Source organism: Enterococcus sp. AZ141, assembly GCF_051714385.1.
Lineage (GTDB): Bacteria > Bacillota > Bacilli > Lactobacillales > Enterococcaceae > Enterococcus_D > Enterococcus_D entomosocium.
The window spans coordinates 3205515-3436200 of record NZ_JBIORT010000001.1; the positions used below are offsets into that span (position 1 = coordinate 3205515).

The following is a 230686-nucleotide window of genomic DNA, read 5'->3' on the forward strand; positions in this document are numbered from 1 at the left end:
AATCCTTATGTGAAGCATCAGCTGCAATCGATCGCTTTAAACAGCGTCTCAAAATTCCGTGCGCGTCTTCAACCAGTCTTAAGTCGTTATGTCCAACAAAACCAGCAGTTACCAAAACGAATCACTGCCGCACTGGCAGGGTTGCTGACTTTCTATCTCACACGACCCTTTCAAGATGATGAGCTAGTGACAACCATATTTCAGCAAGTGAAACAATTACCAGCAGAAGAACAGATCGCCGCTCTATTAAAAAATGAGCAACTTTGGCATGCAGACCTGAGCTTTATGACAGAGACAATCAATGAAATGTGCACATGCCTTAAACAAGACGGACCTCGCCAGTTACTTGCGTCGATTGACACCCCTGAGCCAAGTTTGAAATAAAGGAGAATCTTTATGTCCAGCACATTAACAGAAACACCCGCTCAACTATTGAAATTGCACCCTAAAGACAATGTCGCAGTCGCATTAAAACCACTAGCTGCTAAAACGACCCTTGCATTTGAAGGCCAAACGATCACCCTTTTTGAGGATATTCCACAAGGACACAAAATCGCCCTCAAAGATCTAGCACAATCACAAGACGTGATCAAATATGGCTACCCCATTGGACATCTCTTAGCTGACGTGAAAACTGGCCAATGGTTGCATACCCACAATGTCAAAACCAACCTTTCTGGTACTTTAGCATACACCTATGCCCCCGATTTGCATCCCGTCCGTTATCCAAAAAGGGCTGCGACGTTCCAAGGGTACCGGCGGGCAAATGGCAAAGTTGGGATTCGTAATGATTTACTGATCGTGCCAACAGTTGGTTGTATCAATGGTATCGCTGAGATCATTGTTGAAAACTTCAAGAAGAATCATCCAGATCTTGGCACTTTTGATCATATTACGATCCTTAAACATCCCTACGGCTGCTCCCAGTTAGGCCAAGATCATCAAAACACCCGTCAAATTTTAATTGATGCGGTGCATCATCCAAATGCCGGTGGCGTCTTGGTCTTTGGCTTAGGTTGTGAGAACAACACCGTTCCCGAGTTTAAGAAAAACCTGGGTGACTACGATCCAAAGCGCGTCAAATTTATGGTGGCACAGGAAAGCGACGATGAAATTGCGGTCGGCGAAAGCTTATTAGAAGAATTACTGGAAGCAGCAAAAGAGGATCAACGAGAAGCCGTTCCCTTGAGTGAGCTAAAGATCGGGTTAAAATGTGGGGGTTCTGACGGGTTTTCTGGGATCACCGCCAACCCTTTGTTGGGGGCATTTTCTGACTTTTTAGTTTCTCAAGGTGGCAGCACGGTCTTGACGGAAGTACCCGAAATGTTTGGCGCTGAACAAGTCTTGATGGCGCGTGCACAAGATGAAGCAACCTTTGAAAAAATCCTCCATCTAATCAACGACTTTAAAGATTATTTTCTTGCTTACGGTGAACCAGTCTATGAAAATCCTTCTCCTGGCAATAAGGCAGGCGGCATCACTACGCTAGAAGATAAGTCATTAGGCTGTACCCAAAAATCTGGGACTTCCGCTGTCGTCGATGTCTTAAAATATGGGGAGAAACTCCGTAAGCCAGGCTTGAGCCTGCTGGAAGGTCCAGGAAACGACCTTGTTGCCGCTTCTGCACTGGCTTCTGCCGATTGCCAACTCGTCTTATTTACCACTGGTCGCGGCACGCCATTTGGTGCCTATGTGCCGACCATGAAAGTTGCCACGAATCAAGAGATTTACCAGAAGAAACCCCACTGGATGGATTTCAACGCCGGTCGCTTGTTGGAAGAGCCGATGGAGGTCGTGCTGGAAGACTTTATTCAAGCGATCATCGATACTGCCAGTGGAAAACCGACGCGTAATGAAGCCAACAACGTTCGTGAGATCGCCATCTTTAAAAATGGTGTGACACTATAACCAAAGAAAAGAGGTTCGACATGTTTTTAAATGAAAACTATTTACTGCCAAATGAAATTGCTCAAACCCTTTACCATGAATATGCCAAAGAACTGCCGATCATTGATTACCACTGCCACTTAGACCCAAAAGAAATCTATGAGGATCGTCCCTTTAAAACTATCACCGAGGCTTGGCTAAGTGGTGATCATTACAAATGGCGATTGATGCGCGCTTGTGGCGTACCCGAAGAAGCGATTACAGGCAATGCCAGTGATTATGAAAAATTTTTGGCATGGTGTCAAACAGTGCCAAAATTGGTGGGAAATCCCCTTTACAGTTGGACCCATTTAGAGTTAAAGCGATTTTTTGCGATCGATCTTCCCGTTACTGAAGAAAATGCCGAAACTTTGTGGAGGCTATGCAACGAAAAATTGCAGCAAAAAGACTTTACCCGAAGAGCTTTGATTGCTCGCAGTAACGTCGAGATCGTTTGCACCACAGATGATCCAGTCGATGATCTTCACTATCATCACCAATTAAGCCAAACAGAACAACGTTTTCGTGTCTTGCCGACCTTTCGACCTGACAAAGCGTTACAAATCGACCATCCGAATTTTCTTACCTATGTTACCAAACTCGAAAAGAGTGTCGAGAACGCGATCACTACCTACGATGCTTTCTTGAGAGCCTTGCGGGACCGTGTAACCTACTTTCACCAGCTTCACTGCCGCTTGTCTGACCATGCGCTGGATACTTTAGTGTATGCTGCAGACGAACAGTTATCCCTTGAAGCAATTTTTGCTAAAGCATTAGCTGGGGAATCTTTGGAGGAAAACGAAGTCTCGTTCTTTAAAACCAATGTTCTAGTTGAACTGATGAAGCTGTATCACGAACATGGGTGGACGATGCAACTGCATGTCCATGCGTACCGCAACTGCAATCAACGAATGTTTGAGCGCTTGGGACCAGATACGGGCTACGATGGCATCAATGATCAACCACTGACTCAAAACTTGCAGAAATTATTGAACGCTGCTGATGCGCAGGACCATTTGCCTCAAACGATTCTCTACTCCTTAAATCCCAATGACTATGATGCACTCGTCGCTTTGATGGGGTGCTTCCAGCAAGAAGGCAATAATAAATTGCAGTTAGGATCTGGCTGGTGGTATAACGACACCCGCGCAGGCATGCGTCACCAATTGACGAAATTCGCAGACGGCAGTGTGATCTTTAACTTTGTCGGCATGCTGACGGATTCAAGAAGCTTTCTGTCTTACACCCGTCATGAATATTTCCGACGCGTCTTTTGTGAATGGCTTGCTGAGATCGTTGTACGTGGTGAAGCACCTGCTGATCTTCGTCAGCTAAAACCATTAGTAGAAAATGTCTGTTATCAAAATGCCAACAACTACTTCAAATTTTAGGAGAAAGCAAATGGTAAAAATCGTCATCGTCGGTGATTCCACCGCATCGATCAAAGAGCCTAGCGCTCGTCCAGAAACGGGCTGGGGAGAAAAAATCTCACGGTATCTCCCCCAGCATCAAATCGTCAACTTGGCAAAAATGGGCGTTCCTCCAAGAGCTTCATTGAAGAAGGACGCTTGTTGCAGGCAGAAAAAGAACTACATGCTGGTGATTATCTCTTGATTCAATTTGGACACAATGATCAAAAAACAGATAGTCGCGGCACGACACCTGTTGAATATCAGCATAATTTAGCAACCTACGTGCAAACGGCACGCCAGCAGCAAGCGACACCGATCCTATTGACCTCGATCACTCGTTTGCATTACGTGGAACAACAACAACTTGATCCTTTGGCAGTCGGTCCTTACCCAGAAGCAATGCGTGCTTTGGCTACCTCCTTGGATGTGGTCTGTCTGGATCTTTTTGCCGCAACACAACGGTTCTTTTCAGCGCTGGAACCACAACAGGCGAAAACCTATTTTCTTCATTTAGAAAAAAACCAGCACCCCAATTATCCAGCCGGCATTACGGATAACACGCATTTGAATAACCAAGGTGCTACAGCCGTCGCCAAATTAGTTGCCAAATGTTTGACAAATGCTCCATTACCGCTTGCACAACAAGTTTTGTTAGATTGAAACTCATTGTTCGTGTTGAATCTTCCCCTAACATAAATACGCTACCTGATTTGAAAAAGAGCTACTCAAGCAAAACGCTGCGAAGAACATTTTCCTTCACAGCGTTTTGCTTTTCCTTCTTTTTAAAAGATTTGTTTGCCATTCCTTTGCTTCAACCCATTTATCGCCAAGCTACCTTTTAAAAACTTGCATTTCTTGGGTGTTGTACCATAAAAATGGGAACGATTGCAATCGTCCCCATCCTTACTATTGATTGTTTTATTCAGGTTGTTTCCCGATATACGCCAAGATACCGCCATCTACATATAAGACATGGCCATTGACAAAGTTTGATGCCTCAGAAGCTAAGAAAACCGTTGGTCCTGCTAAATCTTCTGGCTCACCCCAACGGGCAGCAGGTGTTTTCGCTACGATAAATTGATCAAAGGGGTGACGAGAACCGTCTGGTTGGATCTCTCGTAATGGTGCAGTTTGCGGTGTTGCAATATAACCAGGTCCGATCCCATTACATTGGATGTTTGCTGAACCAAATTCGGCACAAATGTTTTTCGTCAACATTTTCAAGCCGCCTTTAGCCGCTGCGTAACCAGCCACCGTTTCTCTTCCCAATTCACTCATCATTGAGCAAATGTTAATGATTTTTCCATGTCCTTTTTTGATCATTGACGGTAAGACTGCTTTTGAAACGATAAATGGAGCGTTCAAGTCCACGTCAACGACTTGGCGGAAGTCTTCAGCAGACATCTCCAACATCGGGATTCGTTTGATGATCCCAGCATTATTGACTAAGATATCAATCACGCCAACTTCTTCTTCGATCTGCTTGACCATTTCGTTGACTGCTTTTTCATCCGTTACATCACAGACATAGCCGTGGGCTTCGATCCCTGCTTCACGATAGTTTGCTAATCCTTTATCCACTGATTCTTGATCCAAGTTGTTAAAAACGATCGTTGCTCCTGCTGCTGCTAATGAACGAGCGATCGTAAAACCGATCCCATAGACAGCGCCTGTCACTAATGCGATCTTACCATCTAAACGAAATTGATCCATTGAAAAATCCATAATTGATAAACCCTCTTTCTTTTTATTTTAAGTCGTCCATTGCCACCATATCCATGTCGGTATAGGTGATATTTTCGCCACACATTGCCCAGATAAAGGAGTAGTTACTGGTTCCAACCCCCGAATGGATCGACCAGCTTGGAGAAATAACTGCTTGTTCTTCACTAACGACTAAATGCTTCGTTTCATCTGGTTTGCCCATCATATGGAACACTTTTGTGTCTTCGTTGGCAAAATCAAAATACACATATGCTTCCATCCGACGTTCATGGGTATGACTTGGCATCGTATTCCAAGCACTGCCTGGTTCTAAGATCGTGTACCCCATTTGTAATTGACAGCTTTCACAAACATTTGGGTGAATGTATTGATAAATTTTCCGTTCGTTTAATGTCAAGCCCTCGCCTGTCTCCATTGGTGTGACTTGATCGATACTGATTTTTACATTTGGGTATTTCTTATGTGCTGGCACGCAAGATAGATAGAATTTCGCTGGATTTGCTGGATCATCAGAGTGGAACAAGACTTGTTTGGTTTCCTTGCCGATATAGTAGCCGTCTTGTTTTTTCATTGGTTCTTTTTGGCCATCGATCGTGATCGCACCAGGTCCTCCAATATTGATGACGCCTAATTCGCGACGTTCTAAGAAGTATTCCACCCCTAATTCGCTGCTTAATTGCACTTCTAACGCTTCTTCTGTCGGTGTCACTCCGCCAAAGATCATCCGATCATTGTGGGTATAGGTCAGCATGATTTGTCCTGGTGTGAAAATTTTTTCTACCAAAAATTCTCTGCGTAATTCCTCGGTACTATAGTGACGAATATCAAGTGGACTATGGGTATAGCGTGTTTCCATGTGTTGCATGTTTTATTCCTCCTATCGGATAATTTTTCCTGAACCTGTTGCAATAAATTCTTGTATCTCATTGGCGCTAAACTGATTACAGTCGCCATGGATCGTATGTTTCAAAGCAGATGCGGCAGTTGCAAAATCAATGATTTCTTGGTCTTGTTTCTTCGTGACAAGACCATGTAGGATACCAGCTGAAAAGGCATCGCCACCTCCGACGCGATCAACGATTGGATTGATCTCATGGGTAGCAGAAACGACATAATTGCCGTTATGCCATAGGCTTCCTGTCAATTGATTGTGACTTGCTGAGAGCACCTGACGACTAGTTGAATAAAAGAGCTGGATATTTGGGTATTTCCGATGCATTTCTTGATAATAGTAGTCATCTTCGACTTCCTCTGTTGGAGCTGCTACATCCATAAAGACTTGGGCATCTAACTGTCCTGCCGAGCAATAATCGACATAGGGGAGCACTTTTTGCAAAAAGTCGCGCGCTTCAGCGGTCGTCCACAGCTTTCCACGATAATTGATATCGAAACTGATTTTACAACCAGCTGCTTTCGCTTCTTTGATCAACGTCAGCAAAAGTGTCTGCCAAGTCGTTGAAAGAGCTGGTGTGATCCCTGAAAGGTGAACAATGTCAACCCCATCAAAAAGGTCATATTGCCACTCATTTTCTTTCATTTGAGCAAAGCTAGAGCCTGCGCGATCATAAACCACTCGCGCTGCTCGTTCCCCGATACCGGTTTCAATATAGTAAGTACCTAGTCGGGAACCGCCACGAAGCAAGTGACGACAATCGACGCCATAGCTTCGTAAATGATGAAAAACGGCATCTCCTAAAGCATTTTCCGGCACTTTACTAGCAAAAGAAACGTGATGACCAAAATTTGCCAAGGAAATCGCAACATTGGCTTCCCCGCCACCATAATGGGCAGCAAACGTCGAACTATGGGCGATTCGGTCGCCTAACGTTGTCGATAGACGCAACATGATTTCTCCTAGTGTCAGAATGTTTGCCATCTTACTTTCCTCGAATCTCTTTTAATTTTGCCGCATATTGTTTCGCTACTTCTGTTACTTTGTCAAAATCCCCACTTGCTGCTGGCGCTAACAAATTCCCCCCTACACCAACGGCTACAACACCCGCTGCAAACCATTCTTGCATGTTGTCTAAGCTGACACCACCGGTCGGCATAATGTTTAATTGTGGCAATGGCGCTTTGAAGGCCGAGATGATACTTGGTCCATACGCACTACCCGGGAATAGTTTAATGATATCTGCGCCTGCTTTTAAGGCGTCCTTCATTTCTGAAATGGTCATGCAACCAGGCAGATACGGGATTTGATATAAATTACATAATTCAGCCGTTTCTTGATCAAAGGTTGGGCTGACGACATATTCTGCTCCTGCCATGATCGCTAAGCGGGCGGTCACTGCATCAAGAACGGTCCCCGCACCAACAACTACCTCTGGATTCTCTTTGAAGGTTGCTACTAATTCAGCGATTACATCCGCCGCTTGAGGCACTGTAAAAGTCAACTCAATGCCGGTGATCCCCCCTGCAACGATCGCTTTACTTGCTTGTAGTGCTTCTTCTTTTGAAGCGCCACGTACAACAGCGATCACACCGCTTTCCTTTAGTTTCATTAAATTCGCTACTTTTTTCATTAAGACCCTCCACTTATTTCCTATTTGGAAAATGGTATTTATTATAAAGAAACTTACACGTTCATTATACCGTTCTCGTTTTTATTTGCAAGGGCTTTCCATTAAAAAGTTTATAACGCTTGTTCAATTTGTTGTTTTGTCGCAATAATCGCATCGATCAATGTCGTTTTGTATTCTGGGGTCAAGCGGTATTTCGGTAGGCTGATAGAAAACGCCCCAACGATCTCCTGATCTTTTATCAGTGAGGCGCCGATGCAATAGATTTCTTGTTCCATTTCTTCATCATCAAAGGCTACTTGGTTCGCTTTTGCCTGTTCCAATTCTTTCTTCAACTTCAACTGATTTGTAATGGTATTTTCGGTATAAGCGGTTAAAGGCGTTGCTGCCAAGTACTCCTCTACTTGAGGGGCATCAAACTCCGCTAAAACGGCTTTCCCCATGGCAGAGCTATACAACGGTCTTGTGATTCCTACTTTTGAAGACATGCGGATCGTTTGATTCTGAGGCTCCAATTTATTGACATAAAGAATCTCATTGGCGGTCAAGACCCCTAAGTGGATCGTTTCATCCGCCGTTTTCTGCAATGCTTCCAAGTATGGCAAGCTGATTTCCACTAAATCAAGCTCTTGAATGTTTTGATTGGCATACTTGATCAGCTTAGACCCTAAGCGATAATTCTTCTCTTTGTCGCGTTTGACATAGCCGATCATTTGTAGCGTTTCCAATATTTTCAAAGCTGTGGATGGGGTCAGTTTCGTTGCTTCTGAAATTTCTTGCAATGGTTTACTTGGCGCTTCTGCGAGGTAATCTAAAATGGTTGCTGCTTTTAGTAGTACGGTTCCATATGGTTTTTGTGTCATCATTTCTCCACCTTTATTTTCTATATAAGAAATTATAATATCTTTTTAGGAAATGCACAATCTTTTTTCCTATATATCAGCATGACGCGATTCCTATTTTACTTTCTGTCGTTATTCATTGTATGATGAAGACAAGACAAAGGAGTGCCGAACAATGGACTTAAATGTATTGATCAAAGGAAAAAAATTGACTGACAATGAGCTGCAAATTCTTGATTATTTGCTTGCAAATACCGCTGCGATCGATGGACTGCCCTTAAGAGAAATCGCTAAAACGATCTACACTTCCCCAGCAACCATCGTGCGGCTTGCGCAAAAACTAGGTTTTTCTGGCTATCTAGAGCTGCTTTACTTCTTAAAGAATCGCTTGAAAAATCAGACGATCACTGAAGCCGCCATCGATTACCAAATTGACGCTGCCAGTATTGCAGATACGATCGAAGCGATCAAAGAAATCTATGGACAAAACAAGAACAAGTTTATTACGATTTATGCCACAGGTTTTTCGGGGATCGTGGCAGAATACCTACACAAAAAAATGCTTGTCAACGGCATCAAAACCTTATTAGTCAGTGCTTCTGACTCAGGTGGGATCATTAGTAACAACATCGAGAACATAAGTATGTTGATTACTATCTCTAAATCTGGCGAAACACAAAAAGTGCTGGAAAAGATGGCATTAGCCAATGAACATCACATACCAACTGTTTTGTTTTGTGGGAACGGTGAGCATCGCGCCAATCAACTAGCGACCTTTTCCTTTGAAGTGACAGATGAACGTCCCTACGACACCCAAAACATCCAGTACACCAGTTTCTTTGGCAAACTGCTCTTATTGATGGAATATATCGTCGACGCTTTCACGTGTGTTGAAAAAGAAAACCAGCAACCCTAGTGGATTGCTGGTTTTTGCTTATGCATGAAAATACGTTTTTGCCAGTTCTTGATAAAGCGCGTGGTTCTGCGGATCAGGAACAAATTTTTCATCTGGCTGATCTTGCCGCACAACAGAGCTTTTGTACAAATCATACAAGCCGAATATCGGTTCATTTTCATCGGAAAGATAACAGGTTAGCCCCAACACATCCGCGGTCATTTGACCTAATAGTTTTGTTTGAAAGAAACCACCACTTACAGTGACTGCCCCTTCCAACTGCGCCATTTGCTTTAATAAATCGATGTTCATCAGCATGCCTTCGAGGACTGCCCGCAACATATCTGAGCGATTGTGTTTCAGGGTCAAGCCAGAAAAGCCACCTGTGATTTCATTCGTCCAAAAGGGTGCCCGCTCGCCATTTAAATAGGGGAAAAAACGTAAACCGTTGCTGCCGATCGGTGATTCCTCCATGACTTGCGGCAGATAATGATAAAACCCATCAGGATCTTCTGATAAGGTCTCTTTTGCCCAAGCAAGCACACAACCGCCATTATTCGAAGGTGCCCCTACGACATAGAGGTCTTCTTGCAGATAGTAGCAAAAATTTTGTTTTTGGCGATCAAAGACCGTGGTCTCACTTACTTTACGAACCGCCGCACTGGTTCCGATCGTCAAGCTGTTGCGGATCCCTGTAGAAATATAGCCAGCATATGCTGCCAAACACCCATCGCTAGCCCCACACATCACTTCTACCTCAGGCTTCAAGCCACACCGCTGCGCCATCTCCTTGGTAATCAAAAAACGATCAGTCGGTGCACATAAAGGCGCTAATTGGGCTTTTGAAAGGGATAAATAGTTGAGAATCTTTTGACTCCATTGCTTTTCTCTCAAAGAAAAAAGACCGGTCGCTGATGCGGTACTATAATCGATCCGTGCTTGTCCGGTAAACAACGCCATTGCTAGTTCTTTTAAGCCTAACCATTTCGTCTCTTTGGAATATGAACCACTTGTTTGAAAATAAGCCAGTTTCGCAAAGGGAGACATCGCATGGATCGGTGTCCCTGTCTCTTCATAAAACGTTGCCGCCAGATCCGTTTGACGAAAGGCCGTCATCGTTTGATTCGCTTGATTGTCTGACCAAATGTAAATCTCTTCTGCTGTCTCACCAGCCACTGGCATCAAACTGTGCATAGCGGTACTGAACCCGATCACTGTGATTGCCGCTTTTAATTGAGCGGGAATCGTTGTGACACCACTGATTAATTGGCTACTGATCTGGGTCGCTGATTGGGTCTGTTTTAACCCATGGCTATGGGTTTTGATTGGTAATGACTGTGAGTAAATGATTTTCCGATCTTCAATAACCCCAAATTTTATGGCTGTTGTGCCGATATCAATCCCTAAAAACATCGCATTGCTCCCTCTCATCTGATTCAATTAGCTTTATTCTACCATAGTTAGTGGCATATTCTAGCATACCTGTCTGATCGTTTTGTTGAGAAGACGTTTAGTGATGATTTTCTTCAGAGAAGTATTCTTCCACAGCAAAAATCAAAAAAAGAAAGATTCTTGGAGAATCTTCCTCTTTCCAGTTACCCCATCAGAAAATGTTTCGCAAATGTGAAACAAATCAAGACAATCCTGGCCAGTAATCACCATTTTCCGAGACCAAATCATCGAGTAACTCTTTGGCTACTTTTGCGCTAGGAATCGTTTTGGAAAGGCTTAACGCTTGCCACATTTTTTGATAGCTCTTTTCCACATATGCTTCGACCACTAATTTTTCCACAGTCACCTGTTGGAACATGAGCGCTTGTTGGAAGGCAGGAATTTTTCCTTGAGCGAGGGCTTCTGGTCCATCAGAACCGACGATACATGGCACTTCCACCATGGCATCATCCGGGAAGTTCGCAATCGCGCCGTTGTTTTCCACAATCATGACCATTCGCTCATGCGTATTAAAAGCGATGGCGCGTGCCAAATCAACGATAAAGGTTGCATGGGCATCAATCTCAAAAGCGATCCCTTCAGCAGATCCTTGTGCAGTGATCTTTTTGGCATGATCGAACACTCGTCTTTCCCGTCCTTCCATCACTTCATTGGAACGCGTATACTCTGGGTGTTCTTTCATGTGTTCGTAGACGTAATCTGGGTATAAATAATACTTCAAGTACGTATTTGGCAGATATTCTGGTGTGAGAGCCAAGAGGTCTTTGGCTTTTTTGTGGGTGTCTTGCCAACTTGGGTCTGTATGTTGGGTATCCACTTCGATCTGCGTCAAATAGCCATGTTCTGCAACATAGTCACGTATGGTTTGAATGTACTCCGTGCCTTCTTTGTCTTTGACACTAGTCCACCAGCCAAAATGATTCAAGCCAAAGTAGCGAACTTCTAACTCCTCTGGCTGTTTGCCAATGATTTGCGACATGCGACGCAACGTGCCCACGGGCATGTCACAGATATTCAGAACTTTTGATTTAGGACGCAAGACTCGACATGCTTCAGCTACGATTGCAGCCGGATTGGAATAATTCAGCATCCAACAATCGGGGGAATACTTTTCCATGTAATCAATGATCTCCAGCATACCAGTGATGCTGCGCATCCCATAAGCGATCCCTCCTGGACCACAGGTTTCTTGACCAAAGACGCCATGACGCAAGGGAACTTTTTCATCTTTTTCCCGCATATCATACTTTCCTACTCGGATATGCGCCATACAGAAATCGACATCGCTGAAGGCTTCCTCAGGATCCGTCGTAAATGAAAATTCGATTTGCGGTGCTTGTTCTTTTAATAAGATCGCTAGGGCTTCACCGAGGATCGCTTGGCGTGCTTCATCATTGTCGTATAGTTTCAGCTTTCTTAAAGGAAAGCGTTCTTGATTATCAAGCAGCATCATAACGATTCCCGGGGTAAAGGTACTGCCGCCCCCTGCGATCACTACTGAAAAATTTTTCATCATTCAATCTCTCCTTCTCTTCCAAGATAATTTTCTAATTCTTCCCGCACTTTCGGCACGGTCAACCCGTAAACGACATGGACATTTTCACCATTTTTGATCACGCCTTTGGCTTGTGTTTCGTCTTTTAGTAGCGCTTCATCCACGAGTTCAGGATCCTTTAGTTTTAAACGTAAGCGGGTATAGCAGTTGTCGATGGTTTTGATATTGTCATCGCCACCTAGCGCTTTGGTGATGATTGCTGAGATACTTGTATCACCAGTCGGACTAGTGGCGGCTTGGTCACTCGCCATGACCCCGACACCTGCTCCAGCAAGTTGTTTTTCTTTGTACTCTTTCTTCGAATACAGTTTGGTCTCTGTCCCATCTTCTTCACGCCCGACCGTTTTCAAATTCAGTTTCGTGATCAAAAAGCGGAACAAGAAGTAATAAAGAAAGAAGAAGACGACTCCGACGATCAAGTACACTGGCCAGCGAGTTTTCTCGATCCCTAAGGGCAAGTTGTACAAAAGAAAGTCGATGAAGCCATTCGGTCCGATGGCGCGAGAACCAAAGAGATTTAACGCCACCATGCTCAAGCCGCTAAGTGCAGAATGAATGACGAACAAAACAGGTGCCACGAACATAAAAGAAAATTCGATTGGTTCAGTCACACCTGCAATAAAGGAAGTCACAACTGCTGGAATCAAAATGGCTTTGACTTTGACTTTATTTTCTGGTTTTGCCGTTTGATACATCGCCAAACAGGCACCGATCAGTCCAAACATTTTTGAGATCCCACGAGCGTCCCAAATGACACTTTGCGATAATACGCGGACTGCTGGGTCAGCAATTTCCGCAAAATAAATGTTTCGTGCCCCTTCAAAGACTTGACCGCCAACTTCTGCGACACCGCCTAATGAAGTATACAAAAACGGCGTGTAGATCAAGTGATGCAAGCCAGTTGGAATCAATAAGCGTTCCAACATACCGTACAAGAAGATGCCAAAGTTGCCCGTTTGTTGAATGATGCCACCTAAACCGTCGATGCCAGTTTGTATTACTGGCCATATAAACGTGAAAACGATGGCTAATAACACGACGACCGGAATCAAAACAATAAAGACGAAGCGCGCGCCGCCATAAACTTGAAAGGCGTTGTTAAAGGTCGTATCGATAAAACGATTATGGATCAATGCTACGACGATCCCTAAAATGATACCCAGAAAGACCCCCATGTCCAACACTTGGATTCCTAAAACGATCGCTTGTCCTGAACCTTGAAGGGCATCGGCTGGAACCAACATCCCCCGAAGTTCCATGAATTTATTCATGGCATTCAAGAAGACGAAATAACCTAACAACGCGGTAAATCCCGCTTCAGCTTTTTTCTTATTAGCTAACCCTAGAGCAATCCCGACACAAAAAATAATGCCCAAATTGGTTAAGATCGGTAATAAGGAAGCGGACAAGATACTACCAAAACCGGTGGTTATCGGATTATCCAAAAAGGGAAACTGCTCAAGCAAGCGGACATTCGTAAACACATTCCCAACGGCAATCAATATCCCTGCGATCGGCAAAATCAAAACGGGCACAAACATTGCCTTGGAGAATTTCTGCATCGCATCCATCACTTTTTCTTTCATTGAGGAAACTCCTTTGTAATTGATTTGTAGGTTCATTATAGGAAACATTTGTTACTAATAGAATAGCAAACGTTTTCAATTCAATGCGTTTCAAAGATTGGAATGTGTTTCATCCTGTTTACTTCCTTGCCAGTGGCGATTACAAGCAACAAAAAAAGAGTGAATCAAGATTGATCCACTCTTTTTAGATGCAACACTTTTTGATAGAAATACAAGGGCCCAGACAGACAAAATAGATAGAAGATACCTGGTGCTGATTGCCATGTGAAGAAATAGCCGATCGCTGCTAGGACTAAGATTCCGATCCCTTTATGGTAGTGCATCATCGTAAAGAAAAAACTACTACGAAAAAGGTCAAACAAGTTTTGCCGATCTTGCATTTTTGATTGCATCACATACAGGTTAATGTTGTAAGACAACAAAAAAGTAAGAAAAATGATGGTCATAAAAGAGAAAAACAATGAATTCGTCAAAGTAGCAGAACGCCACAAGCTGAGTCCGCATAAAAATGAGAAGAGATTGAAGACCCCTAGTGGCAGAGTCTTCAATAACGCGCTTTTGCTATTTTTCAAAAAGGGTTTTAGCAGTTTTGCTTCAGGATGTTCGTAAGCATCGACCACTGCTCGCAAAGCGGCTGGAAACGTGATGATCGGAAACGATACCACTAAAAACAAGAGATTCAATACCAGCATACGAAAAACGATTTCGCAAAGACGATAAAAACGACTCTCTAAAGCAAACATCACACTCACACACCTTTAGTTTAATTTTTCAATATTTTCAGCGATTTTCTCATTTCGGTAATCAACGATTGCTGACCATCCATTGTTTTCTCGTTCTTTTAGGTAGTCTTCCCAAATCTGACGGCCCGCTTCTTCCGAGTCTGCTTGAATAAAGTTGACCAACGCTTGCACTCTTGCTGTGTTGATGGAAGTGAGGTTTCTTGCTTCAGAACCGGTGCGAGGATCAATGTCTTCGATCTCAAAACGCGGCGCCAATTTGTCTTGCGACCATTCCACCATCTGCCGAATCGATGTTGCTGGTTTTTGTCCCATTTGAATGGCGTAATTGTCATTGCCAACAAACCAATAAGAACCTAAACCAATTTCCTTATCAAAGCGAGCAATATCAGAATTTCGTAACGCTTCTGTTTCTTCTGAGTACTCAACCACGCCATCCACAAGATTGTATGTTTCCCCTTCGATACCAAAGGTAGTGACCATCGTGCCATACTCACTTGCTAAATACGTCAAAAGTTCCATGGCTTTTTGGGGTTCTTTTGTCGACGTCGTGATGAAGGTTTGTGTCCATCCACCAATATTTCCGCCAGTAAAAGTGGAATCATCGCCATTCGAATTTTTCGGACCATCGACGGCAATATAGGTTTGCTCAGGATTACGGGCATTATTATCGGACATAAACTCATTGAGTCCCTTCGTATTCGTATGCAGGTAAGCAAAATAACGCCCTTGTCCTAGTTTTTCCTTCATCGTGTTGTCATTGTCTGAAAACTGGTCATTGTTGATGTATCCCTCATTGTACGCTTTTCTAAATGTCTCGATCCAAGTGATGTACTCCTCATCAGCGTCACGATCATTGAATTGACCGTCTACACTTGGTGCGATACTGAGAAAGTCTTGCAAAGTACCACCATAGGCGCCATCCCCACCATTGGAAATATCTAGTGCAGTCGAAGCAAATGGGACTAGAGCTGCACCATCATCTGCTGTCGGAAATGCTTCTTTTGCCCGTTTTAACGCATCTAAAAATCCTTCTGGCGTCGACATATCGGGTTCACCTAACGCTTCGTAAATATCTTTGCGGACAATGAAAACTTGGTCTCCCACTACATTGCCGTCCTCATAATCTTGTGCAGTCGTGGAAAAGCTCGGGTATCCATAAATGTTGCCATCTTCTAAAGTAAACCATTGAACAGATTCCGGTTTCGCTGCATGTTCTAAGAAGTAAGGGTCATATTTTTCTGCCAAAAGATTCAATGGCAAGGCAAATTTTGTCGCTTCATTTGCAGCAGACAGGTTTTTATCGAAGGTCATGATATCTGGAAGATCGCCACCAGCTAGCATCGTATTAAGGTTCTCGTCATTTCCTGAAATAAATTCGACATTGATATTCATGTCTTCTTTGATTTTTCGCGTCACAGTGTCTTTGCCCCACCCCGGCTGAGCATACCAATCAAAATTGACATACCATTTTAAGGTCGCTTCATGGTCGGTGTCTTTTTGCCAGCTTGGTGTATCTTTGTCTGCTTCAAAGCGAGCTTCTGGCAGATCTTCTACCTCAGCAGCTCCTTTTGACTCGCTGCTGGAATTACCACAGGCACCTAATACCATGACTGATGTACATACGAGACCGATCCCTAAAAATAATTTGCTTGCTTTCATTTTTTTCTCTCCTTTTGTCTATTCTTTTACTGATCCAAGAGTCATCCCTTGAATAAAGTACTTTTGTAAAAATGGGTAGATCACGACGACAGGAACCGTCGTTACCACCATGGTTGCTAATTGCAATGACTGTGAAGTTGTATTTCTGACAACATTGGTTCCGGTCGCCACTGCGGGCGATAGATTTTCCGAAACGATCCGAAATAGTAGCATTTGTAAAGGATATAAACTACGATCATCCACATAGATATTGGCGGTCATGTAGTCGTTCCACTGAAAGACGCCGTGGAATAATGCAATGGTTGCCAAAACTGGAAGGGACAATGGCAAAATGATTTTCACGAAAATAATAAAAGGATTCGCGCCATCCATCATGGCAGATTCTTCCAGCGAAAATGGAATGCTCCGGAAAAAATTCATCAAAATCACCATATCGTAAAAAGAAAATAAGACAGGAATGATGTAAACCCAAAAATTATTTAACAACCCTAATTCTTTGAATAAGAGAAAGGTTGGGATCATTCCTCCGGAAACGAACATCGTTAAAATCCCCATGTTCATGTAGATTTTCCGTCCCATTAAGTTTCTGCGACTCATCCCATAGGCGACCATCGCCGTTAATGCCGTATGCAAAACAACGCCAATCACTGTTTTTGCAACTGAGATAACAAAAGCTTTATAGATCGCAGAATCTTCAAAAACGGTGTAGTAACTTTCTAGTGAAAATTCCCGTGGCCAGAAATAGATCCCCCCTCTTGCGGCATCGGTTGCATCATTGAACGACAAAGCGACGATATTCCATAATGGCAACGCAATGATGGCTAAAAAGAATACCATGAAAATCACATTGGCGGTATTGAAGATCTTCTCATCTTTTGAAAATGTTTGTTTCATACTTTTCCTCCTCTAAAAGACTGATTCATCACTGATTTTTTTGGTCAAAAGATGACTTCCTACTACGAGGATCAAAGAAACAACCGACACAAACAGGCCAACGGCGGTCGCATAGGAGAAGTCTCCTTGTTGGATCCCCATTTTATAGACAAATGAATTAATGACTTCACTGGACTGATAATTGACAGGGTTTTGTAAGACGAGTGTCTGATCGAGGTTTGAACCCAATAACCCCCCCACTGACAAAACAAATGTCAAGGCGATAATATGACGGATCGAAGGAATCGTGATCCGCGTGATCTGCTGGAACTTCGTGGCGCCATCCATTCTAGCTGCTTCATAAAGAGCTGGATTGATCCCCGTCATAGCAGCGATGTATAAAATCGTATTCCAGCCAACTTCTTTCCAAATATCGGAAATGACTGCAATCGCCCAATATTTTTCGGGATCGGTCAAGAAGCGGATCGGTTCATCGATCAACCCAAAACCTAACAGTAGATTATTGACCAGACCGGTATCAGACAACCACGTAATAAACATGCCACCTAAGATGACCCAAGAAAGAAAGTGCGGCAAATAAGACACCGTTTGAACGACCTTCTTCAAGCGCACATGAACGATTTCATTGATCAATACCGCTAAACCAATCGCCGCTGGAAAGCCAATCAGTAGTTTAAAAAAGCTGATGCCCAATGTATTACTCATCACCGTCCAAAACATTGAATCACTAAAAAATTCTTGAAAATATTGAGTACCGACCCACTCCGCATTTGCGATCGAATCAAGAACTGAGTAATCTTTAAACGCGATAACGATCCCATACAATGGGATAAAATTAAAAATAATCATCAAGATAATACCTGGCCAAACCATCGCTTGATAAAAGCTTTGGCTTTTTAGTTTTTGCAAAAATGACCTTTTCTGTGGGGTTGCTTTTAGCATGACACCTTTTGATTCCATTTTTCCACCCTTTCTAAAACGCTTACTTTTTCACCCAAAGGAAATACATGCTTTCCTTTATTGGTTCATCAATTGATAGACCGCACCAATCATACCAGCATCATTTTTTAATTTTGCTCGTTGAATCGGTGCAATCGTGCGACCTTCTAAATAACCAATACTTTCATGGCGAGCTTTTAGCTGGCTCATGGTCTCTTCAAGCCTTGTCATGAAACCATCATTTTCACTGACCCCACCACCAACCAAAATCAGCTCGGGATCAAATGTACTGATCAAATTCAGTAAGCCCACTGATAAATCTTGGAAAAATTGAGCAATCACTTGGTTCGCTACTACTTCTCCTTGTTCTCCTCTCTGGAAGATCTCGACTGCATCTTGAGGCAGATCACTTCGCCCTTGTTGCTGAAGTGCCAGTTGATACTGATGGCAAAGACCACCCACGATGGCTGCTCGTTGATTCAAGGAAACTGACTCTAGATTTCCCTGTTCAGGCAATGTGTCGATCAGCATCCACCCAAATTCACCTGCCATGCCATGACTGCCTCGATAGAGCTGATTGTTGACGATGATCCCGCCACCAATACCAGTTCCCACAACAAGACAAAGATAGTTCTCACAAGCCTGTGCATGCCCAAGCCATTTTTCAGCAATCGCTGCAGCATTGGCATCATTTTCAACAAGGACTGGCAGCTTGACACGTTTCTCTAATTCCAACTTTAGGTTGATTCCATAAAGCGGTTTGATTGATCCTGCCGTGATCATCGTGCCATCTTTTTGGATGATGCCCGGTGCGCTAATACCGACACCTTCGATCATTGCGTCTTGCTGCAGCGATTCGATCAATGCTGTGATGGATTGCAAAAATTTTTCTTTTTCATGAATGGTTGGCATCTGTCCTTTCTTCACAATTTCACCCGTTCTCAAAATCACACCATATTTGATAGCCGTTCCTCCAACATCAATTCCAATAAACATTGCTTCACCCTCATTATTCATTTACTTGTTTTGTCGATTGATTAATACTCAATTCTCCTGGTAAAACGTAGGAGACACCACATGCATTTTCCTCAATCATTTCGATCAAGTGGTTTACTGCCGTGACCCCTTGCAATTGGATTGGATTTTTCACAGTCGTCAACCGAGGCATGAAATAGTCCAAGAGATCGATGCCATCAAAGCCAATTACGCTGAAATCATCCGGCACCCGCCACTTGGTCTCATGGATCGCCTTGACCGTTCCGATCGCACTAAGATCATTTCCCGCCAGAAACGCTGTGGGTAAATCTTTCTGCTCTAGCAAAAACTGTTGCACGCGGACTCTCGTTCGTTCTTCTTCAAAGAACCCCTGCAATTGATAGTCCGACCGTTTAGAAACCCCTGCCTCGTTTAATGCTTCTAAATACCCTCTTAAACGCTCATCACTATCATAAACACCAGTAATACCACTGATAAAGGCAATTTTTTTGTGGCCAAGTGACAAAAGATACTCGGTGGCTGCTTTCCCTTTTTCGAAAGAATCAAAGACTACACTGCCGAAGTTCTTCTCTTGAATGTTTCGATCGATAAAGACGGCTTTGATTTGTTCTCGTTCCATCGCAGCCAAATCCTGCTTCGTTAAAAAATCTTCAAATCCAATAATGCCATCAACAACACCACCTAAAATACTATTGAGGACAACGCGCTTATCTGCAGATAAAAACACGTTGACTGCATACCCATGTTTTTCTGCCTCTCTGGCAATGGCTTCAACTAGTACGCTAAAGTAGGGGCCCTTAATGCTGGTGGTGTAAAAACCAAGCATCTTGGTTTTCGTGTTTTTTAATTGTTTGCCCATCAAATTTGGGACATAATGCAACCGCTGCGCGGCAGCCATCACACGTTCTTTCGTTGCGGGCCGAACAACATCGACACCGTTTAATGCTTTAGACACGGTCGCAATCGACACGTTTGCCTCCTTTGCCACTTCCCGAATCGTGATTCGATTTGTCAAATGATTCTCCCCTCCTGAAGGATTCTTCCCAAAAATAAAAACGTTTTTATTTTGCTGAAAAAATCAACGACCACTCTAAGGTTGGCCATCCGATAAACCAACTATATATAAAAACGTTTTCACCTACAATGGTTCTAGGACTAGTTGGCGCATGTACCAGCACCTTGAAACCTGTGCCACTTTGGTACAAGTTGTACCCGAAAAAAAAAGCCTCGAAAGGCTTTTAAATCGTGAGCGTACCAATCAACTTCGCTGAGGCAGCAGCAAAGCCAAGGTATAAGGAAATCGTACCAGGATCACTTTCTGTCGAGAAATCGGAATGAACATAAGCAAAATCCTCTGGTGTAACATAGAATGAATGCTGCCTTTCTTCGGCTGCAGCAAGATGGATTTTTTGCCATTGTTTCAATTCCCTCATCGGTCGTGCTACTTCCGTAACATCGTCTCTGCTATAGAGTTGCAATGTCGTTGTATGCGGCACATCGCCCTCATTTTTCAGTGTGCAACTGATCTCAAATGGCGCACCCTTTTCCTGAGGAATAATGATTTGGGTGTGGGTAATCGTGCATTTACTATAGCCTATCCCCGAGCCAAAAGAAAACAACGGCTCATTTTTTTCATCCATATAGCGCGAAATATATTTTTGATCACTATTCTCTTCTGTCAGTGGCCGACCTGTAGAGAGTTGAGCATAAGTCAACGGCAACTGTCCTTCTGCCCTTGGAAAACTCATAGCTAAACGTCCTTGCGGTTCAGATTCGCCCATCAACAAATCTGCCAATGCATGACCGCCTTCTGATCCAGGGAACCAGGCAATCATGATTGCTTGACAAAGAGGCTCGATGGCGGTCAAAACCAGTGGTCTGCCACAGAAAAGAATCGTTGCGATCCTAGGATTGACCTGACTTACTGCTTCAATCAATGCTTCTTGCTTTCTTGATAAAGAAAGTTTGGTCAGACTTGCCGCTTCTCCCGCTTCCTCGCTGGTTTCCCCCAGAGCCAATAAAACGACCTCAGCTCCTTTAGCGACTTTACACGCCTCATCAAGAAAGGCGCTCGTCAACATTTCCCCATCAGGGTACGGTAAGACAGTTAAGTCAATTTCTTTTTGAGAAAGACCTTCCGCTAAGGAGACCGCAGCCTCTGGTTTGCCGATCCACGACCAAGCCCCCAAAAGATCCTTTGAATCTGCTTTGGGACCGATCAGCGCGACCTTTTGCTTTTTCTGCAAAGGCAACAGTGCCTGGTTTTTCAGAAGAACCGTTGTTTGCTTTGCTGCTTCTCGTGAAAGAAGACGGGTTTCCTTTAGGAGTCTAGGCGTTAAGTTTTCCGGTGCTAACCCTCTATAAGGGTCTTCAAAAAGGCCTAGCTTGTTCTTTAAATGTAGCACATGAAAAACCGCCTTATTCAACTGCTCTTTCATAGCAGGATCTGCCTGAATGATTTGCTCTAGTGCGTTCAAATAGCAATCACTCATCATATCCATTTCGACACCTGCAGTAAAAGCTTTCTGTGCGGCTTCCTTTCGATCAGCAGCTACACGATGCGCCATCAATTCCGCCACCGCTGCCCAATCTGAGATGATCAAGCCATCAAACCCAAGCTTTTCTCGCAATACTTCCTGCAACAATGGTTGATTGGCTGTGGCCGGCACACCATGGATCGTATTAAAAGAAGTCATGACCAATTCTGCACCAGCTTCAATCGCCGCCTGAAACGCGGGCAGATAATTTTGGTAGAGCTCCAGATCAGACAAATCGACAGTATGGTAATCCCGGCCGCCTTCTGCAGCGCCATAGCCGATAAAGTGTTTGACACAAGCAGCAATTCGCTGTTTATTTTCTGCAAGGGAAGCAGTTCCTTGATACCCTCGTACATAAGCAGCCGTCAACACCGCAGATAAGGTCGGATCTTCCCCATTACTTTCCAAGACCCTCCCCCAGCGCGCGTCTTTAACATGATCCGCCATCGGTGAAAACGTGACATGGACACCAGCTTCTGCCGCTTCTTTTGCTGAAGCTTTAGCAACCTCTTCCACTAACTGCGCATCAAAGGAAGATGCTAAGGCCAGTGGAATTGGGAAAATCGTTTCATACCCATGGATAACATCTGCCATAAAAACAAGAGGAATCTTTAAGCGACTTTTCTGAAGATAAGACGTTTGGATGGCATACACTTGTTCCGCAGTATGAGTGCCCAACACAGAACCAATCGAAAATAATTGGTCTTCACTCATGTGCCATTGTTGCATCGGACCGGTGATTTCTCCTCCTTGCGCAAAAAAATCTGGCGTCAGTTGGACCAACTGGCCCACTTTTTCAGCTACAGTCATTTGGTCAATCAGTTCTTTTAGTTTTACGGTTTGCACTATTATTCTCTCCAATCATTAGGCTCTCTTCTTTTGCTTATCGAACTTGCGGCATTTGCTCCTTCTTAGCAGAAGCAACATGTTGCCGATTCCTTTCATTCAGTATAATTAAAAACGTTTTCAAAAAAAGACGATCTTCATACTTTGGTGCAACTCATGGCAAAAAGGAAAAATCTTCATCATGGTACAAGGTGTACCATGAATAATGGATAACACCAAATCCCCTGATACATCCGACATTATGTCTTCTCCGATGCTAACAAAAAGAAGCTGCAATTCGCTGCAGCTTCTTTTTGTTTATTGTTAAGGAACAAATGAAAGTTCCCAAAGAATGGTTGCTGAATATCTCGTGGCCTGAGGAATCGCACTAATTGGCACCTCAAGTTTGACACTTTGATCCATTGTTTCTCGATCGCCAAAGCGCTGGACCCAAGTGCCTCTGCCTTGGTTGGCACCTGCTTGTGCGATTATCTCCGCATTTCCAACAGTCAGTGCTGCTTGCTGTTTGTGAGTAGGTGGCTCAGACACGTTTTCTCGAGTCGTTACTACATCGATATTGTCTAATAAAATTCTAGCACCAGTCAGTTGATGCCCTTCATCACTTTCAAAAGGCTCTCGTAAGGTTGCATGGAGGGTCCATCCAGAATTTTCCCGCCTCCGATCTGAAACCTGCACATAATTAGGCCGTAGATTATCATTTGGATCAGCCGGCTGAAGCAGTTTCTGCGGCAGGGCATCGTAGGTCGTCGTTTCTGACCGAATGCCAACTGTCCCAAACTGGAATTGGGAAACAAAATCCAAGCTGACAAACCCTTGTTCTGCATCAATCTCAGGCGGATTCTCAGGATTTACTTGCGTATCCGGATCAAGAGGGTCTACTGGTTGCGGAGTACTTTCCAAACCATAAACCAGCCAGTATTCTTGTTCATCTCGGGTGACTCTTGTTTCCAGCGGCTGACCGTCCCGCTCGTAAAGATATTGATAATAAGGAATTGTCAAAGGCAAGATATCAACCGATTCATTTACGAATTCTCCTTGATAGGTTGGTTCCCTCAATGCTACCCCTTCTTCATCTATGTGATTGATCTTGATGTTCGATGGCACGCGATCAAATAAAAAAGTAACATTCTGATGGAAAGGCTGCGGCATAATAGCAAATGTACCTGGGTCAAAGTGTTCTGTGACATACTCAACCCCGTAATAGTCATACCCTAACTGATAGGGTTCATCGCTCTCTCGGTTCTTGGGGTCAAGGGTATGAAGGAAACGTAATGGTAGTTCTAATGTTTCAGTTGGTAGAATATCCTCCCCTGTCTCTCGATCTCGATAATCCACATGGACGGTTCCGGTACCAATGTAATAATTCATCTCTTCAAAATAAAAGGTATGGCGATCACTTCTCGCACCAGTACTACCAGATATAATAAATGCCATTGCAGAAATATCTGATGGCTGCCAATCACTGATGTCACGTTCCCATATCATATCTCTATAAGTAACTTTAAACCAGCGACCTTCATTATTTGGCTGATATTCAATCAGGATCGGATCATCTGCTCCGTTTCTAGCACCCGTAGTTGCTGCTGGAGCATCACCTTCCATATATGTTTCCAGTAATAATGGTGTCCTATGATAAATAAAGCCAGCAAAGGGCGCTCCATTGACAGCTATAGGATCCCTCTCAACGATAAAACCATCCTCGCCAAAAGAACCACGGCTATCATTATAGTTATTGTCTAGCTTAAAAGCGAACGCATCCCTCAAACCTCCGATTCCAAACGCATTGCCATCATAACCTATCCTATAGGTCTCAGAATTGTGAAAGCCAAATGCCATTCCATCTGCGCCAAGTGGTTTAGACCCAATATTGGCTTTACCTTTAAGCGTAAATGGCTGATCCAGACTAATTCTGTCTTTTAACGTAACATAACCGACTGACCTAGATATATCTTCTGTTAGTACTAATAGCCCAGTTTCATCATTGTAAGTAGCAGTGCCTTGGACATCAAAGTGTTCTCTAAAATTGTTTTTGTTAATTGTCACTTCGACCATCTGTCCACTTCTATCATCAGCTTCTGGCTCTCTCGCTTCCGCATCCGCAGCTTGATCTGCTTCCGCAGAGTCATTCTCTTCTTCAGTCGAATCAGTGTCTTCGGCCTCCGTATGATCTAAGATCAGCAGGCGCTGCGTAGCAGTCTCGGCAACGATGATCTCATATTCTCCGATCGTATCCACAAGAATCGGTAAGACAAAAGTCGTTTGTGGGGTCTCGCTGTTCAGCTGCCACACACCTTCGTGGTCTGTTGCTACCACCGTCAGTTCATCGTTCAAAGCTTCCTGATCAATGATTATTTCCTGAGGCAACGCGATGTCCACCGTTTCGAGGGCAACTTCTGAGTAGAAAATAAAATCTATTACGTGCTCGACCTCGCCTTGGATCAGTTCCTCCGCAAAGGAGATTTCTCCACTCACTTCATCGTCGGCCTTCTCCTCGTGTTCTTCCTCTGGTGTCCACGAAAAAATCGTCTCGGCATTCATGATTGTTAATGTTGTAATCAGTGGGAGTAAGGCAAGTAGAACCAGCAACCACTTATTTTTTTTGCGAAAAAATGAGTTCATCGCATTCACTCCTAAATGTCATTTCTCTTATTTTCCCCATGGGATCTAGCCCCACTTAGGGAATGTTGATTTCCCTTTTTTGATAAGTTGTTTTACTACGTATATGTTAAGTGCGGTGATCAGCAAGAGACTTCCAAGAATCACCCAATCCAACCGTTGAATGAAGTTTGTCTGGGGCAGCTGCCCGCCGGGTTTACCCGTGTCTTGCGGTGGACGCGGAACAGGACCGGTTGGTGGAGATGGTTCTGGTTGATCCAAAGGCTCATAAATCCCGGTAAACCCCACTGTCCCCTCCGTTTCCGTTGAACGTCTCTCCTCGCCAAAACTCGTTCTTGTAAACCCGAAAGCGAACAATAAGACCAAACATACTTTCAAAGCCCTTCCTCTAATAGATGCACCGTTGATATCCATTCTCCCTCCTCCTTGTGAGTTGTTCATTTCGAAAACGATGGTTTTCAAACATGTCATACTAATTATATCGATGTTCTACTTAGAATAAAATTCACGATATTCCTCGATCGATGAATATCCTGCATGAAGATAAAAAAAACATACGTTTCATTCATATGTTATTGTTGCAACTATTTTAGAAACTTGCCATCTCCCTTTTATACAACAAAAAGCTCAGTGATCTTAGATTACGTTATTCCTTTAATCCTCGACACCTTGAATCGACGCTTCATGTCAGGCGTCCCTCTCATTTTCTATCAACAAGACTGAACCGTAATTAGCTTGCTAAAATGCAAAAAAACAAACAGGTCCAAAAGTCATCAAAAGAAAAGTCTCTTGATCCATTAAACCTGTTTGTTTTTTTCATTTATTAAAGGAAAAATGTAGCTTATTCCCCTGCGGATAAAGAAAACTGACGAACCGTCTCCGACAACGCTTCGACTAAGAAAAGGCAAGGAATTTGCGTCGTCAAATCTTCATACTTGTTGATGCGTTTCACATCAACTGAATAGTCTAAGACATAATCGGACATTCGCCCCAGTGTGCTGTTGGCGTCACTGGTGATTGCTACAGTGGTGAAGTCAGGATTATTACGAAAGCCATTGACCACTTCAATGATCTCGGTGGTCGTTCCGGTGATTGAAAGGACCACGATCATATTGTCTGACGTATGTTTCAGCTTCGCAAAGATTGGATAGGTATTATCCACCAAAGCATAACTGTTAAATCCGATCGTGGCAAAACGGCGGGCAGCATATTCACACATTGAACCTGACGCACCGATGCCATAAAAAATAATATTCTCACATTCCAGCATTCGTTCAGCGATTCGCCGGATTTTTCCTTCGATGTCTCGCGGGAAGCGTTCCGGATCCAAAACGGTCATACTACTAAAAAAACTGACAGCATCTAACTCAGGTGCTTTGAACTGGGTACGAAATTCTGTAAAGCTCTCATACCCTAATTTACGGATAAAGCGCATAACAGAAGAAGCTGAGGTGTGGGATTCAAGCGCGATCTCACGGACCCGCATATAGGGAATCTTATCACTTTGGCTCGACATATAATGATAAATCGCACGATCGGTCTCTGATAATTCATTGAAATCGATTTTTCCAAAAAAAGACATAGTAAACGCTCCTATTTTCTCATTCTCCTATCAATGTACCACAAGCTAGCAAAAACATCACAACTGTTTGATAAGAAATAATTCCATCGGCTGTTCAAATCCAGGACTTGTCAAAAGTAACCCACCGGCATCTTGGTAACCAAGGTTGCGATAGAAATGCTGTGCCTGCTCGTCGACTTGCGTGGAAGTCAAACAAAGAGCATGGCCGGCTGCTTTTTGCTGTTGTTCCCAATAAGTAACCAACCGTTTCCCAAGTCCCTTGCCTTGATGCGCTTCTGCGATCACTAACATGGTACAAAAAGGAATCGTGTCCCAGAAAAAATTGTAGCGCAGTAACCCTACTGGCTGTTCGTCTGCAACTATTACATAAGCAGTTTTTTCCATTATCTTTTTGGCGAAGACTTCCTTTGGTAAGTGAGTATCCAAAGAAAACCAAAACGCTTGATCTGCAGCTATTGCCGGTCGAATCGTAATCACTGATTTTTCGTCCCTTCCTGCTGTTTTTTTGTCTTATCGTAGAGAAAATGGTCTATTTTAATCACTTTCCGTCTTTTCGTATTCAGAAAGCAATGCTAAAAAGGCATCGCCATACTTATCCAATTTGTTTTGGCCAACCCCTTTGATCTGTAAAAAATCGATCGGCGTTTTTGGCTGAACTTCCGCCAATTCTCGCAGTGTTTTATCAGAAAAAACGACATACGGCGGCAAATTTTGTTCTTGTGCGAGATTCAATCGTAAGGTGCGCAGTTGATCGAACAGTTCATCATCAACCACTAACTGTTTGACTTTGGTTTGTTTTCTATAAACTTTTGCTTTTCCAAGCAACACATCAATCCCCGCATTGGTCACACTTAACAAAGGGTATTGCCCTTCTGACGGCAAAAGATACCCTGATGCTGTTAAATAATCGATCAGCTGATTGACTTCCTTTTGAGACCAATCTTTCATTAATCCATAAGTTGGTAACTTTTCAAAGCCCCACTGTTTGACTTTTTGGTCGCCAGAGCCCGTTAGCACTTTCCCCACCAAGGCTTTCCCGAAGCGTTCGCCCATTCGTTTCACACATGACAACACTTTTTGTGTATCCACTGTGATATCCACTTGTTCTCTTTCATCAAGGCAATTGCTGCAACGACCGCAATCGGGTCCATCTTCTCCAAAATAACGCAAAATATAGCGCTGTAAGCACAGTTGGGTATGTCCGTATTGGCTCATCTCCCGCAATTTCAAGTATTCGTTTTGGCGATAAAGAATATCTGATTCGGATTGATCGATAAAAAATTGCTGAATCTGCATGTCTTGTGGAGCATAAAGTAAGATCGCATCACTGGGTTCGCCGTCTCGTCCGGCACGCCCGGCTTCCTGATAATAAGACTCCAAATTTCCAGGTATCTGGGCATGGATCACGAAACGGACATTGCTTTTGTTGATTCCCATCCCGAATGCATTGGTCGCTACCATCACTTGCAGGCGGTCATAAAGAAATTCTTCTTGGAAAAATGAGCGCTCTTCTTCTGAAAGTCCGCCATGGTAATACCCGACGGACACGCGTTCATGTTTCAACAGGTGATAGATCCGTTCCACTTCCTTGCGGGTACTGGCGTAAATGATACCTGATTGTCCTTGGTTCATTTTCAAATACGTTGTGATGTAGGTATCTTTTTGATCCTTGACGACTTGAAAAGCCAAATTTTCCCGAGCAAACCCGGTTTTGACTTGATTTTCTGCCGGAATTGAAAGTAAGTTTTCGATGTCTTCGGCAACTTTGGGTGTAGCTGTCGCGGTAAGGGCAACGATCGTTGGCTTCTGCTCCCAGTTTTCGATCGTTTCGGCGAGTCGCAGATAGCTCGGGCGAAAATCATGTCCCCATTGGGAAATACAGTGGGCTTCATCAACGGCCAATAAAGCGATCGGCATCTGCCGCAATGAGTAGCGGAAAGATTCTGAGTCTAAGCGTTCTGGCGAAACATACAGCAGTTTGATTCGCCCTTGGCGTGCTTCTTGCAAGCGTTGATTGATCTGTGCTCCTGTCAAGGAAGAATTGATATACGCTGCTGGGATCCCCATATCAACGAGGCTATCTACTTGGTCTTTCATTAATGAAATCAAAGGGGAGATGACCAAGGTCACTCCATCCAGCAAGAGCGCTGGCAATTGATAACAAATGGATTTCCCTCCACCTGTGGGCATGATTCCCAAAACATTTTGTTGTGTTAAAATAGATTGAATAATCGTTTCTTGACCTTCACGAAACTGTGAATAGCCAAAATGTTCTTTTAAGACTGTTTGAATAGTTTGCATAATACCCTCTTTTCCATTTCCTTATTATACGCAATTAAGTACGCAAAGAAAACGGCATTAAGAGAACTTTCGCTTTTTATTCGCTTTTCAATGAAATCAAACAAAGGAGTCTTCTACTATGAAAAAAGTTATGATTATCGGCGGTGGGATCATCGGTTTGACCCTCGCCAATTATCTTGATAAAACCAAATTTGACGTGACTGTCATTGATTCCCTCATCGGTCAAGCAACATCTGCCAGCGCTGGCATCATTTCCCCTTGGCTATCCAAACGCCGCAATAAAAAATGGTACCAGTTAGCACAAGACGGAGCCGCTTTCTTCCCGAAATTGGTACGGGATTTTGCTTTAGATGAATCCATCTATGCCCCATGTGGCACTTTGGTAGTGCGACCAGAAAAGGCGCTTCAAGAACTGGCAGAATTAGCTGAAAATCGACGTAAGGCGGCACCAGGAATCGGCGAAATCGACTTACTGACGGGCTCACAAACCAAAGAGGTATTGCCATTACTAAAAGAAATGCCCTCTTTACGAATCACAGGCGGTGGCCGCTTAGATGGTCAGGCTTATCTTGCCCACTTAAAAGCAAACGCTCAGCAGCAGCAAGTGACTTTTATTGAAGAAAAAGCTGAGATCGTCAGAACCGGCCACCATTGGCAAATCAAAACCAAGGATCACTTTCTTGAGACCGAGATTCTTTGCCTGACAGCTGGACCGGGATTACTAGACTTGTTATCACCTTTAGGGTATCAGGTTGATATCCGTCCGCAAAAAGGCCAGTTGCTCTCTTTTGCCACCAACCTGCCGACAAACAGTTGGCCGGTCGCCATGCTAGAAGGCGAAGGCGACTTGATTCCCTTCTCTAATGGTCAAATTTTATTAGGCGCTACTCATGAAAATGATGCTGGTTGGGATTTGACACCTACTGAAGCAGCCCAGCAGCAATTGATGACAGGAATCGGTGCTTTCCTTGAAGACCCCGAAGCACTCTTTGCTGCCCCAATGACTATGCGAGTCGGCACACGCGCTTACACCTCTGATTTTGCGCCTTTCTTTGGGGAAGTGCCTGATGAAACGAATTTGTTCGCCGCCAGCGGGCTAGGTTCTTCCGGTTTAACGACGGGACCTTACATCGGTTATCTTCTAGCAAATCGGATCAATGAGGTACATGCGCAACCAACAGACTTCTCGTGCTACACCAAACCGATGACAGAGTATATCAAGAAGCGCCTTTGATAGGAAACCACTAAAAAACCACCAGAACCGTTACGGTCTGGTGGTTGTGCTGTTTGATTCTTGTAAAATTACGGACAATTTCCTAACTACTAGTTAAACATATTCTCCTGTTTCCCAATAATCGAGTAAAACTTCATTGATGATCTCACGATCCAGTGGTTCACGGATATCATCATCAAAGGCATCTTCGATCGGGACATCGCCCACAGCTTTGATACAAACCGGGACGACCGGATTCGGATGATCCTCTGCTGTCAACACTTTTTCAATCTTGATCTTATGTGTCCAATCTGCCCCCATATCATAAATATAGGTCATGGACTTACAATACTGAAAATCTTGGTCAATAGCGGACGCATCCGTTGGAACGGAATTGCCTAAGCCGATCGATTTCGAGCCGGCAATAAACAAATACAAATGTTGATTCATCCACTCAAAGGCAATCTGGATCAAAATATGTAGCTGTTCATAGGTCAGCCCTGCAGGAATAATCAAACGACGCCAAATTGGCGGACGGTATCCTTCTAAATCAATACGGACCTGATAGGCGACCGGCGTATCTGCTGCGTCATCAAAGGCCGTATGTTTTGTTGGAAATGGGACGATTTTTGGCGAGATTGCAGCAATCCGTGGGTCATCAACGGGCAATAGATCATGTTCTTCGGGATCGGTGTCTTTAATCATTGCTAACATCGCTTCTTTCTTTTCAGCTGACCAAAACTGTGGTTTGGACATCCGAGCGAAAAAGATAGGTTGTTTTTCAGCCAATACAAAGGCAATTTCTAGGTATTGCGATTTGGTAATATGCTTTTCTTTATACATGCAGTAATAAAAGTCTTCAATGGCTGTTTTGGCAAACGGAAGAAAATTTAGACTGTACGGTACTTCTTGAGGCAGCATTTCAGTATATACCCATTCAACAAAGACTTTGTCTTTTAGTTTGGTCATGCCGCCATCTGTTTCCGCGCAAAAGATCAAGTAAAAAACAGGATCTAAGTAATGCTCAAGATCGTCGTCACTAACCACACTGGGTCCGCCATACAAATCAACGTGATCCATCATCCGGTCAATCACTTTCGCTAATTTCTTCAATGTTTTTTCCAAAAAAATCTCGCTCCTTCCTATCAAGTTTACTTTGACGAAAAGAGCGAGGATTGTCAATCTTTTTTTTAATGGGAAAGCATTTCCTGTGCAATTTCTAATCCGCTCATCCCCGTTGGGTAATAGGTCGGCCAATGCTCCATTTCCTCTAGTAACGCTTCATGACTCTCGTTGCCAAAGTAGATATGGAAATGATGTGAAGCACCTGGTGCGATCATATGGTCGCTAAATTGGATATATTTGAACGCCGCATCTTCATCGGTGCTTTCAAAAAAGAAGCGTACGCCACGATTACCAGCTGAGTAGTTCAAAACCTCTTTGCCAGTATACACATACTTGGCTTCTTTCTCTGTACCATCATCAAAAATAAATGTCATTGTATTGTCTGTGATCTTGATCTGAGCAACATCCGTTTGATACCCTGTCGTATAATACTCTTTGTATTCGTCAGCTGTCATTTTCTTGTCCATTTTTGCTTTATAATCAAACACTTGATCCAATGTTCCGTCTTGTAAAAATGGGTAAACGGATTGCCAGTCTCCTGCCCAGTCAGATAAAGGACGGTCTTGTACATCGGCATCCTCAAAGTAGCCGTTATAAACTGTTTTTTCTTTTTCGGCTTCAGCCATTTCTTTGTCATTTGCTACATCGGTGGTTTTTCTCAAGGCATCGCGGTTTTGCTCCATAATTGAAATGTAGTCTTCCCCGTTATCCATCTGCTCTTGGGTCAAGCCTTCTAATGGATTCAAAACAGCCAGTTCGACTCCTGCTTCTGACGCTAACGTCCGGGCAATGCTGTCTTTGGCATTTTCTTCAAAATAGATCGTCTGAATGCCTGTTTCTTGAACGAACTCTTTTAGTTCTGCGATCCGTGAAGCGGAAGGCTCTTCACTTGGTGAAAGACCGGAGATCGGAACTTGGGTCAATCCGTATTCTAAAGCTAAATAACCAAAAGCGGCGTGCTGCGTTACAAAATGATTTTGCGCCGGATTGCTAAATGCTTCTTCATACGATTCATGAAGATCTTGTAACTGTGCTAAATAATTTGCAGCATTTTCAGCAAAGGCTGTCGCTTTCGCTGGATAAGCCTCACTCAGCTGGTCACGGATCGCCTCTACTTGTTTCATGGCTAAGCTTGGGGCTAACCAGACATGGGGATCTAATTCATGAGAATGACCATCATCGTCGTGGTCATGATCGTGATCGTGATCGTGGTCGTGGTCATCGTCACCGGGTAACAGGACCATTCCTTCTGTGGCTTTAACCACTGTCACATCCCCGTCATTTAACGTGGCTTCAATCGAAGGAACCCACATTTCCATGTTCTCGTTGTTGTAGACGAAAACATCCGCATCTTGGATCTTTGCCATATCTTTTGCAGAAGGTTCATAATCGTGGGAATCAGTGCCCGCGGGCATCAATAATTCAACCTCCCCTTCATCCCCTACAACTTGACGAGTAAAATCATACATCGGATAAAACGTAGCCATGACCTGGATTTGTTCATTATCAGAAGCAGCGTTGCCTGATTGTTCAGTTGCATCAGAGCCTCCTTGTCCACAGGCCGCCAAAGCTAGGGCTACTGTTGATAACATCGTTATTTTAAAAAACTTCTTCATTTTCAAAATACACTCCTTTTTATTTTTCCATATTTCCTTTTCCTCGGCAAAACACTGATAAATCAATTACGATTTACAAAAACAAAACGTAACGTTTACGTTTTACCATCGGTTTTCTACTTTACACAACTATTTACTCCTTGTCAACAGCTTTTCAAGATGTTTTTTTATATGTAAAAACTTTCATATGTACCACTGCTGATATCATTATTAACTTACTGAATGGATCGGTTGATTCGGCAACAATCGGCAAATGACGAAAATTGCTATCTATTGTCCTTTGTCGCCTCCTGTGCTACACTCGAGGGGTAATTGAATACAAGATTATCCACTAGGGGCGCTTTATGCTGAGATAGACGTATGTCTGGTCCCTTAGAACCTGATTTGGTTAGTACCAACGTAGGGAAGTGGCAGCGCATGATTTTTCGCGTTCCCATTTTTTCTGTCTACGTGTGGATAGAAAAAGGAGGAACGCTTTTTTTGTAGACAGAAAAACCATCGAGAGGAGAAGAGAAAAATGACAAATGAACCAATCGCCTGTGCGGCAGATGGGATCGATATCACGGGGTGCCGAGTTAGCTTGTACCCAATGAAAGACCATTTCGCGCAACAAATTTTAACAAGTATCGAAAAAACGAATACGAGCGCTGTTTGGCAGCAGACCGATCTGTTCAGTACCCTTTTTCGAGGGGAAGCGCCTAGTGTCATAGACGCAGCAGAGGCGCTATTTATCAACGCCTACGAATCAAAGACACACCTCGTGGGTGAGTTCACTTTTTCCAAAGGCTGTCCCGGAGACACTGCGGGTGACACATTCTTGAATGGCGAACAGGCGCAACCCAATAAAGGAAAGAACCTTGCGAATGGTGACTTTTTGGTTGATTGCAAATATTCGTTTTACGTATTTGGCGAAAATCATTATATGGAAGAAATCGCCACGATCGTCCAACTGGCAGAGACTCATGGCTTGAGCCCTCGTTCCGCTCACTATGTGACGATGCTGACCGGATCAGCAAGCCAACTCTTTGCGTATTTTGAAGCCGCATTAGCTTATGCCCATGACCATCTCCCCCACTATGTTCTGGAAGCGACTGTTTCGGTCAATAGCCCTTCAAAAAAGGAGGCGATGCCACATGACTAAGTGGGCTTTGAAAGATGTCATCATGGTAGGAATTGCTTCGTTGATTTTTGGCGTGATCTATCTTGGGGCTGTCCATTTCGGATTGTTGTTAGGTACGCTTCTAACGCCCTTTGGTTTATCTGTCTTAGCCAATGAGTTTATCTTTGGTGTTTGGTTCATGGCGGCAGCTTTTGCCGGATATGTGCTACGTAAGCCGGGAGCAGCTACGATCACTGAAATGATTGCGGCTCTTTTAGAAGTGTTTATGGGAAATTTTTATGGACCTATCATTTTTATTAGCGGTTTTGTACAGGGGATCGGAACAGAAGCCGGCTTTGCATTAGGCCGCTACCGACGCTACGGGTGGTTCCCTTTAGTTACTGGAGCCGTGGGCGCCACGATCACGAGTTTTCTTTGGGGAATCATTCGGTCAAATTTCATTAACCTACAATGGCAGTTGCTGTTGGCGATCTTTCTTATTCGCTTGCTTTCTTCGTTATTCTTTTCAGCCTTTTTAGTGAAGATCGTCTGTGACCACCTGACACGGATGGGGGTTCTCAACAGTTACCCCATTGCTGAAGATCAAACGGTCATCGTCAAACGGAAAACCGCATGAGCCTGTCGGTAAAAAACGGCAGTTTTTTGGTGGATCAAAAGCGACTTGAATTGACTCTGTCTTTGGCCCCTGGTGAAACAAAAGGGATTTATGGTGCTTCAGGAACAGGAAAAAGCACCCTTTTCCATCTCTTAGCGGGACTAAATGAGAAGGGGTTTGATGGAGGGACGTATACGATTGACGGCCAAACGATGAACCAGCTTTCCATCCGGGAAAGAAGCACGTCCGTCAGCTTATTGTTTCAAAATCCTGATATGCAATTTTGCATGGCAACACCGCGAGAAGAGTTGCTTTTCTGTTTAGAGAATCAATGTATTCCCCAAAAAGACATGCCAAACAAAGTGGCTGAAGCTTTGGCATTTTGCGAGATTACTCACCTTGCTGATCAACCTTTCACGACCTTGTCTGGTGGTGAAAAACAGTTAGCCGCATTGGCTTGTTGTCTGATATTAAAAAGTCGATACTTGCTTTTGGACGAACCCTTTGCCAATTTGGATTCCGACACAAGTCAAAAAGTCATACGAAAACTGCAGCAAATCCAACACAAAAATGCTCTTGGTATTTTATTGATCGATCATCAAATCAAAGAGACCGCTAACTGGGTCGATGAGTGGCTGCTGATTGAAGAGGAATTCAGAACGATCAATCAAGCAGCGCTCCGCCAACTTGATCAGCACCTACGCAAGTCGCTGCCGCTTGTGAACATTAAATCGACTTCTAACGAAAAACGGCTTTCATTTCAAAATTTCCGATTACCCATCCGAAACCATGAAATTGTTTTCCCAGATCTTGCCTTTGATAAGGGCTCACTGATTGGAATCACTGGACGTAGCGGCAGCGGCAAGTCTTCGTTTTTAAAAGCTATTTTACAGCAGCAGGCCTATAAGGGGGATATTTTTTTGGCAGGTAAACCAATCAAGAAGTATCCGTCACCTTTTCGCTCCATCAGTTGGATCATGCAAAATCCGCAAGACCAATTTTTGGCAGCTACCGTTGCGCAAGAGCTTAGCCAAGGAAGCGCCCCGACCGAGAGCGACAAACTACTCGAAAAATTGCGTCTGCAAAACAAGAGTGCCCAGTCGCCTTTTCTACTGAGTCAAGGACAGCAACGGCGCTTGGCTGTTGCCTCCTTACTGCAGCGCCCGGTCGACCTACTGCTAGTAGACGAGCCGACATATGGTCAAGATGTCACACAAGCTTGGCAGATCATGGAACTATTAGCTGCTAAAGCAACCACTGGCACGTTAGTTTTGATCGTTAGTCACGATGTCTTATTGTTGCAACAGTTTTGCTCGCAAATCATTGATTTCAATTGCTATCAAAAGGAGGTCGCAGATGCGTACACTCAATCCCACAGTCAAGTTATTCGCCATTTTAGGACTCGCCTTAGTGGTTTCTTTTCAAAATAATTTCAGATTGAATTTATTGCTCTCTGTCCTATTCTTCGTTATTACTGTAAAAGAGCGCTCCTTGAAAAAAAGTCTTTTGCTCTTTTCTGCATTGACATTGGCAGCTGTAGGGGTCTTTTTCACTGGTCTCCTTTACTATCAAGACCATCAAGGCGCTCCCTCCTCAACGGCAGCTATTCACTATGGGCTTGACATGGCGAGCCGAATCTACTGCTTCGGTATTCTGGGCAGTTCTTTCAGTGTGACGACCACGATCAATGAATTGATTTATTCGCTGCAGCAACAGCTGCACCTGCCTGCCGTTTTTGCGTACGGTCTGCTCGCTGCGTTTCAAATTGCTCCGATCATTCCAGCAGAGTATCAAAACATCCGCAATAGCATGCGTTCCAGAGGAATCTCAGTCAATTCGTTTTCTTTCAAAATGTTGGTTCCTTTACTCGTCAAATCCATTCGCTGGTCCGAACTTTTGGCGACGGCAATGCTTTCAAGAGGTTTCGACGGTGAAGGAAAGCGAACTTATGCCAAGACATTTCGAATCACTTTTATGGATACGCTGTTTTTATCCTTATGTTTGATGGTGGGACTTGGCGGAACACTCATCCTATAAAGGGGAAAGAGACAAAAAGACAAAGAAACGTAAGTGTTTCTTTGTCTTTTTTCATTGATTTATTAAGAAGTGATCGTCTTTTTTACTGAGCCAGATTTGATTTGGTAAAACGTAACAAACATCGTTGTTGCTAATATATACAAGGCAAAAAGAAGATACATGTTTTTAAACAGCTGGATCGTCGTTTGGTTCAACCAGGCCCCTACTTTGGGAATATAAAATATCGGCTGGCCAATCAATTGACTTTTTTGAATTTCGTTTGGTTCCATCTGATTTTGATTGTCGCCAATGGTGTAGAGCACCGATTGATTTTCCCCAACCGCAACGATTCGCCGCGTCCGCATCTGTCTACCTTGATCAACATAATACGTTACTTCGTTGCCAACCACTAAATTATCTTCAGAAGCTTTTTTTACAAAAAGGAGTGTCCCTTCAGAATATGTCGGTTCCATTGCATCACTAGCAACAATAGCCATTGTGAAACCAAACGCATGTGGGATCACCACAATTAGTACAGACAGCAGCATGAACATCAGTACAAAAAGTGAGAGCATGATACTTTGTTTTGGAAAAAGCTTCATTTTCTATTCTCCTTCTAAACCTCAGTTTCTTTTATGATTCTATAACATAACTCTATTTTTTTCAAATATTTAAAAACGTTTCATTGAATTTTTATACGAAGATTACTCGATTATTATTTGACTTTATTTAATTATTTATATTATGCTAAAGGCGATTAAAAAACAGAGGAGAAAAAGTATGCCTTTTTTAAATAACAAGTTTTTTTTTTAAGCGTTGGATTCCCTTCATCCTTCTGGTCCTATTTTTACTGGGAAGTATTGTCTTTTTTCTCGTTCTTTTTTTATTCCCAACTTCTGATATCCATGCAGTGGAGAAAAAGGAAGACTGGATTTTCTATGCTGAGGACAATCCCGAATCTACTTTTATTAGCCGTTATGTGAAACATTTACCTAGTGTAAAAGCCAATGATCGTTTTGTGATGAAGCGAAAAATGACCAACGATTATAAATACCCTACAATGTTACTAATTGGCGATCATCAACACATGACTGTCTATCTCGATGATCAAGAAATTTACACCAACGATGAGCCCAATGATCCACTGACTCTCAATCATCCAGGCAAAACATTGTCTTTTATCACCTTGCCTGAGGATTATGTTGGTAAAACCTTGAAAATATACGTGACTAGTCCTTTTGACACCTATTCTGGCTTCCCAGCAGAAGTCTTTTTTGGCCCTGCAAATGCACTGATCGGCTATGTCTTCAGTCTGTCAATTTTAAATATTTACATTCTTTTATTTACTGGTTTTATTTGTATCATCAATTTATTTTATGTCTTAGTTTCTTTTATCAATCAACGAAGGCTGAAAATATCTTCTCTCTTATTCAGCGGCTTTGCCTTAACAGCAGGCTTGGAAGCGGGCTTCAGCGATATGCTTGGTGGACTACTGTTTCCCCCGATCGTCAACTCCGTAATGTTAAATATTCTTTCTATTATTACACCAATGTTCTTGATCGGCTTTTACTGTACAAATATGCATTTTATTCGTAAGTACTACCAGAAATGGTTATACTTCCACTATTCATTCGGTCTATTAGCGATACTTTTCGCACTTTTCCAAGCACAAAGTTTGCCCGTCATCATGAATTATATGTTCTTGTTGAATATTACCAGTACCTTCATTACTTCTTTTGCAGCAATCTATGAAGCATTGAAAAAAAATCCTTTTTATGTCATTTGTGCGCCTTGGATCGTGATTGCGGCTATTGGTCATTGTTTCTTGTATATTCAGGATATTTTAGTTTTGCCACAATCTGATATTAATTGGCGTTCGATCATCTTTTTCTTATTAATTATCATTTTTACTTGCTACGGCTTCCTTGAACTCTTTTTTGCCAGCGAGGGTAAAAATAAGCAGATCGATACGGCAGACATCAAAGTGCGTTTATATGAGAACCAACAAGCGATCAGCCCTGAACAAACGTTAAAATGGCAGCAAGTTTTACGGACCATCAAACAAAGAACCCATACGGTCAAGGATATGTTAGAAGATCAGCAGTTGGCAGCGGCCTATGAAGGCCTTAGTGAGATTGAAGAACAGATCAAGCAGCAGTTAACGAGTCCTTCCGTTGAAAAAGAATCACTCACGACGATGCTGCTTGCTAATTATAAACACACAGCTGCTCAAAAAAGGATCACCTTTGCCTGTGATGGCATCATAGAACCACTGGAACAATTGGCGGAAAATGATCGTCTATCCTTGATCGCTCATTGCCTAGAGTACGCCATCCGATACTCTTGTGCGGTCACTGATCCTCAAAAGCGAAGACTCGCGTTGAGGGTGAATGACACGAACGGCCAGTTGCATATCGACTGCCAAATGCCGCTTCTCTCAAATGAAGAAGGAGAAAAACTACAGAACAATGAAACCAAACGACAAGCGATGCAGGCTGACATGCAAATGCTAGAACAACTTTGTTTAGCCTACCAAGGAAGTATCCGGATTGAAGAAACTGACGGGCTTCACCTCTTGCATTTGACACTTAGGGCGAAAATAGATCCGCTGTCTTTCGACTGACCGTCTTGCTACATTAGTTTTAAAGGAGCGATTTTAAGAAAAAGCGAAAAAACTCTTGCTTTTTTCTCTTTTTCGCTTTAGCATGATAAAGAACAGCAACAAGCATTGGAATAGTAGTTTTATGATGGTCTTAGAGAGTCGATGGCAGCTGAAAAATCGACACCCACTGATAAAATGAACCTACCCAATGGCAATGACCGCAAAACGGTCGGTGGAAAGGCCTTATCCTTTACGAGTTGGATTATCCCGATAGATAATCAACAAAGGTGGTACCGCGAAATCCAAGCATTTCGTCCTTTTTTAGGACGAGATGCTTTTTTATTTTTTTAAGGAGGAAAAAGAATGACACAAAAAAATGATTTTACAGAATGGTATATCCAAACGATCCAAAAAGCCGAATTGATGGCTTACTCCCCAGTGAAAGGCTCCATTATTTTCCGTCCTGACGGCTTCGAACTTTGGGAGCATATCCAAGAAGAGTTCAATCGATTCTTGAAAAAAGAGGGCATTCGTAATGCGTACTTCCCAATGCTGATTCCGCAAAATTTCTTTATGAAAGAAGCCGATCATATTGAAGGTTTTGCGCCTGAATTGCCATGGGTCACAGAAGTCGGCAATGAAAAATTGGAAGAACCTTTGGCCTTGCGTCCAACCTCAGAAACCATGATTGGCTCTGCCTTTTCTGATTGGATCAACTCCTACCGTGACCTGCCTTATGAAATCAATCAATGGGCAAACGTCTTTCGTTGGGAAAAGAAAACATTGCCTTTCTTGCGTACCTCAGAGTTTTTATGGCAAGAAGGCCATACCGCTCATGAAAACGAAGAAGATGCACGTCAACGCACCATGAAAATCTTGGATGAATATGCCCGCCTTTGCGAAGAATTCCTAGCGATCCCTGTTTATCGCGGACAAAAAACCCCTTCTGAGCGTTTTGCTGGAGCAGTTGATACTTATTCGATCGAAGCGATGATGAAAGACGGCAAAGCAGTCCAAGCAGGAACCAGCCACTACATGGGGACAAAATTTGCTGAAGCATTTGATATTACGTATTTAACGAAAGAAAACAAGCATGTCCATGCCCACACAACCTCTTGGGGTGTCTCTACCCGCTTGTTGGGGGCCTTGATCATGACCCATGGCGATGAAAATGGGTTAGTTTTCCCACCAACCATTGCACCAACCCAAGTTGTGTTGTTACCAGTCGGTCCATGGAAAAAGAATCCAGCCATCTTAGAAAAATTAGTAGAACTGTATGCCAACTTTAAAGCCAAGGGCATTCGTGTTCGATTGGATGATTCTGATAACTCACCTGGCTATAAGTTCAATGAATGGGAACTAAAAGGCGCTTGCTTGCGAATCGAATGTGGCCCAAGAGATTTAGAAGCTGGCAAAGTGATGGTCAAAGTCCGCGACTTGGCTGACAAGCAAACAGTCGCCCTTGAGGACTTGGAAGCCTTCGTTGATCAAGAACTGCAAGCAATGACCCCACGCTTATTGGCAGCTGCGAAGGAACGTAACAAAGATAATGAGTACACCAACATCGATACATTGGATGAACTAAAAGCCCATATCGAAACGTGCAAACAAGAAGACAAAGTGACTGGCTTTGTTTTGATCGGTTGGGACGGCTCGGAAGAAACGGAAGCGAAAATCAAAGAAGAAACCGGCTTTACTACCCGAAACATTCCGTTTGAAGCACCAATGGAAAAAACAGTCGATATCGTCAGTGGCAAACCTGCCAAGCATACCGTTTGGATCGCCCGCGCATACTAATAGAAAAAACGAAGCAGCCAGATTGAAAAGGCTGCTTCGTTTTTTGATTAATAAATCAATGAAAGAAAATCTTCAGGCGTGATGTTGCCAAAATATTTTTTGACATCAATGTTGGCGATGACTTGTGCCAAATCTTCCTTGGCATAACGAGTACCGATCAGGGCTTGTTCGACATCTGCAATGTCCCCTAGTCCGAAAAAGTCGCCAAAGATTTTGGCATCCGTGATTTTTCCTTCTGCCACATTCAAACGAACTTCGATGGAGCCGATTGGGAAGCGATGACGGCGTTCAATATCAAAAGCTGGAGATTTACCGTAATTCCAATCCCAGTTGCGATAATACTTATCGGAAATCTCATTGATCTTGACCCAATCCTCTTCAGTCAGTTCATAGGTTTTGACTTCTTCCACGGAATCGACACCAAAAATCTTCAATAAGATTTCTTGACGGAACTCTTCAGTCGTCATATCTTGCTTCTCTTTTGGCAAGAATGGTTTGATGTTGGTCACTCTTGAGCGGATCGATTTGATGCCTTTTGATTCGATTTTGTCTTTGCGGACTTTCAAGGCGTTGACCACTTCATTGATGTCACTGTCAAACATGATCGTCCCATGAGCAAACATCCGGCCATTCGTTGCGTACATCGCATTCCCAGAAAACTTCATGTCATTGATCACAAGATCGTTGCGCCCTTTTAGTTGCGCCCCTTCAACCCCCATCTCATGCAAGGCTTGGACGATTGGTTTGGTCAGTTTTTCAAAATCTCTGAAAGAATTGCCATCGTCAGGCATAATAAAGCTGAAATTCAAGTTTCCGAAATCATGATAGACTGCACCGCCGCCGCTGAAACGACGAACGACATGAATCCCATGTTCATCCACATATTCCTTATTGATCTCTTCGATCGTATTTTGATTGCGTCCAATGATAATCGATGGTTCATTAATGTAAAAAAGTAAGATGGGTTCATCCACTTTCATTTCTTGAAGAAGAAAAATCTCGATGGCTAAATTGATGCGTGGGTCGTTCAGTTCATTCGGTACAAAAAGCATACTATTTGTTCCTCCTAATTAGATGATTTCTACTATTTTTTGAACAGCCGCCAACTCAACAGGGATTCCATTGGCAGCTAGTGCAGCCTCTTCTCGTAACTGTTCTAAGTCACCATGTTGCGGCAAATGCGTCAACATTAATTTTTTCACCTGCGCTGCATGGGCGATCTCCCCTGCTTCTTTTGAAGTAAAATGAGCCTTGTGCCGCTCATTTCCTGCAAAAAGATAGGTATCTGCCAAGAATAAGTCAGCCCCTTCAGCAAACGGAACGAAAGATTCTAAATAGCCAGAGTCTCCAGTAAAAACAAAGACCTTGCCCGTGCTTTTCTCAACAAATCGCATGGCATAGCAAGTGACTGGATGGATCGTTTTCATAAAGGTAATGGTGAAAGGGCCCAATTCCAACGACTCAGACTGAAGGTAATCAAATCCTTGGGTCACTCCCGGCATCGTCAGACTTTCAAAATGAACCCTGTCCTCCCCATGACCGTAGATCGGCAAAACCTGCCGTTCTTCGTTTTCGGGATATAATTGCCAATAGTATTGTAATACCCCCAGATCCGCAATATGATCGTGATGGTAATGTGTCAAAATCACTGCATCTAAGTCTAAGGGATCAAGGATCTTTTCTAATTGGACCAAGGTGGTACTTCCCGCATCAAGCAGCAAATGAAAGCCATCTGACTCTACTAAATAGCCAGTAGTCCCTTCACCATTATACGGATAGGCACCTAAACAACCTAAGACAGTTATTTTCACATGTGTTTCCTCCTCTTTGGCTCCAGCTGATTTTCTACTTCTTTTATGCTATCACATCTCAGCTGATTTGACTAAAATCTGACCATTTTTTTTGCGAAAAAGGATCAAGAAAATGAGAAAAAAACGACGTCTATTGATGAATCCCTTGAATGAGTGTTCAACTCTATCCTTAAGGAACCATTTCAATGGTACGTCGTCTTTTTTTGCTTATCTGATCAGCGCTCGTTGTTCATTGATCAATTCTTCATAGAATGCTGCGTTGACCGCATACGCATAGGCGTTTGCCCACAACATCCCGATCAAAAGCGCCAAGAAACCCAGAATAAACCAACCAATCAGTGATAACTGCAGCCAAATGTATTGCCCCAGATGCGGTCGCAAGAGAGCAAAGGCTACTTTGATAGACTGAAGAACCCCTAATTCCGGCTGATCATAGCGTAGATAGATTGCTAATTGGATCACACCAGTAACGACTTGCGACAAAAAGAAGAACAAGATGATGGAGAGAATCGTCCCAATAACAAAAGCGATCGAACCGTTAAACATCGATACATCAATAGAAATTCCCCGATTAAAATTGAATACCAAGCCCAAATATTGATTAAGGCCTGATAAGACAAATTGCGGCAAGAAAATCGCAAAACTCAAAAGATAATTTAAAAGCGCGCTCACTAAATTTAGTAGCAAAAACGGTACATACAGACGCTTATCAAAGACGAGAAAAATATCCGCCACCTGGATTCCTCTGCCACGAACCAGATAGAGTGCCATAATACTCAATGCTACTGAAAAAGCAAAGAAGACAAAATTGTCCAAGATCAGATCGATCCAGCTCTCTGCATTGTTTGCACCAAAAGAAGTCCCAATACTACTAAAAAGCGAGCTGACCACCGCTTGTACCGCAACCGTTGCTAAAATACTTAAGACGAACGTTCCCCAGAATCCGCGCAAGGAGTTTTTAGCCGTCTCTCGAATCATTGTATTTGATCTCATAGACTCACCTTAATAACTGCGCAATGCTTTAACGGTCTTATCGTCTAAGCGGCGAACCACTTCCGTTACAAGCTTGACTGTATTGAAGTAGTCATCCTCATGAATGACAGAAGTATGAGAATGCAGGTAACGAACTGGCACAGTAATAGCGATCGAAGGAACCCCATCACGAGTCAAATGCATTTGACCAGCATCGGTTCCCCCACCAGTGATCACGGTATATTGGAAAGGAATTTCCATCTCTTCGGCGACATCGATCACAAAATCCAATAATTTCTTGTGAGGAATCATGGAAGCATCGAAAATCAAGACTTGTGGGCCTTTGCCTAACACAGAATCCGCTTCTTTTGGTGTCATTCCAGGTGTGTCCCCAGCGGTACCAGTATCTAGGGCGATAGCGATATCAGGATTCACTAAGTGAGTGCTTGTTCGCGCACCTCGTAGTCCAACTTCTTCCATCACGTCACTGCCGGCAAACAAGCAGTTTGGATGTCCTTCGGCTGCCAAGGTTTCTAATACCCGTAGTGATACCGCCGTACCGATTCGATTGTCCCATGCTTTGGCTAGCAAAAATTTGCTGTCGTTCATCCGTTTGTATTGGATATAGGGGGTGATCATGTCTCCAGGACGGATGCCCCAGCCTTTGGCTTCCTCTTCGCTTGACGCGCCGATATCGATGAACATATCTTTGATATCGTAAGGTTTGTTTCGAGTCTCTGGACTCAACACATGGGGTGGTTTTGAGCCGACGACACCGTGGATCAATTTGCCATCATTGGTTTTGATCTCCACTTGCTGTGCCAGCATCACTTGCCCCCACCAGCCACCAAGGGTTTGAAATTCGATAAAGCCTTTTTCCGTAATTTTCGTTACCATAAAGCCGACTTCATCCATATGTCCCGAAATAAAAATTTTCGGACCGCCGCCATCACCAACATGTTTGGCAATGACACTTCCTAAACCATCAAAAAAGATATCTTCAGCAAAGTCTTTGGCATATTCTTTAAAGACTTCACGCACTTCCTCCTCATTCCCAGGAACCCCACGTGCAGTCGTTAGGTCTATTAAAAGCTGTTCTTCTTTTTTCTCCATCTTGCTTCCTCCTTTGTCTCATTGATTATGATTATACCATTCTCTTAATCTGGTACCAGAGGGAAATACAAAAAGATTGGTTAAATGAAAAAAACGATCCTAGTTTCCTAGAATCGTTTTATCGTATAAATAGATCAAGTTTCAATAATCCGCAGACACAGCTTGACGGTAATCAAATAGGCAAACAGATAGACGACTGCTGCCACTGCTGCAAACAAATGAGCAACCCAATACCCGGGACTATCGATGATCTGTGTGAAAGTATTGATGGCAAATACCGCATGCAAAATCGCCAATAAGGTGCCAGGCATAAAAATCCAAATGTTTTGCCAGTACACCAACTTGCGCACTTCATTACGGGTGTAGCCTAATTTTGTCAATAGTCGGTAATTGTACTTTTCCCGCTCCGTGTTAGAAAATTGCCGAACGATCAAACTACTAGACGTGGTGATCAAAACGATCACCCCAACAAATAGCGATACGAACAAAATGATTCCTGCTTGTCGTCGCACCCCGCGCATTGTTGTAAAGCGATTGGCTAACGTTATCCGATATGCGGTCGTCTGACCACTATCACTACTTGAATCCCGAGCGGTCTCTGGATAAAAGCGTACGTTTTTTTGGTCGTCGCTAAATTCATAGGTCAATGGATGCGCCCACTCGATTGGCAGCTCTTCATCCAACAACTGTGTCAACGCGTCTGTTTGCACCTTTTCGGTCTGTAAATAAGCAATGGTATAGGTGAATCCTTTGATTTGTTGGTACGCCTCATCTTGAATGACAAGGACATTGGGTAAAGAATAGCGTAAAGCACTATCACCAAAATAATCTTGTTCGGCTTGAATGAGTTTAAAATTATGCTGACTGCCGACTTTGACTTCATCGCGATATGTGATAAATGAACGAGTTACGTCGTATTGACTGTCAAAAAGTACAGCTTGCTTATCAGTACTCAGTCGAATCTCAGGAGCACCCGGAACCAGTTTTCGCAGACGCTGATAATCCGAAAGTGCCACCAGATTCACCATCATATTTTCGACACTTTCATCTTGCAATTCTCCTAGGTAGCGTGTCTGCACCGTCATATTGGTCATTTTGTAGGGAATTGCTTGTTCCGCTGTAATTGGCACATCCGACTTTTCTAAAAGGGTACGCAAGGCCCCTGCCTGCTCTCCTGACACCTGAAAGGAAGTTGGATAGATACGGTTCGTTGCTTGGTAATTCAAAGAGATGACCCCCATTGTTCCCCCGATCAATGAAATCGCGATTGCAGTGATGATCGTCAAAAGGGCGTAGCTTTTCCACGTCCTTTGCAAGTAAGCACGCACGTTATTGTAAGCAATCAACTTCGCCCCTTTGATAAGGCGTTTTTTTGGTTTACTCAAAAAATACAATAGTGCTGGCAAGGAACAATCAAAAAAGAGATAGGTTGCCGTTATACAGCAAAATAGAATCAGTAAAGGGATCCATAGAATCGCTGAAAAATCTTGCGTATACGTGATATAGTTGGTCCATGTTTCCCTTAGGGTCAATGACAGATAATACCCTACCCCAAGTAAAATCAGACCTAGGACCCCCATCAATGTACGAAACGGAGTCATTTTCATTTTTTTGATCGGTAAGCGGTATTCGGTCTTGATCAATTCACTCATTGGGGTACGCCAAACAAAAAGGATCACTTGAATACTCAATATAATCATTGCGGCGATAAAGACAAAGACCGTCGAAAAAATCGATTGCGGTGAATTAAAGAAATGACTGGTCAAATTTAGGCCCATCGCCCGAATCAAAATCATTGAGAAGAATTTTGAAAAAATAATTCCCATAAAGATACCGGTCACTAGAGAGAAAAAATTTAGTAAAAACGTTTCCCGTAGCAACAGCCAAGCAAGACGACCTTGCCGCAACCCCAAAAGCTGGTAAACACTGATTTCTTTTTGTCGCTGACTAAGAAAAAAATGATTGGCACTCAGCATAAAAAACAAGACGACAAAGGCAACCACACTGCTGCCGAATCCTAAAACCCCTTCAATGCGGATGTCTTGCTGGACCCGTTGATTCAGCAGACGATCATTCATCAAGGCGTTAAAGGAATAAAAAATCATCACGGCGGTCATCATACAAATAAAATACACCATATAATTGCGAAACTGCCGCAAAAAACTCCGCCAGCCGATTTTAAACAACATGGCGCGGACCGCCTCCAATCGTAGCCTGCATATCGATGATTTTTTCGAAAAATTCCTGACGGCTGCCTTTTTTGACAACTTCCGCAAAGAAGACACCATCGCGAATGAACAGAATCCGATTGCAGTAGCTGGCGGTAAAAGGATCGTGGGTGACCATCAAGATCGTCGTTTTTTCTTGTTGATTGATTTGCGCTAAATACCGTAACAATTCTGTTGCCGCTTTTGAATCAAGGGCTCCCGTGGGTTCATCAGCAAAAAGGACCGCCGGACGACTGATGATCGCCCGAGCAGCAGCGACCCTTTGTTTTTGCCCTACAGACAATTCTTCTGGGTAGCGATCCAACAAGTGTTCGATCCCTAACAAATTGGCCGTCTCCTCGATACGTACTTGGGTTTCCTTCACGGGCAAGCGATCAATCGCTAAAGGCAGCAAAATATTGTCTCTGGCTGTCAATGTCTCTAAAAGATTAAAATCTTGAAAGATGAAGCCAATCTGCTGACGGCGAAAATCGCTGAGGGCTTTTTCCGACATTCGGGTAATGTCTTTGCCATCGATATAGATCGAGCCTAAGCTAGGTCGCATGATTGAAGACAAAAGATTCATCAAGGTCGTTTTCCCAGCACCGCTTGGCCCCATGACCCCAACAAATTCTCCTTGATCCACTGCAAAAGAAAGGTTATCTAATACTTTGGTTTGATTGAAACGGGTGCCGTAACTTTTTGTCAGATGCTTCACATCGATCATATTTTTCACACAGAACCCTCCTTTAAAAAAATTCTCTCCTTATGGTAGCATACTTTATCATTGAATACTTCTGCTTCAAAACAGAGAAAAAATAAATTTAAAAAAGTTTTTATTCATTATGTGAAACATGGAACAACCAAATCCTTAATCTTATCAAGTTTTCTCGAAAACACCTCAATGAATATACACCATATATTGTGTATATCCAAAACACAAACCCTTTTCGACTACTATATATAGTTGCTCATTTCTACAATTTGTTTTATTATATTGTGGAAGATAAGGAGTGGTAGAAATGATGAACATTAAGAGAAATCCTGAGCAAGGGTTGGAAAGACAGTCCGCTTTGCGTCAGTTAAAAATCGTAAAACGTGATGGACGGCTTGTCGATTTTGATGATCAAAAAATTTATGATGCGTTAGTGAAAGCCCTGAGAAAAATCAACGGTGAGCTTTCTCCCATCGACCACGAAAAAATCACCGAGATCGTTGACAGTGTCGATCACGAGATCGCGGAACGTTTTCGTACAAATGTAAAAATCTATGAGATCCAAAATATCGTCGAGCATATCTTGTTAGCAAAGAACGAGTATGCCTTGGCTGAAGAATATATCAACTACCGGACCCATCGTGATTTCGAACGCAGCAAAGCAACAGACATCAACTTTACGATCAATAAATTGATGAATAAAGATCAATCGGTCGTCAATGAAAATGCCAATAAGGATAGTAACGTGTTCAACACACAACGTGATTTGACCGCTGGGATCGTAGGAAAATCGATTGGTTTGAAAATGCTGCCTCCTCACGTGGCAAATGCCCACCAAAAAGGCGACATTCATTACCATGACTTGGATTATCATCCATATACCCCAATGACTAACTGCTGCCTAATCGATTTTAAAGGCATGCTAAATAATGGATTTAAAATTGGGAACGCCGAAGTGGAATCGCCAAAATCGATCCAAACGGCCACCGCTCAAATCTCACAAATCATTGCAAATGTAGCATCGAGTCAATATGGTGGCTGTTCTGCTGATCGAACAGATGAATTATTGGCTCCTTTTGCTGAGTTGAATTACCAAAAACATTTAAAAGATGCCGAAGAATGGATTGAGACACCCGAACGTCGGGAAGCTTACGCGAAGAGCAAAACCCGCAAAGATATCTACGATGCAATGCAAAGTCTAGAATACGAAATCAATACGTTATTCACCTCTAACGGACAAACGCCGTTTACTTCCCTTGGCTTTGGTTTAGGAACCAACTGGTTCGAACGGGAAATTCAACGAGCGATTCTCCAAATTCGCATCAACGGGTTAGGCAGTGAAAAGCGTACTGCTATTTTCCCGAAATTGATTTTTAGTATTCGCCGTGGGGTCAACTTGGCACCTACCGATCCGAACTATGATATTAAAGAACTGGCTTTAGAATGTGCCACTAAACGGATGTATCCGGATATTTTAAATTATGATAAATTGGTTGAATTGACTGGCAGCTTTAAAGTGCCGATGGGCTGTCGTTCTTTCTTGCAAGGCTGGAAAAACGAACGTGGTGAAGAAATCAATGTCGGTCGGATGAATCTAGGTGTCGTGACATTGAATATTCCACGGATCGCCTTAGAAGCAAATGGCGATCAAGAAAAATTCTGGTCACTGCTGGAGGACCGTCTGCAAATCGTTAAAGATGCCCTTGTCTATCGAGTGGAACGCTGTAAAGAAGCGAGTCCCGCCAATGCGCCGATCCTTTATATGTATGGGGCTTTCGGTGAACGTTTGGATCGCAAAGACAATGTCAACGAATTATTCAAAAACAAACGTGCCACTGTTTCGCTTGGTTACATTGGTTTATACGAAGCTGCTTCGGCTTTTTACGGTGGAACTTGGGAACAAGACCCAGAAGCAAAGGCCTTTACGATGGCGATCGTGAAAGAATTGAAAGCTCATGCCGATGCCTGGGGCGATGAATACGGCTATCATTTCAGTGTGTACTCGACCCCTAGTGAAAGCTTGACCGATCGTTTCTGTCGCTTAGATACCGAAAAATTCGGTGAAGTTGAAAATATTACCGACAAAGAATATTATACCAATAGCTTCCACTATGATGTGCGGAAAAATCCGACACCATTTGAGAAACTTGATTTTGAAAAGGACTATCCAAAATACTGTTCTGGTGGCTTTATTCATTACTGTGAATATCCAGTCTTGCAGCAAAATCCAAAAGCGTTAGAAGCAGTTTGGGATTACGCATATGATCGGGTCGCTTATCTTGGAACAAATACCCCTATCGATCACTGTTACGAGTGCGGATATGAAGGAGACTTTAATCCAACCGAACGAGGCTTTGAATGTCCACAATGTGGCAATCACGATCCAAAAAGTTGTGATGTTGTCAAAAGAACCTGCGGGTATCTTGGAAATCCTCAAGCTCGCCCGATGGTCAACGGTCGTCACAAAGAAATCTCTGCTCGGGTCAAACATTTGCAAGAATAATCATAAAAGGAGTGTTAGATTTCTTCTACACTCCTTTTATCGAACAACCCCTGTAATTCACAATAGAAAGAAGTTTTCGTATGAGAAATCCTAAGCCCCAAGAATGGAAAGCAAACGAGTACAGTCAAAATTATATTGCTGATTACAAAGCCTTCAACTTTGTGGACGGTGAAGGCATCCGAAATAGTTTATATGTGAGCGGCTGCCTGTTTGCTTGTGAAGGCTGTTTCAACAAAGCCGTCCAAAACTTTCGCTACGGCACACCTTTTACCCAAGAGCTAGAGGATCGAATCATTGAGGATCTGCGACATGACTATGTTCAAGGACTGACCCTCCTAGGCGGCGAACCTTTCTTGAACACGACGGTCTGTCTGAAAGTTGTTGATCGCGTTCGCGCCGAATTTGGTCATAGCAAGGACATTTGGAGCTGGTCAGGCTACACTTACGAAGAACTGCTCTTGGAGACCCCTGACAAACTAGAACTTTTATCCAAAATTGATATTTTGGTGGACGGCCGTTTTGAACTCAGCAAGCGAAACCTTAACTTGCAGTTTCGTGGTAGCAGCAATCAACGAATCATTGATCTTGCTGCATCTCGAGAACAAGGAAAAGCGGTTATCTGGGCAAAGTGCAAAGATGCTGAAGCAAGTTACGAACAAATCAAAAAACAAATTTAACGACTCAAAACACCGTGCATCTTGAGATGACCCCAAAAGTTAGACCAAAAAATCGAACTTTTGGGGTCACCACATCTTCCTTCAAAGATGATGCACGGTGTTTTTTTGTTATATAAAAATCAGTGACCAAGCTTTTAAAGGTACTTACTTGCTTCACGAACCGTCAAAGGCGCCAGCCTTTTTTGATGGCGTAGAAGAAAATCTTGGACCCACTGAGGATTCGTCTTGGCATAGTCTCGCAAGCTCCAGCCAATGGCTTTGTTGATAAAGAATTCAGAACTCCCCAAATTGTTGACAAGGATCTCTTCAAGTAATGGTCGATCCATCTGTTCTTTTTGCAACAATTGGTGAAGAATCGCCACTCGCCGTAGCCAAAGATTATCCTCAAGACTCCAACGAAGCATCTCAGCCTTTAACGCTGGCAGTCGGCGAACAAGCTTTCTGACGACCTCACTTAGTGCGTCCACGCTATCCCACCAAGATTTCGTTATGACTAACTGTTCAATTTTTCCTAGATCAACGGCTGATAAAAAGGGCTCCAGCGCCACTAAATAATCAATCGCAAGGTACTGGTGTTCCCGATAGCTGCTTTGCCAACATTGATCGATAAATTCCCAATCGATTCGTTTCATTTGTTTTGCTACTTTAAAGGCTGCTTTTTCCTGCTGACGGCGCAACGGTGTAGGGATGCCTAAAAACTCAAACTGATGCCGCATATAGGCGGCCATTTTTTCCCTTCGTTCTTCATCAGCCAAAGCAATCATCGTTTCATATACTTGATAGATCGTCATATTGGTCCTCCTTTTTAGGTCTACTGATCGTCAGATGTTTGCCATAAAGGCAGTACGATATTTTCATAGGTCAGAGGATCGAGATTTGTGACGGTGATTCCCAAAAGACGAATGCCTTTTTCAAGACCTAAAATCTCTTCCCAAATGAGACTGGCTTCTGAAAATAACTGTTCTTTTTTATGAACGTAAATCGGCAAAGTCACTCGTTTAGTGATCGTAGAGTAATCACTGTAACGGACTTTCAACACGACTGTTTTGCCATGTTTCTGTGTGCGCTTTAGTGATCTCTCAACTTCTTCTGCGATGGCGCGTAATTGACTTAAGACTTGTTCTTCACTCGTTAATGGATTGCCGTATGTATGCTCCTTACCGACTGATTTTCGTTCTCTGGTCACACTGACTGGTGAATCATGGATTCCTCTAACTTTGCGATACAAAGAATACCCCATTTTGCCAAATTCGCGGATCAACGCCATCTCACTCCAAGCGTATAGATCTGCTCCTGTAAAAATGCCTAACTCATGCATCCTGGGGACAGTTTTCTTCCCGATCCCATGAAATTTATCGATGGGTAGTTGTTGTAAAAAGGCCACTGCCTCATCCGGCATCACCACTGTTAACCCTCGTGGTTTATGATAATCCGAGGACAATTTTGCCAAAAACTTGTTGTAACTGACGCCTGCCGAACAAGTCAAATGGGTCTCATGCCAGATGTCTCGCTGAATCAGACGAGCGATCTTAATTGCTGAAGGACAGTTGATTTTGTTCACTGTGACGTCCAGATACGCTTCATCAATTGAAACTGGTTCGATGATGTCGGTGTATCGGTGAAAAATTTCTCTGACTTGCTGGGACACTTCACGATACTTTTGATGATTCCCCGGTTTAAAAATCGCTTGCGGACAAAGCTCGTAGGCTTTTTGTGCGCTCATTGCCGAATGGATGCCATATTGTCGCGCCAGATAATTCGCTGTCGTGACCACTCCTCGGCCGCCGGTATCACTTGGGTGACGGGCAATGACAAGGGGATGCTTGGCCAGCTCAGGATCATCCCGTTCTTCCACCGAAGCAAAAAAAGCATCCATATCAATATGAATAATTTTGCGGCTCGTATCATTTTTTAAGGGAAATTGCAGTTCCGACATCGTTGCTCACCTCGCTTCTTATTATAAACGAACAGAAGTTCCCTATCAAGCAAGGAATCAAGACAAAGACGCAAAAAGGACCAATTTTCATTGGCCCTTCCCTATACGTTCGCTACTTTTGCTGCACGGTTCATGACCCAAGAAGTTCTGCTATAAGGCAGCTTCTCCTCGTTCATTGGTGCGAATCCGAATCGCTTCTTCCAAAGGGTAGACGAATATTTTGCCATCACCGACTTCATCTGTCCGACAGATCGATACAATCAGCTCAATCACGGCATCGACTTTTTCATCTGCCAAAACAAAGCGGACATTTACTTTCGGTAAAAGAGTCGTGATCACTTCTTGGCCACGAATAAACTCTTTTAACCCTTTTTGATTGCCACACCCGAGAACTTGACTGACCGTCATCCCACTGATCAGATCCGATTGATCCAAAGCGGCTTTTAGCTCCTCTAATTTTTCTTGGCGAATAATCGCTTCAACTTTTTTCATGACTGCTCCTCCACTCTTAAGAATCTAACCCCATAAAGGTAGGATAGGCCGTTTCATCATGTTCGATCCGATCCATCCCCACCGCTTCTTCTTGCTGAGATACGCGAATCGGCATCACCCATTTGATCAAGGTAATTATGACAAAGGATAGGATACCAGCGAACAAAATCGTAAATACGATACTTTCGGCTTGTGCGATAAAAAGATCAACACCGCCATAAAGCAATCCTGAATGTCCACCAACAGCGGGATCGGCAAAGATCCCGGTCATCAAACCACCGAAGATTCCGCCTACCCCGTGACAACCAAAGGCATCCAATGCATCATCTAACCCTAATCGATGTTTGATGACGGAAATAAAGAAGTAACAAAACGGACTGACTAAAGCGCCAATGATAAAGGAAGACCAAAGGGAGACAAACCCCGCCCCTGGTGTGATGGCAACTAAGCCCACCACTGCACCTGTACAAGCACCGACGATTGTCGGTTTTCCCACGACGATTTTTTCGATCAGCATCCAAGAAAGCATCGCACTGGCTGCTGCTGTATTCGTGGTCATTAGGGCGTGGATCGCTAGACCATCAGCTGCTAACGCAGAGCCAGCATTAAAGCCAAACCAGCCAAACCATAAAAGACCGGCACCTAGTACAACAAAGGGAATATTATGAGGACGATATTCGGTTTGATGAAATTCTCGTCGCTTACCGACAACGATCGCTAAGACTAGCCCACTGATTCCCGAACTGATGTGAACGACATTGCCTCCTGCAAAGTCGATCGAGCCGATCGCATCTAAGAAGCCACCGCCCCACACCATATGCGCCATTGGAAAATACACGAAAACCAGCCAGAAGCCAATAAATAGAAAAATAGCAGAGAACCGCATTCTTCCAACGACTGATCCAGTGATAATCGCCGTTGTGATCAAAGCAAACATCATTTGAAAGGCAGCAAACAACCCTTCTGGAATTCCCTCTCCTTCTGACATCGAAACATGATTGAAAAAGACTTTGTCTAAATTGCCAATAAATGATCCTGTCCCGCTAAAGGATAATGTATACCCTAGAGCGACCCAGAGGACGGACGCCAAGCCCATCGTACAAATCACCATCATCATGGTATTGAGGATGTTTTTGCGTCGTTCCAATCCTCCATAAAAAAATGCCAATGCTGGAGTCATTAGAAAAACCATACCGCTACAAATTAAAATAAATGCAATATTCCCTGTATCCATTTTACACGCCTCCCTTTCTATATGTTAGCTATCCTAACACCATATTTTCGAATAATCTAGATTTTTCTGAGAAAAACATGAATTTTTTGAAAATAGCTGACTTTATATGTTAGGTAATATCACATAAGTGAGCGTGTGGTACAAAAAAATACCGAGAGAAGTCTCGGTATGATTACTCTTCTATTTGGTGATACGCTTGATAGACAAGCTGTTTCTTTACTTGATTACGTTTAGCCACTTCTTTGATTGCTTCTTTTGAGGACATTTCGGCCTCTTCCATCAAGGCAGCTACTTGTTCTGCGTAACTTCCTTCATAAACAATTTCATGTATTTCAGAAGAGCCTTCCACCAACAGACAGCATTCTCCTTTGATTGGCTGCTGCTCTAAATAGTCGATCAATTCAGAAAAGGTCCCTCGCAAGTATTCTTCATGGATTTTTGTCAATTCTCGGCAAATGACTGCCTGACGTTCACCAAATACCTCTAGCATTGTTTCAATCGTCGCTGCGATTCGATAGGGTGACTCATAAAAAATCATCGTTGCTTTCTGGGTCGCTAATTCACTCAAGGCTTGTTTTTGTTCTTTTTTCTTACGAGGTAAAAAGCCATAAAAAAGATTTGGTTGCGGCGATAAGCCTGAAGCAATCAACGCTGTCAAACCTGCCGTAGGTCCCGGAAGCGCAATCACCGCGATTCCTTCAGCTAGACAGGCCTTGACTAATTCATGCCCCGGATCACTGATGGAGGGCATACCAGCATCGCTGCATTGGGCAATGGTTTTGCCCATCTGCAGCTGTTCTACCAAATGCGGAACTCGCTCTTTATAATTGTGTTCATGTAAGCTTTTTTGCGGTGTCGAGATCTCAAAATGATTCAACAATTTCTGGGTATTGCGAGTATCTTCACTTGCAATCAGGTCCGCTTCTTTTAAAATTTTGACACAACGGACCGTCATATCTTCCAAGTTCCCGATCGGTGTCGGAACAAGATACAGTTTTCCAGTGTCTTGTTTATAACTTTGTTGCTTTTGCATGTACTGCTCCTTTCGAAAAAAAGACCAGTGGAAACTGATCTTTTTTCTAACGAACCTATTAGACTGTCAGTCAGTTATTTGCCGCTTTCACGATAGATCACTTCTAGACAAAATGCACAAGGTTCATCATGTTCTCTGCGAGAACCGTATAAGTCATAACAAACATGAAATCCTTCTTCGTAAATCTTTTCTAAATTCATTCGTGATTTAGAAAGTTCTTGTTTGACCGATTCAGCGGGTGCATCTGCCACTTGGTTCAACTCACGAATGTGTTCACGTAAGCGTTGATTTTCCAATTCTAATGTCGTATTTTTTTCGACGATTTCTTGCAAAGACTGCTTCATTTCCGCTAGATTATTTAAGGAATTTTGCAACTCCGATTCTAACTGATTCAATCCGTCATATATTGATCGTTTGTCCATGCTCATTATGGTCACCTACTTATTTTGTCACTAGTTCTTCATAATCATATTCGATTGGTGTTTGCCGATCATGCAAACGGACTTTGATCACTCGGCTCAACAGATCCAGCCCAACCACACGTCCTTTGCCATCTGGCGTTTCAACTTCCTTGCCGCGATCCGGCAATTCTTTTTTCGTCCGCTCATATTCTTCACTTTCATACTTAAGACAGCACATCAAACGACCGCATAATCCTGAGATTTTCGCAGGATTCAAGGAAAGTCCTTGATCTTTAGCCATCTTGATGGATACAGGGATAAAATCCCCTAAAAACGTCGCACAGCATAGTTTGCGACCACAGGGCCCAACTCCGCCTAGTGCCTTCGCTTCATCCCTGACACCGATTTGGCGCAGTTCAATCCGGGTATGAAATTCACTTGCCAAGTCTTTGACTAATTCGCGAAAGTCAACACGGCTTTCTGCAGTAAACGAAAAAATCAGTTTTGTCCGCTCAAAGGTATAGGCTACTCGAATCAGTTTCATTGGCAACTGATGTGCGCGGATTTTTTCTTTTCCAATTTTTAACGCTTCATCTGCCGCCTTTTGATTGGCTGCTGCCTGTTCCAAATCTTTCTTCGTCGCCCGACGTAAGATAGGTTTGACTACCTGAGGCAAATCGCTCTCATTCATTTCTCTGCTTTTGGTGACGACTGTGGCAAGACATTTAGCATCTTGTGATTCCACGATGACTTGGTCATTTATAGTATAGGTCTGTTTTTTCGGTGTGTAAAAATAAATCTGGCCTACGTCATGATAACGCACTCCGACAACTTCGATCATCTCTGGTCTCCTTTTCCGGCTGCTGCGTTTTATCCATAGATGATTTTCACGGAAAATTGTTCTGCCACACCTTGGAAAGACACATTGGCTTGCAACTTTTTTTGTGCTTGCAATGCGGCTTCAATGGCACGATTGATCTCTTTTCCCCATAAACCTTGCCCCAACAATCGATCCCGCTCCTCTTGAAAGTAAAATAACAAGAGCAAAAAGATTTCTGATTGCTGATTTTTTTCTTTTGCTAGACCCAATAATTTTTTCTGAACAAAAATAAATGCTTGCGGGTCTTTCTTCAAAAGGTAATTCACCCAACGCTTAACAGCATCCTTAGTTTCATTAAACCATTCATCTTGCGAGATTTCAACTGCTTTATGATAACTATTGGTCAAGTGGCTTAGAAGTCGGCTTGTCTCTTTAGAAAGTCCCTCTTCTTGTAACTTTTCTTGCAGTTTTTCTTTTGACAAAGGAGAGAAATGAATGATCTGACAGCGAGACTGGATGGTTGGCAAAATACGACCAAGGCTCTCCGTTTCTAAGATCGCCAGAAAGTTTCCCACTGGTTCTTCTAAAAACTTTAGTAAACTGTTGGCAGCGCTGTTGTTCATTTTGTCAGCTTGAGACAAAATAAAGATTTTCAAACGGCTTTCAAAGCCGCTTTTTGAGAACTCCTCTTGCAGCTGTCGAATCTGGTCGACTTTGATCATCTGCCCATCAGGTTCAATTTGGATAACGTCAGGATGCTCTCCTTGGGCGATCCGTAGACAATTGCTGCATGCACCACATGGCGCTTCTTCTTGTACATTGGCACAAAAAAGGCGTTTTGCGAGCCATAGACTTAGTTCATGCTTGCCAGTCCCCTTGTCCCCTTCAAAAAGATAAGCATGAGCAATGCGCCCATGCTTGATACTTTTTTTTAGTTGGGTAAAAACAAGAGGCTGGTATTCTTGTAGAAATAACTCCTCCATGAAATGCTCCTTTTTTAATATTGATGGAATCCGTCAACTGGCAGCACGAATACGGTGGCGCCACCGACTTCGACTTCGACTGGATAAGGAACTTGACCATCTAAGGATATATCTAGTGACATCGGTGTCGAGACATATTGCTTTCTTGATTGACAGGTTTTTTTAATCAATTCTAACGCATCTTGCACACGGTCATCTTCAATACCAATGATAAACGTACTATTACCAGCCTTTAAAAAACCACCCGTTGATGACAATTTTGTAGCACGGATATTGGCATCAATAAACTCATTTGCCAAACGATTACTGTCTTTGTCTTGTACGATTGCCATAATTAATTTCATGGGACCATCTCCTTTGTGTTATCCAACCTACCCTAGATTGATTTGAAGTAAGCAGGATACGATTCAACGATTGCTGAATAGCTGGATTCAACAACTTCTTGTAACCCCATTCTAGCATCAATCTTATGAATGCGTACAGGATTTTCTTCCGCTAGCTTTAGATACGCATGACGAACCCGTTGATGAAACTCCAATCCTTCCGAATCTAGTCGGTCATATTGATGTGCACGATTTTCTTGGATGCGACGCAAGCCAGTATCAGAGTCAACATCTAGATACAAGGTAAAATCAGGGGTCGTTCCTTCCGTCGCAAACTCGTTGATCCGTGCGATCTCAGGAATCCCGATGCGACGTCCAGCTCCTTGATAGGCAAGCGAACTGTCAACAAAGCGGTCACAGATCACGATGTGTCCGGCGTTCAATGCCGGCAGGACAACCTCAATCAAGTGTTGGCGGCGTGCCGCTGCATAAAGTAAGGCTTCGGTCCGCTCATCCATTTCTTCATTTCGCGGATCTAAAATAATTTTACGAATTTTTTCAGCGATTTTAACTCCGCCAGGTTCTCTTGTTTTAACGATTTTTCTTGTTGCTTCAAGCTGTAACCGAGGATACAATTCTTCGATCACACTGGTTTTTCCAGCACCATCCGGTCCTTCGATGGTTATAAACAATCCATTCACCCTAATTGCCTCCAATATCTTTATAATTCTCGGCGACCTTCTACTGCTTTTAGCAAGGTCACTTCATCCGCGTATTCAATATCGCTGCCCACAGATAAGCCATGAGCCAAACGCGTGACTTTAATACCGGCAGGCTTGATCAAACGCGACATATACATCGCCGTCGCTTCGCCTTCCGTGGTCGCATTGGTCGCAATGATCACTTCTTTGACCTGATCATCATGCAGCCGCTGTATCAGGGATGCAATGTTGATATCTTCTGGACCTGTCCCTTCCATCGGGGATAACACGCCATGCAGCACATGATAAAGTCCATGATACTCGCGGACTTTTTCTAATGCCATGACATCTTTAGGCTCTTCAACTACTAAAATCGTTTCTTTGTCTCTTGTGGGATCACTGCAGATTTCACAAGGATCTTCTTCCGTTATATTTCCGCAAATACTGCAAAAGTGCAAATCTCGTTTAACACTAAGCAACGATTTAGCAAACTCATTGACGACTTCTTCTTTCATATCAATCGTATAAAATGCCAAACGTGTTGCGGTTTTTTGTCCAATTCCCGGCAGTTTCATGTAACTGTCGATCAATCGGGCGATCGGTTCAGGATATTGCACCGTCATTTCTCCTTTTATAGACCCGGAATGTTTCTTGTATATTTGCCCATTGTTTGTTCCGATTCTTTTTCAATTTTCTTTAATCCGTCATTGATGGCTAAAATGATCATATCTTGCAGCATTTCCACATCGTCAGCATCAACGATTGCTTCATTGATAGCAATGTCTTGTAACGTCTTATCGCCAGTAAAGGTCGCTTTGACATAGCCATTTGTCGATTCGCCGATAAATTCTTTGCTGTTTAGTGCTTCTTGTTCTTTCATCATTTCTTTTTGCATTTTTTGCATTTGTTTCATCATGCCTTGCATATTTCCCATGCCTCGCATCATTATTCATCACTCCATATTCATTAATTTTCTTCAATGCTGGTTAATTCACCAAATAACTCTTGCGCTTTTGTTACTAAGTCGTCATTTTCTGGTTCGACAGGAGCGGCTTCGGTCTCTTCTTGCTCTACTTCAATTTCTGACTCTTCCGTTGCTTGACCGCCAGCCAAAAACTCTTGTCGTAGCGTCGGCCAACTTTCTTTTGTAATAAAGACAGCCTGTGGGGCGTAGTCTTTGATCATACGGGACAATTGATTATGGATCATCAATTGAAACTCTTGGTCGTTACTTGCTCGCTGACATAAGATCTCATAGTCAAAAGCGATCACGACGCCCGATTCGCTGGCAGCTTTTGCTTCACTGGAGTGCAGCATAGCTCTTTGCGTCACGGAAAGAGACATCAAAAGATCGTCCCAAACATTACGAACATTTGCCAAGTCTTTCTTCGTTGCACTTTTCAGCACTTGGAACACGCGTTCCTTTGGTAAACGGAACGTAGTGGTCGCCTTGGTTTTCTTCACTGGCGCGGTGGTTTCAGCAACGGCACCTGTCGGTCGATTCTCTTGCAGTCGTTGCACCTCTGCCTGAAGTTTTTGCAGTGCTTGACGTAACTGCGCCACTTCTTGACTATTGTCAGCTGAATTGCTGGCAACAGCAGCACTTTCTGGATCATTGGCTAATTTGACCACAGCCACTTCCAAATAGATCGTAGGATTGTTCGTAAATCGTACTTCATTTTGCGTATCGTTTAAGACCGTGATCCAGTGATAGATTTTTGCTGGCGGGGTAATTTTTGCCAGTGTTTGAAACGCTTCAGTCAACTGCAGAGACTTTTCAGATAGCAGCTGCGGCGCTTGTTGATACATCAGCAAGTCTCGACAATAAACCAACAAGTTTTCCAATAAACGGCGGGCTTCTTTACCAGAGGCTAATAACTCCCGCAAGGTCGCTAACGCATCGGCAACTTCTTTTTCCCCACAAGCCTGCATCAGACGGTCCATCATTTCATAGGACAAGCTGCCCGTCACTTCTAAAGCATCTTGGGTCGTTACGGTTCCATCACTAAAAGCGATCGCCTGGTCGGTGATACTCAAGGCATCCCGCATACCGCCTTCTGCGGCTCGCGCAATGATCTGTAAAGCTTCTGCTTCGTAATTGATCTCGCTAGTAGTAAGGACCGTTTCCAAATGACCCACGATGTCTTGCGTATTGATCCGTTTGAAATCAAATCGTTGGGTTCGGGAAATAATCGTTGCTGGAATCTTATGGGGCTCTGTTGTTGCCAAAATAAAGACAACATTTTTCCGTGGTTCTTCCAATGTTTTTAGTAATGCATTAAATGCGCCTGTTGACAGCATGTGCACTTCATCAATGATATAAACTTTGTATTCTGCTTGGGTCGGTGCATAGTTCGCACGATCACGAATAAAGCGAATTTCTTCTACACCGTTGTTACTTGCCGCATCGATTTCGATCACGTCTTCTTGCGTTCCTGCTGTGATTGAGCGACACATGTCACACTCATTGCAAGGCTCGCCATTGACTTGGTTCGGACAATTGATGGCTTTGGCAAAAATTTTCGCTGCACTTGTTTTCCCGGTTCCTCGAGGGCCCGTAAACAAGTAAGCATGCGAGATTTGATTTTGATCGATTGCATTTTTTAAGGTTTGGGTAATTGCTTTTTGTCCGACAACATCATCAAAACGCTGAGAACGCCAAACACGATATAATGCTTGATAGGCCATAGTTTTCCACACTCATTTCAAAATTCGCTACCTTCTATTATACGTAATATCAGCTAAAAAAACCACCGTTTGCGTGGTGGAATCTCAAAAGAAATGGAAATTTAATTCGAAGAGCCATTCCGCGCGCTTTCACTCACTATATCCTTTTATTCCTCCCTATTTTCAAGAAAAAAGACCATTCCTCTTCTCCAACTTTAGACTGATAACGTAAATCTCACCTCCTATGGTATAATGAATCTACGTTCATCTATTGTGATGAAAACAATTTAAAGGAGGACTGAAAATGGGTATTATCAAAGCGGCAACAAGCGCAATTGGCGGCGGATTAGCAGATCAATGGCTAGAGGTGATCGAGCCTGACAATATGAGCGATTCGACAGTAATGACAAAAGGTGTCAAAGTGCGGCGTAATGACAAACGCGGTTCTAACAGAAAAGGCACGGAAGATGTCATCACTGATGGGTCAGTGATCCATGTCTATCCGAATATGATGATGTTATTGGTTGATGGCGGGCGAATCATCGATTATACCGCTGAAGAAGGCTACTATACCGTCAAAAATGAATTAGCGCCTTCGATGTTGAACGGTTCACTGAAAGATGCGATTTCTGAAACCTTCGACCGCTTTAAGTTTGGCGGCGTTACACCACAAAAACAACAAGTTTTTTATATCAATCTTCAAGAAATCAAAGGAATTCGCTTCGGTACTTCATCGCCTTTGAACTATTTTGACAACTTTTATAACGCAGAACTATTCTTACGGGCGCACGGAAACTATTCCTTACGAATTACCGATCCAATTTTGTTCTATACGAATGCGATCCCAAAAAACAAAAGTCAAGTCGATATCAACGACATCAATGAGCAGTACTTAGCTGAATTTTTGACCGCCCTACAAACCGCGATCAACAAAATGTCCGCTGATGGCGAACGAATTTCTTACGTTCCATCTAAGAGCATGGAATTAAGCAAATATATGGGAACGGTTCTTGATGACAGCTGGCGAGAACTCCGCGGCATGGAAATCGTTTCTGTTGCCGTCGCAAGCATCTCTTATACGGATGATTCCGTAAAACTGATCAACATGCGGAACCAAGGGGCAATGTTAGGCGACCCTTCGATTCGTGAAGGCTATGTTCAAGGTTCGGTTGCTCGTGGTATGGAATCTGCCGGTAGCAATGCCGCTGGGGCTACGACTGGGTTTGTTGGCATGGGCATGGGGATGAACGCTGGTGGCGGTTATTTGAACCAAGCGTCACAAAACAACCAACAGCAAATGCAGCAACAGGCTTCTGCACAAAACAACGCAGATCATTGGGACTGTCCACAATGCGGCACCTCTAATACTGGTAAATTCTGCAGCAATTGCGGGACGCCAAAACCAACGAGCGATGGACCAAGCCTGAAAATGAAATGCAGCGATTGTGGTGAAGTGATCGATTTAGCCAACGGCATTCCAAAATTCTGTCCGAATTGCGGCAAACCTTTCAAAGGTGTCCCAGTAGACTAATTGAGGAGGATTGCTGATGGATGTTATCACACATAAGTGCCCCAATTGTGGGGGCGCTTTAACCTTTGAACCTGGTGATCAAAAATTTCATTGTCCATTTTGTCTGAGTATTTTTACTGAAGACGAAGTCACTGCCTTCGAAGAAAAGCAAAAAGAAGCGCAGATGGCCGATACTCCTGTCTCAGATCCTTCTGCAGCGACCGAGACTGAACCGTCCCTTCAAGAAGAAGTTAGAGAGCAAGCCGATGCACAAGCGGGGCAGATGGACCTTTTCACCTGCCCCAGCTGCGGTGCTGAAATCGTGACGGATGCGACTACAGCCGCAACCTATTGCTACTTTTGCCATAACCCGGTCGTTTTGTCGGGACGGCTTTCAGGAGAATTTTTACCTAACAAAGTCCTCCCTTTTGCCATCGAAAAGGAAGAAGCAACTGCGAAATTCTTAGAATGGGCGCAAAAGAAAAAATTTGTGCCACGGGATTTCTTCGATCAAGCACAAGTAGAGAAATTGACTGGTGTGTACTTCCCTTATTGGGTCGTCGATGCTGAGATGAATGGCTCGCTTTCAGGTATGGGTACCTCTTTGCGTATTTGGCGCGTTGGTGATATTGAATATACTGAGCACAAACAATACGATGTCTTGCGACGAGGAAAAATCAAGGTGAATGAATTGCTCAAGCATGCGCTGTCAAAAAACGTTCAGCAAAAAATGGTGACTGGCGTTCAGCCGTTTCCCCTTGAAAAAGCTGTTAATTTTCGCAGTCAATATTTAGCCGGCTTCCAAGCAGAAAAAAGAGACATTGAATACATTGATCTTTCTGACGAAGTCAAAAACGAATTATCGGGTTATGCTGAAAATCTGCTAGCAGGTACCGTCAATGGCTATACTAGTTTTAAACGCAACAATCGTTCCATCAATCTAACAAAAGAAGAAAACAACTACGTTTTGCTTCCTGTATGGCTAGTGACCTATCGAGCCGATGATGAAAACAAGAGTGCCTTTTATTATGCGATGAATGGGCAAACCGGAAAAGTCAGCGGTGTTTTACCGATTAGTTACAAGCGCTTGGGAATCGTCAGTGGCGCAATTTTCGCGGCAACGACCATCCTCGCATTGATTGGAGCGTATTTCTTATGAAAAAACTATCTTATTTGTTGTTACTGCTGGTTGGTTTTTTCTTAACCGCCCTGCCCGCCTTCGCAGCCGAAGAGACAGTCGCAGACCACGCTGGACTCTTTACCGAACAAGAGATCCAGAAGTTGAACGAAGAAGCAGAAGCGCTGAATGCAAAGATCAAAGGCGAAGTTTTTATTCAAACAACAAACAGCAATACGGGAGATATCGAGTTGTACACTGATCGATATCTTTCAAGACGGATCGGCAACGACAACAACGGTTCGGCATTGGTGATCGATATGGCGCAACGGAAATTTCACGTTTCGACTTCCGGAAATATGATCGATTATCTTACCGATTCACGTCTAGATAAGCTACTTGATGCGGTATTTGACCAGATGGCAGAGGGAAATTATTATCAAGCTGCATTGGTCTATCTGCAAAAAGCAGAGGGTTTTGTGGAAGCAGGTGTTCCTGCCGATCATTATCGTATCGATCGTGATACCGGAAAAATTACTTATTACAAAGTGATAACGCCACTAGAAATTGCTATTTGCTTAGCGATCGCGGCAGTGATCAGTATCGCTTTTTTCATCATTGTTAAATCCCGTTACCAATTAAAAATGGGCGGCTACAAATTTAACTATCTAGAAAAATCAAGTATTGATCTGACCCAAAAAGAAGATCGCTTAGTCAATTCCTTTGTCACAACCAGACGCATCCCCCGTCCTTCGAATAATGGTGGAGGCGGTGGTGGCGGTTTTTCTGGCGGCGGCGGTGGCAGTACGACCCACTCTTCTGGTGGCGGAACATTCGGCGGCGGCGGACGCAGCTTTTGATTTTTCAAGAGTTCCTTTAATCAGGAACTCTTTTTTTGTTGACAATTTTCATAAAAACATCTACCATTTAGGAAAATATAGGAAATGAGTTGATTTTATGTTTGAAATTATTAGAAACAATAAACTTTTTATCAGTTTGAGTAGTTTGCTAGTTTTTTTGACTGTCCTGACAAACCTCGCTTTCCCTTTGCTTCTACAAGAAGATCACGCACTTCGCTTTGATCATCTCGTCGGCTTATTAGCGTTCATATTAAGTATTACTTATTGCGCGCAATTCTTATTGATTGTGATGAAAGAGCGCTATGCAGCTTCGATGAATGTTCGCCATCTCTTAGAATTGTTAAAAAAAATGAAAAGGAAGAGTTATGTAGAACTCTCTGAAAAGGAGCCCACTTATCTATTAAACCGCATTTTTGGCGTTGTTGATTCCTTATACTTGTTTATTTGCGGTAGTTTTAGCGAAGCCATTCGCTGCTTTTTCTTATTGCTAATCCCACTTTTTTTGTGTTTCCAATTGCATTATTTACTGGGTTTCATTTTACTATCGCTATTTCCCATCAATGTTTTTGGGTTTCGATGGATCAATCAACAGTTGAGTATTAAGATGAAAAATATGCAAGAAGCATTTGCTCTTAGCAATAAGGAAATGTTAACAACATTGTCCCATATTGATACAATGAAGCAATGGAGTGACGCTGTTCTTGAGCAGCTGTTTTCCTCTCAATTGACATCGATGTATCAAACATTAGCAAACACCAATACTTTTGCCCAAACGACTAGTTTAGTCCTTAATGCGATCAATCAGATCGCCCAGATCGGCGTCTATTTGTTTATGATTCAAGGAATATTACAAGATGAACTGCCAACCTCTGCGTTGATTTTGATTGGCGTGCTATTACCCATTTACTTTTCTGCATTAAGTGGTTTAACGAAAATCAATCTTGATACAGCTACTCTGAGGACCAATCAACGTTTTGTTAACGAAGAATTGGCTGCTCCCGATGACCGCTGGAACCAAACGTGTGAAGCTACTCTGAGTCTTACTTTCGACCACCCTGTCGTATCCATTGGCAACCACAGCTTTTCCTTTCCCATTGAAGAAACCTTGAAACCTGGTGAACATATTTACTTGGCTGGCGCTTCAGGAAAAGGAAAATCAACGTTTTTAAAGGCAATTGCTGGCCTTTATCCATCAGAAGGAATTTCGCTTTCAACGAAGAGTAAACGCATCAAGCCAAGAAACCCTGAAACAGATAAAACCCTCTACCTTGCTCAAGACCCTACGATTCTCTCTCGGACAATTGAAGAAAATCTTGTATGGGGAAGAAAAATGACGGGAGAAGAAAAAACAATTATCGAAACCTCTGGTATTTTAGCGCCCATTTTTCAACAGCGCTCATGGACTAGCAGGCTTGCGGAAAATGGTGCCGACTTGTCTGGAGGAGAAAAGCAAAGAATCGCTCTAGCTCGCATATTATTAAGTGATGCCGAAATCATTCTTTTAGACGAAGCTACCAGCAGCCTTGATGATGAAGCTGCCGAAAAGATTATGAAGTGTTTAAAAAAACATGCAGAAAAACGCATGATCATCTATACTAGTCATAAGAAAGAGGAGCAACGCTTTTGTGATCGTACAATCGCTTTGTAGGAGGAACCGATGAAAGATTATTATACCGTTGAAGAAGTCGCTGAAAAACTGGGCGTAACGACTCGAACCATCCGAAATTATCAAAAGACCAACCAACTTAAAGGGACAAAAATTGGCGGGCAGTGGCGCTTTTCTTACAAAGATGTGGCTTCGTTTATGGGCGAACCATTTGAAGATCCCCTGCTTTCTTTTGCTTCAATACGTTCAGAAAAACAGATACCCGAAAGCTTACTTGCCATTGATTTCTTTATTGAATCAGAGGAATTGCTACAACAGCAAAAAAAAATCGTTATTGATGAGTTCAATGCACTTTACTCAGGGGAAAGTCGGCGTTTTTACTTTGAAAAAATCAACCCAACGATGGCACGATTTACATTGGTCGGACCGTTGAAATATGTAACAACCTTTGGACAGTGGATCGAAACAATACTTTCTCTCCCAAAGTAATCATCTGAGCGCCTGCTTTGAATTTAAAAGAAGAGACCCAATTAGGAGAATGTCTAATCAGGTCTCTTCTTTCTTTTTTGGAAGGCTTGTTGCACTCAGATGATTTCCTTAAACACAGAGAAATCAATATTGCCGCCGGAGACCAATGCCACAGTTTTCTTTCCTCGAAGCAAATGATCGATCTGTCCGCTTAAAATCGCCGCCGTACTTAATGCACCAGCCCCTTCTGCGATGACTTTTTCCCTCAATGCTAAGTAATGGATCGCTTGTTCGATATCGGATTCTTCAACTAAGACCGTTTCATCGATACGGGTCTTTAAAACATCATAGGTCAGTTCCCCTGCCAAAGCAACATCACAGCCATCGGCGATCGTTCTACTGCGGCGATTGGCTACTAGCTTTTGCTGCCAAAGTGAGGCGATCATGCCATAAACGCCATAGGATTGAACGCCGATGATTTTGACTTCTGGACGAAGTTCTTTTAAGGCTAAAGCAATCCCAGCAATCAACCCACCACCGCCGATGGGAATAATGACATTATCAACATCTGGAAGATCCTCCAACAGTTCGATCGCAATCGTTCCTTGCCCCTCCATTACTGCACGATCATCAAAGGGAGAGACAAATACTTCGCCACTATCTTTCATGGCGTCTAGTGTCAGTTGTTTGGTTTCATCAAACGTCTCTCCTGCTAAAACGACTTGTGCGCCATAACTTCTTGTCGCCTCTATTTTTGTTTTGGCAGCCGTTAATGGCATAAAGATTCGGACATTGATCCCCAGTAACGATCCGGCGAGAGCAACACCTTGCGCATGATTTCCTGCAGAACAGGCAATGACACCGCGAAGTTTTTCTGCATCAGTCAATGACGCGAGTTTGTTATACGCCCCCCGCGCTTTAAAGGAGCCGGTACGCTGTAGATTTTCTAATTTCAAAAATATCGTGCCCTCTTTTTCTTTGCCTAAAATATTACTTGGTGCAAGTGGTGTATGGATCATGATTGGTTTCAATCGTCGATACGCAGCAGCGATCCCCAGACTGTCCGTCAACACTTCCTCAATCACAAACGTTCCCCCTTTTTTGTTTTTTTATACTCTCATTGAAGCACAGAACTTGTAGAAAAACAATCTGGGGAACTCGTACAAGCAAAGATCGGTTCCCCTTTCTTTACACGTCACTGTCACCAAATATTCTTACAGAAGAATTTTCAGAAAATAATGACATTTCTTTTCTGAAGTGCTATACTTAGAAAAATTAAAAAAGGGTGTGAACGAATGACAATCGATTGGTCAAATTTAGGGTTTTCTTATATCAAAACGCCATGGCGTTTTTTGGCAACATGGAAAGACGGTTCTTGGAATGAAGGCGAACTTACCGAGGATAATTATCTGCATATCCACGAGGGATCAACCGCTCTTCATTATGGACAGCAATGTTTTGAAGGACTAAAAGCCTACCGAAGAAAAGATGGCGGCATCAATTTGTTCCGTCCAGACGAAAATAGCAAACGGATGAACCGCAGTGCCTATCGCCTGCGTATGCCAGAGGTTCCTGAGGCCTTTTTCTTAGATGCGGTAAAACAAGTAGTAAAAGCAAATCAGGAATATGTTCCGCCTTATGGCAGCGGCGCCACCTTGTATATTCGTCCTCTATTGATTGGCGTCGGAGAAAATATCGGTGTAAGCCCAGCACCAGAGTATATTTTTACGGTTTTTTGTATGCCGGTCGGACCTTACTTTAAGGGCGGATTGACACCAACCAATTTCATTGTTTCTGATTATGATCGCGCGGCACCAAATGGTACTGGCGCAGCCAAAGTTGGTGGAAATTATGCGGCGAGTTTGTTACCTGGATACGAAGCCCATCAACGGAAATTTTCCGATTGCATCTACCTTGATCCAGAAACGCATACCAAAATCGAAGAAGTCGGTTCTGCCAACTTTTTCGGGATCACGGCTGCTAATGAATTTGTGACACCAAAATCTCCTTCTATTTTACCAAGTATCACAAAATATTCATTGCTGCATCTAGCGCAACATTCATTAGGATTGACCCCTGTGGAAGGTGATGTTTATCTCAATGAGCTGGATCGTTTTGTCGAAGTGGGTGCCTGCGGAACAGCTGCTGTTATTTCCCCGATCGGCGGGATCCAAAACGGCGAGGATTTCCATGTGTTCTATAGCGAAACGGAAGTTGGTCCACAAACAAAAGCATTGTATGACCAATTGACCGGCATTCAATTCGGCGATATTTCGGCACCAACCGGTTGGATCTTTGATGTTCCATTGGATTAAGCGAACCGGGCTACATCCTCTTCAACCGAACGATCACTACGGACCGTTCGGTTTTTCTCTTACTATCGATCAATTTATCATCACTGCATCAGAATTGATTGCCACAACTCTTTTGACTTGTTACAATCATAGCAAAGGGAGGCGTAATGATGGGCAAACGATTCGGCTATTCTTTGCTAGCAACAGCCTTGTATTTGGTGGTTTCCAATATTGGTAATCTCGTTTTTGGTATTAACCGCAGCTTTAGTTGGACCACAACGTTGTGGGAAGCATTTTTCTTTTTTATTTTCGTGTTCTTATTCCAACAATTTCGAAAAAAATAAGCAGCGATCCTCGCTCATAAAAAAACGAGGATCGCTGCTTATTACTTTTTAGGAATCTCAGCCTCTAACAAAAAAAGCGCCAAATCCCTTCATACAAAAGGATTTGACACTAAGAAAAATTATTTAACTGTTACTGAAGCGCCAACTTCTTCTAAAGCTGCTTTCAATGCTTCAGCTTCGTCTTTAGAGATGCCTTCTTTAACTGCTGAAGGAGCTCCGTCAACGACTGCTTTCGCTTCTTTCAAGCCTAAGCCAGTTGCTTCACGAACTGCTTTGATAACTTTAACTTTTTGATCGCCAGCTGCAGTCAATTCTACAGTGAATTCAGTTTGTTCTTCAGCAGCACCAGCATCGCCAGCTCCACCAGCTACAGCTACAGGAGCTGCAGCAGATACGCCAAATTCTTCTTCGATAGCTTTAATTAAATCGTTTAATTCTAAGATTGTCGCGCCTTTTAGCTCTTCGACAATGTTTTCAATGTTCAATGCCATTTTGTTTTCCTCCATTTAAGTAAGTAGTTTAGTTTTTAATACTGAAAAATTATGCGGCAATTATGCTGCATCTTCTTCTTTTTCTGCCACTGCTTTGACAGCGTAAGCCACGTTGCGGATAGGTGCTTGTAGCACAGATAGCAACATAGAAAGAAGTCCTTCGCGGTTTGGCAATTTCGCCAATGCAGTAATTTCTTCCAATGAAGAAACTTTGCCTTCGATGATACCGCCTTTGATTTCTAAAGCTTTTGCGTCTTTTGCGAAATCGTTAATGATTTTTGCAGGTGCAACAACGTCTTCGTTACTGAATGCTACGGCAGTAGGGCCAGTGAATACTTCACCTAAACCTTCTAGACCAGCTTTTTCAGCAGCACGAGAAAGAATTGAGTTTTTGATAACTTTCATCTCAACGTTTGCATCACGCAATTGTTTACGTAAGCGAGTTACTTCATCAACAGTTAGTCCACGGTAGTCAACAACGACTACAGATGCGGCTGCAGAGAATTTTGCACTCACTTCATCAACGATCGCGGATTTTTTAGCGATAGCTGCTTCACTCATTTATATTTCACCTCCTGATTTTGATGGAAGAGTTTCTTCGAAACAAACTGTTCCTTTGTCCTATAAAGGACAATAAAAAAACTCTATGCCACCGTAGACATAGAGGGACTATTGAAGATTCTCAATAAACGTCCTCGGTAGGAAATTAAGGCAAATGCCACCTACTGTCTTCGGTACAGTTAAACTTTTAACCTTGACTACTTTACCATAGATAAGGTAGTCAAGTCAATAAAAGTTTTGAATTTTTGTATTAAATTAGAAAGAAGCTTGTTCTACATGGATCCCAGGACCAAATGTTGTTGTAACTGAGATATTTTTCATGTATTGACCTTTTGCTGCTGAAGGTTTAGCTTTCAACAATGTTTCATGGATCGTTTTGAAGTTTTCAATCAATTTGTCATCTTCAAAAGAAACTTTTCCGATTGGTACGTGGATGTTTCCAGCTTTGTCAACACGGTAAGTAACTTTACCAGCTTTTACTTCGTTAACTGCTTTTGTTACGTCCATTGTTACTGTACCAGTTTTAGGGTTAGGCATCAAACCTTTAGGGCCTAATACACGACCTAATTTACCAACAGTAGCCATCATGTCAGGCGTTGCAACAACAACGTCAAAATCGAACCAGCCACCTTGGATTTTTTGAACCATATCGTCGTCACCAACGAAATCAGCACCAGCTGCTTCTGCTTCTTTGGCTTTATCGCCTTTAGCAAAAACTAAAACTGTTTGTGTTTTACCAGTACCGTTTGGTAATACAACCGCGCCACGGATTTGTTGATCCGCTTTTTTAGGGTCTACGTTTAATTTGTAAGCAACTTCAACCGTTGCGTCGAATTTTGCAATATTTGTTTCTTTTGCCAAAGCTACTGCTTCTTCAACTGAATAAGCTTTTGTAGCATCAACTTTTTTCAATGCTTCTTGCATTTTTTTGCTTTTTTTAGCCATTTTGTTTCCTCCTTGATGTGGTTATAACGGTAGAACCTCCCACGTGTCCCATATTTTTCAATATGAAGCCGACTGAGAAGCTACTTCCTTAGGGCTGTAATTATTCTACAGTGATCCCCATGCTTCGTGCAGTTCCTTCAACCATGCGCATTGCTGCTTCAACGTCAGCTGCGTTTAGGTCTTCCATTTTCAATTCAGCGATTTCTTTTACTTGATCGCGTGAAACTTTTGCAACTTTTGTTTTGTTTGGTTCGCCTGAACCTTTTTCAACGTTTGCTGCTTTTTTCAACAATACTGCTGCTGGTGGTGTTTTTGTAACGAAAGTAAATGAACGGTCTTCGTATACAGAGATCACTACTGGAATGATCAAACCTGCTTGATCAGCTGTACGAGCATTGAATTCTTTAGTGAATCCCATGATGTTGATACCCGCTTGACCTAGCGCAGGACCTACCGGCGGAGCTGGTGTTGCTTTACCTGCAGGAATTTGCAATTTAACGATTTTTTCTACTTTTTTTGCCACGAGACATACCTCCTTGAGTCCGTGATGTGGTTAATTGGAGATCCAAATTTCTCCTCCCACTTTGGTGATTCATGTGCACACACAAAAAACGTGTGACGAAAGCACACTGGAATATTATAGCATCTTTATGGAATAATTCAAGGTTTTTCAGCTGATTTTTTTGAAAAAATGCTCACCAGCGCTTTTCGTTAGTCCATCGCTAAAAAAAGAAATAAAAATCACTTGCTTTTGGTCTGCTTTTTTCATTCTCTCATTTTTTTATGCTACACTACTACTGGAATTCTTCCCTATTCGTTTACTACTATCGAGGTGAAAAAAATGGAACAATTAAAATACCGCAGTGTATTTGACATAATCGGACCCATCATGGTGGGTCCCAGCAGTTCTCATACCGCCGGTGCTGCCCGGATCGGAAAAATCGTTCGCAGTATTTTTGGCGAACAGCCAGACAGTGTAGATATCCTGTTGTATGAATCGTTTGCTAAAACCTATCGCGGTCATGGAACCGATATTGCGTTAGTTGGCGGTCTCTTAGGCATGGAGCCAGATGATGCTCGCCTAGCGGACTCTTTAAAAATCGCTTATGAGAAAGGGATCGAAGTCTTATTCGTCCCTAAAAAAGAAAAAGCGGAACATCCGAATATGGTCAAGATGATTTTGACAAAAGGTAGCCACAAACTATCTGTCACTGGCATCTCGATCGGTGGTGGCAACATTCAAATCTCAGAGCTTAACGGCTTCAAAATTTCTCTGACACTGGGTACCCCTACTTATGTGATCGTCCATCAAGATGTTCCGGGAATGATTGCGAAAGTAACCAATTTACTATCAGAGGCTCAAATCAATATCGGTACGATGACCGTTACGAGAGAAGCTGTCGGTGATAAAGCAATCATGATCATCGAAGTCGATCAGCGCAATGATCAGCTGGCGCAACAAATCAAAGTTTTGCCGCACGTTTACAGCGCTGCGTATTTTGATTAAAGGAGATAAGCACATGTTCTATACAATAGAAGAGTTAGTAATAGAAAGTAAAAATTATCCTTCCGTTGCAGAGATGATGATTGCGATCGAAGCAGAAAATACTGGTCGTAGTCGCGAACAAATCCTTGCAATCATGGAAAAGAATTTAGTTGTTATGGAACAATCAGTCGCTGAAGGTGTCGCTGGTGTAAAATCGGTGACGGGATTGACCGGCGGCGATGCGACTCGCATGAACGACTACCTTGCTGCCGGTGATTTTTTAAGCGGAGAAACCATTCTACAAGCGGTCCAAAATGCCATTGCAGTCAACGAAGTCAATGCGAAAATGGGCTTGATCTGTGCAACACCGACTGCCGGTAGTGCGGGTGTTGTTTCTGGTGTATTGATGGCCGTACGTGAGCGTTTGGCACTGACTCGAGCGCAACAAGTCGACTTTTTGTTTACAGCCGGCGCCTTTGGCCTGGTGATTGCCAACAATGCCTCGATTTCCGGTGCCGAAGGCGGTTGTCAAGCAGAGATCGGTTCTGCTAGCGCAATGGCAGCGGCGGCTTTGGTTTGTGCAAAAGGTGGCACCCCCCACCAAGCGGCTCAAGCGGTGGCGATCACCCTCAAGAATATGATGGGCTTGATTTGTGACCCTGTCGCGGGCTTAGTCGAGGTCCCCTGCGTGAAGCGCAATGCCTTGGGATCTTCCCAGGCCTTTATCTCTGCCGACATGGCATTAGCAGGAATCGAAAGTGTCATCCCACCTGATGAAGTGGTCTTAGCGATGTATCAAGTCGGACGACAAATGCCTAGCATTTTCAAAGAAACGGCTGAAGGTGGTCTAGCCATGACGCCGACTGCCCAACGCCTACAGGCAGAAATCTTAGAAGCCAATCGTTGATGTTTTTTTAGAAATGAACACGAATAAAAACCAACCAAGAACAACCAATCGTTGCTTGTTCTTGGTTGGTTTTCATTTTCCCATTATTTCCAACGACGAAAAGGCAAGCACTCCCTACTTGTTAAACAAGTAACAAATGACATTGGCGGTTTTTCTACTCCCACTCGCCTACCCTATAGTGTTTCTTTTGGGCAACGGGTTTTAATACCTTCACAGGCTCGGAAAATTTAGGTTTTCCTTCTGTTTGATCCAATGGGACCAATGGCTGCTCGCTTTCTTGTGCTTTCAAGTCCATTTGTGGTTTTTCATCCTTGGTAGCTTGCGCCTGATCGGCTGATTTTTGCCAAAGCTGTTTGCTGAGATCCAATAAGGGAATGATCATCATGGCGACTAGCCCGCCAGAAAAACCATTGTTATACAGATTCAAACCTCCATGTAAGAAATCAATATTCAGTACCATTGAGGCGTGCACAAAACCGACCACCAAGCCGCCTTTCCAGCCATAGGCATTTGTTACTGCACAGAGCATCATCGCAAAAATCGCTGACGTGACTGTAACCGTCTCGTTGATGGTGTATACGCTCAATAGATTGGCAATCGTCACCCCTGCCAATAAAGGCAGCGAGTTAAAGACATGAGAGCCACAAGCAGAAAAGCCGATGACGCAAAAGATCGCACCGATAACTGGTCCATTTAAAACCGCACCAATACTGACGACATATGCCACAAGCAAAAACGTCATCAATCCCATGTTGATCATCGTATTATAAACGCCGGTATCACGTAAGATATCTCGTTCGATTTTGCCACTATGAGACCAAATCGCTCGCATATTCAATCGTTTTTTCTTGATTGCCATCAGTGACCCATAGCCTACGAACACACTTCCTAAAACCAGCATCATGAGAATCAAACGCGGCTGCTGTTCTTGCGACACCAATGTTCTTAGCTCAATCGTTAGGCCAAACATCCGACAGATAGCGGCGACTAATGTACACAACATTCCTGAAGTGAATCCAGCACTGTATAAACTGACGCTTTGAAAAAGTCCTTGAAAATATAAGGCCATGGGAACCATCAAAAAACCGGTAAAAATTCCAATACCGTACCCCATCACCAAGCTAAAATAAGGCGGTAGTGAGTCATTGAATGCAAAATAGCTGACGATTGGAGAAACCGACGATCCATACAAGGCAATCAACAGAAATTTTTTCAATGGTTCATTCATAAAATACGAATACAGACGGACGCCTAAAAATATCGGGATAAAATTTAGTAGATTTTTCCCAAAAAAACCATACCCAGTCACCATAAAGATAGCAGACACCGCGCCTCCTGTGATCGGCACCCGATAATGATAGCAAATCGAGATCGCTACAAACGTCATCAAACTGCTGTTTAATAAAGCCGACCCTACAGAAGTCATAGCAATATAATCTGTCACAAGATGACTTTCCGAAAATAAAATCAACTTGAGCTCTTCGACTGCCACCCTTGGATCGAAAAACAACATGGCAAAGAAAAACAGCAGCAAATTAAAAAGAAACAACAAGCTATACCCATTATGTACAGAGATCATCCCTTTAGTATGGGGATGAAAATCATTGTGAAACTTTACTCTAAAAAAAGCAAATAATTTTGACATAAGACCCCTTCCTCTTATAAAGCGCTTACTCATTTTGAGAAAAAAAGTGGGCCAACGAATTGGTCCACTTTATTCTCATTACTGTTATTTTACCGTAAATGAGCCGTTCATGCTAGTCTATCCAGCAGTTAAATTTTATCTACTTGCTCAAAATCAAGTTCTGTACTGGTTTCACGACCGAACATATCGATGTTCACTTTTAGTTTTTGTTTTTCTTCATCGATTTCTGCTACTTGTCCTTCTAGACCAGAAAACGCACCTTCGATGATTTTGACGGTTTCGCCAATTTCGACTTCCAGTTCAACTGTCCGAGTACTCATACCGATCGAACGTAAAATTGAATTGATTTCTTCTTGTAATAAAGGCGCTGGCTTGCTTCCTGCACCATGAGAGCCAACGAAACCTGTTACCCCAGGAGTATTACGTACAACGTACCAAGATTCATCCGTCATGACCATTTCAACTAATACATAGCCAGGAAATGTTTTATGAACGATTTCTTTGGTTTTGCCGTTTTTTTCTTCTGTTTCTACTTCTTCGGGAACGACGACACGGAAAATATAATCACCCATCCCCATGCTTTGTGCACGTGACTCTAGGTTCGCTTTTACTTTGTTTTCATAGCCAGAATACGTATGCAGTACATACCAATTTTTTTCAAAAGATTCCATTTTTTTCGGACTCCCCATCTTTTTTGTAAAATAAAAAAACCTCAGCTGCACCGAAGTTTTTCCTCAAAGCGATTATAGCACGATTTGTGATAAATGACTAGCGCTATCAGTAAGAAGTGTTACTTTAGGATCCAATTGAAGACCGTTTGAATCAGTGTGTCCATCACAAAGAACATCAATGCAAAAATAATGGTTGTTTGAATCACCACAAATGTATCTTTGCGTAATTGTTTTTTTGATGGCCAAGAAACGTTTTTCATTTCTTCAACAACATTTTTCAAAAATTTCATTCGATTCCCTCCTTACTTCGTTTCACGATGCAACGTATATTGATTGCAATACTTGCAAAATTTGTTGATTTCAAGGCGTTCGCCTTTTTTACCTTCACTGACTGATTTTGAATAGTTGCGGGATCCGCAGACAGAACAAGCCAAAGCAGCTTTTTTCGTTGCCATCTTAGTGTCCTCCCCCTTTTTATAAAGTTTTCCAACACTAAAAATACCATTTATTTAAGATTGTGTCAATTTTTGATTTTCTGTCGTATAAATATAGTTTCTGCTGATTTTGTGGTATGATAATGGTGTTAAATGGGTATTTGGGAGGGAAAATTATGTTATTAAAAACAATGGTTTACAAAAAACGCGATTTAACAACGGTAAAGGAAACAGCTACCTTAGAAGAAGCGCTGGCAATTTTAGAAGAGTCTGGTTATCGTTGTGTGCCTATCCTAGATGAATCAGGAAAGATTTTTAGAGGAAATATTTATAAAATGCACATCTATCGCCATAAAGCAAATGGCGGTGACATGACTTTACCCGTCACCTATCTGCTAAAAAATGCGACGAAGTTCATTTATGTCAACTCTTCATTTTTTAAGGTTTTCTTTACAATCAAAGAATTGCCTTATATTGCGGTACTAGATGAAAACAATCAATTTTACGGCATCTTGACTCATAGTTCCTTATTGAATATGTTGTCACAATCATGGAGCGTCGAACAAGGAAGCTATGTGTTGACGATCGCATCAACAGGTCAACAAGGCGACTTAGCGGTTATCTCAAAAATAATCGCAAAATACAGCAGTATCGCTAGCTGTATCACTCTCGACATCGGTAAAGACGAATTTATTCGTCGTACGATGATCACTTTACCAGCAAACACATCAAAAGAATTATGCGACAAGATCGTTGCGCAACTAGAAGCGAAAAACTTCAAAGTTGTGGAGATCGAAGACTTAAAAGCAGAATAAAATAAAAGATCATTCCTTCATTTCTTAGGAATGATCTTTTTTCTTGTTTTTTGAGAACCATCAAAGCAAAAAACAAGCTTTTTTTACACGCGCTTATCGAAGCGAACGGCACGATTGATGATATACATCACCGGTGCCGTAATCGTCATTACAATAAATTCACTCAATGCCGTTGTTGCAAATGTTGGCCAGAAAGGCAATGCTAAGGTGATATTTAGCATAATCGCAATCAGGAACATACTTAATGAAAAAACAATGGTATTAAATGCCAGTCTTACGAAAACATTTGGAATCTTCTTATATACCAATGCAGTTGCTCCTAAAGCCAAGAAGCTTCCGAAACCGCCGAATACGACATCCAAGATCCCCATTCCAAAGAACATGTTATACACTACAACCCCGCCAACGACACCCCACATCAATTTTCTGTTGAAAACGACCAAGTGATTCAATCCTTCAGATATCCTAAATTGAATCGCTCCTGAGGCAACGGGTGAGACTAGAACCGTTACAGCAACATAAAGTGCCATAATGATCCCATTGGCTGCGACGACACGCAAACGTTGATTGGTTAGATTTGTTGATTTTTCCATTTGATCCCTACTTTCTCCGAGTTTTGATTACGCGGGATGGTTGATGAACCGCGGTGCGCTTCGCACAAGTACTTATTATACACATTAATAGCCATATATCAATGTTAAACCGGCCATTTAATCATCAAATCATCTAGAATTCACCTGACAAAACTTTATGCAGATGGAATTGCTCCCTCTATTCCTTCATCCGTTGATTCAAAGAAACACTTCGCAGCTTTCATTTTCTAGCCCTATTCGACTATCAATGAAGCATCCATCGTCAGATTTCCTAATGGCTTGTGATTCAATCTTTACCCTTGAAAGAGATGGGAAAAATATTATTTTTACGCCTACCGAAGAAATGAACGATGAAGATGGTGGCTTTGTGTTGAAATCTCGCTAAATCAAGGCGCATCTCGTGATGAAAGGTTAAGTGCTGAATTACTTTAAGATTCGTCGGATCTACGCACAGAAATCATCTTGAAAACGTAAAACATCCCTTTTCGCTAACGGAAAGGGATGTTTAGAATGAATCAGACGATTCAGTTACTTTTTGATCAAAAATAGCTTTCTTCTCGTTGCCTCGTTACCTTTTTGGTAAAGCAATTTCTCATAGATGTTTACTCAGCGAATGCCTGCCACACCTCTATCTAGCTGGTCGAAAGCCCGCTTTGTAGGCTTCCACCTCTGTCTTGAACATCAGAATTGGACTGGTCGTTTTATTATAATATTGACTCCCCGGTATATGATAAATCTTTTGTTTGGAGCCTTCGATCAGCCCTTTGCCCCGTTTGTCTACATATTTTTTCAGTCCATCTCTAAATGCATCATTCGTCGTTCCAGGTGCTTTCCCACCTTTTTTCACCAGTTTGACCTGGATTGCTTCCAGTTGAAAACCAAAGCCAGACGTTCCTGAAGACTGTCCGTTTTTCGCCCACCCCATCCAGCCAAATTGTTGTGCATTGACTCGATAATAGACATCGTAATACTTAGCGATCTCACCGGTGAGTTTGATTTGGATCGCCTCCAACCGTTGTCCTTTTTCACTTGTACCAGACAGAGTCCCATTTTTTCTAAACGATTTTTCCCAGCCTTGTTTCTGAATGGAGGTTTTATATTCAATATTCCCTTTGTATTTTTCGTTAGTAATTTTTATCTTGATTGCTTCAAGTCGCTTGGCTTTCCCTGTGGTCCCTGACGTCTGACCGTTTGTTTTCCATGATTGCCACCCTTGAGACTGGATATTTGTTTGATAGCTCACACTTGGTGAAGATGCAGCAAAAACTGTCATCGGAAAAACAACAAAGCCAAGTAAAAGAACAAATAGTATGGACACTTTTTTCATTTTAAACCCTCCTTATTTTGATTATCTCAATATAATATCTAAAAAACAAACTTTTTATGAACAATAAATATTTTTTTATCAAAACACTTATTTAAACGTTGAACAGACTGAGAAATAAAAAAAGGAGTCTTAAGCGATGGCAACGAAAGTCAATTCATTTAGGGTTGGGGTCACTTATTGTATTCCTTTCAACACTCAAAGTTGAAAATTGCATGGTATCAAGCTAGCTTCTCGACGACTGATAAAATTTGCCTGTCAACGTACGATGAAAGAATCGTTGTTCATTTTTCTGAAAATCTAAGCAATTGACCGTCTGCAATGTGGTATAATCGACTTCGTTGAAATTTGTTTTGAGAGGATGGCATGATTGAACTTATTTGGATTGACCTTTGGCTTAAGAAATGTAAAAACTGGAATCAGTGTATTCCTCTGTATTTTGATTAGTGTTCTTTTGAATCGTGAAACCTACGTCGTATCAACGATCACAGCTGTTTTCACATTAAGAGAAGATCATGAGAATACCGTCAAATACGGGAAACATCGGATTGCCGGTAACAGCTTCGGCGCAATCGCTTCTGTATTTTGTATTGCGATATTTAACTTTTTCGGACATTCGTCCTTTATTCAAATGATTGCAATCCCTTTAGTGATCATGTTAATGATCGCTTTATTGGTCAAATTTGATTACTCCGAGGGAACAGTTGGTGCTTGTGCCACACTATTGACGATTTTATTTATGATTCCTCAAACTGAATCTTACTTGTATGCTTTTAATCGGATTGTTGATAGTTTTATCGGCATGACGATTGCAATATTGGTGAACCGCTTTTTTCCATTTCCGAATAAAAGTACCGCAGGGACGAAGACGACAACAAATGAGAGTGATTCATTTTAAAAATGGAAAAGGAAAAAAACCATCTCAAAACAGCTTTGAGATGGTTTTTTAAGAATGGATCAGTTACTGAAAAGAACTTGTTGGTCTTCAATTAATGGATAAGAAATCGGTACATTACCTTCCAAATCTTCTTTATTCATATCAACTGCAACGATTTGACTATTTTCATACGTACGATAGTAATAGATTCCTTTATCTGTATTGCAGCAAGAAGAATAAATCGTGTACTCATAGCGCTCATTGCCTATGTCACAAAGTCCTTTTTGTTGCTCAACCGAACCTAAAATATGGAAGAACTGACTAATGCTTTCGGATTCAGATTCTCCAGAAACGGAATTCAATCGGGTAAAAGCTACTTTGACAAAGCGAGACATCGAAGAAAGATCTCCTGGCAGACCTAAGCCGCCCATTCCACGACTATATTCATCAAAATCCAGCTTGTCAGAAAAATGGGTTTCCGGAGTTTTCGATGATAACACACGGTAGTTATTCAAATTGAACAATTGATAATCAAATGGCGGATTATTTGTCAAAACTCCCACCGGATTTTCATGAATATGAAGGCCATCACTCATACTTTCCACAACGATGGCACTTTTTTTATCAGCAATCATCCAATGCAAAGGCGATAGAGGCAAATCTTCACTAAAATTGATCCGAACGAGATTGACATTGGCTAATAGCCCTTTTACTTCTTCGACAGTAGCGCATTGTCCTAAGAGCCATGGGATGAACTCAAAAGGCGTAACATTCTCTTTTCCTTCTTGAAATTCATTGTAGACAGCATTTTCTGGAAAATTCAATCCAGCGATACCTAAACCTTTTTCATTGACCGCATCATAATACAGTGGATACTCAGCGACACCAGCAGCAATCCCAATCATTGCGTAATGGTGATCTATTTCACTTACTTTGCGAAATTTGAATGGATAATTTCTCGGAGTAATGGTCACTACTTCTTTATAAGAAACATCATAATCAAAATTTCTGCCAAAATAATGATCTTTCGTTACATAAGTTAACGCAGTACACATAATACTTCCTCCTAAAATAAGTTTTTTACACTTCTAATTTACTCCTATCGCTTTTTTTTAACAAGGAAAAAGCAATAAATAATAATAAAAAGATAATTAGATATATTATAGTTATTTTAATATCTTTTCTCAATAAAATGCAAACCTTTCGAATTTTTACACAAAATAAAAAAACGCTTTTTTTATCACTATTTATAACAATACGCATAAACATAGTTAAATAATGGTTAAAATAACCAGATACTTCTTTATTCGTGAGGCTTTTCAAGGTAAAATAAATAAAGTATCTAAAAAAGAAAGGATATGTTCTTTTTTAGATACAAAAAAAATATTTCTTCATAAATTATAATATAAGCAAAATATTACAATTTATTTTGAAAAAAAGGGGTTTAAAAATGAAAAAGATTTTATTTGGTTTTGTACTAGTATCCACTTTATTCCTGGCTGGTTGCTCTAGTGAAGATGTGGAAAGTGATACTGTCGAATCGTCACAACAAACAACTGAAACAACAATGGAAAGCTCCGAAGATTCTGAGGATGTCGCTGCTTCTGAAGAAGAAGAGATTGAAACTAATGAGAGCTCAGAAGAAGAAATTGACAGCCAAGCGAATGAGCAAGCTTCTGATGAATTGGAAGCACAACTTGAAAAATTATCTGATACGTACGCTGATCTGATCGCAGAAGTTGAAGGGTATATTGCCAATCCTGAAACTTATGATTTGTCCGCTTACACTTCTGTTATGCGTAGCTACACTGATTTGATGAGAGAATTTCAAACAACCACTGAGACAATTGAAGCGGCTGATCTAGGTGACGGCTGGGCTTACTACGATATCTATATGGATATTTTAGAAGAATCTGTGAAACTAACTGAAGCCTTCGCCAATCTACCAGAAATGCAGCAATAACTAAAGGAGCTCTCCTATGAAAAAAGTACTAATTAAGCTAGTACGGATTTTATGTGTGATCACAATAATCCTTAACATACTAGGCACCTCTGCTTTATTTTATCTTGCCCATACTCAAAATTTACTGGGATTTATGTTTCAAACATGGCAAAATAATCCGTTTAATTTTAGTAATTACGATGTGCTGATAATCAATAATGCGATTATATTTTTAGTGGTTCCAATTTTGATTTTAATTTTTGTGAAAAATCCAAAAAAAGAATGACTGCTACTTTCTAAAAGACATAAAAGCAAAATCGAATGAAAACTCGGTTTTGCTTTTCCTTTATCTTTTATTTAAACTATTTAAATTTATCTAAAAGACAACAACCAAATCATGTAAGCGATTGCTAAAAGAGAAAAATGTGCTATACTATAAGTGTAAGGAGCAAGGATTCCCAGTAAAGCAGACGAAGCAGGTTCTGCAAGAAAAGAATTGTTGTCAACTTAGAATAAAAGACAAAGGATGTGGGAATTTGAGTTACTCCTTACTAATTGAATAGGATTCGGCGATGGGCATCATTACCTGAGGATCAAAGTGGACATAAGAACCTTTGAAAACCCAGAAATCACAATCGTCGAATCTATTTTTTTGCTCTTTTTTCAGGCATCGTCTCCCCGCCTTCTGTCGAAACATGCTATAATTAACCGCATTGAACGAAAAAACGATATGGAGCTATTCATAAAATGAACTATTATTATCACTTCCTCGTAAACCCTGCTTCAGGTAGTGGACGAGGAAAAAAAGCGGCGGAACGTGTGCAAAGAATCGTAAAAAAACATCGTTTCCCCCATCAAATCTACCTAACCAAATCACCCGGCGACGAACGGAACATCACCAGAAAACTCTTAAAAGAACGCCTTTTGCCTTGGGATGATGTCTATTTAGAAAATGGCGAGATGCTTTATCCATTATTGGTGGTTATCGGCGGTGATGGAACGCTTCACCAAGTAGTATCAGAGTTACAACTTGAACAACAACAAATTCCCGTTGCTTACATCCCCGCTGGCTCGGGAAACGATTTTGCGCGAAGTATCGATCTGCCACGAGAGCCGGAAAAAGCGTTTTGGAAAATTGCCGGTACTACTAAGCCCCAAGAATTGGCCATTATCCGCTATGAAGAGCAGATCCAAGAGGAAAACGGCATCGCTCTTAATAATGTGGGTATTGGTCTTGATGCGGCAATCGTCTATACCACCAATCACTCTGTGGCAAAAAGCAGTCTTAATAAGTTCAACCTCGGCTCCTTTTCCTATATCGCTGCAATTATCCGCGTTTTGTTTCTTCAAAGAGGTTTTCCGATCTTAGTCGAGTGTAATGGGCAACAATTCAGTTATAAAAAAGCTTTTTTGTGCACCACGACCAATCATCCTTACTTTGGCGGCGGTGTTGCAATCGCCCCAACCGCTTCAGTCAGAGAGAAAAAGTTTGATTTCGTGCTCGTTGAGCGTGTGTCGATTTTCAAGATTTTCTGGCTGATCGGTTTACTGATGCGTAAGAAACACATGAATTCACGCTACTTTCATCATCTCTCCACGTCGAAGCTGAGAATTATCTCTACCGTGCCCCAACATGGACAAGAAGATGGCGAAGAAATGGGCCAACGTCCCTTTGATATTACCTTTACTACTGCCAATCAATTATTTTGGTGCCCATAAAGAAAACGATACAAATCAGCAACGATTTGTATCGTTTTTTTCTGTGTACCTGTTAGTTTTTCGCTGAGTTGTACTGCCAACGAGGACTTCCTTCTTTTCCCAAAACAAAATGAATCATTGAAAATACTGCTGCAAATGCAACCAAGACAAAGCCATTGAACCAAAACGATTCAGTAAACCCTTGATTGTACGTGAGGGTCTCGCTAATCAAGGTATTGTTTTGAACAAACCAATACGTTGGTGTAAACGCCGCGATTTTATTGACGATATCTGGCAGGAAATTAGCTGATACAAAGACACCACCGATAAAACAGCTGCCGGTTATAAAGATATTGCTGATCCCGCCGATTGCTTCTGAATTTTTCACCAGGGAAGTGACACACGCCGAGAAGCTGATGACTGGTAATAAAAACAAGAACGTGTTCAAAATGTGGTACCAAGCTGCTGTATCCCAAGACGTGCGGATCACTAATAACACCATCAGTAATAAAAAGCCGAAAGTTAAGAGCAGCGAATAACTGATCAAGCTTAACAGGATTTTCCGCTGTAAGACACGTTTAGCAAGAGGGGCGCTCTGGTTTCGCTTGCTGATTGCTTTGCGATTAAAGGCCATATTGATCACGCCAAACCCGCTAAATATTGATAGAAAGAGACCATATGACAATAAGTTAAAGGTCATGCCTGTTAACATTTTTTTCATTCGTTGACTATATTCTGTACTGAGTTCAACTTGCCCAGTGACGGCTAGCGCTGTTTGTGCTTGTTCTATCGCCTCACTAACTGTTTTACCTTCTTCTTTAAAAAGCAAAAGCGTCTGTAAGTACGTGTTCACTTGCTGGGTGACAATGGTTTTAGAGAAAGCATCTGGCCGGCTTTGAATCTCGATTGCTGGCATCTGGCCGGCCTCCACCTGTTCCGTGAAATCTACTGGTAAATGCAAGACGATGTTTATGCGATTAAAATAAAGGGCATCATCAATTTCTTTTTGTGAGGTACCCTCCAAAGTGACCAAGGTCTGCTTCTCCTTCAAGTAGTCCCGAAGACCGTCAACGACTGGCGACTCCTCTTCACTGATCAAAGCAATGTTGGCTTCTTGTAAAGAGGTGTTTTCGACGTCGATGCTTTGTGCATAAAAGAATGTAACTCCCACAGTGATCAGTACTCCAATTAGTAAGTTCGACTTATTGGCCTTCAGTAAAGTCCAAATCGTTTTATAAAGCGTCATAGCGCACCCCTCTTTCGATCCAAGTATTTCCAATTGCGAAAAGGACGATAAAGCCAGTCAACCATAAAAGATTGGTATAAAAGCTAGCCAGATCTGTATAGTAGTATAATTGATAGAGACTTTCACTGATCAAATTGACGAGATTTATTTGCCCCAGTATCGGCACATGTAGATCAAGCCAATACTTGATTTGTTCCGAGCCCATCATCCCGGCAAAAAAGCTTATCGCCATCGTCACGGAAATCAAAATGCCATCCTTTTGCACCAGATTCATTTTTGGCGTCAGATTTCCAATCAATGTTCCTAGCAAAATCGCACACAATGATCCCAACGCGGCAACCAGTAGTAGCCACTGCCATCGTTCACCAAAGTCTACTTGATAGACAAAACGAAAAACCGCTAAAATAATGTAGACTTCTACTAACACAATCGTAAAACTCGCCGCTAAATTCGCACTTGAAACCAATGTGCGTTTTCTTGGTATCAAGGAAAGCCGAATCCCATTCGCGGATTGATTGGCTTGCTGATCCTGAACATTGCGAACACCCCACATCGTCCCATAGAGGATCGCCATCCCAATCAAAGTAAAGAAATAAAAACTTTTAACACTCATGTCACGATCAGCATTCACTTCTTGAAAAGTCGCTTCCTGTTCAAACGCGGCCATAATTGGTGCAAGATCAAGCGTTTCAAGTTCTGCTGCTTTACTAGAAATAATCGCTGTACGTTGTAAAAATTGATCCATTACATTTTTCATCAACGTCTGACTCATGCCCGCTTGCCCCACATGGAGTGAAATCGTTTCGTCAGCTATCAGATAAAACCCAGCTAAATCACCCGCATTCAGCTCTTCAACTGCCTCTGCTTCTGATAGTTCCTTAAGGTCAAATAATGGTTTTTCATTGATTTCCACTTGTTCAAGGACCGCGGAAAAATTTTCCGAAAGCGCTGATTGATCCCCGTTTTTTACGATTCCCGTCGTGATTGTCTCTAAATTTCCTGCTTGATCGATCTCCCCAAAGGCCGCCATAAACATTAGGCCTAAGAGAATGGGAAACGCCAACGTCCAAAACAGCATGGATTTATTTCGCAACAGCACTTTTGTGCGATATTTGTAAAAATGCCAAAACATGTTTTCCCCTCCTTTAGTCTCTCAATTCCTTGCCCGTGATCTCTAAAAAGACATCATTTAAGGTCGCTTCTTTGGTTGCAATTTTTCCGTAACTGATTTTCTCTGCTTGTAAGAGCGTCAAAATGGGGAGCAAGACCGTATTGAGTTCCGTCGTTGTTACTTGGAGCTGTCCCTCTTTATAAACGATCCCGTCAGCAGTAATGGTGGTTTGAATTGTAGCCAACACATGGTCTGGCAGTAAGGGGATGTCGATGGTCAAACGATCTGCCGTGCGTACCATGTCTTTCAGAGATTCCTTGGTCCCTTTGGCAATCACCTGTCCCTGATCCATAATCACGATCTGGTCACAAAGAATTTCCACTTCTTCCATGTAATGGGTCGTATAAACGATCGTTGCTCCTTGGCGATTCAGCTCTTTGATGCTTTCCAAAATTTTATTACGACTTTGGGGATCGACGGCGACTGTTGGTTCATCTAAAAAAATCAAGCGTGGCTTATGAGCGATCCCACAGGCAATATTCAACCGTCGTTTCAAGCCACCACTCAGCTCACCTGGATGGAAAGCCACGAAATTTTCCAATCCCACTAATTGTATGACTTCTTCGATCAATGCTTGCCGTTTCTCTTTGTCAGCAACATATAAACCACAAAAATAATCGATATTTTCTTGTACACTTAGTTCTTCAAAGACGGCAACATCTTGAGGAACGACGCCGATCATTGCTTTAACGGCATAGTTTTCAGGGGTCATGGTTGATCCAAACAGTTTAATGGTGCCTTTGTCATAATTTAGCAAAGAGAGCATACAATTGATAGCAGTCGATTTCCCACTACCGTTTGGTCCCAATAATCCTAAAACTTCCCCTTCTTGTACTTGCAGATCAAAATGATTCAATGCCACAAAATCACCATAGCGTTTAACTAATTTATCAATTTCAATAATCATGATGAAAAACTCCTTCCAAATTTCTTGTTAATCTGACTATAATAAAGTTTAAGAAAAGAAACTAGTGACGATTGACCAAATCAACTATGACATTTGTCACAATGAAGGAGTCTGCCATGTCCAAATCTCGACTACTCAGCGAAGCTGGCTTTCTACTCGCAATCTCGTTGCTTCTATTGGTAAATCAAGGATTTGTTGCCGTACAAGTCATTTTTTTGCTGATCGCTATTTTCTTCACTGGTGTCAGTTATTTATTGCCTAAGAAAGCAAGCTGGTTTTTTCAAGTTATTCTATTGCTTCTATGTACTTTTTGGTCAGAGCTTGCCCTCTTTCTGCCTGCAATGATGCGGGTGATCGCTCCTGAAGAAAGAAAAGATGACATTCTATCTTTATTAGGATTTTTATTGATCGCAACAGTTGGCAATCAATCCCCCTCCAAGATCGCCTTTGTCATCCTTTTGTTGCTTTTTGCTTTTTACTTACGTAAAAAAGAACAGCGAATGTCTGCTCTTGAGAAAAAGTACATCGCTTCAAAAGATACTCATTGGGAAAAACAGCAGCAATTATCGCAGCAAAACAAAGTACTAGCCTTATCACAAGAAACAAAATTGGCCTTACAAATTGCCGAAGAACGAAATCGAATCGCGCGAGATATCCATGACAATGTTGGCCATCTGCTGTCGAGTGCCATTTTGCAGATTGGCGCACTTGAAATGATCAATCAAGAACCAAAACTAAATGAGCCCTTAGCAAATTTGAGTGCTACGGTTCACACTGGGATGGATCGTATCCGCCAAAGCGTTCATGATCTCCATGAGACATCGATTACTTTCCAACAGTCCTTAGAGTTTCTGATTGCTGATTTTCCATCTTCAGTCACGATTGAAGGAACCTTATTTGAAGGATTGAACGAAGCCCAGCAAAATTGTTTCTTAATGGTGATCAAAGAAGCCTTGACCAACAGCATCAAACACAGTCATGCCAAAACCGTTGTCTTGCATTTTCGGACACTGCCTGCTTTTTTCCGCTTGCAAATCACCAATGATGGCGTCCGCGGATCTCAAATTGCTAAAACTGGAATCGGTCTGAAAACGATGCGTCAACGGGTCCAAGAACAACAAGGACAAGTTCATATCTTACAAGAAAACCAACGCTTTCAGTTGACGATCATTTTACCAAAGGAGGAACACCAATGATTACTGTAGTTATTATTGACGATGATCCGTTTGTGACGACCTCGTTGCAAACCATTTTAGAAAGCACAGAAGAAATTCGTGTATTAGGCATCGGTCATTGTGCCAAAGACGCCATTGACCTCTATGAAACTCATCGTCCTGACGTTTTGCTGACGGACATCCGCATGCCGGAACAAACTGGGATCGATGCTGCCAAAGAAATACTGGCTAAATTTCCCCACGCGATCCTTTTGCTATTGACTACCTTCAAAGATGAAGAATACATTCGAGAAGCCTTTTCCATCGGTGTGAAAGGTTATTTGATCAAACAGAATTTACAGGCAATCATCCCTTCTGTCAAAGCCTCTTATAATGGCCAAGTTGTCTTTGGGAATGAAATCGTTGAGACCTTCACGCAGCTAATGAAGAACGAACCATCAATTGACAATCAAGCTTCCTTTAGCGAACGTGAATTTGCGATCATCAAAGAAGTAGCAGCGGGTAAAAACAATAAAGAAATCGCCGATGCCTTGTATTTGAGTGATGGAACCGTTCGTAATTACATCAGCCAATTACTAGAAAAGCTGGGGTTACGGGATCGCACGCAATTAGCAATCTATTTTTATCAGCATTTACAGTGAGTCTCATTAGACACAAAAAACCTGAAGAAATGCGCCTTTGCATTCTTCAGGTTTCTTTCTATTCGATTATTCAACAGTTGGTTTCTTCTTGGTAGAAAATCATGGATTTCCAGGACTGCCAGGATTCGTTGGGTTATTTGGTGTGTTAGGCGGGAAAATCGGCGCCTTATCTAACGTTTTTTCTAATCCTGATTCTTCCCGTTCGCCTCGTTCTGCATCAGGGCTTTCATCTAATTTAAATTCTTTTTCCATCTCATCCAATTTTTTAAAGTCGTTGCCAGATTCTTTTGCGAGTTTTGCTAATTTGTCTTCGGTTTCTTTCGCCATAATGTAACGCCTCCTTTTGATTTCAGCTTAGCATAAGAAGCTGAAAAACCAAAAGAAAGCGCTCACTAACAACCCATTTTTAGCATTTTCTCATCGTTATAATCCCTCGTTTTTTACGGGCATAAAGTCGTACGGAGAACAGTCCTTCATCCCAATCATTGGATCTACTAAATGCTTTTTGACCATCGTTAAGGTCAGCACACCATCGTTTTGCGTTTCTTCGATGAGTGCTTCTTCCCCCGTAGTCCCTTCACTTAGGACCTTATCCCCTGACAGAGGCTTGGCCGTTTCTGTCTGATTTGATGCCGACGGCTCAGGCTCGGCAAAAGCAAACAAGTCCAACCCACTATCTGGTGACTTTTCTGTCGCTTGCTGGTTAGCAGCAGCTTCAGTGCTGGGATTTTCCTTTGGCTTCGAAGCTACCATTTTTGCCTTCGTGTTCTCAGAGGAATCATTATAAAACGGATCATCGGCTTCCTCAAACTGAGCCAATTTCGCCCGTTGCAGCGGCGTCATTTCTTCCGTGCCATTGATACGTTCTTTTAATGTCGTTAAGCGAGTGGCAGATTCGTGACTGACACAGGTTTGGTAGGCTTGCGGTTCACCAAGTAAAATCAGCATCTCTTTGCTGCGAGTCACAGCGGTATATAGCAAATTGCGCTGCAGCATACGTTGGTATTGATGAACCATCGGCAAAATAACCATTTGAAATTCACTACCTTGGGATTTATGGATCGAACAACAGTAGGATAATGTGATCTTGTTCCATTCATTACGCTTATAGGTCACTTCATTGGCATCAAATTGAATGACCAGTTCGTCAACCTTGTCTTCCGACTGTTTGGCTAGAGTGATCCCAACGATTTGGCCCATATCGCCATTAAACACGTTATCTTCAGGAGAGTTTACCAACTGCAAGACCTTATCGCCGATACGATACACCGTATCATTGAAGGTGACCTCTTTTTTGGTTCCATCGTTGGGGTTAAAAATCTCTTGCATCATTTTATTCAGAGCATCGATCCCAGCTGCCCCACGATACATCGGCGCCAACACTTGAATATCTTGCGGCGTATAACCTTTGTCTTTCGCCCGTTTCACGATCTGAGCGATCAACGGTTCGATCTTGTACGCATCACACGCAAAGAAAGAACGATCTTTTTGGTTTTGTGTAAAATCAGCAGGCAGCTGCCCGTTTTTGATGGCGTGGGCCAGTGGAATAATACTTGATCCATCTCCTTGACGATAGATTTCCGTCAATTCTTGTTTCGGGATCGCATCGATCGCTAGCAAATCATGAAGGACTTGTCCTGGTCCCACAGAAGGAAGCTGATCTTTATCCCCCACAAAAATCACTTGCATGTTTGTAGGGATCGACTTAAAGAGCGTATTCGCCAACCACGTATCGACCATTGACATCTCATCGACGATCAGTAAACCGCCTTCTAACTCTTTGGGACTAATCGATGGTGCTTTTTCACGGCCATTCAATCCTAACAAACGATGGATCGTACCACTTGGCAAACCAGTCGTTTCGTTCATCCGTTTGGCGGCTCGACCAGTCGGTGCTGCCAAGAGAATCGGAAAGGTTTCGTCGCTGTATTTTGATGGTTCTAAGTCCAAATCGTTCAACTCAGCAAATAATTGTACGATCCCATTGATCACTGTTGTTTTCCCAGTACCTGGGCCACCTGTCAAAATAAACAATGGCGATCGGATTGCTTCTTTGATCGCTTCTTCTTGCGAGGAACCATAGGTGATGCCTAAGTGCTTTTCTATTTTACGTAACGTTTTACTGATTTTTTTCTCAGGATAGACGATTTCTTTTTTGCGGGAAAGCAAGCGTTCGATGGAACTGGCAATTCCCCATTCAGAAAAGTACAAACTATTTTCATATAAACGGGTTTCTTCTTGTTGGATCTTTCCTTCTTCCACTAGATGAATGATCTTTGATGCCAAATCGTCAGGCGCAATCTCAATGGGGCGGCTCGTTTCTAATAGGCGCAGTGTCTGCTCTAACAAATCTTGGGCGTGGATAAAGGTATTGCCCGTCTGCAAGGACTGGGCGAAGATTTGATGCAAGACCGCCGCTCGAAACCGTTGCGGTGACGAAGCTTCGATCCCCAGCTGTTCAGCGATGCCATCTGCGCGTTTAAAGCCAATGCCTTCAATGTCTTCCACCAGCTGATATGGATTCTCCTCAATAATGGATAGCGCCTCATTTTTGTAGGCTTGATAGATAGCAAAAGATAGCTGGCTACCAAAGCCATAGCGACTCAAGCCAACGATTACTTGATCCATCCCATGGTTTTGCCGAACGGTATCTAAAATCATTTTTTGCTTACTTTCATTTAACCCTGGAATCTGCTCCAACAATGCCGGTTCTTCCAGCATCCGGTCGATCGCTTCTTCTCCTAAAAGATCAACGATTTTTTCAGCGGTCTTCTTGCCGATCCCAGGAAATTTTTCTCCAGAAAGGTAGGCTATCAACCCTTGTTCAGAGGTCGGTTGTTCTTGTTGGTAGCTTTCGGCCTTCAACTGGACGCCATACTTGGGATGATTGACCAGCTCACCAAAAAACCGATACTTTTCCTCTTCTTGGATTTCGCCGAAACTACCAGTAACGACGATCTCCGAGTCTTTGTAGTCGGCATTATTCTCAGCGACTTTAACTAATAGTACTTTATAAAAATTGCTGGGATTCTGGAAAAAGATGGCGGCAACATGGCCGACAAAAAACGTTCTTTCTGGAATCATGGTGCCGCTCCTTTCATGGTTTACAATAAAGCGTCTAATCCTGCCTGATTGCTTAAAAAGCTTGCTTCATTCCAAACTTTTAGTTCAAAAGGCAATACTTTTTGTTCATTCGTCTCTAATAAGCTAACGCTGTTATTGACTAATCCACCTTGCTCTCTTAATTCGGCTAATGGTTTGCCTGCAAGCCACTGGATAGCAGCCGTAAAGGATGCCCCATGACCGACGAACAATAATGGGCCTTCATGCTGCATCACCGCATCCATGACGACGGTCTCGATCCGGCTCAATGTTTCTTGGATCGGCTCTCCCTTAAAGGCACTGGGATCGTAGCGATCAAGATGATTACGCAGATCAGTCAATTGTTGAGGATACTTCTCATGCATTTCATCGATAGAACGTCCTTCTAATTCACCAAGTCCGATCTCACGCAGGTTCTCATTATAAATAATTTCAACAGGGTGATGGAGCCTTGTTTGGATCTCTTGGGCAGTTACTTTTGCTCGTAAAGACGTGCTTGAATAAATCTTCTCAAAAGGAATAGCATCCAGATGATCACCGAGCAGTTTGATCTCTTCATGACTTTCCGGCAATAACGGTGAATCCCCTAGCATCCCTTGAAAGCGGCGCGCTTGGTTCCACTCTGTTTTTCCGTGACGGGTAAAGTATAATTGCATCGAACAAGCCTCGTTTCTTAATCTAGTTTGTCGTTCTCATAATGGTGTGTCAATTCCAGCTGTGGGAAGCCTTGCTGCCGCAAAACTTCATAAATGATCAAAGCAGCCGTATTTGATAGATTTAGGGAACGAACATGCTCATCATTCATCGGAATGCGTAGGCATTTTTCGGCATGCTCACGCATAAAGCTTTCCGGAAGCCCCGTCGTTTCTTTCCCAAAAATAAAGAACTGATCATCATCTGCGGTATAATCGACGTCAGAATACACGCGATTGGCAAATTTCGAGATCAGGTACAACGGACGCTCTCCTAAAAAGTCCATAAAAGTAGCCAAATCTTTGTGATAGGTGATATTGACATCATGCCAATAATCAAGTCCTGCCCGCTTCAATTGCTTGTCATCCGTTGAAAAGCCTAGTGGCTCTATTAAGTGTAAATGAGTATTTGTTGCTGCACAAGTACGTGCAATGTTCCCCGTATTGGCCGGGATCTGAGGTTCAAAAAGAACGATGTGATTCATAGATAAAAACTCCTTTCGATCGGATATTGCCGATCGGTTCTCGCATTGATTTGTGTTTTTACACCTTACATTTTCCATTTCATTCTCAATAGCTTCTTCAATAACTTCTATAGTACCATATTTTGGCACACTTGTTTTTCTAGAAACAACATTTTTTGTGTGCTTTTTTGGGCATAAAAAAAAACGTACCAACTCGGTGTCGATCACTGCGAGTCGTTACGTTAGTGAAGCTCTTTTCACTAACTTTTATCAGAACAGGAACCTGATAAAAACCAATGAAAAATGACTTGAGAACAATATATCACTCCCATGGCATGATTGCAAGAGTAAATAACAAAAAAGTTCAAAATATTTTCAGGAAATTTTCGCAATCAACACCTCAACATCAACAGTTATCTGTGCCAAAGGGGTTTGACGCAGCTTTTCTTTCCTTTCCTCCGAAGCCCCCCACTCTAACGGCGACATGGCAAGTAAATCTTGCCGATTTTCTTCAGGAATCGCAAAAACATGCGTTACTCTTTGACGGGATGCGGTGGGATAGTGTTCAAAAAATTTGCTAACGACCCGTTCATTCGAATACTGCTGTTTTGTTTCATCATCAGGATAAAAAGCGGCTCGTAGTTCTTTTAAATAATCCGCCGCAGGGACGACTTTGATCAACTGTCCACCCTTTTTCAAAATGCGGTTGAACTCCCCGTAATTTGACGGTGAAAACAGATTGAAAATCGTATCAAAGCTCGCTTCAGCAAACGGCAGGTTGGTCAGATCCGCCACACACCAAAAAGCCGGTACGTTTTGATTGGTTGCTAGATAGACCCCGTCTTTGGCGATATCAAAGCCGACAGCCGCCTGAGTCTTTTCATTGACCATCTGCGCAAGTAAACTGCCTTCACCGCAGCCGACATCTAAAAGATACTCAGCAGCCCCCAAAGCTGCTTTGATGGTCTCAAGGACTGGTGCATACATGCCGCTAGCGATCATACGTTGACGCGGCAAAAACAGTGCTTGATCATAATCTGCTTTAACTTGATGATCCAAAAAGAAAAGTGTGCCTTTCTTTGATAAGTCAAATCGATGACGATTTGGACAAACCAAGCCATTTTCGGTTGGGAAAAATGCTTGGCGGCACAATGGACATTCAAATAAGTGATAATGGGCGTTTAAAAAAAGGCGCCCCCGATCGATTTTTTTTAACATTCAACTTCCCTCATCTCTGCTCTACTTTAGCATATTCTTGTGGTAGAATGCTAGTGGATAGAATAACAAATCAATTGAACACCCATCTATTGGAGGTAAATCATGTTAAAAGAATTTTGTGCAGAAAATTATACCAATATTCCCTTAGCAATCGCACGAGGCGCACAGCGGATTGAACTCTGTGATAATTTAGCGGTCGGCGGAACAACACCAAGTACCGGCGTGCAAGAAGAAGTCCTGCAGTATGCTGGCGAAAAAGGAATACCCGTTATGACGATCATCCGACCTCGAGGCGGTGATTTTGTTTACAATGACACTGAGTTGAAAATCATGCACACCGACTTGATCGAAGCAAAAAAGCTAGGAACAGACGGCGTTGTTCTAGGTTGCTTAACACCTAGCGGCTGGTTGGACGAAGAAGCATTGGAGCTATTGTTAGAAACTGCAGAAGGCTTGCAGGTTACTTTTCACATGGCCTTCGACGCAATTCCTGCAGCGCGCCAATTTAAAGCGATTGATTGGTTAGCTGAGCATGGCGTACAGCGGATTTTGACCCATGGTGGTGCTGCAGGGACTCCGATTGAAGACAACTTCGATCATCTGAAAGAATTGATCGCCTATGCTGGTGAGCGTTTAACGATTTTACCTGGCGGTGGCATTTCCTTTGAAAATGCCCGACATGTTGCTGATACATTAGGTGTAAAAGAAGTTCATGGAACCAGAATCGTCGACTTTAATGATTGAGCTTGCGTGACACAAAAGAATCACGCAAAGAAATCCCCACAAACGATGAGAACGCATCGTTTGTGGGGATTCTTTTTAGATGGCTTGCAATAAGTCGTATTGTGATTGATACAAATGATGGTACAAGCCTTTTTGTGCCATTAGCTGATCATGGTTACCAGATTCAGCAATCGTTCCCCCCGCCACGTAAAAGATTCGATCAGAATTTTTGATCGTGGACAGCCGGTGAGCAATGATAAATGAGGTTCTGCCTTCTAACAGCTTCAACAATCCTTCTTGCAGCAATTCTTCTGTCTTCGTATCGATACTTGAGGTCGCTTCATCTAAGATCAAAATTTTTGGATCAGCCAACAACGCTCGGGCAAAGGAAATCAGTTGCCGTTGCCCTGCAGATAAAGTGCTTCCTCGTTCTTCGACGACGGTTTGATAGCCGTCTTTCAACTCCGTGATAAAGTCGTGAGCACGGACGATTTTCGCTGCTTCGATGATCTCTTCTTCTGTCGCATCTAATTTTCCATAGCGAATATTCTCTATGATCGTTCCTGAGAAAATAAAGGTATCTTGCAGCATGACCCCCATTTGTGAACGCAGCGATTCCAGCGTTACGTCACGAACGTCCATCCCATCTACTTTAACACTGCCTTCATTGACATCATAAAAGCGGCTCAGCAAATTGATGATCGTGGTTTTCCCAGCACCAGTAGGGCCAACCAAGGCAATGCTTTCCCCGGGTTCGATGTGGAAGTTGACATCAGAAAGAATGTTTTTGCCTTCTTCGTATCGGAAGGTCACGTGTTCAAAATCAACGGTCCCTTTCATCGTCGGCAATACTTTTGCATCTGGTTTGTCTTCGATATCTGGCACTTCATCCATCGTTTCAAAAATCCGTTCAAGATAGGCTGTTGCTGTAATCAAAGAATTATAAAAATTCCCGATGTTGATGACTGGATTCCAAAAATTATTGATATAACTGATAAAAGCGATCAACGTACCTGTGCTGACATCGACACCGATTTGGCGAATGCCGACAAAATAAATCAAGCAAGTCGTAATGACTGAAATGTTTTGCACCCCAGGCCACATGAGAAACTGAATTTTGACAGCTTTCATCCAGGAAGTCCGATAATCATTGCTGACTTCTTGGAAAATCTCTGCATTTTCTTCTTCCCGTGCGAAGGATTGGGTAATCTTGATGCCGGCAATACTTTCATGAATGTAAGCATTTAAATTGGACTGTTTATTACTCAACTCCTGATAGGCTTTGCGCTGGTTATTTTTGATTACCATCACCATGATGAACAAAATTGGCAGCAACGCAAGGGAATATAGGGTCAATTTGAAGTCGATCGCAAACATAAAGATCAAGGTGATGATGACGTTGAAAACATCGGAAATCAAATTGATCAGGCCATTACTCAACAGGTCACTCAGTGTATTGATGTAGTTTACGATGCGGATCAAGATCTTGCCATGGGGCCTTGTATCAAAATAAGAAAACGGCAGCCGCTGCAGATGTTCAAAAATATCAAAGCGCATATCCTTCAAAACATCTTGCCCAATATTCGTGATATGGTAAATACGATAACGCATGCAGACGCCAATAGCGATCAAGGTCACTAAAAAGGCAGCTCCTAAAAGCAGCAATTGATTGACATTTTTTTCAGGAATCGATGAGTCGATGGCGATCTTCGTGAAAACGGGCGCCAGCATTCCTGCTAAGTTTGCCAGGATGATCGTAAATAGTACTTTTCCAATACTTTTTTTATACGGTACGACGTATTGGGACAAACGCTTGAAATCCTTCCAGCTAAATTCCTGGTCTAATTCCTCATCGACATCAAATTTATTTCTCGCCATCGTCTTCACCTCCTGACAAGCCTAATTGTTTTTGATACACTTCATAGTATTTTCCTCGCAGTTTGACGAGTTCTTCGTGGGTGCCTTGTTCAACGACCCGACCTTTTTCCATCATCAAAATCTGATCGGCTTCTCGAACAGAGGAGATCCGATGGGCAATGATGAACGTCGTTTTCTCTCCTGTTAATTTTGTCAGCTCTTGTTGGATCTTCGATTCTGTCTCCATATCGACGGCAGACGTCGTGTCATCCAAAATCAAGATCGATGGATCTTTGGCTAAGGCCCGCGCAAGAGAGATCCGTTGTTTTTGTCCGCCAGAAAGTCCGACGCCTCGTTCACCGACAATCGTCTCGTAGCCTTGAGGCATTCGAGAAATAAAGGTATCTGCATCGGCGACTACCGCCATTTGGCGAATAAAGCCTTCATCTGCTAAAGGATTTCCAAAAGCAATATTGTCAGAGATGGTATTAGAAAACAAGAAGACATCTTGCATCACCATTGAAATGTTTTCCCGCATTTGGCGCACAGGATACTCTTTGGCATTTTTTCCATCAATCAATACTTCCCCTTCAGTCGGGTCATAAAAACGTCCGACTAAATTCACCAAGGTCGTTTTTCCTGAGCCGGTTTCGCCTAAGATCCCTAACGTTTGTCCCGGCCCAATCTTGAAGTTGATGTTTTCCAGTACATTTTGCTCTGGATCATCTGAAAAGTGGAACGAAACATCTTTAAATTCCACAAATCCTTTGATCGGTTCTAATTTTTCTTGTTGGTGAACCGGTATTTTCGATTCTTGTGCCAGCATTTGTCGAATTTTGATACAGGCCGCAGAAAATCGCTGAACATCGTTGATCAACCAGCCACTCATACGCATGGGGTTGTTCAACATCCATAGATAGCCATTAAACGCAACAAGATCTCCTAAGGTCATGTCCCCATTGATTACGAAAATTCCGCCTAAGACTAAGGCAATGACTGACAAACTTCCTGCTAAGCCATCAAGCCAGGGCAGATAAGTGCGGGAAACTTTGGCAGATGCCATGTTGCGGGTCTTAAAATCTTCGTTGTAGGAGCGAAATTTTTCGATCTCAAAATTTTCACGAGCAAAAGCTTTCACCACCCGATTGCCGCCAATATTTTCTTCTACCATTGAATTCAAGCGCGAAAAGCTCTCACGAATGTCAAAAAACAGTGGGTGTGCTTTTTTAGACATGCGGTTGGTCAACAGAAAAATGATCGGTGTGACAGCCACCAGTGCCAGCATCAATTTCCAATCAATAAAGCTCATCACAACCACCGCTGAAAAGAACCATAAGATACATTCAGCGATATTATAGGTCACCCAAGAAACAAAGTGGCGAATAGCATCGGTATCCCCGGTCATTCGTGCCATAATATCTCCCACACGAGTGTGATTGAAAAAGTCAAAATCCAATTCCTGCAGTTTCTGATACAAGTCTTCCCGTAAATCGTATAGCGTATTTTGTCCGACCCGTTCAAATAAAATTTGATAACTATAGCGGACAATGGTGCGAATGACGGTCGTTGCGATCATGATCAACAGTAATGGAATCAATAAGTGCGTTTTTTGCTGATTGATGACATCATCGATCACCATTCCTCCCAAGTACGGATTAACAATGATCAGCGCTGCATTGATCACTAAAAACAGGATCGCCAATATGATTTTTCCGCGGTTCTTTTTGGCATAGCGCCAGATCCATTGTGTATTACTCATCTAATTCCCCCTCTCGTTGTTAAGCTTAGCGTTTTGAAAAGCGATTTGAATGGTTTTTCTTACTCATTTTGATGTAAAATATTAGTAAGAAGCACCATTCCCTTTTTTTATCGGAGATGGGCACCCAATTGGAGTGAATCAGCCATGAATTTAGTTAACCCTCGGACCTTCAATCCCGAAATCATCTATCTCTTTGACCCATGGACGCAAGCAGAAAGTCATGGAGAAATGCATCATCATGACTTTTTAGAAATCAGCGTCTTGTTAGAAGGAGAAAGTACGTATTATTTTGAAAAAGAACCAGCGAAGAAAATTCGTGCTGGCAGTGTCATGCTTTTTAATCCTGGTGTCGACCACTGCGAATTACAGCCTAAAGGCACTCGCTCCCACCAGTTGCATATTGGACTGAAGAATATTTCCTTGGAAGGATTCAAGCGAAATTTTTTCCCCAACAAACACCCATTGTTAGAATTAGGCAAATACCATCATCAAGTTTTGGAAAAAGCGTGGCAGTTGGTGCGAGAAAGCAGTGAAGAGCGGGATGAGTTTCAGTTGATGCAAAAAGCTGTCTTGATGGAGATGCTCGTCTATATTTTACGCGGACTAAATGAAGACCACATCAATGTCGTTCCTTACCTTTCCAAAAGCCAAAGAAGACAACAACAAATCGTCAACTATACCGTCTATTATTTGGAAAATCATTATAAAGAAGAAATCACCTTGGAAAAACTGGCACAAGATCAATTTCTCAGTCCGACGTACCTTTCCAAGATTTTTAAAGAAGCGACAGGGGTCAGCCCCATTAACTATTTGATAGAAATCCGCCTAAAACGTGCCAAAGACATGCTAAAAAATGACAACCTCACGATCAAGGAAGTCGCCTCTGCAGTTGGCTATCAAGATGCCTATCACTTTAGCAAGTCTTTTAAAAAACTTTATGGCGTCTCTCCTTCTGGGGTGTTGCCAAAACCAAAAAATTAAAAAGCAAGCCAATGATTCTTCACTCGAAGAAAAATCATCGGCTTGCTTTTATTTTTTATTCATTGAATAAAATAGTTCATAAAAAGACTGGCAATATTGAAATAGATCAAAACACTGGTCAAATCACTGAGGGTCGTAATAAACGGACCGCTCGCCACTGCCGGATCAAACCCAAGCTTATCCATTAGCATCGGAATCAAACTTCCCGCTAAGTTGGCTACTGTGATGGCACACATCATAGCCATCCCGATCACAAACCCTAGAATCGGATTTTGTTTCCAGACAGCCACAATAGCAAAAATCGTCAATCCGGTAATAGCTCCTGTGAAAAGTCCTGTAAGCACCTCACCGACCACTGTTTTCATAAAGCTATTTTCTTTATCATCATTGATCGCCAAGCGGCGTACGGCTACCGCTAAAGATTGGGTACCGGCATTGCCGGCAGTTCCGGTGATCAGTGAGATAAAGACGGCGAGAATACTTGCTTCACTAACTAACTCTTCATAATGGCTGATTAAACTGGCGGTTGCCATTCCGAGAAAGAGTAAGGTGATGAGCCAAGGTAACCTTCTCGAAGAAGCTTTGATCGGGTTTTCACTGACTTCTTCTACATTGACCCCTGCCAAACCCGAGTAATCACTGGCTGCTTCATCATCGATAACGTCGATGATATCATCGACGGTCACGATCCCTAATAGGTGATCGTCATAATCGGTGACTGGCAATGCGAGAAAGTCATAATCCCGGAAGGTCTGAGCGACATCCTCTTGGTCATCTCCAACATGAACCGACATCACCCGCTCGTTCAAAATATCAGCAATCATGGTATCTTCATCATTGATGATCAAGTCTCTTAAAGAAATAACGCCCACAAGTTTGTTGTCGGTATCCACGACGTAAATATAATAAATCGTCTCAGCAACATCTGCGGCATTTTTTAAGACATACATCGCTGAACGAACCGTTTGGTTGGCAACAATGGAAACAAACTCGGTTGTCATCAATGATCCAGCTGTTTCATCTTCATAATGCAATAGTTCTTTGATCTCGCTAGCGGCTTCAGCAGTCATCAGACTCAAATATTTGGCCGTTTGTTTCTTGTCCAATGTATTCAGTAGATCGACAGCATTATCGGTATACATCTCTGCTAACATCGTTGCAGCATATGCCGGCCGCATTTCTGAAAGATAGTCCACCATGTTTTCATCGTCTTCTTCAATGACGTCAAACATGTCTGCCAATTCTTTCGGCGATAGATACGTATAGACGATTTGTCGATCGTCTGCTTCTAGAGATTGGTAGAATTGACCCTGCTCGTAGATATGCAGATCCAAGAATGCCTCACGAAATCCCTGGATATCATTGTCTTTTAGTGCTTGATTCAGTTGATCAAATCGTTCGGTTAATTCTTGATTTTCATCCAATCTCTTCACCTCATTTGTTATTGCTTATCGATAGCTGAACAAACAGCGGCCATGTCTGCAGGTAAAGGCAGTTCAAAAGCCAACGGTTCATTCGTAAAGGGATGCTGGAATTGCAGCTGACAGCAATGAAGTGCCTGTCGTCTGATCCCAAAAGCCATTGGTCCCCCATACATCTCGTCTCCTAGTAAGGGACAACCGATTGCAGAAAAATGGACCCTTATTTGATGTGTCCGGCCTGTGTGTAGTTGAATGTCGACTAATGCGCAATCTGAATTGCGCTGTTTTAGCCAATACTCCGTACGTGCCTCTTTTCCTTCTTCACTGACCTTGCGTTTCAAAAGCGAGGTCAGGTCCCTAGCGATAGGCAAATCGATCTCGCTATGGGCGGATAATGCGGAAAGATCTCCCGCAACGAGGGCTTGATATTTTTTAACAACTTGCTTCTTCCGTAACTGGCTATCCAGCTTCGCATGGGCAAAGCCGTGTTTTGCAAAAAGCATCAATCCTGATGTGTCACGGTCTAAGCGAGTCACTACATGGATCACTTGATCTTCATAGTGTTGCGCTTGATAGTAGGCCTTGACTCGATTGGCCATCGTGCCAGTCGGATGATATTGCGCAGGAATCGATGAGATGCCAGCCGGCTTATTCACGATTAACAGATGGGCATCTTCATACACAATCTCAATAGGTGTCGGATCAGCCAGCATCATTTCATGTTCCCCTTCAGGAGGAATTACAATAGTTACCCTATCATTTTGCGCCAAAGAAAACAAGACGTTTTGCTCGTGGTCGTTCACAAATATCTTTCCGCCTTGAAATTTTATTTTCGCTAGCAGACCTTTGGATACTCCTTGTTCCTTCAAAAAATATTTGACTTGCTGCCCTTGTCCGGTATATTGATACGTAAATTCCATGAGTTTATTCTTCTCCAATAAAGGAATCTTTGACACGATTCCAAAAATGCATATGCCGATAAGACGCAAAATGAATCCGTTCATCGGCAATCCGGTAATAGATTGCGTCGATTTCTTCTTGCTCGATGGTAAATTGATCAATCGTCACTAAATAGTCGGTACTTTGTTGCAGTTGCACTTTGACCCACTCGTGATGACCCACGACGATCGGTGATCCAAGTGTCCGAAAGACGCGATTGTTCAAAGAAGCAATCTCTGCTAATTGAAACGCATTGATACTTGGGTGCAATACTGCCCCACCAACACTTTTGTTATAGGCAGTTGAGCCGGTTGGCGTTGAGATCGAGAGGCCATCCCCGCGAAACTTTTCAAAGAGGTCTTCTTTAATAGAAATATCGGCAACCATGGTGCGATTGCCGCGTTTGATCGTTGATTCGTTCAATGCCAGGAAATGCTTGTCTGGTTTGCCATTTGCATAAGTGATTCGGACATCCAATAAAGGATAACTGACACTCTTTTGATGGTCATTGCATAAAGACTCTACCAATTCATCCAATTCATAGTCACGCCAATCTGTATAAAAGCCGAGGTGTCCCGTATGGACCCCTAAAAATTGTACTTGGTCTAACTTATGGTTGAACAAGTGAAAAGCAGAAAGAAGCGTACCATCTCCACCAACAGAGATCACTAATTCAGGGTTCTCTTGATCGATCTTGTTTTCAGACTGCTCCAGGAGGACAGTTAAACGCTTCGTCACTTCTACTGACTTGCTTTCTTGATTATGGACGATTGCCACGCGGATGCCTTTCATTCTGATTCCTCCTTCGGCAACTTGGGCGTGTCATGTCCGCCGCGTTTGCCTTTCCCATGAGAAAACAACCGCTGTGCCTCTTGGATCTCTTCACGAATATTAGACATCTCTTCATCTAGCTGGTAGGCTGCTTCTGCCGAACGTCGTAGTCGCTCGCTAATTTCATCGGGAAATTCCCCTTGGTATTTGTAGTTCAATGAATGTTCAATCGTTGCCCAAAAGTTCATCGCCAGTGTACGAATTTGTACCTCTGCTAAGATAATTTTTTCTCCATCGATCAATTGAACTGGATACTCGATCACCAGATGATACGAGCGGTAACCACTGACTTTTTTATTGGTAATATAGTCACGTTCAATAATGACTTTCATGTCTTTACGTGTCCGCAACAGTTCAACGACTTGGTGAATGTCTTCCACAAACTGACACATGATTCGCAAACCGGCGATGTCAGACATTTCTTCTTCAAGACGATCCAGTGCGATTCCTCGTAATTTGCTTTTTGTTAAAATGCTATCTACTGGCTTGACACGCCCCGTGACAAATTCAATGGGAACATGTTTGTTTTGTTCCCGATATTGTTTTCTTATGCCTCTTAATTTTACTTTTAATTCTGAAACCGCCTGTTCATAAGGCGCTAAGAATTCTTCCCAATCTCGAATCATTCTTCTCCCTCGATTCTGTTCATAACATACCTCTTATTCTACCATACTCTTGGAATAAAACTGAATGGACAGAAGTGCAGAAACAAAAGATTTTTTTGTCTGCCCCAATCGTTTCCGCTTTTCTTTGTTTAGTTTCTTTGACGGAATAGCTGAAACAGCGTACACTATGTTTGCAATAGAAAGAGAGTGAAAATCAATGGTCGAACAAGTAGAGATTGAATATAAAACAATGTTGACGGAAAAAGAATACCACCAGTTGCTTGCTTATTACAAATTGTCAGAAGAAGCCTTCAAGACGCAAACCAATTATTACTTTGATACGCAAGACTTTAAACTGCGAGAAAAGCATTTTGGCTTACGCATTCGCACGACTCCTACCAATGCAGAATTAACGCTAAAGACCCCCATTGAACACGGTCTGTTAGAAACGACTGATCCTTTGACAATCGAAACCGCAGCGTCATTGATCGCGTCAGAAAAAATTTTAAAAACAGGTGTGGTTGCTCAACGCTTAAAAGCAGCGAATATCGAACCTGATTCATTACACATGATCGCAGCATTAAAAACGAAACGGGCGGAATTTCCGATCAATGAAGGATTACTTGCTTTGGATGAAAGCTGGTATGGTCAACAGCATGATTATGAGTTAGAGCTAGAAGTCAGTGAGCCAATTCAAGGAAAATTTGCCTTTCAATCGTTATTGCATTCTTTTGGTGTTCCTTACCGACCAGCAAAAAACAAGATCATTCGAGCCGTTGAAGAAAAATCATTGTAGGATGCCCTTTTGCTTACTTTTTTCGCGTTTTTTTGCTATATTTAATAAAACATACTTATTTTGTTTTTCAAGTTACTCAAGAATCTTAATTGGGGAGAGATTCAAATGATCGAACTTTTTTTATTTATTAATCCGATTGGGCCTATTTGTTATGATATCGAAAAGGAGATTCTCAACAAATTAAACACGAGCCGCAAAAAAATCCATTTGCAGATCCTGCCTTTCGTTAACTTGTTTTCCGTAGGTGTTTCAATGGACTATTTGTCCATGAATAAGGCGGATTTGGTCTTGCGAAATGAACAGACCAACCAAATCTATGCTGCGTCATTGGATTATAAAGCAGCCCAGTTGCAAGGAAAAAAAATTGCTCGGGATTTCTTATTGAAACTGCAACAACGGATAGGGATCGAAAAACAGGAATATTGCGACACCTTAGTGAAAGATCTATTTTCAGAAACGAACGGTGATTTAGAGATGTTCCTAGAAGATCGTACATCTGAGTTAGTGAAAAAGAACTTTGCCACCGATCAGAGGGTAGCGAAAGACATGGGCATCACGATCACACCTTCTGCTGTGGTGTATGATTTTTCAAGTGAAGAAGAATATGGGGTCCTTTTAGAAGGATCAGAGGAACTGAGAAGTCTTCCTCTCGTCTGTGGTACAGCAACAGAACTCGATACATTTACGCAAAAAGCTCAGTCTTTGAAAGCACCAAAACTTTCCACTATTCATGAAATTGATCGAGGGTTGATTCTTTTATGAAACCCTATTCAATAGCGACGCTGCGCAGCGAGCCAAACGATGATCTTGTGTTTGGCTCGCTGCGCAGCGTTTTTCATTGCAGGAGGAACAAAAAAAACAAACCAATCCTTTTCGGACTGGTTTGTACTCTTTTCAATTATGCTTCGATTTCTTTTACGAGTTCTTCCAATTCATTCAAGCGTTGCTCAAATACTTTCATTGCATCTTCAATATAATCTGCTTTCGTCATATCTACGCCTGCTTTTTTCATGACTTCGATTGGATAATCACTACGTCCGGCTTTCAAATAGTTCAAATAGTTAGTTAAGGCATCCGGTTCGCCAGCTAAGATTTTCTTCGCCAAAGCAGAAGCTGCCGAAAAACCAGTTGAATATTGGTAAACATAGTAATTGTAATAGAAATGCGGAATGCGTGACCACTCAAGACGAATCTCCGGATCTTTTTCAACTGATGGTCCGTAGTATTTTGCATTTAACTCGGCATAGTTCTCGCTTAAGAATTCACTGGTCAACGGCGTTCCTTTCGCATCTTCCACGTGCATGAAGTGTTCAAACTCGGCAAATTGCGTTTGACGGAAAATCGTTCCTTTGAATCCATCAAGAAAATGATTCAAGACATAGGCTTTGACCCGCGGATCAGTCTCAGTCCGAAGCATGTATTCCGTTAAAATATTTTCATTCGTGGTTGAAGCGATTTCTGCTAAGAAGATCGAGTAATCCCCATAGGCATAAGGCTGGTTATTCCGTGTGAAGTAACTATGCACACTGTGTCCCATTTCATGAACGAGGGTAAAGAGTTGATCCAATCGATCATTCCAGTTCATTAAGATATAAGGCAGTGTGTCATAAGCACCTGAAGAATAGGCACCACTGCGTTTGCCTTTGTTTTCAACGACATCGATCCACCGATTGCTGAAAGCTTCTTCAACTACAGCTAGATACTCTTCCCCTAATGGTTTTAGCGCTTCTTTCGCTTTTTCGACTGCTTCTTCATAGGTATAGCGAATCGGTGCTTCCCCTAAAATCGGCGTGTACACATCATACATATGAAGCGTGTCGACAGCCAACAGGCGTTTTCTTAATGCCATATATCGGTGTAATAATGGCAAATGCTGATTAACGACGTCCACTAAGGTATCATAGACACTTTCAGGAATATGATTGGCACTCAAAGCGGCTTGGCGTGCCGAGTCGTATTTACGGGCTTTGGCTTTAAAGTTGTGGGCTTTGATATTCGTACTTAAGGTTTGGGCAAAGGTATTGCGGAATTGCTCATAAACGCCATAGAGACCTTTAAAGGCCGCTTCCCGAACAGACCGATCCGTGCTTTCCATCAACTCACCGTATACACCATGAGATAGCTGTACTTTTTCCCCGTTTTCGTCTTCAACTACTGGAAAATCCAAATCAGCATTGTTTAAAACAGAAAAAATGTTGCCGGATGCTCCAAAAATTTCGCCTGCTCCGGCCAATAGCGCTTCTTGATCGGCAGGCAAAACATGGGGCCGCTCGTTAATAGTTTTTTCGATCATATGACGATAAACAGCTAGTTTCGGTTCTTGATCGAAATAGCCCCAAATCGTTTCATCGGACATCGTCAATAATTCGGGATCAAACCAAGCAACGGCTTCACTTACTTGCGCAACTAAACTGCTGGCTTTCGCATATAAGCCTTGATAAGTCGTATTAGCGGTATCTTGATCATTTTTCAAATGACTGTAAACATACAGTTTCTCTAAACGGCGAGAAAGATCTAAGACAAATTCTAAAGCGGATAGGAAGGCTTGTGGCCCATCTGCTAAAGTGCCTTGGTAACTGCTAGCTTCTTTAAGCTGTGCTTGGATTTCTTGAAATTCTATGTCAAAAGCCGCATCATCGGCATAGATTTTCGTTAAGTCCCACGTTTTTTCGACTGGAATCGATTCACGTGCTGGTAATTGTTTTGTTTCTGACATTCCCTTCACTCCTTGTTCATTGGTTAAAAATATCTTATCACACTTTTCAACGAAACCAAATCATTGGCTTGAAAAAGAAACCGAATTTTCTAAATATTGGCATTCTTGAAAGATTTCTCTCAATATTTCTCTTTGATCAAGCAAAGGAAAGCACCATTGCCAATGCAGCTTCCTCAACTGAATCAACCACTGTTCAAAACTAATGGGACATTCACTTAAATAGAGAAAGCGAAAAATCAGTATGTGGTGTTCAAATAAAAAGCCAAACCGACTTTCACAATAGCACCAAAGAGGCAACTGTGAGACATTCCCATTCAACGGGTATACTATTTCTTGAATCTCTCTGATTTTAGGCAGTCTGTTTCGCAGTTTTCGAATCACCCACAAACGATAATCGACTGCTACCCATTCAATAGAATGATGGGTATCTGATTCATCTGCTTCGTACAAAGGTCGAAGTGTCTCTTTCCTGTATGGCTCCCCTTTTTGTATAACGCTTCGTCGACTGATTACCCCTTCTTGATAGTGCCATTTGATTTGGTGCAGCCGCACCAAGGCCTGATTTCGCGTATCAATGAGCCACAAGCAAAAGCCAGTAGACGGATAAGTACAGCAGGCTTTTGCCAAAAGTGACCAATGGCGTTTCGGATACAATTTGGTCCCTAGGATCCACCAAGGCTGATAACCATTTGCTAAATAAGTGCTGGTTCGTTCCAGAAATCGTGAAAACTTGAGTGAAGAACACTGGACTTCAACGGCAATATTTTTGTAACAGAGATCAGGTCGCTGCTGAAGTTGCGGCAAGTAGGCTTCAAGTTCAATATCCATCTCTTGATACCATTCAAACAAAAGTTGTTTTGCTTCCAAGTGCTCCTTCGTCTCCCCTTCACTGTATGTCTGACAATCAGTAATGGCTTGATGGGCAAAGTGGGACTGTCGCTTAAGTCCTTGCCTCAAAATCACTTCTTTCTGACAGCCTGGGCAATAAAAAGGGCCCGAGGATTTCTTTGCCCCTTTCGCTAGGATGACTTCTTTTCTTTGGTTCAACGCTTTCAACATCTGGCTCACCTCAATAAGAGGTACGCCAGATTCGTCAAACACAATCAAAAAAGCCAAAAACATTGTCAAAATGTCCTTGGCTGGAAATGATTTTCATCCATTAATCATTCTTGAAATAGAAACGAGTCAATTCAAGTGCATCGTTTTCCATGATCAACTCACCGTATTCTGATAAAACTTCGGGCGTCACTGAAGTCCTTTGGGCAAATTCCATCAAATAAGAAAGTGCATTTTCCACTTCAATATCAGTAATATCTACATCCATAAATCGAATTTCAATATAATAATGATTGCCCATTTGGTAAAGATTGGTTGCAACGGAATCCAAATATACTTCGGATGCCAATTGAATCATATCTTCGAATCGCAACAACTCAAATACAAAACGATTGCCGATTTCTTCTGCTTGCTCTGACTCTTGTAATTGAGCCGCTACATGTTTTTTCAACATATCGGTAATGTCTTCATTCGCTTCATCGTTCATCTCATCAAAATTTTCCATTCCTTCTGGTGGAAGATTTTTGCTAATAAACAATTCTAACCCATCGCCTTTAGGCAAGACTTGGAAAGTTACAGCTTCACTGCCTTTAAATTCTTCGTCAATATCAACTTCTTCAAGAATACTGTAAAAGAAGTTTTCAATTTCATTGTGATTTCCTAGAAGGTCAAGAAAAGTGATGCCTCTCGCAGCTAAGTCTTCACTTTTGATCAATACACGAATGGTGTTCTCATTGATATGTTCCATTTCCATATTAGCTACACCTCACTTTTGCTACTCACTATAGGTTCATTGTATCGAAACCTGATAAAAAGTAAAGAGAAAACGAATATCCTCTTAAGAAAAACGTAAAAACTCAAAAAAAGACTCACTTTCTACGAGAAAGCGAGTCGATGAAGTCAAATTTATAAGCCTGCCATTAATTGCGCTTGTCTTAGTTCCAGTTGGCGAACATCCCTAGGTAAGAACCGACGAATTTCATCTTCGTTAAACCCAACTTGCAATCGTTTTTCATCGATCATAATTGGCCGACGCAATAATCCTGGATTTTCTTGAACAAGTGTCAATAAATCTTTTAGGGGCAAGTCATCTAGATCCATATTCAACTTTTGGAATACTTTGGATCTGGTGGAAATAATTTCTTCTGTGCCATCTTCTGTCATTTGTAGAATTGCCTTAAGCTCAGAAATATTTAACGGTTCTGAAAAAATATTTCTTTCAACAAAAGGGATTTCGTGCTCTTGTAACCACGCACGAGCTTTGCGACAAGATGTGCAACTTGGGGAAGTGTATAGTGTCAACAACGTGCATCTCTCCTTTTTAATTTTCAATCAAGCAAGTCCTGTTCCCTCGCTTGATTTCAATTATACAGGTTTAACTAAAAAAAATCTAGTCTAAATCTCATATTTTTTAATAAAACTCGAAAGTTATATTAAAAGCGAAACCTTTTAGGCAAAAGGTTTCACTCAAAAAGTTTATTTTTAAATGAGAAAAATCAAATTTTTTTTTAATATTACTTCTTTTATACAACAGTGTGTCAAAGGTGTATCAAAAAGATGTCAGAATATTAAAATACTCTTTTAGTTGAATCCCGCGTTTTTTAATTTCCCCTCTGTAATTACATGTGTAATCAAAAAAATGGAGAAAAAAACCAAGTCCATGGCTCAATCGTTTTCAAAGGAAAAATTTCACGATACCTTGTTGCCTTGGAAACGACAGGGCTACAATAAAAATATATGTTATTTTTTCCAGAGAAGATTCTCAACCAATGTCTTCATTCTTGATTCCATTGTATCACATTCCTTTTTAATCAGAAAACCATACAAGCATTTCTGTCATAATCGACAATAAAACAGTAGGAGAAATGAATATCTGCTTATAAATGAAAAGGGTTTCTCACAAAAATTTAGTGAAAAAAGATCAACCTAAGAAACCCGTCTTTTATGCTTTTTCCTGACAAAGTATAAAAAGACTAGTGTTTTCTTGGATTGATCGTTCATTTCTTTCTTCTAAGGGAGAGAAGGTTCTCCATCACGAGCGAATTGCGCATCATGCAATGCGCGATAATGTCCCTTTTTCGCCATCAAATCTTCATGGGTCCCCTCTTCTAAGATGCCTTTATCACTAACGACAATGATGCGTGTCGCATGTTTGATCGTTGCGAGGCGATGGGCAATGATCAAGGTTGTACGGCCATCTGCCAAAGAATTCAATGACTCTTGAATCACTTGCTCGGTTTCCGTATCCAACGCTGATGTTGCTTCATCTAATATCAAAATCGGCGGGTTTTTTAAGAACATCCGAGCAATCGCTACCCGCTGCTTTTGACCACCGGATAATTTGACTCCTCGTTCACCGATGACCGTATCTAACCCATCCGTCATTTGATCGATGACCTTTTCTAAGTGTGCTAATTTGACTGCCTTTAAAATCTCTTCTTCTGTTGCATCAAGTTTGCCATAAGCAATATTTTCTCGAATCGTTCCCGGGAAAAGAAAGACATCTTGCTGCACAGTCCCAATCTGCTGACGTAAAGAAGCCAGGGTCATCTCCTGAATATTGATGCCGTCAATCGTAATGGCGCCTTCAGTGACTTCATAAAAACGCGGCAACAAGTTGCATAACGTGGTTTTCCCTGAGCCACTTTGCCCGACGAAGGCGATCGTCTCGCCAGCTTTGATCGATAAATCGATGTGATTCAAGACTTTCGTCGCATCCGCATAGGAAAAAGAAACATCTTGGTAGACGATATCCCCTTTTAATGATTGAACAGCCCGTTCCCCTGGTTTGTCTTTGATCGTCGGTTCTTTATCCAATTCTTCGGTCAATCGTTTGAAGCCAGCGATGCCTTTCGGATAGCTTTCAATCATCGTATTGACCTTCTCAATTGGTCTAACAAAGACATTCGATAATAAAATAAACCCAACAAACTGGCCATTCGTCAGTTCACCACGAATCACGTAGTAAGCACCAAAAATCAGAGCAAACAAGTTGATCAAGCGAATCAGAAAGTAATTATACGCTGAACTGATCGCCATTACCTTATAAAAAAGGATCTTCGATTGCCGATAGATTTCGCTCAATCCATCAAAGCGTTTATGTTCGAACGTTTCATTAGCAAACGATTGGGTCACTCGAATGCCGCTAACAGATGCTTCCACTCCGGCGTTGAACTCACCGAGGTTGTCATAGATCTGTGTATTGACTTTGGTCATTTTCTTATTGAAAAAAACCAAGGCAATCGTAATCAATGGAATCAACGCAAATGTCGCTATCGCTAATTGAACGTGCATATTCAACATCAATAGGAATGCCCCCACCAAAGTCATGATGGTAATAAAAACATCTTCTGGCCCATGGTGAGCGACTTCAGAGATTTCAAAGAGATCCGTGGTCAAGCGACTGATCAGCTTGCCGGTCTTTTGATTGTCATAATATTCAAAAGATTGGGTCTGCAGATGTCGAAACAGTTCTTGACGCATATCTGTCTCAATATTGACCCCAAGTTTATGACCATAAAAAACCACGATATATTGCAACACAGTATTGATCACATAAAACAAGAACAAGCCTAAGCAAGCCAATAGTATCAAGCGAAAGTTGTTCTGGGGCATGATCTTATCGATTACTTGGTTGACGGCAACGGGAAAGGCCAGTTCTAATAAACCAGCAAATACCGCACAAGTAAAATCTAGCATAAATAGTGACCGATACGGTCGATAATAACGAAAAAACCTTTTTAACACATTTCCCCCTCCTCAATAGCTTTCATTATAAGCAACTCTTTGAAGAAATGCAAAATGAGAAACATGTGAAAATGGGTAAAATTCACTATAATTTTGAAAACGTATCAAGACGCGGATTTCTAAAAACAGTAAATAAGACCTTTATTTCACAAGGTTTTTCCTCTTTTTTTTAGAGTCATAATGGCTTATGATTGATTCGAAAACAAACTGAAAATTTTCACTAACTTTGAAAGGCGTGTCTCTTTTGATCACTAGTATTCTTTTTGATGTCGATGATACCTTATATGACCAGCAACAACCATTTCGTAATGCCATAACCTCATGCTTTCCACAAATTGCCCGCAAGGACCTAACCGCTCTTTATTTGCGTTTTCGCGTACATAGCGATGAACAGTTTGGAAGGGTATTGGCGAATGAATGGACGCTGGAGCATTTTCGTTATTACCGGCTGACTCATTCTCTAACGGACTTAGGTTATTTCTCTATTACTATGGAAGAGAGCTGCCAGTTTCAGCTGTGCTATGAACAAGAACTAGATGCTATCACGCTACATCCGGAAGTTGAGTCAACCTTGAGTTATTTGTCCAAATTGCCAATCAAATTAGGAATTATTACTAACGGTCCCACCGACCACCAACAAAAGAAGTTGAATCAGTTGCAACTGACTCGATGGATCAAACCAGAGCATATGATCATTTCACAAGCAACCGGTTATCAGAAACCAGAGCTAGAAATTTTCCAATTGGCAGAAACCGCCTTTGCTCTTGATCCAGAAACAACACTGTACGTAGGTGACAACTTTGATAATGATGTAGTGGGCTGCAAAAAAGCCGGTTGGCAAGCCTTGTGGTTCAATCATCGTCTTCGTCAGGCGCCTAATGGATTGGAAGATTTACCCGATGTGTCGATCACTGCTTTCTCGCAGCTCCAAGAAAGTATTGACGCCCTCTTGCAGCTTCCTGCATACGCCTATAACTAAAAAAACATGGACCTTCGCTTCAAGCGGGTCCATGTTTTTTTGAATGCTTAATTTTCTTCGCCGATACTCAAAATTAAGCGAATATCTTCTTCGGTCATTTGTTGAAGCTGGGTTTCATTGCCTTGAATCACTTTTTGGAAAAGCTCACGCTTTTCTTGTTGCAATGCATCCATTCGTTCTTCAATGGTTCCTTCGGCGATCATTCGCCAGACTTCGACTACATTTTTTTGACCGATCCGATGGGCTCGTCCAGCGGCTTGTTCTTCCACTGCCGGGTTCCACCATAAATCGTATAAAATCACTGTATCTGCACCAGTCAGATTTAGTCCAGTTCCTCCTGCTTTTAATGAGATCAAGAAGACATCTTTTTCGCCACTATTAAAAGCATTGACCATCGTCAAACGATCTTGCGGCGGTGTGCTGCCACGCAAATAGAAGGATTCAAACCCTTCCTGGGCTAATTCTTCTTCAATGATCGAAAGCATACTGGTGAACTGAGAAAATAGCAGGACACGACGGCCATTTTCTTTGGCTGCTAAGAGTAAATCTTTGACCTGTTCAAGTTTCCCAGAAGACCCTCCGTAGTCCTCCACGAATAATCGAGGGTCACAGCAGATTTGCCGTAGACGAGTCAAGCCAGCCAAAATACTGATCCGATTTTTGCGGAAAGACGTAGAATCCATTTGCGCGATTTCTTCTCGCATTTGTCGCAAATACGCCAAATAAATTTTCTTTTGTTCCTCTGTTAGGACACTGTAATAATTTGTTTCCAGCTTTTGCGGCAAATCATGTAACACAGATTTTTTATCTCTTCGCAAAATGAAGGGTTTGATCATTTTTGCAATTTCCTGTGTAGATAGTTCCTTAAATTTCTGCTTGTTGGGGAAAAAGCCTGGCATAATCATTTGGAACAAGGACCACAATTCTTCTAAATTGTTCTCGATCGGTGTGCCACTGAGGGCGAACCGCTGCGGAACTTCCAAGGATCGCAATGCCTGTGCCGTTTTGGTCGCGCTGTTTTTGACCATCTGTGCTTCATCTAAAATCAAACACGATAGCTCTAGTGCTTGATAGGCATCAATGTCCTGACGCAAGCTTGCATAAGAAGTAATTCGGACGTCCGCTGATTGCGCCATCTGCGCTTCTCGCTCTTCTTTCGTTCCACTGATGACAGTCGCTGAAATTGAAGGTGCGAACCGTTTGATTTCTTGCTGCCAGTTGAATGTTAGACTGGCTGGCGCCACGATCAACGCATTCAATTTTTGATGCTCTTGTTTCTCAGAAAGCAAATAGCTAATGGTTTGGACGGTCTTCCCTAACCCCATTTCATCAGCAAGAATGCCGCCAAATTGATAATGGCTCAACATTTTTAGCCAACGAAAGCCAACTTCTTGGTACTGCCGCAACTCAGCATGCAAGTTGTCTGGCAACTGTGCCTCAAAGTTTTCTGGATGGATCAAATCTTCCGTCATTTGCTGAAAGCCTGTACTAAAACTCGCTTGATCGGCAAACTGTTCTTGCAGTAATAGCCCTTGATTCAATGGGACTTGGATTGCCCCGTTTTTCGTATCTAACGATAGCCGTAATTTTTTGAGGGCAGCACTTGCTTCTTGAAACTCTTCCGACTCCAGCGAAAGAACTTGCCCATTTTCTGTGGTATAAAATTGCGCAGATTGCAACAGACTCCGCAAAACATCGTTGATCTCTGATTCTTGAATGCCGCTAACATCAAACTTGATATCCAACCAAGAACCATTCTCTTCAATCACGATTTCTGGTCGATGATGCTGGGCATCAAGGTAGAGTTCCCTCAGCTTCTTGCCGATCCGCACTTCCCCTAATTGTCTCAAGACCGGGATCTCTCTCGTAAAAAAGGTATAGAGTTGCTCACCTAGCGGTAGATTTTTTTGCCAATTTTTGCTGCTGGCTTGATAGCCAAAGGTTTCAATAATGGCTTCGATCCGTGCTTCTTGTTGGAAATCACGTAAAATCTCTGGATGATTTTCTGGCATGTATTGATGTTTTTCATCACTTGAAAAAACGACTTCTCCATAAGTAAAATCAACTTGTAGATCTACTTGACCTTTGATTTTCCGCAAGGAGAAAACTGCTTTCAATTCAGATTCTTCGATGTCATTTTGAACCTCAGGAGCCACTTGGACACGCCCAATTTTTCGCAAATAAGGCAAAACTTTCATAAAGAGATTCGCCAGCTCTTCTTTTGGATAATCAATGATTGGCTGTTCAAAACGTTTAAACAGCTGCTGCATCGTGACATAGATCTCCTTTTGCTCGACAGTCAATTCATAAAATGTTCCGTCCAACAGCCCCCAGTTATAATAACTAAGTAAGTGGTCGAAGTCTTTTACGAACTGCAGCGGAAAATGATCCGCTTCTTTTGTAACTGAAAACGTCAATGGTTCCCCCGATTGGAAGTCTACTTGGCTGACCTTGGTTTCACCAATGGTGATTTGCGTGTAGACATCATTGAATTGCAATAGCAGTTCCTTGCCGAATTCAACGGGCAGAAGCAAGTATTTTTTATCAAGTTTGCCATTGATTTGAATGCCCGCTTGCCCCATTAATTGTTGGGTTTGCGCGATTCCTGTCAATCGATTCAATAAAGCTCGATTTTTCTCATCAAAGGCATCCGCAGAAAGCAAAAAGGTCTGTTGCTTATTGGCCGCATAGTGCTTGTTCTCTTGATACATCTGTAAAAATTTATAAATGTTTTTGACGACATAGGTCCTGGCCGTGCCGCGATGCCCGACCTTCAAAGAGACCCCTAAAATATCCATCTCTTGGTGATAAGGATTTGTCGCAATCGTATCTACCCGAAATTCAATCTGTAATGGTTTACTCGCTTCCTTTTCGCTGTCTAAGCGAGCAAAACCATTGGAAAACATCTCTGAAGCAGAAAAGGCTTTTTTGATGGGGGTTTGTTCATTGATTTTCCGTGTTTTTCCTTGTTGGCGTAAATAGAGTTCGACGGCCACCGTATGTTTGCAATAATGATGTTCTTCCCAATAGGGACATTGGCAATAATCCACTTCTTTGGCAGTAGCATCCAAAGTAACTAAATACAATTCTGTTCCGAGTACTTCTGCATGCCACACATTTTTTTCTTTATCCGGGGTGACAGACAGGACACGGCCTTCATTAAGATACGTTCTCCCCCGCTCGATTACTTTTTCTGGAATACTCCACTTCATAAGAGCCCTCCTCTCCTTATTCTTTTATTCGGATCCGGCTTTGCCCGCTGCCGTTGGTTTCTACGAAAACTTGCTGCAGGATCCTTGCCCGCAGTTCTCGAACATGACTGATGATCCCAATCATGCGCCCTTCATTTTCGATCATTTCTAATGCTTCCATCGCCATTTCTAATGATTCTTCATCAAGCGAGCCAAACCCTTCATCGATGAAAAGTGCTTCGATCTCAATCCCGCCAGCTCGTTGCTGGATCACATCTGCTAAAGAGATTGCTAACGCTAAGGCTGCAATAAAGCTTTCACCGCCTGACAGTGTATGTGCTCTTCTGACTTGACCAGCATTATCGTCATAGATGTCAATTTCTAAGCCTGTTGAGCTTCGATAGCTCCCAACTTTATCCGCTAATTCAAATTGATAGCGGCCACGAGTCAACCGAGCCAAGCGTTCATTGGCGACTTCTAAGATCTCTGTCAGAAATTGCTGCAGTACATACCGTTCCAAGCTGGTTTTTTTGACGTTTTCGCCGTTGATGGTTTCTGCCAACTGCTGAAGTTGGCCTAATTGGGCCAGTTCTTCGACATTTTGCTGATAAATGACCTGCAGCTCGTCAAACAACCGTTGATTGCCGTTGACTTTCTCCTGTTTGCGAACTGTTTCTAGCTGTAGTTCCTCCATCACGGTCTGCAACTGAAGGTAGTCAGCTTCCAATTGGTTTAAATCAATCGCAGCTTGCTCTTTTAACTGTGCATCTAACAATGCTAGCCGTTGCTGAACAAACACCGTTTCTTGCTCATAGGTTTTGATTTCTTCTGAGAGAACGGTTGTTTGAGCGGCTTGGGCAATCAATTCCCGCATCGTTTCCTCAGTCATACCAGCTTCTTGAAGTCGCTGCGTCAGTCGTTGTTCTGCTTTTGTCTTAGCCGCTTGCTTTTGTTCAAAAAATTGCTGCAGATTTTTCAGCTTCTCTGAAAGAATCGCTTGCTGTTCGTTTAGCTGCGCTTCTTGTCGGGCATCAGCCTCAATTTGTTGCGTATATTCCCTCAGTAAACCATTGGTTTTTGCTAAATCGGCTTGTAATTGTTCATACGTTGCGCCTGCAAGTTGTTCCTGTAAAGAAGCCAATTTCCCCTCCGCAAGCTGGCGCGCTTCTTGGGCTTTTTTCGCTTGCTCACTGACTTGCTGATAGGACTCATTTAACGTTGCTAATTTCTCATTTACTGCCTGATGTTTCTTCTGCGCGTCTTCATAAGAAGCGGCTTTTTGTTGATTGAAAGATTGCCGTTTCTTTAGTTCCGCTACCGCCGTTTCCTCGGTAATCGTCTCTTGGTTTTCTATCGGCTGCAAGGCAGCAAATGCCTGTTGAACTGCAGTCCAAGCGAATGCCACTTGCTTCTGCGCAGCAACACTGGTGGCTTGCCATTCGCTGATTCGCAATGTGGCTTGCTCCTGCAGCGTTTGATTTGCCGATACTTGCTGCTGGATCTTCGTCAATTTTTCTTGTGTTTGCTCAAGTCTTTGTTCACTGGCAATGATGTCTTCGATGCGATAGGTCGTGTGCTCCTGTGTATTCGGATGATCCAATGATCCGCAAACCGGACAGGGTTCATTTTCTTCCAGCAAAAGACGAAGCCGAGCAATTTGCATTCGAGCATTTTGACTGGTTTCTTGTTTTAACGTTTTTTGCAGCTCCAGCAAGGATGCTGCTAATTGCTGTTGTTCAAGAACCAACTCCGAATGAATTTGTTGCTGTTCCCCTGCTTTTTGCTCGGCTTCACGAAACTGCGCTTTTGCTTGCTGCCATTTTTCTACCAGAGCCTGCGTTTCTACTAATTTCACCGCTTCTGCTTGAAACCCTCGCAATGCTTCGATTTCTTCTGCCAGATGCTGCGCTTGCGCTTTGGCACTTGCTTGCGCTTGGTTTATCTTCGTTAATTCGGTGGTCTGTTTTTGTGCGGCTTTTTCAAGTTGCACCACTTCTTCTTGCTGCGCTTGTGTGCGCTGTGCTAGCGGGATCTGCTGCTGGATTCGTTGAACTTTTTGACTAGCAGCTTCCTGTTTTTTCTTGATGCCGTCAATCAACGCTCGTTGGTCTTGCCAGCTTACTTGTTGCTGCTGAATTTCTTGCAGCTGCTGCTTTGTTTCGTTGATTTGCTGAGTAGCTTGCTGTGCTTCTTTCACTCGTTCTTCTTTTTGCTGCATGATTTCTTGATGTTCAAGCGCCCACACCAACTGGTTCAACTGTGCTTTTTTCTGAGCGATCTCGGTTTTTTTAGCATGCAGCTCTCGGGCTTTTTCTTGTAGACCTTGCCATTCGATCCGTGCATTTTCAATTTCTTTTGCACGGTAAAAAGCGTCTTGCGCAGCTTTCATTTCTTGGATCGCTTGGTCTTTTTTGTGCAATAACTGCTGAAGCTGCGCCTGTTGTTTTTCTAAATCCTGCGCCCACAAAGTAAGACCTTCCGCAACCGTTAAAACCTCCTGCGCTTCTTCCCATTCAAAGCGCTCCATGATTTGCGAGGCGAGCAGCTGCTGATGCTCAAGCTTTTTACTTTGTGCTTTGACTTGCTCTTTCAACCATTCATTAAATTGTTGATACATTTCCGTGCCAAATAAATTCCGTAAAACGCGTTCTTTCTCATTGCTGCTGGCAATCAGAAAATTACGAAATTCTCCTTGCGGCAACATCATGATTTGAAAAAACTGTTTTGCATCCAGCTGCAGCAGATCCTTGATAAACGCATCAACTTCTGTCCGTTTACTGATCTGCTTTTTCTCTTTGCCATCGGCGTCAAAAATCGTCAATTGAACTTTTGCCGTTTGGTTGGTGACCCCGTCACCACGTTTTTTTGCTAACGTCTGTTCCGGTTTCCGTTGGATCTGGTAGGTAAAACGCTGATGTTCAAAAGTAAACGTGACGCTGGTCTCTTCGGTTGGTGAAGCAAACATCGATCGCATTTCTTTGCCTGAGCGCAGATTCCCCGATGTTTCACCGAACAAGGCAAACGTCATTCCATCGAAAATCGTCGTTTTTCCTGCACCAGTTTTGCCGCTGATCAAAAACAACCCGCCAGCTTGCAGCTGACTAAAATCCAATTTTTCATCAATGAATGGACCAAAATTTTTCACTTGTAAAGACTTCGGTTGCATGACTATTCCCTCTTTTCCACGACAAATGCTTCATTTAATCCTTGTTCGATCCATTTGGTTTGTGAATCGAACAATGAATCTCCCGTCATTTCTTGAAAAAAATGACTGATCAAGGTCTGCGGGTCGGTTTCTCGTGTCGTTAGCTGTCTTTTTTTCGTCTGTTCTCGTCCATTCAACCGTTCGACAGACAAAATAAATGGATAGATTTTTCGCAACTGATTCATCATATTTGGAATCACAGCACGATCCGTCAGCAGAAAATGCCAAAACGCCTCACGATCCAGATCACGGTAAAAAACCGGATCGATCAACTCCTCAAAGGACGCCGTCAGCTGCTGGATATCCCTTTTTGGTGTCAGTGGAATAAATTCATTGGTATCTTTTACAGTATCAATAAGATAGATCCCTTTTTGGTTCGTCCGTTCAGAAAGGGAAAATTTCAGTGGTGAGCCGCTGTACCCGATCTTTGGGTGTTTGAGAGCCGTATTGGCATGTAAATGGCCTAAAACAACCCGATCAAAAGGCGCAAAAGCGGTGGTCGGTACGCTGTCCAATCCGCCAACTTGAATTTTTGTTTCTGAATCTGTTTGGCTAGAACCCGCCACAAAAAAATGGGTCACTAGCACTTGCTTTTTGGACGAGTCAAAGTTCTTGGTCATCTCCTCAATGACTCTTTGGACACTATCAGAAATCTTCATTAATGGTTCATCAAAAAACAAGCGGGCCTCGATGGGTTCGAAATACGGTAGTAAAAAGAATTGTGTATCGTCAAACTCAACCGGGTGCAAACTTTGTTCGATGCTGGTGGACAGGTAAAAGCGTGTTTGTTGAAACCACTGACTGCCGGTTTCTAAACGAGTTGGACTATCATGATTTCCTGAGATAGCCAATAATGGCAGTTCATTCGTTAAATTGATTTCAGCGATTTTTTCATTTAGTAATTTGACTGCATCAACAGCAGGAACCGAACGATCATAAAGGTCCCCCGCAATGACGATGGCATCGACCTTTTCTGCTCTTGCTAGCGCTATGATTTGATCAATGATTGCTCGTTGGTCTTCCAGCAGATCATAGCCATGTAGTTTTTTTCCGATGTGCCAATCAGCTGTATGTATAAAGCGCATTTCTTCACCTTCTTAAAAAATATCCTTCCAATCATTATACCACTTTCCCTGATCGTTAGACATCTCTCTTCCAGCGAAATTTCATTTACCACCCATTTTTGATAAAAATAGCGAACACCTAACATCATTATTTTGAAATGTTTTTTCAATTATAAATTTATATATTGAAATATAATTACACTTCATTTACAATGAGTGTGAAATCGAATTCAACAATCGCTTTCATCACTATTCTAAAAGAAAGGAGAAACGATATGCTTGCAATAGGACTCATGTCAGGAACCAGTTTGGATGGAATCGACGCTGCTTTAGTAAAAATCAACGGCTGCGGTATCGAAACTGACGTCCAGCTGATGGAAATGCTCACACTGCCCATTGATGAAGAATTGAAGGAACGAATAAAAACTGCTTGTGATCCGGTGGAATCAAATGTTCCCCTCATCTGCCAATTAAATACTGAATTAGGGTATCAATTTTTGAAAGCGTGTCAAATCCTCTGCCAAAAAGCCGGTATTGAAGAAAAAAGCATTGATTTTGTTGCCAGCCACGGACAAACGATCTGGCACTCCCCCGATGCTGATCCAGCGAAAAACAGCACCTTGCAAATTGGCGAACCTTCGATTATTGCTTATGGCTTACAAACGAAAGTCGTCGCCGATTTCCGAGTGATGGATATGGCTGCTGGCGGGCAAGGAGCGCCCCTTGTACCTTATACGGACTATCTGCTCTATCAATCAAACGATAAAAATCGTTTATTGCAAAATATTGGCGGCATCGGCAACGTTACGGTTCTGCCTAAAAATGGTGGCTTAAGCGAATTATATGCTTTTGATACAGGTCCAGGAAACATGGTCATCGATGAACTAATGGTTCAGCTATTCGGTCAGCCTTATGATGCGTTTGGTGAAACAGCCCGAGCGGGAGCAATTATACCCACCTTGCAAAAGGAATTAAGAACTCATTTTTATTTGTCCCAGCAACCGCCGAAAAGCACTGGACGTGAACAATTTGGCAAACATTTTGTGCAGCAGCTAATGACCGAATATCCCCAAGTAGCATCGGAAGACTTGGTGAGGACTTTAACCGATTTCACCGCATTTTCCATTGCTGACAGTTACCAACGGTTCATTTTCCCTCAGTTGGGAACAAATGATATTGAAGTGATTCTTTCAGGTGGTGGCGCCCATAACCATCTGCTGATTGAGATGATCGAAGGCTATTTACCCGAAACAGTAGCCGTTGTAACACAAGATGACATTGGCGGTTCGAACGATGCCAAAGAAGCGGTGGCTTTCGCCATCTTAGGAAATGAAACCCTTCACAGCCGTGTCAACAATGCCCCTGCAGCAACCGGGGCAGCCCAAGGCGTGATTTTAGGAAAAATCATTCCGAATCCATGGGAAACAATAATGTAAAACATCTTAGGAGGATAAACCATGTTAGATAAATTCACTCAGTTCATCGAACGCCATCTGGCAGGACCGATGGAAAAACTTGGCAGCCAGCGTCATTTGCGAGCGGTTCGTGACGGGATCGTTTCAACATTGCCATTGATTATCGTCAGTTCGTTCTTTATGATTTTAGCCTTTCCACCGCTACCTCAAAGTTGGGGCATCTATCAATTCTTGTCTAGCAATGCCACAACCATCTTATTGCCTTATCGAATGACGATGTACATTATGAGCTTGTATGCTGCATTCGGGATCGGATACAGTCTTTCTCGCTCTTATAAGCTTGATGGTCTTTCAGGCGGGATCTTAGCTACGACCGCCTTCTTACTGACCTTCACCCCGGTCAATATCCCAGCAGAAGCGTTGGATGCTGCCGGAACGGTCGGTTTTGTCTTGCCAATGGCCAATTTAGGGAGTGCTGGTATGTTTGTGGCGATCATCACCTCGATTCTTGCCGTTGAAATCTATCGGTTAACGGACAAATCGAAATTCAAAATCACGATGCCAGAACAAGTCCCACCTGCAGTCGCTCGCTCTTTTGAAGCCTTGACTCCCACTTTAGTGATCATTTTAGGAATGGGCGCGATCACTTACTATATCGGTTTTGACTGGCACACGATCGTGGCAAAAGTGGTCGATCCTTTAGTCAGTGCCGCAGATACCTTGCCAAGTGTGCTTTTGATCACCTTCTTGACGACCTTCTTCTGGTCATTCGGGATCCATGGTGCTTCTATCGTTGGTTCACTGGCTCGTCCATTATGGTTACAGTTGTTAGAAGGAAATACAACAGCGCTTGCATCGGGAGATATGATTCCCAATATTGCAGCCGAACCATTTTATCAATGGTTCATCTGGATCGGTGGGGCTGGTTCAACGATTGGTTTGGCTATCTTGTTAGCGTTTCGCACCAAATCGGAATTCGGTTCAAAACTAGGAAAAACAGCCTTGATTCCAGCTATTTTCAACATCAACGAACCACTGATATTCGGTACACCGATCGTCTTGAATCCAATCTTGATCCCACCATTCATCATTGCGCCTTTAATCAATGGTGTCATTGCATGGGTCGCCACCTCAGCAGGTTTAGTCAATGCCGTCACGGTCAATGCCCCTTGGACATTGCCTGGACCAATTGGTGCTTTCTTAGCGACTGGCGGCGATTGGCGTGCGATCGTGCTGAATGTTCTTTTGATTCTTTTATCGATTCTGATCTATTACCCATTCGTAAAAATCTATGACAAAAACGAATTGGAAAAAGAAAATCAACCAGTCACACAATAATTTGTTGATAAAGGTCGGACGAAGCACCCATCAAGACCATCGGAAGAAGCGCTCCTCAGCAGCATTTTTCGATACTAAGAGGTGCTTCGTACGATTTTTTTAGAAAGAGGGAAAACCATTGAAACGAGAAATTGGCCTTTCGATTTACCCCGACCATAGCGATCCTTTACTGGATCAAGACTATTTAAAAAAAGCTGCTGCCCTTGGTTACTCTCGCTTATTTATGAGTATGCTAGAAGTCAGTGAAGGCAAAGAGACCGTCAGAAAAAAATTCTCTTCGATTATCGGGTTTGCCAAGAACCTTGGGTTTGAAACGATTTTAGATATTTCCCCAGCTGTTTTTAGTGATCTGGCGATCTCTTATGACGATCTAAGCTTCTTTGCAGAATTAGGTGCGGACGGTATCCGCTTGGATCAAGGGTTTGATGGCAGCAAAGAAGCCCAACTGACCTTCAATCCATTCGGCTTGGCGATTGAATTAAACATGAGTAATGATGTGAACTATTTAGAAAATATCCTTTCTTATCAAGCCAATGAACCTTTTTTATATGGCTGCCACAATTTTTACCCCCAACGAGGCACAGGCTTAACGGAGGCTTTTTTCCGCAACTGCAGTCAACGTTTTAAAAAATATGGGTTGAAAACAGCCGCCTTCATCACTAGTCAATCAGCCAAGATTGGCCCTTGGGAAGTCAATGATGGCCTGCCAACCTTAGAATCTTGTCGCGATTTACCTTTGGCGTTGCAAGGAAAGCTGCTTTTTGCTTCTGGGTTGATCGATACGGTGATTATTGGCAATGCCTATGCGTCGGATGCAGAACTGAAAGCTCTGGCGGCGATCGATCGCTACAAACTGACCTTTGGCGTTTCCGTAGAAGCAGAAGCCAGCGAAATCGAACGGAGGATATTAGCTGAAACCAATCATTTTCGTCGCGGTGACAGTAATGCGTTAGTCGCTCGGTCCACACAATCACGGGTGAAATACCGTCCCATCGAAAACCTCCCTCATACAAACCAAGAACCGTTTGCTTATGGGGACATCGTTATCGGCAATGATACCTTTGGTCAGTACAAAAACGAATTGCAGATCGTTTTGACCCCTCACCAAGACGCCCGAAAAAACAAAGTCGGTGCTATCCCAAAAGAGGAGTTGCCTTTGTTGGAATATTTGAAACCATGGACCAAATTTGCTTTCGAATTGTTGGATTAAATCATTAGAAAAAAGCCGCTGATCACAAAAGGATCAACGGCTTTTCTTAGGTATTAATCTTCTCTTTTGGACTCATCGATTTGATAAACAAATGACGGATCGATCGCTTGATCCAGTGTGTCAAATGCACCTTGGATGCGCCGTTCCACTTCCGCCAAGCCCTCTTTGTCCATCTTTTTGATGTCACTGATATCGATTGGCTCCCCAAAACGGACAGTCACTCGCTTGCGTTTAAATAAATCCTTTAATGTCAGCGGTCCTTGATAAACAGAGGGAACGATCTTGACTTTGGCCATTTTCGCGATCAACGCCATGCCACCTTTTAAGGCCGTTGCATGTCTCGTACCACTTGGGAACATGATCAAGCTAAGATCGGTTTCCTTCAAGATTTTGACTGGCGTCTTTACCGCGCTCGGTCCAGGTTTGTCCCGTTTGACTGGAAAAGCATTGGCATGAATCAAAATGAACCGTAAAATCGGGTTTTTGAACAGCTCTTCTTTCGCCATAAAACTGAATTTCTTTGGCCGAGCAGCCACTGCTAGGTACAATGGATCCCACCAGGTTCGGTGAGGAGCCACTAAAATATAGTTTTCATTTTTAGGTAAAACCTCTTTGTTTTGATAACGAGCATTGCCGTTGATCAAAAATAATACTACGCGAACCACACCGCGCATAAAGCGAAAAAACATACTCATTTTCCTTTCTATTTCTCTCCTATTCAAGTATGCAAAAAAACGGTTTAAATGACAAGCCTTTTTTAGCGTTTCCCATTATTCTTAATCGTAGTATAATACATTGAAATGAATTTAGAACAGGAGTATGCTTCATGTTGCAACCGAACGAACGCATTGACCAATTGTATGCCGATGACATCAAGATTATTCAGAGTTCCGAAGTTTTTTCTTTTTCATTAGATGCTGTCTTATTAGCCAATTACGCTAGAGTACCAAAAAGAGGTGTGATCGTTGACCTTTGTGCAGGGAATGGCGCAGTCGGTTTATTTATCAGCAGAAAAACGACTGCTCATATTTATCAGGTCGAATTGCAGGAACGCTTAGCGGATATGGCGCAGCGCAGTATCGAATTAAATGACTTGCAAGAACAGCTGACGGTCTATCCTATGGATTTGAAGAATCTCTTTCAAAAAATCAAACCTGATTCCGTCGATCTTTTGGTCTGCAATCCGCCTTACTTTAAAAATATACCGACGGCGATCAAAAACCCGAATCCCTATTTAGCGATCGCCCGGCACGAGATCACCACAAATTTAGATGAAGTGATCCAAACCGCCAGTAAAGCGTTAAAAATGAATGGAAGGTTTGCGATGGTTCATCGCCCGGATCGCTTTCTCGATATTTTGGACCATATGCGCACCCATCGAATCGCGCCAAAACGAGTCCGCTTCGTCTATCCGAAAGTAGGCAAAGAGGCCAATATTTTATTGATTGAAGGAATCAAGGATGGTAAGGCGGAAGGGTTTAAAATTGATTCTCCTCTCATTACCTATGATGAAACGGGCTCTTATAGTCCAGAAGTGAAGGCGATGCTCTATGGCTGCTGACAACCATTACTTTTATGTCTTACGTTGCAACGACCACTCCTTTTACGGCGGCTATACTACCGATTTGAGTCGCCGCTTATTAGAGCATAACAAAGGGATCGGGGCAAAATATACCCGTCCCGCTAGTCGCAGACCCTTGCAAATGATCCATGCGGAAAGCTTTTCCACTCGCAGTGAAGCCACTCAAGCAGAAGCCGCCTTCAAAAAATTGCCTCGCAAAAAGAAAGAGGACTACCTGATCAGTCATAGGAAAAGCAATGTTCTCTGACCAAGCATGCAAAAAACTACCTGCGCACGGAAGTTTCCTTCTTGAGGGAGCTTTCTTTCGTGACTTAGGTAGTTTTTTTATCGTTATTCATTCCTATTCGGTAACGCCCATTGGGTTTGACTTTTCCCAAATTCTTTCGGGATCACAGAATCAACGGATTGATATTCGAGGGTTTCTTGGGACTTTGGAATCGTAATTGCCGTTAAATAGTTGTTGGTTTCGGAATAGAAACCAATTGTTTCAAAGGAAGGATCAGTCAAATGGTATTGAACCCCCTGCAGTTTAGCAGTTGTTTCCTCATCCACAAAAGTCGGTTGATAGCGAGCATAGTAAACCTGGGCGCCCATTTTAAAATATACGGAGTTATGAGCAGAACCAAGAAATTCAATCTCCCGTTCCACCGGTATTGCTTGATAGATTCCTAAAGTTTCAATCGCTTCATTGCTTTGGATGCGCTGATAAATTGCTGTAGTATCAGATTCGTAATATTTATAGCCTAGAAACATCTTTTCGCGATCTCGGATATTCGGTGTGATCAGCGCATTATACGTTTTGAATTCACCATACACTTGATCCCCAATAAAAAAACCTAATAGACACGTAACGACTATGCCGCCAAGCAATAGCGTCACTTTTGGGTTGCGGTTTTCTCGATAAAGCAGAACCATCAGGAACCCTAATAACGCAATCAGACCAACTACCATGAGAATTGGTAGGATCACATAATAAAAACGCTCACTTTGCAGCCATTTTTCGCTCGTCATAAATGCAACCATTTTTTATTCCTCTTCGATTCCTCACTACTCACTGTCTTACCCTTGGTAAAACAGTAGAAGGATCGTCCTTTCATCCCTTTTCATGCCAATTATCCTCAAGGCGCTCAATTCCCATATAAGTTCTTATGAGATTAATTTTACCATAACTATGTAGAAAAGATAAGTGTTAGATGAATTGCTTTTCACAACAAACATCCATTGACAAAAGGAGGGTTTTATCAGATAATATTGATGCTAATCGGGAATGAATGTCTCCCTCAGTTCTTACTGAAACCGCAATTTTGCTAATGACTTCTACCACTTTTTTTAGTGTGTAGCAGTCATTTTTTTATTTTCACTAGGTCGTCGTATTTGCAGGAGCATTGTTCCTATATTCTTTTTAAAGGATCGTGATAGAAATGATGAAACAAAAAACAACTAATTGGGAACTGACTGCTTTAGGTGTGGTCAGTCTGGTTATTGGCGTATTCGCTGGAGCCGTCGACACCTTCTTTGGGAAGATCCTACTTTCCTTAAGCGCCTTTCGTGATAGTCATTTTTTGCCCTTGATTCTCTTTTTACCCATTATCGGCATTTGTTTTACTTACCTGTTCCAAAAGTACGGTGACCGAAGTCCTCAGGGAATGAATTTAGTGTTTTTAGTCGGACATGAAGAAGAAAAAGACATTCCGTTGCGCTTGATTCCTTTTGTAATGGTGGGAACCTGGCTGACGCATTTATTTGGAGGAAGCGCTGGCAGAGAAGGGGTTGCGGTTCAGTTAGGTGCCACCATCGCCAATCGCTTAGGAAAATGGCTGCGACTAGAAAAGTACGCCAGCACCCTGATCATGATTGGGATGGCTGCGGGATTTGCTGGTTTATTTGAAACCCCGATCGCTGCGACGTTCTTCGCACTGGAGGTACTTGTCATCGGTAAATTCAGTCATCATGCACTCTTACCAACTTTGCTGGCTGCTTTCACTGCTAGTACGACTTCTCAATTGTTAGGATTAGAAAAATTTAGTTTTGCTTTGTCACCGTCCCCCGATTTGACTTTGGCTGTTTTTCTGAAATTACTTTTGATTGGCTTACTATTTGGTATTGTTGGTGGCAGCTTTGCGGGATTATTAGAAACGATGAAACGGATCATGAAACGACGCTTTCCTCATCCTCTCTGGCGCATCGGCATCGGTTCACTCGTGCTAGTCTTACTTTTTGTCCTTTTGTATCATGGTCGTTATTCAGGTTTAGGAACGAATTTGATCAGCGCTAGTTTCACGAATCAACCAATCTATTCTTATGACTGGCTGCTTAAGATGGTGTTAACTGTACTGACTATCAGTATTGGTTTTTTGGGCGGAGAAGTCACCCCTTTGTTTGCGATCGGCGCCTCTTTGGGCGTCGTGCTGGCACCGCTCTTCGGACTGCCTATCGAACTGGTGGCCGCCCTAGGCTATGCCAGTGTCTTTGGCAGTGCTACTAGCACTTTATTTGCACCGATCTTTATCGGTGGGGAAGTCTTTGGCTTTGAAAATCTGCCCTTGTTTGTGATCGTCTGCTCCGTCGCCTACTTTATCAGTAAACCCTATAGTATTTATCCCTTACAAAAATCATTGGCAGACGGGAAATGATTCACTTTTGATCCCTCCTCCAGAGCAAAAGAAAAAACCGCGAACAAGTCGCGGTTTTTTTCTTATTTCGCACGTTTTAAGTAGGTACCTTCAGCTGTATTGATTTCTAGCATTTCGCCTTCTTCAACAAAGTCAGGAACATTGACAACTAAGCCAGTTTCCATCGTTGCTGGCTTGCCTGAACCAGTCACAGTCGCCCCTTTGATCGACGGCTGTGTTTCAACAACCTTTAAGATTACGCTTGATGGTAGTTGAACGCCGATTACTTCGCTGCCGAAGAATTGGATTTTTACTTCCATGTTTTCAAGAATAAATTTCATTTCTTCTTCTACCACTTCAACTGGAATTTCATATTGTTCATAGGTTTCCAGATCCATGAAGAATGCTGTATCATCCATTGTGTATAGATATTGTACAGCTTTCGTATCAATATGCGCTTTTTCAAATTTTTCTTCTGGACGGAAGGTTGTATCATAAGTCGAACCAGTCCGAACGTCCCGTAATTTCATACGCATAACCGTATTTCCCTTACCTGGTTTGTGATGGCTAGCATCTAATACTTTGATAAGTTTGCCGTCTTGAACGAATGTCATTCCAGCTCTTAAGTCACTTGCATTGATCATAATTTTGAAATCTCCTTCACTATGTGATAATCCTTGTCTATTGTATCAAAAAAAGCTGCTTTATTCTAGCTAAATCAGTGGGAAGGTCGCACAAGTTTACGGCGTTTCTCCATATAGTGAGGGTCATACTCATCTGTCTCAATATAAATATAGACTTTTTTATCTGCCATCTGGTGTCGAATTTCGGCTTCGATCTCATTAATGATCTCATAGCCGACCTCTTCTTGTTTCGAGGCAATATCAACTTTTGCCGCAATCAAAATTTCTGATGGTCCTAAATGCACCGTTTTAACATCAATCAAGCGATCAACATCTGGCCGTTCAAATGCTCTTTTGATCACTGCTAGATCCCGTTTTGTGACACTTTCGCCAATCAGTAGACTGTAAAATTCGCGGGCTAAGAAAATGGCTGCTACCATCAATAAAAGACCAATCAATAAACCACTGAAGGCATCAAAAAATGCGTTACCTGTAATCATGGTTAAAATCGTACCAAATAGTGCGATCATTAGGCCGATCATTGCACAGAAGTCTTCTGTGAAAATGATCAGAATCTCACTATGCCGACTTTCTTTCAAAAAACGATAGATTGGTTGACGTTCCACATTCAGTTCGCGGATCTCCTTGATCGCGATCCACAACGAACTTCCTTCAACGATCATCCCGAAAATCAAAATAGCGATCACCAACCAAGCGTTACCAACTTCATGGGCAGGATGCAGCAGCTTTTCTACCGCTTCCATCACACCGAGGGCGCCCCCACCAAAGAAGAGCATCATCGCAACGATCGTGCTAAAAAAATATTTCGCCCGACCTTCTCCAAACTGATGCAGTTCACTTTGGCCCTTTGTTGCCCGTTTATCCCCGATCAATAAAAAGATTTGATTGCTGCAATCCACGACACTATGAATGCTTTCATTCAACATGGCTGCACTGCCACTTAGTGCATAACCGACAAACTTACTAATAGCCACCAAAATATTTGAGATCAGGGCAGCGATGACCGCCATCATACCATTTGCTTTCTTTTCCACACCTTACGCTTCCTCTCATCAATAAATTCCCTGTCTTTTACTCTGCTATTCTTCTCAAATGAATCACGGCTGACTGAGTTTCTTCAATCAACAGGTGCTTGTTTTTTCAACTTTGCTTCTCGGCGGCTGATTTTTTTGGTCCAAAATCCACCTGAGATATACTTGGGTTCATAGCTGATGATAAACGCTCGTTCTTCCACCGCTTTGATGGTTTGATAGAGCTTTTTCTCACTTTTTCTTTGGGAAAGAATCTCTAAAATCAGTCGTGGCCCTTCTAAGCCTTCTCCATAACTTTGTGTAACTCCATAGCCTTCTTGTCGTAAGATCTTTGGCAAACTCTTTTCCTCATCCGTATTACTAGGTAGGATCACTGTGACCATTGTATAGCCCAGAGCCAGCTTATCTTCGATTTTGATACCAATACTGACTCCTGCAGCATAACCTAATGCATAGAACAAGAGATTCAGCGGGTTATCCAAACGATCCAATACCATAGATAAGCCTAAAATATAGATCGTGATTTCGATCATACTCACTAATGGGGCAATCACGCGATACCCTTTCATTGTCAATAAAAATCGCAGTGTGTTCAATGTAACATAGGCGAGATTGATAAAGAAAATCATCGCCAGCATTTGTAGATCAACTTCCATCTTTGATTCCCCCTTGTTCTTAGCATATCAAAAGGCAAGAGAAAATTAAAATATTTGAGCAGGATTTAATTACTAAAATAGCTAAATAAAATTTATACTGGTGAAGACACAGTGCTTAAGTGATTTCATTGATCACTACCATGTCATGATTTTGCTCATTGATCCATTGCCTGTGGTTTCACTCTCTTCTATTGATCGAAAAGCATATCCACCAGAGTGGGAAAAGCAGTTTAAACCACCGCTCGTCTGTTTCAGACAAAAAGAAGTCCAATGGCAACTGGACTTCTTTTTGTCTGAGCAACTTTTACAGTGTTCGATCATATTCACGATTGCAGAACATGCTTACTTGTTTTCCAAGGTTTTTTCGTCAGCACCAGGTACGAAACTCAGCTCCCAATGAAGGGTTCCTTGATAACTTGTTGCTTGCGGCCTCGCGCCAATAGGGATTTCCAGCTCGACACTTTTTTGCATGGTATGCTCGTTTCCATAGCGTTGAATCCAAGTACCCGTCCCTTGATTTTCATTGGCACGTGCAATCACTTGGTTCTGCGGTCCTAGCTCAATTGCTTCAACGTAGTCTGGTGCTTCAGAGCGATTTTCTTTAGAGGTGACCATTTCAATATTATTCAAATGCACACTCGCTCCTTTTAAATAGTGCTTAAACGCATCCGTGCTGACGAACCCTTCCTCAGATAATCGGGCACTCAAGGTCCAGCCATTTGGGAGAAATCGACGATCGGAAACCTGAATATAGTTTGGTCGTTCGGTTGATTCATGATCATCCACTGAAGAAATTCGTTGCGGACGCGCCGGATAGCGGCTTGTCGACGAGCGAATCGGTACTGTACCAAAATCGAATTGTGAAACAAAGTCTATACTGATAAACCCGCGATTTTCTGGTATCAATGGTGGATTTTCAGGTAGAATCGGTTGATCAGGATCAAGGGGATCTTTTGGGTCAACGTCACCAATGGGTTCCACAGTGGTTGATGCTTCTGCCCATTTACCATCAAGAAATGCCTGAGAGGTGACCACCTCACCTTGTGTAAAATACTGGAAAGGTTCTAAATCAGATAGATCAAGTAAATAGTGCCCATTTTCACCCGCTTGTGTGTGAAAGTACTCGCTATTACCGGCACTATCGACTGTCGTTTCAAGCGTCGGTTCTGGCATCAGCCCCTCTCTTTGAAATCGAAGGTAGCTACCAGGATTGGCGGTTCCCGAAATCGTATAGGCATTAGGTAAGGTTCTATCTTCTGTCAAAGGATCGATGGTCACCGTGATGTCTGGGATTCTCTCAAATAATAGACGTTGTGAACGAGAAGCAAACTGCGAGGCAAACCCTCGACTTGTTTCCTCATTCAGTGAAGATACATTGGTCACATTGGTGTTGGTTCCGGAAATCGCCGCAGTCATGGACAGAATCGGTTGCCACTGAAAATCAGATGGATCTCCTGTATTTCCATGCTGCCACTGGCGAATCGCCTGATTCTTTGCAGTGATTCCTCCCCCTTCAATTAGACCATTTGTTGTGGTCGTTATCGGGCGGGTTCTTTGCAAATTGACACGCTTGGCATCGTCGATCGTCAATCTTGCGGGATTGTTGGCACCGCTAAAGAAAAGTAGGCGTTGGACAGGTTGTGGGCTGTCCGTACGAATATCTAAGGTAGCATCTTTGCCTACGTTGAGATTGCCAGTCGTGCCAGAGAAGTGGAAGATATTTGCGGTTGTATTTTGATTTGTTGCTTCAACTTCTAAGGTGCTGCTGTCTTCTAAGGTTACATGAGTATTGGCACTCAACCAGAAAATATGACTATACAACGTTCGGTTTGTAGCAGTAACTGACAAGCGACTTTTTTCCATTAAGCGAATATCATGGGGCGTGCCTGATGTGATGACTGCCGGACTGTTGTTTTGTGTATTTAATGCCAATTCCGCGCCTTTTCCTAACTCAATGCGTCCATTGCCAGCGACAAAGCGAATATTAGCACCGCCTGCTTCACCAGCTGAACCGTTGGCATTTAATGATAGTCGGGCATTATCCCCTAATACGAGACGCGCATTTGTATTATAAAAATCAAGATTTCCTGAGCTGATCGTCGACATTTCGACGTTTGCTCCCTCACGAAGCTCTATTTGGTTGATTTCAAAATTCGCCTGAGTATTTGTGTGAATCATCCAAGAAGCATTGAAGTCTGATGTATATCTAGGCGTTTGGTGTGAAACCGAATGTCCAGAAAAGCTGGCTCGAGAGTGCAACCCGTAAAACAACTGATTGCCCGTATGGTTGAGATTGTGGTATCGAATGATTGAACGCTGCTGATTTGTCATGTTCAAATCATGGTATTCAATTGCCCCCCAAAAGTTTCCATGATAGAGTTCCAAATTTTGCAAGGTAATGTCCCATGGAGAATCAGGATTGACACTGGAATCGCGGAAACAGATCGCTACGGCTCTAAGATCCATCTGATATTTGTCGAGGCCATCGATGATTAACGTTCTTGAAACTCTCGAGGCATTGATATAAACATAGGCTAATCCGCCGTTAGGATTGACGCTGCTGCTCCAGCCGTCAATTCCCGTAATGCCTAAACGAGGATTATCGTTCGTTTGAAAACTGGCTGTCAAATAAATATAATTGACCGTCGGATCGACCATTGCAGCCATAAATTCGACCCAGTTAGCAACCCCTCTCTTTTTTACGTCGTCGCCTAACAGATATAGATTGCCAGGATCTGACTCTGATTCGTCAGGAATCTGGCTTTCTATTTCCTTCTCTTTTGGTAATTGATCCTCTTTGTCCTCTTGATCGAATTGGTCAGTGGAGTCACTCGAATCGGTTAGCGCATCCTCTTGTGTATCCGTAGGGTTTGTCTCCCGTGCTTCCTTTATTTCAAGTATTATCATTGATTCTGCTACTTCAAATGGAAACGCCCCTGCTGTATCAACTACCAATGGAACCAAAAAATCACTTCTAGGGATATCAGTCGTTAGTTTCCAACCATTCTCTTCAGTGGTTGACGTAATTTTGACTCCCTTTGGCAACTCCTCTTCAACAAAAACCGCAGATTGCGGCAACCGGATCGCTATTTCACTAATGGGACGGCCCGTATGAAACGCAACTAGTAACATGTCTCCTACAGTCCCGGCTTTCGTTGATTCATCAAAATAAATGGCAACTTTTCCCTCAGCCTCTTTCTCTCGTATCGGTTCGAATGGGTCACTCGCAACCGTTTCTTCCTCCAGCTGTGCAGCAAAGAAAATGTTTGAAGAAAACACACTCATGGTTGAAAAAAAGTAGAGTCCTCCAAGTAAGCCAATAATGATGGTGAAATATACCTTTCTCTTTTTCTTGTTCATTTGTTGATGCCCCACCTTTCAGCGTATCTTTCCCTTGAAATCGATCATGGATCAGTCCTTCCCAAAGAGCAGCTTTAACCATCAGGACGCTTGCTTCCTTTTTTCAATTACGGCTGATCAGAAAACCACAATCCTGCCATCGATTTTAAATGACAAAAGAAATCGCCAATTAAAATAACAAACATTATAAATAACGATGGTTTTGATCGTTTCACTTTATTCTATAGCCCACGCTATTGCTTAGTAAAATCAGAATATTCCTCAGTCGGTGAAAAATGTAATTCGACTAAGTATTTTGTGAAATCGGCAGTTTCAGCACACAAAAAAAACAGCTAGATGTTCGCCATCTAGCTGAAATCATTCATCGTTATGATCAAAGGACTACTTCTATTAAGAGTAACTGTCTCTACTATTTAGAACGAAAATAGCCATTTGAAGATTCTTCTTGTTGATCGTCTTCAATCATTCCTTTTAATGATCGATCTAAAACGGACCGTTTTTTCTCACCATTTTTTTTATTGTTGGCTCGAAACTCGCTGCGTGTCATCCCAACAGAGGGGTGGCGATTGAATTTTTTGACGGTTGGATCGCTTTCTTCTTTGACTTGATAAGCTGCTGGTTCAGTATCAAATAACAAATAACTTTCTTGTTTTTTTGCCATTGCATCCATCAAATCGTTCGGCGTAATTTCAGGTTTTTGCTCATCTGGAATAATTGATGCAGGAATATATTTAGGCACGAAGTAAGAGCGTCCCGAATATTCTTTTTTCGAAGAAACAGGAACCTCAGCTTTTTCCTTCTTACTAGTCACTTGATAAGAAGAATGGTTCGCTTCTTTGCCAAAAAAATTGGTTTTTCCTGTCGGCATCTGCTCTTTCACCGGACGTTTTCCGTACTGAGGCAAGTTGGCACGGTGATTGGCAAGCTCTTCTTTTTGACGAACATTGTGCCCTCGATCGCGTTGGCTGGAATGCACTTTACGCTGCAAAGATTGATTTTCTTCCTTGTGAGAATGACTCACGGGATCTTTGATTTCGGTTAAAATCCAATCATCTGCTTTACTGAATGCGGGGCGATGCTCGGATTGAAGCTTCACACCGTCTGTATCATCATAAGCAGGAAAACGGAAGTGTTTTCGTTTCACATCTAAATAATTTGCCACTGTACTCATCCTCTTACATGCATTTTTTTCATCATACCACAAATAAAAGAGAATTTCACGAAAGACTGCGCCGTTTCAACCGAAGTCGCTTCAATTGTCTCCCCTTGGAGGCACTGACTCCGTCAAGCTTGCCGCATTTGGTTCTTTGATATGGGCAAATAATGGATCGATCTGCCAAATATCTGCTGCATAATTTCGCACCGTTTCATCCGCCGAAAACTTCCCAGCATTCGCAATATTCATTAGACTGATTTTTTGCCAGCGATGAGTATCTTGATAAGCAATATCCACCCGATGCTGTGCATCACAATAGGCGTGGAAATCTCTTAATAAAAAGTACTCATCATTGTATTTCAAAAGTGAATCAAAAATCTCGCGGCCTTCTACTTGAATATTGGGGATTGTCCCGTCAATAAAGGCATTGACTACACGTTGCAATAGTGGATCTGACTCATAATACGCATAGGCAGAATAATTACGCTGGGCGTAATACTGATACACTTCTTCTTCGGTTAGCCCAAAGATCGCGATGTTTTCATCACCGATTGCATCTCGAATCTCAATATTGGCACCATCTAAAGTGGCGATCGTTACTGCCCCATTTAGCATCAACTTCATATTACTTGTCCCTGAAGCTTCTTTGGAGGCCAATGATATTTGTTCACTGACATCCGCTGCTGGGATAATTTTTTCTGCTAAAGAAACGTTGTAATTTTCTAAAAAAACAACCTTGATTTTATCATTGATGGTTTCATCATGATTGATCAGATTCGCCACTTCATTGATGACTTTAATGATCGATTTTGCGTAGTGATAACTTGGTGCGGCTTTGGCACCAAAGAGAAAGACTCTTGGATGAAACGCAGCAGTTGGATCGTCTTTGACCTCAAAGTAGAGCTTTAGAATATGCATAAGATTTAGTAATTGTCGTTTGTATGCATGCAGACGCTTGATCTGCACATCAAATATTGCCGTCGGATCTACTGTGATGCCCGTTGCTTTTTGAATGTACTGTGCCAGTGCACGCTTGTTACTCATTTTTGCGTCGGCAATTTGTTGGAGAACAGTTTCGTCCTCATAATAGTTTTTGAGTAGTTGCAGGTCTAATGGATCATTGCGCCAGCTTGTACCGATGGACTGATCCAATACTTTGGCTAACGGTTGATTGGCTAGCTGAAGCCAACGCCGTTGCGCGATGCCGTTGGTCTTATTGTTGAAACGGGCAGGATAAATAAGATAAAAGTCATGGAGTACCACTGATTTTAGTAAATCAGAATGGAGCTTGGCTACGCCATTGACACTGTGGCTGCCGATGATCGCGAGATGTGCCATATGGACTTGATCATCAATAATGATTCGCGTCCGTTCCAGTAAGGCTTGCGGATGGACCCCTTGCATCGTTTCCACAAAACGGCGATCAATTTCTTTGATGATCTGATCCATTCTCGGCAAAACTTCTTCAATCATGCGCACGGGCCATTTTTCTAAGGCTTCCGCCATGATCGTATGGTTCGTATAACTCATGACTTTCACGGTGATCGACCACGCTTGTTCCCAAGCAAGACCTTCTTCATCAACTAAAATGCGCATCAGTTCTGGGACGCAAAGGGCTGGGTGCGTATCATTGATGTGGATCGCTACTCGTTCACTCATCATGGCCAAAGGTAAATTCAATTTTTTATAATAACGGACGATACTTTGGATCCCTGCAGACACAAAAAAGTATTCTTGCATCAGCCGGGTCCGTTTGCCTGTCTCATTGGAATCATCGGGATACAAGACCGCTGTCAGATTTTCCAATGCTTGCCGCGATTCTAGTGTCGCGTAGTGCGCCTCATCTTCGGCAGGAACCTCGACACTCCATAAACGCAAGGTATTGAGATGGTGATTTTGGTAGCCAACCATTGCTGTATCATAAGGAACCGCCCGCCAGGTAAAGCCACCTTCATAGACTGGGGCTAATTTCCCGTCCTCTCCGGTAACGAGATAGACATGGCCCCCGAAACGAATAGGCACCGCCTTGCTTTCTTTGCGGACTTCCCAAACATTCCCCGAACGCAACCAGTCATCGGGCAACTCTACTTGATGACCGTCAATAAATTTTTGTTTAAATAATCCGTAGCGATAGCGGATCCCATTGCCATTTCCCGGCAAACCTAAAGAAGCCAATGAATCCATAAAACAAGACGCTAAGCGACCGAGTCCCCCGTTGCCTAAAGCCATGTCTTTTTCCGTCTCTGCAACATCGTCAAGTGAAACCCCTAACTCTTCAAAAACGGCTTCCGCTTGCTCCAACAGCTGCATATTTAACAGATTACTCTTTAACATTTTGCCGGGTAAAAATTCGATTGAAAAATAATACGCTTGTTTCTGATCCTCCAACAAGAGATTTTTTCTGGTCTGGCGCCAGTCTTCTGAATACATTTGCTTCACGACATTGGCTAGCGCCTGAAACAATTCCTGCGGTGATGCTTCATCGATCTCTATCGCAAACAGTTCGTGCACGTTGGTTTCTAACAGATCACGCAATCGTTCTTTTGTCATAGGGTTACACTCCTTTATGCTAACCGTTTATAAAAAAGAAGAATTCTTGCCGCCAGAATGGCTAGTCATACAACTAGCCGCTCTGTTGCAGACAAGGATTCTTCTGTCTTAAAACAATCAAACTTTGATATTATTATACAACTCAACATAAAGATCTGAGCTTTGATTCCAGCTAAAATCTTTTTTCATTGCTTGCTTGACTAATGCCGTCCATGTTGTCGGATCCGATTCATATAATTCAATCCCCTGTTTTAAGGCATTCATCAAGTAAAAAGGTGAAAACTCTTGGAAGCCAAAGCCGGTTCCTTGTTTCGTGATCGGATTATAGGAATCCACCGTATCTTTCAAGCCACCGATTTCATGAACGATCGGTAATGTACCATAACGCATCGCGATCATCTGCGATAGTCCACATGGTTCAAAAGCCGAAGGCATCAAGAAGAGATCCGCTGCTGCGTATAACTTTTGCGCCAGTGCAATATCAAAAGAAATCGCGGCAGCACATTTGTCAGGATATTTCTGCGCAAAGTAGCGAAAGCCTTCTTCAAAATCATGCTCACCGGTTCCCAATAGGATAAACTGGACATCAAACTGCAAGAGGTTTTCCATTTCTTCAAGAACTAAATGGAACCCCTTTTGAGTGGTCAAACGACTGACAACGGAAATCAACGGAACCTCTTTACGAGTTGGCAAGCCAAACTGTTCTTGTAGCGCTCGCTTGTTTTTAGCTTTTCCTGATAAATCCTCGACACTGAAAGGATAGTCCAAATGAGGATCGGTTTCTGGATCATTCATTTCATAATCAATTCCATTCAAGATACCGCTTAGCTTGCCACTTTCCATGCGTAAAATGACTTCAAGACCACAACCAAACTCAGCTGTTTTGATTTCTTCACTATAGGAAGGACTGACGGTCGTGATGCGGTCCGCATACAAGATTCCTGCTTTCATAAAGTTCAAGCAATCGTTTAAACGCAAGGTTCCATCATCATATCTTTCCGTACCCATCCCAAAAAGATCCGGTAAAATATCGCGACTATACCACCCTTGAAACCCAATGTTATGGATCGTCAAAACGGTGCGTATGTTTTGATACGCTTGGATCCAATGATATTTTTCTTTGATCAAGAACGGAATCATCGCCGTATGGTAATCATTGACATGTACGATGTCTGGAATAAATTCAATGCGTTCCATCATTTCGATCACGGCTAATTGGAAGAAAGCAAAGCGTTCCCCATCATCATAAAAATCATAGAGCCGTTCGCGACCAAAATAGTAGAGATTGTCTATGAAATAATAAGTCACAGCGCCTAGAACTAATTTTTTGATTCCACAATATTGCTTGCGCCAGCCGACCGCCACTTCAAAGGAAAAACAATCTTCCATTTGGTCTTGGTATTCGGCAGGCATTTTCGTGAAATAAGGTAAGACGACAACTGTCTCGACGCCTTTTTTGACCAACTCTTTTGGCAATGCACCTGCAACATCCCCTAACCCGCCTGTTTTAAAAAACGGAGCGCACTCTGCTGCTGTAAACAAAACCTTCATGCGCTTGCTCCTCCGATTACATCTTCTGTCACATGAGAATTCTTCTTAATGACAATCGGCGTTTCTTTGGTTCCCTGCACTTTTACACCTTCTGCGATGGTTACATTTTTATCTAAGATCGCATAAGAGACTTCGGCACCTGCTTTGATTTCGTTATTTCCGAAAATGATCGCGCCTTTGACTTTTGCCTCAGGATGGATTTTCGTACGGCGAGCAACCAGTGACTGCTCGACAGAGCCTTCAACGATGCAACCAGAAGCAAAGTGGCTATTTTTCACCTCAGACGTTTCCGAGTAATAGGTTGGTACTTCATTCTTCAATTTGGTATAGATTTTTTGATTCGAATAAAGCAATGAAGTGAATTTATGCACATCTAGCATGTCCATATTTGTTTGATAATAAGAAGAGATATCATAAATGTTACTTAAGTAACCAGTGTACTCATATAGGCCAGTGTTCTCCACAGAGATCATCTCTCGTAAAAATTGACCGAGATCTGCCGTTGCGCCAACTTTTTGCCCTTCTTTAAGAGCCGCGATCAGACGATCCGTTTGAATGATAAAAATATCCGTACACAAGTTGACTAGGGAGCCAACTTCCCCTTTTTTCGCTTGGATCGCTTCTTCTAAGTGTCCTTCACTGTCAACATTAAACAACAAGTCACTTTCAGAAACATTGTCACTACCGATGCGTTTATACACCACAGTCATTTCATTGCCTTGTAGTTGATGAATTTTCAGCAAAGCACGCAAATCGATGTTGCATAAGATTTTGCTGCCCATAAATACAGTGTGATCTGATTTTGATTTTTCCAAATAGTCAATGACGTTATAGTAGTACTCTTGCCCTTCGGCTTGCTTTTTCAATGAGTCTTGGAATAAGTGGATAAAGAACCGGTTTTGAACACCGTCCAAGTTCCACTCTTTTCCACCACCGATATGATCAAAAACTGACTGGGTCTCTCCTTCATTGAAAATCATGTAGACTTGTTTGATGTTGGCATTTTCAATACTTGAAAGATTGAAATCCAGCAAGCGATATTTGCAGTCAAACAACAAGGTCGACAGCGGACGATTCTCCGTTAATGGCATCAAGTCTTGGTATCGCTGTAGGTTCCCTAAAATTGCACACATTTTATTAGTTCTCATCAATCGTCACCCCTAAAATTTCAGAATAGCCGACTACGGCAATTTCGTCTGTTCCATCGATCTCTGCGTCGTCACCAATCACTGCATTTTCCCCAACGATCACACGATTTAATTTGACATTTCTACCAATCACCGCTCCAGGCATGATCACGCTATCTTTGATAGTCGAGCCTTCTTTCACTTGCACGTTCTCTGATAAAATACTGTGCTCGATCTCCCCAGCAACATAGCAGCCGTCCATCACAAGCGAATTTTTAGCAGCACCGGTTTCAGTTACAAAGTGCGGCGGTGCGATTGGGTTTTTGGAGAACACTTGCCAGCTTTTATCCCGGATATTCAACTCCATGGCTGGATCAATAAATTCCATGTTGGCTTCCCATAAGGAATCGATCGTTCCTACGTCTTTCCAATAGCCAGAGAAGCGATAGGCAAAAACGTTGTCGCCGCTTTCTAGATAAGAAGGAATGACATGTTTCCCAAAATCGACCATTTCGCCGTCTTTTGTGTAGTTACTCAATAGCATACTGCGTAGACGACTCCAATCAAATATATAGATCCCCATCGAAGCAAGATTGCTTTTTGGTTCGGCTGGTTTTTCATCAAATTCGATGATGCGGTCATTTTTATCAGTATTCATGATTCCGAAACGAGAAGCATCTTTCATCGGAACTTCGAGAACTGCAACCGTCAATGAAGCATCATTTTCTTTGTGTTTTTCCAGCATTTCTTCGTAATCCATTTTGTAGATATGGTCGCCGGACAAAATCAAGACGTATTGCGGGTCCATCTCATCGATATAGGCGATGTTTTGATAGATGGCATGGGCAGTTCCCTCAAACCATTTTTCGCCTTCTGAATTTGAATATGGCTGTAAAATCGTCACACCGGTACTGATTCCATCCAATCCCCAACTGGCGCCATTGCCGATATGGTTGTTCAGTGCTAAAGGTTGGTACTGCGTGACTACACCCACATTTTTGATTCCAGAATTGACACAATTACTCAACGTGAAATCGATGATCCGATACCTGCCGCCAAACGGAACTGCTGGCTTGGCAATATTTTTTGTTAGTTTCCCTAAACGAGTCCCTTGTCCTCCTGCGAGGATCATTGCTAACATTTCTGTTTTCATTTTGTTTGGTGATCTACTCACCGTTCCCCCTCTACTCTTTTTTTATGCTTTCTTTACTGCTTTTTTACGAGTCATTTTGATTTTTTCTGGTTTGATAATCAAAGCCCCAAGTGCAGGCAAAATTGTTTTGATTTGATAGTCGTATTGTTTAAAAGGGGCATTACTGGTCTGGCAGTCTTGGTTATTAGCCACCCAAGTTCCACCAAATACATCCCGTTCAGTGTTTAAAATCTCTCGATACGTTCCTTCGTATGGCACGCCGATCGCAAAATCGTGACGCTCCACTGGTGTCAGATTGACAACAACGATCAAGAAATCTTTTTTCGTTTTTCCTTGTCGTAAGAAAGTCAATGTCGTTTCATCTAAGTTGTCTGCATCGATCACCATCAATGAATCTTCTTGATCATCCAATTCCCAAAGGGCTCGTTCTTCTTTGTATAGTTCATTCAAGGTCTGGGTGAAGAACTGCATTTTTGCATTTAATGTGTCGTTTAAATCGACCCATTCAAGCCCATGATCATATTTCCATTCTAAAAACTGTCCCCATTCACTACCCATGAATAACAATTTTTTCCCTGGATGCATCATCATGTACGTATAGAGATTTCGTAGTTGTGAAAACTGTTTGTAGCGGTCCCCCCACATTTTATGCATCAAACTTTTTTTACCATGAACGACTTCATCATGAGAAAGTGGCAAGATATAATTTTCTTGCATCCGATACATGAAAGAGAAAGAAAGCAGATTTAAATGATCTTTACGGAAAATCGGGTCCATTTCATAAAAACGCAGGACATCGTTCATCCAGCCCATATTCCATTTATAATCAAATCCTAACGCGCCTTCTTCGACCATTCCTGTTATTTTGGTTTCAGACGTACTTTCTTCTGCAATCATGACCACTGCTGGATGGGCTAACTTGATAACAGAATTAAGCTTCTGTAAAAAGTAATAGCCTTCAAAGTTGCGATTGCCCCCTTCGTGATTTGGTTCCCATGGACCTTCATCATAATCGCGATAGATCATGTTGGAAACGGCATCTACCCGAATACCATCAATGTGGTAAAATTCGATCCAGAACAAGGCACTTGAGATCAGAAAGCTTTGGACTTGTGGTTTGCCGAGATCAAAGTTGATCGCACCCCAGCGAACATTTTTGGCACGGTTTTCATCCATGTATTCAAATGTCGGCGTGCCGTCATAATAAGCTAAGCTGTCATCATTGACACAAAAATGTCCTGGTACCCAATCAACAAAGACACCAATATTTTCTAAATGGCATGCCTCTACAAAGTCTTGAAATTCTTCTGGTGTCCCATAATAGGAACTGAGCGCAAAATAACCTGTCAGCTGATAGCCCCACGAGGTACCTAATGGATGTTCCATCAAAGGCATAAATTCGATATGGGTATAACCCATTTTTTTCACATAAGGAATAAGTTCATCTTTTAATTCAGAGAAGCGATAAGGGGTGCCGTCTTCGTGGTGCTTCCACGAGCTGGCATGAACTTCATAAATATTTAGAGGTCGATTAAATGTTTTCTGTCTTTTTTTGCGGCCTTGCCATAGTCCATCCCGCCATTTTTTTTGTGGGATCGAATGCAACACGGCAGCAGTTCCTGGTCGAGCTTCGAAATGGACAGCAAAAGGATCAATCTTCAATACTTCTCGTCCATTTGCTTGTTTGACTTTGTATTTGTAAAGCTGTCCTTCTTTTACTTGGTTGGTCTCAATCTCCCAGACCCCAGATTCTGCCCTTTTATTCATTGGCAAAGTGTCTGTCCATTGGTTGAAATCACCAACCAGCCAAACTTGTTGAGCGTTTGGTGCCCAAACACGAAACACATAGCCATCATCCGCTTGATGGGCTCCTAAGAAATGTTGGACATAAAAATTTTCACCGCTCAGAAAGTCCTTTTCTGCAGTCAGTACCTGTTGTTTGGTAACCACTCTCTCATCAGTCCTCCTTCGACTCATCTTGATCGCTTATTCTTTAACGATCGATCATTGTCCCATTTTTTCATAGAGAAGCATTTGCAATCAAACGATCTCTACTGTTAGCATAGCATAAAATAAAATTCTAGTAACCTAATAACCCTATGATACGAACGAATTATTCAGGACAGAAAAAAACAGCTTGAACGTATCTGTTCAACCTGTTTCAGCTCTACTTTTTAGCTTTTGGAAAATGAAGTATGTGACTACACTTAACTGAAACAAACTTGCCAAAACCAGGATGAAAACAACCATCACCGGAAATGTCTCAGTTAATTCAACATATGCCAGCAGTGTCCCAAATGCAGAAGAGGCGGAGCAAAAACACCAGAATCGAAACCCGTAAAAACTCGTCACTACGGTATAAAGACTAATAATCCCCAATAAGAAAAGCTGAGTAAATCGGTCAAATACCGTATCGGTATAATAAATTTCACCTAACATGACTTGGATCGTACCAAAACTAGTTGGTACTTTATAAAGCGTCAGCAATGCACCGATCAAACTGAATGCACCAATCAAAAGATGACTGCCAGCTAAGCTGATTCGAATGTTTAGTTTCACGCGTCCTTCACAACCTTCAATCTTCGATCCTTTTACGAAAACAACTGCTTCTACAGCCGTTTCCCTTCTTCGCTAGAGCCGAAATCACCTTCAATTATTTTGCTTGCCAAAGCTCTTTTACTTGCCCATCGGTGTAAACTTTATAGGCTTTATTTACTGCCAAGGACTTGTCTGCGTGACCAATTAAGTAATAATTGCCATCACAGTCAAACTCTCCCTCACTCAATAATTTATAACTCGTTAATGGACCATCTGCCATTTTTTTTGCCAAATAACGAAGGGCATTCGCGGGATTCACTAAATAGTTTTGATTCACTAGCCAATCAATAACCACTGAAACGATCGTATTTGCCCCAAATCGTTCCTTTTGCTTTAATGCGAGAATGAGATCTCCATCAGAAAAACGCGTTTCATCGATCCCCGCATTTGTAATTGCTTGCCGTGCCGCTTCTATCTCTGACATTGATACGAATGTAATCATTTCTGCTTTCGTTTTATTCCGTTCCAACTGTTCAAAATCAACCGTTTTATATCCTTCCATTTTTATATCCCCTTTCAACGTTCTAAAATCATCATATCATCAAGAAATCAAATCTCCAAACAAAACGATCGTTATATTTTAATTTTTATTCATCAAATTATCATTTTAGTGAACAAGAAAAAAAGCTATTAGAATAACATCTAACAGCTTTGTAATATTCAGAAAATTTAAAACAAATAACATAATTATTAGAAATCTCAATTATCATTGAAAAAAAACGTGTTGTATGAACCTGCTTTTTTCACAAAGTGAGCGAGCACTGATCGTTGCAAGAAAATATCCTTTTCAGCAGATGGATAACGGCCGTTTTTTAGATTATCACAATTTATTTCTTCCAGCAAGAAATCTAGCTCGGAACTAACGATTTTCAACTGTTGAAGCGATTCTAGAAAAATACTCGGACGCACTTTTTTGTTTTTACGGATACGTTCAAAGATGACACTTACTTGATCTAAGTAATAGACCGGATCGACATCGCCGATCAAATCCATTAGTTCGTCATAAACCGATAGATTTTGCAGCTGGCGATTTGCTTCAAAAAAAGCCGGCAGCGTTGGTGGCCATGGCGCTTCTGCGTATGAGATCATCTGAAAACTTTCATGGGCCAAGGAATAAACAATCCCCTGCTCCACCTCCTGCAAACAACCATAGAAGTATTTATTTTCACTACTTAATGTCGCAAAGTTTTTGAGAAAACCAGCGATTTCTTGTGTTGACCAATCAAGGGCATCTTGATAAAAACCGTCACTTTCTTGCAGCTGCTTTTGATCTTCTTCAGTATAAACAGGAAAACCTAAAAAATAGCGTCGATTTTGGCGGATGATCAAAGCTGATGCGATCAGACGGTCAAGGGTTTTATCAATTGACACCTCTGGAAACTTCGCTTTTAGCTCTCGTAGTGTCGGCGGTTCTTGACAGCTTAAAAGCACATGAACCAAATCATGGAATTCAGAAGATGCCAGGATCGGTTGCAACGAACGATAATGGGGACTATAAAAAAATTTCACTGTGTGTACTCCTTATTAAAAAAATCATGAAAAATGCTGGCTTGATCTACCAAAACAGATCTCACCAGCACTCTGACATTTATCCTAATTATCCTTCGAAAACCGCTGTTAATTGAGGAACGATTTGTTTTTTACGAGAAACAACGCCAGGTAAAAAGGCACGATGGTTCGTTAATGTCGTTTCAAACGCTGCTTCTACTGGGGCAATTGGTTCACCAACAACTAATAGCTCAGAATTACTGTCTAAGATATCAGTAGCAACAAGCAAGAACAAATCATAGCCATTTGCTGACATTGATTCTTTCATGGCAGCTTCCAATTCTGCTTGACGGTCAAAGACCTCTTTTAGGTCGACTGTATTGACTTGTCCGATACGGATGTTTTTCCCGCCCATTGGGAAGCTTTTTGCATCAAGATCCAGCAATTCTGCGGCTGATTTCGTCCCAAGATTTGTGCCGGCTTTCAACATATCCAATCCGTATGCTTCCAGTTCAACACCTGCTAAAACCGCTAATTCTTTTGCTGCCGCTACATCTTCATCGGTACATGTTGGCGATTTGAACAACAATGTATCGGAGATGATCGCTGAAAGCATGATTCCTGCGATCGCTTTTGGAATTTCCACTTGATTTTCTTTGTATAACTTCAATACGATCGTACTGGTACAACCAACAGGTTCTGCACGATAATACAACGGATTGGCTGTCTCAAAGTTAGCAATACGGTGATGATCAACCACTGCCAACACTGTAACATCCGCAATATCTGCCGCACTTTGCTGAAACTCATTGTGATCCACCAGCATTACTTCTTGTGTTTCCTTAGTTACTGAATCGATTACACGAGGAGCAGCCAGGCTAAAGGTGTCTAGTGCAAATTGTGTTTCTTCATTCGGTGTACCTAGCGCCACCGCTTCACAGTCTTTCCCAAGTTGATTTTGTAAGTTTGCAAAGGCAATCGCTGCACCAATAGCGTCGGTATCAGGATTTTGGTGACCGAATACTAATATTTTCGACATTTCTTCATCGCTCCTATTTCAATTGATATTCACTTTCTAATCATAGTAAAAAAACAGGAAAGAAGCAATAGCAATCTCTTCTTTCCTGTTTTGATCAACGGGTTAAGTAGCCTTTATAGTCATCTACATGGAGCAAACGTTTGGCATTTTTCACCCGATCTTCGGTTGGTGGTTCGATCCCTTCAAGGGGATATTTCAAGCCTAGCTCATCCCACTTGTATTTCCCCATCGTGTGATAAGGTAAGATCTCAACTTTATCGACATTCTTCAACGTCTTGATAAATTCATCCAAACGGATCAAGAAGTCATCATAATCGCTTCTAAAAGGAACCAGCACATGACGAATCCAGACGGGCTGATTGATCTCTGAAAGATAATTTGCCATATCCAAAATATTATCATTGGATTGGGTGGTCAGCTCTTTATGGGCTTTGTTATCGATATGTTTGATATCAAACAACAGCAAATCAGTCACAGTCATCAACTCTTGAAACTTACTGAAAAAAGGCTCTTCTCGTGTAAATGGTTTTCCGCAAGTGTCCAGTGTTGTGCTGACCCCTTCTGCTTTGGCTTTGCGAAACAGATCGATCAGAAAGTCCATTTGAAGTAACGGTTCCCCACCACTAACGGTGATCCCACCTTTTTGTCCCCAGAATTCGCGATATTTCAACGCCTCTTCTAAGACGTCATCGGTCGTTCGTTCGATACCCGTGCCAATCTTCCAAGTATCTGGATTATGACAAAACTGGCAACGCATGCGGCATCCTTGCATGAATACAATAAAACGGATACCTGGTCCATCTACTGATCCAAAACTTTCTGTTGAATGTACTTGTCCTGTTACTGCCATAATGCTCTTCCTTTCTTCGAAACGACGGATAACCATGCTCCGTCTGATACTCTCAAAACAAGAGGCGGCGGATTTTCCCGTCCGCCGCCTGAAGTTGTTGCTTATTACATTGCTTCGTGCATTGTACGAGCAATGACATCATCTTGTTGTTCTTTGGTTAATTTAATGAAATTAACCGCATAACCAGAAACCCGAATCGTTAATTGTGGGTATTTTTCTGGGTGAGCTTGCGCATCAAGTAATGTATCACGGTTAAATACGTTGATATTTAAGTGGTGACCACCTTTTGCTGCATAGCCATCTAGCATTGTTGCTAGGTTTTCTTGTTGTGTCTCATCGTCACGACCTAATGCTTTAGGTACGATTGAGAAGGTGTTTGAAATACCATCTAATGAGTAATCATATGGTAATTTCGCAACTGACGAAAGACTTGCTAATGCACCATGCGTATCGCGGCCATGCATTGGGTTTGCACCTGGAGCAAATGGTGCACCTGCACGACGTCCATCAGGCGTGTTCCCTGTTTTCTTCCCATAAACCACATTAGAAGTGATTGTAAGGATCGAAGTTGTATGTTTTGCATCACGATATGTTTTTGTGCGTTTTACTTTCTTCATGAAAGCTTTCAACAAGTTGACTGCGATATCATCTACACGGTCATCATTGTTTCCGTATTTAGGATAATCGCCTTCGATTTCGTAATCTTCAACAATGCCGTTTTCATCACGAATCGTACGAACTTTGGCATATTTAATCGCTGATAATGAATCAACTGCAACAGAGAAACCAGCGATACCAGTAGCCATCGTACGTAGAATATCTGTATCTTGGAGCGCCATTTCAATGCGTTCATAAGAATATTTGTCATGCATGTAATGAATGATGTTCAATGTGTTCACATACAGATCACAAATCCAGTCCATCATTGTGTCATATTTTTCCATTACTTCGTTGTAATCCAAGTATTCAGAAGTAATTGGTTGGAATTTTGGTCCAACTTGTGCTTTTGATTTTTCATCGACCCCACCGTTGATTGCATACAACAATGTTTTCGCTAAGTTGGCACGAGCACCAAAGAATTGCATTTGTTTCCCGATGCGCATTGCGGATACACAACAAGCGATTCCGTAATCATCGCCCCAATGTCCACGCATCACATCATCGTTTTCATATTGAATCGCTGATGTTTGGATCGACATTTTCGCACAGAATGTTTTGAAGTTATGAGGCAAACGTGTTGACCATAAAACAGTCAAGTTTGGTTCTGGTGCTGGACCTAAGTTTGCTAGCGTGTGTAAGAAACGGAAGCTGTTTTTTGTTACCATGTGGCGTCCATCTTCACCCATACCAGCGATTGACTCAGTTACCCAAGTTGGGTCACCAGAGAACAATGCGTTGTAATCAGGCGTCCGAGCAAATTTCACAAGACGTAGTTTCATGACAAAATGGTCAACGATTTCTTGTGCTTCTTCTTCAGTGATCACGCCATTTTTTAAATCGCGTTCAACATAAATATCAAGGAAAGTTGACGTACGTCCCAATGACATTGCCGCACCATTTTGCTCTTTGATGGCTGCTAAGTAACCAAGATATAACCATTGGAATGCTTCTTTCGCCGTTTGAGCTGGTTTAGAAATATCAAATCCGTAAATGTTTCCTAATTCTTTCAATTCGCTTAAAGCGCGAATTTGTTCACTTAATTCTTCACGTTGGCGGATAATGTCTTCAGACATGGTTCCGTTTCCGCAATACAATAGGTCTTGTTGTTTTTCTTTGATCAAGAAATCCACTCCGTATAATGCAACACGACGGTAGTCACCAATGATCCGGCCACGGCCGTATGCATCAGGAAGACCTGTGATTACACCAGAACGACGAGCTGCTCTGATTTCAGGTGTATAGGCATCAAATACCCCTTGGTTATGTGTTTTACGGTAGTCGCGGAAAATGTGAGAAACTTCCGCATCGATTTCATAGCCGTAAGATTCTGCTGCTTGTTCTGACATGCGGATGCCGCCAAATGGTTGCAAGCTGCGTTTAAATGGTTTTTCCGTTTGGAAACCAACAACTGTTTCTAAGTTTTTGTCTAAGTAGCCAGGTCCATGAGAAGTAATCGTTGAAACGACTTTTGTATCCATATCCAATACGCCGCCAGCTTCACGCTCTTGCTTGTTCAGTTCCATGACTTGATCCCATAGCTTCGTCGTTGCTTCAGTAGCATCTGCTAGGAATTCATCTGTTCCGTCATAAGGTGTGTAGTTTTCTTGGATGAAGTCGCGTACGTTTACTTCTTCTTTCCAAGTTTTTCCTTTAAATCCATTCCATTGTTCCATCTGATGGACCTCCTTAAATTTTCTGTTCACTAATGTAACAGCTTTACGTGAACAGTATAACACACACCCTAATGATTGCAAGTGTTTTCAAGAATTATTTTGAACAATTTAGTTTTTTTTAAGATTTTTATTATTAAAAACGTTGATTTATAAGCATTTATCAAATGTGAATCTTTTATTAAAGTGCGTTTTTTATCAATGTGAAAGATTAATTAAGGGGCAAAAAAGCAACCATTCTGTACTGGTACAGAATGGTTGCTTTGTTATAATTTATAGTACAGAATCCTCTGCGATTGCAGGACTGATTTGTGTTTTCACTTCGTAGATTTGCCCCCCTGTTTTCTCATCCATGATAAATGAGCCGTTGGAGGTCCGATCATTGATCGGGATTTGATTCGTGATGACTTCAAAGGCTTGTCCTTTTTGGTTGGTTACCAGTAGCTGCTGGTTCTCTCCATTCCCCATATAGACTACGCGATGAGGGTTTTTCTTCAATTCCCGTAAGACCATCAATCCACGCTTCGCCCGTCCTAATTGGGTGATCTCTTGGGCTAGCATGCGTTTTGCTGCGCCACGTTGGGTAATCAGAACGATCGGTGTATCCCCTTCTGAATAAACTAACAACCCATTGATAAGATAATCATCCGCTTTAAGGTTCATCGCTTTGACCCCAGCTGCTTTTGGTCCCACAACGGGCACTTCATTAAGCGAATACCGTAAGCCAAAGGCAAGATGACTGACTAAAAAGACATCCATTTCTTCTGTTTGATCAGTCAAAAAGACATTGACTAATTCATCTGATTCATCTTTCAGCTTCATGATCGTCATTGGCCGTGTCTTATAGGTGCGCCAAGGTTCAAATTCCGTCATTCGTGTTTGTTTAATCATGCCGTTTTTACTGATCAGCACAAAGTTTTTCAACGGATCGATCTCTTTGTAGGCAAAGACCCCAATGATCATTTCATCTTGCGCCAGTGTCATAACCGTTTGCGAAATATGTTCGCCTAGATCTTTCCATTTTAAATCAGGCAATTCATGAACCGGACGATAGATCGTGTTTCCTTTATTGGTTACCAATAACAGATGATCCAACGTATTCATTTGGTTGCTGTAAAGTAAAGAGTCGCCTTCTTTCATGCCGATCTCTTCTGGTTTTGAGGCACCGTAAGAACGCAAACTGCTGCGTTTGACATAACCGTCTCTTGTGACTGTCACGACGACTTCTTCTTGCGCGACTAAAACTTGTGTTTCGATCTTGATTTCTTGAATTTCGGCTTCGATCTCAGTCAATCGCGGTGTCGAATATTTTTTCTTGATCTCCCGCAATTCCTTTTTGATCACTTTCAGTAATTCACTTTCCTCATTTAAAATCGTTGTCAATTCAGCGATCGTTTCAGCAAGTTCTTTCGCCTCTGCTTGCAATTGTGTGATATCCGTATTGGTCAAGCGGTACAACTGTAAGTTCACAATGGCTTCTGCTTGCTCTTCCGTAAAACCGTGCTGAACAACCAGATTGTTTTTGGCATCTTTTTTGTCTTTACTGCCGCGAATGGTGGCGATCACTTCATCAAGAATCGATAAAGCTTTGATTAACCCATCGACGATATGCTGTCTCTTTTGGGCTTTTTGCAGTTCAAAACGACTGCGTTTTTCGATCACTTCACGCCGATGCTTGATGTAGCTTTCTAAAATCCGTTTCAAACCGACTTGTTGGGGGCGCATATTGTCGATAGCCACCATGTTGAAGTTGTAGTTGATCTGCAATTCGGTATTTTTAAATAAATAATTTAAAATTCCTTGTGCATTTGCTTCTTTTTTCAGCTCGACAACGATCTGCAAACCAGTACGGTCAGTTTCATCACGCACTTCAGCAATCCCGTCGATCCGTTTATTCAAACGAATCTCATCCATTTTTTTGACTAGATTGGCTTTATTGACCTCATAGGGAATCTCATTGATAACGATTTGCTGCTTGCCACCTTTGATGTCTTCGATCTTGGTTTTCGAACGCAGGATCACTTTGCCTTTGCCTGTTTCATAGGCTTTTTTGATTTCTTCTTTCCCTTGTAAAATCCCTCCTGTTGGAAAATCAGGGCCGGGAATATACTTCATCAGCTGATCCAAAGAAGCTTGCGGATGGTCGATCAAATAGACCGTTCCATCAATGATTTCCCCTAAATTATGGGTGGGAATTTCCGTTGCATACCCAGCTGAGATCCCAGTTGAGCCATTGACTAACAGATTTGGGTATTTTGCTGGTAAGACCGTTGGTTCTTTTTCGGTATCATCAAAATTCCACACCAATTCGACGGTGTTTTTTTCGATATCTTTTAACAGCTCACCGCTTAATTCTGAAAGTCGTGCTTCGGTATAACGCATGGCAGCTGGCGGATCACCATCCATACTCCCGTTGTTTCCGTGCATTTCAATCAAAATCTGACGCAATTTCCAGTCTTGGCTCATGCGGACCATTGCTTCATAAATACTCGAGTCACCATGGGGATGAAAGTTCCCCATGATATTCCCGACTGATTTCGCTGATTTGCGGAAGCCTTTGTCATACGTATTGCCGTCTTGGTTCATGGCGAACAAGATGCGCCGCTGAACCGGTTTTAACCCATCACGAATATCTGGCAATGCCCGTTCTTGAATAATGTATTTGGAATATCGACCGAAGCGATCTCCCATCACTTCTTCCAATGTCAATTCTTGTATATTGCTTCTGTGTTCCAAGAGACCACCTCCTATTCCTTAACTAAATGTTTGCTTTCTGCTTGTTCGGTATCCATTAACTTTTCATCAACTAATTCCGGTACCGTATCTTCTTTTTTATCCAAAATACTGCCATCTTCTTCTAAACTGAATTGAACATGGCTTTCGATCCACTTCCGACGAGGTTCTACCTTGTCCCCCATCAGTGTGGTGACACGGCGTTCTGCTTGGGCCGCATCATCGATTCTTACCCGAATCAGCGTCCGCGTTTCTGGGTCCATCGTCGTTTCCCACAATTGATCGGCATTCATTTCCCCCAACCCTTTGTAGCGCTGAAGCATATAGCCTTTACCGATTTTTTGGGTCAGTTTGCTTAGTTCATCATCCGTCCAAGCATATTCGACTACTGCCTTTTTCCCTAACCCTTTAGACACTTTATACAAAGGTGGCAAAGCAATGTATACTTTTCCCGCTTCGATCAAAGGTTTCATATACCGGTAGAAAAACGTTAAAAGCAGCACTTGGATGTGCGCCCCATCGGTATCCGCATCGGTCATGATAATGACTTTGTCATAATTGCAGTCTTCAATCGAAAACTCTGGGCCAACACCGGCACCGATAGTATAGATCATGGTATTGATCTCTTCATTTTTCAAAATATCCTGCATCTTGGCTTTTTCTGTATTGATAACTTTGCCTCGTAACGGTAAAATCGCTTGGAACTTGCGGTCACGGCCTTGCTTCGCTGACCCGCCGGCTGAGTCCCCCTCCACCAAATACAATTCATTTTTCTTAGGATTACGAGACTGAGCAGGCGTTAATTTTCCAGAAAGCAGTGACTCACCTTTTTTGCGTTTCTTTCCTGTGCGGCTTTCTTCTCTCGCCTTTCTGGCAGCTTCACGGGCCTCTCTTGCTTTGATCGCTTTACGAACCAGCATTTGACTCATTTCACTGTTTTCTTGCAGGTAATAGCCTAGTTGCTCGCCAATCACATTGTCTACAGCATTTCTTGCTAAGGGTGTTCCTAATTTCCCTTTGGTCTGCCCTTCAAATTGCAAAAGATTTTCTGGAACACGGATCGACAACACGGCCGCTAAGCCTTCACGAAAATCACTACCTTCAAGGTTCTTATCTTTTTCCTTCAACAAATTGACCTTGCGGGCATATTCATTGAAAGCTTTCGTCATTGACGTTTTCATCCCCACTTCATGGGTACCACCATCTTTGGTACGTACATTGTTGACAAAGGACAAGACATTTTCCGAATAGCCATCATTGTATTGAAAGGCAAGTTCTACCTCGATTGCTTCTTTGGTACCGGAAAAATACACCACCTGGGTCAAGGTATCTTTTTCTTCATTTAAATAATCAACGAATTCTTTGATGCCTTCTTCATATAAAAAAACTTCATGAATTGGTTCTTCCCCACGTTCATCCGTCAGGGAGATTTTGACCCCTTTTAGCAAGAAAGCCGATTCTCTTAAACGTTCTGCGAGAATTTCATAGGAGAATTTGGTTGTTGAAAAGATCGTGTCGTCAGGTTTAAAGGTGACTGTGGTTCCAGTTGGTTTACGAGTTTTGCCGATTTTTTTCAAAGTACCCGCTGGTTTCCCACCGTCTTTGAAGCTCTGTTTGTATTCGATGCCATCACGAACGATGACTACTTCCAGCCAGCTGGATAGAGCATTTACAACACTGGCACCAACCCCATGAAGGCCGCCAGAAGTTTTGTAGCCTCCTTGGCCAAACTTCCCGCCGGCATGTAGCACTGTGAAGATCACTTCAACAGTAGGGATTCCCGATGCATGTGTCCCGACCGGCATTCCTCGCCCGTTGTCTCGAACACTGATACTATTGTCTTTGTGGATCGTAACATCGATTTCATTGCCGTATCCTGAGAGTGCCTCATCAACCGCATTATCGACGATTTCATACACTAAGTGATGTAAGCCGCGGCTATCGGTCGAGCCGATATACATTCCTGGCCGTTTTCTTACTGCTTCTAGGCCCTCTAAGACCTGAATGGAAGCATCATTATATTCTGTGGTTTTCTTTGCCAAACCCACCGCTCCTTTAATCTTGATCAGTCCTTTTTTACTGCTGAAAGGACTGCAAAAAAAATCTTAACACAAAATACGCTTTTTTCAAGCGAACATTTTTCTAAACTATCTTATCCTTTTTCCTTTGTTTGCACAAGCTAGAGTCACAAAATGGCTTGTTTGTGTTTCACAGCTCCGAGGAAAGCTGTTTTTCTTCTTTCCCTGACTAGCGAAAGATTTTCTTATTGTTGGAAAGGCGTTTTCATGCTAAAATTGCCCTAGCCTTGCAAAGAAAGTTGGTTATTATGAATACGATTCTTTTATTTATTGTTGCTTACCTTTTAGGTTCGATCCCCTCGGGTGTTTGGATTGGCCAATTGTTTTTCAAAAAAGATATTCGCCAATTCGGCAGCGGCAATACGGGAACGACCAATACATTTCGCGTTTTAGGAAAGAAAGCCGGGATCGTTGTTTTATTGATGGATATCTTAAAAGGAACTTTGGCAACCAGTTTGCCTGTCCTCTTTGGTCTCCATACCGTCAATCCGCTCTGGTTTGGGGTCTGCGCGATCTTAGGTCATACCTTTCCGATCTTTGCCAAGTTTAAAGGCGGCAAAGCGGTGGCGACAAGTGCTGGGATGCTCTTAGGATACAATCCGCTCTTTTTCATTTATTCTTCATTGATTTTTGTTATCTGTCTTTATGTGACAAGTATGGTAAGCCTGACCAGTATGATCGCGGCGTGTTTGATCACCTTATCGACGGTCGTTTTGCCTTTTATCGCCCCTGCGATATTGCCTGAGCAAAACTGGTTGCTGACCTTCATCGCGATCGGCGTAACGATTTTTATCTTTATTCGCCATCGCGAAAATATTTCACGTATTAAAGACGGGACTGAAAGTCGGGTACCGTTTGGTCTGAATAAGCGTCAAGCGAACAAATAAGCAGAAGCTGAGAAAAGTGCAATGACTTTTCTCAGCTTCTTTTTGCCTGCTTTTATTTGACTGTGATCGAGTACTTTGTTTCAAATAACTCCTCAGGCGAAAGTGCTTGAATACCCAATTTTTCTGAAAGCTCACCGGAAGCTTCCAGTGTATCTGCGATACCGCACCATGGTTCTATACATAGAAACGGCGATTTTACGGGATACGTGGACCAAAAACCGACATACGGCATATTATTGTAGCTTAACGTAACACTATGAGGCGATTTCTCACTGCGAATCGAGTAGGAATGTAATCCTTTCGTTTCATAAACCAGCGCATCATTTGCAAACATATCGTGGGTCAAGCGCAAATCCGTATTCGTTTGACCGAGTGTGCGTTGTTCATAATCAATATAATTGCCTTTTAATGGCAATTTCACTCGTGATTTTTTTGGAGAAAAAGAAAGGTAGTAGTCTTCAAATGTCAGCCCTTTTTCAAGTGGGACGTTGAATGCAGGGTGTCCTCCAATGGAGAAGAATAGTTCTTTTTGACCGCTATTCTTTACTTGGTATTTGACGACTAAGCCATCACCGCCTAATTCGTAACTGACATACAGCTGAAAATCAAACGGATACTTCACTTTGGTTTCAGTTGAACTTTCTAATAGAAACAAGGCATAGTCTGTACGTTTTTCAACGACAGTAAACACCATGTCTCTGGCAAACCCATGACGGGGCAAATGATAACTTTTGCCCTCATGCTGATAGGTGTCCTCTTTTAAGGCGCCAACAATCGGAAATAAGATTGGCGCATGCTTTCCCCAGTGGTTTGGATCAGCTTGCCAAATATATTCAAGGTCATTGCTTGTATCAACTAAGCTTTGTAGCTCAGCCCCTTTTTCTGCAATTTTTGCTTGCAGATGACCCGCCGTGATGGTAACTGTCATGGTCTCATCTCCTAATATTGATGTTTCGTCAATTCCTCTTTAAAGCGGCTGTTAAGCACTTTTAAATAGGTGCCTTTCATCCCCAAAGAGCGGGATTCTATAATGCCGGCAGACTCTAGTTTACGCAAAGCATTTACGATCACCGACCGTGTAATTCCAATGCGATCAGCGATACTTGACGCGGTCAGACGACCTTCGTCGCCTTCTAATGCCTCAAAGATCGCTTGAACAGCTTTCAACTCACTATAAGAAAGGGTGTTGATTGCCATTTGAACAGCTGTGGTACTGCGAACATCTTCTTCGATACTGCGGGATTTTTGGTACAAGAATTGCATACCAACAACTGTCGCACTGTATTCCGCTAATACCAAATCGTCGTCATCAAAGGACTTATCGATTCTGGAAAGAATGATCGTACCTAAACGTTCTCCTGCACCGTAAATCGGTACGATGGTCGTTAGTCCGTTGGGATACAACTCACGGCCTTCTACAGGAAAAGCGGTCATATCATCACTGATTGGCACATTAGCTTCTGTGGAAGTCAGGTGATCGACTAAATCTGTATAATTTTTAGGAAACTGTTTTTCAACAAACATTTTTTTGATGCGTTCATTATTGACATCATGGTTCTCAACAAAACCTAACACGCTACCGTCAATGCTAATAATATACGCATTGCTGTCTAGGATGTTTCCTAAAATGACAGCCATCTTGTCGTAAGGCAAATCAGAAGCTAAATTAAAGGTGTTTTTTTGCTGCAATAATTCGTTGATTTGTCTTGTCTTTTCTAATAATGTTTTCATTGGTCCGCTCCCTTTATAAAATATACCGGCTTAAGTCTTCATCTTTTGCGATGGACGCAAGTTTTTCTTCCACATACGCTTCTGTGATGGTGATTTCACCCATTTGCATCTCAGATGCTTCAAATAATAAGTCTTCAAGTAGTTTCTCTAGAATCGTATGCAAACGACGAGCACCAATATTGTCGGTATCGCGATTCACTTGATAAGCAATTTCGGCAATTTTCTCGATAGCTTCCATCGTAAAGACTACTTTGACATTTTCGGTTCCTAACAAGGCAATGTATTGCTTGACTAAGGCATTGTTGGGCTCCGTTAAAATTTTAACAAAGTCTTCTTTTGTCAAATCATCTAGTTCCACACGAATCGGGAAACGCCCTTGCAATTCAGGGATCAGATCGCTTGGTTTCGACAGGTGGAATGCCCCAGAAGCAATAAAAAGGATATGGTCTGTTTGTAGGGTTCCGTATTTCGTATTGACTTGCGATCCTTCAACGATCGGCAAGATATCTCTTTGCACCCCTTCACGAGAAACTTCTCCTGACTGCTGTGATTTCGAAGATACTTTGTCGATTTCATCTAGAAAAATGATGCCACTAGATTCTGCTAAACGTAATGCTTCACTATGAATATCCGCGTCGTTGACCAGTTTTGAGGATTCTTCTTGAATCAGCAATTCTCGTGCTTCTTTTACGGTTACTGTGCGTTCAATTTTCTTTTGCGGTTTCAATGCTCCTAAGGTTTCATTCAAATCGATCCCCATTTGTTCTAAGCCATTGTTCATCATCGGTGCTTGATTTTTCGGCTCATCGACTTGGATCGTCACTTCCCGGTTGTCTAAAAGGCCCTTTTCTAATTGCTCAAAAATGGCTTGACGGTTGCTGCGAATCTCATCCGTCAATTCTTCTTTTGGCTCTTCTGGTTGTTGTGCGGCGTTGAACATATTCATCATTTGTTCATAAGGATTGGTATTCTTTTTCTGTTCCTTTTTAATACCAGGAACTAAGACTTTTACTAAACGACGGTTGGCTTTTTTCTCTGCTTGGATCCGCACGTTTTTATATTGTTCTTTTTTCACGATTTGGATCGCATTCTCAACGAGGTCACGTACCATCGATTCTACGTCTCGACCGACATAGCCGACTTCCGTGAATTTCGTCGCTTCTAACTTAACGAAAGGTGCATCAACGATCTTTGCTAAGCGTCGCGCAATTTCCGTTTTACCAACCCCTGTTGGTCCGATCATCAAAATATTTTTTGGTGTGACATCTTGTTGCATCTTTTCATCTAATTGCAGCCGGCGGTAGCGATTTCTCAAAGCAACAGCCACTGATTTTTTGGCGTTGGTTTGTCCAACGATGTATTCATCTAACTCTTTCACGATTTCTCGTGGTGATTTGTTTTGGTTTGTCATATCGTCATCCCTCTTTAAAACTCTTCTACAATGATATTGTGATTCGTAAAGACACAAATGTCTGCGGCAATATTCAAGGCACCTTCAGCAATTTCTTTGGCAGATAGTTCACCGCCATAACGTTTCATCGCACGGGCTGCTGCCAAGGCATAGTTTCCACCTGAACCGATGGCTAAGATTCCTTCATCTGGCGAAATGACTTCGCCTGTCCCAGAGACCAAAAGCATCTCCTTATCATTCATGACGATCAGCATCGCCTCTAATTTTTGCATCGACTGCTGAGTCCGCCATTCTTGTGCCAATTCTACTGCAGCTCGTTGCAAATTTCCGTTGTATTCATTTAGTTTTCCTTCAAATTTTTCTTCCAAGGTAAAGGCATCTGCCACACTGCCGGCAAAACCAACGATCACTTCACCGTTGTAAATTCGACGGACTTTCCGAGCGGTTCCTTTCATAACGACCTGTTCTCCCATCGTTACTTGTCCGTCACCGGCCATGGCAAATTTCCCATCTTTTTCAACCGCACAGATGGTGGTTGAATGAAATTCTGACTTCATTTATGTTCCTCCTGTACCAATTTTACGCGCGTGGATGAAATTGGCGATAATTTTTTTGTAAACTGTCTTTGGTGACATGCGCATAAATCTGTGTCGTCGATAGATTGGCATGCCCCAACAATTCTTGAACGGTCCGCATATCGGCGCCGTTGTTTAATAAATGGGTTGCAAACGTATGCCGAAGCATATGAGGATGGATTTTACTGTCTAAACTGCTTTTTCGAATGATTTGATTCAAAACATATTCGATCCCAGTTGCAGTGATCCCGTCACCAAGATGATTCACGAAAAGGATCTCGTGTTCCTTGTTCTGCTTTTCCATCAGCTGTTTGCGTCCTGAGGAAAGATAGCGTTTGACTGCTGCTTGTGCGTAACTACCGAAAGGAACATAGCGATCCTTATTCCCCTTCCCATGGATCAGTAATACGCCACTTTCCCAATCGATTGCCCCCAGTGTGAGACTGCTGCACTCACTGACCCGCAAACCTGAACCATAAAGGACTTCTAACAATGCTTGATTGCGCTGTTGTAGTGGCTCATCGCCAGCAACACTTTGAAAGAGAGCATCCATTTCCTTCTCATAAAAAAAACGCGGCAATTTGGCGTTTTTCTTTTTTAAATGAATGTAGGCGAAAGGATTCTCTTTGACGATCTCATGCTTGGTTAGAAACTGATAAAAAGATCGCAAACTAGCCATTTTACGACTGATGGAATTACGGCTGTACTCTCGTTCCGTCAAATAGCTTAAATAGACGCGAACATCGCGGTATTCCACTGCTAATGGGTCTTCATTGCCAGACTCTTTTAAGAAGTGAAAAAAATCGCCCATATCTTCTTGATACGCTTTTTTTGTCTTTTCCGAATACCCTCTTTCAACAATAAGATAACGAAAAAACTCTTCTTGAAACTGATCTGTTTGCAAATTAACCCCCCTTTTCATGATTCGAAATAACTTTAGCATAGACCACAAAAAAAAACAAATGAATTGTCAGAATTTAATCAATATTTCAAAGTTTAGACATAATTGTGAAAACTTTCTAAGAATCTACGTAAGATTCTTATCTTTGTTCAGAAAGATCCGTTAAATGCGCCAGAAAAACGTACCAGTCCCTCTCCTCAAAAGAAAGAGGGACTGATACGTTTCCACTTATTTGCTTTTATTCGATTGGATCAGTTGTTGGCTGATGCGAACTAGTGCTTTCAGATACAACCTGAACTAGCTCTTTGTTTCCTTGTTTTGTGGACATCGTGTCATTGATTAACCCAACTAAGTCTAATCCGGTTGTCTCTTTGATCGTATCAAAGGTTCGCGCTAAACCAGCTTCCCCCATTGATTGAAGACCATCATTGCCGCCAAAGCTAACCACTTTATCAATATTGCTCAGTGGCGCATTGACCTCTTTCGCGATTTCAGGCAGCACTTTGATGAACTCCATCAAAATACCAGCTTCGTTCAGTTTGGTCAAAGCAATCGCCATCTTTTCACGGCTTTCCGCTTCGGCTTGACCGACTTTTGCGATCCGTTCCGCGTCGGCACTACCTAGTTTTTCAATTCGTTCGGCTTCTGCTTGGGCAGCTAATTTAACTTTTTCCGCTTCCGCTTGTGCTCGTGCGATTTCTCTTGCTTTGTCTGCTAAAGCGTTTTGTTCAACCACATATTTATCCGCTTCGGCTTTTTTACGGACAGTTGCATTCAATTCTTTTTCCGTCAATTCCGCTTGTTTTTCTTGAATCTCGATATTTTTTTCTTGTTCGATCAATTGAACTTTCATTTGTTCGCCGACCGCGATCTGTTCCGCTTTCGCATCCGCAACTTCGCGTTCTTGTTTGTATTGTGCTTGTTTCAATGCCATATCTTTTGTCGCTTCTGCAATTTCTGTTTGGCGACGGATCTCTTCATGCTGTGCCAATTGCTCATTCTCAGCTTGCTTGATTCGAGTTTCTCTTAAGGCATTGGATTCCGCTACTTCGGCATTTTTTTTCACTTCAGCAATCTGAGGGCGTCCTAACGCATCCAAGTAGCCATTGCTGTCGCTGACATCTTTGATCGTAAACGAAACGATCTCCAACCCCATTTTCTTCAAATCCGTAGAGGCAACTTCTTGCACTTGTTCCGCAAAATCATCGCGGTTTTTATAGATGGCTTCTACCGTCATCGTTCCTAGAATCGCCCGTAAGTGACCTTCTAAGACTTCTTGGGCTTCATCTTCCAATTCACCTGTGGATTTGCCTAAGTATTGCTCAGCAGCTGTCTTGATCGACTCGGTACTGTTGCCGACCTTTACAAGCACCGTCGCACTGGCTTTGATCGGTACGCCTTGTTCCGTATAAACTTCTGGTGTCCCAATCTCTAACTTGTGGGTCAATAAACTTAATTTATGGGCTTTTTGAACAATAGGAATCACAAACGTCCCACTGTTTTTTAAGATTTTGATGCCTTCTTTTCCTAAAAACGACCCCGTAACGATCAATGCTTCATCGGGTTTCCCAATGCGATAGCGTATCATCAAAAAAGCGATCAATAAAACAACGAGGACAACACCCCATAAAATCGGATTACTTAAAAAATCTACTGCTGATCCTGTATCCACCATAACGTAACACTTCCTATTCTATAAAATTTTTACTTTCCACCACCAACGCGATCCCTTTTTTATCAAAATCGACAATGATGACTTTGGTTCCGACTGGCAATCGAACATTGTTTTCACGATTTTCTTCCCGAAAAAAACGTGCAGGATAAACAGAACGTGCACCTTGACTCCCTATCTCCATGACTTCGCCGATTGTATCTCCGACAATCTTTTCCGTCAGTTCACCGATCACAAAATCATTGCGACTAATGACATTGCTGCGGTTTTTGTCTGTGATGCGATTGTAAAGCCACATAATGGGACCTAACAGCAAACTAAATAAAACAAAGACAACGAAAATGACCCCGACCAACAGGATCAGCCATCCTAAAAATTGAATTACTGTAGGAAAACGCTGTAAATAGTTTTGAATCAAATGAATCCATTCTCCAATCACCATCTTCACCACCTTCTGTCATTGTTACTGTCTATCATAAGTCACCTTGATTAAAGTTTCAAGACAAATTAAAAAAAAACCTTCTTACCATTTATTAGTAAGAAGGTGATGACTCATCGCTCTTATAGTTGTTCTTTGGCTTCTTCTAAGGCAGCTAATGCCCGGTTTGCCAATGCTTCATAACGAGATTTTTTATCTCTGATTCGTTCTGGAAGTTCTGGCAGCAAACCAAAGTTGGCATTCATCGGTTGGAAGTGTTTGCCTTCTGCATGAGTGATATAATACGCCATACTGCCAATTGTCGTCTCTTGTGGCATAATGATCGGCGCTTCCCCTTTTGCAAGTTTGGCAGCGTTGATCCCGGCCATCAATCCACTGGCTGCACTTTCAACATACCCTTCAACGCCTGTCATCTGACCAGCAAAAAAGAGGTCTTCACGTTTTTTCGATTGGTACGTTTGTTGTAACAACTCTGGTGAATTCATAAAACTATTCCGATGCATCACGCCGTAGCGCACAAATTCTGCCTCTTCCAAACCAGGGATCATCCGGAATACCCGCTTTTGCTCGCCCCATTTCAAATGTGTTTGAAAACCAACGATGTTGTACAGAGAAGCAGCTGCATTGTCTTGCCGCAGCTGAATCACTGCATAAGGACGCTTGCCGGTTTTCGGATCTTCCAAACCAACGGGTTTCATCGGACCAAACAACATAGTTTTCGGTCCACGGCCAGCCATAACTTCGATTGGCATACATCCTTCAAAGAATTTTTCTTTTTCGAATTCTTTCAAAGGGGCCACTTCCGCATTGACTAAAGCTTCACGAAACGCATAAAACTCCTCTTCGTTCATTGGACAGTTCAGATAGGCTGCTTCGCCTTTGTCGTAGCGTGATTTCAAATAAACTTTATCCATATTGATGGTGGATTTATCGACGATCGGTGCTGCTGCGTCATAGAAATAAAATCCTTCTGATCCGTTAAAAGCTTGGATCGCTTTTGATAAAGGTTCAGAAGTCAAAGGTCCAGTTGCAATCACGGTAATCCCTTCTGGAATTTCAGTGATCTCCTCTTCGATGACAGTGACTAAAGGATGTTCTTTTACACGTTTGGTTACTAACTCTGAGAAATCATCACGATCCACAGCTAAAGCACCCCCTGCTGGAACAGCTGTTTTGTCTGCAGAGGTAATAATGACTGAATCTAAGCGGCGCATTTCTTCTTTCAAAACACCGACCGCATTCGTTAAATTGTTGCCCCGAAGTGAATTCGTACAAACAAGTTCAGCAAAATTATTTGTGTGATGGGCTTCTGTCGATTTCTTAGGACGCATTTCATAAAGCTTTACTGCGACACCTGCTTGCGCTGCTTGCCAAGCAGCTTCGCTTCCGGCTAAACCGGCACCAATAACATTGATTTCTTTCATAGTGCTCTCCTTTTATTTCAAAAGCTCGCCTCTTCTCATAAGAAACTGCTTGTATTAATCAAAAGGACCGGCACTTTCTTTTGTCAGCCAACATCGAGGCTGACCGTTCAAAAGAATGCGCCGATTCTTTTTTTAACAGGGAATCCTGCTAGTTATTTTTGCACATTTTCTTCATAGTCCCCATTGATACACACGACTTGCTTGCCGCCTTTGACTTTCTTCTCGACTAAGTAATTATCACATTTCGGACAATTACGGCCTACAGGTTTGTCCCAAGAAGTAAAGTCACAGTCCGGATAACGGGTACATCCATAAAACAACCGATTTTTTTTCGATTTTCGTTCAACAACTTGGCCTTGGTGACAGACCGGGCACTCAACGCCGATTTCTTTGACGATTGGTTTCGTGTTGCGACAGTCAGGGAAATTACTACAGGCATAAAATTTTCCGTAGCGACCTAATTTGATCACCATTGGATGTCCACAAAGATCACAGTCAAAGCCTGCAGGTTCGTCTTTGATTTGGATTTTTTCGATACTTTCTTCTGCGGTCGTCAATTCTTTTTCAAAGGGACGGTAGAATTGATCGACGACTTTGACCCATTCTTCTTTCCCAGCTTCAATGCTATCCAAGCTATTTTCCATTTCAGCAGTAAAATGCATATCAACGATTTGCGGGAAGAATTCCTCGATCAATGAATTGACGATCTCACCAAGTTCAGTTGGCTCAAAACGTTTTTGTGTCAATTTCACATAATAACGTCGTTGGATTGTTTCCAACGTTGGTGCATAAGTTGAAGGACGACCCACACCGTTCTCTTCAAGGGTTTTGATCAAGGTGGCCTCACTGTAGCGGGCAGGTGGTTGAGTGAAATGCTGTTTTGGTTCGATCGATACGGATTGGACCACATCTCCTTCAACTAACTCTGGCAAAATGTTCTCTTTGTCTTCTTTGCCATCATCGCGCCCTTCCACATAGACCTGCATAAACCCTTTAAATTTGATCTTTGAACCATTGGCAATAAAGATGACACCATTTTGATCCAAGGTAACTTTCATTGTATCCAAAATCGCCGGCGTCATTTGACTAGCCACAAAGCGAGACCAGATCAAGCGATACAGTTTCAGTTGGTCTTTGTCTAAGAATTTCTCCATGGCTTCTGGCGTACGCATCACACTTGTTGGTCTTACCGCTTCATGGGCATCTTGTGCCCCTTGTGCATTCGCGCGTTTTTTGCCACCGTGCGCCGAGAACTCTGAACCATAAGTACTTTCAATAAATTCGGCCGCTTCGCCTTTGGCTGTGTCTGCGATTCGGGTCGAATCGGTACGCATATAGGTGATCAAACCAACGGTTCCTTGTTTACCAAGAGCGATCCCTTCATAGAGCTGCTGTGCGACCATCATGGTTTTCCGCGTTCGAAAGTTCAGTTTACGGGCTGCTTCTTGTTGCAAGCTACTGGTGGTAAACGGTGCCGCCGGGTTGCGTTTGCGTTCTTTCTTTTCAACCTTCGTCACTTGAAACTCTTTACTAGAAAGACGATCGGTGATTTCTTTTATGCTTTCAGCATTCGGTAATTTTTTCTTTTTGCCATCTAGGCCCCAAAAATTGGCTTTGAATTTTTTCGTGGCTTTTTTAAAGTTCCCATCGATGCTCCAATATTCTTCAGGAACAAACTCACGGATCTCTTTTTCACGATCTATAATAATCTTAAGCGCCACCGATTGAACACGGCCAGCACTCAAGCCTTTTTTCACTTTACGCCAAAGGATCGGGCTCAATGAATACCCCACCAATCGATCTAAAATCCGGCGCGCTTGTTGAGCGTCAACGAGATCTACATCGATCGTTCTTGGTTCTTTGAAAGCTGCCTTGACCGCATCCTTAGTGATCTCATTAAAGACGACTCGGTTTTTATCTTTTAAATCTAACCCTAGTAGAAAAGCTAAATGCCACGCAATAGCTTCTCCTTCTCTATCCGGGTCACTTGCGAGGTAGACTTTTTCGGCTTTTTTCGCAGCTGAGCGGAGACTTTTGATCACATCGCCCTTGCCACGGATCGAAATGTAATGCGGTTCGTAGTCATTTTCGACATCAATTCCCATTTTACTTTTAGGAAGATCACGAATATGACCGACACTTGCGACGACTTTGTAATTTCGTCCAAGGTATTTTTCAATGGTTTTCGCCTTTGCCGGCGATTCCACGATTACTAAATATTTATATGCCATATAAAGAATGGCTCCTTCCTGAATTTTTCCTACTATTATATTCTATCAATCAGTGAACCTATCGTATGCAGATGAAACATACAAATCGTAGCTTATCATAGCTTTCAAGAAAAGGTTTGTCAAGGAAGGTTGATTGGAAAAATCAAAAAAAGGCTAACTCCTGTAAAATATCTGACACACTAATCGTACATTTTGCGCCATCTTGAATCAAGTGGTGACAACCTTTTGACTGATCGGAAATCATTTCACCAGGCACTGCAAAAACTTCTCGGCCATTTTCCATTGCTAATTGTGCCGTAATCAAAGAACCGCTTCTTTCTTTAGCTTCAATCACACAGATTGCTTTTGAAATACCGGCAATGATGCGATTGCGTAAGGGGAAGTGATGTCTTTGCGGTTTGGTGTCCTGAGAATATTCACTCAGTACTAGATGTTCTTGACGAATCTGCTGGAACAACGGATACGCAGAAGTAGGATAACAATGTTCCAAACCAGAAGCAATCACGGCAATGGTTTGTCCCCGATTTCTGATGGCTGATTCATGGGCAAAACTGTCGACGCCATTTGCTAATCCACTGACGATCGTATAGTTTTCTGTCACTAAAGGCGGGATCAGCTTTTCGCAAACTTTACGCGCGTAGCGAGAAGCTGTTCTTGCGCCGACAAATCCAATCATGGGCGTTTGCAACAATTGCAGATTTCCTTCGTAAAATAGTAATAATGGTGGGTCCGCAATTTGTCTTAAAAGCATCGGATACTCCGCTGAAAAGAAGGTGAGGTAGTTTTGTCCCCCCATCTTTTGTGTGATATGCTCTTCTGTCATTTGCTCCCACGATCGGCGAAAGACCGTCCTATGCTGTGGAAGGACGCCGATGGCAATCATCTCTTCCAACGAACAACGCATTTCTTTTGTTTCCAGCCAATGCCAAATAATCTTCCAGCAACCTTGCAGACCGATTCCCTGACAGTAGTACAGTTTTATCAACTGTTTTTCAAAATCTGTTGCTTGTTGATATTTCATAAACAAAGCCCTCTTTTCTTAGTGATCTTACTTATAAGATTCGCTAAAAAAAGAGGGATGGATGAAATTTATAGGTATTGTTTAACTGGGGCAAAGGTTTTTCGATGAATAGGGCAAATTCCATGGGCAGCTAACCCTTCTAAATGAACTTTGGTCCCATACCCAGCATTTTGATCAAACCCATAAAAAGGATACACATCATGAAAATCTTTCATTAAATTGTCACGATAGACTTTGGCAATGATACTTGCTGCGGCAATCGAAATGGAGCGGGCATCGCCTTTGATCAAGCTTTGTTGAGGGATGTCGGTCTCGATGGTCATCGCATCAATGAGCAAATGTTCCGGCTTGACCGCTAAGTCGATCAAAGCTTCTTTCATCGCCAGGCGGCTCGCTTGATAGATATTTATCCGATCGATTTCTTCAGGACTAACCACACCGATACCGACAGCCACGGCTTTATTTTGAATTTCGATAAACAGTTCTTCTCTTTTCTTCGCAGAAAGCTGTTTTGAATCATTCAGACCTAAGATCTGACATTCTTTAGGCAGAATGACCGCAGCTGACACCACGGGTCCTGCTAATGGTCCACGCCCCACTTCATCTAAACCGGCGATAAAACGGGCACCTTGTTGAAATGCTTCGTTTTCAAAACGCATCATTTCTTCGTATTTCTCCTGCAAAAGCTGCTGTTTAACTAATTGTTTCTCATATTGTTGCAGTAGCTTTTGGACCCCCGCGCGTTCATCTGCCTGCAATTCCTGTAAAAATGCCAGGTCATTAAATGTTGGATCAAATAATCGCTCTTTGATTGACTTAATCGGTTGTTTCATCTTGGCTTTCCATTTCCTCCACTCGATCTAGTGTATAACGGCCTAATTTTCCTTGCCGAATGTCAAAGACAACAAGCTCGCTTCCTCGATCATAGTTATCTTTATACCCACGTTTTTCAGTGATTTTCATCAACAGGTCTGGCGCTAACAACGCCTCTTCCTCCGCCTTTAGTTGGTAACGATTGGCGATTCTTTCAGGATAATAGCGGGCAAAAAAATCAAGTCCATACAATGCGATATCATCCAAATGGATCAGCTGATCTTTAATAGCCCCCGTCAATGCCAATTTTTTACCAATCTCAGGATCTTCAAATTTTGGCCATAAGATCCCAGGCGTATCTAGCAGCTCTAGATCAGTCCCAAAACGCAGCCATTGCTGTCCTTTGGTCACGCCGGGTTTATTACCCGTCTGAGCAATTTTCTTCCCTACTAAACGGTTCATCAAGGTTGATTTTCCGACATTCGGAATGCCAATCACCATCGCTCGAATCGCACGGGGCTTCAATCCTCTGGCTTTGTCACGAGCGATTTTTTCCTTCAAGACTTGCTTAGCCGTCGGGACAATGGCTTTGACGCCTTGATTGTCTTGGGCGTTGATCGCCAAGGCTAAATAGCCTTGTGCTTGGAAATAATGCTCCCATTTTTTGGTTTGAACGGGATCTGCTAAATCCGCTTTATTGATCAAGATCAATCGTGGTTTTTGCTGTAATAATTGGTCCAGCATGGGGTTGCGGGATGAGATCGGCAAGCGTGCGTCCACGAGTTCAAAAACGATATCCACGAATTTTAATTTCTCACTTACTTCACGTCTGGCTTTCGCCATATGGCCTGGAAACCATTGAATGGTCATTTGAACGTTTTCCTCCTTGGTACTTCTTCGAATTGGTAAAAAGACAGTAGTGTCTAAATCCATGCAGTATATACCTAACAAGAACGAGGACTATTTGCTCTAAAACCATCAGAGAAACTAGTCACACTGGGCATTTTGCTAAAATTGCTTTAGGACAATGTTCTTGTTCCAACCTCGTGCATAGGTAAAGCTTTCAGCGCGATTCTCATGCGTCATACGCGCTTTCTCGCTTTTTAATTTTGGGGAAGTGGTTGGAAAAAGCTTGTCTACCCACTCATTCTTCCTTTTTTCTGACACCTTTACCATTAGACCGACTGCTTTTTACTACCTTTTATCTTCGTTATTGTACCATATTTCAAACGACATGTTTCGTTCTGAGTAAGGTTAACAAGTCATTTTCTAGTGGATCTAGAGGAAAACCTGCTATCTTTGCTTCTTATCACTGGGAGTGATCAAATCATGCTGTTTTTTTCTTTTGATTTTGCTAATCACCAGCAGGAGTAGTAATAGTGTGGTGCTTACAACTAGCAGCACCCACAAATCCTGCTGGTTTGCTTTTTTTGCGGCATTTGTTTCATTTTCTTCATTGTAAGGAACCCTTTTGCCGCGAACCAATAAACGATGGCTATTGACCATATAGGGTGTGCAGGTTAGTAAGGTGACATAATCACTGCCTTTGACAATTTTTAGTGCTTCGGTATCATCAGGGGCGACCGTTTTAATCTGATCTATTTGATACGCCAACGTATCATCAAACGTTTCGATATAAAACTCATCGCCGATCTGCAGCTTAGGCAGATCCGTAAAGAGGGTTGCACTCGTTAACCCACGGTGTCCGCACAAAACTGCATGGGTATCTTCACCACCTATTGGATACGAAGCGCCCTCCAATAATGTTGCTCCTCTTTTTAACAACGTATCGGTGGTTTGATCAAAAATCGGGAGAGCGACACCAATCACGGGGATCTTTAAAACGCCGATCGTATGTCGTTCATAGTAATCAGGTGTATCGCCTGATTCTGAGTCCCTTGTTTCTGATAAATCTTGCGTTTCTTTGATTCCAGGATTGCTGGGATGCTGTGCCAGCTCTTGATTTACTCGTTCCAACTGGTTCCTTTTTTGTTGTTTTTCTATTTCACTCATTTTTTTAGCTTGGCTTTGGTAGTAGCTGATCAACTGTTGATCCAAAAAGGTGTTGAGCTGATTACTTACAAAAGGATAACTGATGATCAGAACACCTAGCAGCAGCAGAATACCCATTAGAACATCCAACAAAGTCACTTTTTGAGTAGGTACTTTCGTGCCATTTCTTTTCCTTTTGATTGTCATCGTGCATTTTCATCTCATTTACTTACCCTTTTTTCCGTTTAACAAAATAACACCCAGCTAAACCAACGATCACCACTCCGATGGCGCCCATTAAATACGTGCCGGCACCACCAGTTGCCGGTAAGGTTCCTTTGCGGCGGTTAGGGACTTTTTCTGGATCTCCCAATTGCTCTTTCGTTCCATAAGACGTTTCATGTACTTCAAAAGCGATGCGATTTGTTAGCAGTACATAATTTTTTGGTGCTTTTACTTCTTCCAAATAGTAGGTGCCAAATTTTAACCCGATGATATCAACTAATCCATCTGTCCCTGTGGTAAATTTCGTCGCTTCATCCGCTGTTTGCACCCAAGATACCTGTTTGGTTCCTTCTTCGATTTTCAGGTAGTTGGCATCATCACGGTCTTGATCCCGTACAACAAAAACTGCATCTGCCAATGCTTCGGTAGCGGTCACAGCCCCATCGACTTTTAAGAACCGTTTGCCCCCTGTCAAAACTTCCACGCTTGGAGGCGTTTGATCCGTCATGAAATCCGTTTCTACATTTGCTTTATTCGTAAAGCCATTAATAGGCATAGCCTGTTCATTTAAATACATATAATACACAAAGCGCAATTGATTTCCCGGCGTTAATTGCGGCACGAATTCTGGATTGATAGTTACCGTAAAGCCAGGCTCTTTTTCCGTTACTTGGTAATTCGTCGCATCGATTTTCTGCTCTCCATCATACAACGCATAGCCCGTTTCTCCTTCAGCTGTATTTTCAAAAGTTAATGCTGGATCATGGGCATCGATCAATTGAAAATGTTTGTATTTGTTTTCTGATCCTACTTTATCTTGAATACCTGATGGGATATTGACCGTTAGGTGATATTGGATTCTTTCGCCGATCTCCACGTCTTTGCCGTCTAATTGTGGTGTTGTTTTTGTAACATTTGTTGTGTCATTCTTGATTGTTAGCTCAACAGTAACGTTACTTCCTGAATCAATCGAGAAATCCTTGATTCTTTCTTCCTCGATTAAGGCGGCTTGACTTGGGGCTTTCGTTTCCTCTAATTGATAGGCGCCTGTTTCTAGTTGCGCAATCTTTAGCTGTCCTTTTTGGTTCTCACTCACATCGATACCAGCGTCTCCAGCAGCATATTGTTTGCCTGTCAAAAAACGGTACGCTGCCTGTTTGTCAGTTGTCCATGTATAAAGTCCATCGGCTGCACTTAAAATGTATTTCTTGGTATTTTCGCGTCCTTCTTGCTTTGAAACAACAAATTCCGCATCATTCAGTGGTTCGTTTTCCCCCGTTCCTCGCTTATTCACAAGGAGCGTTCCTTCATTTGTGACGATATTTTTCGGATAAAGATGGATCGTGTCTAGCTCTTCTTCTCCATAAACATATGAGCCATCAGCTTGTTGGATCATTTCATATACGGGAAAGGCGATCACCATATTCTCAGCAGTTGTAACGCCGTCTTTAGGGGCTTCTACAATGGTGTAAACTGCATCCCGATCGGCTTGTTTTTTCGGCAATTCAAAAACCAAATCACCGGCTGCATCTGTTTTTCCGCTAGCTATAGGGGAACCAGACGTCAAGGTTTGAACTTGACGCTTGGCTTCTTCAACGGATGCCCCTGCAGATCGTTTTTCATAAAATGCTGCTGTCACATCATAGACAGAAAAAGTGACATCGGCTAAGCCTTGGTATTGATCAAACTCTTCCATCTCAGTCCCACTATTTTGAATCAATGAACCTGGCAGATTGACCATTTTCTTTTTATGGAGATGGATCTGTGCCAAATTGCTCTCTGCAGACACTTGCTGATTTTTTGTTCCAAAAAAGACAAATGGCAAAAGTAAAAATAGGAGACAAACCATTTTCGTATGATTAAAAATCTTTTTCATTGTTCTTTCCTCTCTTCTAAATTTTTTTTCGTTTTTCATTCGCTAATGGAAAAATTACTTTAATGAAGGCTTATCTTTGCGCTTAACGTGCAAATAGCTACCAGCTAAAAGGACTAGCAGACTTGCTGAAAGAATGACCATCCATCCATGCCAATTCCCTCCGGTTTCAGGAAGAGACACTTTCACTTGATTGGTTACGATCAATTCTATTTGATTGTTCTTTTCTCCAGAAACAAGAAGATTCGGTAGTCGTTCTTCATCGATAAAGACCTGACCATCCTCTTCAATCTTGATTTGGACAGGTGCTGTTAAACCTGCATAGCCTGCGGGTGTACCAGTTTCTTCCAAGGTATAGCTGCCGGGTGTGAGATCTTGGAAGTGAAATACCGCTAGTGCTTCTCCGTTTTCAGGCAGTTCGACAGTCCGTCCGTTTCCACTTAGCCGGAATTTTGCCCCCTCAAGTGCTTGTCCCAGTTCATCCTGTTTATTGACCACCAAATCAAAAGGTTTTAACTGATTGCCATGGGTAAGGGTCCAACAGTTGGCATCCCCGTCGACATTTTCCCCTTGATACTGGATTTTTCCGTCTGTACCAACGACAAATTCATAGTCACCGGCAACCGTATCATATCCGAGCGGACCGGCTGTTTCTGAGATACGATAAGCGCCAGGCTCAAGGATCGTAAATTCAGCCATCCCAACATCATCCGACGTTTCTGAGGCGATTTCTTGATAATCCCCTCCTGCTGTTTTTTGTTGCAGAGAAAAGACAGCGCCTGCTAACAATACTTGCTGCTCATTTTGCAACGTATATTTTCGAATAGCGACTGGAATTTCTGTAAACGGATTGGTAATCTCCAGGATAATCGTATGCTCGACCAGTGTGACAGGTTGTCCATCAATCGTCGCATGCCCTTGCTCATCAATATGGATCAGCCACTCTGTTTGCTTAGCCAAATGATGTCCCGCCGGTGCAGTGACTTCCTTTAAACGATACGTCTGACTTTTTTGCAACGTAGTATCTGCTGGCAGCCCGTACGTTCCATCCCCTTGATCCACAAGGGTTACTGTCTTTCCAGCGCCCGTCAATTCAAAAACAGCACCTGTCAGCTTCACCTCTCCTACAGCGGATTTTTTGATCAGATTTAATGCGAGGGGCACAAACGTCTTTGTGTTTTTCCATGTAGAAACGTCCACTCTTGTCGACTCGTAGCCTGATACTGCCAGTTCATTTGTGACTTGATAATTAAACGTTTCTCCTTGATTGTTATAAAGCGGCAGTAGACGGGTTTCTTCGTAATCCGTTCCATCCTTTTCAGAAACCGCGGAAACCTTGCTTCGTTCCCAACTTGTCTGATCTTGTGCATCGGTCTCAGTAAGTTTGAGATATCCTGTTTGCCAGCTCTCCTTGCTAGTAACTGGGCTTCTGCTTATTTCAAAATAGACAGATTCTGGGCGACTTGACGTATCGCCATCGTATTCCTCCCAGACTTTTTTGATCGTCAACTCTTTCCCAGGTGCTTTGGCAGAAGGCACACCAAACAATGCCTTTTGATCGGACTGATGATTCGGATAAAACACCGTTTCTCCATTCATTTGATACCAAGTATCTGGTTTAAAATCCGCTGCTTCCGTTTGAATCCGCACTTGATAATGAATTTGCAGTTCCTGTCCTTCGCCTAAATAAAGACCAGAAGCATTGAGTGTATTGTCAGATATCGTGACCTCAGGCTGCACCGTTAGAGCAGCAGAACCGACACTTTTGATGGACAAGCTATTTTCTTCGTATAAAAATGGTTGCGAAATGGGGTCAGTAATCTCTCCATCAGTGACTGTCGCCGAAATATGAAGGGCTTTTTTCTCGAGATAGTCGGCAATATCCGCTGCTTCATTGGCTGACTCATAATAAAGATGCCCCTCTTCATCAGCAGAAACCATCTGTCTCATTTTGTTCTCAACATCGGCCTTTGTATACCCAGCTGTTTGATCCCCTTGCAGTTGAATCCCCAATCCGTGAATCTCAATCCCGCGCTCTTTTAACGCCATCGCCTCACCGATCGTGGCGACAAACGTATTGTTGATCCATTTAGAGTTACCGTACTGATCAGATGCAAAATACCCGTTGTAGAGATGTGAAGTATTCATCGGCTGGTCTTGAGAAAGAGAAAAGGCGGTTCCATAATAACTACCATCTGCTTGTGTATGCACTTTGGACACATGATAACTGTAGGTCGGCACGCCATCTGTTAGCAAAACGATGACTTTCTTATGTCCATTTTGCGTTGATAGCATATCCCCAGCTTGGCGCAGCCCTCTTTGGGTAAAGGTCCCCCCAGCTGCTGTTTCTGGCGTCATCGTTCGGATCGTCTCTTTGACTTCAGAAAATTTTCCTAACTGGCAGGTTTTGTTTTGGTAATTGTTACCATCACTGGAATAACCGACATAGCCCATGTAAACACTGTCTTGAATGCCGCTTCCTTCAATTTGATTCAAAAAGCGATCCACACCTTTTTTTACTTCAGTGATGCGTCCCATCTCATTCATACTCCCTGACCAATCCACTACCAACACAACATCGATCGGATCAATTTGGCGTTGAACATTCCCTCGTACATTTAGGTAGACATCAAACAGTCCTGGAGTATTCGTCTCTTTTGCAAATTTCCGTAAAGCAAAATCCGCTTCATCTCCCACACCACCATACTCAATATACGAGTTGATCAAATTTTCTGGATCACCATTCCATGTAGCTACGCCATCCCAGGTTTCGCCTGCATCTTTGTTCCCCTGATGATTTAAGACATTGCTCTTTTCATCAATTGTCCAATTAGCCGAAGGATACGTCCCGCTTTGGTCTGTCGTATAATCTGGTTCAATCGAAGCAAAAGCCTGTGAAACGGTCGATTTTTGATAAAGACGTTCTTGTTTAAACGGTTCAATGAGTGTTTCGTCTTCAGAAGAACTTGTCGTTGTTCCTGTTTCCTTTGTCTCTTCCTGCGTTTCTTCATTCGAAACACCTTTTGAGTCTTCATTCGACACTTGTTCCGAAGTTGACTCCGTGCCGGTTTCTGCAGCTTGTGAATCAGTTGAGCTGACTTCCACCCTATCTGAGGAAGCAGATTCTGTCGCAAGCGGAATGTCAACTATCAATTCATCCAAAGACGCCAATTTGTGCGATTCTTGATTTTCGTGATCATATTCTTCAATCTGAATCGCCAACTTCAGTTTTTTTGTTTCACTAGGTAGTTGAAACGTTACTTCTTGTTCACAGGGTGTTTGCAAGAAGTCTTGTGTTGTTAGCCAAGACTGCGCGGATTCATCCTCAATAAAAACCATCTCTTTGTTGTTCGTTTTCGTTAGCGGTTGTTCTTTTGTTTCATCAAGTGCATATAATTGTAGCCAGATGCGTTGCTGTTTGTTTTTTTGTGATAGCTGATATCGTAAAGTAAATTGATTGCCCTCCCGTTGACCTGTCAGCTTGATCTGCTCCGTTTCGGTAATAGCGATCGTATTTTCTTCTTGTGCACTTGCTGTCCCATTTGTTTGCAAACTCGAATAAATGAAAAATAATATCCCCCCTAACATACAGAAAATGAAAGAGAACCAGTGGTGTCTCTTTGTCAAAAACATAAAAAGACCTCCTTTCAAAGAATCAAAAATTACAAGCTGATGATACAAGAAAGAAGCGAAAGACACCTCTTTTTTTTATTTTCTGAAAAACAGGAAAAATTTACGCATCTGTAGTTATTCATAAATAAAAAAAGTTTTTTATTTCAAAGCGTAACCAATTAACCAACGTTATTTAATAACTAAAAAAAACTAGCGTTTTTCACATGCGATTTCTATTTTTGTTCTTTATGAGACAGCTCTGGCAAAAATTTGTCTCAGTTTTTCTAAAAAAAAGCAAAAGTTTTGAGACGTGTCTTTACACAGTAATATAAATAAGTTATTAATAAAATAAGAAGGTGATCATTTGATTGAAAAAATACTCTTAGATACCCGAGCATTAGACAAAATCGGACTCTACGGAAAACTACTATCAATTGCTCCGGGTGAATACAACATAGAGTTCGTGAAAAATCTGACCCATTTAAGTGCAACGAGATTGAAAAGTTTACTTTCCTCGATCCAAGAGGACCTGCAAAACCTCTCCCCAGTAAATCTTTCATTACATAAAAACACCCTTAGTCTCCCTAAAAATTTGATTGAATACAATCAATATCAGCAGTTTTTAGCCCAAGAAAGTATTTCTTATAAAATGTTGTTAAGTATCTTGACCAATCAAGATGAAAGTTTGCTGGCATTTTGCCAAAGAAACTATATCAGTCGTTCGACTTGTTTCCGACAAACGAAAAAGCTTCAGGATCATTTAAAGGAATTTAACGTAACCTTAAATCAATCCGCCATGACGCTTATCGGTTCAGAGATGGTGATTCGCATCTTATTGTTTAATTTTATCTGGCACATTTCTTTAGGGGATAGTTTGGTGAAGGCCTTTGACCAAGAGATCGAAGAGCTTTTTGTTACCTATGAAGGAACGAAATACAAAAGCAAGTATGAAATTGGCAAAAAAGAAGCCTTACTTCATTGCAAGATTTGTCTGTTTCGTTTAAAGGATGGTCACAAGACAAATCTTTATCAGTTAACGAACCGATCATTTATCCCCAGTGGTGAAAAGCTTGATTTCTTCTCTGCTTTCTTTATGATCATTGATTCAGCAATAGACATTCTTGAGATCAATTCTTTGTTCTTTCTTTTTTATTACTGGCCGATGCTGACTTCTGCCAAAGATGTGCGTCTTCCGATTGTAACGGATTGTTACAATCACGAAAAGCTAGAATTAAAAGAGCTGATGACTGAGTTTGAAGAACATTGCCAAAAATTTCTCTGTGATTTTGACTTCGACCATCAGTCGTTCCTTTATATGAATACATATCTTACGTTGTTGAAGTTCTGTATATTTAAGCAAAAAGTCCCCCTTTCGAATTTTTTCGAAGCAAATGTCATTAAGGATAAATACCCATTACATACGATTTTGACAAATACCATTCAAAGTTTTTGGCGTAAAATAGCAAATCGTAAAGGTTATGAGTGGTTAAAAACCTGTTATACCGATCTTGCTTTTTATCAAGCCTGTTTGCTTTATCCCATTTACATTGAAAAGGAACAAAAATATAAACTTAAAGTTGCTTTTGTCTATGTATCTAACTACTTGGTTTCCATGGAAGTTTTTAATATATGTGAACGGTTGCCCTACGTTGAAATTGAACGGATCACGCTGCCAACTGAAGAACCTTTTGACTTTTATATTTTGAGCTCACCACAGCTTTTACCCCCTTTTACAACCGAAGAAAACTCGGCGATCATTGATTTTTGTCGCTATCGTGATTTTGAAACGAATTTATGTCAGAAACTATCGAATGCTTTTAATGAAAAAATAAAAAAATTAACAGCAATTAGTGACTAAACAAACGCTTTTTTCGATGCTAACCATTTCCCTTTGGAAAAAGAATAAAAAGCTAGACAAAATCCCCCCTTGGAATCAACGGATAATTCCAAGGGGGGGATTCATTATTTAATTATTTATTGATTTTACACAAACTAAATCAATCGAATATGAGTCAATGGATAATAAACAAAACGAGCATTGCCTAAAATGGCCTCTCCTGATATTGGTCCAAAGGAACGGCTATCTTTGGAGGCACGTCGATTGTCTCCAATGACAAAGTAACTATCTTTCCCTAACTTCTCAACACCTAATAAAGATTCCAAATCAAAGTCATTGGTGTAAGAGACAGACTCGTGATCATTGCTGCGGTTCTTCACTAGAAAATCTTCATCTACCGGTTCATCATCAATGTAAAGCTGATCATTGACATATTTTACTGACTCACCCGGTAAGCCAATCACCCGCTTGATATAGGTCGAACCATCCGGCAACTGGAAAACAACGACATCAAAACGTTGGATGGGCGAAATCTTCTCAATGACCACCATGTCTCCTTGTTTTAAGGTTCCTTCCATCGAATTTCCTTCAACAGGAACTGGGATCAACAAGAATGCCCGAATCAAGAATGCTGTTGCAAAAGCGATCAACGCATATTTCACTACTAGCCAAAAACGATCAACCCAGAATTTTTTCGCCTCCACACGTCTGCCTCCTCTCCAATTTTTCACTTAGTTTATTCTTCAGAAAGCAAGGACAGTGCTTTTAAATATGCTGGGTCCTCTGCTTTGAGTTTCTCCGTTACTTCTTTTTCGATCGCTTGGGCAGTGTCTGCATCGACTTCCCCAGTCACTTTTAAATCATTAGCCTCTTGAAAAGTCTTCACTGCTGCTGTCGTCTCATCATTGAAGGTATCACCACTAGTGGCATACCCTAACGCTTTAAGAAATTGATTTAGGTTATTGACTGCCGTTGATGATTGTCCAGTTTTTAAGGCATTGTCCCGTGGTAATGGCGGGAAATACGCATACTCTGGATAGTCCTCTTCATAATCCGGCATCACACCTTGATCATTGACCCAATTTTCATCCGGTGTCAGCCATTTCATGACCGTCATTTTTAATTCACTATTATCCCCCAGATCCTTCACGTTCTGAACAGTTCCCTTGCCGAAGGTTTCTGTACCAACAACTGGGATATCCGCTGATTCTTGCAAGGCTGCGGCAAAAATCTCCGATGCAGAGGCACTGCCGCCATCGACTAAAACAACGACCGGCTCTGTGACTTTGAATCCTTCATCCAATGCTTCGCTCGCTTTGGTCTCACTGACCACCCCTTGATTGTTGGCAAACTTCACGATCGTTTGGCCGTTTTCTAAAAACATACTTGCCATGATCTGTACTTGGTCCAGCAATCCGCCAGGATTTTGTCTTAAATCCAAAACAAACGACTTTGCGCCGGCTTCTCGCAGTTCGGTGATGGTTTCTTTCAACTCAGCTGCTGTGTTTTCACCAAAGGAAGTAATATCGATACGACCGATTGTGTCATTATTTTCAGCAATTTCTCCATGGACTGTTTCGATTGGGATCACATCACGAGTGATCTCCACATCAAAGGTGTCCTGATCACGTTGAATCGTTAAGGTGACTTTCGTCCCTTTTTCACCACGAATCTTTCCCACAACTTCAGATAATTCCTGTCCCTGCGTATCTTCACCGTCTACCTTGACGATTCGGTCATTGATCCGCAGACCACTTTTTTCAGCAGGCGTATTTTTTATCGGCGCTTGTGCGACTTCTGGATAGTCTTCAACGATCGACAAGGTAGCACCAATCCCTTCAAAACTTCCAGAAAGTGATTGTTCTAAGTTATCCGCATCTGATTGGTTCAAATACGTCGTATAAGGATCATCTAGCGCATCAGTCATCCCTTGAAGGGCACCTTCTATCAAGGCATCCTCATCAACTTCTTGGTAATAATTCGCAAGGATTTGGTCATATAGCGACTGGATTTTCTCCATTCCGCTGGCTTCTGTGGTCGTTTCTGTCACCGGTTGCGTCGTCTGCTGATTTTGCTGAGCCGTTTGCCATAAATAGACACCGCCTCCTGACAAAATTGCGACACAAACGAGAGAAACGATATATCGGCTCGTCGTTAAACCTTTCATTCACAACACCTCTCTGAGAAAAAACAGCTCCGTTCTGCGGATTTTATGCAACCATACAAAACGAAGAATCGTTTTTTTATTTGTTATTTTCGAGATACTCTGCCCAGATACGATCAAAAATATCCATGGATGGCAAATAATCAACATTTAGTTCCAGATAAGAAGAGACTTCATCATAGTCATCGCTGTGCTTCGGAAACTGGATATCATGACTTGCATGAGTAGCAAAGATCTGGGCCTCATCTGTATGACTCGGTCCTTTGACTGCCATTAAATAGGTATAAAAACTTTTACGCATGTTCTTGCTCCCAATGATTTTCTAAAAAGGATGCTCTACGTGCATGATTGCGAGCAAAATTCTCAGGATTCTTTTTGTAATACTCTTGGTGCTCTTCTTCCGCTAAATAAAAGGGTTGGGCTGGTTCGATCGTGGTCACGATCGGATCGGTAAATCGACCGGAAGCCTGAAGCGCCTCTTTGCTGGCTTCGGCTTTTTTCCGCTGCTCTTCATTAAAATAGAAGATAGCCGGACGATAATTGTCGCCGCGATCTTCAAATTGACCAAAAGCATCTGTCGGATCCGTTTGCTGCCAATAGATCGTCAAAAGGTCTTCATAACTGATTTTTTCAGGATCAAAAATGATTTCCACTGCTTCTGTATGCCCGGTTTGATGGCTTTTGACCTCTTCATAAGACGGATTTTCGGTATGTCCTGCGGTATAGCCGGAAAAAATTGAATGCACCCCTTCTAATTCATCAAAGGGTTGGATCATACACCAAAAGCACCCACCGGCAAAAATTGCTCGTTCCATTATTCATCCTCCGTTTCAGCTGGTAAATATAAACTCATTTGAATTTCATCATCCACAAGATTGATTTTGTTGGCTTTGATAAACAAGCCATTTTGCATACGGAATTGATCCAAACGTATCAAAATGATTTGTTCATCGGCATTGACATCGATCCAATCAGGAAATTTAAAACTACGTTTGATCATTTTCATTACTTCACTGGTGGGCAGATCCAAGGTGCCGATTGATAAGCTTTTGGCTTTCAATTGAACGTTACCTTCTTCGGTCACGTAAGGATCAAAATAGAGATAGAAGGTGATAGGAAATCCTAATACTTGAAACTCTCCCGTCAACAATGCCTCATTTCTTAGCTCAAAATTATACTTGACCTCTTGATCTTTTTGAAAATCTGACAGATAAAAATCAATCAATTGGTTGACCTGGCTCTTGTTGCTGTTAACGGTCAGAACAGGACTGCCCTCCCGTTGAACAAGTTCAGCACTTTCATTTAAGCCGGTTTCTCGCTGTTGAAAAATTCTTGAAGCAAAGAAAACCGTTGTGCCTAAAAGGATACCGACCAACACTAGAAAAGCAATTTTCCAGTAGTTGATCGATTTTTTTTTCGTTGCAGCTGTTTTTTCCGGCTGCTTCGTTGATTCGCTTGGTTTCATTTTGCTTCCTCCTCTAGCAACCAATAATTTTGCGTTTTGATCACTTCATCGCGAACGGCATTCGCCATCAGTTGATACCCAAGATTATTGGGATGGAAGCGATCGCCTTCATACAAAACATTGTTTGTGATATTATTCCCGACAGTTTGCGATGAGTCAGTTGTCGTTGAAGTACTGCTTTGTGATTCATCCGAAGCTGTCGTCGATGAATCAGATAAGCGTTCTGTGTCCGATGATTCGGCAGTTTTCTCTGATTCTCCTTCTTCTGTATCAGCAATACCGACCTCATCACTTAACCCTTTATAGAGCAAATCGTTGATAGGAATAAAAAAGGCATTGTCTTGCTGATTGACGAACGTTTCCGTTTGTTTATTCCAGTTATCAATGATCGTCTGCATATCCGTGATTTCTGGGAAATTCAGATAAAATGGATTGTAGATGCCCAAGACATAGATTGGTGCATCACTATTCAAATCGCGGATTTGAGCAAACAAGTCTTTTAAACGTTCCTGGTAATCTTCCATCGGTTCCGTAAACGTCTCAATGCTCAAGCCGAAGAAATTGCTCTGAATCACTTTTAGTACGTCGTTACCGCCGACAGTCAAGGTAATCAAATCCGCTTGACTAAGATCTTGGCGTAAGTCTTCATCGTTTTTCACTCGCTTTAAAATCTGATCGCTTCTTTCACCAGCGACCCCATAATTTTTAGTTACCAAATTGCTCAAATCATAGCGATCCTCTAGATCCCCAGCCAAAATTGGCACAAAGCCACCACGAGCTGTTTCATCACCAACCCCTTCTGTCAAGGAATCCCCAAGAGCGAGATATTCAATGGCGGATTTTTTCGAATCATTGGCTGCTAGCTTGTCCACAGGGGTCAGCAATGGTTGGGCTTTGGGAACAGTAAAATGAAACAGTAAGCCAGTTCCAATAGCTATCAATCCCACAACGAGTAGATAAGTTACTAATTTCTTCCATTTCACAGGTATTCAAACTCCTTTGTAATCTTTGCTATTTTAACAAAATTCTCATAAAATTCCTAGTCGCAATCCTTCAAACTTAAGAAAGAAAACAGCTACCTGCCAAAGAGTCGACAAGCAAAGGCAGCTTCTTTTTTTGTTTTTTCTTCCTGACAGCTTGTCATACGCCAAAAAGCGATTCGTCATTAAACGAATCGCTGAAAGAAAACATGCTTTTTTATTCCGTACTATAAGTAATCGCAAAGGCACCTTTACCTGTGTGAGTGGCGATGATCGGTGTCGTGTGCAACAAGGGGATATCCAACTCGGGGAATAGTTCCGCTAATTCCTTTTGGAAACGTTCTGTGATTTCTAACCCTTCAGCATGAGAAATACCAATTTTCGTCACTTTAGGCATACTCTTCAGTTCAGCTTTTAACTCTTCAAACCATTTATTGAAGGTCTTGACACCACGTCCTTTGACGACTGGAATCAGTTCTGAATGATCAAAATCCATAATCACTTTCATGTTCAGCAAACTCGATAAAAGACCTTTGGCACGACTGATACGACCGCCTTTTACTAAGTTTTCTAACGTTGAAACGCCGATAAATAATTTCGTATGCTCCCGCACCAAATCCACCTCTGGTAAAACTTCTTCTAGTGTCTTACCGGCTTTAGCCAATTCTGCTGCCCTAATCACTTGAAAAGCCAACGCTTGGTCTGTCGTGTCACTATCGATCACGGTGACTTTGGCTTTTGATAAATGACTGGCTTGACGAGCCGCTTCCACGGTTCCGCTAAGCCCTTTGGTCATATGAATCGATAGTATTTCACTGCCATCTTTGCCTAATTCATCATATAGTTCTACAAAATGACCGATTGGCGGCTGGCTAGTTTTAGGTAATTCTTTGGCTTGCGCCATCATTTGCATAAATTTTTCTCCCGGCAGCGTTTCATCATCTGGATAAACGACACCATCGATCATTACAGATAAAGGCACGACATGGATAGCCAAAGCATCACGGACACTTGGTTCCATCGTACTGGAAGAATCTGTCACAATTTTAAGATTTGCCATCATATATTCACTCTCTCTTTAAATCAAGTCTTTTTTCGTGGTAAAATAACCACAGACCATTTATACTAAGTATAACAGAGAGAAAATTTTTTTTCATCTAATTTCGATTCGAAAGGACGGTGCCGAATGCAGCACATGAAGTTTAGTCGCAGATATTTGATCGTCAATGAAGTATTAAATGCAGTAACCCACGGGATCGGATTAGGACTGAGTATCGCAGGACTGGTCATCCTCTTAATCAAGGGGGCAAATCTAGGGTCACCTATCCATATCGTTTCCTATGCCATTTATGGGTCGATGATGATTTTGCTCTTCCTCTTTTCTACCTTATTTCACAGTTTGATTTTTACCAAAGCAAAAAAGGTCTTCCAAGTCTTTGATCATGCCTCCATTTTCTTGCTGATCGCCGGAAGCTATACACCTTTTTGCTTGCTTAGTATCCAAGGCTGGCTTGGCTGGTCACTCTTTGTCTTGATTTGGCTACTAGCAATTAGCGGCATCGTTTATAAGTCACTGACTCTTCATAAAAAAGAGACTGTCTCAAAAATCTCCACCCTGATCTACATCATCATGGGCTGGCTATGTGTCGTCGCCTTTAAACCTCTGATCGAACATTTAGGCTACTGGGGAACATTTTTACTAGCAAGCGGTGGTGTTTCTTATACTGTAGGTGCGCTATTCTATAGTTTAAAATCCGTTCGATTCATGCATGTGGTTTGGCACTTATTCGTTATGTTAGGTGCTGGACTGATGTACTTCTCCGTCTTGTTGTATACCTAAAAATGAAGCATTGCTTACAAACAAAGAACAGGAAACTTTCGCTGCAGAAAGCTTCCTGTTCTTTTATTTTCTATGATAAAATTCAAATTGATGGGGATAACGGTTCTTTTCATCGACGATCCCATCGATCACATGATCAAGTTTCCATTGCGCCCAATCAATCTCTGGGAAATACACATCTCCGTTAAATTCCGCAGCGATCACTGTACGGTACAATTGATCGCAATCGTCAATCATCGCTTCAAAAACACCCGCTCCACCAGTTAAAAAAACGGGATGCTCTTGTTGCTTCACATACGCTAAGATTTCCTCTCGGTCATGCATCACTAACGCGCCGTTGGCTTGATAGTGTGGATCACTTGTCAAAACGATCGTCGTACGCTGCGGCAGTAATCTTTTTCCCATGCCTTCAAAGGTTTTGCGCCCCATTATAATCGTATTATTGATGGTTTGCTCTTTAAAAAATTTCAAATCATTCGGCAAATGCCACGGCAGTGTGCCATCCGCTCCGATCAAACCCTTTTGATCTTGTGCCCAAAGTGCGATCAACATAAAAATTACATCCCTTCTGTATAAAATGATTCCGAAATAGTAGCAGCAACCTGCAGCCGCTGCATCAGCTGAAAAGCTGATTCATGCTCAAATGAATCTTTGTTGCGCTCATCAAAGCGCAAGCCATCACAGGCTTGGTAAACAATTGTGCCGCCGCTTCTTTGGACATTTCTCGGCCATTCCCCATCGTTTAAACGCGCGTTGTTGTTTTTCAGTAAGGTCGGTATCAGGGAGATAGGAAAGAGAGCACTACCAGCTGCGACATCAATTTCTTGTATTTGAAAAAAGTCAGCTGCGATCTCGTTGATCAAGCGCTCCGTTCTTTGCCACGTTTGCGGATGACTCGCAAACGCCCTTGCAGTTCGTCCTAGGATACAATACGTATTCTCTGGTAACGGCTGTTTGCTTATTGCCACAAGTTCTTCTGGATACGTCTCGATCCAAGTCACTACGCGATCAAAATCACAAATATGCAATGAATCCAGCATTGGTAAATTATGCTGTGCAGCAAAAACAAGTCTTCTGCGGGCATCCGCCGCCCCTTTTGCTGGTATAAAAATGGCAGTGCACTGCTGATTTGATCGAATGGCTTCTTTTAGCTCCGGCACTGTTTCCTCGGATACGGATAGCCAAACTGCATCATAGTGCTGATGCAAGAAATCAATGCATTGATCAATGAGCAATGCATGAATCGATCCAGCATGTCTCTGATGAAAGGTCGCCGCAAAGCCTCGTTTGTGGGTATTTTCTATTACGCCTCATTCCTTTCTTTATGAAATGAAACCAAACAACCACTTAAACTGCGATCGGTGCTTTGATTGTTGGATGCGGATCATACCCTGCCAGGGTAATATCTTCCATTTCAAAATCAAAGATTGACTGTTTTTCAGGATTTAACTGTAAGCTTGGCGCCGGACGTACTGAACGAGTCAACTGTTCCTTCATCTGTTCTATATGATTACTGTACAGATGAGCATCACCTAATGTATGGATAAAATCTCCGACTTCTAGTCCAGTTTCATGAGCAATCAGGTGCGTTAATAGCGCATAACTAGCAATATTAAAGGGAACGCCTAAAAAGACATCGGCACTGCGTTGATATAACTGACAGCTTAAGCGACCATCATGAACATAAAATTGAAACATCGTGTGACAAGGGGGCAACGCCATCGTCGGTACATCTTCTGGATTCCAAGCAGAGACGATCAAACGACGAGAGTCTGGCGTTGTTTTGATCATCTCGATCACTTCTTTGATTTGATCGATAAACCCACCCGTACTTTTTTCCCAATGGCGCCATTGGTACCCATAAACATGACCCAAATCGCCGAAGGTTTCAGCGAATGTATCATCAGATAAGATTTTTTCACAAAACTGTTTCAACTCATGTTGGTACTGTTCATTGAAAGCTTCATCCACTAAGGAACGACGGCCAAAGTCCGTCATGTCAGGACCTGTGTAAGCATCACTTTTAATATAGCGTTCAAACGCCCATTCATCCCAAATGTGGTTATTATGTTCTAGGAGATAACGAATGTTGGTATCTCCTTTTAGAAACCACAATAATTCGCTTTTGATCAAGCCAAAAGGAACTCTCTTGGTTGTCAACAATGGAAAGCCTTGGGACAGATCAAAACGCATTTGGTGACCAAAGACACTGCGTGTTCCCGTTCCGGTACGATCACTTTTATCATTGCCTTCTGCTAATATTTTTCTTCCTAGATCTAAATATGCTTGTTCCATCGTTCTCTCCTTTACTCTACACAAATTCGCTCAAATATTCCCAACGATCCATTTTTTCTGCAAGTTGCGTTTCAACCTCGCTGATTTCTTGCTGTAATTTTTGGAGCTTGGTAAAGTCAGCTCCTTGATGATTCATCTCTTCAGTCAAAGTGGCAGCTTTTTCTTCTAACACCGCGATATCATCTTCAATTGTCGCCCACTCTTTTTGTTCCATATAACTCAGTTTCTTTTTGACAGGCGCTGCAGCAGACTCCTCACTATCAGCAGAAAGCGAATCGTTTTTTGATTCTTTTGGCTCTAGTACACTTGAACTAGCTTTATTGGTATTGGCTGCTAAGTACTCATTAATGGAACCAAAGTAGGACTTAATCCTGCCGTCTCCTTCGAAGATCAGCAATTTTTGGGCAACTTTATCTAAAAAGTAGCGGTCATGGGAAACAGTGATCACTGCACCTGGGAATGTTTCCAAATAATTTTCCAAAATCGTCAGGGTATCAATATCCAAATCGTTGGTCGGTTCATCTAACAAGAGAACATTTGGCTGTCCAATCAATAGCTTGAGTAAAAATAGTCGTCGTTTTTCTCCGCCAGATAGCTTGCCGATCTTAGTGCCGTGCATGGATCGCGGAAACAAAAACTGTTCCAGCATTTCTGCGACACTGACTTGTGAGCCATCCACTTTTTGCACTTCCTCGGCTGCTTCTTGCAAATAAGCAATCATTCGCTGATCAGGGTTCATCGCTTCAATCGTTTGCGTATAATAAGCCATTTTCACAGTCACGCCAATCGTACGCTCCCCTTCTTCTAAAGGCAGGTGACCAGCTAAAATATTGAGCAACGTTGATTTGCCCGCACCGTTTTCTCCTGTGATCCCTAAGCGTTCTCTTGATTGAATCAACAAATCAAAGTGAGACAAAATCGTTTTGTTTTCAATCTGGAAACTCGCATCTTTTAGCTCTAAGACTTGTTTGCCTAAGCGTGTCGTAGCAACATCAATGGCCACTTCGCCGTTACGTTTTACTTGATGTAGGTTTTCTTTTAAATCATCGAAACGATCGATCCGTGCCTGTTGTTTCGTTGTACGGGCCTTTGCTCCGGTGCGAATCCAAGCCAACTCATGTTTGTATAACTGCTTGCGCTTGTCTTCTTGCGTCTCCTCCACTCGTTCTCGTTCTGATCGAGCATGAAGATACGTCTCGTAATTGCCTTGATATTCATGCAGCTTGCCAAAGGACAATTCAAAGATTCGGTTAACGACTCGATCCAAAAAGTAGCGATCGTGGGTCACCATCAATAACGCACCCCGATAATTTTTTAGATAGCCTTCCAACCATTGGATCGCATCATAATCTAAGTGGTTAGTCGGTTCATCCAATAACAACAGGTCTGGTTCATCGATCAATACTTGAGCCATAGCCACTCGTTTCTTTTGACCTCCAGATAACTCACTGACCTTTTTCTTTAAATCACTGATCCCAAGTTTTTGGAGGATAATTTTGGCTGTTGTATCTGTGTTCCAAGCATCCGCTTTATTCATCGCTTCTTCTGCCAATTGATAATTGCGCTGCGTTTGTTGATCCATACCATTATTTTCTAAAGCAATCAGCGCTTTTTCATAGTCGCGAACAACGCGGATCAGCGGACTGGTCCCTTGAAAAACAGCATCTACAACGGATAATTCTTCTTGTAGCTGATTGTCTTGCGCTAAAAAGCCAATTCGATAATCTTGACTAGCAAAAACAGTTTGGCGATCACCATCTCCACGATCCAAACCTGCTAAGATTCGCAGCAAACTTGATTTCCCCGTGCCATTGACACCGATCAAACCGATCCGATCTTTTTCATGTATCAGAAAAGAAAGCTGATCAAACAGTGTTTTTTCACCGTAAGTTTTGGTTAATTCACTTACTTTTAATTCTTTCACAGAATCCCTCCTGAGTTTTTTCTTCGCTCATTGTACCACATTTCATCCGAGGAAACGATGAGAGAAAGGAGCAGTTTTTGCAATAAAAAAGAATGCCTTCGTCAGTTTATTCCCTCTGATCATCGATGTTGATCATCTTTTAGGAATAACCTGACGGAGACACTCCATAAAACGTGCATCAAGTTGCGCGCCTTTAGAGACATATTATCGGCGGAACATCCGCTGTTTCGGTTGTTCTTCCGCTCGAGACATCGCATACGATTCTAACAGATTGACATTGCGTCGGTACTCATTTGCAGAAATCGTTGAAATTTTCTCAGCCACTTCATATTCATCGATCGTCTTGCGCTCAAGATAATAGCCCCAAAGGACTTTCTTAACAAAAATCGGGTCTTGCTCAATCATGATCGTTTCAATGAAATTGCTATGTTCAAACCGTTTGATGCTCATTTCTCGTTGACGAATAAAGAAATTGATCAGCGAGGAATCATAAACATCTTCTAAATTGCTCAAACTGTGAAAAATGTATTCGCTGTTTTTTAAGTAGATTTTTTGTACTTCAGAAATGTCTCGTTGTTTCAAGGCATCTTTCAGTTGCTGCTGCCGCTGTAAAAACAAACGTGGATGGATCAGTACACGAATAAAACGCTGAATAAAGAAGAGCCAAAAACTAAAGAATGAGAGAATTTGTTTTGCGAGGGAATGCTGCTGCTGAGAAATAAAGCGTGAATAAAAACGATAGCCATTTAGGCTGACTTTCCCATTTCGATAAGCTTCATCCAAGCCGTCTTGTTCGATCGATAAGATCAATCCTTGAATTTCTTGGATTTCTTGTTTTTCTGAATCAGTCAAACTATTGCGATACAATTCCCAACGACGATTTTCATAGGAATTGATGACAGCATCGATCGCTAAGCGACCTTTATCAGAAAGCTCTTGTTTTTCTTCTGCTTCCAATTGTTCGATGACGTCTTCTAAGATCAGCAAGTGATTGAAGTCGACACTTTCGGCAGCTTCACCATCTGCCAAATAAGGTAAGACCATCACGCTGATGATCAATGTCAGCAAAATTACACAGGCGGTCAAAAACAGGAGCAAGCTCCGTTCCTGAAACGGTGTCTCATGCACCATCACCGGTAAAATGAAGATGGCTGCCAAACTGACTGTTCCCTTGACGCCACCAAAGGTCAACAAGGCGACTTGATTCATGGATACTTGTTTTTTTGACTGTAAGAACCAATAATAAAATAGCAAAAAGATAAAACGTACGAGGAAAATCACCGCTGTGACGACTAAAATCGTGATGACTAGATGCCAGTTTGCATAGTTTTTGCTTTCCCAGATCGGTGAAAAGACTTGTGACAACTCGATCCCTAGAAAGAGAAACACTAATGCGTTCAATGTAAAGACAATGGTCGACCATGTGCTTTCCGAAATGTTCGCTAATTCTGCATCAAACAACGAGATCCGGCGTTTTCTTTGGGCTTGGGCTACACCTGCCACAACTGCTGCGATAATCCCTGAGACGCCAATCATTTCTGCCAGCAAATAGGCAGCAAATGGCAAGAGCAGTTCAATCAATAAGTATACTGTGACATCTTGTGCCGAGATTTTTTCAATAAAACGTAAAATCCGGCGTTTCAGCCATACTATCAAGTAACCGACAAGCCCGCCACCGATACTAGAGAAAAGAAGTTGGAAGCCTGCGTTGGCTGCTGAAAAACTCCCGGTAGTCAAAGCCACGATAGCAAACTGTAATGCGGTAACCCCCGAAGCATCGTTCAGTAAGCCCTCGCCTTCAAGAATATGCATAATGTTTTTGGAAATTTTCAAACGCTTTGCTAATGAGGAGACTGCCACCGCATCAGTTGGTCCTAACGCAGCCCCGAAAGCGAAGCAAGCAGCCAGAGGTATCGTCGGCATCAACCAATGGAGGGTTCCGCCGACCGCAAACAGCGTCATTAACACGCCACCAAAAGCCAAAAACAGCACGATCTTGCTGTTTTTTAGGATCTCAGGTACATCTGCTCGTTCCCCTTCTCGAAATAGCAATGGACCAATGATCATTACTAAAAACATTTCCGGTTCAAAGGCGATCTCTTGACCCATTTCTGTAAGACCTAATAAAATTCCTAAGATGATTTGAATAAAAAAGATCGGTACTGAGGGCAATATTTTGCTCGCCACATTTGATAATGTGACAAGAATTGCAATGATAATGACGAGTTCAATAAATTCCATCCATTACCCTCTTTTCTTTCGAATGGCTAATAACAGCTCAAGAAAATCTTCTTTTTTTAAAAGGATCTTGTCGTTTAGAAGACCTAACTCCTTTTCGTTATTTTCAATCTCGCATTGGACACGCCGTGATTCCAAGCGATATAAATCGTGTTTCATTCGTTCAAATTTTCGGAAAAGCAATGGATTTTTCCGTTGCAAATAATCCCGAATCTCCTTTTTTTCAGATGGTGTAAATTGTCCCAACTGCTTCATTAGTTCTTGCTTACTTAAACATTCCTTGTTCATAATTACGTTTTTTACCCCTTTTATCATCAGTTTATCTTTTTATTTAACGTGCAAATCAAAATTATCTCTTGACCGCTAGTATTCTAAGCCAATCATTCAAAAATAGCAAGTCTTTCTCACTAAATGTTGGTTTTCTATCAGTTTTCTTATAAAACAAAAAAACCGCAGTCTTCACTGCGATTTTTTATGCTTATTTCATATATAAGTCGTAGTAAGCATCCATGATCTCTTTGGCGATTTGAATATTTGGATGGGTATCTGTGTCGCCTTTTAATTGAGGCATTACGATCGCAATCGCAATATCCGCATCACTGCTTGGCCCGTAGGCAACGATGTTTAGGTTAACTAAGCTGATGGTATTGCCATTACTATCCACAATTGGTGTTTCGGCAGTACCTGTTTTGGCAGAGACCTCCATTTTCGCAGAAGCCAAGCCTTTGGCAGTTGCCCAAGCATCCGTTCCATGAACTGCATCATAAAATCCATTTTGAACAATTTGCATTTGAGCATCTGTTAAACCAACTTCATTCAATACCGTTGGTTCGATCTCTTCGATCAGTGAGCCAAGACCGCCAGTTTCATCATTGCCGTAAATACCGTCGACGATATGAGGCTGCAATCTTTTGCCACCATTAGCAACGGTTGCTGCATATTGTGCCAGCTGCAACGTGGTATAGGTATCAAACTGACCAAAAGCCAAGTCAAGGATCTTCCCACCATCACTGACGGGGTCCATATTATCGATCGATGTGCTGATACCAGTCGCTTCTCCAGGTAAATCGATCCCAGTTTCAGTTCCCATACCAAAAGAGGCAAAAGACGAACGTAGTTTTTCATAGACATCCCCTTGACGATCCACTGTTGGAATCGAGATACCTGACTGATAATTGATGCCCATCAAACGTAAAGCGACTTGCATCATATAGGAGTTAGAAGAAACTTCCAACGCCTGCTCCGCAGAAAGGTTACGATTATTTGCCCCAGTTGGGTTGAAAATTGAGGCTTTTACATCGGAGCCAATTCTGATTGGTTGATCCAATAACACTTCATTGCCGTTTAAGACCCCATTTTCCCAGCCAGCAGCCAAAGTCCCTGCTTTGACAACGGACCCTGGTACAAAGGAATTAATGAAGGTACCAATGGCATTTTCCTGCAATTCATTTGAACCTGTATCATGATGATAGCCGGACATTGACAAAACGCCGCCGGTTTTTGGATTTAACGCCACTGCGTAAACCCCTGGAGAATATTCTGCTGCCCCAGAATCAATCAGTTTTTGGAAATTGTCTTGCAAGATTTTATCAACTCTCGCTTGAAACTCAGCATCTAATGTTAATACAAGGTTATCCCCTTTTGCCCCAGCAAAGGTTTCTTTTTGACTTTCAATATTATTATTGTTATCAAGGGAAATCTCGGAAATGGATTTTGTGCCTTGTAAGACTTCTTCATACTGCTGCTCTAAATAACTACGTCCAACGCGATCATTACGAGCATAGCCTTTTTCTAAAAATTCATCCAAAACTTCTTCCGGAATCCCTTGTTCTTCACTAGTCACCGTTCCGATCAAACTAGCCAGAGAACTTCCTTCAACGATGTTTCTCGTCCAATCAGTCCCCGTGGAGATTCCCGGTAAATCAACCATATTTTCAGCGACAACAGCTAATTCACGGTCAGACACATCCGACGTCTTAATAAAGACCGTACTCAAAGATTGGGCGCTATTCATCCGCTTAAAAATCGTGGCTGCTTCTAATTCTGCATCAGAGAAATTGATTTCATCTTCTGTCACTTTATCAACGGTTGCCGCATATTGTTCAGAAGTACCTAAAGAACGCTCTTCATCACTCAATCGGTCAGTTGCTGCTTCAAGATTTTCTTCATCGGCCAGCCAAAAGTCCTTAAGATCACGATCAGACAAGTTTTTGTCCACAGGTACTTCGATCAACTCGCTCAATTTTTTGGCCGTTTCTAATAAATCTTGAGCGGTCATTTTGTTTCCGCGGGTAAATGTGATTGCTGCATTGGCTTGATTTTCCACCAGCGCTTTTCCAGAAGCGTCATAGATCATTCCCCGAGGGGCGCTTCCTTTGACTTCCACTACAGATGAAGCTTTCAACTGCTGCTCAATATTGTCGCCATTGACGATCTGTAGATAGCCTAATTGAACGATCAAGGACACAAACAAAGCAAAAATAATAAAAAACAAAAAGTTCAATCGAAATGGAACATGAGATTTGCGATACGATTTAGCCTTTGGTTCTTCTGGCCCCTTGCGTATCCCTTGGACAACTTTATCTTTCAAATTCTTCATCTCATCTATCCTTCCAATCTATAATGACTACTGTCCTATTTTACCAAAAAATTCGATTCGAAACAGAAAAAACAAAAAATATCCATTAATCCTTAGAAAAAACTATAAAAATTGGCGTGAATCCGAGTAAATGTTTCACAGTTTGATTGTTTCATTTTCATTCTTTCATGAAAAAATTGTTTTTTTAAGCTTTCTTATGTTTTTTCATTTGATGGTTTCGTGAAACAAGATTTACATTTCTTTTTTTGTGGAAAACTAGATCGATTGAAGCGAGAGGAGCTTTCATATAAACGAAAAATCGACACACAAGCAGTTGCCCATGTATCGATTCCGCTATCCTATCAAACAGTTGAAGGAGACGTACAAACCGACACACCCTCAATTGATCGAAAGACAGCTATATGGATCTATTCACTCGCACCCTCGCCATCGGAAAAGACTGCACTGTCATCGTAGAACTGATAGTTGACATAGCCTTGTGTATGTTCATCTCCTTGTGAGAGCTGATTGTTTTGAGGGAGGGCCAGTTGTTCTCTGAGTGTATTTTGCATGTGTAAGAGCTGATTGACCCCTAAAAGCTGATAGTAGACATCATTCAACATTTGCCCCTCCCCTTGAAGCTGCTCTTGATGAATCGTCGTAAAAGCAGGTAAATAGTTCTTTGCGACATCCAGCATATCGTCCCATGTTAGATCTGTCTTTGAATTTTTTTCAACAGCTTTTAATATTTTCTGATAATTATTGATTCCATCCAAACTCATCACTTTTTTTAAAATTTTTGTTACAACTTCTCGTTGTCTTTTCTGCCTACCAATATCTCCTTCTGGGTCTTCTTTACGCATACGTGCATAAGCTAGACCAGTTTTCCCATTTAAAGTGATTTTTCCTTTCGGAACATGGACTCCCTCGAGCGTAAAGTCGATATCATTCGTTACTTCGATTCCACCAACTGCATCAATCAAATCTCTCATCCCTTGCATGTTGATTGTCACATAATGATCGATCGGTATATCCAAAAGATTTTCCACAGAATCCATTGCCATGGCTTCTCCCCCAAAAGCGTATGCATGATTTAACTTGTCTAAAGTTCCATACCCGATGATTTGAGTAAATATATCCCTGTCCAAGCTAACGATCGTAGATTGCTTTTTTTCTGGATTTACTGTAACAACCATCATACTATCTGAACGACCTTGCTCGGTCCTTCCTAAAGCTCCGGTATCAATTCCTAGTAACAAGATAGAAAAAGGTTCTCTTTTTTCAATGTTGACAGTTTCTGAACGCCTTTTTGTGTTTCGATCAACTGGTTTAGAAATATGTTCAAAAGTTGAACTTGTATCATTATAAACTTGCAAACCGTACACAGTTAATCCGATAATTCCCAGGACCAAAATCCCTAATATTCCTATTACTATTCTTTGATATTTTCGCATCTTGCACCTCGTCCGATAAAAAATAACAATCGACTAAATTTTCGCATAATTTATATCATAGAGCAATCTCATTTGTTATAAAACATTTGTTTTAATAAAAATGTAATGTAAATGAAACAAAATGCAAGGATTCCTCCCTTGAAGGAAAGAAACAGTTTTCTCATTCTTTTCTTTCATGGTTTTGCCAGAAACTATCTAGACCGAAAAAAAACCTTGCTTAGCTGCAAGGCTTTTCAGTCGATTCTTTAATTAGGTAATTAGACTTTGGTTACTTCCGCTGCCTGCGGCCCGCGGGCACCTTCAACGATCGTAAATTCAACTTCTTGACCTTCTTCAAGTGATTTAAAACCGTCTCCTTGAATGGCAGAAAAGTGAACAAATACATCATCGCCACCGTCAACTGTAATAAAACCAAACCCTTTTTCGTTGTTGAACCATTTTACTTTCCCATGTTCCATAGTGTGTAAAGCCTCCAATAATTATAATCCGACGATTCCGTCGCCTTTATTATAGCGGATTATGTAAGCGTTAGCAATATCAAAACGACTCTTTCTATTCACAAAAAAAGAAGCCTTTTAGCAGGCTTCTTTCTAGTAAATTGTTTAAGCTTTTGCGAAATATTCGTTTACTTTGTCCCAATTAACAACACTCCAGAAAGCATTGATGTAATCTGGACGAACATTTTTGTATTTCAAGTAATACGCATGTTCCCAAACATCTAAACCTAAAACAGGCGTTTGGCCATCCATCAATGGTGAATCTTGATTCGCTGTTGATGTGATTGCTAATTTGCCATCTTTCACGACTAACCATGCCCAACCTGAACCAAAACGTCCGGTTGCTGCAGTTTTGAATTCTTCTTTAAAGTCTTCAAAGCTACCGAAAGCTTCGTCAATTGCTTCTTTGATGGCTCCAGTAGGTTCGCCACCAGCATTTGGGCCTAAGATTTCCCAGAAGAACGTATGGTTGGCATGGCCGCCACCATTGTTACGAACTGCTGTTTGAATATCTTCTGGTACAGAAGAAAAGTCAGCTAATAATTCTTCAACTGTTTTTTCACCTAATTCAGGATGTTTTTCAATCGCTGCGTTTAAGTTTGTTACATAAGTGTTATGGTGTTTATCATGATGCAAATGCATCGTTTCTTCATCAATGTATGGTTCTAATGCATCGTATGCGTAAGGTAAATCTGGTAATGTGTAAGTCATAAAAAAATTCCTCCTCAATGATAATGTTTACATAAGTAACATTATCAGACTATCAGACTTTGTTCAAAAAATATGCTTACTTTTTCTCACTTTTTTTCGTATTGAAAATCAAAAATTTACTAAACACATAGTTTGCCAAAACAACAACAACTTGGGTGACCAGCTTGGCAACTAGATCGCCGGTTGCCAAAATTGAAATAAATAGATACATACAAAGCATATCTAAGCCTAATGATAAGACGCGAAAGAAAATGAACTTCCCAAATGCCGCCCATGACTCTTGCTTTGTCTCGGTTTTTGCTTCAAAGACCCATAACTTATTTGTAAAGTAGGCGAACAAAACAGAAGCAATCCAGGAAATCACATTCGCTGTCTGGTAATAAAAACCAAATCCTTCACGAAAAACGAGGTAGACGACAATGTTGACTACAGTCGTTAATCCACCAAAAAATAAGTACGTAATCGGCTCCCACAACTTTTTTTGCTGCAAGAACTGCTTGTATTCGTTGTACTTTTGCATTCTTTTGCCTACTTTCATTTCTTTATTTATTCATTCATTCGATTATTGGTTCTTTTTTTGTGAATTCCTTGTAATTCAAAGAACCCTTCGTTACAATTACTCTAGTTATACCACAAAGGAGTTCATCAGCAAATGACTATCATCCAACTATTTAAAATTGCTTTTTTCCGAATACCTGATTTAAAATTTGTCAAAAAAGCAGAATTTTCCAAAGTAATCGTTTTTCTATTAAGCGCCTCCGTGCTTATCGCGGTACCGATGACCATCAATGTATTAGGTGTCTTTCGCGATGTGCAAGCAGACGGACAAAAAATTGGAGAATCGATTCCAGATTTTACGATCGAAAATGGGCAGCTTGCTACAGCGCCGGATACGCAAGGTTTCATTTATCAAACCGATTCGATCATCTTTACTTTCGATCCAGATGGCAACCGTACGCCAGCAGATATTGCATCTGATGTCACTGGCTCTGTCATCGCTGTTGGCTTGTTAAAAGATCAGCTGGTCATCCGTATCCCCTCTTCTGGCTTATCGACGTCAATGTTAGATTCTAATCAATTAGAATTTGATTACAGTGAGCCTGCGCTGCGCAATCTTAACGGTCAGGCGATTCGAGAAGCGCTATCAAACCAAGCGATTCCATGGCTAATCAAACTCATTGTCTTTTTTGTTGCATTGTATCCATCATTTGTCAGCTTGCTGATCACCTTAGTGATGGGGACCTTTATTGCAACGATCTATACAAGATTAAAACGATTCTCCTATACCTTCTTTGAAAATTTAAAGATTCTAATCGTAAGTGCTGCATTGCCTACGCTTATTAGTGTAATCGTACAACTACTATTGCCTTCCTTCGATGCAACCACCTTTATTTTGTTTGGTTCTTTATTCTTATTCACACAAGGGGTCAAACATTCTCCAAAAATTCAGTTTAAAACCTAATCTAGGCCATGGTCAATTCCTTGAACATGGTTTTTTTCTCATTCTTTGCTACACTTATGTTAAAAGGAGGCTTGGCAATGAAAAAAATAATCTTAGCTACTCGAGAGTTTCGTGACACATATGTGAAACAAATCGAAAAAGACTATCAATTTCTTGTGTACACAAAGGACCAAGCAATTGATTGGTCACAAGTAGAAATCACCATTGGTTGGAAGTCGGAATGGAAGGACTACCTGCTAACTGAGAAAACAAATTTGAAATGGGTCCAAGCAATTTCAGCTGGCGTAGACACCTTACCATTAAAAGAGTTTGCGAAATACAATATTCGCTTATCTAATGGCAGCGGCATCCATGCCGAATCGATCACAGACCATTTGTTGGCTCTACTATTTATGGAAAACCGCGGGATTTTCCAAGCAATTCAGCAACAGAGAAAACAGCAATGGTCACCAAATACAATCCCCTATACAAAATTGTCGGACCAAGAGATTTTGATCGTTGGTACGGGACAAATTGGCCAAAAGTTAGCTCAAGCATTGACCTTTTTTGGTGTAAGTCCCATTGGTATCAATACTAGCGGGCATGACGTGACAGGTTTTGAAAAAACGTTTGCGTTATCTGACTTACACGCTTGCGCAAAAACCGCCGATTGCGTCATCAACAACCTTCCTCTGACGGAAGAAACCAATCACTTGTATGATGCAGCTTTTTTTGCCCAAATGAAACCTAGTGCTTCCTTTTATAATGTCGGCCGCGGGCCAAGTGTGGATACCACTGCATTAGCAAAAGCCCTAGAAAAAAAGCAACTATCATTTGCCGCTCTGGATGTTTTTGAAGAAGAGCCATTGCCCGAAAATGATCCGTTATGGCACATCGAAAACCTTTTGATAACCCCCCATATCTCAGGGCATACGCCCCATTTTCAAAAGGCATTTATGTCCATTTTCTTAGCGAACTTCCAACAATTTTTGGCAAAACAAGAACTTGTAAAAAATGAGATAAACTTGGATAAAGGCTACTAACATATTCTTTCCGCAAAAAAAGTGTACAGTCGGAGGCAAACCCTTCAACTTGTACACTTTTTTTATTTTTGTTTTTCTTGATCTTTTTCGGTTTCTTTCAAAAAATACAAGGGTCTATTTTTAGTCTCTAAGAAAATTTTTCCGATATACTTGCCGATGATTCCTAAACAAAGCAATTGTAGTCCACCAACAAATAAGAAGATGCTGACCATCGAAGGCCATCCTGATGTCGGATCTCCAAAAATAAAGGTTCTTATCACTATAAATACCAAAGCAATCAGAGAGCCAAAACAGGAAAGCGCCCCAATAAACGAAGCAATGTTCAGCGGCGTATCCGAAAAGTTAACAATCCCGTCGATCGAATATTGGAATAGTTTCCAAAATGACCACGAAGTCTCACCGGCGACTCGTTCCCGGTTCTCATAAGCGATGTATTCTGTATCAAAGCCGACCCAGCTGAAGATCCCTTTTGAAAAGCGATTGTACTCTGACAGTTGTAAAACGGCATCCACCATATTACGACGCATCAAGCGAAAATCTCGGGCACCATTTACCATTTCGGTATCGGCAATCTTGTTGATAATATTATAGAAGGCATCTGAGAAAAAACTACGGATTTTCGGTTCTCCTTTGCGATCTGCTCGTCTGGTCCCAACACAATCAAGCTCTGGTTTTGCTTCCAGCATCGCAAACATTTCTGGCAGTAATGTCGGCGGATCTTGTAGATCTGCATCCATCACAGTGACAAAATCGCCTTTCGCCGCTTGTAAGCCTGCATAAAGTGCCGCTTCTTTACCAAAGTTTCTCGAAAAAGATAAATAGCGAACACTTTCAGGATGGGCACGATATAACTCTCTTAAAACAGGTAGTGTTTGATCTGAAGAGCCGTCATTAACAAAAATATATTCAAAAGGCATGTTTAAATACTTCTTCACCTTTTCTGTTTCCTCAAAGAATATCGGCAAGCTCGCCTCTTCATTAAAACAAGGTACAACAATTGATAACATCGGTTTCATCTCCTAGAGCCAATCGTGGGAAGCCGGTCAGCTATGACCGAATCCACATTATTTTTTATCTTCACTAAAATCGTACTTCGGTTCATCCAACGTTTGATCATAATCAACTGTCAGATTATAGCCTTTGAAAAACCACTCATCCGCTTCATCAATAAAAAAAAGCAATCCGTCAATGGTTTGTTCAACGATCGGACGTTCTGGTTTGTCCACTGAAATCCCCACGGAAAATCCGTCATGCACTTGTGTCTTTCCATAAATTTTTCCAAAAAAACGAATCCCGCTTCCTTGGTCTACCACCAACTCTTTTTTGAACCATTGCATTGCTTCAGGACTTATTGTTAAGTTCATTTTCTTCACTCCTAATCATTCATATGTTCATCGAGTATATCTACATCATCTGTATTGCCGATCACGAGTAAATTGTCATTTTCACGCACGATCGCCTCTGCATCAGGCGAAACGATCACTTGTCCTGGTCCCCGACGAATCGCAACGACTGTCAGACCATACTTTTGTCGAAAATTCAGCTCAATCAGGGATTTATTGAAAAAGCGTGGATTGGACACGCGAATCTCTGCTAAAGAAAATTCATCAGATAGTTCAATATAATCTAAGATATTTTTGGAAACTAGATTATGAGCGATGCGAATCCCCATGTCACGTTCAGGATGGACAACACGGTCTGCGCCGAGTTTTTCCAGTACACGGGCATGGTATTCGTTTTGGGCTTTCGCTAAGATATTAGGAACACCCATTTCTTTTACCATCAAGGTCACCAAAATACTAGCTTGAATATCCTCACCTATCGCAACAATGACATGGTCAAAGTTACGGATACCCAATGAACGCAACGTCATCTCATCTTGTGCGTTGCCGACCACCGCATGGGTGGCGATATTCATATATTCATTGACACGATCTTCGTTGCTATCGATTGCCAACACTTCTTGACCTGATTCAATCAACGTACGACAAATACTTCCACCGAAACGACCTAATCCAATAATTGCATAATTTTGCTTCACCACAACCGCTCCTTTGTTTGCCAGATCATTATTTAGTATAACAAAAACCTCCCCTGCTTGCCATGAGGAGGTATGATTATTAAGATTTTATTTTATCAAGCCATGTTTAAAAGCATATATCGTAGCTTGCGTACGATCTTCTACTTCTAATTTTGATAAGATATTTGACACATGTGTCTTCACTGTTTTCAGCGTAATGAAGAGTGAATCCGCAATCTCTTGGTTGCTCTTTCCTTCAGCGATCAACAGTAACACTTCTTGTTCCCGATTGGTCAAATCTTCATGTAGGATTGGTGTCCGATTCGTCAAACGATCCATCATTTTCGTGGTGACTTCGGGTTCTAAGACCCGCTCTCCTCGCTGGGTTGCACGAATGGCTTCCGCAATCTCATGAGCAGTAGACGTCTTTAACAGGTAACCGGCCGCACCCGCTTCAATTGCAGGATAGACTTTCTCGTCATCAATAAAACTAGTGACAATGATGATTTTTGCTTCTGGCCAATCATTTAAAATCAATTTCGTAGATTCGATCCCATCCATTTCATCCATCACCAAATCCATCAAAATCACATCTGGACGTAATTCCAATGCCTTTTCATACCCGACTCGACCATTTTCCGCTTCCCCAATTACTTCTATATCGTCTTGAATTGATAGATAAGAAGAGACCCCCAGACGAACCATTTCATGGTCATCAACTAACAACACTTTAATCATACGTTATGCCTCCTTCAACAGTGGAACTTTGATTTCAATACTGGTTCCTTGATTTTTAAAACTAATAATTTTCAACGTTCCGCCAACAGCACTTACCCGTTCTCGGATATTCATCAAGCCATAGCTGCCGGCCTTTTGATCTTGGGGATCAAAGCCAACTCCGTCATCGATCACCCGCAATAACACGTTATTATCGATGCGATGCAAGTATACTTCTAACTCATCAGCTTTCGCGTGGCGCAGTGTATTAGACAAGAGTTCTTGGATCACGCGAAAGAGTTGATCTTCAATCGAACTAGGCATCGTAAAGTCTTCAATATCCCAAGTCAATAGAATTTTGATTTTGGTCTCTAATTCCTTTAACAATTGCTCGATTCCTTGCTTTAGACTCTTCCCTTCCAAAGTTACAGGTCGTAGATGAAGCAAGAGCGCCCGCATTTCAGATTGCGAAGCATTGATAATGTCTGTGACCATAGCTAACTGTTTCTTTTGGCTTTCTGGAGCATCTGTTCGAATCGCTTGCTCATTCAGTGCAGACATCATCATCATGGCGGCAAACAGCTGTTGAGAAACAGAGTCGTGCAGTTCACGAGCCAAACGTTGCCTTTCTGCTTCTAAAATCTCTTCTTTCGTCTGACCATCAACAAACTGCGGTTTCGCATTCAATTGCTGTAATTCCATCGACATCTGTTTCATCTTCGATTGGATACTGGCAATATCACGATCCACATTCGCAATCAAATGGTTTTCAGACGCATGTGGGATCTTTGTTTCCAATAAAGGGCTATCGATATAGCCGCTGGCTAACAGTCTTAGCTTTTCTTCCACCGGACCGTATTGACGGTTGCGAAAAAAAGAAATCAGTAAAAAGACAGCTAAAGCAATCAATGCAGATATTACAAGTAAGTGAAAGACGATTGGGATAAAAAAGAGTTTGATTTGAAAGACTTCTATCAGCCAATTATTTTTCCCACTGGCATACAAATAGGAAAACAGCATCAATATCATGGTGAAAAAACTTGCTAATCCTGCGTAAAAAGCGATCATGCCTCTTGAAAATTTCCCAATCATACCCGAATCACCTCAACATCACCAACAAGGGTATTCGTTAAGATTTTCAAACGCCGACTATTTTCGCCATAATCCGGGCTGTAAATCGTCACTTTTTCATTTTTCAAGCTCGTTTCTTCGCCTTCAAAGATAACGGAGCCAATAAAAGTACTGTGCTCTAATTTGATCGCTATGCCAGCAGGCACTAAAATACGAGTTCTACCAAAGCCTTTTCGTACGATCACGACGTTTTCTTTCTTAGGCAATAAAGTGTTGCCTAGATCGATGAAAGTGTCTCCCGTCAAGATATCTAAATTGATATCGTCCCATTCATAGACTTGACTGCCGATCCGTTCATTGCCTAACCATTGCTGCTTTTGTTTCAGCGGATGATCCACTTTGGGTTCTTCAGTTTCAACGATAATCATTTGTTTTTTGCGCCAGAATGAATTTTTAGTTAAGTCGATTCCGGTAATCTCGACTCCTTTTAAACCAATAAATAAAATCGCAAAAATCAGCATCAGCCACAGTGCTGGACTATTTAACAAACTGATCAAAATAGCAATGGAACTTGAGACCATCAAGAAATTTTTAAAATTGCTCTTGCGCTCACTTCGGTTCACAAGGACCAAGCACGTCACACCAAGTATTAATAAAAATAATAATGGCGGATTAGATAAAATTTGCCATACCGCAAAAAGCAGTAAGAGCGCTTCAACAATAAAGAAAAAACGCCAAGGACTTTTCATTCAAGCTCCTCCTCCTAGTAATTCTACTTTATCATACCTGAAAAAAATGGTTTGTCCATCCGTCGCTGGTCCGAAAAAAGACCCTGTTTGATCAATTTCCCTAAAGGAGAATGAACAACAGGGTCACCTAAATCTACCTAGTGATCAAGCGACTAGCTTTTCTTTACTTCTGTGATTCTTACTTGCATATCTCCGCCTGGCGTTGAGATCGTCACTTCATCATTGACTTTTTTCCCAATCAAAGCACGAGCGATTGGTGAATCATTGGAAATTTTACCAGAAAACGGATCTGCTTCAGCACTACCAACGATCATGTACTCTTCTTCGTCACCATCAGGCAACTCAACAAAAATCACAGTTTTTCCGATGGAAACTTCATCAGAGTCTACACCCTCATTATCAATGATCTCTGCAAAACGAATCATATTTTCTAAAGTAGTGATTCGGCCTTCGACAAACGCTTGTTCATCTTTAGCAGACTCATACTCGGAGTTTTCGGATAAATCGCCAAAACTGCGGGCTACCTTGATACGTTCAATGATCTCGCCGCGTTTTACCGTTTTCAATTCTTCTAATTCTTGTTCTAGCTTTTCTTTTCCTTCAAGTGTCATTGGGTAAACTTTTTCTACCATAGTTCTTTTCTCCTTTTAGTAACTTCTAATAAATCGCAAAAGGTAATCTTTTGCGATGAGTCCACAAAAGATTACCATGCTTTTTTTTAAATGTAAACTATAAACCTATGAAAATTTAATTTGAGGTATTGTTTACATATTGTTCCACTAATTGCATATGCTGTTCATAGGTTTCCGCAAAGTAAACTTCTTGGGTTTGAATGTCAGCAACGAAATAATAGTAGTTGTTCGGTGTTGGATCTAAGACCGCTTGGATCGCTGCTTCGCTTGGATTGTTGAATGGTCCAGGTCCGTAGCCAGTATGCACATAGAGATTATAAGGAGAGTCAACTTGAGTGTCCTCATAAGTGACTAGCTCTTTGTGCTCACCTAACGCGTATAGAATCGAAATATCCGATTGCAGCGGCATATCAATCGCTAAACGATTGAAGAATACCTGTGCGATATTTTTACGATCTTCTAGCTTACTACCCTCTTTTTCAACAAGTGAAGCCAATGTAAGGACTTCTTGGACCGTCATTTCTTTTTGAGCAATTTGATCGAAATATTTGGACAAGACTGAATTTGATTTATCCACCATTTGGGTAACGACTTCTTCTAGGGTATTCCCTGTATAGTAGTCATACGTCGCTGGGAACAAGTATCCTTCTAGTCGGTAACGCACGCCTTGCGCATCGCCGGCACTTGCTAAAAGCTCAGGATAGGTTTCTTTCATTTTTTCAAAGAACTCATCGCTTTCCATCAAAGCTAAGAAATCGTCTTTCGAGATATTTGTTGCTTCCGCTAGAGCATCACCGATTTGATCCACATCAAACCCTTCTGGAATCGTCACTTTTGCATCAGAGGTGACCGAACCTTCGCCATTTTGCAACTGCTCACTTATCGCTTCCAGTGTCATATTTGGTGAAAAATGATATGTTCCTGCTTGAAAGCCCGTCAGATTATTAAATTTTGTGTAATAATTAAAAATCATTCCACTTTTGATAATGTTCTCATCCTCTAGGATCTCACCAATTGCTTTATTCGATGAACCGCTTGGAATAACAATCGTCACCTTCTCAGTATCATCTGGATCTAATGGCTGCAAACTTGAAGTAACATATCGATAAGCTGAGAAACCTAATATTCCGCCGATTACTAAGAAAACAAGAACAACAATCAACACGATCTTATTAACTATTTTGTCTTCCTTGCTGCGCTGCAATCTGCGTTGGTTTTTTTCAGAAACAGTTTCTCGCAAACTTTCTGAAGAAGCTGAATGATTTTGTTTTTCTTCTATATGTTTACTTTTATTTAGATGATTACTACGAGATCCCACAGAATCGTCATCCAACAAGCTGTGTTCAGATATCGATTCTTTTTTTGAACTTGATTCTTTTAAAGACTCCATAACTTTCTCCTTAAAAGAATCTTCTGGATGTTGTTTAGACAAAACAACTCCTCCTTAATATCTTCTTTTTGACTTGTATCATTATACATGAAAACTCATCAGAAAGAAATGACATTCTTTTTTTTACTTAAGTATTCTGCTCATTTAAAACTTTTATAATTTTTCACCGGTCACGTTTTGCACAATATTTTTTGCGATATTGTCCAAATTGTTTCTTATTCTCGCAACATCTGAAGGATTGGAGATAAAGCCAAGTTCCATTAAGCGATACTCAATCCCTCTAGATCTGAAAATATTTAAATTCAATAAGTCTTGTCTAAAACTCAACCCATTCGAATTAACAAATGAAGGATGCCAGCCGACATAGGTCCGAATGGTATTCGCTAGCCCGATATTAATTGAATTGGATCCCCCTGGTCTCACTATGACGTGCCCCCCAGAAGCTCCGATACCTCCGCTATCTAGATGAAATTCTGTAACTGAAGTGATTGCGTTACTTACAAGGTGTGCTCCTTGTCCGTTTCGAGTGTCAGTAAACATGTCGCGTGACACATCATAAAAATTAATTCTGCTTTCTTTCAATTGATTGGCATACTTACGCAAATATGGAAGCAATTCATTTCTTGTAAAGTCTCGCTCATTCGTCCCGCTTCCCACTGCTCCCGGGTCGATTCCCCCGTGTCCCATTACAAATAGAAACTCTTGCATTTCGATATACGGTTTGGCTGTCGACCCTGGTGCCGGTTGATTTTTAGGCACAAGTTTTATTTCGAGCGACTCAACACGTTTTGCTAACGAACTCGTTCCAGCCCGCTGATCATTTCGAGCCCAATCAAGCCAACCATAAGTCTGGGAATGCACTCGATAATAAATATCATAAAGCAATGAAATATTGCCGGTCAATCGAATTTGGAGTGCTTCGATCCGTTTCGCCTCACCTGTTGTACCGGCTGTGCTCCCATTAGATTGATACCCTTGCCAACCATAGGTTTGAACATGCGTACGATATTCTATTCCACCTGTAACTGGAGAGTTTTCTAAACTTAGCTGGATTGCTTCCAGTCGTTTTGCCTGACCAACTGTTCCAATACTTGCTTGGCCCGGATTAATCGTCGTCGACCATCCAAAAGTCTGAACATGTGCACTCAAATGAATACTTGGTGTTTCAATTGTTTCGTAGGAGATAAACGGCATCGTACTATCTCCTGGCGGCGCCGTTCCTTTTTGCACAAGTTGAACTTCAATTGCTTCTACTCTTCGTGAGAGCGCGACACTTCCCGACATTTGATCGTTTTTCGCCCATCCTAACCAGCCAAACGATTGAATGTGAACCCGATAATAAACATCAAATAATTGAGACAAGGTTCCTGTCAAGCGGATCTGAATCGCTTCTATCCGTTTAGCTTCATTTGCTGTACCTGCAATTGCACCATTCGTTTGGTAGGATTGCCAACCATAACTCTGAACATGTGCACGGTATTCGATATCTCCATCATAAATATTATTATCTAAACGAAGCTGAATCGCTTCTAATCTCTTTGCTTCTCCAGTAACACCTCCAGAAACAAGACCGCTCGATTGGGACTCTTGCCATCCGTAAGTTTGAACATGCGAAGATAAATGAAGCGAAGGTTGGGTTACATTGTCAGTTGAAACATAAGGTTTATCAGTGCTCCCGGGTGCTGGACTACCTTTTTCCACTAACTGAATTTGGATAGATTCTAGTCTTTTAGCAAATCCAGAAGTACCCGCTTCATTCCCGTTTTTCGCCCATCCAAGCCAACCAAACGTTTGTGAATGGACGCGGTAATAAATATCATAGCCCTCCGCTAACTCATCGGTCAAATTAATTTTGACTGCCTCAAGGCGCTTAGCTTCACCAATCGTTCCAGAAAATTCGCCATCTCTTTTTTCGCCTAAATCCCAACCATAAGTTTGAACATGTGTGGAATAAACGATACTACCTTTCAGTTCTGTGCTGTCTGGATCAATAGCGAGCGACATTCCCTCCAAACGCTTCGCCTGTCCAACTGTACCACCAGTAACATTACTAGCTGGCGGTACTTCTGTTTCCCCATCTGTTTGTATATGTACCATTAGTTTCAAGTTCGGTAAACCTTTTGCGGATTTTAATTCAATATCATCCTCTTCACTGGAAGAAGACGTTGTCTGCTCTGTCGTAGAATCAAACGTACTTGAAGATGATTCTGTTATATCTTGCGTACTTGAGTCACTTACTGAAGTTGAACTTGTACTTTCGCTATTTGTTGTAGAAGTACTATCCGACATTTCCGTCGTTTCTGTAGATCCGCTTTGATAATTTGAATCAGTACTGCTGGTTTGCTCATTTGTCAAACTCTCTGAAGCGTTACTTGTCATTTCTTGTCTTACAACGTTCGTTTCAGCAAGTCCAATGATTGGACTGAAACTGCTCGCAAGGATTACTAGAACCAGAAAGAAATTAGCCAACCTTTTTTTCATATGAATTACTCACTCCTTTTTAATTAGATGCGGTTTTTTATTTGAATACCACAAGTTTTTCTTGAGTATAGCAAATCTAGAAGACAGATTTTATTTTTTTGACTTCCCCTGTAATCAACAAACATGAAACCAATAGAATTAACCATAAAATACCTTTGATTACCAGTAAGACAAAATAGTTCGTGTTGATCGTGATGAGATGATCGAACAAAAAGAGAGCAGCTGCTAAAACGACACTGATACATACTGGACTGATCAGCTGCTTCAAAACATCTGAAAGTTTTCCTTCCAAGACTTTTGTCATCAAAATCCAGTAGGAGGTGAAAAAATTTAAGATGTACGCTACACAAACAAAGGCAGCCACGTAAGTTATCTTCGAGAAATTGATTCCAACCAATGTTAAACTAAGAATCAAAAAAGTTGAAATCATTCCCGTTTTCAATAATGTTTTTGAATGGTTTCTTGCCATAAATATGCTTCCAGTTGCAGAAGTAAGCATCTGCGCCCATATACTAAATGCCAATATTGAAAAAGGAACGACAGCGGCATACCAGCGAGAACCAAAGAGAAATAGGATAATTTCCTCAGCATTCATTACCATAAAAATAGTTAATGGAAATGCGATTAATCCTAGGACATGGACAATTTTTAAAAACGTTTCTCGTATCAACTTCACATCATCTTGATGATGTGACAAAACAGGTTGCAGAACTGGGGAAATAATACCTAAAAATACCGTATTGGGCATAGTAATCATTTGATAACTCTTTTGATAATTTGCTAAGGGCACGGGACCTAAAAATCGTCCAATTAGTAAATTATCTGAATTACGGGAAAAATAATTTAATATTGTAAAACCTAATTGGTTTTTTGCGAATGACCATAGTACTTTAAAAGGTTGCGGGTCTAAACTTTTTGTGTACTTGATCTTAACTACAGCAAAATTAGCAAACAGCGTAGCAATTGCAGGAATAGCGGCACTTAAAATCAATGCATAAACGCCAAAGCCAGCAAAAGCTGAGGCAATACCAAAGATTGCACCAAAAAGATTACAAAACAAGAGCCTCAAATTAAGGGTTCGAAATTTCAATTCTTTATTTAAAATTGCTGTTGGTACAACGTTCATTCCTTCTGAAAATACAATGATCGACATAAACCAAAATAGCGATTTATAGATAGGATTATTATAGATAATCGCAACAAAATGGCCGAATATCCCAAAACCGACAGCTAACAGAAAAGCAAACAGAACTGTATAGTTAAAAACAATCCCATAATCTTCTTCCTTCATCTCTTTGTTCTGAATGATCGCCGGACCTAGACCAGCTGTCACAAACATTTGGAAAAATACTAGGAAAACTTGAACATTCGCTACCACCCCAAATTCTTCAACTGGTATTAATCTTGACAGTACAACGTTTATCAGCAATTGGATCAAAACATTGCTGTACTGTCCGATTGCTGTAAAAATCATACCTGATCTAAAAGCATTTCTCATCTAGATACTCATCCTTCTCTTTAAGTCTTCATTTGATAACGAAAAAAATCCGCTCATTAATGATAAGTTCTTTTTTACATTTTTTAACTTAAAAAGATATGACTTCTTCAGATTGTCATTATATAATAAGTCACTCGAAGCATCTTCTTTGTGATAAATGCTCAACGATGGTATATACAGTTGTTTGTATCCAAGCCGCTGACAAAGGATTGCCAAATAATCTTCTTCATTATAAAGAAATGTTTCCGGATAAAATCCAATGTAATATCTCAAATAATTTTCGGTAAAAAAGATTGCTGCACCATGCAGTGTCTTCTCGTAAGGATCAAGTATTTCCTGGGTTTCATCCGAAAAAGAAGCTGATTGATACGCGTTGTCCCGAAGCGTCATCAATTTCTTAAGGTGCGGATAGATATTTAAACGCAATGAGCTTTCCAACAATAACAATATCATTCTATGGAAAACCAAATCTGCTTTCTTTTTTAGATTGACATTTAGTGTATTTTGGTTCTTTCCGTCTCTGGTGATAATTTTTGTACCAATCATGCCAATATCCTCATTGTACGATATTGAAGCTAGTTTTTCTAAATAAGTTCTATCTTCAAGGAGAGTGTCCCCATTTATAACCAGGACCCTTTCAATTCCTTTCTTTCTAAAAAGTGATAGACCAAAATTATTTCCTCTTGCAAAACCAAGATTTTCTTTCATCTTTACAACGGTAACCTGCTCTGAATCTTCAAAGTTATCTGATAAACGTTTGAATGAATCATTTGGTGAATCATTATCTACGATTAGGATATCTATCTCTTTAAAGGTTTGATTCATTAAAGATCCCACACATTCAATTGTATCTTCAAAAGCTAAATAATTTAGAATTAAGATTCCTATTGTTTTCTTCATATCACTGATCCTACTTCCTAAGCTACTATACGATGTTTTAATATTCTTGATAAATTGATAAGATTTCTCTTATCAATTGACAAAAAATGGGGCTTTATCATAAATACATTTTACAGCAATACAATCATTCAGATTGCGTGTTCTTGATAGAATTGCCCTAATGCTTCTGGATATTTCTCTAAAAAGTTCTCAGTTAATCTGTTTTTCTTTAAAACATCTAAATTCTTCTTGCTTATTTTACTCGTTAAAGTTGAGTTTTCTGTTGTTCAATAATAATAGCTTTTACTATCAATCAATGAAATCTTCGTTATCTTATCAATCATTTCATAGAAAAACAGCCCGTCCTCATAAATAATTCCTTCAGTTTAAATCGGTGTAACAAAATCATCGCAATCAATGAATGCAATCAATTTGCCACTGGCATACGAAATCCCTGCGTTTCTAGCGCTTGATTGGCCACCGTTACTCTTGTTGACTAATCGAATAACTCTGGAGGTGTTTTTCTTTATGACTTCATTAACTACCTCTATTGAATCGTCTGTTGAGCCATCATCAACAACGATGATCTCTATGTTTTTATAGGTTTGATTCATAAGACTAGTGAGACATTCACCTATATATTTCTCTCCGTTATACATTGGAATTATTATACTGATTTTCTCATCCATTATTTTGTACTCCTCAAATAGTCAATTACAGGCTTAAAGGTTTTTTCAAAAGTAAAATGACTAAGACCATATTGAAAAATAGCTGCGCTTAATTCCTTTTTTGAAGAATTTTCAAGCATCGAATCGTACCACTCAATTAAGCTTGGAATATTGATTGGTGTATCATCGCTCGGTACACGATAATAAAACGGAAGATCACAATTATCCAAATCAGTTTTCACTCCAGAAACAATCGGCAACCCTTTCGCCAAATACTCTTTTCCTTTTAGACTACTATTATAAGTTACTCCAGATCGATGACGGGCTAAAGAGTCAATCCCAATATCTGCATTCTGATAAAACTGATCCAATTGAGAAAATTCTATTCTGCCTAATAACTTCACTTTTTCTTCTAAGTGGTAATCAGAGACCAGCTTTTTATAGTCCTTTAAGACAGGACCATCACCGACTAAAGTGAACATGACGTTTCTCTTAGCGTCAGATAAATTATAGTATTCGTGCAGTCCTTGTATGACGCGATCATATCCATGGTAGAAACAAAGTGCTGCGACCCCTAGTAATCGGATTGCACCATCTCCCTCATTACTACCTTCAATCGGACTAGCAAAGTCGTACGCATTCGAAAGATTGATACATGGTATATCAAAAATTTTTTCATCATCCGAAAAAGTCAGAACTCGATCAACGTAGTGTTTTAAATATGGTGTCCAGAGATGTTCTTTGGCTTGAATGTCCCATTTTACAATTCCTTTAAATTCGTTCATATAAGGATATGTTGGAATTTCTAATAAGACAATAATTGATGGATTCATTGTCTTGATTTTCTTTAATAAATCGATAACACTTTTATCAAAAACCGCACTTTTTCTAATGTAAACAAAGTCGTACTCTTGCCAATTTATTTTCTCTTTTAAAAAAAACTGTCTTGAAAAAAAAGGAACTAGGTTTAGAAACAGATGACCTATATTCCTTTTTGGGTTTATTAAGGGTTTCATGGAAAAACCATTTTTTTCAAACTCTTCAATTTGTCGATTGATCTTCTTTTGAATTCCACCAGCATGGGTCAAGTCTTGGGAAAAATAAATACCCTTCATTTTTCTCCTTCTTTCATTTCTCTAATTTCCTTTTTCAAGAAAGATAACTCTTGTGTTAATGTTTTGACTTGTCTTTGCGTATTTATCAATGCAATACTAGTTGTTAAAGTGATAAACAATAAAAAGGCTGTTAAACTATATAATGCTAAAGAAGTGAGTGTAGTGATCCCTAAGAAGTGGGCGATTGTCGTCCCTACTTTGGGAAATAATGCACCGATCAACATTATTATTCCCAGTAAAAGCCATTTGTTCATTTGACGTACTTCTGCATGATCTTTACGAATCAAATAAACAGTTAAGACAAAAAAAGCAAATGCTAAAAAAATAGCAATAATTTGTAATTGAACCGGCATTAGGATTCCTCCTTTTTAATCAAAGATGCAATCAGAATAGCCAAAGAGACATTAACCATATACGCTGCCGAGTCGAAAAAATGAATACTTGAGCGACCAGTTGTTCTTTCGAACATGTTTACCCCAATCTCTTTCACCCGGATGTTTTTGGCTACTAAATGCATGTAGCTTTCAGGTTCCGGATACTGGCTCGGATATCGATGGGCAAATTGTCTGATTACTTGCCGGTTTCCTGCTCTGAAACCACTCGTTACATCTTTGACGCGCATTTTTGTCAGAAGGTAAATAAGTCCTGAAAGAAGCCTGATTCCTAATTGTCTTGCACCAGTAGATTTAAACGTCGACGTGCTGTCTTCTACAAATCTGGATCCGACGGTAAAATCAGCCTTATTATTGATAATCGGTTCAACCAACTGACTTAAACTTTCAATATCGTGCTGTCCATCGCCATCATATTGAATCGCGATATCATAATCGTGTTCTAATGCATACAGATATCCCGTCTGCACAGCTCCTCCAATACCTAAATTGTTCACCAACTCGACATGATGAATATTGTTTTCTAATAATACCGCTTCCTCATTGTCTGTAGACCCATCATTGATAACAAGATAATCTAAATTATATGGTGTTTTTTTTCTATACTCGAGTACCTTGTCGATTACTTGGACAATACCTTCTGCTTCATTATATGCTGGAATAATAAGTAAAATTCTTGGATTCACGATTTACACCCTAACTTTTCTTATAATTGATTGCTTTCTTGATTTTTCACGTAAAATTTCATGAGAAAAGAAGCAATGGTTTTTCCCCAATAACGTTTGTACATTTCCAATTCTTCTGCTTCTCTCGTTTTATCCAGGGTTGTTGCAGTTGTTTCAGATTCTTCGTGAATTCTATGATACATTGCATTTTTTGAGATGTAACAAATGTTTTCCGGCCGCTTCATGATTCGTTCCCATGCATCCCAATCTACTGCCATTCGCATCTGTTCATTAAATTTGAAGTCATTGAGCACCCGCAAATTATATGAAACAGCTGGACAACAAATAAAGTTCCCAAACGCATATATTCGCCTTTGATACCACTTTGATTTTAATAACCCCATTGTTTTTAAACCGAACGTTTTAATTTTAAGATTTATTGATCTTTTTCTGATTTGACTTTCTTGATCGATTTCCTTATAATCCGTAAACACAATACTTGTTTGATTATTATTTTCGAACGCATCAATGACGCTTTCACCATACTCTTTTAAATAGATGTCGTCTTGATGAACGATCGTCGCATATGGCGTATCAACAAAAGACAATGCATTGTTCCAATCTCGTCCGATACTTCCGCCTGAACTAGTAAACATAGGTATCTCATAAGAGTTGGCAATCTCTGTTATATAAGTATTTGGTGTACTTGTGTACAAAATCAGCTTGGACTTTCCTTTTTTCAGACTCGTCTGATTTAAACAAGAAAGTATACATTCTTCTAAAAAAGAAGACTCTTTATAAGCGCAAATAACAAATGTATGCATGAATATCCCTTTCCATGAATTGTTAAGAGTTTTAAATATCCAATTCTAAAAAATTATACTCGACTTTTTAGTAATTCTCAACAAAAATTAAAATCCCTAAAAAAACTTAAAGAAGACAAACTCGCATTAATTGGCAAAAAATGAAAAAAAATAAGGATTCCACGCCTTTTTTTAAGTTTTTCTTTTGGAGACTTGTCATTATTCTAGTATACTATATATAATATGTATTTGGAGGTACAGGATGCTTTTTTCAATCTTACTTTTTATTCTCATACTCTTTTTAACAGCACATAGAAGCTTTTATCGCCGATTTTCGTTTTCTCTATTTTGTGCCGTTTCTCATCTGTCATTCACGGCATTTATTGCACGATCACTCGGCTTAACTGAATTAAGAAAAAATCTCTTATCTTTTAGTTTCCTTTCAACCAAGTCCGCTGTCACTGGTGTAAGTATCCTTGTTTTTCTTTTTCTCTTATCAACGGTGCTGATTATCAAAAAAACAGGTCTGATTGACAGAATATTTCAATCCTTGACCTGGCGTCTTCAACTTTCTTTTTTTATTTTTTCATTACTAGTATTCATTGGAGCACTTGCGGGAAACAGTGCCGTTTGGACGAAAAGTTTTTTTGGTAATGTAGGCATTAGTGAAATTCTATACACTTTGTCTCAACCCTTGACAGGAACAGATGCGGGCCAAATTTATACGTTCATTTTGGGTCCTTTATTAAATTCTATTATTCTCACTCTTAGTTTTCTAGTAATCCTATACTTGCTACTCTATGCTCTATCTTACAAAAAGTTTCAGCAAATTAAGTTAACCAAAAAGACGAGTTTCTTTTTTGCCTTCATTAGTGTAAGCCTCACTATATACGGTTTTTTCTTTGGTATACAAACATTGGGCTATGCAGAACTAAAAGCATATTTTTTTGAGAAATCAACGATTTACGAAGATTTTTATGTGGACCCGAATGATGTTGCGCTTACCTTTCCAGAACAAAAAAGAAACCTTATCTATATTTACGTCGAATCATTAGAATCAACGTACTTATCCATTGACCTTGGCGGAATGCAAGAAGTCAATCTATTACCAAATCTCACAGAATCAGCTTATGCAGATGGACTAAATTTTTCGCACCAAAGTACTTTCGGCGGTGCTCGTCAAGTTCCTGGTGTTGGTTTTACAGTAGGAGGAATGGTTGCTCAAAGTTCTGGGGTTCCTCTGAGAGTCTCTGGTGGCTATAACGAAAATGAATATGGCAATACTTCATCTTTTATGCCTGGTGTCACCACAATCGGTACCATTTTAGATCAAGAAGGATACAATCAAACACTGTTAATCGGTTCCGATGCAAGCTTTGGTGGCAGAGATAAATTTTACTCTCAACATGGAAATTACCAAATAAAAGATTATCAATATGCCATCGATAATCAATGGATACCGTCTGACTATAAAGTCTGGTGGGGATATGAGGATGAGAAACTTTTTGAGTTTGCTAAAAACATACTTATAGAAGATTCTCAGTCAGAAGAGCCCTTTAATTTAACGCTTCTAACAGCTGATATGCACTTCCCAGATGGTTTGATGACCGAAAATACACCTAAATTTTTTGAACAGCAATATAGTAATGTCATCCACTATTCAGATTATATGTTAGGTAATTTTATACGATGGGTTCAGCAACAGTCTTTTTATGATAATACCACTATCGTAATTGCCGGTGACCACCTAAGCATGGATCCCTCTTTTTTTAATGGTATCCCTGAAGACTATGAGCGAACTGTCTTCAATCTCTTTATTAACTCACCGGTAACAACCTTGAATAATACCAATCGTTCTTTCAGTACATTGGATTTGTTTCCGACCACTTTATCTGCATTAGGTGTTTCCATTGAGGGAAATCGATTAGGCTTAGGAACAAATCTATTTTCAGAAGAAATGACTCTAATGGAAAAATTAGGGTTTGATGAATTCTCTAATGAACTTAGTAAGACATCAAGCTTTTACAATCAGCAGATTATGCAAGGATCAGACCTTGAAGTTAAATAATGAATTGCTAAATCACACCAATTACTACGATAAATTTTTACTATATAATTGAATATACTAACCAGTCTTTTAGTAGTGTCAGTAAAAACTCAATTATTTTTTACTGACACTATTTGATATGGTCGAGGAAACAACTCTACAATAAAGATATCGTAAAATCTGATCATTTTGTTTATGATAGCATTAAATCTCTGACATATTCACCTATCAAGCAATTTTTATTGCTAATAGAATTAAACAGCTTTTTTAAAGCCTTGTTTGTATGTTTTGCTTTAATACTCGATCCCTACTATTTCTAGGAGTAAGCGGTCCGTGAAATAGTAAACTTTTAACTGAAAAAGTAAAAAAGACAAGGTTGCCTTTGTTGTCGGGCTCTATAATTTATGGGACTGATGAATCAGAATTGATTCTTCAGTCCCATTTTCATTTTAGGTATTAAAAAACATATCGTTCTCTAGTATGATTAAATCACCACAAAATAAACAACTGAGAGGACGATATGCTATATGAATGATTCTATCAAAAAAATGCTGAGAATAATAGAGAAAGATTTGATGATTATAGAGGTCTCTTACGAGACCCTTCAGAAGAAAAAGACGTTGGTCGTCGATGCTGTTCTCTCGCCTACTCCTCGTGCTTGTAGAAGTTGTGGTTCTACTGTGGTAGATGGAAACGGAAAAGCAATTATAGTGAAAAATGGGAAGAAGGAAACGATTGTCCGTTTTGAACAATACAATCATATGCCTTTGGTTATGCGCCTAAAAAAGCAGCGCTATACCTGTAAAAACTGCCGAACCCATTGGACTGCTCAAAGTTATTTTGTCCAACCCAGACATTCAATCGCAAATCATGTTAGATATAAAATTGCTTCTTTACTGACTGAAAAAGTATCTTTATCTTTTATTGCGAAAAGCTGTCAGGTATCTTTGACCACCGTTATTCGTACATTGAAAGAGTTTAAAAGCTATTTACCAAAGCAATCTAAGAAGATTCTCCCCAGAGTATTGATGGTTGATGAATTTCGTTCGCATGCTTCCATAGAAGATAAAATGAGCTTTATTTGCGCAGATGGCGAAACAGGAAAATTAATAGATGTTTTGCCTACGCGTAAATTACCTCGATTAACAAGCTATTTCTTAGGTTGTACCAATCCAGAAGAAGTAGAATTCTTGGTGACAGACATGAACGCCGCCTACTTCCAGCTCACCAAACGTGTTCTGCCAAATGCGAAAGTAGTGATTGATCGGTTTCATATTGTCAAACACATGAATCAAGCGTTCAATGAGTTGCGTATCCGTGAAATGAATGAACTTCGTAAAGCCGGACAGAAAAGCCAGGCAGAAAAACTGAAAAAGAACTGGCGCTTTTTGCTAAAAAATCGTGCAAACATCAACCATTATGAATACAAAACATGGAAAAGTTTCCGAGCACCAAAATACCCATTTCTTACTGAAGCAATGATGATTGATCGATTGCTTGAGTTTTCTACGCCCCTGAAGGAGGCGTATCCCTTTTTTCATGAATTAGTTGAAGCCTTTCGAGACAAAGACCCTGACTTATTTTTCTGCATATTGGCAGAACTTCCCGAAACGTTAGATGACGGCTTTCGGGAGAAGCTTCAAAACCTTCTGACTTATGAAGAAGGCATCACCAACGCAATGATCTATCCTTATTCCAATGGAAAAATAGAAGCGAAGAATACCCACATAAAGTCAATGAAACGAGTATCCTACGGATTTAAATCATTCGAGAACATGAGAATTAGAATCTTTTTGATCAATCAATTAATCAATGTAAGATAACAAAAAATCTGAGCCAGAATGTGGTTCATTCTGACCCAGATTTGATTTTGCACAACTCATCAGTCCTTATTGACAAAGAGCCTGTTGTCGGCCTTGTCTTTTTACTTAGAATCATTTGAACTTTATTTAAAGCTTTTCCTTATTTTATACTTAACTCTTTGCAGGAAACTTCTCGTTTGATACTCAAATTGCGCCAGTTTGCTCTTTTTTTCATTTAAGGTCAATAAAGATTTTATATGGCGAATCGCTTTTGGCGAAGCAGTTACGGAATCGATTGCTTCGATTAAGTCTTGATAAACATAATAAATCTGGTACTTCTCTTTTGCTTCAACGGAGAAATTGACTGTTTCGCTTTTGAAGTCATCAAAGTTATCTAATCGAACGCGGATCATTTCTACTAATTTATCTATATCACCTAATGGATAGACACAACCGTGATTAAAAAAATCATATGCTGACATGTGCCCTGGATTATTGGATATAATAACTGGTACACCGTTTAAAAGAGCCTCAACATAAACTAAACCGAATGTTTCCATTGCTGAAGAAAAAACGCATATATCTTTCGATGTCACATGCTCCCATGGATTGTCTACATTTCCTAGAAAAGTTATATTTTTTAAACGATTTTTTTTGATATAATCGAGACATTTTTCTTTATACTCATCATCCCATGCACCAATAAAAACCAACTCAATATCGTACCTGTTCAACTGATGATATGCTTTAATTAATTCTAATTGATTTTTTCTTGGGTTGATACGTCCTACTGAAACGATTCTTTGAACATCTCCCTTTTTAAGGGAAACTTGTTCTAACTCTGTGTAGGGAGCGAATGATTTAATTTTTTTCCTTGTAAACAGCTCTTGCAAATTATTGCTCAACTCGCCTCTAACAGCAAAAATTTCATCAGAAAATTCTTCTATAAACTCAATTTTATCCTTGTAGTAAGCAAATTCGCCGGAAGGAAATTCATGAATTAACCAGATATGAGAAACGTCTTGAACAGCCGCCGCCATCGCACCTTGGAACATGTTTGCTGTATTTGTGATTACCAACTCAATATCAAACTCGTCTATCTTTTTTGCAATGAGATCGATAGTATTTCTAAAAGATGCCGCTCGTTGTTCTTCACTTCCAAATAACATTCCTGGTGCATCCTCCCACCACCACCGTTGATTTGAAACTAAAAAACATTTGATCCCATTACTTTCAAAAATTCGCGAGTAGTCATTTACTTCGACGTCTCCACTAACCGGTGCAATATTTACTACTTCATATCCTTGCTCAACTAGATATTTCATTAAATTAAATATTGAAATTTCTGCCCCGTTGTCCATTGTGCCAGTTGGTGAAAGGAATAATATTTTTCTCATTAAAATCTCCTTTTCTTATTCTTATAAATAGCCATACAGTGCGACACAAGAATTAAAAAATGTAATGACATAGATTGTTTTAACGCAAAAGCTAGTAATTTTATTTGAATCCAAATGACTCATTACCTTTTCACTTTCAAAGCCTAGTTTATTAAGAATAGGCCCTAGAAATAACGGCAGGAATGCGAGTAAATAAAAATGATACCTGCCTTGTACACCTGGGACTCTTAAATCACCAATTGAAAATACTCGTGGATCACCTGTTATTGCCAAGATCGTTCCTGAAATAATCACAAAAAAAGTAGCCAAAGTAAGCACACGTGTCTTCTTAGGGATAGTGATTTTAATAAGCATAGCAGAAAGAGTAATCATCAAAGTATAGTTTATCAAATTGATGAACCCCGCGGCTTCACTAGCCATAAAGTATGGCATTGGATTCTTCAGAAAATAACCGATAGAAGCAATTACATCCGAATATGATCGTAAAAACAAAGTAATTGTGTATCCAATATTACTGATTAAATACGAAAGAACATCTTCATTTTCATCCACTGCGACAGTATTAGCTGCAGGAACATCCTCGAATAGATGGAAAATCGCACCGTTCATCAACCATAAAAAGCCTAATGAAAAACATAGAAGTACTGCAAAAACCGTAATTTTTTTTGTTTTCCTCGTATCAAAATATTTTGCAGGCACAAATAAAGGCAGTGCAGCCAACAGAATCACTGGTGCCTTACAAAAAACCAGCCCAAGGCAAGTAAGCATATAAAGTATGATTTTTCGAAAATTAACTTCGCGTTCACCAACAAAAAAATTGGTGAATTGAGCCAATATCAATAGTACTAGACCATAATAAAGATTATCGTAGGTAAAACCAGATGAGATCCATACGGCAAATGGGGTCGTAGCTGCAACGAAAAGCGCTAATTTATAAACTTTGCTTACCTTTATAGCCCAAAAAGCCAACAATGCATAAAACAGAACATTAAAAATTCTCCCTAAATAATAGTGAACAGATACTCTTTGCGAGAATAATCGTCCAATGGTTATGCCTATAGCACTTGGTATATAAGCGGGATTATTAAACCCGCTTTTTTCAAGCCAGTCTTCATTATAGGTAGAGGGAATAGATTCAATTTCAAGGAATTCTTTGTGGTAAAGATTAGTATTCAGTTCATTTCCATACTCGGGTTTACTAGGTAATTTGGTAATAGCTAAGAAATCCGGGGATATGGCAAGAAAATTTCTTTCATCTGTTTGATTTCTGACTTTTCCATCTGCTACTTCTAATGCGTGGTAATAATGCGTATTCTCGTCATAGTTTTGTCGAATTGGTAGAATCAGTGCATTTAATGTACCAGCAATAAAAATTAAGACAAACGCATTTCTGGCGATTTTCGTTTCATCACTTATTCTTGAAACTATCAGTAAGAGTATAGCAGCTGCTAAGGCCAAAACAATATACAGTTTAGGCCAAGTTAATTCTATATATTGTAAGAAAAACTGAGCAGTCAAAAGAATGAATAAAAAAAGAATAAGCAGCTTGTAATTCTTTTTTAGTTCAATTAGATTGTTTTTAATAAATAGCATTAATGGATACTCCTTAAAAAAGCACTTAGTTCATCTTCATGCTCTGATGTTGTACAATTTTTAATTACGTAATTATAAGCATTCTCACCGATAGTTTCTCTAAAAGTCTTATCGTTTATCACTTTTTCTAATTGGTTGAACCACTCATTATCCTTGACGAGTATGCCGTTTCTGTTGTGCGTTACCATCTCTTTAAAAGCACCAATTTCACTTGCCAATGTAGGTATTTTCACTAAAGCAGCCTCCATCCATTTGATTTCAGACTTTGCCTCATTAAAAATCGAATGTACCAGCGGTGCTAAATTAATGTCCACTTGGCAAATCAGTTTCGGCAATTCTTTCCAATCAACAAATGGATGAATGACCAGTTGCGATTCTACCCTTTCCATTTCTTTCGGGACATCTAAATGCCCAACTAAATGCAATTCCACTTGCGGAAAAGTTTCTAAGATTTCTAGAATAGCAGGCTTAATCAATTCGAAATTCTCATTATGGGTGATAGATCCCGAAAAGTACCCGATTTTCACCTTTGTACTATCTTCCATCTTATTTTCAACTGCATCATGACTGATCGCCACCAACTCTTGGTTCGCAAGATTTCGATTAAGCAGTACGTTCTGGTGATAATTCAGAAGTTCCTCTTTTAAGACACCTGTGGAAGCTATCGCCCCATCACACATAAGCATCATTTTTTTGTAACTGATAACGCCGCTATCGTAATTATTTTTTTCAACTTTTGTAAGATTTTGGACGTACGTCAACTGATCCGTGTACTTGGTATCGATCACTAAATCGTCAATATCATACAGCACAGGTTTATGGTACTTTCTTGCTAAACGAATCAGTTCTGCTAATCGCTCATCATATGGTGCACGGTAGATAATGATATGACTTGCGTGCTCAGCTAATCCCATTTGAAATGTAGAAAGATTAACATGCCAGACATCAAAGCCTAGGTTTTTTAACTGTTCAATCTTATTTTGTACACGGTATTTTGTTAACTGCGGAATTGCATTTTCGACACCATCTATTATGAGAATATGTTCTTTGTGCTTTTTATTTTTGATATCCTCCATGATTTGATCGATCACAGCACCTGGATACTCCGTTTCATTTCTAATATATTCAATTAATTCAGGAACTTCTGTTTTCCTCTGAAGTCCTTGCCAAGCAAATTTCTCGTCTGTATCGTTTGCAAAAGCTGTGTATTTAACGATAGGTACACCCTCTCGAACCATTTGAAGGGGATGGATATACATTGGACTATCCGTATTCTTTTCGGTTAAAGCCCCGTGTTTAAAGCCCAAGTCGCTGAAATGTTTTGTAAAAACCGTTTCATGCTTTCCGATTGCTTTTTCTCTTGAGTTCGTATCTCCAAGATTTTTCCAATAGTCATAAAATGATGGATCGTGAAACATTGATTTCTCAATTACTAAAAAATAGGACTGTAAATGAATAGGGATATATCCATACTTGTTATACTTGGTAAAATCAGGTTGTTCTTCTCCATAAGAAACTCCCCAGAAATCAAGTTTTTTAGCTGCCATTTTATTAAATGCTTCTGTTAAATCTGAGACTGGACCAACATTCGTATCATTCACCAATAACAATTCATCATACTTACTTAATTCCTTTTCGCCAAGAAAATCGATACCGTGTTTAAAGGCTGCCGTATCATATCCATCATTAGATCTAAGAACGACCTCCCCAAACTTACGAAGCTTTTCTAAGTCAGACTCCGGTAATTTACCATTCACTACGATTAATACTTTTTCTGAAAAAACTGCTAATGAGGAAAGAAAAATGAGTTTATACTCTTGCAACTGGGATTGGCTTTCATAGATAACATATACCAATACTCTTTTTGGATTTTGATAAACATTTTTTTTGCGTGTTGTTTTTCGTTTGCTAGATAAAACTAAAAATTGCAAATTAGGGATTTTTCTGAGTTTAACCAATAACTTTTGTTTTGCTTTATCAACAAGTACTAATCCTTTACTAGGATTTCTTAAAAATCTTAGTCCATAACTGAAAGGCTTCACAATAAGTTTACCAACCCTGTATGACTTAGATGACATCAACGCTTGTTTATCGTTTTCCAGCAACTGAATTAATTGCGCCATAGATAAATTCTGATTTTGCAAGTCATTTTTTTCAAGATTTTCTTCAAGTAATCGCTGATCTATCGCCTGTTTTTCATTGTTTAAGTCTTCCACTGATACTTTTAATTCACTAATTTCTGCAAGCAATAATTCATTATCTTTGTTTTGTTGTTTTATATAATTAGTCAAATCTGCAAGATGATTGATTAATTCTTCGTTTCGGTCTTCCAGTTGCATGATATTATTCTTAATTGCTGAAAGAACCAGTTGTGGATATTGTTCCTGATGCTTGCTCAGGAGATAAAGATAAATCTCATAATAAAATTTTTCGGTCCCATGCTGCCCTTTCCTTGATATTGATTCTTGTAGCACTCGATAATTTAATTTTGTGGAAGAACATTTAACAGCTTTCGCATGGTTGGTAAGAATCAGTCGCATAAAAAAGTCATAGTCGACTAATTTTTTTCTGTTTAACGCTAAATCATATGTTAGCTGACCAACAATTTCTTTTCTTATCAACGAGCAATTATCAATAAAGTTACTAGAAAGAAACTCTTCCAATTGGAATGGTTTGGCTTCCATAAACAACTCACCTGTTTCAACATTTACAAGATCAGTATATACAATATCTGCTTCTTCTTTTTCGGCAGTTTCAACTAGCTTTTCAATATATTGATTATCTAGATAATTATCACTGTCGACAAATAATAGGTATTTTCCGACAGCTCGCTCAAGTCCTTTATTTCGTGTCACACAAACGCCTCGGTTTTCTTGAACCAAATACTCATGTTTTAGCGAAACATGTGATAAATAATCTCTAATAATCTGATCTGAATTATCTGTCGATCCATCATTGATAATCACTAATTCTAAATGTTTATAGGTTTGGGAAGATACACTTTCCAGACACTGACCAACATATTTTTCATGATTATAACAAGTTATAATCACAGAAACTAATGGTTCCAATACGACTCACCTTTTTCTATAAGTAGATTTTTCTGATCACTTAAGCTTCTGCCAGCTTCCATTGCTTGTAAAAATACCGCTTGAGGCGATCCGCTCGCTTTTTGATCGATTTTTTCTTGGAGAAACGATTATTACGGGTGAATTTTCTTGATCTGAAAAAGCAAATGGTTCGTCCGCGGCGTTTCGAATTGATACGCCTAACCTTAATTTGCATTCATTGATATGATTTAACTCGCAAGCATATTTAAAAGTCTTTTTACCGATACCTTTTGTCATTTCATCATATGAATTGTCGTTGTACATCCAAATGTTGCGATCGATATCTGTCATTGAAAAAGCAATATACGTCTCCATATCTTTTAACACTTCATAAGAAATCAAAAACTCTACTCGTCGATTCTCATCGGTAAGCATTTCATCAGATAATAAATCTACTGTAAAGTTTCGAATTGTTTCCTCTTCTTTACTTTTTGTTTCAACTTTTTGTGGTTCTTCTAAAACCTCTTCCTTTTCAATAACGGTGGAGGCCCCCGTCTGTGTAACATTGTCTAAAGAATATTGATTTGCTACATCATCTGGGGTCCCGATGATTTTTACTTCCCCTTTATCGATCATCAGTGCTTTATTACAGTATTTACGAACAGATTCCATTGAGTGAGTCACGAGGATAATGGTCTTTTTCTCATCTTTGGCCTTCATGAAATAGTCATTGCATTTTCTTTGGAACGCTTCATCTCCGACAGCCAATACTTCATCTAAGACTAAAATATCGCTTTTCGCTTGAATCGCTACAGAAAACGCAAGCCGAACCTGCATGCCGCTTGAATAATTCTTTAATTTTTGATTCATAAATTCAGTTAATTCCGCAAACTCAACGATATCGGAATACATTCCATCCACTTCTTTTTCGGAAAAACCAAGCATAGCGCCATTCAAATAGACATTCTCTCTCCCAGTTAATTCTGGATTGAATCCAACGCCTAACTCGATGAAAGAAACCAATTTTCCGTTCACTTCAACAGACCCTTTTTCAGGTGTATAAATTTGGGAGATAATTTTTAATAAGGTTGATTTTCCACTCCCATTTCTTCCGACAATTCCAAAGAAATCTCCTTTATTCACTTGAAACGAAATATCTCTTAGGACTTTTTGCTCATTGTATCCTTTGATTCCTTTAAAATAATTAACGATCGTTCTTTTTAAACTCGTTGTACTTTCTGTAGGAAGTCGAAACGATTTTCCTATATGATCCACTTTCACTGCTATTTCATTATTCATATTAAATAATCTCCGCAAATTTTTTCGAATTTTTATTAAAAATCATGTAGCCGGCAACTAATACGATCCATGGCAAAATATATGGAATTGCGACGATCCAATTCGTATTTATTAATTGCCATACCGTAATATTGCTTGTACTTGTTAAGATATGCCGCATATCTTGAATGATTTGAGCCATTGGATTCATCATCAAAAGTTTGGCAATGTTCACGTCCATATTCATTACAAGTGTCAATGGGTAAATTAACGGTGTAAGGTAAAAACCCGCTTGAAGGACAACCTCCCAGATCGGTCCAATGTCTCGGAACCTAACATAGATTGTTGCCAAAATAAAAGACACGCCCAATGAAAAGGCATAGAGTTCAATCAGAAGCAGCGGTGCTAAAAAAGCATAGATTGAAATATCCGCTCCATTGATCATCGCAAATAAAAGAACGATCACAAGGCTGATTACTAGATTGATTAAGGCGTTGATCGATACAGCAATAACAATGATATGTGTAGGAAAGCTTAGTTTTCTAAGCAGATCACCTCGTGTGACGATTGATGACATACCTAAATTTGTCGTTTCGCTAAAAAAGCTCCATAGAACGGTTCCCAAAAGTAATGCCACTTCAAAGTGAGGAACATCTTGTCCAAATTTAAGAAAACGCACAAAGACCACATACATGACAGTAAACAACATCAAGGGCTTCAAAACAGACCAAACATAGCCCATAATACTTCCTTGATATCTTAGTTTAAAATCGGTTTTTACTAATTCTTTCAATAAAATTCTATTTTTACGCTCGAACATCATTTTCTCCTTTAAGGTTCCACTAATCTTTTTTACGGTAAAACTTTTTAAAGCTATCCTTAAAAAGTATACTCGACATTCCCCTCTTTCTCAACCTCTAGCAGATCATTTCAAAAATTGAGAAAAAAAATTAATGTTTCATTGACAGATTAAACGAAAAAAAGAAAGCCGCATTCAACGAACGAAATTTGGCCTCCTTTTTCTCAAAGTTTTTAGTCTCTTTCAAACAAATCTCTTGTGTATACTTTGTCTTCTACGTCATGCAGTACATCTTCCATACGATTTGCTACAATAACATCAGAGATCTTTTTAAACGTCTCAAAGTCATCAATCACTTCAGAGTTATAGAAGGATTTCTCTTTTAAAGAAGGCTCGTATACTACTACGTTGATTCCATGGGCTTTGATCCGCTTCATAATTCCTTGAATGGAAGAATAGCGGAAATTATCAGAATGAGCTTTCATAGTCAATCGATAGATGCCCACAACTTTCGGTTGTCGATCAAGGATCTGCTCCGCGATGAAATCTTTGCGGGTCGTATTTGCTTCGACGATCGCTTGAATGATATTGTTCGGAACCTTATCATAGTTAGCTAGGAGCTGCTTGGTATCCTTGGGCAGACAGTAGCCGCCGTATCCAAAAGACGGATTGTTGTAGTGGGAGCCGATTCTAGGATCCAGTCCGACGCCTTCAATGATTTGTCGTGAATCAAGTCCCCTCACTTCCGCATAGGTATCTAATTCGTTGAAATATGCCACGCGCAGCGCCAGATACGTGTTAGAAAACAGTTTGATTGCTTCAGCTTCAGTCGGATTTGTTAAAAGAACGGGAATTTCATTTTCCCATGCATTTCGCTTGAACATCTCGGCGATCTCTTTCGCTCGCTCACTGCATTCTCCAACAACAATTCTCGAAGGATGCAAATTGTCGTATAAAGCTTTTCCCTCACGCAAAAATTCAGGTGAAAATAAAATGTTCTCTGTGTTAAAACGTGCTTTAAGATCTAATGTATACCCTACAGGAACTGTTGATTTAATAATAAACACAGCATCTGGACGCAACTCCAGCGCTTTTTCAATCACCGATTCTACAGTCGACGTATCAAAATAGTTTTTATGCTCATCGTAATCTGTAGGCGTCGCAATAATTAATACATCCCCAAAGTCAACTGCTTCATCAAAAGCTTTGGTGAAACGAACGGACAAGTCTGTCCGCTCCAAAAACTGGTGAATTTCTTTGTCTTCAAGAGGTGAGATGTTCTTTTGCAATTGATCGATTTTTTCATCCACAATATCATAAGCAAGTACTTCTTCTTTTTGCCCCAATAACAAAGCGTTTGCTAATCCTACATAACCTAAACCAAAAACGGAAACTTTCATCATGATCCCTCTTTTTCTAGTTTTCTTCTTTCTCTAAAGATGCAGTCATATCAGCCAATGCTTCTTCCCAAGTAGGAATAACAAAACCGGTATTCTTTGCTTTTGTAAGATCCAACACCGAGTATTGTGGTCGTTTTGCTTTTTGCGGATATTCTGCTGAAGTGACAGGTGCAACCTCAACATCAGTTTCTTTCAGAATTTCTTTGGCAAATTCGTACCATGAACAGCTATTGTCATTTGATAGATGGTAGATCCCATAGTCTGCATTGTTTTCGATAATATAGACCATAAATTCAGCTAATGTTCGGGTCCATGTTGGACGGCCATATTGATCATCAACGACGGTTAAGCGCGGGTGCGTTTGCGCTAAACGTTTCATTGTATATACAAAATTATGTCCATATTTACCAAAAACCCATGAAGTTCGAATAATGAAGTATTCATCTAAAAGATCTTTCACTGCTTGTTCACCCAGCAATTTTGTACGACCGTATTCATTTTGAGGATTCGGCTTATCTGTTTCTTTGTAGACCCCCTCTTTTTTCGTTCCATCGAACACATAATCAGTACTGATGTAAACAAACTTTGCTCCTACCGTTTTCGCCGCTTTCGCAACGTTTTCCGTCCCGTTGACATTGATTTTTTCATCAAGTTCCTTGCCTTCATCTTCCGCCTTATCTACTGCTGTGTATGCAGCACAATGATAAATAACGGTCGGTTTTAATTCTTGAATAAACGCAAGAGTTGCTTGTTCGTCCGTAATATCCATTTCCTGGGCATCCGTTGAGACATATTTTAATCCTTTTTCATCTAATAGATGTCGCAGCTCCGTGCCCAGCTGCCCATTTCCGCCTGTCAGTAAAATCATATTTCTCATCCCTTCAAAAAAAGCAGGTTTCCCTGCTTTTATTTATTGTCCATTCGCAGCATAATTTTTCTCTACCGCTTCTTTTTCTGTCTTCCACCATTCTTCGTTGTTGCGATACCACTCAATCGTATCGGCTAAGCCATCTCGGAAATTGGTGAATTCCGGTTGCCAGCCCAATTCTTCTTTCAATTTTGTCGAATCAATTGCATAGCGTAAATCATGACCTGGTCGATCATTTACGTGCTCATACGCGTCTTTGGGCTGATCCATTAGTTCTAAAATCAGTTCAATTACTGCTTTATTATCCTCTTCACCATCGGCACCGATGAGATACGTTTCACCCATTTGTCCCTTTGTTAAAATCGTCCACACAGCTGATGAATGATCATTTGTATGAATCCAGTCACGGACATTTTTCCCGTCACCGTACAATTTCGGCTTGATGCCGCTCAAAATATTGGTAATTTGTCGAGGAATAAATTTCTCAATGTGTTGATAAGGTCCATAATTATTAGAACAATTGGAGATCGTCGCTTGGAGACCGAATGAGCGCACCCAAGCTTTTACCAAAAGATCGGAACCAGCTTTTGTTGAAGAGTAAGGACTTGATGGGTTATACGGCGTTTTGTCCGTGAATTTTTCTCCCGCTCCTTCGCCATGTCCCGGAAGATCTTCTCTCAAAGGAAGATCGCCATATACTTCATCGGTTGAAACATGATGGTATCTTACATTATACTTTCGGCATGCTTCTATCAGCGTATACGTTCCTATAATGTTGGTTTGAACAAACGGAAAAGGATCTTTCAACGAGTTGTCATTATGAGATTCTGCAGCATAATGAACGACAGCGTCTGTATCCTGAACCAATCTATCTACCAGCTCCTGATCAGCAATGTCGCCGACAACTAATTCGAAGCGATTCTTTGGAAGACCATTAAGATTGTTCTTATTTCCCGCATAGGTCAGCTTATCTAAAACTGTTACAAAAACATCAGGATGATTATTGATCACATAATGAACAAAGTTAGAGCCGATAAATCCTGCTCCACCGGTTACAATAATTTTTTTCATCACTTTCACTCCTTATACTTCACCATAGACAAATGTATTTTCTATTTCAAATTCTTTCAGTGTTGGATGTTTTTTATCTTTTTCTGATAGAATCGCTTTTTTCACATCTATAGGCCAAGTAATTGCCAAATCGGGATCATCAAATGCAATGCCGCCATCAGCTTCAGCATTATAATAGTTGTCACACTTATACAAGAAGTTCACATTTGGGGTCAGTGTCATAAACCCGTGGGCATATCCGCGAGGTACTAATAACTGACGATGGTTGTGTTCGGTTAACAAGTACCCTTCCCACTCTCCATAGGTCGGGCTGCCTTTACGAATATCTACGATAACATCAAGTACCGCACCAGTCACCACACGAATCAATTTTGTTTGTGCTGCTTCACCTTTTTGAAAATGCAGGCCTCTTAACACACCTGCTCCAGCAGATAATGAGTGGTTATCTTGAACAAAATCAAAGTCAATTCCTTGTGCTGAAAATTTTTCTTTTGAATAGCTTTCAGTAAAAAAACCTCGATGATCGCCGTAAACGTCCATCTCTATTAATTTTACATCTGTCAATTTTGTTTCTATAACTTTCATCAAAGCGTCTCCTCTTTATTCAGCAGCTAGTCGTAATAAATATTGACCATACTGATTTTTTTTCAATGGCTCAGCTAAAGCAACCAACTGCTCTCTTGTGATATAGCCCATTCGGAATGATATTTCTTCCAAACACGCAACTTTCAAGTTTTGCCGTTTTTCAATCGTTTCAATAAAAGTAGATGCCTCAAGCAATGTTTCATGTGTTCCTGTATCAAGCCAAGCGAAACCTCTTCCCATGACTTCAACAGAAAGTTTATTTTTTTCTAGATAAACTTTATTGATATCGGTAATTTCTAATTCTCCACGCGCAGACGGTTTGATATTCTTGGCTATTTCGACTACTTCGTTATCATAGAAATACAGACCTGTTACAGCATAATTTGATTTCGGCTTCTCAGGTTTTTCTTCAATAGACAAGGCGTGCATATCGTCATCAAACTCCACTACACCAAATCGTTCAGGATCATTTACATGATAGCCAAAAACAGTTGCACCTGATTCTTTTGCAGCAGCTCGTTGAAGCATTTTCGATAGACCGCCGCCATAATAAATATTGTCTCCTAAGACTAAACAAACACTATCAGTGCCGATAAACTTTTCCCCAATAATGAATGCTTGAGCGAGGCCGTCAGGACTTGGCTGCACTGCATAGTCAATTTGCAGTCCTAAGTCTTTGCCATCGCCGAATAACTCTTGAAAGCGAGGAGTATCTTGAGGAGTGGAAATAATTAAAATTTCTTTGATCCCCGCCAACATCAATGTAGACATTGGGTAAAAAATCATTGGTTTGTCATAAATAGGCATCAATTGTTTAGAAGTTGCTTTTGTTAATGGATAAAGGCGTGTTCCTGAACCGCCTGCTAAAATAATCCCTTTCATTCATTACGCTCCTTAAATAATTTACTTGTATTTCTCACCACAGCATTATCTCATTTCTAGAAAGCTTTGTCATTCAAATCAAAGTTTTGAAATGAAAATGTAACTTTTATTTATCAAATACCTTTCTCATGATCAGGCTTCTGATTAAACCCCAGCGCCACACGAATTGCTGGCCAAATGAAGCGGATGTTTTGATTTCACTAGCATTTTTTTCATGTCTTCGATACAACGTTAACTGCTTATCGATAAGTTCGATACGGTTGCCTGCCATTGCACCGATCCACA

The 230686-nt window shown here is 41.4% G+C and carries 203 protein-coding genes, 1 pseudogene, 2 riboswitches and 2 other annotated features (2 of these 208 only partly in view); of the genes and pseudogenes, 48 read left to right on the forward strand and 156 right to left on the reverse strand.

Features of this window, described 5'->3' with window-relative positions:
• The 4 genes and pseudogenes from IGI89_RS14780 to IGI89_RS14795 all read left to right on the forward strand — a co-directional run.
• On the forward strand, positions 1-384 hold the 3' end of the coding sequence (locus tag IGI89_RS14780) for a tagaturonate reductase (RefSeq protein WP_438735797.1). 1020 nt of this gene lie to the left of the window's left edge; only the last 384 of its 1404 coding nucleotides appear in the window; its start codon lies beyond the left edge, outside the window; the stop codon is at positions 382-384.
• 12 nt (positions 385-396) lie between these two features.
• Positions 397-1908 (forward strand): UxaA family hydrolase, encoded by a 1512-nt coding sequence (locus IGI89_RS14785; RefSeq protein WP_431383397.1) that lies wholly within the window; start codon positions 397-399, stop codon positions 1906-1908.
• 20 nt (positions 1909-1928) lie between these two features.
• The gene (gene uxaC / locus IGI89_RS14790; RefSeq protein WP_196044335.1) at positions 1929-3317 is read left to right on the forward strand and encodes a glucuronate isomerase; all 1389 of its coding nucleotides are present in this window, start codon (positions 1929-1931) and stop codon (positions 3315-3317) included.
• 10 nt (positions 3318-3327) lie between these two features.
• Positions 3328-3998 (forward strand): annotated as a pseudogene (locus IGI89_RS14795) (rhamnogalacturonan acetylesterase).
• A gap of 258 nt (positions 3999-4256) precedes the next feature.
• On the opposite strand, the gene IGI89_RS14800 reads toward IGI89_RS14795, so the two are convergent.
• From IGI89_RS14800 to IGI89_RS14820, 5 genes are all read right to left on the reverse strand, one after another.
• Positions 4257-5063, reverse strand: coding sequence for a gluconate 5-dehydrogenase (locus IGI89_RS14800; RefSeq protein ID WP_005229917.1), 807 nt, complete (start codon positions 5061-5063; stop codon positions 4257-4259).
• A 22-nt stretch (positions 5064-5085) separates the two neighbouring features.
• Entirely contained in the window at positions 5086-5928 is an 843-nt protein-coding gene (gene kduI / locus IGI89_RS14805; protein WP_005229915.1) for a 5-dehydro-4-deoxy-D-glucuronate isomerase, read from the reverse strand.
• Positions 5929-5940: 12 nt separating this feature from the next.
• A complete protein-coding gene (locus tag IGI89_RS14810; protein WP_438735798.1) occupies positions 5941-6939 on the reverse strand; it encodes a PfkB family carbohydrate kinase in 999 nt (332 codons plus the stop codon).
• Position 6940: 1 nt separating this feature from the next.
• On the reverse strand, positions 6941-7588 hold the full coding sequence (locus tag IGI89_RS14815) for a bifunctional 4-hydroxy-2-oxoglutarate aldolase/2-dehydro-3-deoxy-phosphogluconate aldolase (protein WP_016621203.1): 648 nt from the start codon (positions 7586-7588) through the stop codon (positions 6941-6943).
• 110 nt (positions 7589-7698) lie between these two features.
• Positions 7699-8451 (reverse strand): IclR family transcriptional regulator, encoded by a 753-nt coding sequence (locus IGI89_RS14820; protein WP_016621204.1) that lies wholly within the window; start codon positions 8449-8451, stop codon positions 7699-7701.
• A 151-nt stretch (positions 8452-8602) separates the two neighbouring features.
• On the opposite strand from IGI89_RS14820, the gene IGI89_RS14825 reads away from it, so the two are divergent.
• Positions 8603-9343, forward strand: a complete 741-nt coding sequence (locus IGI89_RS14825) for a MurR/RpiR family transcriptional regulator (RefSeq protein WP_008381545.1) — start codon at positions 8603-8605, stop codon at positions 9341-9343.
• An 18-nt stretch (positions 9344-9361) separates the two neighbouring features.
• Here the strand turns inward: IGI89_RS14825 and IGI89_RS14830 are convergent, their stop codons facing one another.
• From IGI89_RS14830 to recQ, 15 genes are all read right to left on the reverse strand, one after another.
• Entirely contained in the window at positions 9362-10735 is a 1374-nt protein-coding gene (locus IGI89_RS14830; RefSeq protein ID WP_438735799.1) for a gluconokinase, read from the reverse strand.
• Positions 10736-10955: 220 nt separating this feature from the next.
• Positions 10956-12287 (reverse strand): 6-phospho-alpha-glucosidase, encoded by a 1332-nt coding sequence (locus IGI89_RS14835; protein WP_086338716.1) that lies wholly within the window; start codon positions 12285-12287, stop codon positions 10956-10958.
• Positions 12287-13915 carry a PTS transporter subunit EIIC gene (locus IGI89_RS14840; RefSeq protein WP_438735800.1) on the reverse strand — a complete coding sequence of 543 codons (1629 nt, stop codon included), beginning with the start codon at positions 13913-13915 and terminating at the stop codon, positions 12287-12289. Before IGI89_RS14840 ends, IGI89_RS14835 begins: the two co-directional genes overlap by 1 nt.
• 164 nt (positions 13916-14079) lie before the next feature.
• A complete protein-coding gene (locus tag IGI89_RS14845) occupies positions 14080-14658 on the reverse strand; it encodes a hypothetical protein (protein WP_438735801.1) in 579 nt (192 codons plus the stop codon).
• A gap of 15 nt (positions 14659-14673) precedes the next feature.
• Positions 14674-16317, reverse strand: coding sequence for a hypothetical protein (locus IGI89_RS14850; RefSeq protein ID WP_005236527.1), 1644 nt, complete (start codon positions 16315-16317; stop codon positions 14674-14676).
• Positions 16318-16335: 18 nt separating this feature from the next.
• Positions 16336-17211, reverse strand: coding sequence for a carbohydrate ABC transporter permease (locus IGI89_RS14855; RefSeq protein WP_005236529.1), 876 nt, complete (start codon positions 17209-17211; stop codon positions 16336-16338).
• Positions 17212-17223: 12 nt separating this feature from the next.
• Positions 17224-18171 (reverse strand): ABC transporter permease, encoded by a 948-nt coding sequence (locus IGI89_RS14860; RefSeq protein WP_005236531.1) that lies wholly within the window; start codon positions 18169-18171, stop codon positions 17224-17226.
• Between the two features lie 57 nt (positions 18172-18228).
• On the reverse strand, positions 18229-19146 hold the full coding sequence (locus IGI89_RS14865; protein ID WP_008381552.1) for an ROK family protein: 918 nt from the start codon (positions 19144-19146) through the stop codon (positions 18229-18231).
• A 13-nt stretch (positions 19147-19159) separates the two neighbouring features.
• Positions 19160-20161: a LacI family DNA-binding transcriptional regulator gene (locus IGI89_RS14870; RefSeq protein ID WP_008381553.1), complete on the reverse strand. Its 1002-nt coding sequence runs from the start codon at positions 20159-20161 to the stop codon at positions 19160-19162.
• A 223-nt stretch (positions 20162-20384) separates the two neighbouring features.
• Complete coding sequence (locus IGI89_RS14875) at positions 20385-22529, reverse strand: glycoside hydrolase family 3 N-terminal domain-containing protein (protein WP_438735802.1); 2145 nt, start codon at positions 22527-22529, stop codon at positions 20385-20387.
• Between the two features lie 303 nt (positions 22530-22832).
• Positions 22833-25148, reverse strand: a complete 2316-nt coding sequence (locus IGI89_RS14880) for a lectin-like domain-containing protein (protein WP_438735803.1) — start codon at positions 25146-25148, stop codon at positions 22833-22835.
• A gap of 45 nt (positions 25149-25193) precedes the next feature.
• Entirely contained in the window at positions 25194-25559 is a 366-nt protein-coding gene (locus IGI89_RS14885; protein WP_008381556.1) for a hypothetical protein, read from the reverse strand.
• A 427-nt stretch (positions 25560-25986) separates the two neighbouring features.
• Positions 25987-26727: a MurR/RpiR family transcriptional regulator gene (locus tag IGI89_RS14890; RefSeq protein WP_005236546.1), complete on the reverse strand. Its 741-nt coding sequence runs from the start codon at positions 26725-26727 to the stop codon at positions 25987-25989.
• Positions 26728-26784: 57 nt separating this feature from the next.
• A complete protein-coding gene (locus tag IGI89_RS14895; protein WP_005236549.1) occupies positions 26785-27204 on the reverse strand; it encodes a GNAT family N-acetyltransferase in 420 nt (139 codons plus the stop codon).
• A gap of 57 nt (positions 27205-27261) precedes the next feature.
• Positions 27262-29028 carry a DNA helicase RecQ gene (gene recQ / locus IGI89_RS14900; protein ID WP_005236551.1) on the reverse strand — a complete coding sequence of 589 codons (1767 nt, stop codon included), beginning with the start codon at positions 29026-29028 and terminating at the stop codon, positions 27262-27264.
• Positions 29029-29146: 118 nt separating this feature from the next.
• Between recQ and IGI89_RS14905 the strand changes: the two genes are divergently transcribed.
• A complete protein-coding gene (locus IGI89_RS14905) occupies positions 29147-30262 on the forward strand; it encodes an NAD(P)/FAD-dependent oxidoreductase (protein ID WP_438735804.1) in 1116 nt (371 codons plus the stop codon).
• A gap of 93 nt (positions 30263-30355) precedes the next feature.
• Here the strand turns inward: IGI89_RS14905 and IGI89_RS14910 are convergent, their stop codons facing one another.
• Both IGI89_RS14910 and IGI89_RS14915 read right to left on the reverse strand, forming a co-directional pair.
• Positions 30356-31366, reverse strand: coding sequence for a plasmid pRiA4b ORF-3 family protein (locus tag IGI89_RS14910; RefSeq protein ID WP_008381564.1), 1011 nt, complete (start codon positions 31364-31366; stop codon positions 30356-30358).
• 65 nt (positions 31367-31431) lie between these two features.
• Complete coding sequence (locus IGI89_RS14915; RefSeq protein ID WP_438735805.1) at positions 31432-32982, reverse strand: metal ABC transporter solute-binding protein, Zn/Mn family; 1551 nt, start codon at positions 32980-32982, stop codon at positions 31432-31434.
• 323 nt (positions 32983-33305) lie between these two features.
• Positions 33306-33405, forward strand: a riboswitch (TPP riboswitch).
• Positions 33406-33499: 94 nt separating this feature from the next.
• Here IGI89_RS14915 and IGI89_RS14920 point away from each other — a divergent pair.
• Genes IGI89_RS14920 through IGI89_RS14935 form a run of 4 tightly spaced genes read left to right on the forward strand, consistent with a single transcriptional unit; the run spans position 33500 to position 36734 of the window.
• Positions 33500-34123 carry a YkoF family thiamine/hydroxymethylpyrimidine-binding protein gene (locus tag IGI89_RS14920; protein ID WP_005236559.1) on the forward strand — a complete coding sequence of 208 codons (624 nt, stop codon included), beginning with the start codon at positions 33500-33502 and terminating at the stop codon, positions 34121-34123.
• Positions 34116-34718: an ECF transporter S component gene (locus IGI89_RS14925; RefSeq protein ID WP_005236560.1), complete on the forward strand. Its 603-nt coding sequence runs from the start codon at positions 34116-34118 to the stop codon at positions 34716-34718. Before IGI89_RS14920 ends, IGI89_RS14925 begins: the two co-directional genes overlap by 8 nt.
• Positions 34715-36127: an ABC transporter ATP-binding protein gene (locus IGI89_RS14930; protein ID WP_438735806.1), complete on the forward strand. Its 1413-nt coding sequence runs from the start codon at positions 34715-34717 to the stop codon at positions 36125-36127. The genes IGI89_RS14925 and IGI89_RS14930 overlap by 4 nt, the downstream gene beginning before the upstream one ends.
• On the forward strand, positions 36054-36734 hold the full coding sequence (locus IGI89_RS14935; RefSeq protein ID WP_429961827.1) for an energy-coupling factor transporter transmembrane component T: 681 nt from the start codon (positions 36054-36056) through the stop codon (positions 36732-36734). The genes IGI89_RS14930 and IGI89_RS14935 overlap by 74 nt, the downstream gene beginning before the upstream one ends.
• Positions 36735-36796: 62 nt before the next feature.
• Here IGI89_RS14935 and IGI89_RS14940 read toward each other — a convergent pair whose 3' ends face one another.
• Positions 36797-37315, reverse strand: coding sequence for a signal peptidase I (locus IGI89_RS14940; RefSeq protein WP_016613282.1), 519 nt, complete (start codon positions 37313-37315; stop codon positions 36797-36799).
• Between the two features lie 308 nt (positions 37316-37623).
• Between IGI89_RS14940 and IGI89_RS14945 the strand changes: the two genes are divergently transcribed.
• Both IGI89_RS14945 and proS read left to right on the forward strand, forming a co-directional pair.
• Positions 37624-39336, forward strand: a complete 1713-nt coding sequence (locus tag IGI89_RS14945) for a hypothetical protein (RefSeq protein WP_438735807.1) — start codon at positions 37624-37626, stop codon at positions 39334-39336.
• Between the two features lie 96 nt (positions 39337-39432).
• Positions 39433-39637: a binding site (T-box leader), on the forward strand.
• A gap of 41 nt (positions 39638-39678) precedes the next feature.
• Positions 39679-41112: a proline--tRNA ligase gene (gene proS, locus IGI89_RS14950; RefSeq protein WP_438735808.1), complete on the forward strand. Its 1434-nt coding sequence runs from the start codon at positions 39679-39681 to the stop codon at positions 41110-41112.
• Positions 41113-41159: 47 nt separating this feature from the next.
• Here the strand turns inward: proS and IGI89_RS14955 are convergent, their stop codons facing one another.
• From IGI89_RS14955 to IGI89_RS14980, 6 genes are all read right to left on the reverse strand, one after another.
• Positions 41160-42164 (reverse strand): lipoate--protein ligase, encoded by a 1005-nt coding sequence (locus IGI89_RS14955; protein WP_005236575.1) that lies wholly within the window; start codon positions 42162-42164, stop codon positions 41160-41162.
• An 18-nt stretch (positions 42165-42182) separates the two neighbouring features.
• A complete protein-coding gene (locus IGI89_RS14960) occupies positions 42183-42923 on the reverse strand; it encodes an MBL fold metallo-hydrolase (RefSeq protein WP_005236590.1) in 741 nt (246 codons plus the stop codon).
• Positions 42924-43130: 207 nt separating this feature from the next.
• Complete coding sequence (locus tag IGI89_RS14965; RefSeq protein WP_253271647.1) at positions 43131-43916, reverse strand: DUF975 family protein; 786 nt, start codon at positions 43914-43916, stop codon at positions 43131-43133.
• A gap of 9 nt (positions 43917-43925) precedes the next feature.
• Entirely contained in the window at positions 43926-45008 is a 1083-nt protein-coding gene (locus IGI89_RS14970; RefSeq protein WP_005236602.1) for a M42 family metallopeptidase, read from the reverse strand.
• A gap of 134 nt (positions 45009-45142) precedes the next feature.
• The gene (locus tag IGI89_RS14975; protein WP_438735809.1) at positions 45143-47197 is read right to left on the reverse strand and encodes an FtsX-like permease family protein; all 2055 of its coding nucleotides are present in this window, start codon (positions 47195-47197) and stop codon (positions 45143-45145) included.
• Positions 47187-47951, reverse strand: coding sequence for an ABC transporter ATP-binding protein (locus tag IGI89_RS14980; protein WP_005236606.1), 765 nt, complete (start codon positions 47949-47951; stop codon positions 47187-47189). The genes IGI89_RS14975 and IGI89_RS14980 overlap by 11 nt, the downstream gene beginning before the upstream one ends.
• 286 nt (positions 47952-48237) lie before the next feature.
• On the opposite strand from IGI89_RS14980, the gene nrdD reads away from it, so the two are divergent.
• Together nrdD and nrdG are read left to right on the forward strand one after the other, a co-directional pair.
• Positions 48238-50433 (forward strand): anaerobic ribonucleoside-triphosphate reductase, encoded by a 2196-nt coding sequence (nrdD, locus tag IGI89_RS14985; RefSeq protein WP_005236607.1) that lies wholly within the window; start codon positions 48238-48240, stop codon positions 50431-50433.
• An 80-nt stretch (positions 50434-50513) separates the two neighbouring features.
• Entirely contained in the window at positions 50514-51110 is a 597-nt protein-coding gene (nrdG, locus tag IGI89_RS14990; protein ID WP_005236608.1) for an anaerobic ribonucleoside-triphosphate reductase activating protein, read from the forward strand.
• 134 nt (positions 51111-51244) lie between these two features.
• On the opposite strand, the gene IGI89_RS14995 is transcribed toward nrdG, so the two are convergent.
• From IGI89_RS14995 to dnaX, 13 genes are all read right to left on the reverse strand, one after another.
• Positions 51245-51901 carry a DNA alkylation repair protein gene (locus tag IGI89_RS14995; protein WP_438735810.1) on the reverse strand — a complete coding sequence of 219 codons (657 nt, stop codon included), beginning with the start codon at positions 51899-51901 and terminating at the stop codon, positions 51245-51247.
• Positions 51902-51921: 20 nt separating this feature from the next.
• Complete coding sequence (gene dinB / locus IGI89_RS15000) at positions 51922-53046, reverse strand: DNA polymerase IV (RefSeq protein ID WP_005236610.1); 1125 nt, start codon at positions 53044-53046, stop codon at positions 51922-51924.
• A gap of 150 nt (positions 53047-53196) precedes the next feature.
• Positions 53197-53538 (reverse strand): P-II family nitrogen regulator, encoded by a 342-nt coding sequence (locus IGI89_RS15005; RefSeq protein WP_005229830.1) that lies wholly within the window; start codon positions 53536-53538, stop codon positions 53197-53199.
• Between the two features lie 16 nt (positions 53539-53554).
• Positions 53555-54772 carry an ammonium transporter gene (locus tag IGI89_RS15010; protein WP_005236611.1) on the reverse strand — a complete coding sequence of 406 codons (1218 nt, stop codon included), beginning with the start codon at positions 54770-54772 and terminating at the stop codon, positions 53555-53557.
• A gap of 172 nt (positions 54773-54944) precedes the next feature.
• A complete protein-coding gene (gene rsmI, locus IGI89_RS15015) occupies positions 54945-55805 on the reverse strand; it encodes a 16S rRNA (cytidine(1402)-2'-O)-methyltransferase (protein WP_005236618.1) in 861 nt (286 codons plus the stop codon).
• 74 nt (positions 55806-55879) lie between these two features.
• Positions 55880-56227, reverse strand: a complete 348-nt coding sequence (locus IGI89_RS15020) for a DNA replication initiation control protein YabA (RefSeq protein ID WP_077452675.1) — start codon at positions 56225-56227, stop codon at positions 55880-55882.
• Positions 56228-56246: 19 nt separating this feature from the next.
• Positions 56247-57047 carry a PSP1 domain-containing protein gene (locus IGI89_RS15025; protein WP_438735811.1) on the reverse strand — a complete coding sequence of 267 codons (801 nt, stop codon included), beginning with the start codon at positions 57045-57047 and terminating at the stop codon, positions 56247-56249.
• A 29-nt stretch (positions 57048-57076) separates the two neighbouring features.
• Positions 57077-58009, reverse strand: coding sequence for a DNA polymerase III subunit delta' (gene holB / locus IGI89_RS15030; RefSeq protein ID WP_438735812.1), 933 nt, complete (start codon positions 58007-58009; stop codon positions 57077-57079).
• 14 nt (positions 58010-58023) lie between these two features.
• Positions 58024-58353: a cyclic-di-AMP receptor gene (locus IGI89_RS15035; protein WP_005229817.1), complete on the reverse strand. Its 330-nt coding sequence runs from the start codon at positions 58351-58353 to the stop codon at positions 58024-58026.
• Between the two features lie 32 nt (positions 58354-58385).
• Positions 58386-59033 (reverse strand): dTMP kinase, encoded by a 648-nt coding sequence (gene tmk / locus IGI89_RS15040; RefSeq protein ID WP_005229815.1) that lies wholly within the window; start codon positions 59031-59033, stop codon positions 58386-58388.
• Between the two features lie 20 nt (positions 59034-59053).
• A complete protein-coding gene (recR, locus tag IGI89_RS15045) occupies positions 59054-59650 on the reverse strand; it encodes a recombination mediator RecR (protein ID WP_005229813.1) in 597 nt (198 codons plus the stop codon).
• A gap of 14 nt (positions 59651-59664) precedes the next feature.
• Positions 59665-59979 (reverse strand): YbaB/EbfC family nucleoid-associated protein, encoded by a 315-nt coding sequence (locus IGI89_RS15050; RefSeq protein WP_005236633.1) that lies wholly within the window; start codon positions 59977-59979, stop codon positions 59665-59667.
• Positions 59980-59999: 20 nt separating this feature from the next.
• Positions 60000-61721, reverse strand: coding sequence for a DNA polymerase III subunit gamma/tau (gene dnaX / locus IGI89_RS15055; RefSeq protein WP_016621226.1), 1722 nt, complete (start codon positions 61719-61721; stop codon positions 60000-60002).
• Between the two features lie 283 nt (positions 61722-62004).
• Between dnaX and IGI89_RS15060 the strand changes: the two genes are divergently transcribed.
• The 5 genes from IGI89_RS15060 to IGI89_RS15080 all read left to right on the forward strand — a co-directional run bounded on the left by IGI89_RS15060 (position 62005) and on the right by IGI89_RS15080 (position 67282).
• Positions 62005-63231 carry an SPFH domain-containing protein gene (locus IGI89_RS15060; protein WP_086299567.1) on the forward strand — a complete coding sequence of 409 codons (1227 nt, stop codon included), beginning with the start codon at positions 62005-62007 and terminating at the stop codon, positions 63229-63231.
• 16 nt (positions 63232-63247) lie between these two features.
• The gene (locus IGI89_RS15065) at positions 63248-64369 is read left to right on the forward strand and encodes a hypothetical protein (RefSeq protein WP_008381609.1); all 1122 of its coding nucleotides are present in this window, start codon (positions 63248-63250) and stop codon (positions 64367-64369) included.
• Complete coding sequence (locus tag IGI89_RS15070; protein WP_005236637.1) at positions 64366-65187, forward strand: TPM domain-containing protein; 822 nt, start codon at positions 64366-64368, stop codon at positions 65185-65187. Before IGI89_RS15065 ends, IGI89_RS15070 begins: the two co-directional genes overlap by 4 nt.
• A 97-nt stretch (positions 65188-65284) precedes the next feature.
• Complete coding sequence (locus tag IGI89_RS15075; RefSeq protein WP_016613270.1) at positions 65285-66835, forward strand: ATP-binding cassette domain-containing protein; 1551 nt, start codon at positions 65285-65287, stop codon at positions 66833-66835.
• A 9-nt stretch (positions 66836-66844) separates the two neighbouring features.
• Complete coding sequence (locus IGI89_RS15080) at positions 66845-67282, forward strand: helix-turn-helix domain-containing protein (RefSeq protein WP_101698928.1); 438 nt, start codon at positions 66845-66847, stop codon at positions 67280-67282.
• Between the two features lie 95 nt (positions 67283-67377).
• Here IGI89_RS15080 and IGI89_RS15085 read toward each other — a convergent pair whose 3' ends face one another.
• Positions 67378-68346 (reverse strand): pyridoxal-phosphate dependent enzyme, encoded by a 969-nt coding sequence (locus IGI89_RS15085; protein ID WP_005236650.1) that lies wholly within the window; start codon positions 68344-68346, stop codon positions 67378-67380.
• Positions 68347-68556: 210 nt separating this feature from the next.
• Here IGI89_RS15085 and IGI89_RS15090 point away from each other — a divergent pair, with 210 nt between their 5' ends.
• Positions 68557-69576, forward strand: coding sequence for a branched-chain amino acid aminotransferase (locus IGI89_RS15090; RefSeq protein WP_016613269.1), 1020 nt, complete (start codon positions 68557-68559; stop codon positions 69574-69576).
• Positions 69577-69725: 149 nt separating this feature from the next.
• Positions 69726-69899 (forward strand): hypothetical protein, encoded by a 174-nt coding sequence (locus tag IGI89_RS15095; RefSeq protein ID WP_005236653.1) that lies wholly within the window; start codon positions 69726-69728, stop codon positions 69897-69899.
• Between the two features lie 119 nt (positions 69900-70018).
• Here the strand turns inward: IGI89_RS15095 and rplL are convergent, their stop codons facing one another.
• The 4 genes from rplL to rplK form a co-directional block, all read right to left on the reverse strand.
• Positions 70019-70390: a 50S ribosomal protein L7/L12 gene (rplL, locus tag IGI89_RS15100; RefSeq protein ID WP_003127081.1), complete on the reverse strand. Its 372-nt coding sequence runs from the start codon at positions 70388-70390 to the stop codon at positions 70019-70021.
• 60 nt (positions 70391-70450) lie between these two features.
• Positions 70451-70951 (reverse strand): 50S ribosomal protein L10, encoded by a 501-nt coding sequence (gene rplJ / locus IGI89_RS15105; RefSeq protein ID WP_005236672.1) that lies wholly within the window; start codon positions 70949-70951, stop codon positions 70451-70453.
• Positions 70952-71016: 65 nt separating this feature from the next.
• Positions 71017-71143: a sequence feature (ribosomal protein L10 leader region), on the reverse strand.
• A 63-nt stretch (positions 71144-71206) separates the two neighbouring features.
• Positions 71207-71896: a 50S ribosomal protein L1 gene (gene rplA, locus IGI89_RS15110; RefSeq protein WP_005229790.1), complete on the reverse strand. Its 690-nt coding sequence runs from the start codon at positions 71894-71896 to the stop codon at positions 71207-71209.
• Positions 71897-71996: 100 nt separating this feature from the next.
• Positions 71997-72419, reverse strand: coding sequence for a 50S ribosomal protein L11 (gene rplK / locus IGI89_RS15115; protein WP_005229787.1), 423 nt, complete (start codon positions 72417-72419; stop codon positions 71997-71999).
• A 318-nt stretch (positions 72420-72737) separates the two neighbouring features.
• Between rplK and sdaAB the strand changes: the two genes are divergently transcribed.
• Both sdaAB and sdaAA read left to right on the forward strand, forming a co-directional pair.
• Positions 72738-73403 carry an L-serine ammonia-lyase, iron-sulfur-dependent subunit beta gene (sdaAB, locus tag IGI89_RS15120; protein ID WP_005229781.1) on the forward strand — a complete coding sequence of 222 codons (666 nt, stop codon included), beginning with the start codon at positions 72738-72740 and terminating at the stop codon, positions 73401-73403.
• A gap of 13 nt (positions 73404-73416) precedes the next feature.
• Positions 73417-74289, forward strand: coding sequence for an L-serine ammonia-lyase, iron-sulfur-dependent, subunit alpha (gene sdaAA, locus IGI89_RS15125; RefSeq protein WP_008381622.1), 873 nt, complete (start codon positions 73417-73419; stop codon positions 74287-74289).
• A 154-nt stretch (positions 74290-74443) separates the two neighbouring features.
• On the opposite strand, the gene IGI89_RS15130 is transcribed toward sdaAA, so the two are convergent.
• The 4 genes from IGI89_RS15130 to rpmG form a co-directional block, all read right to left on the reverse strand.
• A complete protein-coding gene (locus tag IGI89_RS15130) occupies positions 74444-75934 on the reverse strand; it encodes a DUF1576 domain-containing protein (RefSeq protein WP_008379789.1) in 1491 nt (496 codons plus the stop codon).
• Positions 75935-76062: 128 nt separating this feature from the next.
• Positions 76063-76605 carry a transcription termination/antitermination protein NusG gene (nusG, locus tag IGI89_RS15135; RefSeq protein WP_005229769.1) on the reverse strand — a complete coding sequence of 181 codons (543 nt, stop codon included), beginning with the start codon at positions 76603-76605 and terminating at the stop codon, positions 76063-76065.
• A gap of 119 nt (positions 76606-76724) precedes the next feature.
• Positions 76725-76895, reverse strand: a complete 171-nt coding sequence (gene secE / locus IGI89_RS15140; protein ID WP_005229766.1) for a preprotein translocase subunit SecE — start codon at positions 76893-76895, stop codon at positions 76725-76727.
• A gap of 12 nt (positions 76896-76907) precedes the next feature.
• The gene (gene rpmG, locus IGI89_RS15145) at positions 76908-77060 is read right to left on the reverse strand and encodes a 50S ribosomal protein L33 (RefSeq protein WP_005229764.1); all 153 of its coding nucleotides are present in this window, start codon (positions 77058-77060) and stop codon (positions 76908-76910) included.
• A 155-nt stretch (positions 77061-77215) separates the two neighbouring features.
• On the opposite strand from rpmG, the gene cbpA reads away from it, so the two are divergent.
• Entirely contained in the window at positions 77216-77854 is a 639-nt protein-coding gene (gene cbpA / locus IGI89_RS15150; protein ID WP_008379786.1) for a cyclic di-AMP binding protein CbpA, read from the forward strand.
• Between the two features lie 83 nt (positions 77855-77937).
• On the opposite strand, the gene IGI89_RS15155 is transcribed toward cbpA, so the two are convergent.
• Together IGI89_RS15155 and IGI89_RS15160 are read right to left on the reverse strand one after the other, a co-directional pair.
• Positions 77938-78447 carry a QueT transporter family protein gene (locus tag IGI89_RS15155; RefSeq protein WP_008379785.1) on the reverse strand — a complete coding sequence of 170 codons (510 nt, stop codon included), beginning with the start codon at positions 78445-78447 and terminating at the stop codon, positions 77938-77940.
• Positions 78448-79075: 628 nt separating this feature from the next.
• Entirely contained in the window at positions 79076-79774 is a 699-nt protein-coding gene (locus IGI89_RS15160; RefSeq protein WP_438735813.1) for a sunset domain-containing protein, read from the reverse strand.
• Positions 79775-80141: 367 nt separating this feature from the next.
• Here IGI89_RS15160 and IGI89_RS15165 point away from each other — a divergent pair, with 367 nt between their 5' ends.
• Positions 80142-80669, forward strand: a complete 528-nt coding sequence (locus IGI89_RS15165; RefSeq protein WP_005236688.1) for an FUSC family protein — start codon at positions 80142-80144, stop codon at positions 80667-80669.
• A gap of 59 nt (positions 80670-80728) precedes the next feature.
• Here IGI89_RS15165 and bsh read toward each other — a convergent pair whose 3' ends face one another.
• Positions 80729-81703: a choloylglycine hydrolase gene (gene bsh, locus IGI89_RS15170; RefSeq protein ID WP_008379784.1), complete on the reverse strand. Its 975-nt coding sequence runs from the start codon at positions 81701-81703 to the stop codon at positions 80729-80731.
• A 395-nt stretch (positions 81704-82098) separates the two neighbouring features.
• Here bsh and IGI89_RS15175 point away from each other — a divergent pair, with 395 nt between their 5' ends.
• From IGI89_RS15175 to IGI89_RS15185, 3 genes are all read left to right on the forward strand, one after another.
• Complete coding sequence (locus IGI89_RS15175) at positions 82099-82611, forward strand: membrane lipoprotein lipid attachment site-containing protein (protein ID WP_008379783.1); 513 nt, start codon at positions 82099-82101, stop codon at positions 82609-82611.
• 16 nt (positions 82612-82627) lie between these two features.
• The gene (locus IGI89_RS15180) at positions 82628-82876 is read left to right on the forward strand and encodes a hypothetical protein (protein WP_005236692.1); all 249 of its coding nucleotides are present in this window, start codon (positions 82628-82630) and stop codon (positions 82874-82876) included.
• A 461-nt stretch (positions 82877-83337) separates the two neighbouring features.
• On the forward strand, positions 83338-84309 hold the full coding sequence (locus tag IGI89_RS15185) for a diacylglycerol/lipid kinase family protein (RefSeq protein ID WP_008379780.1): 972 nt from the start codon (positions 83338-83340) through the stop codon (positions 84307-84309).
• Positions 84310-84361: 52 nt separating this feature from the next.
• Here the strand turns inward: IGI89_RS15185 and IGI89_RS15190 are convergent, their stop codons facing one another.
• The 3 genes from IGI89_RS15190 to IGI89_RS15200 are packed head-to-tail and all read right to left on the reverse strand — an operon-like array spanning position 84362 to position 87612.
• The gene (locus tag IGI89_RS15190; RefSeq protein WP_016613262.1) at positions 84362-85534 is read right to left on the reverse strand and encodes an ABC transporter permease; all 1173 of its coding nucleotides are present in this window, start codon (positions 85532-85534) and stop codon (positions 84362-84364) included.
• Complete coding sequence (locus IGI89_RS15195) at positions 85521-86666, reverse strand: ABC transporter permease (protein WP_438735814.1); 1146 nt, start codon at positions 86664-86666, stop codon at positions 85521-85523. Before IGI89_RS15195 ends, IGI89_RS15190 begins: the two co-directional genes overlap by 14 nt.
• A gap of 13 nt (positions 86667-86679) precedes the next feature.
• On the reverse strand, positions 86680-87612 hold the full coding sequence (locus tag IGI89_RS15200) for an ABC transporter ATP-binding protein (RefSeq protein WP_430619496.1): 933 nt from the start codon (positions 87610-87612) through the stop codon (positions 86680-86682).
• An 86-nt stretch (positions 87613-87698) separates the two neighbouring features.
• Between IGI89_RS15200 and IGI89_RS15205 the strand changes: the two genes are divergently transcribed.
• Together IGI89_RS15205 and IGI89_RS15210 are read left to right on the forward strand one after the other, a co-directional pair.
• Positions 87699-88808, forward strand: a complete 1110-nt coding sequence (locus tag IGI89_RS15205; protein WP_438735857.1) for a sensor histidine kinase — start codon at positions 87699-87701, stop codon at positions 88806-88808.
• Complete coding sequence (locus IGI89_RS15210) at positions 88805-89428, forward strand: response regulator transcription factor (protein ID WP_008379771.1); 624 nt, start codon at positions 88805-88807, stop codon at positions 89426-89428. Before IGI89_RS15205 ends, IGI89_RS15210 begins: the two co-directional genes overlap by 4 nt.
• A gap of 99 nt (positions 89429-89527) precedes the next feature.
• On the opposite strand, the gene IGI89_RS15215 is transcribed toward IGI89_RS15210, so the two are convergent.
• The 5 genes from IGI89_RS15215 to IGI89_RS15235 form a co-directional block, all read right to left on the reverse strand.
• Entirely contained in the window at positions 89528-89755 is a 228-nt protein-coding gene (locus IGI89_RS15215) for a hypothetical protein (protein WP_005236708.1), read from the reverse strand.
• Positions 89756-89851: 96 nt separating this feature from the next.
• Positions 89852-92512 (reverse strand): SF1B family DNA helicase RecD2, encoded by a 2661-nt coding sequence (gene recD2 / locus IGI89_RS15220; protein ID WP_438735815.1) that lies wholly within the window; start codon positions 92510-92512, stop codon positions 89852-89854.
• Between the two features lie 20 nt (positions 92513-92532).
• A complete protein-coding gene (locus tag IGI89_RS15225) occupies positions 92533-93186 on the reverse strand; it encodes a histidine phosphatase family protein (protein ID WP_438735816.1) in 654 nt (217 codons plus the stop codon).
• Between the two features lie 17 nt (positions 93187-93203).
• Entirely contained in the window at positions 93204-93707 is a 504-nt protein-coding gene (trmL, locus tag IGI89_RS15230; protein ID WP_008379765.1) for a tRNA (uridine(34)/cytosine(34)/5-carboxymethylaminomethyluridine(34)-2'-O)-methyltransferase TrmL, read from the reverse strand.
• A gap of 354 nt (positions 93708-94061) precedes the next feature.
• Positions 94062-94904 (reverse strand): methyltransferase domain-containing protein, encoded by an 843-nt coding sequence (locus IGI89_RS15235; RefSeq protein ID WP_438735817.1) that lies wholly within the window; start codon positions 94902-94904, stop codon positions 94062-94064.
• A gap of 102 nt (positions 94905-95006) precedes the next feature.
• Between IGI89_RS15235 and IGI89_RS15240 the strand changes: the two genes are divergently transcribed.
• Entirely contained in the window at positions 95007-95648 is a 642-nt protein-coding gene (locus tag IGI89_RS15240; protein ID WP_438735818.1) for a copper homeostasis protein CutC, read from the forward strand.
• 75 nt (positions 95649-95723) lie between these two features.
• Here IGI89_RS15240 and IGI89_RS15245 read toward each other — a convergent pair whose 3' ends face one another.
• Both IGI89_RS15245 and IGI89_RS15250 read right to left on the reverse strand, forming a co-directional pair.
• Positions 95724-97505 (reverse strand): ABC transporter ATP-binding protein, encoded by a 1782-nt coding sequence (locus IGI89_RS15245; protein WP_438735819.1) that lies wholly within the window; start codon positions 97503-97505, stop codon positions 95724-95726.
• Positions 97492-99243 carry an ABC transporter ATP-binding protein gene (locus IGI89_RS15250; protein ID WP_077452510.1) on the reverse strand — a complete coding sequence of 584 codons (1752 nt, stop codon included), beginning with the start codon at positions 99241-99243 and terminating at the stop codon, positions 97492-97494. Before IGI89_RS15250 ends, IGI89_RS15245 begins: the two co-directional genes overlap by 14 nt.
• A 144-nt stretch (positions 99244-99387) precedes the next feature.
• Between IGI89_RS15250 and IGI89_RS15255 the strand changes: the two genes are divergently transcribed.
• Positions 99388-100224, forward strand: coding sequence for an AraC family transcriptional regulator (locus IGI89_RS15255; protein WP_005236722.1), 837 nt, complete (start codon positions 99388-99390; stop codon positions 100222-100224).
• 59 nt (positions 100225-100283) lie between these two features.
• Here the strand turns inward: IGI89_RS15255 and mgtE are convergent, their stop codons facing one another.
• The 4 genes from mgtE to IGI89_RS15275 are packed head-to-tail and all read right to left on the reverse strand — an operon-like array spanning position 100284 to position 104041.
• On the reverse strand, positions 100284-101648 hold the full coding sequence (gene mgtE / locus IGI89_RS15260; protein ID WP_005229714.1) for a magnesium transporter: 1365 nt from the start codon (positions 101646-101648) through the stop codon (positions 100284-100286).
• A 17-nt stretch (positions 101649-101665) separates the two neighbouring features.
• The gene (locus tag IGI89_RS15265) at positions 101666-102565 is read right to left on the reverse strand and encodes an RluA family pseudouridine synthase (protein WP_438735820.1); all 900 of its coding nucleotides are present in this window, start codon (positions 102563-102565) and stop codon (positions 101666-101668) included.
• A 4-nt stretch (positions 102566-102569) separates the two neighbouring features.
• Entirely contained in the window at positions 102570-103367 is a 798-nt protein-coding gene (locus IGI89_RS15270) for an NAD kinase (protein ID WP_301280263.1), read from the reverse strand.
• A gap of 5 nt (positions 103368-103372) precedes the next feature.
• Entirely contained in the window at positions 103373-104041 is a 669-nt protein-coding gene (locus IGI89_RS15275) for a GTP pyrophosphokinase (RefSeq protein WP_005236729.1), read from the reverse strand.
• A gap of 196 nt (positions 104042-104237) precedes the next feature.
• On the opposite strand from IGI89_RS15275, the gene IGI89_RS15280 reads away from it, so the two are divergent.
• Both IGI89_RS15280 and IGI89_RS15285 read left to right on the forward strand, forming a co-directional pair.
• Positions 104238-104816, forward strand: a complete 579-nt coding sequence (locus tag IGI89_RS15280; protein WP_438735821.1) for a CYTH domain-containing protein — start codon at positions 104238-104240, stop codon at positions 104814-104816.
• Between the two features lie 105 nt (positions 104817-104921).
• Positions 104922-105578, forward strand: a complete 657-nt coding sequence (locus IGI89_RS15285) for a DsbA family protein (RefSeq protein WP_144330970.1) — start codon at positions 104922-104924, stop codon at positions 105576-105578.
• Between the two features lie 136 nt (positions 105579-105714).
• Here IGI89_RS15285 and pepF read toward each other — a convergent pair whose 3' ends face one another.
• From pepF to IGI89_RS15310, 5 genes are all read right to left on the reverse strand, one after another.
• Entirely contained in the window at positions 105715-107532 is a 1818-nt protein-coding gene (gene pepF / locus IGI89_RS15290) for an oligoendopeptidase F (protein WP_086372733.1), read from the reverse strand.
• A gap of 60 nt (positions 107533-107592) precedes the next feature.
• Complete coding sequence (locus tag IGI89_RS15295; RefSeq protein WP_061053970.1) at positions 107593-108654, reverse strand: competence protein CoiA; 1062 nt, start codon at positions 108652-108654, stop codon at positions 107593-107595.
• A gap of 37 nt (positions 108655-108691) precedes the next feature.
• Positions 108692-109342 carry an adaptor protein MecA gene (locus IGI89_RS15300; protein ID WP_016621314.1) on the reverse strand — a complete coding sequence of 217 codons (651 nt, stop codon included), beginning with the start codon at positions 109340-109342 and terminating at the stop codon, positions 108692-108694.
• A gap of 152 nt (positions 109343-109494) precedes the next feature.
• Positions 109495-109893: a transcriptional regulator SpxA gene (gene spxA / locus IGI89_RS15305; RefSeq protein ID WP_003127030.1), complete on the reverse strand. Its 399-nt coding sequence runs from the start codon at positions 109891-109893 to the stop codon at positions 109495-109497.
• A gap of 705 nt (positions 109894-110598) precedes the next feature.
• Positions 110599-112335: an ABC transporter ATP-binding protein gene (locus tag IGI89_RS15310; RefSeq protein WP_438735822.1), complete on the reverse strand. Its 1737-nt coding sequence runs from the start codon at positions 112333-112335 to the stop codon at positions 110599-110601.
• Positions 112336-112579: 244 nt separating this feature from the next.
• Here IGI89_RS15310 and IGI89_RS15315 point away from each other — a divergent pair, with 244 nt between their 5' ends.
• The gene (locus tag IGI89_RS15315) at positions 112580-113314 is read left to right on the forward strand and encodes an HAD family hydrolase (protein WP_034872213.1); all 735 of its coding nucleotides are present in this window, start codon (positions 112580-112582) and stop codon (positions 113312-113314) included.
• A gap of 47 nt (positions 113315-113361) precedes the next feature.
• On the opposite strand, the gene IGI89_RS15320 is transcribed toward IGI89_RS15315, so the two are convergent.
• The 3 genes from IGI89_RS15320 to IGI89_RS15330 are packed head-to-tail and all read right to left on the reverse strand — an operon-like array spanning position 113362 to position 120795.
• Positions 113362-116526 carry a DEAD/DEAH box helicase gene (locus IGI89_RS15320; protein WP_086332239.1) on the reverse strand — a complete coding sequence of 1055 codons (3165 nt, stop codon included), beginning with the start codon at positions 116524-116526 and terminating at the stop codon, positions 113362-113364.
• Between the two features lie 16 nt (positions 116527-116542).
• Positions 116543-119671, reverse strand: coding sequence for an AAA family ATPase (locus tag IGI89_RS15325; protein ID WP_438735823.1), 3129 nt, complete (start codon positions 119669-119671; stop codon positions 116543-116545).
• A 2-nt stretch (positions 119672-119673) separates the two neighbouring features.
• Positions 119674-120795 (reverse strand): exonuclease SbcCD subunit D, encoded by a 1122-nt coding sequence (locus IGI89_RS15330; protein WP_438735824.1) that lies wholly within the window; start codon positions 120793-120795, stop codon positions 119674-119676.
• Positions 120796-121049: 254 nt separating this feature from the next.
• On the opposite strand from IGI89_RS15330, the gene anmK reads away from it, so the two are divergent.
• From anmK to IGI89_RS15345, 3 genes are all read left to right on the forward strand, one after another.
• Positions 121050-122210 (forward strand): anhydro-N-acetylmuramic acid kinase AnmK, encoded by a 1161-nt coding sequence (gene anmK, locus IGI89_RS15335; protein ID WP_194199452.1) that lies wholly within the window; start codon positions 121050-121052, stop codon positions 122208-122210.
• Positions 122211-122231: 21 nt separating this feature from the next.
• Entirely contained in the window at positions 122232-123527 is a 1296-nt protein-coding gene (locus IGI89_RS15340; protein ID WP_008379718.1) for a PTS sugar transporter subunit IIC, read from the forward strand.
• A 118-nt stretch (positions 123528-123645) separates the two neighbouring features.
• The gene (locus IGI89_RS15345; RefSeq protein ID WP_005236769.1) at positions 123646-124737 is read left to right on the forward strand and encodes a DUF871 domain-containing protein; all 1092 of its coding nucleotides are present in this window, start codon (positions 123646-123648) and stop codon (positions 124735-124737) included.
• Between the two features lie 53 nt (positions 124738-124790).
• Here IGI89_RS15345 and IGI89_RS15350 read toward each other — a convergent pair whose 3' ends face one another.
• Entirely contained in the window at positions 124791-125426 is a 636-nt protein-coding gene (locus IGI89_RS15350) for a lysophospholipid acyltransferase family protein (RefSeq protein ID WP_005229679.1), read from the reverse strand.
• A gap of 137 nt (positions 125427-125563) precedes the next feature.
• Between IGI89_RS15350 and IGI89_RS15355 the strand changes: the two genes are divergently transcribed.
• Both IGI89_RS15355 and IGI89_RS15360 read left to right on the forward strand, forming a co-directional pair.
• Positions 125564-126298 carry a tRNA1(Val) (adenine(37)-N6)-methyltransferase gene (locus IGI89_RS15355; RefSeq protein WP_005236774.1) on the forward strand — a complete coding sequence of 245 codons (735 nt, stop codon included), beginning with the start codon at positions 125564-125566 and terminating at the stop codon, positions 126296-126298.
• Positions 126288-126566 carry a GIY-YIG nuclease family protein gene (locus tag IGI89_RS15360; RefSeq protein ID WP_438735825.1) on the forward strand — a complete coding sequence of 93 codons (279 nt, stop codon included), beginning with the start codon at positions 126288-126290 and terminating at the stop codon, positions 126564-126566. The genes IGI89_RS15355 and IGI89_RS15360 overlap by 11 nt, the downstream gene beginning before the upstream one ends.
• An 83-nt stretch (positions 126567-126649) precedes the next feature.
• Here IGI89_RS15360 and IGI89_RS15365 read toward each other — a convergent pair whose 3' ends face one another.
• On the reverse strand, positions 126650-127342 hold the full coding sequence (locus IGI89_RS15365) for a hypothetical protein (protein ID WP_008379712.1): 693 nt from the start codon (positions 127340-127342) through the stop codon (positions 126650-126652).
• Between the two features lie 231 nt (positions 127343-127573).
• Positions 127574-127646: riboswitch (Fluoride riboswitch) on the forward strand.
• A gap of 94 nt (positions 127647-127740) precedes the next feature.
• Between IGI89_RS15365 and IGI89_RS15370 the strand changes: the two genes are divergently transcribed.
• Entirely contained in the window at positions 127741-128952 is a 1212-nt protein-coding gene (locus IGI89_RS15370; RefSeq protein ID WP_008379710.1) for a chloride channel protein, read from the forward strand.
• A 62-nt stretch (positions 128953-129014) separates the two neighbouring features.
• Here the strand turns inward: IGI89_RS15370 and efp are convergent, their stop codons facing one another.
• The 18 genes from efp to parE all read right to left on the reverse strand — a co-directional run bounded on the left by efp (position 129015) and on the right by parE (position 155239).
• Complete coding sequence (gene efp, locus IGI89_RS15375) at positions 129015-129575, reverse strand: elongation factor P (RefSeq protein ID WP_005229668.1); 561 nt, start codon at positions 129573-129575, stop codon at positions 129015-129017.
• Positions 129576-129649: 74 nt separating this feature from the next.
• Positions 129650-130588: a cation diffusion facilitator family transporter gene (locus IGI89_RS15380; protein WP_034872243.1), complete on the reverse strand. Its 939-nt coding sequence runs from the start codon at positions 130586-130588 to the stop codon at positions 129650-129652.
• 104 nt (positions 130589-130692) lie between these two features.
• Positions 130693-131262, reverse strand: coding sequence for a DUF2179 domain-containing protein (locus tag IGI89_RS15385; RefSeq protein WP_005236782.1), 570 nt, complete (start codon positions 131260-131262; stop codon positions 130693-130695).
• 342 nt (positions 131263-131604) lie between these two features.
• A complete protein-coding gene (locus IGI89_RS15390; RefSeq protein ID WP_438735826.1) occupies positions 131605-134622 on the reverse strand; it encodes a WxL domain-containing protein in 3018 nt (1005 codons plus the stop codon).
• A 409-nt stretch (positions 134623-135031) separates the two neighbouring features.
• On the reverse strand, positions 135032-135793 hold the full coding sequence (locus tag IGI89_RS15395; protein WP_016613236.1) for a hypothetical protein: 762 nt from the start codon (positions 135791-135793) through the stop codon (positions 135032-135034).
• A gap of 81 nt (positions 135794-135874) precedes the next feature.
• Positions 135875-138328 (reverse strand): glycogen/starch/alpha-glucan phosphorylase, encoded by a 2454-nt coding sequence (locus tag IGI89_RS15400; RefSeq protein WP_016613235.1) that lies wholly within the window; start codon positions 138326-138328, stop codon positions 135875-135877.
• 117 nt (positions 138329-138445) lie between these two features.
• Positions 138446-139879, reverse strand: coding sequence for a glycogen synthase GlgA (glgA, locus tag IGI89_RS15405; protein ID WP_144330976.1), 1434 nt, complete (start codon positions 139877-139879; stop codon positions 138446-138448).
• On the reverse strand, positions 139876-141027 hold the full coding sequence (glgD, locus tag IGI89_RS15410) for a glucose-1-phosphate adenylyltransferase subunit GlgD (protein WP_016613233.1): 1152 nt from the start codon (positions 141025-141027) through the stop codon (positions 139876-139878). Before glgD ends, glgA begins: the two co-directional genes overlap by 4 nt.
• A complete protein-coding gene (locus IGI89_RS15415; RefSeq protein ID WP_016613232.1) occupies positions 141017-142159 on the reverse strand; it encodes a glucose-1-phosphate adenylyltransferase in 1143 nt (380 codons plus the stop codon). The genes glgD and IGI89_RS15415 overlap by 11 nt, the downstream gene beginning before the upstream one ends.
• A 42-nt stretch (positions 142160-142201) precedes the next feature.
• Complete coding sequence (gene glgB, locus IGI89_RS15420; RefSeq protein WP_016613231.1) at positions 142202-144136, reverse strand: 1,4-alpha-glucan branching protein GlgB; 1935 nt, start codon at positions 144134-144136, stop codon at positions 142202-142204.
• A gap of 174 nt (positions 144137-144310) precedes the next feature.
• Positions 144311-144718, reverse strand: a complete 408-nt coding sequence (locus tag IGI89_RS15425; protein ID WP_005236791.1) for a hypothetical protein — start codon at positions 144716-144718, stop codon at positions 144311-144313.
• A 94-nt stretch (positions 144719-144812) separates the two neighbouring features.
• Positions 144813-145259: a hypothetical protein gene (locus tag IGI89_RS15430; RefSeq protein ID WP_005236794.1), complete on the reverse strand. Its 447-nt coding sequence runs from the start codon at positions 145257-145259 to the stop codon at positions 144813-144815.
• 197 nt (positions 145260-145456) lie between these two features.
• Positions 145457-146266 (reverse strand): DUF1803 domain-containing protein, encoded by an 810-nt coding sequence (locus IGI89_RS15435; RefSeq protein WP_438735827.1) that lies wholly within the window; start codon positions 146264-146266, stop codon positions 145457-145459.
• Between the two features lie 88 nt (positions 146267-146354).
• Positions 146355-147284: a manganese-dependent inorganic pyrophosphatase gene (locus IGI89_RS15440; RefSeq protein ID WP_008379685.1), complete on the reverse strand. Its 930-nt coding sequence runs from the start codon at positions 147282-147284 to the stop codon at positions 146355-146357.
• Positions 147285-147378: 94 nt separating this feature from the next.
• Entirely contained in the window at positions 147379-148134 is a 756-nt protein-coding gene (gene pflA, locus IGI89_RS15445) for a pyruvate formate-lyase-activating protein (RefSeq protein WP_008379682.1), read from the reverse strand.
• Between the two features lie 104 nt (positions 148135-148238).
• Complete coding sequence (gene pflB / locus IGI89_RS15450; RefSeq protein WP_008379680.1) at positions 148239-150467, reverse strand: formate C-acetyltransferase; 2229 nt, start codon at positions 150465-150467, stop codon at positions 148239-148241.
• A 270-nt stretch (positions 150468-150737) separates the two neighbouring features.
• A complete protein-coding gene (parC, locus tag IGI89_RS15455) occupies positions 150738-153200 on the reverse strand; it encodes a DNA topoisomerase IV subunit A (protein ID WP_005236805.1) in 2463 nt (820 codons plus the stop codon).
• 11 nt (positions 153201-153211) lie between these two features.
• Positions 153212-155239, reverse strand: coding sequence for a DNA topoisomerase IV subunit B (parE, locus tag IGI89_RS15460; protein ID WP_034872209.1), 2028 nt, complete (start codon positions 155237-155239; stop codon positions 153212-153214).
• 284 nt (positions 155240-155523) lie between these two features.
• Here parE and plsY point away from each other — a divergent pair, with 284 nt between their 5' ends.
• On the forward strand, positions 155524-156162 hold the full coding sequence (gene plsY, locus IGI89_RS15465; protein WP_008379676.1) for a glycerol-3-phosphate 1-O-acyltransferase PlsY: 639 nt from the start codon (positions 155524-155526) through the stop codon (positions 156160-156162).
• 52 nt (positions 156163-156214) lie between these two features.
• Here plsY and IGI89_RS15470 read toward each other — a convergent pair whose 3' ends face one another.
• The 15 genes from IGI89_RS15470 to IGI89_RS15540 form a co-directional block, all read right to left on the reverse strand.
• Positions 156215-157090 carry an aldose 1-epimerase family protein gene (locus IGI89_RS15470; RefSeq protein ID WP_008379674.1) on the reverse strand — a complete coding sequence of 292 codons (876 nt, stop codon included), beginning with the start codon at positions 157088-157090 and terminating at the stop codon, positions 156215-156217.
• Between the two features lie 11 nt (positions 157091-157101).
• Entirely contained in the window at positions 157102-157893 is a 792-nt protein-coding gene (codY, locus tag IGI89_RS15475) for a GTP-sensing pleiotropic transcriptional regulator CodY (RefSeq protein WP_005236817.1), read from the reverse strand.
• A gap of 13 nt (positions 157894-157906) precedes the next feature.
• On the reverse strand, positions 157907-159304 hold the full coding sequence (gene hslU, locus IGI89_RS15480; protein WP_005236820.1) for an ATP-dependent protease ATPase subunit HslU: 1398 nt from the start codon (positions 159302-159304) through the stop codon (positions 157907-157909).
• Positions 159305-159318: 14 nt separating this feature from the next.
• Positions 159319-159861 (reverse strand): ATP-dependent protease subunit HslV, encoded by a 543-nt coding sequence (gene hslV, locus IGI89_RS15485; RefSeq protein ID WP_005229630.1) that lies wholly within the window; start codon positions 159859-159861, stop codon positions 159319-159321.
• A 22-nt stretch (positions 159862-159883) separates the two neighbouring features.
• A complete protein-coding gene (xerC, locus tag IGI89_RS15490) occupies positions 159884-160822 on the reverse strand; it encodes a tyrosine recombinase XerC (RefSeq protein WP_005236822.1) in 939 nt (312 codons plus the stop codon).
• A 196-nt stretch (positions 160823-161018) separates the two neighbouring features.
• The gene (locus IGI89_RS15495; protein WP_430601533.1) at positions 161019-162455 is read right to left on the reverse strand and encodes a flotillin family protein; all 1437 of its coding nucleotides are present in this window, start codon (positions 162453-162455) and stop codon (positions 161019-161021) included.
• Positions 162456-162468: 13 nt separating this feature from the next.
• A complete protein-coding gene (locus tag IGI89_RS15500) occupies positions 162469-162894 on the reverse strand; it encodes a hypothetical protein (protein WP_438735828.1) in 426 nt (141 codons plus the stop codon).
• Between the two features lie 119 nt (positions 162895-163013).
• Positions 163014-164315 (reverse strand): FADH(2)-oxidizing methylenetetrahydrofolate--tRNA-(uracil(54)-C(5))-methyltransferase TrmFO, encoded by a 1302-nt coding sequence (trmFO, locus tag IGI89_RS15505; protein ID WP_016613226.1) that lies wholly within the window; start codon positions 164313-164315, stop codon positions 163014-163016.
• Between the two features lie 152 nt (positions 164316-164467).
• Positions 164468-166546 (reverse strand): type I DNA topoisomerase, encoded by a 2079-nt coding sequence (topA, locus tag IGI89_RS15510; protein ID WP_008379664.1) that lies wholly within the window; start codon positions 166544-166546, stop codon positions 164468-164470.
• A gap of 142 nt (positions 166547-166688) precedes the next feature.
• The gene (gene dprA, locus IGI89_RS15515; RefSeq protein WP_430601531.1) at positions 166689-167567 is read right to left on the reverse strand and encodes a DNA-processing protein DprA; all 879 of its coding nucleotides are present in this window, start codon (positions 167565-167567) and stop codon (positions 166689-166691) included.
• A 68-nt stretch (positions 167568-167635) separates the two neighbouring features.
• On the reverse strand, positions 167636-168400 hold the full coding sequence (locus IGI89_RS15520; RefSeq protein ID WP_005236834.1) for a ribonuclease HII: 765 nt from the start codon (positions 168398-168400) through the stop codon (positions 167636-167638).
• Positions 168384-169250, reverse strand: coding sequence for a ribosome biogenesis GTPase YlqF (gene ylqF, locus IGI89_RS15525; protein ID WP_005229614.1), 867 nt, complete (start codon positions 169248-169250; stop codon positions 168384-168386). The genes IGI89_RS15520 and ylqF overlap by 17 nt, the downstream gene beginning before the upstream one ends.
• Before the next feature lie 423 nt (positions 169251-169673).
• Positions 169674-170579: a class C sortase gene (locus IGI89_RS15530; RefSeq protein ID WP_086338076.1), complete on the reverse strand. Its 906-nt coding sequence runs from the start codon at positions 170577-170579 to the stop codon at positions 169674-169676.
• Between the two features lie 22 nt (positions 170580-170601).
• Positions 170602-172473 carry a SpaH/EbpB family LPXTG-anchored major pilin gene (locus IGI89_RS15535; protein WP_438735829.1) on the reverse strand — a complete coding sequence of 624 codons (1872 nt, stop codon included), beginning with the start codon at positions 172471-172473 and terminating at the stop codon, positions 170602-170604.
• 54 nt (positions 172474-172527) lie between these two features.
• On the reverse strand, positions 172528-176103 hold the full coding sequence (locus IGI89_RS15540) for a SpaA isopeptide-forming pilin-related protein (protein ID WP_430601530.1): 3576 nt from the start codon (positions 176101-176103) through the stop codon (positions 172528-172530).
• 343 nt (positions 176104-176446) lie between these two features.
• Between IGI89_RS15540 and IGI89_RS15545 the strand changes: the two genes are divergently transcribed.
• A complete protein-coding gene (locus IGI89_RS15545; RefSeq protein ID WP_086372724.1) occupies positions 176447-177940 on the forward strand; it encodes a helix-turn-helix domain-containing protein in 1494 nt (497 codons plus the stop codon).
• A gap of 134 nt (positions 177941-178074) precedes the next feature.
• Here the strand turns inward: IGI89_RS15545 and lepB are convergent, their stop codons facing one another.
• From lepB to IGI89_RS15580, 7 genes are all read right to left on the reverse strand, one after another.
• Positions 178075-178623, reverse strand: coding sequence for a signal peptidase I (gene lepB, locus IGI89_RS15550; protein WP_086299602.1), 549 nt, complete (start codon positions 178621-178623; stop codon positions 178075-178077).
• Positions 178624-178655: 32 nt separating this feature from the next.
• Positions 178656-180086, reverse strand: a complete 1431-nt coding sequence (locus tag IGI89_RS15555; RefSeq protein ID WP_430601529.1) for a S41 family peptidase — start codon at positions 180084-180086, stop codon at positions 178656-178658.
• A gap of 76 nt (positions 180087-180162) precedes the next feature.
• The gene (locus IGI89_RS15560; RefSeq protein ID WP_005236867.1) at positions 180163-180384 is read right to left on the reverse strand and encodes a YozE family protein; all 222 of its coding nucleotides are present in this window, start codon (positions 180382-180384) and stop codon (positions 180163-180165) included.
• The gene (gene msrA / locus IGI89_RS15565; protein WP_430601528.1) at positions 180377-180898 is read right to left on the reverse strand and encodes a peptide-methionine (S)-S-oxide reductase MsrA; all 522 of its coding nucleotides are present in this window, start codon (positions 180896-180898) and stop codon (positions 180377-180379) included. The genes IGI89_RS15560 and msrA overlap by 8 nt, the downstream gene beginning before the upstream one ends.
• Positions 180898-181548, reverse strand: coding sequence for a YpmS family protein (locus IGI89_RS15570; RefSeq protein WP_005236869.1), 651 nt, complete (start codon positions 181546-181548; stop codon positions 180898-180900). Before IGI89_RS15570 ends, msrA begins: the two co-directional genes overlap by 1 nt.
• Positions 181545-182531: an SGNH/GDSL hydrolase family protein gene (locus IGI89_RS15575; RefSeq protein WP_086317054.1), complete on the reverse strand. Its 987-nt coding sequence runs from the start codon at positions 182529-182531 to the stop codon at positions 181545-181547. Before IGI89_RS15575 ends, IGI89_RS15570 begins: the two co-directional genes overlap by 4 nt.
• A gap of 214 nt (positions 182532-182745) precedes the next feature.
• Entirely contained in the window at positions 182746-183588 is an 843-nt protein-coding gene (locus IGI89_RS15580) for a DegV family protein (protein ID WP_034872242.1), read from the reverse strand.
• Between the two features lie 126 nt (positions 183589-183714).
• Between IGI89_RS15580 and trhA the strand changes: the two genes are divergently transcribed.
• Positions 183715-184368: a PAQR family membrane homeostasis protein TrhA gene (gene trhA / locus IGI89_RS15585; protein ID WP_005236874.1), complete on the forward strand. Its 654-nt coding sequence runs from the start codon at positions 183715-183717 to the stop codon at positions 184366-184368.
• A 63-nt stretch (positions 184369-184431) separates the two neighbouring features.
• Here trhA and IGI89_RS15590 read toward each other — a convergent pair whose 3' ends face one another.
• From IGI89_RS15590 to IGI89_RS15640, 11 genes are all read right to left on the reverse strand, one after another.
• Positions 184432-184920, reverse strand: coding sequence for a dihydrofolate reductase (locus IGI89_RS15590; RefSeq protein WP_008379636.1), 489 nt, complete (start codon positions 184918-184920; stop codon positions 184432-184434).
• A 5-nt stretch (positions 184921-184925) separates the two neighbouring features.
• The gene (locus IGI89_RS15595; RefSeq protein ID WP_016621290.1) at positions 184926-185672 is read right to left on the reverse strand and encodes a hypothetical protein; all 747 of its coding nucleotides are present in this window, start codon (positions 185670-185672) and stop codon (positions 184926-184928) included.
• 43 nt (positions 185673-185715) lie between these two features.
• Positions 185716-186663 carry a thymidylate synthase gene (locus IGI89_RS15600; protein ID WP_005236877.1) on the reverse strand — a complete coding sequence of 316 codons (948 nt, stop codon included), beginning with the start codon at positions 186661-186663 and terminating at the stop codon, positions 185716-185718.
• A gap of 16 nt (positions 186664-186679) precedes the next feature.
• Positions 186680-188587 (reverse strand): ABC-F family ATP-binding cassette domain-containing protein, encoded by a 1908-nt coding sequence (locus IGI89_RS15605; RefSeq protein WP_016613211.1) that lies wholly within the window; start codon positions 188585-188587, stop codon positions 186680-186682.
• Between the two features lie 204 nt (positions 188588-188791).
• Positions 188792-190828: a cation:proton antiporter gene (locus tag IGI89_RS15610; protein WP_016613210.1), complete on the reverse strand. Its 2037-nt coding sequence runs from the start codon at positions 190826-190828 to the stop codon at positions 188792-188794.
• 3 nt (positions 190829-190831) lie between these two features.
• Entirely contained in the window at positions 190832-191113 is a 282-nt protein-coding gene (locus tag IGI89_RS15615) for a hypothetical protein (RefSeq protein WP_086299662.1), read from the reverse strand.
• 190 nt (positions 191114-191303) lie between these two features.
• On the reverse strand, positions 191304-193424 hold the full coding sequence (locus tag IGI89_RS15620) for a peptidoglycan D,D-transpeptidase FtsI family protein (protein ID WP_016613209.1): 2121 nt from the start codon (positions 193422-193424) through the stop codon (positions 191304-191306).
• Between the two features lie 407 nt (positions 193425-193831).
• Complete coding sequence (locus tag IGI89_RS15625; protein WP_016621289.1) at positions 193832-194857, reverse strand: LCP family glycopolymer transferase; 1026 nt, start codon at positions 194855-194857, stop codon at positions 193832-193834.
• A 257-nt stretch (positions 194858-195114) separates the two neighbouring features.
• Positions 195115-195315, reverse strand: a complete 201-nt coding sequence (locus IGI89_RS15630; RefSeq protein ID WP_005229578.1) for a cold-shock protein — start codon at positions 195313-195315, stop codon at positions 195115-195117.
• A 144-nt stretch (positions 195316-195459) separates the two neighbouring features.
• A complete protein-coding gene (locus IGI89_RS15635) occupies positions 195460-196065 on the reverse strand; it encodes a superoxide dismutase (RefSeq protein ID WP_005236898.1) in 606 nt (201 codons plus the stop codon).
• 76 nt (positions 196066-196141) lie between these two features.
• Positions 196142-196585 carry a GtrA family protein gene (locus tag IGI89_RS15640; RefSeq protein WP_034878673.1) on the reverse strand — a complete coding sequence of 148 codons (444 nt, stop codon included), beginning with the start codon at positions 196583-196585 and terminating at the stop codon, positions 196142-196144.
• A 132-nt stretch (positions 196586-196717) separates the two neighbouring features.
• On the opposite strand from IGI89_RS15640, the gene IGI89_RS15645 reads away from it, so the two are divergent.
• Entirely contained in the window at positions 196718-197527 is an 810-nt protein-coding gene (locus IGI89_RS15645; RefSeq protein WP_061053948.1) for a DUF1189 domain-containing protein, read from the forward strand.
• Positions 197528-197553: 26 nt separating this feature from the next.
• Positions 197554-198549: a phosphoglycerate dehydrogenase gene (locus tag IGI89_RS15650; RefSeq protein WP_430601526.1), complete on the forward strand. Its 996-nt coding sequence runs from the start codon at positions 197554-197556 to the stop codon at positions 198547-198549.
• Positions 198550-198611: 62 nt separating this feature from the next.
• Here IGI89_RS15650 and IGI89_RS15655 read toward each other — a convergent pair whose 3' ends face one another.
• The 16 genes from IGI89_RS15655 to IGI89_RS15730 all read right to left on the reverse strand — a co-directional run bounded on the left by IGI89_RS15655 (position 198612) and on the right by IGI89_RS15730 (position 213650).
• Positions 198612-199556 (reverse strand): glycosyltransferase family 2 protein, encoded by a 945-nt coding sequence (locus IGI89_RS15655; RefSeq protein ID WP_061053946.1) that lies wholly within the window; start codon positions 199554-199556, stop codon positions 198612-198614.
• A 57-nt stretch (positions 199557-199613) separates the two neighbouring features.
• A complete protein-coding gene (locus IGI89_RS15660; protein ID WP_430601525.1) occupies positions 199614-199913 on the reverse strand; it encodes a HesB/YadR/YfhF family protein in 300 nt (99 codons plus the stop codon).
• Between the two features lie 11 nt (positions 199914-199924).
• Complete coding sequence (locus IGI89_RS15665) at positions 199925-200590, reverse strand: potassium channel family protein (protein ID WP_005229566.1); 666 nt, start codon at positions 200588-200590, stop codon at positions 199925-199927.
• An 87-nt stretch (positions 200591-200677) separates the two neighbouring features.
• A complete protein-coding gene (locus IGI89_RS15670; RefSeq protein WP_005236913.1) occupies positions 200678-201307 on the reverse strand; it encodes a response regulator transcription factor in 630 nt (209 codons plus the stop codon).
• Between the two features lie 3 nt (positions 201308-201310).
• Positions 201311-202378 (reverse strand): sensor histidine kinase, encoded by a 1068-nt coding sequence (locus tag IGI89_RS15675; RefSeq protein ID WP_008379604.1) that lies wholly within the window; start codon positions 202376-202378, stop codon positions 201311-201313.
• Positions 202375-203106, reverse strand: coding sequence for a cell wall-active antibiotics response protein LiaF (liaF, locus tag IGI89_RS15680; protein ID WP_008379602.1), 732 nt, complete (start codon positions 203104-203106; stop codon positions 202375-202377). Before liaF ends, IGI89_RS15675 begins: the two co-directional genes overlap by 4 nt.
• Before the next feature lie 152 nt (positions 203107-203258).
• Entirely contained in the window at positions 203259-203738 is a 480-nt protein-coding gene (gene greA, locus IGI89_RS15685) for a transcription elongation factor GreA (RefSeq protein WP_005229556.1), read from the reverse strand.
• A gap of 115 nt (positions 203739-203853) precedes the next feature.
• The gene (mltG, locus tag IGI89_RS15690) at positions 203854-205128 is read right to left on the reverse strand and encodes an endolytic transglycosylase MltG (RefSeq protein WP_400450285.1); all 1275 of its coding nucleotides are present in this window, start codon (positions 205126-205128) and stop codon (positions 203854-203856) included.
• Positions 205129-205281: 153 nt separating this feature from the next.
• Positions 205282-207609, reverse strand: a complete 2328-nt coding sequence (locus IGI89_RS15695) for an N-acetylmuramoyl-L-alanine amidase (protein WP_400449997.1) — start codon at positions 207607-207609, stop codon at positions 205282-205284.
• A 76-nt stretch (positions 207610-207685) separates the two neighbouring features.
• A complete protein-coding gene (locus IGI89_RS15700; RefSeq protein WP_061053943.1) occupies positions 207686-209107 on the reverse strand; it encodes a lipopolysaccharide biosynthesis protein in 1422 nt (473 codons plus the stop codon).
• Positions 209108-210007: a glycosyltransferase gene (locus IGI89_RS15705; RefSeq protein ID WP_061053942.1), complete on the reverse strand. Its 900-nt coding sequence runs from the start codon at positions 210005-210007 to the stop codon at positions 209108-209110. It lies immediately after the preceding gene.
• A 365-nt stretch (positions 210008-210372) separates the two neighbouring features.
• Positions 210373-210675: a glycosyltransferase family 2 protein gene (locus IGI89_RS15710; protein ID WP_016621277.1), complete on the reverse strand. Its 303-nt coding sequence runs from the start codon at positions 210673-210675 to the stop codon at positions 210373-210375.
• Complete coding sequence (locus tag IGI89_RS15715) at positions 210675-211769, reverse strand: glycosyltransferase (protein ID WP_061053941.1); 1095 nt, start codon at positions 211767-211769, stop codon at positions 210675-210677. Before IGI89_RS15715 ends, IGI89_RS15710 begins: the two co-directional genes overlap by 1 nt.
• Entirely contained in the window at positions 211766-212122 is a 357-nt protein-coding gene (locus tag IGI89_RS15720; RefSeq protein WP_005229543.1) for a DUF2304 domain-containing protein, read from the reverse strand. The genes IGI89_RS15715 and IGI89_RS15720 overlap by 4 nt, the downstream gene beginning before the upstream one ends.
• The gene (locus IGI89_RS15725; protein ID WP_016621275.1) at positions 212122-212847 is read right to left on the reverse strand and encodes a glycosyltransferase family 2 protein; all 726 of its coding nucleotides are present in this window, start codon (positions 212845-212847) and stop codon (positions 212122-212124) included. The genes IGI89_RS15720 and IGI89_RS15725 overlap by 1 nt, the downstream gene beginning before the upstream one ends.
• Positions 212848-212867: 20 nt before the next feature.
• Positions 212868-213650, reverse strand: coding sequence for a glycosyltransferase (locus IGI89_RS15730; RefSeq protein WP_061053940.1), 783 nt, complete (start codon positions 213648-213650; stop codon positions 212868-212870).
• A gap of 241 nt (positions 213651-213891) precedes the next feature.
• Between IGI89_RS15730 and IGI89_RS15735 the strand changes: the two genes are divergently transcribed.
• Both IGI89_RS15735 and IGI89_RS15740 read left to right on the forward strand, forming a co-directional pair.
• Positions 213892-215697: an LTA synthase family protein gene (locus IGI89_RS15735; protein WP_225869266.1), complete on the forward strand. Its 1806-nt coding sequence runs from the start codon at positions 213892-213894 to the stop codon at positions 215695-215697.
• A gap of 506 nt (positions 215698-216203) precedes the next feature.
• Positions 216204-217499: an ISL3-like element ISEfa11 family transposase gene (locus IGI89_RS15740; RefSeq protein WP_438735831.1), complete on the forward strand. Its 1296-nt coding sequence runs from the start codon at positions 216204-216206 to the stop codon at positions 217497-217499.
• Between the two features lie 122 nt (positions 217500-217621).
• Here IGI89_RS15740 and IGI89_RS15745 read toward each other — a convergent pair whose 3' ends face one another.
• The 11 genes from IGI89_RS15745 to IGI89_RS15795 form a co-directional block, all read right to left on the reverse strand.
• Complete coding sequence (locus IGI89_RS15745; protein WP_061053938.1) at positions 217622-218875, reverse strand: glycosyltransferase family 4 protein; 1254 nt, start codon at positions 218873-218875, stop codon at positions 217622-217624.
• Positions 218876-218896: 21 nt separating this feature from the next.
• Entirely contained in the window at positions 218897-220468 is a 1572-nt protein-coding gene (locus tag IGI89_RS15750; protein ID WP_400451193.1) for a DUF2142 domain-containing protein, read from the reverse strand.
• Complete coding sequence (locus tag IGI89_RS15755; protein ID WP_438735832.1) at positions 220468-223539, reverse strand: rhamnan synthesis F family protein; 3072 nt, start codon at positions 223537-223539, stop codon at positions 220468-220470. Before IGI89_RS15755 ends, IGI89_RS15750 begins: the two co-directional genes overlap by 1 nt.
• A 36-nt stretch (positions 223540-223575) precedes the next feature.
• Complete coding sequence (locus IGI89_RS15760; protein ID WP_400451196.1) at positions 223576-224817, reverse strand: ABC transporter ATP-binding protein; 1242 nt, start codon at positions 224815-224817, stop codon at positions 223576-223578.
• 1 nt (position 224818) lies between these two features.
• On the reverse strand, positions 224819-225619 hold the full coding sequence (locus IGI89_RS15765; RefSeq protein ID WP_061053935.1) for an ABC transporter permease: 801 nt from the start codon (positions 225617-225619) through the stop codon (positions 224819-224821).
• Between the two features lie 209 nt (positions 225620-225828).
• Positions 225829-226995, reverse strand: a complete 1167-nt coding sequence (locus tag IGI89_RS15770; RefSeq protein ID WP_042890413.1) for a nucleotide sugar dehydrogenase — start codon at positions 226993-226995, stop codon at positions 225829-225831.
• A gap of 16 nt (positions 226996-227011) precedes the next feature.
• Positions 227012-227863, reverse strand: coding sequence for a dTDP-4-dehydrorhamnose reductase (gene rfbD / locus IGI89_RS15775; RefSeq protein ID WP_400451198.1), 852 nt, complete (start codon positions 227861-227863; stop codon positions 227012-227014).
• 42 nt (positions 227864-227905) lie between these two features.
• Entirely contained in the window at positions 227906-228934 is a 1029-nt protein-coding gene (gene rfbB, locus IGI89_RS15780) for a dTDP-glucose 4,6-dehydratase (RefSeq protein WP_060792923.1), read from the reverse strand.
• 12 nt (positions 228935-228946) lie between these two features.
• Complete coding sequence (gene rfbC, locus IGI89_RS15785; RefSeq protein WP_400451200.1) at positions 228947-229519, reverse strand: dTDP-4-dehydrorhamnose 3,5-epimerase; 573 nt, start codon at positions 229517-229519, stop codon at positions 228947-228949.
• Positions 229520-229534: 15 nt separating this feature from the next.
• Complete coding sequence (gene rfbA, locus IGI89_RS15790) at positions 229535-230401, reverse strand: glucose-1-phosphate thymidylyltransferase RfbA (RefSeq protein ID WP_060792921.1); 867 nt, start codon at positions 230399-230401, stop codon at positions 229535-229537.
• A 106-nt stretch (positions 230402-230507) separates the two neighbouring features.
• A protein-coding gene (locus IGI89_RS15795) for a glycosyltransferase family 2 protein (protein ID WP_400451202.1) crosses the window boundary here: on the reverse strand, positions 230508-230686 show its end. Its footprint extends 526 nt past the window's final position; 179 of the gene's 705 nt are visible here — the last part of the coding sequence; its start codon lies off the right edge, out of view; it ends in the stop codon at positions 230508-230510.

Coding starts and splice junctions, on each gene's coding strand:
- IGI89_RS14970 (WP_005236602.1), bottom strand. CDS start 45,008: ATGGAGAAAAAAGAAGAACAGCTTTTAATAGACCTAACGACTGCACGT.
- IGI89_RS15265 (WP_438735820.1), bottom strand. CDS start 102,565: ATGGAATTTACGTATCAATATACCGGACAAGGGCAGCAAGTCAAATAT.
- IGI89_RS15670 (WP_005236913.1), bottom strand. CDS start 201,307: ATGATTAAAGTGTTGTTAGTTGATGACCATGAAATGGTTCGTCTGGGG.
- IGI89_RS15360 (WP_438735825.1), top strand. CDS start 126,288: ATGGCTGCTGACAACCATTACTTTTATGTCTTACGTTGCAACGACCAC.
- IGI89_RS15770 (WP_042890413.1), bottom strand. CDS start 226,995: ATGAAAGTTTCCGTTTTTGGTTTAGGTTATGTAGGATTAGCAAACGCT.
- IGI89_RS15095 (WP_005236653.1), top strand. CDS start 69,726: ATGGGCAAACGATTCGGCTATTCTTTGCTAGCAACAGCCTTGTATTTG.
- dnaX (WP_016621226.1), bottom strand. CDS start 61,721: ATGGCCTATCAAGCATTATATCGTGTTTGGCGTTCTCAGCGTTTTGAT.
- rplA (WP_005229790.1), bottom strand. CDS start 71,896: ATGGCTAAAAAAAGCAAAAAAATGCAAGAAGCATTGAAAAAAGTTGAT.
- IGI89_RS15715 (WP_061053941.1), bottom strand. CDS start 211,769: ATGAAGGGTATTTATTTTTCCCAAGACTTGACCCATGCTGGTGGAATT.
- glgD (WP_016613233.1), bottom strand. CDS start 141,027: ATGAGAACTAATAAAATGTGTGCAATTTTAGGGAACCTACAGCGATAC.
- IGI89_RS15205 (WP_438735857.1), top strand. CDS start 87,699: ATGACATTTGTCACAATGAAGGAGTCTGCCATGTCCAAATCTCGACTA.
- IGI89_RS14955 (WP_005236575.1), bottom strand. CDS start 42,164: ATGCTTTTTGTACCGAATGAACTGAACGACCCACGCATCAATTTAGCC.
- IGI89_RS15035 (WP_005229817.1), bottom strand. CDS start 58,353: ATGAAATTAATTATGGCAATCGTACAAGACAAAGACAGTAATCGTTTG.
- IGI89_RS15720 (WP_005229543.1), bottom strand. CDS start 212,122: ATGCCGGTTCAATTACAAATTATTGCTATTTTTTTAGCATTTGCTTTT.
- IGI89_RS14810 (WP_438735798.1), bottom strand. CDS start 6,939: ATGGCAAACATTCTGACACTAGGAGAAATCATGTTGCGTCTATCGACA.
- IGI89_RS14855 (WP_005236529.1), bottom strand. CDS start 17,211: ATGAAACAAACATTTTCAAAAGATGAGAAGATCTTCAATACCGCCAAT.
- trmFO (WP_016613226.1), bottom strand. CDS start 164,315: ATGAAAGAAATCAATGTTATTGGTGCCGGTTTAGCCGGAAGCGAAGCT.
- IGI89_RS14815 (WP_016621203.1), bottom strand. CDS start 7,588: ATGAAAAAAGTAGCGAATTTAATGAAACTAAAGGAAAGCGGTGTGATC.
- IGI89_RS15625 (WP_016621289.1), bottom strand. CDS start 194,857: ATGCGAAAATATCAAAGAATAGTAATAGGAATATTAGGGATTTTGGTC.
- IGI89_RS15395 (WP_016613236.1), bottom strand. CDS start 135,793: ATGAGTACAGTGGCAAATTATTTAGATGTGAAACGAAAACACTTCCGT.
- IGI89_RS15740 (WP_438735831.1), top strand. CDS start 216,204: ATGAATGATTCTATCAAAAAAATGCTGAGAATAATAGAGAAAGATTTG.
- IGI89_RS15060 (WP_086299567.1), top strand. CDS start 62,005: ATGGGTATTATCAAAGCGGCAACAAGCGCAATTGGCGGCGGATTAGCA.
- IGI89_RS15300 (WP_016621314.1), bottom strand. CDS start 109,342: ATGGAAATGGAACATATCAATGAGAACACCATTCGTGTATTGATCAAA.
- IGI89_RS15675 (WP_008379604.1), bottom strand. CDS start 202,378: ATGATTGGGAAATTTTCAAGAGGCATGATCGCTTTTTACGCAGGATTA.
- rplL (WP_003127081.1), bottom strand. CDS start 70,390: ATGGCATTGAACATTGAAAACATTGTCGAAGAGCTAAAAGGCGCGACA.
- IGI89_RS15005 (WP_005229830.1), bottom strand. CDS start 53,538: ATGAAAAAAGTTGAAGCGATTATTCGCCAAGAAAAATTAGAGGAGCTA.
- IGI89_RS15400 (WP_016613235.1), bottom strand. CDS start 138,328: ATGACAAAAGAACGATTGCGTGATCTGTTAGAAACCAACGTGCACGAA.
- IGI89_RS14925 (WP_005236560.1), top strand. CDS start 34,116: ATGACTAAGTGGGCTTTGAAAGATGTCATCATGGTAGGAATTGCTTCG.
- IGI89_RS14825 (WP_008381545.1), top strand. CDS start 8,603: ATGGACTTAAATGTATTGATCAAAGGAAAAAAATTGACTGACAATGAG.
- sdaAB (WP_005229781.1), top strand. CDS start 72,738: ATGGAACAATTAAAATACCGCAGTGTATTTGACATAATCGGACCCATC.
- plsY (WP_008379676.1), top strand. CDS start 155,524: ATGAATACGATTCTTTTATTTATTGTTGCTTACCTTTTAGGTTCGATC.
- rpmG (WP_005229764.1), bottom strand. CDS start 77,060: ATGGCAACGAAAAAAGCTGCTTTGGCTTGTTCTGTCTGCGGATCCCGC.
- IGI89_RS15385 (WP_005236782.1), bottom strand. CDS start 131,262: ATGGAAGTTGATCTACAAATGCTGGCGATGATTTTCTTTATCAATCTC.
- IGI89_RS15695 (WP_400449997.1), bottom strand. CDS start 207,609: ATGAAAAAAAGGTTGGCTAATTTCTTTCTGGTTCTAGTAATCCTTGCG.
- trmL (WP_008379765.1), bottom strand. CDS start 93,707: ATGAATCACATCGTTCTTTTTGAACCTCAGATCCCGGCCAATACGGGG.
- IGI89_RS15555 (WP_430601529.1), bottom strand. CDS start 180,086: ATGAAAGGTTTAACGACGAGCCGATATATCGTTTCTCTCGTTTGTGTC.
- IGI89_RS15340 (WP_008379718.1), top strand. CDS start 122,232: ATGTTAGATAAATTCACTCAGTTCATCGAACGCCATCTGGCAGGACCG.
- IGI89_RS14905 (WP_438735804.1), top strand. CDS start 29,147: ATGAAAAAAGTTATGATTATCGGCGGTGGGATCATCGGTTTGACCCTC.
- IGI89_RS14820 (WP_016621204.1), bottom strand. CDS start 8,451: ATGATGACACAAAAACCATATGGAACCGTACTACTAAAAGCAGCAACC.
- IGI89_RS15620 (WP_016613209.1), bottom strand. CDS start 193,424: ATGAAGAATTTGAAAGATAAAGTTGTCCAAGGGATACGCAAGGGGCCA.
- rfbD (WP_400451198.1), bottom strand. CDS start 227,863: ATGATTTTACTGACAGGCGGAAATGGGCAGCTGGGCACGGAGCTGCGA.
- IGI89_RS15560 (WP_005236867.1), bottom strand. CDS start 180,384: ATGCGTAAAAGTTTTTATACCTATTTAATGGCAGTCAAAGGACCGAGT.
- IGI89_RS14845 (WP_438735801.1), bottom strand. CDS start 14,658: ATGTTTGCTTTAGAGAGTCGTTTTTATCGTCTTTGCGAAATCGTTTTT.
- IGI89_RS15285 (WP_144330970.1), top strand. CDS start 104,922: ATGATCGAACTTTTTTTATTTATTAATCCGATTGGGCCTATTTGTTAT.
- dinB (WP_005236610.1), bottom strand. CDS start 53,046: ATGTCGGAACTGCAATTTCCCTTAAAAAATGATACGAGCCGCAAAATT.
- IGI89_RS15570 (WP_005236869.1), bottom strand. CDS start 181,548: ATGAAACCAAGCGAATCAACGAAGCAGCCGGAAAAAACAGCTGCAACG.
- ylqF (WP_005229614.1), bottom strand. CDS start 169,250: ATGACCATTCAATGGTTTCCAGGCCATATGGCGAAAGCCAGACGTGAA.
- pflB (WP_008379680.1), bottom strand. CDS start 150,467: ATGGAACAATGGAATGGATTTAAAGGAAAAACTTGGAAAGAAGAAGTA.
- pepF (WP_086372733.1), bottom strand. CDS start 107,532: ATGTCAGAAACAAAACAATTACCAGCACGTGAATCGATTCCAGTCGAA.
- IGI89_RS15275 (WP_005236729.1), bottom strand. CDS start 104,041: ATGATTCGAGATTGGGAAGAATTCTTAGCGCCTTATGAACAGGCGGTT.
- msrA (WP_430601528.1), bottom strand. CDS start 180,898: ATGGAACGAGCAATTTTTGCCGGTGGGTGCTTTTGGTGTATGATCCAA.
- nrdD (WP_005236607.1), top strand. CDS start 48,238: ATGATGAACATTAAGAGAAATCCTGAGCAAGGGTTGGAAAGACAGTCC.
- IGI89_RS15415 (WP_016613232.1), bottom strand. CDS start 142,159: ATGAAAACAGAAATGTTAGCAATGATCCTCGCAGGAGGACAAGGGACT.
- proS (WP_438735808.1), top strand. CDS start 39,679: ATGACACAAAAAAATGATTTTACAGAATGGTATATCCAAACGATCCAA.
- hslU (WP_005236820.1), bottom strand. CDS start 159,304: ATGACAAACCAAAACAAATCACCACGAGAAATCGTGAAAGAGTTAGAT.
- mltG (WP_400450285.1), bottom strand. CDS start 205,128: ATGGAGTCTTTAAAAGAATCAAGTTCAAAAAAAGAATCGATATCTGAA.
- IGI89_RS15240 (WP_438735818.1), top strand. CDS start 95,007: ATGTTAAAAGAATTTTGTGCAGAAAATTATACCAATATTCCCTTAGCA.
- IGI89_RS15540 (WP_430601530.1), bottom strand. CDS start 176,103: ATGTTTTTGACAAAGAGACACCACTGGTTCTCTTTCATTTTCTGTATG.
- IGI89_RS14885 (WP_008381556.1), bottom strand. CDS start 25,559: ATGGATATCAACGGTGCATCTATTAGAGGAAGGGCTTTGAAAGTATGT.
- IGI89_RS15245 (WP_438735819.1), bottom strand. CDS start 97,505: ATGGCGAGAAATAAATTTGATGTCGATGAGGAATTAGACCAGGAATTT.
- uxaC (WP_196044335.1), top strand. CDS start 1,929: ATGTTTTTAAATGAAAACTATTTACTGCCAAATGAAATTGCTCAAACC.
- IGI89_RS15660 (WP_430601525.1), bottom strand. CDS start 199,913: ATGAACTTAACAATAAGTCCTGAAGCAATGCAATGGTTCAAAAAAGAG.
- IGI89_RS15280 (WP_438735821.1), top strand. CDS start 104,238: ATGGTCGAACAAGTAGAGATTGAATATAAAACAATGTTGACGGAAAAA.
- liaF (WP_008379602.1), bottom strand. CDS start 203,106: ATGAAAAGTCCTTGGCGTTTTTTCTTTATTGTTGAAGCGCTCTTACTG.
- cbpA (WP_008379786.1), top strand. CDS start 77,216: ATGTTATTAAAAACAATGGTTTACAAAAAACGCGATTTAACAACGGTA.
- rplJ (WP_005236672.1), bottom strand. CDS start 70,951: ATGAGTGAAGCAGCTATCGCTAAAAAATCCGCGATCGTTGATGAAGTG.
- IGI89_RS15175 (WP_008379783.1), top strand. CDS start 82,099: ATGAAAAAGATTTTATTTGGTTTTGTACTAGTATCCACTTTATTCCTG.
- rfbC (WP_400451200.1), bottom strand. CDS start 229,519: ATGAAAGTTATAGAAACAAAATTGACAGATGTAAAATTAATAGAGATG.
- IGI89_RS15640 (WP_034878673.1), bottom strand. CDS start 196,585: ATGCAAAAGTACAACGAATACAAGCAGTTCTTGCAGCAAAAAAAGTTG.
- IGI89_RS15200 (WP_430619496.1), bottom strand. CDS start 87,612: ATGATTATTGAAATTGATAAATTAGTTAAACGCTATGGTGATTTTGTG.
- rfbB (WP_060792923.1), bottom strand. CDS start 228,934: ATGAAAAAAATTATTGTAACCGGTGGAGCAGGATTTATCGGCTCTAAC.
- IGI89_RS14920 (WP_005236559.1), top strand. CDS start 33,500: ATGACAAATGAACCAATCGCCTGTGCGGCAGATGGGATCGATATCACG.
- IGI89_RS15080 (WP_101698928.1), top strand. CDS start 66,845: ATGAAAGATTATTATACCGTTGAAGAAGTCGCTGAAAAACTGGGCGTA.
- rsmI (WP_005236618.1), bottom strand. CDS start 55,805: ATGCAAAAGCAACAAAGTTATAAACAAGACACTGGAAAACTGTATCTT.
- IGI89_RS15600 (WP_005236877.1), bottom strand. CDS start 186,663: ATGGAACAAGCATATTTAGATCTAGGAAGAAAAATATTAGCAGAAGGC.
- IGI89_RS15250 (WP_077452510.1), bottom strand. CDS start 99,243: ATGAGTAATACACAATGGATCTGGCGCTATGCCAAAAAGAACCGCGGA.
- IGI89_RS14800 (WP_005229917.1), bottom strand. CDS start 5,063: ATGGATTTTTCAATGGATCAATTTCGTTTAGATGGTAAGATCGCATTA.
- bsh (WP_008379784.1), bottom strand. CDS start 81,703: ATGTGTACTGCGTTAACTTATGTAACGAAAGATCATTATTTTGGCAGA.
- IGI89_RS15710 (WP_016621277.1), bottom strand. CDS start 210,675: ATGGATGAGAAAATCAGTATAATAATTCCAATGTATAACGGAGAGAAA.
- IGI89_RS15215 (WP_005236708.1), bottom strand. CDS start 89,755: ATGGCGAAAGAAACCGAAGACAAATTAGCAAAACTCGCAAAAGAATCT.
- glgA (WP_144330976.1), bottom strand. CDS start 139,879: ATGAAGGTTTTGTTTACAGCAGCAGAGTGCGCTCCGTTTTTTAAAACA.
- IGI89_RS14930 (WP_438735806.1), top strand. CDS start 34,715: ATGAGCCTGTCGGTAAAAAACGGCAGTTTTTTGGTGGATCAAAAGCGA.
- rfbA (WP_060792921.1), bottom strand. CDS start 230,401: ATGAAAGGGATTATTTTAGCAGGCGGTTCAGGAACACGCCTTTATCCA.
- IGI89_RS15075 (WP_016613270.1), top strand. CDS start 65,285: ATGTTTGAAATTATTAGAAACAATAAACTTTTTATCAGTTTGAGTAGT.
- IGI89_RS15610 (WP_016613210.1), bottom strand. CDS start 190,828: ATGGAATTTATTGAACTCGTCATTATCATTGCAATTCTTGTCACATTA.
- IGI89_RS15255 (WP_005236722.1), top strand. CDS start 99,388: ATGAATTTAGTTAACCCTCGGACCTTCAATCCCGAAATCATCTATCTC.
- IGI89_RS14940 (WP_016613282.1), bottom strand. CDS start 37,315: ATGAAGCTTTTTCCAAAACAAAGTATCATGCTCTCACTTTTTGTACTG.
- recQ (WP_005236551.1), bottom strand. CDS start 29,028: ATGCAAACTATTCAAACAGTCTTAAAAGAACATTTTGGCTATTCACAG.
- IGI89_RS15370 (WP_008379710.1), top strand. CDS start 127,741: ATGATGAAACAAAAAACAACTAATTGGGAACTGACTGCTTTAGGTGTG.
- IGI89_RS15760 (WP_400451196.1), bottom strand. CDS start 224,817: ATGAATAATGAAATAGCAGTGAAAGTGGATCATATAGGAAAATCGTTT.
- IGI89_RS15645 (WP_061053948.1), top strand. CDS start 196,718: ATGACTATCATCCAACTATTTAAAATTGCTTTTTTCCGAATACCTGAT.
- IGI89_RS15520 (WP_005236834.1), bottom strand. CDS start 168,400: ATGAAACAACCGATTAAGTCAATCAAAGAGCGATTATTTGATCCAACA.
- IGI89_RS15210 (WP_008379771.1), top strand. CDS start 88,805: ATGATTACTGTAGTTATTATTGACGATGATCCGTTTGTGACGACCTCG.
- nusG (WP_005229769.1), bottom strand. CDS start 76,605: ATGGAATCTTTTGAAAAAAATTGGTATGTACTGCATACGTATTCTGGC.
- recD2 (WP_438735815.1), bottom strand. CDS start 92,512: ATGATTCCAGAAAGAACGTTTTTTGTCGGCCATGTTGCCGCCATCTTT.
- holB (WP_438735812.1), bottom strand. CDS start 58,009: ATGGAGGAGTTATTTCTACAAGAATACCAGCCTCTTGTTTTTACCCAA.
- IGI89_RS14890 (WP_005236546.1), bottom strand. CDS start 26,727: ATGTCTTTTTTTGGAAAAATCGATTTCAATGAATTATCAGAGACCGAT.
- glgB (WP_016613231.1), bottom strand. CDS start 144,136: ATGAGTCGAAGGAGGACTGATGAGAGAGTGGTTACCAAACAACAGGTA.
- IGI89_RS15010 (WP_005236611.1), bottom strand. CDS start 54,772: ATGGATACAGGGAATATTGCATTTATTTTAATTTGTAGCGGTATGGTT.
- IGI89_RS15635 (WP_005236898.1), bottom strand. CDS start 196,065: ATGACTTACACATTACCAGATTTACCTTACGCATACGATGCATTAGAA.
- IGI89_RS15365 (WP_008379712.1), bottom strand. CDS start 127,342: ATGGTTGCATTTATGACGAGCGAAAAATGGCTGCAAAGTGAGCGTTTT.
- IGI89_RS15320 (WP_086332239.1), bottom strand. CDS start 116,526: ATGAAGTGGAGTATTCCAGAAAAAGTAATCGAGCGGGGGAGAACGTAT.
- anmK (WP_194199452.1), top strand. CDS start 121,050: ATGCTTGCAATAGGACTCATGTCAGGAACCAGTTTGGATGGAATCGAC.
- IGI89_RS15750 (WP_400451193.1), bottom strand. CDS start 220,468: ATGCTATTTATTAAAAACAATCTAATTGAACTAAAAAAGAATTACAAG.
- IGI89_RS15025 (WP_438735811.1), bottom strand. CDS start 57,047: ATGATCGAAGTTGTCGGAGTGCGTTATCATGACGTAGGCCAGATTTAT.
- IGI89_RS15130 (WP_008379789.1), bottom strand. CDS start 75,934: ATGTCAAAATTATTTGCTTTTTTTAGAGTAAAGTTTCACAATGATTTT.
- IGI89_RS15180 (WP_005236692.1), top strand. CDS start 82,628: ATGAAAAAAGTACTAATTAAGCTAGTACGGATTTTATGTGTGATCACA.
- IGI89_RS14975 (WP_438735809.1), bottom strand. CDS start 47,197: ATGTTGTTTAAAATCGGCTGGCGGAGTTTTTTGCGGCAGTTTCGCAAT.
- IGI89_RS14835 (WP_086338716.1), bottom strand. CDS start 12,287: ATGAAAAATTTTTCAGTAGTGATCGCAGGGGGCGGCAGTACCTTTACC.
- IGI89_RS15580 (WP_034872242.1), bottom strand. CDS start 183,588: ATGGCAAATCTTAAAATTGTGACAGATTCTTCCAGTACGATGGAACCA.
- IGI89_RS15535 (WP_438735829.1), bottom strand. CDS start 172,473: ATGAAAAAGATTTTTAATCATACGAAAATGGTTTGTCTCCTATTTTTA.
- IGI89_RS14840 (WP_438735800.1), bottom strand. CDS start 13,915: ATGAAAGAAAAAGTGATGGATGCGATGCAGAAATTCTCCAAGGCAATG.
- IGI89_RS14880 (WP_438735803.1), bottom strand. CDS start 25,148: ATGAACTCATTTTTTCGCAAAAAAAATAAGTGGTTGCTGGTTCTACTT.
- efp (WP_005229668.1), bottom strand. CDS start 129,575: ATGATCAATGCAAGTGACTTAAGAGCTGGAATGACATTCGTTCAAGAC.
- IGI89_RS14830 (WP_438735799.1), bottom strand. CDS start 10,735: ATGTTTTTAGGGATTGATATCGGCACAACAGCCATAAAATTTGGGGTT.
- codY (WP_005236817.1), bottom strand. CDS start 157,893: ATGAAAACATTATTAGAAAAGACAAGACAAATCAACGAATTATTGCAG.
- IGI89_RS15500 (WP_438735828.1), bottom strand. CDS start 162,894: ATGGTGATTGGAGAATGGATTCATTTGATTCAAAACTATTTACAGCGT.
- IGI89_RS15735 (WP_225869266.1), top strand. CDS start 213,892: ATGCTTTTTTCAATCTTACTTTTTATTCTCATACTCTTTTTAACAGCA.
- secE (WP_005229766.1), bottom strand. CDS start 76,895: ATGAAATTTTTGAAAAATGTTGTTGAAGAAATGAAAAACGTTTCTTGG.
- IGI89_RS14860 (WP_005236531.1), bottom strand. CDS start 18,171: ATGGAATCAAAAGGTGTCATGCTAAAAGCAACCCCACAGAAAAGGTCA.
- IGI89_RS15630 (WP_005229578.1), bottom strand. CDS start 195,315: ATGGAACATGGGAAAGTAAAATGGTTCAACAACGAAAAAGGGTTTGGT.
- IGI89_RS15430 (WP_005236794.1), bottom strand. CDS start 145,259: ATGGAAGGATATAAAACGGTTGATTTTGAACAGTTGGAACGGAATAAA.
- IGI89_RS15295 (WP_061053970.1), bottom strand. CDS start 108,654: ATGTTTTTGGCTTTTTTGATTGTGTTTGACGAATCTGGCGTACCTCTT.
- IGI89_RS15185 (WP_008379780.1), top strand. CDS start 83,338: ATGAACTATTATTATCACTTCCTCGTAAACCCTGCTTCAGGTAGTGGA.
- IGI89_RS15615 (WP_086299662.1), bottom strand. CDS start 191,113: ATGAACAAGGAATGTTTAAGTAAGCAAGAACTAATGAAGCAGTTGGGA.
- IGI89_RS15440 (WP_008379685.1), bottom strand. CDS start 147,284: ATGTCGAAAATATTAGTATTCGGTCACCAAAATCCTGATACCGACGCT.
- IGI89_RS15765 (WP_061053935.1), bottom strand. CDS start 225,619: ATGATGTTCGAGCGTAAAAATAGAATTTTATTGAAAGAATTAGTAAAA.
- IGI89_RS15655 (WP_061053946.1), bottom strand. CDS start 199,556: ATGTTATCAATTGTTGTACCTTGTTTTAATGAAGAGGCGAGCTTGCCG.
- IGI89_RS15330 (WP_438735824.1), bottom strand. CDS start 120,795: ATGCGCTTTATACATACAGCTGATTGGCACATCGGAAAAAAACTACAT.
- IGI89_RS15190 (WP_016613262.1), bottom strand. CDS start 85,534: ATGACGCTTTATAAAACGATTTGGACTTTACTGAAGGCCAATAAGTCG.
- hslV (WP_005229630.1), bottom strand. CDS start 159,861: ATGAAGTCAGAATTTCATTCAACCACCATCTGTGCGGTTGAAAAAGAT.
- IGI89_RS15070 (WP_005236637.1), top strand. CDS start 64,366: ATGAAAAAACTATCTTATTTGTTGTTACTGCTGGTTGGTTTTTTCTTA.
- IGI89_RS15050 (WP_005236633.1), bottom strand. CDS start 59,979: ATGATGCGAGGCATGGGAAATATGCAAGGCATGATGAAACAAATGCAA.
- IGI89_RS15650 (WP_430601526.1), top strand. CDS start 197,554: ATGGTTTTTTTCTCATTCTTTGCTACACTTATGTTAAAAGGAGGCTTG.
- IGI89_RS15225 (WP_438735816.1), bottom strand. CDS start 93,186: ATGCAATTATACTTTACCCGTCACGGAAAAACAGAGTGGAACCAAGCG.
- IGI89_RS15745 (WP_061053938.1), bottom strand. CDS start 218,875: ATGAGAAAAATATTATTCCTTTCACCAACTGGCACAATGGACAACGGG.
- nrdG (WP_005236608.1), top strand. CDS start 50,514: ATGAGAAATCCTAAGCCCCAAGAATGGAAAGCAAACGAGTACAGTCAA.
- IGI89_RS15730 (WP_061053940.1), bottom strand. CDS start 213,650: ATGCATACATTTGTTATTTGCGCTTATAAAGAGTCTTCTTTTTTAGAA.
- IGI89_RS15350 (WP_005229679.1), bottom strand. CDS start 125,426: ATGTTTTTTCGCTTTATGCGCGGTGTGGTTCGCGTAGTATTATTTTTG.
- greA (WP_005229556.1), bottom strand. CDS start 203,738: ATGGTAGAAAAAGTTTACCCAATGACACTTGAAGGAAAAGAAAAGCTA.
- IGI89_RS15495 (WP_430601533.1), bottom strand. CDS start 162,455: ATGGTGGATACAGGATCAGCAGTAGATTTTTTAAGTAATCCGATTTTA.
- xerC (WP_005236822.1), bottom strand. CDS start 160,822: ATGCTAAAGTTATTTCGAATCATGAAAAGGGGGGTTAATTTGCAAACA.
- sdaAA (WP_008381622.1), top strand. CDS start 73,417: ATGTTCTATACAATAGAAGAGTTAGTAATAGAAAGTAAAAATTATCCT.
- IGI89_RS15235 (WP_438735817.1), bottom strand. CDS start 94,904: ATGTTAAAAAAAATCGATCGGGGGCGCCTTTTTTTAAACGCCCATTAT.
- IGI89_RS15700 (WP_061053943.1), bottom strand. CDS start 209,107: ATGAGAAATGCTTTTAGATCAGGTATGATTTTTACAGCAATCGGACAG.
- IGI89_RS14965 (WP_253271647.1), bottom strand. CDS start 43,916: ATGAGATCAAATACAATGATTCGAGAGACGGCTAAAAACTCCTTGCGC.
- IGI89_RS15390 (WP_438735826.1), bottom strand. CDS start 134,622: ATGAACAAGAAAAAGAGAAAGGTATATTTCACCATCATTATTGGCTTA.
- kduI (WP_005229915.1), bottom strand. CDS start 5,928: ATGCAACACATGGAAACACGCTATACCCATAGTCCACTTGATATTCGT.
- IGI89_RS14785 (WP_431383397.1), top strand. CDS start 397: ATGTCCAGCACATTAACAGAAACACCCGCTCAACTATTGAAATTGCAC.
- IGI89_RS14915 (WP_438735805.1), bottom strand. CDS start 32,982: ATGAAGAAGTTTTTTAAAATAACGATGTTATCAACAGTAGCCCTAGCT.
- IGI89_RS15470 (WP_008379674.1), bottom strand. CDS start 157,090: ATGACAGTTACCATCACGGCGGGTCATCTGCAAGCAAAAATTGCAGAA.
- IGI89_RS15705 (WP_061053942.1), bottom strand. CDS start 210,007: ATGAAGAAAACAATAGGAATCTTAATTCTAAATTATTTAGCTTTTGAA.
- IGI89_RS15155 (WP_008379785.1), bottom strand. CDS start 78,447: ATGGAAAAATCAACAAATCTAACCAATCAACGTTTGCGTGTCGTCGCA.
- IGI89_RS15090 (WP_016613269.1), top strand. CDS start 68,557: ATGACAATCGATTGGTCAAATTTAGGGTTTTCTTATATCAAAACGCCA.
- dprA (WP_430601531.1), bottom strand. CDS start 167,567: ATGAAATATCAACAAGCAACAGATTTTGAAAAACAGTTGATAAAACTG.
- IGI89_RS15195 (WP_438735814.1), bottom strand. CDS start 86,666: ATGTTTTGGCATTTTTACAAATATCGCACAAAAGTGCTGTTGCGAAAT.
- topA (WP_008379664.1), bottom strand. CDS start 166,546: ATGGCATATAAATATTTAGTAATCGTGGAATCGCCGGCAAAGGCGAAA.
- IGI89_RS15530 (WP_086338076.1), bottom strand. CDS start 170,579: ATGACAATCAAAAGGAAAAGAAATGGCACGAAAGTACCTACTCAAAAA.
- IGI89_RS15020 (WP_077452675.1), bottom strand. CDS start 56,227: ATGGACAAACGATCAATATATGACGGATTGAATCAGTTAGAATCGGAG.
- IGI89_RS14935 (WP_429961827.1), top strand. CDS start 36,054: ATGCGTACACTCAATCCCACAGTCAAGTTATTCGCCATTTTAGGACTC.
- IGI89_RS14995 (WP_438735810.1), bottom strand. CDS start 51,901: ATGACGATCTATCAAGTATATGAAACGATGATTGCTTTGGCTGATGAA.
- IGI89_RS14865 (WP_008381552.1), bottom strand. CDS start 19,146: ATGTTTATTGGAATTGATGTTGGAGGAACGGCTATCAAATATGGTGTG.
- IGI89_RS15160 (WP_438735813.1), bottom strand. CDS start 79,774: ATGAAAAAAGTGTCCATACTATTTGTTCTTTTACTTGGCTTTGTTGTT.
- IGI89_RS15590 (WP_008379636.1), bottom strand. CDS start 184,920: ATGTTGATCGCACTTTGGGCACAAGATCAAAAGGGTTTGATCGGAGCG.
- IGI89_RS15380 (WP_034872243.1), bottom strand. CDS start 130,588: ATGATGGCGGTCATCGCTGCCCTGATCTCAAATATTTTGGTGGCTATT.
- IGI89_RS14850 (WP_005236527.1), bottom strand. CDS start 16,317: ATGAAAGCAAGCAAATTATTTTTAGGGATCGGTCTCGTATGTACATCA.
- IGI89_RS15065 (WP_008381609.1), top strand. CDS start 63,248: ATGGATGTTATCACACATAAGTGCCCCAATTGTGGGGGCGCTTTAACC.
- pflA (WP_008379682.1), bottom strand. CDS start 148,134: ATGGCAGTAACAGGACAAGTACATTCAACAGAAAGTTTTGGATCAGTA.
- IGI89_RS15325 (WP_438735823.1), bottom strand. CDS start 119,671: ATGCAACCGAAGTCTTTACAAGTGAAAAATTTTGGTCCATTCATTGAT.
- IGI89_RS15355 (WP_005236774.1), top strand. CDS start 125,564: ATGTTGCAACCGAACGAACGCATTGACCAATTGTATGCCGATGACATC.
- trhA (WP_005236874.1), top strand. CDS start 183,715: ATGCAGCACATGAAGTTTAGTCGCAGATATTTGATCGTCAATGAAGTA.